This is a genomic window from Oceanirhabdus seepicola (assembly GCF_023684385.1).
GTDB classification, from domain to species: Bacteria; Bacillota; Clostridia; order Clostridiales; family Clostridiaceae; genus Oceanirhabdus; species Oceanirhabdus seepicola.
Genome location: NZ_JAGSOJ010000007.1, coordinates 57,672 through 252,096, shown reverse-complemented (window position 1 = coordinate 252,096; position 194,425 = coordinate 57,672). Strand labels below are relative to the sequence as shown.

General features: G+C 30.3%; 189 protein-coding genes, 1 pseudogene and 1 riboswitch (1 of these 191 running past the window's edge). Of the genes and pseudogenes, 24 read left to right on the top strand and 166 right to left on the bottom strand.

What is annotated here, in order from left to right; translation table 11 throughout:
- Positions 1-298 precede the first annotated feature (298 nt).
- Positions 299-1,117 (top strand): sugar-phosphatase, encoded by an 819-nt coding sequence (yidA, locus tag KDK92_RS24335; protein WP_250862029.1) that lies wholly within the window; start codon positions 299-301, stop codon positions 1,115-1,117.
- Between the two features lie 56 nt (positions 1,118-1,173).
- Here the strand turns inward: yidA and KDK92_RS24330 are convergent, their stop codons facing one another.
- Positions 1,174-2,394, bottom strand: coding sequence for a NupC/NupG family nucleoside CNT transporter (locus tag KDK92_RS24330; RefSeq protein ID WP_250862028.1), 1,221 nt, complete (start codon positions 2,392-2,394; stop codon positions 1,174-1,176).
- A 677-nt stretch (positions 2,395-3,071) separates the two neighbouring features.
- Here KDK92_RS24330 and KDK92_RS24325 point away from each other — a divergent pair.
- On the top strand, positions 3,072-3,869 hold the full coding sequence (locus KDK92_RS24325) for a pyruvate, water dikinase regulatory protein (protein WP_250862027.1): 798 nt from the start codon (positions 3,072-3,074) through the stop codon (positions 3,867-3,869).
- A gap of 62 nt (positions 3,870-3,931) precedes the next feature.
- Here KDK92_RS24325 and KDK92_RS24320 read toward each other — a convergent pair whose 3' ends face one another.
- The 16 genes from KDK92_RS24320 to KDK92_RS24245 form a co-directional block, all read right to left on the bottom strand.
- A complete protein-coding gene (locus KDK92_RS24320; RefSeq protein ID WP_250862026.1) occupies positions 3,932-5,089 on the bottom strand; it encodes a leucine-rich repeat domain-containing protein in 1,158 nt (385 codons plus the stop codon).
- Positions 5,090-5,302: 213 nt separating this feature from the next.
- A complete protein-coding gene (locus KDK92_RS24315) occupies positions 5,303-6,415 on the bottom strand; it encodes a TFIIB-type zinc ribbon-containing protein (protein WP_250862025.1) in 1,113 nt (370 codons plus the stop codon).
- A gap of 10 nt (positions 6,416-6,425) precedes the next feature.
- On the bottom strand, positions 6,426-7,616 hold the full coding sequence (locus KDK92_RS24310; RefSeq protein ID WP_250862024.1) for an SPFH domain-containing protein: 1,191 nt from the start codon (positions 7,614-7,616) through the stop codon (positions 6,426-6,428).
- Positions 7,617-7,813: 197 nt separating this feature from the next.
- A complete protein-coding gene (locus KDK92_RS24305) occupies positions 7,814-9,817 on the bottom strand; it encodes an SPFH domain-containing protein (RefSeq protein ID WP_250862023.1) in 2,004 nt (667 codons plus the stop codon).
- Positions 9,818-9,980: 163 nt separating this feature from the next.
- Positions 9,981-12,248 carry an RNA polymerase recycling motor HelD gene (gene helD / locus KDK92_RS24300; protein ID WP_250862022.1) on the bottom strand — a complete coding sequence of 756 codons (2,268 nt, stop codon included), beginning with the start codon at positions 12,246-12,248 and terminating at the stop codon, positions 9,981-9,983.
- A 312-nt stretch (positions 12,249-12,560) separates the two neighbouring features.
- Positions 12,561-13,439: a GNAT family N-acetyltransferase gene (locus KDK92_RS24295; protein ID WP_250862021.1), complete on the bottom strand. Its 879-nt coding sequence runs from the start codon at positions 13,437-13,439 to the stop codon at positions 12,561-12,563.
- Positions 13,440-13,585: 146 nt separating this feature from the next.
- Entirely contained in the window at positions 13,586-14,722 is a 1,137-nt protein-coding gene (locus KDK92_RS24290; RefSeq protein ID WP_250862020.1) for a ribose-phosphate pyrophosphokinase, read from the bottom strand.
- A gap of 70 nt (positions 14,723-14,792) precedes the next feature.
- Positions 14,793-15,650, bottom strand: coding sequence for a DegV family protein (locus KDK92_RS24285; RefSeq protein ID WP_250862019.1), 858 nt, complete (start codon positions 15,648-15,650; stop codon positions 14,793-14,795).
- Between the two features lie 145 nt (positions 15,651-15,795).
- A complete protein-coding gene (locus KDK92_RS24280; RefSeq protein WP_250862018.1) occupies positions 15,796-17,169 on the bottom strand; it encodes an MATE family efflux transporter in 1,374 nt (457 codons plus the stop codon).
- Between the two features lie 87 nt (positions 17,170-17,256).
- Positions 17,257-17,511: a hypothetical protein gene (locus tag KDK92_RS24275; protein ID WP_250862017.1), complete on the bottom strand. Its 255-nt coding sequence runs from the start codon at positions 17,509-17,511 to the stop codon at positions 17,257-17,259.
- 25 nt (positions 17,512-17,536) lie between these two features.
- Positions 17,537-17,971 (bottom strand): SHOCT-like domain-containing protein, encoded by a 435-nt coding sequence (locus KDK92_RS24270; RefSeq protein ID WP_250862016.1) that lies wholly within the window; start codon positions 17,969-17,971, stop codon positions 17,537-17,539.
- A gap of 15 nt (positions 17,972-17,986) precedes the next feature.
- Positions 17,987-18,367, bottom strand: coding sequence for a DUF2089 domain-containing protein (locus KDK92_RS24265; RefSeq protein WP_250862015.1), 381 nt, complete (start codon positions 18,365-18,367; stop codon positions 17,987-17,989).
- 314 nt (positions 18,368-18,681) lie between these two features.
- On the bottom strand, positions 18,682-19,245 hold the full coding sequence (locus KDK92_RS24260; protein WP_250862014.1) for a rhomboid family intramembrane serine protease: 564 nt from the start codon (positions 19,243-19,245) through the stop codon (positions 18,682-18,684).
- Between the two features lie 134 nt (positions 19,246-19,379).
- Positions 19,380-20,093, bottom strand: coding sequence for a lysophospholipid acyltransferase family protein (locus tag KDK92_RS24255; protein ID WP_250862013.1), 714 nt, complete (start codon positions 20,091-20,093; stop codon positions 19,380-19,382).
- The gene (locus tag KDK92_RS24250; protein ID WP_250862012.1) at positions 20,086-21,450 is read right to left on the bottom strand and encodes a helix-turn-helix domain-containing protein; all 1,365 of its coding nucleotides are present in this window, start codon (positions 21,448-21,450) and stop codon (positions 20,086-20,088) included. Before KDK92_RS24250 ends, KDK92_RS24255 begins: the two co-directional genes overlap by 8 nt.
- A 109-nt stretch (positions 21,451-21,559) precedes the next feature.
- A complete protein-coding gene (locus KDK92_RS24245; RefSeq protein ID WP_250862011.1) occupies positions 21,560-22,126 on the bottom strand; it encodes a manganese efflux pump MntP in 567 nt (188 codons plus the stop codon).
- Between the two features lie 340 nt (positions 22,127-22,466).
- Here KDK92_RS24245 and KDK92_RS24240 point away from each other — a divergent pair, with 340 nt between their 5' ends.
- Positions 22,467-22,823, top strand: coding sequence for a DUF5658 family protein (locus KDK92_RS24240; RefSeq protein ID WP_250862010.1), 357 nt, complete (start codon positions 22,467-22,469; stop codon positions 22,821-22,823).
- Between the two features lie 192 nt (positions 22,824-23,015).
- On the opposite strand, the gene KDK92_RS24235 is transcribed toward KDK92_RS24240, so the two are convergent.
- The 13 genes from KDK92_RS24235 to KDK92_RS24175 form a co-directional block, all read right to left on the bottom strand.
- A complete protein-coding gene (locus KDK92_RS24235; RefSeq protein ID WP_250862009.1) occupies positions 23,016-23,798 on the bottom strand; it encodes a GNAT family N-acetyltransferase in 783 nt (260 codons plus the stop codon).
- 131 nt (positions 23,799-23,929) lie between these two features.
- Entirely contained in the window at positions 23,930-24,778 is an 849-nt protein-coding gene (locus KDK92_RS24230) for a hypothetical protein (protein WP_250862008.1), read from the bottom strand.
- Positions 24,779-24,790: 12 nt separating this feature from the next.
- Positions 24,791-25,180, bottom strand: coding sequence for a hypothetical protein (locus KDK92_RS24225; RefSeq protein ID WP_250862007.1), 390 nt, complete (start codon positions 25,178-25,180; stop codon positions 24,791-24,793).
- Positions 25,181-25,675: 495 nt separating this feature from the next.
- Positions 25,676-25,999, bottom strand: a complete 324-nt coding sequence (locus KDK92_RS24220; RefSeq protein ID WP_250862006.1) for a four-helix bundle copper-binding protein — start codon at positions 25,997-25,999, stop codon at positions 25,676-25,678.
- A gap of 121 nt (positions 26,000-26,120) precedes the next feature.
- Positions 26,121-26,444, bottom strand: a complete 324-nt coding sequence (locus KDK92_RS24215; RefSeq protein WP_250862005.1) for a four-helix bundle copper-binding protein — start codon at positions 26,442-26,444, stop codon at positions 26,121-26,123.
- 115 nt (positions 26,445-26,559) lie between these two features.
- Entirely contained in the window at positions 26,560-27,072 is a 513-nt protein-coding gene (locus tag KDK92_RS24210; RefSeq protein WP_250862004.1) for a hypothetical protein, read from the bottom strand.
- 60 nt (positions 27,073-27,132) lie between these two features.
- Positions 27,133-27,381, bottom strand: coding sequence for a hypothetical protein (locus KDK92_RS24205; protein WP_250862003.1), 249 nt, complete (start codon positions 27,379-27,381; stop codon positions 27,133-27,135).
- A gap of 187 nt (positions 27,382-27,568) precedes the next feature.
- Positions 27,569-28,939, bottom strand: a complete 1,371-nt coding sequence (locus tag KDK92_RS24200) for a HAMP domain-containing sensor histidine kinase (RefSeq protein ID WP_250862002.1) — start codon at positions 28,937-28,939, stop codon at positions 27,569-27,571.
- The gene (locus KDK92_RS24195; RefSeq protein ID WP_250862001.1) at positions 28,940-29,638 is read right to left on the bottom strand and encodes a response regulator transcription factor; all 699 of its coding nucleotides are present in this window, start codon (positions 29,636-29,638) and stop codon (positions 28,940-28,942) included.
- Positions 29,639-29,721: 83 nt separating this feature from the next.
- Complete coding sequence (locus KDK92_RS24190; protein ID WP_250862000.1) at positions 29,722-29,916, bottom strand: SHOCT domain-containing protein; 195 nt, start codon at positions 29,914-29,916, stop codon at positions 29,722-29,724.
- Between the two features lie 139 nt (positions 29,917-30,055).
- Positions 30,056-31,087 carry a C40 family peptidase gene (locus tag KDK92_RS24875; RefSeq protein ID WP_250861999.1) on the bottom strand — a complete coding sequence of 344 codons (1,032 nt, stop codon included), beginning with the start codon at positions 31,085-31,087 and terminating at the stop codon, positions 30,056-30,058.
- Between the two features lie 135 nt (positions 31,088-31,222).
- The gene (locus KDK92_RS24180) at positions 31,223-32,590 is read right to left on the bottom strand and encodes a 4Fe-4S binding protein (RefSeq protein ID WP_250861998.1); all 1,368 of its coding nucleotides are present in this window, start codon (positions 32,588-32,590) and stop codon (positions 31,223-31,225) included.
- A gap of 347 nt (positions 32,591-32,937) precedes the next feature.
- Complete coding sequence (locus KDK92_RS24175) at positions 32,938-33,282, bottom strand: four-helix bundle copper-binding protein (protein WP_250861997.1); 345 nt, start codon at positions 33,280-33,282, stop codon at positions 32,938-32,940.
- Between the two features lie 267 nt (positions 33,283-33,549).
- Here KDK92_RS24175 and KDK92_RS24170 point away from each other — a divergent pair, with 267 nt between their 5' ends.
- The 3 genes from KDK92_RS24170 to KDK92_RS24730 all read left to right on the top strand — a co-directional run bounded on the left by KDK92_RS24170 (position 33,550) and on the right by KDK92_RS24730 (position 34,784).
- Positions 33,550-33,822: a hypothetical protein gene (locus KDK92_RS24170; RefSeq protein ID WP_250861996.1), complete on the top strand. Its 273-nt coding sequence runs from the start codon at positions 33,550-33,552 to the stop codon at positions 33,820-33,822.
- A gap of 231 nt (positions 33,823-34,053) precedes the next feature.
- Positions 34,054-34,371 (top strand): hypothetical protein, encoded by a 318-nt coding sequence (locus tag KDK92_RS24165; RefSeq protein ID WP_250861995.1) that lies wholly within the window; start codon positions 34,054-34,056, stop codon positions 34,369-34,371.
- Between the two features lie 278 nt (positions 34,372-34,649).
- Positions 34,650-34,784 carry a hypothetical protein gene (locus tag KDK92_RS24730; RefSeq protein WP_276576117.1) on the top strand — a complete coding sequence of 45 codons (135 nt, stop codon included), beginning with the start codon at positions 34,650-34,652 and terminating at the stop codon, positions 34,782-34,784.
- A 152-nt stretch (positions 34,785-34,936) separates the two neighbouring features.
- On the opposite strand, the gene KDK92_RS24160 is transcribed toward KDK92_RS24730, so the two are convergent.
- From KDK92_RS24160 to KDK92_RS24150, 3 genes are all read right to left on the bottom strand, one after another.
- Positions 34,937-35,545, bottom strand: a complete 609-nt coding sequence (locus KDK92_RS24160) for a TerD family protein (protein WP_250861994.1) — start codon at positions 35,543-35,545, stop codon at positions 34,937-34,939.
- An 89-nt stretch (positions 35,546-35,634) separates the two neighbouring features.
- Positions 35,635-36,216, bottom strand: coding sequence for a TerD family protein (locus KDK92_RS24155; protein ID WP_250861993.1), 582 nt, complete (start codon positions 36,214-36,216; stop codon positions 35,635-35,637).
- 167 nt (positions 36,217-36,383) lie between these two features.
- Positions 36,384-38,951 carry a YceG family protein gene (locus KDK92_RS24150; protein WP_250861992.1) on the bottom strand — a complete coding sequence of 856 codons (2,568 nt, stop codon included), beginning with the start codon at positions 38,949-38,951 and terminating at the stop codon, positions 36,384-36,386.
- 220 nt (positions 38,952-39,171) lie between these two features.
- Between KDK92_RS24150 and KDK92_RS24145 the strand changes: the two genes are divergently transcribed.
- Together KDK92_RS24145 and KDK92_RS24140 are read left to right on the top strand one after the other, a co-directional pair.
- The gene (locus tag KDK92_RS24145; RefSeq protein WP_250861991.1) at positions 39,172-39,843 is read left to right on the top strand and encodes an AIM24 family protein; all 672 of its coding nucleotides are present in this window, start codon (positions 39,172-39,174) and stop codon (positions 39,841-39,843) included.
- Between the two features lie 36 nt (positions 39,844-39,879).
- Complete coding sequence (locus tag KDK92_RS24140; RefSeq protein WP_250861990.1) at positions 39,880-40,716, top strand: TerD family protein; 837 nt, start codon at positions 39,880-39,882, stop codon at positions 40,714-40,716.
- A 66-nt stretch (positions 40,717-40,782) separates the two neighbouring features.
- Here the strand turns inward: KDK92_RS24140 and KDK92_RS24135 are convergent, their stop codons facing one another.
- The 7 genes from KDK92_RS24135 to KDK92_RS24105 form a co-directional block, all read right to left on the bottom strand.
- Positions 40,783-41,382 carry a TerD family protein gene (locus KDK92_RS24135; RefSeq protein ID WP_250861989.1) on the bottom strand — a complete coding sequence of 200 codons (600 nt, stop codon included), beginning with the start codon at positions 41,380-41,382 and terminating at the stop codon, positions 40,783-40,785.
- A 22-nt stretch (positions 41,383-41,404) separates the two neighbouring features.
- The gene (locus KDK92_RS24130) at positions 41,405-41,989 is read right to left on the bottom strand and encodes a TerD family protein (RefSeq protein ID WP_250861988.1); all 585 of its coding nucleotides are present in this window, start codon (positions 41,987-41,989) and stop codon (positions 41,405-41,407) included.
- A 35-nt stretch (positions 41,990-42,024) separates the two neighbouring features.
- Complete coding sequence (locus KDK92_RS24125) at positions 42,025-43,056, bottom strand: sodium:calcium antiporter (RefSeq protein WP_250861987.1); 1,032 nt, start codon at positions 43,054-43,056, stop codon at positions 42,025-42,027.
- Between the two features lie 207 nt (positions 43,057-43,263).
- Positions 43,264-43,677, bottom strand: coding sequence for a MarR family winged helix-turn-helix transcriptional regulator (locus tag KDK92_RS24120; protein ID WP_250861986.1), 414 nt, complete (start codon positions 43,675-43,677; stop codon positions 43,264-43,266).
- Between the two features lie 259 nt (positions 43,678-43,936).
- Positions 43,937-45,874: an FAD-dependent oxidoreductase gene (locus KDK92_RS24115; RefSeq protein WP_250862039.1), complete on the bottom strand. Its 1,938-nt coding sequence runs from the start codon at positions 45,872-45,874 to the stop codon at positions 43,937-43,939.
- A gap of 1 nt (position 45,875) precedes the next feature.
- Positions 45,876-47,084: a hypothetical protein gene (locus KDK92_RS24110; protein WP_250861985.1), complete on the bottom strand. Its 1,209-nt coding sequence runs from the start codon at positions 47,082-47,084 to the stop codon at positions 45,876-45,878.
- Positions 47,085-47,269: 185 nt separating this feature from the next.
- Positions 47,270-47,710, bottom strand: coding sequence for a MarR family winged helix-turn-helix transcriptional regulator (locus tag KDK92_RS24105; RefSeq protein WP_250861984.1), 441 nt, complete (start codon positions 47,708-47,710; stop codon positions 47,270-47,272).
- A 232-nt stretch (positions 47,711-47,942) separates the two neighbouring features.
- On the opposite strand from KDK92_RS24105, the gene KDK92_RS24100 reads away from it, so the two are divergent.
- On the top strand, positions 47,943-48,737 hold the full coding sequence (locus KDK92_RS24100) for an EFR1 family ferrodoxin (protein ID WP_250861983.1): 795 nt from the start codon (positions 47,943-47,945) through the stop codon (positions 48,735-48,737).
- 150 nt (positions 48,738-48,887) lie between these two features.
- Here KDK92_RS24100 and KDK92_RS24095 read toward each other — a convergent pair whose 3' ends face one another.
- The 9 genes from KDK92_RS24095 to KDK92_RS24055 form a co-directional block, all read right to left on the bottom strand.
- On the bottom strand, positions 48,888-51,647 hold the full coding sequence (locus KDK92_RS24095) for an immune inhibitor A domain-containing protein (protein WP_250861982.1): 2,760 nt from the start codon (positions 51,645-51,647) through the stop codon (positions 48,888-48,890).
- Between the two features lie 137 nt (positions 51,648-51,784).
- A complete protein-coding gene (locus KDK92_RS24090; RefSeq protein WP_250861981.1) occupies positions 51,785-53,557 on the bottom strand; it encodes a peptide ABC transporter substrate-binding protein in 1,773 nt (590 codons plus the stop codon).
- A 76-nt stretch (positions 53,558-53,633) separates the two neighbouring features.
- Positions 53,634-54,605, bottom strand: a complete 972-nt coding sequence (locus KDK92_RS24085) for an ABC transporter ATP-binding protein (protein ID WP_250861980.1) — start codon at positions 54,603-54,605, stop codon at positions 53,634-53,636.
- A 1-nt stretch (position 54,606) separates the two neighbouring features.
- Positions 54,607-55,635 carry an ABC transporter ATP-binding protein gene (locus KDK92_RS24080; RefSeq protein WP_250861979.1) on the bottom strand — a complete coding sequence of 343 codons (1,029 nt, stop codon included), beginning with the start codon at positions 55,633-55,635 and terminating at the stop codon, positions 54,607-54,609.
- 12 nt (positions 55,636-55,647) lie between these two features.
- Positions 55,648-56,619: an ABC transporter permease gene (locus tag KDK92_RS24075; protein ID WP_250861978.1), complete on the bottom strand. Its 972-nt coding sequence runs from the start codon at positions 56,617-56,619 to the stop codon at positions 55,648-55,650.
- 12 nt (positions 56,620-56,631) lie between these two features.
- Entirely contained in the window at positions 56,632-57,567 is a 936-nt protein-coding gene (locus tag KDK92_RS24070; protein ID WP_250861977.1) for an ABC transporter permease, read from the bottom strand.
- Positions 57,568-58,365: 798 nt separating this feature from the next.
- Positions 58,366-59,166 (bottom strand): pyrroline-5-carboxylate reductase, encoded by an 801-nt coding sequence (gene proC, locus KDK92_RS24065; RefSeq protein WP_250861976.1) that lies wholly within the window; start codon positions 59,164-59,166, stop codon positions 58,366-58,368.
- 78 nt (positions 59,167-59,244) lie between these two features.
- Positions 59,245-61,605 (bottom strand): trans-4-hydroxy-L-proline dehydratase, encoded by a 2,361-nt coding sequence (gene hypD, locus KDK92_RS24060; protein WP_250861975.1) that lies wholly within the window; start codon positions 61,603-61,605, stop codon positions 59,245-59,247.
- Positions 61,606-61,609: 4 nt separating this feature from the next.
- Positions 61,610-62,494, bottom strand: a complete 885-nt coding sequence (locus KDK92_RS24055; RefSeq protein ID WP_276576116.1) for a trans-4-hydroxy-L-proline dehydratase activase — start codon at positions 62,492-62,494, stop codon at positions 61,610-61,612.
- A 425-nt stretch (positions 62,495-62,919) separates the two neighbouring features.
- On the opposite strand from KDK92_RS24055, the gene KDK92_RS24050 reads away from it, so the two are divergent.
- The gene (locus KDK92_RS24050) at positions 62,920-63,504 is read left to right on the top strand and encodes a helix-turn-helix domain-containing protein (RefSeq protein ID WP_250861974.1); all 585 of its coding nucleotides are present in this window, start codon (positions 62,920-62,922) and stop codon (positions 63,502-63,504) included.
- A 24-nt stretch (positions 63,505-63,528) separates the two neighbouring features.
- Here KDK92_RS24050 and KDK92_RS24045 read toward each other — a convergent pair whose 3' ends face one another.
- The 4 genes from KDK92_RS24045 to KDK92_RS24030 form a co-directional block, all read right to left on the bottom strand.
- Entirely contained in the window at positions 63,529-64,245 is a 717-nt protein-coding gene (locus KDK92_RS24045) for a YEATS-associated helix-containing protein (RefSeq protein WP_250861973.1), read from the bottom strand.
- A 212-nt stretch (positions 64,246-64,457) separates the two neighbouring features.
- Entirely contained in the window at positions 64,458-66,479 is a 2,022-nt protein-coding gene (locus KDK92_RS24040; RefSeq protein WP_250861972.1) for a methyl-accepting chemotaxis protein, read from the bottom strand.
- Between the two features lie 449 nt (positions 66,480-66,928).
- Positions 66,929-68,014, bottom strand: coding sequence for a BMP family lipoprotein (locus KDK92_RS24035; protein WP_250861971.1), 1,086 nt, complete (start codon positions 68,012-68,014; stop codon positions 66,929-66,931).
- A gap of 337 nt (positions 68,015-68,351) precedes the next feature.
- Entirely contained in the window at positions 68,352-68,594 is a 243-nt protein-coding gene (locus tag KDK92_RS24030) for a hypothetical protein (RefSeq protein WP_250861970.1), read from the bottom strand.
- A gap of 316 nt (positions 68,595-68,910) precedes the next feature.
- Here KDK92_RS24030 and KDK92_RS24025 point away from each other — a divergent pair, with 316 nt between their 5' ends.
- Positions 68,911-69,426 (top strand): hypothetical protein, encoded by a 516-nt coding sequence (locus tag KDK92_RS24025; RefSeq protein ID WP_250861969.1) that lies wholly within the window; start codon positions 68,911-68,913, stop codon positions 69,424-69,426.
- 490 nt (positions 69,427-69,916) lie between these two features.
- Here the strand turns inward: KDK92_RS24025 and KDK92_RS24020 are convergent, their stop codons facing one another.
- From KDK92_RS24020 to KDK92_RS24005, 4 genes are all read right to left on the bottom strand, one after another.
- Complete coding sequence (locus KDK92_RS24020; RefSeq protein ID WP_250861968.1) at positions 69,917-74,854, bottom strand: DNA repair ATPase; 4,938 nt, start codon at positions 74,852-74,854, stop codon at positions 69,917-69,919.
- 87 nt (positions 74,855-74,941) lie between these two features.
- Entirely contained in the window at positions 74,942-76,957 is a 2,016-nt protein-coding gene (locus KDK92_RS24015; RefSeq protein WP_250861967.1) for a flotillin family protein, read from the bottom strand.
- Positions 76,926-77,570 (bottom strand): YqiJ family protein, encoded by a 645-nt coding sequence (locus KDK92_RS24010; RefSeq protein WP_250861966.1) that lies wholly within the window; start codon positions 77,568-77,570, stop codon positions 76,926-76,928. The genes KDK92_RS24015 and KDK92_RS24010 overlap by 32 nt, the downstream gene beginning before the upstream one ends.
- Before the next feature lie 613 nt (positions 77,571-78,183).
- On the bottom strand, positions 78,184-78,384 hold the full coding sequence (locus tag KDK92_RS24005; RefSeq protein WP_250861965.1) for a hypothetical protein: 201 nt from the start codon (positions 78,382-78,384) through the stop codon (positions 78,184-78,186).
- Positions 78,385-78,387: 3 nt separating this feature from the next.
- Between KDK92_RS24005 and KDK92_RS24000 the strand changes: the two genes are divergently transcribed.
- Both KDK92_RS24000 and KDK92_RS23995 read left to right on the top strand, forming a co-directional pair.
- Complete coding sequence (locus tag KDK92_RS24000) at positions 78,388-78,687, top strand: helix-turn-helix domain-containing protein (RefSeq protein ID WP_250861964.1); 300 nt, start codon at positions 78,388-78,390, stop codon at positions 78,685-78,687.
- Positions 78,688-78,831 (top strand): hypothetical protein, encoded by a 144-nt coding sequence (locus tag KDK92_RS23995; RefSeq protein WP_250861963.1) that lies wholly within the window; start codon positions 78,688-78,690, stop codon positions 78,829-78,831.
- A gap of 253 nt (positions 78,832-79,084) precedes the next feature.
- Here KDK92_RS23995 and KDK92_RS23990 read toward each other — a convergent pair whose 3' ends face one another.
- The 5 genes from KDK92_RS23990 to KDK92_RS23970 form a co-directional block, all read right to left on the bottom strand.
- Complete coding sequence (locus KDK92_RS23990; protein ID WP_250861962.1) at positions 79,085-79,954, bottom strand: SH3 domain-containing protein; 870 nt, start codon at positions 79,952-79,954, stop codon at positions 79,085-79,087.
- Positions 79,955-79,970: 16 nt separating this feature from the next.
- A complete protein-coding gene (locus KDK92_RS23985; protein WP_250861961.1) occupies positions 79,971-81,107 on the bottom strand; it encodes a hypothetical protein in 1,137 nt (378 codons plus the stop codon).
- A complete protein-coding gene (locus KDK92_RS23980; protein ID WP_250861960.1) occupies positions 81,088-83,847 on the bottom strand; it encodes a hypothetical protein in 2,760 nt (919 codons plus the stop codon). The genes KDK92_RS23985 and KDK92_RS23980 overlap by 20 nt, the downstream gene beginning before the upstream one ends.
- Positions 83,848-84,299: 452 nt before the next feature.
- Positions 84,300-84,536, bottom strand: a complete 237-nt coding sequence (locus tag KDK92_RS23975; RefSeq protein WP_250861959.1) for a hypothetical protein — start codon at positions 84,534-84,536, stop codon at positions 84,300-84,302.
- 636 nt (positions 84,537-85,172) lie between these two features.
- Positions 85,173-85,319 carry a hypothetical protein gene (locus KDK92_RS23970; protein WP_250861958.1) on the bottom strand — a complete coding sequence of 49 codons (147 nt, stop codon included), beginning with the start codon at positions 85,317-85,319 and terminating at the stop codon, positions 85,173-85,175.
- Between the two features lie 177 nt (positions 85,320-85,496).
- Here KDK92_RS23970 and KDK92_RS23965 point away from each other — a divergent pair, with 177 nt between their 5' ends.
- Positions 85,497-86,450: a hypothetical protein gene (locus KDK92_RS23965; RefSeq protein WP_250861957.1), complete on the top strand. Its 954-nt coding sequence runs from the start codon at positions 85,497-85,499 to the stop codon at positions 86,448-86,450.
- 72 nt (positions 86,451-86,522) lie between these two features.
- On the opposite strand, the gene KDK92_RS23960 is transcribed toward KDK92_RS23965, so the two are convergent.
- From KDK92_RS23960 to KDK92_RS23950, 3 genes are all read right to left on the bottom strand, one after another.
- Positions 86,523-89,138 (bottom strand): hypothetical protein, encoded by a 2,616-nt coding sequence (locus tag KDK92_RS23960; protein WP_250861956.1) that lies wholly within the window; start codon positions 89,136-89,138, stop codon positions 86,523-86,525.
- 116 nt (positions 89,139-89,254) lie between these two features.
- A complete protein-coding gene (locus KDK92_RS23955; protein WP_250861955.1) occupies positions 89,255-89,800 on the bottom strand; it encodes a hypothetical protein in 546 nt (181 codons plus the stop codon).
- Between the two features lie 643 nt (positions 89,801-90,443).
- Entirely contained in the window at positions 90,444-91,064 is a 621-nt protein-coding gene (locus tag KDK92_RS23950) for an adenylate/guanylate cyclase domain-containing protein (protein WP_250861954.1), read from the bottom strand.
- Between the two features lie 216 nt (positions 91,065-91,280).
- Here KDK92_RS23950 and KDK92_RS23945 point away from each other — a divergent pair, with 216 nt between their 5' ends.
- Complete coding sequence (locus KDK92_RS23945; RefSeq protein WP_250861953.1) at positions 91,281-91,697, top strand: glycoside hydrolase family 73 protein; 417 nt, start codon at positions 91,281-91,283, stop codon at positions 91,695-91,697.
- Positions 91,698-92,378: 681 nt separating this feature from the next.
- Here the strand turns inward: KDK92_RS23945 and KDK92_RS23940 are convergent.
- From KDK92_RS23940 to KDK92_RS23880, 14 genes are all read right to left on the bottom strand, one after another.
- Entirely contained in the window at positions 92,379-92,528 is a 150-nt protein-coding gene (locus tag KDK92_RS23940) for a hypothetical protein (protein WP_250861952.1), read from the bottom strand.
- Between the two features lie 284 nt (positions 92,529-92,812).
- Positions 92,813-93,190, bottom strand: coding sequence for a DUF3899 domain-containing protein (locus KDK92_RS23935; protein ID WP_250861951.1), 378 nt, complete (start codon positions 93,188-93,190; stop codon positions 92,813-92,815).
- A complete protein-coding gene (locus KDK92_RS23930; RefSeq protein WP_250861950.1) occupies positions 93,190-94,308 on the bottom strand; it encodes an ABC transporter ATP-binding protein in 1,119 nt (372 codons plus the stop codon). Before KDK92_RS23930 ends, KDK92_RS23935 begins: the two co-directional genes overlap by 1 nt.
- Positions 94,286-95,731, bottom strand: a complete 1,446-nt coding sequence (locus KDK92_RS23925; RefSeq protein ID WP_250861949.1) for an ABC transporter ATP-binding protein — start codon at positions 95,729-95,731, stop codon at positions 94,286-94,288. The genes KDK92_RS23930 and KDK92_RS23925 overlap by 23 nt, the downstream gene beginning before the upstream one ends.
- Positions 95,731-97,629 (bottom strand): ABC transporter permease, encoded by a 1,899-nt coding sequence (locus tag KDK92_RS23920; RefSeq protein WP_250861948.1) that lies wholly within the window; start codon positions 97,627-97,629, stop codon positions 95,731-95,733. Before KDK92_RS23920 ends, KDK92_RS23925 begins: the two co-directional genes overlap by 1 nt.
- The gene (locus KDK92_RS23915) at positions 97,626-98,576 is read right to left on the bottom strand and encodes an ABC transporter permease (protein WP_250861947.1); all 951 of its coding nucleotides are present in this window, start codon (positions 98,574-98,576) and stop codon (positions 97,626-97,628) included. The genes KDK92_RS23920 and KDK92_RS23915 overlap by 4 nt, the downstream gene beginning before the upstream one ends.
- Positions 98,577-98,815: 239 nt before the next feature.
- The gene (locus tag KDK92_RS23910) at positions 98,816-101,137 is read right to left on the bottom strand and encodes an ABC transporter substrate-binding protein (RefSeq protein WP_250861946.1); all 2,322 of its coding nucleotides are present in this window, start codon (positions 101,135-101,137) and stop codon (positions 98,816-98,818) included.
- Positions 101,138-101,916: 779 nt separating this feature from the next.
- Positions 101,917-103,188 carry an FAD-dependent oxidoreductase gene (locus KDK92_RS23905; RefSeq protein WP_250861945.1) on the bottom strand — a complete coding sequence of 424 codons (1,272 nt, stop codon included), beginning with the start codon at positions 103,186-103,188 and terminating at the stop codon, positions 101,917-101,919.
- On the bottom strand, positions 103,188-104,186 hold the full coding sequence (locus tag KDK92_RS23900) for a sulfide/dihydroorotate dehydrogenase-like FAD/NAD-binding protein (RefSeq protein WP_250861944.1): 999 nt from the start codon (positions 104,184-104,186) through the stop codon (positions 103,188-103,190). Before KDK92_RS23900 ends, KDK92_RS23905 begins: the two co-directional genes overlap by 1 nt.
- Positions 104,187-104,373: 187 nt before the next feature.
- Entirely contained in the window at positions 104,374-105,174 is an 801-nt protein-coding gene (locus KDK92_RS23895; protein ID WP_250861943.1) for a M55 family metallopeptidase, read from the bottom strand.
- Between the two features lie 30 nt (positions 105,175-105,204).
- Positions 105,205-106,461: an MFS transporter gene (locus KDK92_RS23890; RefSeq protein ID WP_250861942.1), complete on the bottom strand. Its 1,257-nt coding sequence runs from the start codon at positions 106,459-106,461 to the stop codon at positions 105,205-105,207.
- Positions 106,462-106,557: 96 nt separating this feature from the next.
- Entirely contained in the window at positions 106,558-106,692 is a 135-nt protein-coding gene (locus KDK92_RS24725; RefSeq protein ID WP_276576115.1) for a hypothetical protein, read from the bottom strand.
- Between the two features lie 155 nt (positions 106,693-106,847).
- On the bottom strand, positions 106,848-108,203 hold the full coding sequence (locus KDK92_RS23885; protein ID WP_250861941.1) for a radical SAM/SPASM domain-containing protein: 1,356 nt from the start codon (positions 108,201-108,203) through the stop codon (positions 106,848-106,850).
- 12 nt (positions 108,204-108,215) lie between these two features.
- Positions 108,216-109,532: a radical SAM/SPASM domain-containing protein gene (locus tag KDK92_RS23880; RefSeq protein ID WP_250861940.1), complete on the bottom strand. Its 1,317-nt coding sequence runs from the start codon at positions 109,530-109,532 to the stop codon at positions 108,216-108,218.
- Positions 109,533-109,932: 400 nt separating this feature from the next.
- Between KDK92_RS23880 and KDK92_RS23875 the strand changes: the two genes are divergently transcribed.
- Positions 109,933-110,577 (top strand): DUF4362 domain-containing protein, encoded by a 645-nt coding sequence (locus tag KDK92_RS23875; protein WP_250861939.1) that lies wholly within the window; start codon positions 109,933-109,935, stop codon positions 110,575-110,577.
- 110 nt (positions 110,578-110,687) lie between these two features.
- Here KDK92_RS23875 and KDK92_RS23870 read toward each other — a convergent pair whose 3' ends face one another.
- The 4 genes from KDK92_RS23870 to KDK92_RS23855 all read right to left on the bottom strand — a co-directional run bounded on the left by KDK92_RS23870 (position 110,688) and on the right by KDK92_RS23855 (position 114,545).
- Positions 110,688-110,843, bottom strand: coding sequence for a hypothetical protein (locus KDK92_RS23870; RefSeq protein ID WP_250861938.1), 156 nt, complete (start codon positions 110,841-110,843; stop codon positions 110,688-110,690).
- A gap of 4 nt (positions 110,844-110,847) precedes the next feature.
- Entirely contained in the window at positions 110,848-111,792 is a 945-nt protein-coding gene (locus tag KDK92_RS23865; protein ID WP_250861937.1) for a sensor histidine kinase, read from the bottom strand.
- A gap of 112 nt (positions 111,793-111,904) precedes the next feature.
- Positions 111,905-113,041, bottom strand: a complete 1,137-nt coding sequence (nagA, locus tag KDK92_RS23860; protein WP_250861936.1) for an N-acetylglucosamine-6-phosphate deacetylase — start codon at positions 113,039-113,041, stop codon at positions 111,905-111,907.
- A gap of 373 nt (positions 113,042-113,414) precedes the next feature.
- Positions 113,415-114,545 (bottom strand): D-alanyl-D-alanine carboxypeptidase family protein, encoded by a 1,131-nt coding sequence (locus KDK92_RS23855; RefSeq protein ID WP_250861935.1) that lies wholly within the window; start codon positions 114,543-114,545, stop codon positions 113,415-113,417.
- A 263-nt stretch (positions 114,546-114,808) separates the two neighbouring features.
- On the opposite strand from KDK92_RS23855, the gene KDK92_RS23850 reads away from it, so the two are divergent.
- On the top strand, positions 114,809-115,225 hold the full coding sequence (locus KDK92_RS23850) for a DUF2953 domain-containing protein (protein WP_250861934.1): 417 nt from the start codon (positions 114,809-114,811) through the stop codon (positions 115,223-115,225).
- Positions 115,209-115,739, top strand: coding sequence for a GerW family sporulation protein (gene ytfJ / locus KDK92_RS23845; RefSeq protein ID WP_250861933.1), 531 nt, complete (start codon positions 115,209-115,211; stop codon positions 115,737-115,739). Before KDK92_RS23850 ends, ytfJ begins: the two co-directional genes overlap by 17 nt.
- 69 nt (positions 115,740-115,808) lie before the next feature.
- Here ytfJ and scpB read toward each other — a convergent pair whose 3' ends face one another.
- The 10 genes from scpB to KDK92_RS23795 form a co-directional block, all read right to left on the bottom strand.
- The gene (gene scpB / locus KDK92_RS23840) at positions 115,809-116,471 is read right to left on the bottom strand and encodes an SMC-Scp complex subunit ScpB (protein WP_420852360.1); all 663 of its coding nucleotides are present in this window, start codon (positions 116,469-116,471) and stop codon (positions 115,809-115,811) included.
- Positions 116,464-117,210 (bottom strand): segregation/condensation protein A, encoded by a 747-nt coding sequence (locus tag KDK92_RS23835; RefSeq protein WP_250861932.1) that lies wholly within the window; start codon positions 117,208-117,210, stop codon positions 116,464-116,466. Before KDK92_RS23835 ends, scpB begins: the two co-directional genes overlap by 8 nt.
- A 206-nt stretch (positions 117,211-117,416) precedes the next feature.
- Positions 117,417-118,613 carry a D-alanyl-D-alanine carboxypeptidase family protein gene (locus KDK92_RS23830; RefSeq protein WP_250861931.1) on the bottom strand — a complete coding sequence of 399 codons (1,197 nt, stop codon included), beginning with the start codon at positions 118,611-118,613 and terminating at the stop codon, positions 117,417-117,419.
- 144 nt (positions 118,614-118,757) lie between these two features.
- On the bottom strand, positions 118,758-120,062 hold the full coding sequence (locus KDK92_RS23825; protein WP_250861930.1) for a pyrimidine-nucleoside phosphorylase: 1,305 nt from the start codon (positions 120,060-120,062) through the stop codon (positions 118,758-118,760).
- Between the two features lie 22 nt (positions 120,063-120,084).
- A complete protein-coding gene (locus KDK92_RS23820; RefSeq protein ID WP_250861929.1) occupies positions 120,085-120,903 on the bottom strand; it encodes a purine-nucleoside phosphorylase in 819 nt (272 codons plus the stop codon).
- A 45-nt stretch (positions 120,904-120,948) separates the two neighbouring features.
- Positions 120,949-121,764: a purine-nucleoside phosphorylase gene (locus tag KDK92_RS23815; RefSeq protein WP_250861928.1), complete on the bottom strand. Its 816-nt coding sequence runs from the start codon at positions 121,762-121,764 to the stop codon at positions 120,949-120,951.
- Between the two features lie 42 nt (positions 121,765-121,806).
- Positions 121,807-122,979, bottom strand: a complete 1,173-nt coding sequence (locus KDK92_RS23810; RefSeq protein ID WP_250861927.1) for a phosphopentomutase — start codon at positions 122,977-122,979, stop codon at positions 121,807-121,809.
- Between the two features lie 39 nt (positions 122,980-123,018).
- The gene (locus KDK92_RS23805) at positions 123,019-123,945 is read right to left on the bottom strand and encodes a tyrosine-type recombinase/integrase (protein ID WP_250861926.1); all 927 of its coding nucleotides are present in this window, start codon (positions 123,943-123,945) and stop codon (positions 123,019-123,021) included.
- 107 nt (positions 123,946-124,052) lie between these two features.
- The gene (gene spoIIM, locus KDK92_RS23800; protein ID WP_250861925.1) at positions 124,053-124,679 is read right to left on the bottom strand and encodes a stage II sporulation protein M; all 627 of its coding nucleotides are present in this window, start codon (positions 124,677-124,679) and stop codon (positions 124,053-124,055) included.
- Between the two features lie 353 nt (positions 124,680-125,032).
- Positions 125,033-125,578 (bottom strand): NUDIX hydrolase, encoded by a 546-nt coding sequence (locus tag KDK92_RS23795; RefSeq protein ID WP_250861924.1) that lies wholly within the window; start codon positions 125,576-125,578, stop codon positions 125,033-125,035.
- Positions 125,579-125,851: 273 nt separating this feature from the next.
- Here KDK92_RS23795 and KDK92_RS24720 point away from each other — a divergent pair, with 273 nt between their 5' ends.
- Together KDK92_RS24720 and KDK92_RS24715 are read left to right on the top strand one after the other, a co-directional pair.
- Positions 125,852-125,977 (top strand): hypothetical protein, encoded by a 126-nt coding sequence (locus tag KDK92_RS24720; RefSeq protein WP_276576113.1) that lies wholly within the window; start codon positions 125,852-125,854, stop codon positions 125,975-125,977.
- A 22-nt stretch (positions 125,978-125,999) separates the two neighbouring features.
- A complete protein-coding gene (locus tag KDK92_RS24715; protein WP_276576112.1) occupies positions 126,000-126,125 on the top strand; it encodes a hypothetical protein in 126 nt (41 codons plus the stop codon).
- Between the two features lie 426 nt (positions 126,126-126,551).
- On the opposite strand, the gene spo0A is transcribed toward KDK92_RS24715, so the two are convergent.
- From spo0A to KDK92_RS23660, 27 genes are all read right to left on the bottom strand, one after another.
- The gene (spo0A, locus tag KDK92_RS23790) at positions 126,552-127,373 is read right to left on the bottom strand and encodes a sporulation transcription factor Spo0A (protein ID WP_250861923.1); all 822 of its coding nucleotides are present in this window, start codon (positions 127,371-127,373) and stop codon (positions 126,552-126,554) included.
- A 290-nt stretch (positions 127,374-127,663) separates the two neighbouring features.
- Positions 127,664-128,860 (bottom strand): SpoIVB peptidase, encoded by a 1,197-nt coding sequence (gene spoIVB, locus KDK92_RS23785; protein WP_250861922.1) that lies wholly within the window; start codon positions 128,858-128,860, stop codon positions 127,664-127,666.
- Between the two features lie 214 nt (positions 128,861-129,074).
- Positions 129,075-130,769 carry a DNA repair protein RecN gene (recN, locus tag KDK92_RS23780; protein ID WP_250861921.1) on the bottom strand — a complete coding sequence of 565 codons (1,695 nt, stop codon included), beginning with the start codon at positions 130,767-130,769 and terminating at the stop codon, positions 129,075-129,077.
- A gap of 38 nt (positions 130,770-130,807) precedes the next feature.
- Positions 130,808-131,260 (bottom strand): arginine repressor, encoded by a 453-nt coding sequence (gene argR / locus KDK92_RS23775; protein WP_250861920.1) that lies wholly within the window; start codon positions 131,258-131,260, stop codon positions 130,808-130,810.
- Complete coding sequence (locus tag KDK92_RS23770; RefSeq protein ID WP_250861919.1) at positions 131,250-132,107, bottom strand: NAD(+)/NADH kinase; 858 nt, start codon at positions 132,105-132,107, stop codon at positions 131,250-131,252. The genes argR and KDK92_RS23770 overlap by 11 nt, the downstream gene beginning before the upstream one ends.
- Positions 132,108-132,117: 10 nt before the next feature.
- A complete protein-coding gene (locus KDK92_RS23765; protein ID WP_250861918.1) occupies positions 132,118-132,915 on the bottom strand; it encodes a TlyA family RNA methyltransferase in 798 nt (265 codons plus the stop codon).
- Positions 132,916-132,919: 4 nt separating this feature from the next.
- Positions 132,920-134,788, bottom strand: coding sequence for a 1-deoxy-D-xylulose-5-phosphate synthase (dxs, locus tag KDK92_RS23760; RefSeq protein WP_250861917.1), 1,869 nt, complete (start codon positions 134,786-134,788; stop codon positions 132,920-132,922).
- A gap of 1 nt (position 134,789) precedes the next feature.
- Complete coding sequence (locus KDK92_RS23755) at positions 134,790-135,365, bottom strand: hypothetical protein (protein ID WP_420852358.1); 576 nt, start codon at positions 135,363-135,365, stop codon at positions 134,790-134,792.
- A 634-nt stretch (positions 135,366-135,999) separates the two neighbouring features.
- The gene (locus tag KDK92_RS23750) at positions 136,000-136,863 is read right to left on the bottom strand and encodes a polyprenyl synthetase family protein (RefSeq protein WP_250862035.1); all 864 of its coding nucleotides are present in this window, start codon (positions 136,861-136,863) and stop codon (positions 136,000-136,002) included.
- A 20-nt stretch (positions 136,864-136,883) separates the two neighbouring features.
- Positions 136,884-137,084, bottom strand: a complete 201-nt coding sequence (gene xseB, locus KDK92_RS23745; protein WP_250861916.1) for an exodeoxyribonuclease VII small subunit — start codon at positions 137,082-137,084, stop codon at positions 136,884-136,886.
- A gap of 2 nt (positions 137,085-137,086) precedes the next feature.
- Positions 137,087-138,289 (bottom strand): exodeoxyribonuclease VII large subunit, encoded by a 1,203-nt coding sequence (xseA, locus tag KDK92_RS23740; RefSeq protein ID WP_250861915.1) that lies wholly within the window; start codon positions 138,287-138,289, stop codon positions 137,087-137,089.
- A 4-nt stretch (positions 138,290-138,293) separates the two neighbouring features.
- A complete protein-coding gene (locus tag KDK92_RS23735) occupies positions 138,294-139,139 on the bottom strand; it encodes a bifunctional 5,10-methylenetetrahydrofolate dehydrogenase/5,10-methenyltetrahydrofolate cyclohydrolase (protein ID WP_250861914.1) in 846 nt (281 codons plus the stop codon).
- An 11-nt stretch (positions 139,140-139,150) separates the two neighbouring features.
- On the bottom strand, positions 139,151-139,546 hold the full coding sequence (gene nusB / locus KDK92_RS23730; protein WP_250861913.1) for a transcription antitermination factor NusB: 396 nt from the start codon (positions 139,544-139,546) through the stop codon (positions 139,151-139,153).
- A gap of 244 nt (positions 139,547-139,790) precedes the next feature.
- Positions 139,791-140,201, bottom strand: a complete 411-nt coding sequence (locus KDK92_RS23725; RefSeq protein WP_250861912.1) for an Asp23/Gls24 family envelope stress response protein — start codon at positions 140,199-140,201, stop codon at positions 139,791-139,793.
- A gap of 79 nt (positions 140,202-140,280) precedes the next feature.
- On the bottom strand, positions 140,281-140,772 hold the full coding sequence (locus KDK92_RS23720) for a SpoIIIAH-like family protein (RefSeq protein WP_250861911.1): 492 nt from the start codon (positions 140,770-140,772) through the stop codon (positions 140,281-140,283).
- Between the two features lie 20 nt (positions 140,773-140,792).
- Complete coding sequence (locus tag KDK92_RS23715) at positions 140,793-141,473, bottom strand: stage III sporulation protein AG (protein WP_250861910.1); 681 nt, start codon at positions 141,471-141,473, stop codon at positions 140,793-140,795.
- Between the two features lie 78 nt (positions 141,474-141,551).
- Entirely contained in the window at positions 141,552-142,145 is a 594-nt protein-coding gene (spoIIIAF, locus tag KDK92_RS23710) for a stage III sporulation protein AF (protein WP_250861909.1), read from the bottom strand.
- Positions 142,146-142,160: 15 nt separating this feature from the next.
- Positions 142,161-143,336 (bottom strand): stage III sporulation protein AE, encoded by a 1,176-nt coding sequence (gene spoIIIAE / locus KDK92_RS23705; RefSeq protein ID WP_250861908.1) that lies wholly within the window; start codon positions 143,334-143,336, stop codon positions 142,161-142,163.
- Positions 143,333-143,722: a stage III sporulation protein AD gene (gene spoIIIAD, locus KDK92_RS23700; RefSeq protein ID WP_250861907.1), complete on the bottom strand. Its 390-nt coding sequence runs from the start codon at positions 143,720-143,722 to the stop codon at positions 143,333-143,335. The genes spoIIIAE and spoIIIAD overlap by 4 nt, the downstream gene beginning before the upstream one ends.
- Before the next feature lie 9 nt (positions 143,723-143,731).
- Positions 143,732-143,926: a stage III sporulation protein AC gene (spoIIIAC, locus tag KDK92_RS23695; RefSeq protein WP_250861906.1), complete on the bottom strand. Its 195-nt coding sequence runs from the start codon at positions 143,924-143,926 to the stop codon at positions 143,732-143,734.
- Between the two features lie 12 nt (positions 143,927-143,938).
- Positions 143,939-144,457 carry a stage III sporulation protein AB gene (locus tag KDK92_RS23690; RefSeq protein ID WP_250861905.1) on the bottom strand — a complete coding sequence of 173 codons (519 nt, stop codon included), beginning with the start codon at positions 144,455-144,457 and terminating at the stop codon, positions 143,939-143,941.
- On the bottom strand, positions 144,450-145,340 hold the full coding sequence (gene spoIIIAA, locus KDK92_RS23685; protein WP_250861904.1) for a stage III sporulation protein AA: 891 nt from the start codon (positions 145,338-145,340) through the stop codon (positions 144,450-144,452). The genes KDK92_RS23690 and spoIIIAA overlap by 8 nt, the downstream gene beginning before the upstream one ends.
- A gap of 418 nt (positions 145,341-145,758) precedes the next feature.
- Positions 145,759-146,319: an elongation factor P gene (gene efp / locus KDK92_RS23680; protein ID WP_250861903.1), complete on the bottom strand. Its 561-nt coding sequence runs from the start codon at positions 146,317-146,319 to the stop codon at positions 145,759-145,761.
- Between the two features lie 277 nt (positions 146,320-146,596).
- Complete coding sequence (locus KDK92_RS23675) at positions 146,597-147,007, bottom strand: hypothetical protein (protein ID WP_250861902.1); 411 nt, start codon at positions 147,005-147,007, stop codon at positions 146,597-146,599.
- On the bottom strand, positions 146,992-147,462 hold the full coding sequence (locus KDK92_RS23670; protein ID WP_250861901.1) for a hypothetical protein: 471 nt from the start codon (positions 147,460-147,462) through the stop codon (positions 146,992-146,994). Before KDK92_RS23670 ends, KDK92_RS23675 begins: the two co-directional genes overlap by 16 nt.
- On the bottom strand, positions 147,446-147,868 hold the full coding sequence (locus tag KDK92_RS23665; protein ID WP_250861900.1) for a prepilin-type N-terminal cleavage/methylation domain-containing protein: 423 nt from the start codon (positions 147,866-147,868) through the stop codon (positions 147,446-147,448). The genes KDK92_RS23670 and KDK92_RS23665 overlap by 17 nt, the downstream gene beginning before the upstream one ends.
- Positions 147,852-148,307, bottom strand: coding sequence for a pilus assembly FimT family protein (locus tag KDK92_RS23660; RefSeq protein ID WP_250861899.1), 456 nt, complete (start codon positions 148,305-148,307; stop codon positions 147,852-147,854). Before KDK92_RS23660 ends, KDK92_RS23665 begins: the two co-directional genes overlap by 17 nt.
- A gap of 312 nt (positions 148,308-148,619) precedes the next feature.
- Between KDK92_RS23660 and KDK92_RS23655 the strand changes: the two genes are divergently transcribed.
- Both KDK92_RS23655 and KDK92_RS23650 read left to right on the top strand, forming a co-directional pair.
- Positions 148,620-150,359, top strand: a complete 1,740-nt coding sequence (locus KDK92_RS23655) for an Rqc2 family fibronectin-binding protein (protein ID WP_250861898.1) — start codon at positions 148,620-148,622, stop codon at positions 150,357-150,359.
- Between the two features lie 602 nt (positions 150,360-150,961).
- Positions 150,962-151,519: pseudogene (locus KDK92_RS23650) on the top strand (class I SAM-dependent methyltransferase); the annotation flags it as partial.
- A 375-nt stretch (positions 151,520-151,894) separates the two neighbouring features.
- Here KDK92_RS23650 and pyrR read toward each other — a convergent pair.
- From pyrR to KDK92_RS23550, 20 genes are all read right to left on the bottom strand, one after another.
- The gene (gene pyrR, locus KDK92_RS23645; protein ID WP_250861897.1) at positions 151,895-152,434 is read right to left on the bottom strand and encodes a bifunctional pyr operon transcriptional regulator/uracil phosphoribosyltransferase PyrR; all 540 of its coding nucleotides are present in this window, start codon (positions 152,432-152,434) and stop codon (positions 151,895-151,897) included.
- Between the two features lie 10 nt (positions 152,435-152,444).
- Positions 152,445-153,362: an RluA family pseudouridine synthase gene (locus KDK92_RS23640; protein WP_250861896.1), complete on the bottom strand. Its 918-nt coding sequence runs from the start codon at positions 153,360-153,362 to the stop codon at positions 152,445-152,447.
- Entirely contained in the window at positions 153,355-153,834 is a 480-nt protein-coding gene (lspA, locus tag KDK92_RS23635; RefSeq protein WP_250861895.1) for a signal peptidase II, read from the bottom strand. Before lspA ends, KDK92_RS23640 begins: the two co-directional genes overlap by 8 nt.
- 113 nt (positions 153,835-153,947) lie before the next feature.
- On the bottom strand, positions 153,948-154,538 hold the full coding sequence (locus tag KDK92_RS23630; protein ID WP_250861894.1) for a TraR/DksA C4-type zinc finger protein: 591 nt from the start codon (positions 154,536-154,538) through the stop codon (positions 153,948-153,950).
- Between the two features lie 53 nt (positions 154,539-154,591).
- The gene (gene aroF / locus KDK92_RS23625) at positions 154,592-155,410 is read right to left on the bottom strand and encodes a 3-deoxy-7-phosphoheptulonate synthase (protein WP_250861893.1); all 819 of its coding nucleotides are present in this window, start codon (positions 155,408-155,410) and stop codon (positions 154,592-154,594) included.
- Positions 155,411-155,418: 8 nt separating this feature from the next.
- Entirely contained in the window at positions 155,419-156,111 is a 693-nt protein-coding gene (locus KDK92_RS23620; protein ID WP_250861892.1) for a 5'-methylthioadenosine/adenosylhomocysteine nucleosidase, read from the bottom strand.
- A 122-nt stretch (positions 156,112-156,233) separates the two neighbouring features.
- Complete coding sequence (locus tag KDK92_RS23615) at positions 156,234-156,884, bottom strand: DivIVA domain-containing protein (protein WP_250861891.1); 651 nt, start codon at positions 156,882-156,884, stop codon at positions 156,234-156,236.
- Between the two features lie 131 nt (positions 156,885-157,015).
- A complete protein-coding gene (locus KDK92_RS23610; RefSeq protein WP_250861890.1) occupies positions 157,016-157,801 on the bottom strand; it encodes a YlmH family RNA-binding protein in 786 nt (261 codons plus the stop codon).
- A gap of 33 nt (positions 157,802-157,834) precedes the next feature.
- Entirely contained in the window at positions 157,835-158,308 is a 474-nt protein-coding gene (locus KDK92_RS23605; protein WP_250861889.1) for a cell division protein SepF, read from the bottom strand.
- A gap of 12 nt (positions 158,309-158,320) precedes the next feature.
- Positions 158,321-158,986, bottom strand: a complete 666-nt coding sequence (locus tag KDK92_RS23600; protein ID WP_250861888.1) for a YggS family pyridoxal phosphate-dependent enzyme — start codon at positions 158,984-158,986, stop codon at positions 158,321-158,323.
- 107 nt (positions 158,987-159,093) lie between these two features.
- Complete coding sequence (locus tag KDK92_RS23595; protein ID WP_250861887.1) at positions 159,094-159,981, bottom strand: cell division protein FtsQ/DivIB; 888 nt, start codon at positions 159,979-159,981, stop codon at positions 159,094-159,096.
- A 53-nt stretch (positions 159,982-160,034) separates the two neighbouring features.
- A complete protein-coding gene (gene ftsW, locus KDK92_RS23590; RefSeq protein ID WP_250861886.1) occupies positions 160,035-161,132 on the bottom strand; it encodes a putative lipid II flippase FtsW in 1,098 nt (365 codons plus the stop codon).
- Positions 161,133-161,269: 137 nt separating this feature from the next.
- A complete protein-coding gene (mraY, locus tag KDK92_RS23585; protein WP_250861885.1) occupies positions 161,270-162,241 on the bottom strand; it encodes a phospho-N-acetylmuramoyl-pentapeptide-transferase in 972 nt (323 codons plus the stop codon).
- Between the two features lie 196 nt (positions 162,242-162,437).
- Positions 162,438-163,409 (bottom strand): phospho-N-acetylmuramoyl-pentapeptide-transferase, encoded by a 972-nt coding sequence (gene mraY / locus KDK92_RS23580; RefSeq protein ID WP_250861884.1) that lies wholly within the window; start codon positions 163,407-163,409, stop codon positions 162,438-162,440.
- Between the two features lie 116 nt (positions 163,410-163,525).
- Positions 163,526-164,893, bottom strand: a complete 1,368-nt coding sequence (locus tag KDK92_RS23575) for a UDP-N-acetylmuramoyl-tripeptide--D-alanyl-D-alanine ligase (protein WP_250861883.1) — start codon at positions 164,891-164,893, stop codon at positions 163,526-163,528.
- Positions 164,894-165,061: 168 nt separating this feature from the next.
- Positions 165,062-167,248: a stage V sporulation protein D gene (locus KDK92_RS23570; protein ID WP_250861882.1), complete on the bottom strand. Its 2,187-nt coding sequence runs from the start codon at positions 167,246-167,248 to the stop codon at positions 165,062-165,064.
- Between the two features lie 21 nt (positions 167,249-167,269).
- Entirely contained in the window at positions 167,270-167,767 is a 498-nt protein-coding gene (locus tag KDK92_RS23565; RefSeq protein ID WP_250861881.1) for a hypothetical protein, read from the bottom strand.
- A gap of 43 nt (positions 167,768-167,810) precedes the next feature.
- Complete coding sequence (gene rsmH, locus KDK92_RS23560) at positions 167,811-168,743, bottom strand: 16S rRNA (cytosine(1402)-N(4))-methyltransferase RsmH (protein WP_250861880.1); 933 nt, start codon at positions 168,741-168,743, stop codon at positions 167,811-167,813.
- A gap of 44 nt (positions 168,744-168,787) precedes the next feature.
- Positions 168,788-169,216: a division/cell wall cluster transcriptional repressor MraZ gene (mraZ, locus tag KDK92_RS23555; protein ID WP_250862033.1), complete on the bottom strand. Its 429-nt coding sequence runs from the start codon at positions 169,214-169,216 to the stop codon at positions 168,788-168,790.
- A gap of 451 nt (positions 169,217-169,667) precedes the next feature.
- Complete coding sequence (locus KDK92_RS23550; protein WP_250861879.1) at positions 169,668-170,441, bottom strand: DUF1186 domain-containing protein; 774 nt, start codon at positions 170,439-170,441, stop codon at positions 169,668-169,670.
- A gap of 373 nt (positions 170,442-170,814) precedes the next feature.
- Here KDK92_RS23550 and ychF point away from each other — a divergent pair, with 373 nt between their 5' ends.
- On the top strand, positions 170,815-171,912 hold the full coding sequence (gene ychF / locus KDK92_RS23545) for a redox-regulated ATPase YchF (protein WP_250861878.1): 1,098 nt from the start codon (positions 170,815-170,817) through the stop codon (positions 171,910-171,912).
- A gap of 106 nt (positions 171,913-172,018) precedes the next feature.
- Here the strand turns inward: ychF and KDK92_RS23540 are convergent, their stop codons facing one another.
- From KDK92_RS23540 to KDK92_RS23510, 7 genes are all read right to left on the bottom strand, one after another.
- Positions 172,019-172,252 (bottom strand): DUF4177 domain-containing protein, encoded by a 234-nt coding sequence (locus tag KDK92_RS23540; RefSeq protein WP_250861877.1) that lies wholly within the window; start codon positions 172,250-172,252, stop codon positions 172,019-172,021.
- 114 nt (positions 172,253-172,366) lie between these two features.
- Positions 172,367-173,551: a YibE/F family protein gene (locus tag KDK92_RS23535; RefSeq protein ID WP_250861876.1), complete on the bottom strand. Its 1,185-nt coding sequence runs from the start codon at positions 173,549-173,551 to the stop codon at positions 172,367-172,369.
- 210 nt (positions 173,552-173,761) lie between these two features.
- On the bottom strand, positions 173,762-175,525 hold the full coding sequence (locus tag KDK92_RS23530; RefSeq protein WP_250861875.1) for a 5'-nucleotidase C-terminal domain-containing protein: 1,764 nt from the start codon (positions 175,523-175,525) through the stop codon (positions 173,762-173,764).
- Positions 175,526-175,643: 118 nt separating this feature from the next.
- Positions 175,644-177,152 (bottom strand): sensor domain-containing diguanylate cyclase, encoded by a 1,509-nt coding sequence (locus tag KDK92_RS23525; protein ID WP_250861874.1) that lies wholly within the window; start codon positions 177,150-177,152, stop codon positions 175,644-175,646.
- Positions 177,153-177,473: 321 nt separating this feature from the next.
- Positions 177,474-177,758: an STAS domain-containing protein gene (locus KDK92_RS23520; RefSeq protein WP_250861873.1), complete on the bottom strand. Its 285-nt coding sequence runs from the start codon at positions 177,756-177,758 to the stop codon at positions 177,474-177,476.
- A 62-nt stretch (positions 177,759-177,820) separates the two neighbouring features.
- Positions 177,821-178,204: an ATP-binding protein gene (locus KDK92_RS23515; protein ID WP_250861872.1), complete on the bottom strand. Its 384-nt coding sequence runs from the start codon at positions 178,202-178,204 to the stop codon at positions 177,821-177,823.
- A gap of 17 nt (positions 178,205-178,221) precedes the next feature.
- A complete protein-coding gene (locus KDK92_RS23510; protein ID WP_250861871.1) occupies positions 178,222-180,114 on the bottom strand; it encodes a SpoIIE family protein phosphatase in 1,893 nt (630 codons plus the stop codon).
- A gap of 142 nt (positions 180,115-180,256) precedes the next feature.
- Positions 180,257-180,347, bottom strand: a riboswitch (cyclic di-GMP riboswitch).
- 235 nt (positions 180,348-180,582) lie between these two features.
- Here KDK92_RS23510 and KDK92_RS23505 point away from each other — a divergent pair.
- On the top strand, positions 180,583-180,723 hold the full coding sequence (locus tag KDK92_RS23505; protein ID WP_250861870.1) for a hypothetical protein: 141 nt from the start codon (positions 180,583-180,585) through the stop codon (positions 180,721-180,723).
- 256 nt (positions 180,724-180,979) lie between these two features.
- Here KDK92_RS23505 and KDK92_RS23500 read toward each other — a convergent pair whose 3' ends face one another.
- The 19 genes from KDK92_RS23500 to hypE form a co-directional block, all read right to left on the bottom strand.
- Positions 180,980-181,222 carry a DUF1292 domain-containing protein gene (locus KDK92_RS23500; RefSeq protein ID WP_250861869.1) on the bottom strand — a complete coding sequence of 81 codons (243 nt, stop codon included), beginning with the start codon at positions 181,220-181,222 and terminating at the stop codon, positions 180,980-180,982.
- Between the two features lie 272 nt (positions 181,223-181,494).
- Positions 181,495-183,795 carry an AAA family ATPase gene (locus KDK92_RS23495; RefSeq protein ID WP_250861868.1) on the bottom strand — a complete coding sequence of 767 codons (2,301 nt, stop codon included), beginning with the start codon at positions 183,793-183,795 and terminating at the stop codon, positions 181,495-181,497.
- A gap of 215 nt (positions 183,796-184,010) precedes the next feature.
- The gene (deoC, locus tag KDK92_RS23490) at positions 184,011-184,685 is read right to left on the bottom strand and encodes a deoxyribose-phosphate aldolase (protein WP_250861867.1); all 675 of its coding nucleotides are present in this window, start codon (positions 184,683-184,685) and stop codon (positions 184,011-184,013) included.
- A 360-nt stretch (positions 184,686-185,045) separates the two neighbouring features.
- Positions 185,046-185,501: a 4Fe-4S dicluster domain-containing protein gene (locus tag KDK92_RS23485; protein ID WP_250861866.1), complete on the bottom strand. Its 456-nt coding sequence runs from the start codon at positions 185,499-185,501 to the stop codon at positions 185,046-185,048.
- Between the two features lies 1 nt (position 185,502).
- Positions 185,503-185,943: an NADH-quinone oxidoreductase subunit B family protein gene (locus KDK92_RS23480; protein ID WP_250861865.1), complete on the bottom strand. Its 441-nt coding sequence runs from the start codon at positions 185,941-185,943 to the stop codon at positions 185,503-185,505.
- A gap of 29 nt (positions 185,944-185,972) precedes the next feature.
- A complete protein-coding gene (locus KDK92_RS23475) occupies positions 185,973-186,935 on the bottom strand; it encodes a respiratory chain complex I subunit 1 family protein (protein ID WP_250861864.1) in 963 nt (320 codons plus the stop codon).
- Between the two features lie 12 nt (positions 186,936-186,947).
- Positions 186,948-188,876, bottom strand: a complete 1,929-nt coding sequence (locus KDK92_RS23470) for a complex I subunit 5 family protein (RefSeq protein ID WP_250861863.1) — start codon at positions 188,874-188,876, stop codon at positions 186,948-186,950.
- Entirely contained in the window at positions 188,876-189,217 is a 342-nt protein-coding gene (locus KDK92_RS23465) for a sodium:proton antiporter (protein ID WP_250861862.1), read from the bottom strand. Before KDK92_RS23465 ends, KDK92_RS23470 begins: the two co-directional genes overlap by 1 nt.
- 15 nt (positions 189,218-189,232) lie before the next feature.
- Positions 189,233-189,700, bottom strand: a complete 468-nt coding sequence (locus tag KDK92_RS23460) for an MnhB domain-containing protein (protein ID WP_250861861.1) — start codon at positions 189,698-189,700, stop codon at positions 189,233-189,235.
- A gap of 5 nt (positions 189,701-189,705) precedes the next feature.
- Positions 189,706-189,984, bottom strand: coding sequence for a hydrogen gas-evolving membrane-bound hydrogenase subunit E (gene mbhE, locus KDK92_RS23455; RefSeq protein WP_250861860.1), 279 nt, complete (start codon positions 189,982-189,984; stop codon positions 189,706-189,708).
- A gap of 2 nt (positions 189,985-189,986) precedes the next feature.
- Positions 189,987-190,250, bottom strand: a complete 264-nt coding sequence (locus tag KDK92_RS23450) for a hydrogenase subunit MbhD domain-containing protein (protein WP_250861859.1) — start codon at positions 190,248-190,250, stop codon at positions 189,987-189,989.
- Positions 190,243-190,584, bottom strand: coding sequence for a monovalent cation/H(+) antiporter subunit G (gene mnhG, locus KDK92_RS23445; RefSeq protein ID WP_250861858.1), 342 nt, complete (start codon positions 190,582-190,584; stop codon positions 190,243-190,245). Before mnhG ends, KDK92_RS23450 begins: the two co-directional genes overlap by 8 nt.
- Positions 190,581-190,862, bottom strand: a complete 282-nt coding sequence (locus KDK92_RS23440; RefSeq protein ID WP_250861857.1) for an MrpF/PhaF family protein — start codon at positions 190,860-190,862, stop codon at positions 190,581-190,583. Before KDK92_RS23440 ends, mnhG begins: the two co-directional genes overlap by 4 nt.
- Positions 190,862-191,398, bottom strand: a complete 537-nt coding sequence (locus KDK92_RS23435) for a Na+/H+ antiporter subunit E (RefSeq protein ID WP_250861856.1) — start codon at positions 191,396-191,398, stop codon at positions 190,862-190,864. The genes KDK92_RS23440 and KDK92_RS23435 overlap by 1 nt, the downstream gene beginning before the upstream one ends.
- A gap of 87 nt (positions 191,399-191,485) precedes the next feature.
- The gene (gene hypB, locus KDK92_RS23430; RefSeq protein ID WP_250861855.1) at positions 191,486-192,142 is read right to left on the bottom strand and encodes a hydrogenase nickel incorporation protein HypB; all 657 of its coding nucleotides are present in this window, start codon (positions 192,140-192,142) and stop codon (positions 191,486-191,488) included.
- Between the two features lie 24 nt (positions 192,143-192,166).
- The gene (hypA, locus tag KDK92_RS23425) at positions 192,167-192,508 is read right to left on the bottom strand and encodes a hydrogenase maturation nickel metallochaperone HypA (protein ID WP_250861854.1); all 342 of its coding nucleotides are present in this window, start codon (positions 192,506-192,508) and stop codon (positions 192,167-192,169) included.
- A complete protein-coding gene (locus KDK92_RS23420; protein WP_250861853.1) occupies positions 192,508-193,590 on the bottom strand; it encodes a hydrogenase large subunit in 1,083 nt (360 codons plus the stop codon). Before KDK92_RS23420 ends, hypA begins: the two co-directional genes overlap by 1 nt.
- A 118-nt stretch (positions 193,591-193,708) precedes the next feature.
- On the bottom strand, positions 193,709-194,086 hold the full coding sequence (locus tag KDK92_RS23415; protein ID WP_250861852.1) for an NADH-quinone oxidoreductase subunit C: 378 nt from the start codon (positions 194,084-194,086) through the stop codon (positions 193,709-193,711).
- Between the two features lie 90 nt (positions 194,087-194,176).
- A protein-coding gene (hypE, locus tag KDK92_RS23410; RefSeq protein ID WP_250861851.1) for a hydrogenase expression/formation protein HypE crosses the window boundary here: on the bottom strand, positions 194,177-194,425 show its 3' portion. It continues 747 nt past the right edge of the window; the window shows 249 of its 996 coding nt (coding positions 748-996); its start codon lies beyond the right edge, outside the window; the stop codon is at positions 194,177-194,179.

Sequence of the window (194,425 nt, the reverse complement as noted above, 5' to 3'; positions counted from 1 at the left end):
TGAAGTGATTAACTACACCCTAACGGGTTGAAAGAATTAAGAATAATAAATAATACTAGAATAATAATGTTCGTTATAAATTATAGATAGTTTTCTATTAATCTTATAACCACATTATACAAGGGAAATATAGGTTTCCCTAGCGAAGCGCGTGAAACGCGCCTTTTTTATTAAGATAGAATTTTCAATTTTCCTTAAAGTACTTATAATAATTACCTTCTACAAAGCACGCACAGCGTGCCTTTTTTTATGTTATAATTAATGAGGTAGTTTACTAAAGAGTAAAGGATGATGAAAAATGTATAAACTTATTGCCTTAGATATGGATGGCACCCTACTTAATGAAAATAAAGAAATATCTGTTCAAAATAGAAAAGCAATACTTGATGCGCGTAAACTTGGTGTGAAAATTGTACTAGCCTCCGGGAGACCATTAAAAGGTGTATTAAAATATGTAAAAGAATTAGAACTTGATAATGGTGAAGAATACACAGCTGTTTTTAATGGATCACTTGTTCAGAATAATGCAACGGGTGAAATTATCAGTAAAACCACCCTTTCACTAGATGATTATAAGATGTTATATACAACAAGCCAAAAACTAGGTGTTCACATTCATGCACTTACAGATCATGATGTTATAACACCAGTAAAGAATGAATATACTGATATCGAAGCTGATATCAATGGAATTAATCAAAGAGAAATTCCTATTGAAGAAATAGATCATAACACAACTATTGTTAAAGTAATGATGGTGGACTCTCCTGATAATATAGATAGAATCATTAGTCAACTTCCTAGTGAACTACATGAACAGTATACTATTGTAAGAAGCGCACCTATTTTCCTAGAGTTTTTACACAAAACTGTTAATAAGAGCACTGGAATAGAAAAAATTGCTGAAAGACTAAATATTAAAAGAGATGAAATTATATGTGTTGGAGATGCAGGAAATGATTTGCATATGATAAATTATGCCGGCTTAGGTGTTGCAATGGGGAATGCCTTTGATGAAGTTAAAGAAGCTGCAGATTTTATCACATTAACTAATAATGAACATGGTGTTGCCCATGTTATCCAAAAATTTATTTTAGATGTAGAAAAAACTGCTTAATAGACAATAAAAAAAGATTAGAACTGAGGTTCTAATCTTTTTTCTTGTATATTATTTTAGAAAAGTATACCAGCTATTGAAGCAGTCATGAAAGCAGCTAATGAACCACCAATCAATGATTTTATTCCTAATTGCGCAATTTCTGATTTTCTGCTTGGAGCTAGTCCTCCAATACCAGCAATCTGAATTGCAATAGAACTAAAGTTAGCAAATCCACATAATGCATATGTTAAAATAACAATAGTTTTTGGTTGTAATGCCCCACTAGAAATCATTGGTGCTAAGTTAGCGTAAGCAACAAACTCATTAAGTACAACTTTCTGTCCTAAAAGATCCCCGGCTGCAATTATATCAGCTGAAGGTATTCCCATTACATATGCTAATGGTGCAAATAATCTACCTAGTATCCAGCTTAAGTTAAGGTAATCCATTCCTATTGCATTTCCTACACCACTAATAACTCCGTTAACTAAAGCAACAAGTGCTGTAAATGCTAGAAGCATAGCACCAACATTAAGCGCTAAAGTTAACCCTTCGCTAGCTCCAGTTGCAGCAGCCTCGATAACGTTGGCATGACTAGAAGATAGATCCATTTGAACTTTACCTTTTGTAACTGGTTCTTCTTTTTCAGGAAGCATTATTTTTGCAATAATTAAACTTGCAGGAGCAGACATGATACTTGCAGCCAATAAGTGTCCAGGATCTACACCCATAGCAGCATAACCAGCCATAACTCCACCTGCAACAGTTGCCATACCACCAGTCATTACAGTTAATAATTCTGATCTTGTCATTGTTTTAATAAACGGTTTAATAACAAGAGGTGCTTCTGTTTGTCCTACAAATATGTTAGCAACAGCAGATAGTGTTTCAGCCCCAGATGTTCCTAAAAGCTTAACCATACCTTTAGCTAATACCTTTACAATAAGTTGCATAGCTCCAATATGATATAAAATACTCATAAATGAAGAGAAAAATATTATCGTTGGCAGAATCTGCAACGCCCATACAAATCCAGTACTTTCAATATTCATAAGATTACCAAATAAGAAAGTCGACCCTTCTTTTGTAAAATCAAGCAATAAAGTAATACCATTTGACATCCATTGGAAGAAATTCTTTCCTGGTTCAAATTTTAGAATAAGAAAAGCGAATGCAATTTGCATTATAATACCAATACCAACAAGCTTCCAATTAATCTTCTTACGGTCTTCAGAACATAATACAGCAATACCTATTAATACAAATAACCCAATAATACCAACAATTTTATCCATTTGTACTTCCCCTTCACTTTTGTTTTAATTTTTCATATGTTTAGTTATTACTTAAACCGGTTAAGCAACTTCTTTAATTTATCATATTTTAATATAAAATTCAATAATTTTTCTAACAATTCAGTGAAAATAATCGTTTTTTGTCGTATTTAATAAAAATGATTAAAAACTTAATTACGAATCTATTGAAGCAATTATTCTTATTTACAACAAAAAAATAAAAAGCTCACGCTTTTTATTTTTTTGTTTAATGTATGCTTTTAAATTAGATACACATAATTTTGGTTAATTTTGTATTACCTGCATTATTAAATACATTATACCTATTAATGGTTTGAGCAAGGAATATAAAATTAGTTTAAGTCTAAGTGTATTACAGCATAATAACACGTTTAAACTCTCTTTCCTTCATTTGAAATATTTTTCATAATATAGTACAATGAAAGTCCTTCTTGTTTAGCTTTAAAAATAAAGCTAACATTAATTTATATTACTTACTTTATATTGCATATGTAGTGGGAATACATATGCGTTTTTTTTTACAATTTTATTATACTATAAATTGATTAAAAATTCAAAATATTTTATTTTCTGTAAATAAACTTCCATTGCATAGAATCTGAAATTTATTACCATATTATTATTAAGTATTAATTTAATCAAATGGAGATGATATTATGCTTCGTATATATGCCATATCAGATTCTATAGGTGAAACAGCCGAATTAGTTGCAAAAGGAATTGCTTCTCAATTTTCTGAACAAATACATATTACAAGAATACCTTATTTGAACACCATGAAAAATGCACAAAAATTCTTAGAAACAATCAAAGATGAAAAAAATCTTATAATAATTTCAACAATAATTTTGAGTGAAGTGAAAGAATTCATGGTGCAGAAATGCATTGAATTAAATATCTGTTTTATAAGTGTACTCTCACCAGGCATTAATATAATATGTCAAAAATTTAATATTAAGCCCGTTTTCCAGCCAGGTAATCTATGGAATATGGATGATGAGTATTTCAAAAGAATTTCAGCTATAGAGTTTGCTATTCAGTATGATGATTCTAAAGATTATAACGGATTAGATACTGCAGATATTGTACTTATAGGACTTTCAAGAACTTCTAAAACCCCCCTATCAATGTATTTAGCCTTTAAAGGATTAAAAGTAATTAATATTCCCCTAATACCAGAGATACCACTACCACAAAAACTATTTGAAATTGATAAAAGAAAAATTGTTGCATTAACAATAGATCCAATTAAGTTAATTGAAATACGTAAACATAGACTAGAAAAATTCGGATGGGCCATTAAATCTTCTGGATACATAGATGAGAAAAGAATTTTAGATGAATTAGATTATGCCGATTCAATATTCAAAAAAATAAATTGTAAAAAAATAGATGTCACTGATAGAGCGATTGAAGATACTGCTCTAATAATATTAAATACCATAAAAAAATAGATAAGCTTGAAAGGTTTATCTATTTTTTATTCTTTAAAGAATTATCACATTTTCTTACTCAGTTAACTATCCATTAATGAATCCTTTAATATATCTTTTCTTTTTGGTGAATTTGGTATATCCAACTTTATTAATTTCAGATTTTTTAACTTGTAAATTGGAGATGTATCCAATATTTTATTATTAGTTAAATAAATTTTTTCTAATGTACTAATGTTTTCTAATGCCTCAATAGATTTAATAGAATTATTATTAAAGTTAATTATTTTTAAGTTACATAAACCTTCGAGTGGAGCAATAGACGTAATTAAATTATCTTGACCATATATTATTTTAAGTTTTTTACAATAACTTAATGGTGACAAATCACTTATTTCATTTTTGTTTATTGATATATATTCAAGATTAACAAATTTATTTAGAAACTCTATATTACTCAATTTCATGTTGGATAATCCCAATCCCTTTATTTTAAAAACATCTTTTGGTAAATAGTTTAGTGCATCTTTAGATAATCCATTTAAATCAATTATTTCAATCTTAGACCAGTTTAATTTTTCTAAAGGATATAAAAATACTAATGGATTTTTCCCGATGTACAATGTTCTTAGTTCTTTTAAACTCATCAATGGAGTTATATCCTTAATTAGATTTCCAGTCAAAAATACTTCCTGTAATAATTCTAGCTCTTGTAATACTCTTATTGATGTAATTCTGTTATAAGAAAAATCTACTTTTCTTAGTTTCTTAAGATTAGTCAATACTGAAATATCCTCTATTTTATTGGAACATAAAACCAATTCCTCGAGATTTCTCAAGTTCTTAAGTTTAGAAATATCATCCAACTCACTAAACCAAATCTCCAAGGAAGTTAGCTTTTCAAGATTTTCTAAAAAATCTAGATTTTCTACATGTATTTTCCATAAATTAAGGGACTTAAGATTAGTTAATTTACTAATATCCTCTAGTGAAGTTACACTAACTTCATAGTTATTTATAAATAATTTTTCAACTTTCAAAATATCATTCTCTGTTAGTGATTTATCAAATTGGTTTAATTGTTCTCTTACTAAACGTTCTATTTCTGGGTCTTTAAATATAATATTTGCTTCTATTTCACCTTCATCTGAAGAATTAAAATTTATTAATAAGCATCCTAGTATTATGAGAACAATAATATGCCCTGTAATTATCAAACCTATAGTTTTCTTTTTTCTCACAAAAATCACCTAAATCCTTTCTAGTGTAAATGCCTGTAAATTAATTTAAAAACATTCACCTATTCTATTCTCAAATATATGAAAGGATATTTAATAATATGAGTAAATAAACTGTATTTCTTGGTTGGAATGAATAGGGAAAGGAAATAATTTCTTCAAAAAAACTCTTCAAAATCTTATGAAGTATAATAAGGTTTCGAAGAGCTTTTATTATTATTTATTTCTCATATAAAAGTATATTAATGCAGCTACTCCAGCAAGCAATAATATTGTAAAAATGATTTTCAATATACTTATAGGCGATTCCCCTTGTACCTCTCCAGTTTGCCCATTAATCAAGAACTTATAATTTTTGTCCTTAAATGTGTATGCAGAAATCCAAATTGGTAGAAGTATATGTTTGAATTTTATATCCTCATAATGAGTTGAAATTCGTAAATCTCTAACTTCATCTCCATTAATTTTCCTCCTAATGCCATTTCTTAAATCTGATTTTATTTCTGTCTGTGCTAAATTCCAACCAGCATCAACATCAATACTATATCTTTCCGATATAAATCCAGAAATATAATGTGGCTGATATCTAACAAGCTCATTAAGGTTAAATGGTTCCAGTCTCTTTAGAAGTTTCTCCTTAACTTGATTAGATGATGGAATCAATATATCATCAAAATCTTTACTGAAGTCTCCAGCAGTATATTCCCATCGTGTTCTACGTTCTTTTTTAGTCACTTGTTTTCTTTCACCATCTTGTTCTACCCATTCAGTCACATCTACATAATAGTAAGTTCCTTTCTGTGCGCTGTAAGAAGAGTATGTTGATGAATCATATGTCCAAAATGGAATATACACTCCTGAAAGTTTATCAGAATTATATTGATGCTTTAATGCTCTTGGAGCGTAATACCTTTTGTTAATCCACTTTTTGAATTCCTTTTGGGCATTCTCTTTAGTAATTTTAAAAGGAATCAATGATTCAGGAACAATCGTTTTCTCTCCATCAGATTTCAAAATATGAGAAGAACCACAAAAAGCACAAAATTCAGAAGTATTTTTAGCTTCAACGAGAGTCTCAGCTCCACAGTTTTCACACTTTATTGTCCTCTGCTCATCTCCCCAATCAGTTTTTGCTTTCATCATTGCGGAGTCAATATCATACTCTATGATTTCTTCATCTTCAAACTCGATCTGAACATTTGAGGAACAATATGGACAAATTAATGACTGTGTTCCAATATCGAAACTTAAGTTTCCACCACAATTTGGACAGTCATATTTATGAGTATCTTTTTCAACTTTAGTATTTTCTTGATTAAAGTTATTCATACCATCCCCCCTATTCTGCCTTAGTTCCACATTCAGGACAGAACTTTGAGGAATCATTTAATTTTGTTCCACAGCTTTCGCAAAACTTTTCTTGTTTTTGTTTTTCTCCACATTCGGGACAAAATTTTGAACCCATTCTTATTTCAGCACCACAGGTTGTACAATTCATAAACTTTTCTTTAGGAATAGCTATTTTATTTCCGCACTCTGGGCAGAACTTTGTATCCTTGCTTATTCTAGCACTGCATCCACTACATGTAATCAATTCTTGCTGTTCGTTTTCCATATCCGCTGGAGAAGGTGTTTTTGCAGCGTTGTTACTTGATGAATTAACATTGTTTAATGTTTGAGCCATCATATTTCCTAAAGCAGCACCGGTACTTAATCCAATCCCGGCATTAGCCATAATATTACCCTCATTTTTTGCTGCATCTCTCAATGCATCTGCAGCTTGAAGTCTGGTATAATTATCTATTCCGCCGCCCATAGACATCGCGCCTACTGATGCTCTCTTATTCATTGCCTCTTCTACTTCATCTGGAACAGAAATATTTTCAATATAAAGAGAAGTTAGACTAATACCTAAATCATTAAACTTGCTCTGAAGCTTATTTGTTGTTATTTCACTAAGCTCATCATAGTACATTAATAAATCCAATGCAGCTACTTTCGCTTCTCCAATTACATCTGTTAAACCAGAGATTATCATTCTCTTCAATTGTCCTTCTATATCTGCTGTTTCAAAAGAAGCATTTGTTCCAAAAACTTCTTTAAGGAAAAATTCAGGACTACTAACTCTGAAAGAATAAATACCATACCCTCTAATTCTTATAACCCCAAAATCTTTATCTCTCATCATTATTGGATTTGTTGTACCCCACTTATTATCGGTGAATTGCCTTGTATTAACAAAATATACTTCACTTTTAAATGGTGAATTAAATCCATATTTCCATGCTTTCAACTTACAAAGAATCGGAAGATTTTCTGTTGTTAATGTGTACCTCCCTGGCTGAAAAATATCTGTTATTTCTCCTTCATTCACAAAGATAGCCACCTGTGATTCCCTTACTGTAAGTTGTGCACCCATTTTTATTTCCTTACCTTGGACAGGAAATCTATATACCATTGTGTCTCTTGAATCATCTGTCCATTCAATTGCTTCTATAAACTGTCCCCTAACGAAATCAAAAATACCCATATATAACCTCCGTTACATTTTTTAACTTTTATAATAATTATAATACATATTTACAAATAAATAAATATTATTGAATGTTATTGTATTTTATGTTACTCATGTATTTGACACAAATTAAATCTTTTGTAAAATAAAAGACCCTGAAAGGATCTTTTATTTCTAAACTACTATATAAGAAATATCAAATACTTAATTTTTTATTCAATAATTGGTGTATTATCATCTTTAAAATCATCTTTATTTTCGTTATTAAGTGAGTTTAAAATGCTATCTTTTATTTTTTTTGCTCTATCATCTTTAACTTCCTCAGAATTTTTATTAAAATCAACTCCGAGTTTTTCACTAATGAGCATTCCCATCAACATCTCGAAAACATTACCACTATTTCCTTCTGCCCCTCCCATAGTTACTAATGTTTCAGGTACAATCTTAGTTTGAGATTTTTCAATTGCTTGAGTAAATTTGCTCATTATCTCTTGCATAACTTGATATTGAGGGCCACCATATGCTTTAACTTGTTCATCAACAGCTATTGCTTTACCTACACCAATTCTCGCTTCTTTCTCTGCTTCAGCTTCAGCTATTGCTTTTATCTTAGAAGCCTCTTCTAATGCCCGTCTATATTCTGCTTTACCTTTATTACTCTGTATTTCAATATTTATTTCAGACTCAGTTAAAAACTGTTGTTGTGCAGCTCTTGATTCCGCTTCTCTAAATTCTTTTTCTTTGACAGCAGCCTTCTCTTGTTGAGAATAAGTCTCTATTCTTTCTAATGCAATCTGTCTTTCTCTAAGTTGAGTAAGAATATCTTCAATCTTATTATCGTTTTCTGATGAAGAGGGAGTACCAATTAATACCTCTTCAAGATCAAGGTTATAATGTCCAAATTTAACCTTCATCTCTTCTGAAGATATTTCTTGAATATCACTTCTATCTTGAATTAATTGTATAAGTGTTTTAGTTTGCCCAATATTCTTAAAATATGCTGATACCATTGGATCCAGAGTCTGATCAACAAGTTTCTTAATGTCACCAAATCTCTGAATAACTAATGGTGCTTTCTTATAATCAATATGAAGAACAACTGATAGTGGTAAAGATGGTTGAAAAGCGTCTTTTGTTATTAACGTTACTTCTTTTAAGTTCTCATCATAGCTATGTGTACCACTTTGATTACTTATCCATTTTAAAATAATATTTGTAGTTGGTACAGTAACAATCTTACCAGAATAAGTATTAAATGCATATTTACCTGGCATTAGAGGTTTATTCCAAACACCACGGCAACCTTCTTTAACTAATTCCCCATGTTTGTAACCCTCACCACTTGAATCCTCTCCACGTGGACCTATATAGGATACAACAACTCCAACGAAACCCACATCTACAATTGTTTTTTCAATAAACTGAACTGTTGCAAATAATCTATTTATGAAGTAAGTTCCTTCAACAAGTACCTGATGTTGTCGTCCTCTAAAACCTCCTGCTTTCAGGAATTTTTCAGAATCTTGAAAGTTGTTATGATAGGTCATATTGTTACTTGCATCGTCTCCAACTGTAGGTGCTATTATATCATTTTTGTTCAGTGAAGGACCATCATGTACAGTTACTATTCCAACTTCATCATCACTACCTTTAATAACTATAGGAGTAAATCCGTTTCTCTCCTTAAGTATTTTTGCCATATTTTCAATAGAGCCTTCTTCCGATTTACTTCCTAAGGGAAGATAATAGGTTTTATGATTTGTAATAATTATAAACTGAGCCAGATTAAAAGCGTAGGTTCCTTCTCTAACAATACCTCTTTGTGGTCCTTTCTGGCCTCCATGATTCAAAAATCCTCTTACATTTTGAAAATTATTCCCTTCTACAATCACTTCACCTAATGTTTGAGTTGGATCAAGAGGTTTACCATCTCTTGCAAAAACATAAGCAATTTCTCCTTGTGGAATTGTCACTAATGAACATTTATGAACCTTGTACATTAAAGGAGATAGAATGTGAATACCTCCTCTTAGTAGCTCTGGCTGATATCCTGCCTCTCCATTAAGAGCAATAATTTTTTCATCTAGTGCTCCTTTTGGAGACCACCATTTCTCAACCACTGCAATTTTGTCATTAGGTATAACTCTTACACCTATCATCCAGAATAGAATGCCTAGTACAAGAAATCCCCCTAAAATTATAAATAGAATTGCCATTAAAATACCCCCTTAACTTATAAAGTATTATATACCTTTTAATATAGTAATCATTTTATCATGTTCTTTTATACCATTGATTACAATTTTATTACAATTCAAAAAGAGATATTCCAATTTAAGAATATCTCTTTTACATTTGAAGCGCATGAAACATGCTATTTTATAATAGATTTGATTTTTCACCTAGAGAATATATATTCAATTTATGAAGTGGCCTTGTTAAAGCAACGTATAGAAGTTTCACATCCATTTGATCAAATGAGTACATATCTTTTGATCCATTAGCAACAATAACCATATCAAATTCTAAACCTTTTACTAAATATGAAGGTATTATTGCAATGCCTCCATTATACTTTTTCTCATTTCCTTGGATAAGAATAATATCTTTATTAAATTGCTTCAACTTTTTCTTGATATTTTTACATTCTTCTAAAGTTTTGCATATTATAGCTAAAGAGTTGTATTCTCTACTATCCATATCATCAATATCTCTCGAAATATTCCTACATATATCATCATATGATTCTAGTTCAACAATAGAAACGTCATCTCCATGTCTAAGAACAGGTTTAGCTGGAGGAAGCTTCTCATCATTTAATTTTTCAATGACCGAACTAGCCTTATCCATAATCTCAACTGTAGTTCTATAACTCTGATCTAATTTTAAAAATGTACTCTTAGCTTCAGTAAAAATATGATTAATTACATCCTGCCAATCTTCAATTCCTCTATAACTATTTATACCTTGGCATAAATCTCCCAAAATAGTCATTGAACTACTACCTATTAAAGTCTTAAGCATATATAACTGAAATAAACTAAAATCTTGTGCTTCATCTATAACCACATGTCTAACTGTTATTTTTTCATCTAACCCAAATATTCTATACTTTAATAACAGGAGAGGTGCAAGATCTTCAATTTCATATAGGTTTTGTATTATTGAATTTATTGTAGAATTACATGTTTCTTTCAATAAGAAATTTTCATCTTCTGTTGAATCAAGTAACTTTTCAAGAAATTCTCTATAATAGTCTTCTACCTTTCTATATTCAATCTTTTTTATATAATCATTTACAAGTGTTTTAGATTCTTTCTTGATTTTTTCCAATAAAGCATCTCTTTCATCAGTCATTTTAATAAATATTTTTCTTCTTTCAGGGCAATCTTTCATCTTGTGTCTTAATTGATCTAGTTTTTCATCATAAATGAGGTCAATTTTATCAAGAAGTTTTTGCTTATTTCTCTTCAAAATATTATTTAAATGCTTTTTCATTTCAGCGATTCTTTTCTTAAATGGAAGATGCTTATATTCCTCTTTGAAGAGTTTCATTAATTTCTCTCTTGATATAAGCTTGAATTTGTATATCTTGAAATCTTCTTCAGGAAGAAAGGCTTCTTCAAGATAATCGATATACTCTTCTAATAGATCTTTAAATTCTAGTGAAGATTTTAAATGTGATATTTCCTTTACTGAAAATTCCTGTTTATTAATTGTCATAGATTTGTTAACTATATTACCTAATTTAATATATCCCTCACGTATCTTCACTTTTTTTCCTAATACCATTCGTGCAAAGTCCTCATAAGTAGTTTGAATAACCTTGTCAACTCCAAGCTCAGGAAGAACTTCAGAAATATAATTTAAGAAGAATCTATTTGGTGCGATAATCATAAAATTATCTGGTGTAAATGTTTTTTCATAAGTGTATATAAGATAAGCTATCCTATGCAAGGCAATTGTTGTCTTTCCTCCACCTGCAGCTCCTTGCACTATTAGAGGTTTCCACATGTCGGCACGTATTACTCTATTCTGTTCAGCTTGTATTGTTGAAACAATATCTTTTAACCTGTTATCAGCATTAGAGTCTAAGCACGCCTGAAGGAATTCATCATTTGTTGTAATGTCGATATCAAAATAATCTTTAAGGTTACTATTTTCAATACTATATTGACGTTTAAGTGAAATTATACCATTAATAATTCCTTCCGGACATTCATAATGAGCTTCACCAACTCTTCCCTCATAATAAAGGTTAGCGATAGGAGATCTCCAGTCAATTACTAGTAGTTTATGAGTTTCTTCGTTCATTAAAGAAGTTTTACCAATATAGAGATTTTCTTCTTCACCGACTGAATCTTCTTTAAAATCAACTCTTGAAAAATATGGTTTACTCAGACTTTGAACAAGATTTTTAACCTTTGTTTTTAGATTTGATTGTAATACTGAATTGATTATAAGATCATTAAATTGTTCAGCATTATCAGAGTTAAAATGCCTTATCCCATACTCCACTTCTTCATCAATTTTTGATACCGTGTTAATTGTTTTGTCATAATAAATATTAAGATGTTTCAAAGTTAAATCTAATCTTGAAGATTCCATTAAATAATCTAATTTTTTTTCAACACTAATTTTAATCACCTCACAAGTTTTGCGGGTACTGAGACATATTATATTTTAATACATTTTCCAATTAAATGAAAATGCTTTTTTCACCTAAATGTTCTTCTCTATAACTACTTCTTAAAATTTATATTAAATAACTATAGTTTTCTTAATTATCCTAATATTTTCTTGACTATATTGCATTTTTATTATATAGTATATATATAAGATATAAATTATATATTAAAATACAATGGGTATGCGAAAAAATAGACATATGTCATAAATATAAAAAGCAACTATCTAAATAGTTGCTTTTATTTTGCCTATAATAAAAAAAGTATTATATTATAACTCCATATTTCCTTTTTTTGCCAAACTCACAAAGCCCATCTTATCATAAAATATTTCCGCATCATTTCCTACTGTGACATTTAATCTTATAGCTGGATAACTATTAGCTAAAACATCTAATGTTCTTTTCATAATATTTGTTGCTAATCCTTTTCGTTGAAATTCAGGATGCACGACAAAATCAAGAATATAAGGTAATCCATTAACTAAACTCACTGTACATGCTCCTATTAATTTATTCTCTGCATTATCATAAATCAATGTAGACCAATCCCTGGGAACATTCATAGACTCTATATGATTGAAATAGATTTTAATATTTTCCACTTGGAAATCATAAGGCTCTGATGCAATAGATATAAGTTTATTCTTTCTATAGGTTTCATAATAAAGTTCTGCCATTTCCTCAGCGTATTCATGTTCTGGTATCACAACTTTATACTGATCATCCCATATAATATCAAAATTGCTTGTAGCACAGACCATAAGCTTTTCTACTCTCTGAAGTTTAAATCCAGCCGCGTTATAACAATCAATTGATTCTAAATCAACATCTGGAATTATAATAACTTCTTTCTTATCAGATATTGATTTATCATATAAAGTTAAAGCTTTAATTAAATCTTCCTTCTTATTAAATGGTGGTATTGTAAATATGCATTTAATAAGATTCGGCTTTATAAGTGCACCACCAACTCTTTTTTTATCCTTTATTACCCAATAACAGAAATCAATTTTTGTATACCTATTAATATCTCCTTGAAAACTTAATGACATCCACTCATTAAAATTACTTAATCTGTAAATCGCATGATACCTAGCCCATTCTTCTGCATTTGCTTGACAAATCTCATATTCTTTCAAATAACTCATAATATTAGTTCCCTCCTACCATAATTAAATTTTTTCTCAAACTTCATACATAAATATATTTTGAACGACAAAAAGAGATAGTTTTTCATTATGTCTATCTCTTAAAAGGGTAGCTTTATTCTTCTTATGTTTTAATATTTAATACTTTAATATTTATTCTTTTTAATCTCATCTAGATAGGTAGTATCATGAATTAAAGGCCCTATAGATAAATCTAAGTTTAAATTATTAATAATACTCCCAATGAAATTGGACATATCAACCTCTTTAAACCAATCTGAATTTCTAGCCTCTTCTGGAATATATGTTAAATTAGTGGAATACACTTTATCTATTAATCCATCTTTATAATACTTATTAAATTTCTCTACTCCTTTTGCAAACAAAGCAAATGTTGCTGATACAAAGACTCTCCTAGCTTTTCTCTTTTTTAATTCGTCAACTATATCAAATATTGACTCACCTGATGAAATCATATCATCTACGATAAGAACATCTTTACCTTCAATTTCTCTTCCCATATATTCATGTTGAACTATTGGGTTTTTGCCTCCAATAACCTTTGAGTGATCACGTCTTTTGTAAAACAATCCAATATCTAGACCAAGCACACCAGAATAATATAAGGCTCTATCCATAGCTCCAGTATCAGGGCTAATAACTATCATTGACTCCTTATCAATTTGCAAATCTTCTTCATGAACAAACATTTTTATTATTTCTTGAGAAGGATATATGTTATCAAAAGATATCATTGGAATTGCATTTTGAACTGTTGGATCATGTACATCAAAAGTTATAATATCTTTAACTCCTAATCTTTCTAATTCCTGCAATGCTAGTGCACAATCCAAAGATTCTCTACTTCTTCTCCTATGTTGTCTACTTGCATAAAGGAGAGGCATAATTACAGTAACTTTTCTGGCCTTACCTTCAATAGCTGATAATACTCTCTTTATATCTTGAAAGTGATCATCAGGACTTTTATGATTGGTAAACCCAAACATCTCATATGTACAACTATAATTTCCAATATCACATATTACAAATATATCTTTACCTCTCACACTATCATTAATAACAACTTTACCCTCTCCGTTAGAAAAGCGAACTTCCTTTGTAGAAATCAAATACGATTCTTTCGATATACCTTCAAACTCAGACATATTTGATCTTCTATTTATAAGAGCGTTATTAATTTTATAACCCAGTTCCTTGCAGCTTTCTAAAACAATGATTCCTAATTCACTATTAGGTTTAAGTATTCTATTTTTGCTTTGCATTTAACCACCTCCAAAACACTTTCACTTACAAAATAACATAATAATCCATATGTTGCAAATAATTTGCATTTTATTCTTTATAAGTTGATAATGTGAACACTCCGATTCCTCCGATTCCTATATGGGAAGCTAATACACTTCCAATGGTAGTAATCATTACTTTTTTATTCGGATACAGCTCTTTAATCCTACTCTTAATAAATTCAGCAGATTGAGAATCATCGCAATGAGCTATCCCAATATGCTCACAATCTCTAATATTCATCTCATCTATAACGGTATCAACAATATATTTCAAAGATTTTTTGCTTCCTCTTATTGATTTTATCACCTCAATTGATCCATCCATTATAGCAAGTACAGGTTTAATATTCATTACAGTACCAATTATTGCTTTACTCTTTGGGAGACGGCCGCCCTTGGTTAACCAGTTTAAATTTGACAAGGTAAAATATTGACTACTATTATCTTTATAAAATCCTACTGCATCAATTAACATTGAGAAAGAAGCTCCTTGCTTGATCATATTTATAAGTTCCATTACCATTAGTCCTATACCCATTGAAGCTCCTTTAGTATCAATCACTTCCATATTTATTTCTGGATATGTCTCTCTTAATTCTTCCATTATCAACTTAGCAGCTTGAAATGTTCCAGAAAGTTTTGATGAAAGAGCTAAGTAAATAAAATCTTCTCTATTAATACACTTTTCTGTGAAAACCTCCCTGATTACGTCCAATCTAGGGAGAGAAGTCCTTGGTACTATTCCCTTTTTCATAAAATTAAAAACTTCTTCAGTTTTAATATTTTGTTTATCAAAGTACTCCTGGTCATTAATTAATACTCTCAATGGTAATACATCTATATTGTTTTCTTTCAAAAATTCTATTGGCAAATCACAAGTGCTATCTACAATAATCTTAGTCATAATTTCCCCCTTTTGCATATTAAAATGAATAACTACAATACGCTTAATATTAAGCTATATTAAAAGTATAACACAAGAAATAAATAAATATAAAAACAAAAGTATCCAAATATTTATGTTTTAAACATTTGAATACCTTTGAATCCTACTGCACTTTTCTCTTATTAATTTTTAAAGGTACAAATTTTAATTTGTAATATCTTAACATCAATATTGCATCTATCGTCCATTGTATCGAAGTTATCCACCAGATAACAGTTATATCTAATTTGAAAACCATAACAGCAAGTATCATCAAGGGCATTCTAATAACCCAATTTGAAAAAAGTGATACCAAAAATGGAGTTTTCGTATCACCAGCCCCTTTTAGTGCACCACCTGCAATCATTGAAATTGCAGTAGGTATTTGCTCAATTGATGCAATCATAATGCAAAGTTTTGCACTTTTCAATACATCTACTTGGTTTTCTTGAATGAAAACATTTGCAATTACCTCTGAAAATACAAGAAACAGTATTCCACATAAACCCATAATTAGTACCCCGAGAATCAAACACATTCTTCCATATTCTCTAGCACCTTCATAATCTTTTTCACCAATCCGTTGACCAATGAGAGACGTAGCTGCCACAGCAACACCCCAACCTGGCATAAAAGATATTGATTCAATTGACACAGTTATATGATTAGCTGCAAATGCAACTTCTCCTAATGTCAAAATCATCATTGAATTTATTAATCTACATATAGAGAAAGCTCCTTCTTGCATCCCAGAAGGAATTGCCAATTTTAAGAGATCACTTATTTTTTTAAATGTAACATTCTTAACATAACGTATCCTGGGTTTTATTCTGGACTTTACTTTAAAATAAATCACAATATAAGACAAAGCTATAATATTTGCTATCATTGTAGCAATAGCAGCTCCTTCAACGCCTAGCTCTGGACATCCTCCAATCCCAAATATAAGAAGCCAATCTAATAATAAGTTTACAAGTACCAATATCCCTGATGCTATAAAAGGAATAAATGTGTTGCCTATCCCTCTCAAAATACCATTCAACGATGTCAAAAACATATTAAAGAAAATTGCTATAGAGGCTATTCTCATATATTTTATGCCTAAATTTAGCACATTTCCCTTTGCACCACAAAACTTTAAAATATCCTGACAAAACAGATAAAAAACTAACGTTAATGTTATTGCAATAACAGATGTTAATATAATACCATGAGTAGCGTATTCATCACCCTTTTGGTAATTCTTACTTCCATATGCTCTTGCAATTATAGATGTCAATGCTACAGATAATCCAATAGCTATCAAAATATCTACAAAAGTGTACAAGAATTGAGAACTCATACCAACAGCTGATAGAGCATCTTTTCCACCATATTTTCCTATCATTATGGAATCTACTGTCCATACAATCATATATAAACTCATTTCTCCGATTGCAGGCAATGCTAATTTCATAACGTCTTTCAAAATAAGTTTATTATTCTTTACGTAACCCATAAAATCTCCCTAAAATAAAATTTGTATGTATAATTCCATACATACAAATTTTACTATAAATTATGACAATTATCTACAAAAATATAATTATAATATCAATTTAACATCCGTACCATCCTTCTCTATTGCATGTACAACAACTAATCCTTTGTATTTACTCAATTCTTCTAAATTATCAGCTATTATAGAGAAATCAAAGTTAGATAAAGCGTTACTTTCTTTATTTTCTTTCTTAGGATTGTATGCTTTTTGTATGCTCTTATTTATTCCAACCTTAACAAGCCAATTAGGAATTGGAATATTAATTTTTTTTCCCTGATCAGTTATAATTCTTAATTTCATAATATCACCCCTATTTGAATATGCCTTAATCTATCACTATCTTTATTTGATCCCCTGAGTCTGTTTCAACATCAAGAATTTTGCCTTCCATTCCTGAATCTGCTGCTGTTAAAATGCTATTCATCAATTCATCTGAGTCAAATCCTTTAATATTTGAATTAAAAGTAGGCATCTTTCCTGTGGCATTTATCATTCCAACTATGAACTTTAATGGTAATGTAATTTTTACTTTTTCACCATCTGATGAATGTACTTTTATTTTTAACATCTTCTCACCAGGTATTTTCTGTACAGCATCATCACTATCAAAAGTACGTACTAAATTTTCTTTTATTTCATCACTAACTACCTCAGCAGATTCATTACCTTGCTTTATTGCTTCAATGAGCGTAGCACCCTCTTCTGCTGTTATTTTATTTTCTTGTACCATGTTAAGAACTTTCATTATTTCTGAACCCATTTTACTTCCCCCATTCTATTTTATTTCTTTTAAAGCTGTGCTAAAATCTATAATTCCATCTTCTAGCTCTTTAAGTATCTTTAATACATCCGTTGAGTTATCAGATGAGTCTTTCTTATTACTAGTTATAGCATCTGGTTCTAATTTTTTAGCTATTTTATCCAGTTTATTTCTTACAGTAGGATATGATATTCCTAGAACCTTCTCAACATCCTTAATACTCCCCCGACACTTAAGAAATATCGCAATAAACTTAAGTTCTTCTTTATTCATAGTCATGAATTTGTCAAAAAAGAATTCATTTTCAATAACTGTGTTACATTTCGTACATTTCAATCTTTGAACTATAAGTTCACTATCGCACACCGGACATTTATGTATTAATTCAACCCCCATGATTATCCTCCTCTTTAGAAATTACTATATTTTTTATTATATATTATATAATTTGGAAATACAAGGAAAATCATCAGAATTAATACTATTATTAAATTAATTAATAAAAAAGGTCTACAAAATAAATATAATAAAGATCCACTATACTTATCTTGCAAACCTATTTTTTAAAAATTATTTTTAAATATATGATTAAAAAATATATTTCTGTCAAGAATTAAACTATATGAATAAGAAAGGCATCTTATTCTTTTTATATTAGTCCCCTTAAGTTTTGGCATGTGTTTAAGCATGCCTTTTCTTTTTTACAATTCTTATTTTAATAAGTAATAACCAAAACTACCTCCACATACTCCTCCAATCATATGTGTAAGTTGAGATATAGAATCATATTGTGTAATTCCTACATAAAACTCTTTCCCAATAAAAACCAAAAAAACTATAATAAGAGTCAATGGTATTTCTCCTGCTCTTGTATTTACTACTGAGCTCAATAAAATGAGCATAAATGCAATACCACTAGCTCCAAGAAGACCAGTGTTGAAAAACATACTATTTATTAATCCAGTTACGAATGCTGTGATTAATATCATGAATAGTAATTTTTTGCTTCCGTATTTTTCTTCGATTATAGGTCCTACTATCAATATTATCATGAAATTGCCGAAGAAATGCTCAAAATTCGCATGTCCCAACACATGCGAGAATAATCTTATATATGTAAGTGGGTTCATAAGAGATGAACTATAGTTTGTAAATAACAATGATGTTGTATATCCTTTAGTTAACTCGCCTACTATTAACACAATAAAACTTAAAAAAGTGAAACTCAATATTACAGGTGAATTATATGTTACTTTTTTTAAAAGATTTTTCATTTTTTCCTCCTTCAATTCAAATATATATAATATTTTACCATATATTTTATGAATAGCATATTAGGCATGTGAAAATAAATATATATTGAAAGCACCATACCTTCTATTTAAGACATGGTGCTTTATTGTTGAATTTATAGTTTACTACATATAATATTTTTAACTTTTTCTGGTAATTCATTTTGTTCTTCTTTAGAAAGTTCTTTAGTTTCTATCATTGGATGTATGTATAAATTAACCTCAGCAGGTTTTATTTTATTTTTATTCTGTTCTAAAAGCTTGTAGCTACCATCAATTGTAATTGGAATAATTGGAACTTTAGCTTTTGTTGCTAATTTAAAACTTCCTGCTTTGAATTCACCAAGAGGTCCCCCTTTACTTCTTGTACCTTCAGGGAAAATTACAAGTGAATGCCCACCTTTAAGTATCTTAACCCCTTCAATTATAGCCTGTGCAGATTTTCTTAAATTACTTCTATCCATAAACACACAATTCATGAATTCCATCCAAGTTCTAATTAGAGGAACCTTTTTCATCTCAGCCTTTGCTATATAGCCTTTAGGCTTCTCAATGTAACTCATGAAAAGAGCTATATCAAAATTCCCTTGGTGATTACTTATAAATACCACTGGTATGTCCTTTGGAATATTTTCTTCACCAAATATATTTACTTTAGCGCCACTAATTTTAACGTTTCTTCTTGCCCATTTTGAAGTAACATCATGAATATATTTAATACTTTCTTGTTCTTCTGGTTTCCTCTGCAATCTTTTAACCTTATACATTTGCGGTATCATTAACAGTAAGCTTCCAGCAAAATTTGAATACCAAGCAATTGTTCTAAGCATCTTTAAAACCTCCTTCATCATTTAAACGTCTAATAAAGCATATAATTTCTGATATCTTATCACTTTTATTGAGAGAATTATAGTATTCTATAAGATTAAAAATTAAAAATGAATCTAATTTCAGTAATCCATTTTTTAAAGCATTAAATATATCTTCTTTAACACTTTCAATTTTTTCTTCATCTTTACTAATTTTTGCATCATCAAGTAGCTTATCTAAGGCGAATGATAAAAATTCATTTATTTTATATTTCATTGAAGATTTTAAAACTTTTTTAAGATATTTATCCTTTAATTTATCAAATCTATCCTCATTTAAATTATCATAAGCTATGTAAACATGTTTATACAACTCACACATAAATCTTCTATTATCAAGGGACGGTACAGATTCAACAAGATTATCTAATTTCTCCAAATATTTAATATAATTTCCACCTGTTTCAAGATATGTTTCTATTATATTTGTTAAAACCAATGCTTTAAAATGAATATTCTCTTCGTTCCATATTATATTTTCCATTAATTCAATATATATATCAATAGCTTTTTTATACTCATTTAATTCTCTTAAGCAATTAGCTTTTACAATAGCAATACTTATTTCCACCATAGGTCTTTCATTAATAGTATTACTGCATATATATTCAAATTTATCAATTTCTTCTAAAGCATCTTTTATTCTTCCTAATGCTTTTAAAATGATAATTCTATTATGCATAATAGCTATCATTTGTTTAGAATCAACACGATCCATCAATCTATCACTTATTAATAATCCTTCTTCATATCTTTGAGTATTTTTGCTTACATCTAATATAGCTACAATTAAGCCACTAATAAATTCATTATCAGCATCTTCTGTGAATACCAACTCATTAACTATAGAAAAATATCTAAAAGCTTTGTTATAATTTAGATTTTTCTGATAGTATCTTGCAACATAATAATAAATCTTCATTTTACAATCATTTACTTTATATTTATTTATACTATCTATTATCTCATCAAAATTTTTAAATCCTTGGAAGTTTTTGAACTTATCAAGTTCATTTTTTTTAAGATAATCAACGTATTCTTCTGCCAGCCTTCTAACTTGTCCTTCTTCGGTTAAGTAAATTTCTTCTGGAGATGTCTGGTATTTCACTCCTCTCTGTTCACATGATTGCATAAGATTATTATAAATTAATTTAGATGCTTTTACAGTCAAAGGTGCTTTGTTATTCTCAATCATACTAATCATATTACGAGTTATGTTATTCCCACTTAATTCTGATTGTTTTAATCCCAAGGATTTGCGTAAATTCTTTAGCCTCTCTCCTTGAGATAGTATAGAAACTTTAAAAGTATCACACATATAAACACTCCTCAACAATACAACTTTATTATTATTTAATCTTAGCATATCTTGGCATCATAGTAAATATTTTAGCGCACGTGGAATTAAACCAATTTATTCCATATGTTTAAATATATCCAAGATGTTCTATCAAAATTTTTACTCCCATTAATACCAGAATAACTCCTCCAAATATTTCAGCTTTTTTGTTAAACAACTCTCCAAATTTTTTACCCATGAAAACACCAATAAAACAACATACAAGTGTGATAATAGCAATAATTAGGGCAGCATATATAATATTTACTTCAAGAAAAGCGAAGCTAACCCCAACAACTAGAGCATCTATACTAGTTGCGATTGATAATATTGTTAGAATTTTTAAATCTAATGGATTTTTTCCAGTATCATCATCCTCATCATTTTTTAATGCCTCATGGATCATTTTAATACCTATATATCCCAATAATAAAAATGATACCCAATGATCTATACTCTGAATATACTTACTAAATCTAATACTTAAAATCCACCCTATCAAAGGCATAACTCCTTGGAATACACCAAAGAATAGTGCTATTTTCAATGCATGTCTTACTTTTAAATCTTTAATTAAAATACCACTAGTAATTGATACTGCAAAAGCATCCATTGCCAATCCAAAAGCGATAATGATAATTGATATAAATGTCATTCTAATTCCTCCTCTTTAACGACAAAAAGAGACTCACGCATAACAAAAATTATGCATAAGTCTCACTATTTAAAACTAAGCCAGATGAAATTCATCAGTATGTTGACTTAGTTACATATCGTAATATGCCAGCTACTCCCCTATGTATCCATAAGAAATTATTTAATTCTAATATAATATATCATAAATATTATATTTTGCCAATAAAAAAATATGTCCCTATAATGATTTGACCTATTAATTATGATACTTTTGCAAAAAATTTAATAATCTCATGTATTTTTAGTGAAGAACTGGAATATACTACTCTAAGTAATATTATAAAAATGAGGTGGTTAATGTGTTAGCTTTGATGAAAAACAGTGATATTAATAATATTAAAAATAAAATATTTATCTTATATATATTAAACGTTACTGATATTATCTTCACCAATATTCTATTGAACACTGGATTTTTTAATGAAGCAAACCCGTTTATGATAGGACTGCTTCAAAGCGCGTATGCAGGAATTATGGTGAAAATAATTTTACCTGCATTATTATTATTATATTTATATAAAAGGATGCAGAATGCAACTAATAAACAATTGAGGTTCTCCAATGTAGCTATTAACATAATCACTACTATTTACGCCCTTATTAATATATCTCATTTAGTTTGGCTATTCTCTATACCTATTTTTATGAATTTATAGTAACATAAAGACTATTCCGCCTATAAAAACTAGCAATACTAAAATAGAACAGCGTGGCTCCTACTGATCCCACTTGTATAACCATTCCAATGTTTATACATCTATTTCAAAAAAATTCTCACCTAAAGCTATTAAGCGAGATTTGTTCTGAACATATTATTAGTATGTAAGTATACCATAAAATATATTTTTCTATTTGAAAATCACATGTAAAACTCTATTATTAGTAATAAATCCTGCTTTTTCCAAGGTACTCTTTGATGCCATATTTCTTACATTACAGCACGCCAAAGGTTCCAAACCTTTATTATAGCAATGCTCTTTTAATTGATTTATAATATAGGTTCCAATACCTCTTCTATGGTATTCTTCTGCTACAACAACACCTATATCGCCATATTGTAAGTTAGACTTGATTATTCTAAATTCACCTATTCCTAGTAAAGAACTCCCCTCGTATAGAACAAATAAATTATCATTTTCAATCAAATCTTCATAATAACCATCATAAGCAGCATCACATTTGTTTTTTATAATATTTATATCGCCTTTATTAGCTAATCTGAAAGTAGTGTTTCTAAAACTATTTAATTCATGTGATATTTTTTGATTATCAACAAAAAGGTACGTATCTACCTCTACACTTTTCTGGTTATCAAGACACAAAGCTAGGTATTCCGATTCCTTAGTTGAAACAGCTGCATCCTTTACTTTATTGCTCTTAATAATATATATAAAAATTTCTGGTGCATTTGTATAATACTCTTTTGAAACATAGAATTGCACTAAAGTCTTATCCTTATCCACAAAAAAATGCCCTACCAATTTCTTATCATAAATAATTTGGTAGCACTGTGATGTACCGATTACTACATTTTCCCAGAAACCATCTATTGGCGCACCTAAGGTTTTAATATACTCCTTATTTAAGTCCCCTCTCTTTTTTGATGATTTTACTTTTATTAATTCAATCACTTAATTCCCCCTTGTAACATTTATATGATTATGTTGTTTGTTTATCATCAGTTAAACAAACAACATAATCATATTATAGTGGTATCAAGCTGTTAAAAGATAGGTATAAAACAATTATAATCATTCTTTATTTACACCTTATTCTCATCAAATTCTAGACCATAGATCACTGGCCAGTATTGTTTTTGAAGGTCTACATCTACTTTATTAGGTGAACCATTAGAGATAACCTTCGTCACTAATACATTTGCTTCACTATATATGTGTTTCATAATATCTAATACATATGGTGCATATGGGTTGTTTCTTATATCACCAATATTCCTAACCCCACCTTGATTTCTTTTCTTCATTTTCCCTAAAAAATCTGGATCCTTACCTTTTATTATTCCAAATACATCAATAAGCTTGTATATTCCATCTTCAAGTTTTAATGGAATACAGCTATGGAATTTGTCTCTTCTCTTTGTAGGCATACGATACCAATTATTTTCCTCGGATTCTAAGTGATTCCCCGTGAAAATTGATTTAGCACCATTATATTGTATTTCTTTATGTTCATCTGAATTAATCCTATGACATAAGAAGTCTTTATAAAGATTGTCATCATTCTTATATTGGTAATCTTTCTTAAATTGAACTGAAGGTTCAAACCCTTTCTTTTCGCCAAGCCAATTATATTTTTTATTTACAACAAAAACAGTATCAATTAGATATTTATCAATATTTTTATTCCATGCTCCCCATAATAAAATTGATTGATTACCTGCATCTTTACTTACTTCAGCATTATGGCAATAACCGTAAAACCATGGTTCATGGAACACATAAGGATCTTGATTCCCTTCGAACCCATCTACAGGTATAACTACTTCTCTCACTTCTTTTTTCCATTTATCTTCATTCTTAATTAAAACCTCACATCTCTGCTTTGTAAAAACTCGATAATTATGTCTAAGTACATACTCCTCTTTTCCCATAACAAGTTCCCCCTAATTTTTATTATCATTCATGTTCAACTTTACCTTAAGTAATTCTAAAATTTTATCAGGAGGTGTGCCTACTTTTTCTAAAAGCTCAATAATGTCTTTAATATACTCTACTGTTATTTTCCCAATCTCCTCATTTTCATCCATTGTTCTATAATTATTTTTCAATTGTTTTCCTTTTTCTTCAATGTACTTATCAACCTCTTCTTCTTTAAGCCACCATGCTCTACCGTGTTTTTTATATTCAATTTTATTTTCTGCTGCCATGTTTATAAACTTTCTATAAATTCGTCCTCTAAGTTTACTATTATCTTTTCCTATTACTTGAATCATTCTATCAACTGCTTGATTTACTGTTAAATATCCTGGATCTGCATCGTAGCTTCTTTTCATTCTTTCACCTTCTAAATCAATTACATTACATAACATCATATGATGAATTTTAGAAAATCATTACACTTTTTAAAAATTCATTAGTAAGTTTTTATGTTTTTTTGATTAATCAAATTAATACGAGAGACCACAACACTGATTTATAGGTAGTTTAAAGGTTACTATCATTCTTTTAGTTTGTTGTTGTTTGTAATTGCTTGAACTTCAATGATATTTATTTTAATATTTATTTTATTCTTAAGAAATTACACCTGATAAAGTTTTACTCAAACTTTAACATATTGATATAAGCACGATTACACGTGATAATTAATTAAAAAAATTTTTCATTTTCCTTAATAATAAAAAATCAGATATCCTATTCCAAGATATCTGATTGAATTTCCTTATTTGCAAAAGCAAATTTCAATATGTTTTTAATTATTTTTTTCTTCTTTCATCAAATTAGTATCTCACTTTATTATGTAGTTAGTAACTAACTCATAAAAATTATACTTATTCTACCATTGCATAACTTCTGCATTCCCTTGCGCAATCCAAACACATTTTAGCGCAATTCTGTGATTCTAAATCCTTAAATTTCATACATTCTTTTCCGCAGGAATCACAAATAAATGAACATAAGTTAGCCAAATGTTTTGCAAAGATGCTGTGACGCGAAATAAATTTTGCAGTTAATGTGCAAATATCAGCACAGTCACGTAATAACCGAATTTGTTTTCTTCTTAATTCAACATCTTCCTCTTCTCCAAAGAATGTTATCATATACTCACACATCGCTTCACAATTTTGAATAACTATTAATATAGGGGTATGCATTAATTTTCTCCTTAATAAACTTATTTACATTATAAAATATTCTTTAAGTTATAATGTGTTCTTTTTCAAAATGAGCTATAGTATTAAGTTAATATAACTTGTATACAAATACTTTATTTTATTATAATATCATTGAATAATCTTTACATTCTTTAGCGCATTTCATACACATTTCAGCACAATTTTTTGATTCGATATCATTAAATTTCATACATTCTTTCGTACAGATATCGCAAATAAATGAAACAAAATCAGCAGAATATTTGGCAAACACACTATGTCTAGCAATATACTTCGCAGCTAATGTACATGCATCTGCACAGTCATGCAATAACCGAATCTGTCTTTTCCTTAATTCAACTTCTTTATCTTCACCGAAAAAAGTAACCATATACTCGCACATTGATTCACAATTTTGAATAACTATCAATAAAGGGGCGTGCATTATATTTCTCCTTTCAAAAATAACTTACATTATAAGATATTCATAAAATTTAAAATGGTTCTTTAAATGAATATAATTTCATCATTTCTATCAAAACTATTTTTTATCATGTCTATTAGTTGTTAAATCTAGAACCACCCATCATGTTTGAATCACCATGACAACTAGCTGCACCACTCATTGAATTATGCATTTCAAGCATTTCATCTAAATCCATAGATTCCATCATATTAGCCATACTTGCGTAACCACTTTCTCTCATAATTTCAATCATATTTTCATAATCTTCTTCAGTCATATTGTTCATAAATTCATCTATAGCTTCATAGTCATTATTTTTCATAAATTTAGCCATATCTTTGTAATCATACTTTTTCATGATCTTTATCACTTCATCATAACTATTATCTTTTTTATTCTTTTTATACTCTAGATATTCTTTGTATTCTTTATCATCAATCTCTATTTTTTCTTCATTGTCTTCTTTTGGGGCAACAAGTAATTCAGCCTTAGGTTTAGAATACTCTGCATTCTTTTCATTATTTGTTGTCCCATAGGCTAATTTTGCTGTGAATCCTCCTGCTACTAACATACCTGACATCATTATTACCGCTAATCTTTTTTTCATAATAACTTACCTCCTGAGTTTTAATTAATATTTAATTTATATATCTTAAAAATTTTATTCTTAATATTCGATTCTTTTCTGCCATTCTTGATTGTTATTCTCTACTTCCATATCATTTGAATAATTATGATTTTCTTGATTCCAATCATTTTGTCTTTCACCATGATAACTATGTCCACCGCAACATCCACCTCTTGAACTTCTAGGTCTATGACTCTGATGTTGACTTCCACAGCATCCTCCTCTTTTTATCATGTTGTAAGCAACAAATCCAATTAAAAGAATATATAATATTTGTGAAATTCTCATGATCTTAATCACTCCTTTATATTGTTTTCCTTCTTCTGTACAAGTTCATTATATTGAAATATTATGGAGCAATTATGTGGATTTTATTTAAATTTAATTTTTTTTATAATAGAGAAAGCAGAAGCTAAACATTCATTTAACTTCTGATTTTTATCATTTATCTATATTTACTTTAATACTTCAAAACTTATTTAGGAATCTTTACAGTAAAAATACTTCCTTGCCCACGTTTGCTTGTAACCTCTATTGACCCTTTGTGTGCATCAATTAGTGCTTTTGTAATAGTTAATCCTATTCCAGTTCCTCCAGTTTTCTTACTTCTTGATGTATCACTTCTATAGAACCTTTCAAATATATATGGTATTTCATGCTCTGATATTCCTATTCCATCATCTTTTACTTCAATTACAATATTCTCTTTCTCTTCTTTAAGAGATACCTCCACTTTCCCCTTTTTTTCAATGAACTTATATGCATTTGAAATTAAATTATACATAATCTGTTTTAATTTATCTCTATCCAAAATTACATATACTTCTTGATCAATAAGAGAAATAATCTGTGCATCCTTCTTTTTAAACATTGGTTTAAATGAGTCTATCACTTTTTCAATGTCTTTAGAAAGGTTGTATTCTGTTTTACTTAAATGCAAATTAGCTTCTTCTAACTTTGCAATATCTCGTAATTTTTCAACAAGTTTGATTAACCTTTCTATTTCCTCATAAAAGCTTTCAAACCTCTCTTTAGTTGGCTCAAAAATTCCATCAATAAGAGCTTCAATATGAGTTTTCACATTAGTAAGTGGTGTCCTAATTTCATGTGCCATATCTGCTGTTAATCGCTTTCTTAGTTTATCCTCTTTTTGAAGAGTCTCTGCCAGATAATTAATAGAATTAGACAACTCTCCTATTTCTTTAGTATTGCTCTTAATATTTACTCTTGCTTCCAAATTTCCTTTTCTCATTTCATTGGAAATCTTGATTATTTTCATTAAAGGAGTTGCTATTTTTTTCGCTATGATAATACTAATACATAACCCAATAATCAAAGCAATAAAAACTGAAATAAAGAAGGATCTGTTTAATGTTGTTTTAAATTCTACTCCTCCAGGGGTTAAATTAGCAGTTCCATAATATCCAATTATAATCTTCCCTATACTTTCCCCATTACTAATTAGTTCATAGCTTTCTTCAATATATTCTCCTAATTTCATTTTCCCACTATCTGGCATCATAAACTCCATCATTTTTTTGTGATGGATATTCATAATATCAGTTTCTATAATCTTTTCTCCATTGTTATTCAATACTTGTATATAAAAGTCCTCTAACATAGCAAATCTATGTATTTCAGAAAAATCCGATTCTGAAAACCCCTCTTCTTCATTATATAATTCTGTAACTAAGGACTTAAACTTCAATGCTTTTGTTTTATGCTCATCCATCAAATATTGATCAAATTTCTTATCAATCATATGATTTGAAATAAAACCTGTTATGGAAATTGAAATAAGAATAGTAAGTAAAAATCCTAAAGACAAGTTTTTAACTAGGTTCATCTATTCTCCTCCAAATTTATATCCTACTCCGTAAACAGTAGAAATATATTTATTCACTTTTGGATTATCCTCGATTTTACGTCTAATATTTTTTATATATGTGTCAATATTTCTGTCAAAACCTTCATATTGCATACCAAAAGCTTTCATTACTAATTGTTCTCTTGTAAATACTTGCCCTGGGCTTGTTAATAGTGCAACAAGAACTTTAAACTCTTTTGATGTTAAAGAAACATTCTCACCCTTCTTCATAACTATCATTCTTTTTATATCTACTTCTAAGTCTCCTCCATTAAAAGTCAAATACTCAGCCATAGGACTATCATCTCGATATGTTCTCCTTAGTAAAGCATTAACTCTTCCAACTAATTCTCTAACACTAAAAGGTTTGGTTACATAATCATCAGCACCTAAAGCTAATCCTTCAATTTTATCATCTTCTTCAATTTTAGCTGTAAGCATTATTATCGGTATATCCGAAATTGCTCTTATTTTACTGCATACCTCTTCACCTGAAAGAATAGGCATCATTAAATCTAAAATAATCAAATGGAATTTTTTGTTCTTAAATAAATTAAAAGCTGTTTCACCATCTTTAGCAGTAGTAACCATAAACCCCTTTTTTTTTAAATAGGCTTCAACAACTTCTAAGATTTTATCTTCATCATCTACAACTAATATTCTTTTTTTTTCTTTCATCTTTTCACCTCGTATATACTTCTCTTTAGTTTTATTATTATCAACTTATTTAGACTTATTAGAAAAGCTAGAGAAATAAATCCCTAGCTAATATTCTTTCTAATTTTCTGATATTCTTCTTCTGAAATTTCACCTGAAGCATATCTTTCATTTAAGACTCTAAGAGCGGAGTCATCATAAATATTTCTTCTTTCAACATATGTCCTATTTCTATGGGCAAATACAGAGTACACTATTACAGCAATTAAAATCCATCCTAAAAACATCATACTTCCCATGCCTCTCATTCCATAATCAAAATCACAGAATCCTATTTTTTTACACTCCTTTCATTCATAGATATTCGTAAATTTATTTAATAAAACCATATCAAAAATATTTGTGATTTTTATGAATTTGTTAAGAGTAATTACACTATTATTTAATTACTCTAACTCCAGTCAAAAAATTCATCACATTCAATTTTGATATCTTAATAACATCACCTGTTTTTGGAGAATGAATAAACTTGCCATCTCCAATATAAATCCCATTATGATATGGATTACTCCAACTTCCGAAAAACACTAAATCACCAGGTTTCAGATTTTCTTTTTTTATACGAGTTCCACCCTTTATCTGATTAAAGGTTGACCTTCCTAGTTTTATGCCAAAATGTTTATAAACATATTGTATAAATCCTGAACAATCAAATCCTGTTTCAGGTCTTGTTCCACCCCATAAATATGGTGTACCTAAAAAGCTATTTGCATATGTTATAAGCTCTTCTACTTTAATATTTGATTCATTTTTTATTTTCCGCATAATATCATTAATAGCTTGTTCATTTTTTTTTATATCTATGACAATGATCTCTTTTTTAATCTGAATATCTTTAAGTTGAATCTCATTGTCATTTCTATCTTCTTCAAATCTTGATACTAAGTTTTTACTCTGGTTAATGTTTTTTTCTTTCTCTAAATATTCTTTTTCTAATCCATCTTTTATTACTATTTTCTTTCTTATTGATTGTTGAGTTTTGAATTGTATTAGTGTATATTCTTTATTTAACTTATCTAAAAGGGATTTTTCTGAACCTTCAGATAATCCGTATCTATTAATATTCTTTTTAATTTTTTCATATAACTCTTTATTATTTTCTCTTTCATTCAATAAATCTAAAATTTCATTTTCTAAATCTTTTAAATTTTTTTTCAATACTTTATTTTTATTATTAATATTATTTATTTCAAGTTGTTCTTCCACAATGCTTGAATCCAAATCTCTAATTACTTTACTTAGCACATCAATTTTATCTAGTACTTCTTCTAAATTGCTTTTCTGATTATTTAAATATTGTGATTTTTCATTAATTTGTTGTGAACTAGAGTGTGCTAATACAGAGAAATTAGAACTTAATACTGTTGATAATATTAGTGCTGGTAAAAAACTCTTCAATTTCTTATTCACATTTATCCCCTTCCTAGAATATAAACAATATTCTTTTGATAATTTCATTTGTTTCTTTGAGTTTATCATCAAATTATGGAGCAATTATGTGGATAATAAAAAAGTGTATACAAATTTGTATACACCCTCCATATCTTAATTTTTGATTTTTGCTTTTTCAAGAGCATTATCTATAGCCTTCAATAATCTCTCACTTGTATTTGTAGCACCAGATACTACGTCCACTTCTGTTGTTTGTTTTTCAATAATATCCTTTGGAATTTTTTCAAAAGGTTTTTCGAAGTAATCAATGTCTTCTCCATGAGATTTTATTTCAATGCTAACTATCTTATCGCTATATAGAGTAACTTCTACGCTTAGATCTAGTTCTTTTCCTTTAAATGTACCATTATTATAAATTATATTTTCTTTTTTCTCTTGTACTTTTTTATCTATATTCTCGTCAAATTTGTTGCTATAATTAGATTCTTCCATGGATTCTTCATCATTACTATTTTCATTACTTTTATTGTTTGTATTTATTTTATTCATTTCTTCTAATATTGAATAATCATCAAGAAAATTATTATATACTTTATTTCCATGATTAAAGTTGTATATATTCTTATGTGTTAATATTTTCTCTTCACTAACATCCTGTGACTTTTCTTCACTAACTACCTTCTTATTTTCAGTTAAACTTTGAATAATTGATGCTTTAGAGAAATAGGACATAAAGAAAAGTATTAATCCCAGCACTATAAAAATTATAGGTGGTGTTTTCAATCCAATAATTTTCTGCTTTGCATTTTTCTTAGGACAATTAGACACACAATTTAAACAACTAATACATTCACTGCTCATTATACTTTCTTTTCCATTAAGATTTATCCCCATAGGACATTTTTTAGTACAAAGAGTACATTTACCGCAAAGACTTGTATCCTTACTAATATTTGAGATCTTCAATTTAGATATCATACCTTGAATAGCTCCTAATGGACATAAATATTTGCAGAAAAACCTTTCAACAAAGGCAGCTCCAATTAACGTAGAAAGTAAAATTAAAAATGCGCTAGGTTTATTTATAAAACTTGAGGGTAAATACTTTATCTTAGCATATGCATTCCATGGATCATAAGTACTTAGAAAATTATTTCCTAATGTCCACGTTAAAACTACAATTCCTAATAAGTATATATATTTAATAGCTTTTAAAGTGGAATCTACTTTTTTATTTACTTTAAATTTTATTTTAAATGCTTTCTTAGATATCTTATAAATAAAATCATTTATTGCTCCAAAAGCACATAACCAACCACAAAAGAATCTTCCAAATATTAAAGTAATCCCTATCAAAGGTAATATGATATATAGAGCCTGTACATTAAATTTACTTACTCCATCTAAAATACTCTCATACACTTTACGAAAATTATATAGTATGAGACCAAATAATCCGGTAAAAATAATTATCGAAAATAACTGAACAACATTTCTAATTCTTTCGATTTTCTTTCTCATAGTTTCCCCCTAAACTTCCTTAAGCAACTCTTTATTTATTCAAAACTCATTATTTCAAATGAATTTAGTTAAATATCAATTATTATATCATTAGATTGAGTGATAATTATGAGGTTTTAATATTTTTTAATATTTTTTTAATATTATTAAATTTCATGGTATTACTTTCCGTTCTTTCTGTCTACTCCTGAGGTCTTTACATATATTTATTGACATACAGATTTATCCATGCTAACCTTCCCCCCTTTTTATGAAAAAATATCTAAAAAATTATAAGTGTACACAAAAAAACTCCTAATGATTTAGGAGTTTTTAATATAATATTAACTTTTACTTCAATTATAAAATTATCTTGCCATTTCATTACATTCATCAGCACAACAATTACAAACATCTTCACATCTTTTACAATGATCTACAGGATGTTTTGCACATTCATCTGCGCATGATTTACATATTTTAGCACATAATTCGCATACTTCTATTGCATACTCACTCTCTCTAATCATAAATTGAGCTGCAAGACGACATATTTCTGCACAATCTCTATCTAATCTGATGCATCTAGCCATTGCCTTAGGATCTGGTTCGTTTAAACATGCGTGAGCACAATATTCGCAAACTTGAGCACACTCTATGCATTTATCAATGCATTTTTGATAAGTCGCATTTAATGTTTCTGTTTTCATCATAGGTTTCTTTCTCCTTTTAAATAACTGATTTTAAGACATTAATAGTATTCTTCATAGGATTAATCTTATACGTCACTAAAGTATAAAAAATATCACTCAATTAAATATAGTTAATATAATAATTATGAAAAGAATGATTATATATCTAGAATTTTTTATAATAAGGTTACACTTGCAAGTGAGTCATCTTTTAAATTTAGTAGTGCAATCATATAGAAGTTAATACGTACACATTAATAAATTATAATCAATTTTTAGGAGTTAAAAATGAGAGAAAAGATTTTTATTATCAATTTCTTCGACAAAAATGAAATGAAGTGGTACGAAAATGAGGAAAGTAATCAAACTCAAGTTGTAGTACCCTTTCAATCTAGTGAAGAACACAGATACGAACATACTAAATGGTATCATGAAACCGGAAAGCCTCCTATTGAAGTCCCTATTGACGACAGTTTTACAGAAGAGTTTGTACAACTCCCACCCTTATTAGAGTTTCAAGAATTTGAAGAATATATGCCTCTTAAAGAAAATAAAGAATAGTAGACTCCATAATCCATGTAAACTATTAGGAATCTTGATATGTAAACACCTTACTTAATAAGTTACAATAATATATTATAATAATTATGAATATAAATAATATACGGATTAATAGTTCTAGACATTAAGTATATGCTTCAAAATGCATCAATAGTAAAAGTTGTAATGATAATATCTTATGTCATTTAATGAACATGAAAATAATTAAATTATCAATTTTAGGAGTCGAAAATGAAAGATAAAATACTTGTTATCAATTTCTTTGATGAGAATGAAATGAAGTGGTACCAAAAGGAGGATAGTGCATATAATCAGCTTAAGGAAAGGAAGGAAACTTTTCATGAACATGCAGTTAAAGGACCTTCGTGGTTTTTACACGAATTAGGAAAGCAAGTCCCTAAACCCATTTTTGGAAACGGATTAAAGTTAGAGGATTACTTTGAAGAACCGGTACAATTAGAACCACTTGTGCAGATTGAAAAATTCAAAGAATTTGAAGAATTTGAAAAATACCAAAACTCTGTTCCTTTTTTAGAAGTTAAAGAATAAATTTATAATTAAATAAAGTCTATTTCTTGATAAAAAATGCTACTAGAAATTAATTTTAGTGGTGTTTTCTATTATTCAATTATTTGGGAAATGTTTTTTGTTTGCTTTGGTTTAATTTACATAATCTTAAATATGTAAATTCATATACTCAACAAAGGTGCATCAACTTCTGTTAGAAATAAGTATAAAATCGCTCTAAAGGGAAAAGCTAATAATGCAAAAGTTATATGGTTTTTAATATTGAAAATCTTTTAAAATTTAAAGAAGGGGTGATAATTTTGCCATATAAAAAAAATACAAAGCAACCTATTAAAAGTAAGCAAGATAATCCTAAAGGTAAGCAACCAGAAATTATAAATGATAGTGAAATAGAAAAACATAAATCTAAAGGTGTAATAAGAGGTATTGAATAATATTTTCCATTAGAAATTAGAAAACTTATTGTTTAAATCAAAAAGATGACTATCTCCATATAGGTAATAGTCATCTTAATTCTTCAGGTAACTCATAAAAACACTTATTCTATATCTTATGTTTTTATTAATCTTTCCTAATCGTCTATAATTTAGTTAAATCTATTTATCATTTCTTTTAAACCAGTAGAATTATCCCCTTCACCAGTGGCAGCGAATTTCCACTCATCACCATGACGGTAAATTTCACCAACAAATAAGGCTGTTTTCCCAGAATAATTGTCAGTTAAATTGAAACGAACCATCTCTTTAGAATTAGCTGTATTCATAATACGTATATAAGCATTTTGTATCATCCCAAAGTGCTGTTTACGTTTAACACAAGCATAAATATTTACGACAAACACCAACTTATGTATCTCTCTAGGAACACGAGAAAGATCTATCATGATTTGTTCATCATCACCATCCCCATCTCCTGTAAGATTGTCTCCCATATGATTAACACTTGCACATTTACTTTTTAAATTCCCAAAATAAATTATATTCTCTTTACCTCTTATTTTGTTACTTTCATCAAGCATAATTACTGAAGCATCACAATCCACATCATTCTGTGAACCACCAAATAAGCCTCCAAATACTCCTTTGTTTCCTGCATTTTTAACTGGATCCCATCCAAGTCCTACCATAATTTTAGATAAATTTTTATCTTCTTTAGTTAAACTTATTCTCTGTCCTTTTTGAAGACTAATTGCCATTTTTATCTCCTCTAATTCTAATTTTTATTTTTTCATCAACATACTTACAATTTTATCACTAATTACTTAGATTTGTTTTTGATTATTTCTTAAGCAATATTTATACCAAAATTATTACATAACGCGCCTAATCCACCTTCAAATCCACTTCCTACAGCAGTAAATTTCCATTCGCCATTATGACGATATATCTCTGCAACAACTATTGCTGTTTCAATGCTGAAATCTTCACTTAAATCATATCTGATTAGCTCTTCATTATTTTCTTCATTAAATATTCTTATAAAAGCATTTGAAATTTGTCCAAAATTTTGACCTCTTTCTTCTGCTTCGTGAATTGTTACAGTAAAAGCGATTTTTTGTACATCTGCTGGAACCTTGTTAAGTTCTATCTTAATTTGTTCATCATCACCCTCGCCCGCACCAGTACGATTGTCTCCTAGGTGAGTAACTGAACCTGAAGCGTCTTTTGGATTATTATAAAAAAGAAAATCACTATCACTTCTTACCTTACCATTGTCTCCAAGTATAAATGCTGCTGCATCTAAATCAAAGTCAAAACCTCCATCATATCTGTTAGTATCCCATCCAAGTCCTGCTATAACCTTAGATAACCCCGGATTTGTCTTAGTTAAATCTACTTTTTGTCCTTTTTTTAAACTAACTGCCATTTTTACTTCCTCCTCTTGTAAAATATTCTTATATCTAAATTTTGTATTTTTAAGCTTTATTATAAATCCTATTATAGGATATATTATATCACATTTAAAAGTTTATGCAATGACTTTCTCACTATTTCCCATATTGATTTCCAACTTTTTTTGCCTAAAGTTTCCTTTTACCTCTTTTTCCCAAATAATCCCTTAAATAAAGAATTGATTTTGGCTTTTGAACTCTCAAGCAGTGAAATTTCAAAATCTAATTTTATTTTTTCAAGCTTATGAATATCATAGTATTTTTCAATAATTCTACGCTCGATATTATTATATCCAGTTGGTGTAAATATTAAAATGTCAAAACACATTAAATTTAGAAACGCCAATACAATAGCATCTTCTTCACTAAATACGTTTTCATCATTATCAAAAATTATTAACTTAGGTATCTTATTTGGGTAATCAAAAGTTTGAATTAATTCAAGTATTTCTTTATCAAGATTCAAGATTGTCATTACTATTTTTAATATAAATTCCTTGTTTGATGATTTTTCAAACATCTCCATTTTTAATAACCAATTAATTTTCTCAATTATTGTATCTTGTACAGAAGTTTTTAAATAAGAATGTTTATAAAATCTATTAGACAGCAATTTTTCTTTATCAATTTTTCCTTCTCTATTAAATACTGTTATTAAAGTATGCAAATCATTTTTCGAATAATTTATTTTAGTAAAAGGTATCTTAGGTATAAAAATTGTGTTTTCTGAGGATTTAAAAGTTTGAAATTCCTCGCAATATAAATTTAAATTTTCATGAACACCACTTATTTTGGCAAATAAATTTGGCACATATACAGCTCCATTTTCCACTTTGAAACCGGTTCTAACATTAGCAGATTCATTCCATAAGATCTTCAATTCATCAAAAGTTGTTTTTAAGGTTACAGGCTTAATATTATAATTTTCAAACTGCCAAGGCTTATACATCCCTACTTCATCACTATAAAGCACTTTAGAAATTTCTTCTGAAGCTTGATAAGCTGTAGTTTCTTGTCTTATATATATTTCTTCTTTAGGAAATTGCTTTAATTGTGATTTATTAGGTAATTCGAAAACCTGCGAATATTCTAAAACTTGATTGATACTTGAAAATACTGAATCTGAATTAGTATTTATATATATAACATCACAACCCAATTTAGATAATAAAAGTAGAAAATATGCTTCATGCCTTTTAATATCTCCATAATAAACAATTTTAGGATTGTATATATCACCTTCTGTATTTCTCTCATAATCAAATTTATCAAACAATTTAAATATATATTCATGAAGCCATATAAGCAATTTCAAACTAAAGTTTTTAATTTTAGCTCCGTTAACATTTGCTTCGTTAATTAAAAATAACCCTAATATTTCATTAAATGCCTTTATTACTGAAAATTCTAGTGTTTTATTATTTAACTTAGGAAAAACTTCAGCTTGTATTAAATCATTTATTAAAAGCTCCTTTTGAGAAGCTTCAAAGAAAGTCATATTACTCCAAATATGTTGACTCTTTTTACTTAAATCCGATGATGCACCCAAAGGAATTAAATTTCTAAAATTTAAATACAACTTCCCTATAGAAGATAAATATTTATCAAGTCTAAATAACTCATTATAATACAGATCTTCATTTTCTTTAATTCCTATATATCTACAAAAATAAATTGGAATTATAGGATTTGTTCCTGACTTAAATCCTATCCTGCTGTTCAAAGGGTTCTTTATATCCGCTAAAATATCTTTACTCTTTTTTAACGAAGTAATAATACCACTAGGCGAATTTAAAATTTTCTCTACTTCTCTTTTCTTTATAACTTTTACCTCTGTATCTTTTCCATTACTACCAACTAAATTTACGCCTCTATTAATTTCATTTGCCGTATTTTGATGTGTATTTAAATTTGACCTTGAATAATCTACAGTATTTTGTTGCTTACTTAAAGATGGAAGTTCCTTGATTTCTACCATCTTTGGTAATGTAAATACCTTAGAAATATTCTCATCAATTTTTATAAATCCTTCATCTGAGAAAGTATTTAAATATAAAATATCGCACCCCATCTTTGATAGAAAAATCAGAAAATAAATCTCATGCTTTTTAATATCTCCATAATACAATACTTTAGGATTGTTTATCTCATTATCTATAACATGCCTATAATCTAATCCTTTAACTAGATTAGGAAGAAATTTATTGATCCATTGCAGAAATTTACAACAAAAATTCTTTATATTGGTTTTATTAATGGTACTAGAGTTTTTTAAATATAGCTTAATTACATAAGAAAGGCTCTCTTCTAAAGATGAGTTTAACAATTCAATATTTAATTCTGGGAAAACTCCTACCTTTTTAAATGAATTAATTAAATTATGTACCTGTGAATCATCAAATGAAGATAAACTGTTCCAAATACTTTGAGTCTTATTCAAAACATCTATACTAGCATCTAAAGGTATTCTTGATATAAACTTCAAATACAAGTTTCCAAAATTAGAAAGCCTTTGATCTAATTTATATAATTCATCATAATATTCTTTTTCATCTTCCTTTACCCCGATATATCTATAAAAATAACTAGGTATTACAGGACATTTACCTCTAATAAATCCATTTCTTTTTGTTACCGGTATAAATATATCATGAAGTATATTATTTGATTCTTTCGTAGATGAATTAATAGTTTTTTTAACATTAATCAAAATAATAACCTCCCTGTTGAGTTGATTGACTATATATGTAATCAATCGAAATTAAAATTTATTATTTCTTCTTTGAGTGTGCCTAATAATAGTATACATTTAAATTAAATAAAAATAAAACAATTTATAGTAAAATAAGCAATTGTTATTAAAAAAGATACAATTCATAAAAACATGGTATACTATATTCATTACTTATGATTAAAGGAGATGATTTCATATGTTTAATTTTAATGTACATCAAGAATTATCATGTATAGCAGAAGGAGAAGGACACTTTTTCGCAAAGGCCGGTTCAATGGTTGCCTACAAAGGAAATTTTACAGCAGAGAAAGTTCTGCTTGATACAAATCAAAACCAAGGTCTTTTTAAATCAGTTATGAATCTAGCTTCTAGAAAACTTACTGGTGAAAATATTCCACTGATGAAGGTTTCCGGCAACGGAAGTTATTACATGGCAAATAGATCACAGCACGTTAGTATAATTACTCTACAACCAGGTCAAAGTATAGGTGTTGAAGGAGAAAATTTATTGGCATTTACACCTGACTGCAAATATGGAGTCAGATTTCTAGGAAGTGGTGTGATATCTCAAAAAGGACTATTTACAACTAATTTAACAGCTATAGGCCCTGATCCAAAAGTAGTTATTACAACCGATGGAAATCCAATTGTTTTAGAAACACCATGTGTTGTTGATCCTGATGCTATTATTTGTTGGACAGGACCTGACCCTAATTTTAGAGCAGATATGAACTGGAAAACATTTATTGGACAATCCTCTGGTGAATCTTATTTCTTTGAATTTAATAATCCAGGAGAAGTAGTGATAGTTCAACCTTCTGAAAGGGCTTATGGAGGAGCATCAGGCATAAATCTTGCAATTGATTAAGAGATTAATAATACATATTTGAGAGGAGTAAACTGCATGAGTTTAAAAATAAACAATGGTTATGAATGTGCTTATGTATCTCAAAAACGCAAATATAACAATTTAACTATTGAAACAAGCATAAGAACAAACTCTAATAATAGTATTATATTAGGGACTCCAGTACATACTATGCAACGTAATACAGTAAATAATAGTCATTCACAACAAAATAATATTGATACTAATTTGACTCAAAACAATAATAGCATCTTAAAACATATTGACACGAATTTAAGAAACAGTATAAATTCAACTACTTCTCTTACAATGAAAAGAGGTCAGAAAATAAGTATAACGCAAAAAACTTCAGATATTTCAAAACTTTTGATAGGTATGGAATGGGATGTAACTCCTACTACTCAAGGTATAATTGATTTAGATACTTCAATTTTTATGGTAGACATAAATAATAAAACAGAAGAAGATAATTTTATTTTTTATAATAATCCTAAAAGTAGATGTGGAGGAATTCATTTAAGTGGTGATCACAAGTCTTCTTTAAAAAATGCTTTTAATGAAACTATCCAGTTAAGTTTAAATTCAATACCAGAATATATTGAAAAACTTGCTATTACCGTCACTATAGATGATGCAGATACTAAAAATCAGAACTTTAGTCAAATTTCCAATGCACACTTTACAATTATAGATCCAATTAACAAAAATGAGATCTTACACTACAAATTCAATGATAATCTTTCAATTGAAACTGCCATTGTTATAGCAGAAATATATCGTTATAAAGGCGAGTGGAAGATAAACACTATAGGAAGCGGTTTTAGAGGCGGACTTCAAGCTCTTTGTGATAATTATGGGATAGAAACACAATAAGAAACAGACTGTGAAATAGTTACTTTCACAGTTTGTTTCTTAAAATTTGTGCTTTAACTTTAAAATCTACTTATAATTATTCATCATATCTTTTAAACCTGTAGATGTATCAGCTTCTCCAATTGCAGCAAATTTCCATTCACCATTATTTCTATATATTTCTCCTGCATATAAACCTGTTTTATTCTCATAACCTTGACTAAGATTAAATATTACAAGTTCTTTATTAGTACTAGCATCTTCTATTCTTATAAATGCATTTTCTATCATACCAAAATGTTGTCTTCTCTTTATACAATCATAAATATTAACTATAAACACCAATTTCTGTATATGTTCAGGAACTCTACTTAAATCAACTACTATCTGTTCGTCATCTCCGTCACCAGCTCCAGTTAAGTTGTCCCCATTATGATGTATACTTCCATCATCACTATCTAAGTGACCGAAATATACTACTTCCCCTACACTATTATTGCTATTTATCATTAATACAGAAGCATCACAATCAATAGCTTCTTGCTTACTACCGAATAAGCTAGAAAAAAATCCTCCACTTTGATTTTGCTTAACTTCATCCCAACCTAAACCTACTAATATTTTAGATAATCCCTTGTTATCTTTCGTAAGACTAATTTTTTGTCCCTTTTTTAAACTAATACCCATTATAACCCCTCCTATAGCTTTACTATTCTGCTTCTACATCTAATCCATAATTTTGACAAAGAGCTGCTAAGCCGCCACTAAATCCTGCTCCTACAGCGCTAAATCTCCATTCTCCATTCTTTATATAAATTTCACAGAATACTAAAGCAGTTTCAATACTGTATTCTTCACTTAGATCAAATCTTAATATTTCATTATTAGTTTCAGCATCCACAAGTCTGATATATGCATTTGAAACTTGTCCAAAACTTTGTTGTCTTTTCATTGCTTCATATATTGTAGCTGTAATTGCAACTTTTGAAATATGAGAAGGAATTTTTTGAAAATCAACTATTATCTGTTCATCATCACCGTCACCATCTCCTGTTCTATTATCACCTGTGTGAATAACAGCTTCACTTTTATGTTTCAAATTTCCATAAAACACAAAATCCTCTTCAGCTGATTTACCACTTTCATTTGCTAAGAATGCTGAAGCATCTAAGTCGAAGTCATGTCCACCAGAATATTTATTTGTATCCCATCCTAAACCAATAATTGCTTTTTTAAGACCAGGTGCCTCTTTTGATAAATTAATTTTTTGACCTTTTGATAATGAAATAGTCATTATACCACTCTCCTTTTATATTTAATACATTTTTATTAAAATAAATTAGTAGCAACTCCAATAATATAAACTAGAAATGCTAAATACACTACTGTCATTAGAAGTGCATCTTTTTTAGTAGCACCTTTTTTCTTAAGCAATACCATTGCTGTAGTAAGCATTGAAATTATTAAGAAAGCTAAAACTCCAACATTTTGCTGGAAGTTTGCAGGTAATACTTGTCCAGAAATAATCATTGGAAGACCTAAACATAAACATATATCAAATATATTAGATCCTACTGCATTAGCTACTGCTCCTTCAATATCGCCTTCTTTAGCACTTTTAACTGAAAGAATCGTATCAGGGATAGAAGTACATGCTGCCAAAATAATAACTGATACTATATATTTAGGAATATTTAACCCATCTGATATTACTGTAGCGGACTGTACGATTCCTTCTATTGTAATCCAAATCACTGCTATTGCAATTACAATCCATATTATCATTTTACCATATGACATATCATCTTCATTTTCTATTTCTAATGTTACCGCTGCCTCACCTTTTACATCTTCAATATCTGTAACACTTCTATGTTTTTTAGTTTGCATGTAAAGTACACCTACATATGCACAATAAATCGCAATTAAAACTAATCCAGATACAGCATTATAACTTCCTGTGTACGTAAAGAAAATTAATGCACCTACTGATAAAGAATAAAAGGCCATATCTCTTAAAATATTATTTTTATCAGCTTTAATTATTTTATTACCCCTATAAGCAAGTATAGATAACATTGGTATTATAAGAATGTTAAAAATACCTGAACCTGCTATTGTTGGTACACCTACATTTGAAAAATCATTAAATACAAGTACTGCTATCATAGCAGTTGAAAATTCTGGGAATGATGAACTAATTGCATCAAATGTAGCACCTCTAACACTAGTAGGAATATTTAGCTTCACACCTAATATGTGAAGTACATCCCCAAGCTTGTCCGAGGCTTTACTCATAAAAAATGACATAACAAGCAACATAATAATTGCTATTGGTAAATTACTTATCCAATCAAACATAATAATTCTCCTTAATATTTATATTTTAAAATCATATAATTGATTTTAACATACATTTAGACAACTAATCCAAATTTTTTACAAAAAAATAGTTAAATTATTTAAAATTAATTGTCCATAATGTTACATTTTAATCTAACGTATTCCTTAAACAGAATAATAAACTATTAATATATTTTTGTATACACATTTATTAATATAATATTTTTAAATATTATTAACCATTCTCTCTAAATAGCTATTAAGAACCTCCTGCTCTTCTTCTAAAAAAGACTTGAGTAATCTATTTTTTATACCTTTAATAATATCCAAAATCAGTGGCTTCATTTCATTGGCTTTAGCTGTAGTTTCAACAAAATAAACTCTCTTATCTTCTGTAGATTGATATTTCACTAAAAACCCATTTTTTTCTAGTGTATTAATCATTTCTGTGACTGTAGATTTTTTCTTTTCCAACTGTCTGACTAGTTCTTTGATTTCAATTTTCCCATCATTTAAGTACACTAATGATATTATCCATATATGACCACAGTTTATACCAATACCATTCTCTTTCAATTTATTTTGTAACTCCTTATTAATTCTTTCACGTATGATTCCTAATGCAACTAAAAAATCCATCTTTTCACCTCGACAATTATTTTTAATACCAATTAAATAGCACATGTAGTCTTTTATTATTTCAAAGAAATAGAGCTATACATGAAAGTTCACATTTGAACTTTCATGTATAGTTTAGACAATTTTAAAACTATTATCAAGTGTTTTTAACATTATCCTCTCCTCAAGCAGACAAAACATTAAATACATCAACATTTTTTTAAATAATCAAAAAGAATGACTCACACTCTTTTCCTTAAGAGCTGAATCATTCTAAAAATTATTTTAAATATAATGGTTTTCTCGAATTCCTATCACATCTCATACATCTTGAAGCTTCCTGCTTTGCTTCATCTTTTGTATATACTCTAGATACTATATCAAAGTTTACTTTTCTTTCTAAAGGATTTTCATGTTTTTCCTCAACTTTTTCAATATCCCAAATGGTACAATTTAATGGTTTTTCAGGTATTTCTATTTCTTCACCTAAGTATAATCCATTGCCACCTAAGTATTTATCTATAGATAATGCTGCTTTTTTACCTTCCACTATAGCTTTTATAGCTATACCTGGTTTGTATATATCTCCTGCTGCAAATACTCCTTCTACATTTGTTTCAAATGTATATTGATTTACTTTTATCCATCCTCTTTCACTAAGTTCAATATCTTCATCTAAATAGCTGTTATCCGGTCTCTGTCCCACGGCTAATATCAAACCATCTATTTCAAATGATTTCTCATCTTCTTCATTATATACCGGACTAAATCTTCCTTCATCATCAAAAACTGATAAACATTTTTTTAAAGTTATCCCTTTTAATTTCCCATTTTCTGTATGTATATCCTTTGTTCCATATCCACTGATAAATTGAACTCCTTCTTCTACTGCTTCATGTTTTTCTTCATCACTTGCTGGCATTGTCTCAAATGTTTCAAGTGAAGCTGCTATTATCTTTTTAGCTCCTAATCTAATAGAAGTTCTTGCAGCATCCATGGCAACATCTCCACCACCGATTACTAATACATTTTCTCCAATTTCTTTTCTTCCTTGTACTTTTACTTCTCTTAATAAATCCACTGCTGTTTCTATTTCTTTAACAGCAGGACCAAATTTATTACCTATGTGGCATCCTGTTGCTAAAAGTACTGAATCAAATTTTTCTCTTAATTCTTTAAGAGGAATATCCAGTCCAACTCTTGTATTTGTTATAATCTTTACTCCTAAATCTTCAATTAATTTAACCTCTTTGTCTATAGTTTCTTGAGGCAATCTATACTCTGGGATTCCCATAGCAAGCATTCCACCAACAACTTTAGCTGCCTCATAAATAACTACTTCATATCCTGTTCTTGCTAGATAATATGCAGCTGTCAGTCCTGCTGGTCCCGATCCAATAATTGCTATTCTTTTACCCTTACTAACTAATTTATCTTCTTTAAAATCTGATGTATTAAGGGTTACATCAGAGGCATATCTCTTTAATGCTCTAACTCCTACTGTACTTTCAATTTCTCCTCTTCTACATCTTGCTTCACATGGACGTGCACACACTTTACCACATACAAATGAAAGTGGATTACTTTTTCTCATTAAACTATAAGCTTCTTCTACTTTATCATGCTTCATAAGTTCAATATATCCTGGAATATACACTTCTGCAGGACATGCATTCATACACTGAGTAACCATCAATGTTCTACATATACCATTTTCACATTTTTTATCTATTATATGCTCCATAAATTCATTCTTAAATTCAGACATTATATACCTAAATATTTTATGAAGATTATTTTCTGCGTTAGTTTGAGAATCTTTATTTACTTCGTTAATTAATTCTTGAAAATCACCTTCTTTTGCTTTACCTTGAGCAATATTTTCTACTATTTGATTTAATTTTCTAATATGCTCATTATCAATATGAAGTTCTCTAACCATAAATCTAGTTAAATATCTTAAATAATCTACTGGACATAAAAGATCACTTAAAAATATAATCATATTTCCACTCATATATTTTTCATAATCACTTAACTTGTTGTTTAACTCTTTTCCTCTAACACATAATCCTAAAGGTCCTCCAATTTGAACTAATTTAACTTTTCTCCAGTTTTTCATTCCACCTGCATATTCTTTTAAAATCTCTTTAATTGTTTTATTAGAAGGAATTTCAAATTTACCTTTTTCATTAACATCTCCAAGTATGTTAATCATTTTATTCAATATACTCACCTTCTTTTTTAGATAATAAAAATTCTTTATCAAGTTCATCTATTTGTAAATTGTACATATAGTATTGAGGTAATGATTCCATGCACTGTTCATATCCAATCATACTAAAAGGACAGACTCTTACACATTTTAAACATTCTCTTGATGTTGTCATTAATTCCAGACAGCCTGAAAAACGTGTTTGACGTTTTACTGCCCCTTTATATTGCTTCTCTTCTTTTGGTATTGAGTTGGATGGACATGATTTTTGACACATTCTACATCTTGAACAGAATTCCTCAATGTTGAAATCTTTCGGTTTATCCAATGGTAGATCCGCATCTATTAAAATGGAACAGTATTTTAACCTTGTTCCTGCTTCAGGAGTTACACACACTCCATAAGTTGAATAATTACCTAATCCAGCATTTACTGCATGTGGTGAATATTTAATACCACCACCCCAATCTCTTGATCTACAATCATGTCCCTTTGATCTAATAAAATCAGCTACTTTATGTACATTTCGTGCGCAACCTGTATATGCTCCAAAAGCTCCTAATTCTCCTTTAGGCTTCGGGTAATTATCTAAAACTTCTTTAGGCATTTCATATCCAAGAAGAATTATGTTATCAAATATAATCTCATCATCAACGCCCATTGATACATACCTTCTATCTACCTTTGTTACACCCATACTTGCAAAGCCTAAACTCTTTGCATATTCGAAGATTTCTTTTTTTAACTTTATTAAATCTTTTTCTTTTTCTTTATTAGGTTCAGGAATATTAATACCTTGTGCTTCTTTATTGATTCTTTCCATGGAAATCATTTGATCCTTCATATAGTACATTGCATCTCCAGTTATCTCTTTGTGCATCACTCCAAAAAAACTAGCACCTTTACTCTTTTTGCCTTTGACTTTGTTCATAGGCGGAGGAGCAACTGGATAAGGTTCATTTTCTATAACAAGATCAAATTCTTCAATGTCAACCAAATTCACATACGGGTTAGTATCTGTAATAACCTTACCTGTATTTTCTAAAATCTTGTACATACCTTCAGGATCCCATCTATATATTCTATGGTCTGAAGTTTCTTTAATCATCTGTCTTTTTTCTTTATTCCATTCCTTTACCAAATCATCATATTTAAGATTTTTCATTTTCTTATTCATGATTTTCTTCATTACTTCATATTTTATATTTTCCATTATTTCACCCCACTTATAAAAAACAATACATTTGAATTAGTTTCATTTTGCAACTTTATATTATCATAATTAGTTTCACTTTGCAACTTTATTGTTATAAAAATAGCAATGTCTTTCTTTATGAAAGTACATTCCTATTTAATAATTTTAACGATGTCTACCGTTGGTAAAACTCCTCTTTATTTTTAATCTTTTAGTCTTACAGCTTCCTTATGTATATTTTCAGACATTTCTTTTAGTAGCTCAAAAACGTTTTCTTTATCTTCCTCTGAAAAACCTTTTACAAAAATATCATTTGCTTGATTTAGAATGTTTAAAATTTCTTTTCTATTAACTTTTCCCTGTTCTGTAATATATAGTCTCGTTATTCTTTTATCTTCACTATCTTTAATTTTTTCTACATATCCTTGTGACACTAAGTTTTTTACAGACTTATTAACTGTTATTTTATCTTCTTTAAGAATATTACATATGTCATTTTGACTTAATCCTTTATTGGCATTAATTTCTTTCAAAACCCTTATATCATGCTTACCTAAATTATATTGTCTTAATTTTTTATTAATATAATAATTATAATCTCTTTCAATGGTAGCTAAATACATACTTATTAAACAATCTTCCACTATTTGTCACTCCCGTATCATCATTTTATCAATCTATTATATCAAATAAATAAGTCTCATTATAGTACAATAGTTTCTTTTTACAACTTGTTTCAAATATTCTATTGACGATAGTTCAAATTTGGACTATAATTACCATAAGTTCAATCTTGAACTATTTATTTTCTATTAGCCAATATTGAAATATGTTAAATAAGGAGAAATTTAAAGTATATATACGGAGGTAATATAAATGAAAGTAGCTATTGTTTATTTTTCTGGAACAGGTAATACCTATAGGGTAGGAGAAGTTTTTAAAGAGCATTTACTCTCTACAAATCATGAGGTAGATTTAATTAATGTCAATAGACAAACTATTAAGCTGAGGGGTTATGATCTCTTTATTATTGGTTCACCAACATATTCAAAAGCTGCATCTAAAAAAGTTGTTGATTTCATCCATGAGTATATTGATGATGAACAAAATAAAAGCAAGGATTTTATAACCTATATCACTCATAGTTGGGGTGAAGCTTATGGTCACATAACCTTAAAAAAGCACTTAAGTAAGTTAGTCTATAACGTTATCAACGCACAACCCTTCTTAATGCCCAATGGATTCTATATGATGAATCACGAAAAAAATACAGAAACAGAAATTGAAGCCCTGCATCGTAACGTTATGGAAAAAGTCAAAAATATGATGGATGCCTATTTTAATAGTCAATCACAAATTGATAAAAAATCAGTGGTGAAACAAGCTATATTTGAAACGATGTACAAAGCATTGAGTAAGAGTTGGATTCCAAATTTTGCTAACAAATACTTATCTATTGATAATAAGAAGTGCATTCTATGTAAGATGTGTGTCAGGCAGTGTCCTAATCAAAATATCAAAATTGAAGATTCCAAAATCGTGTTTTCTGATTATTGTCTAGCATGTGCAAAATGTCTAAATATGTGTCCTCAAAACGCTTATCGAGCTAACAATAAAACTTTTGAGCAATATAATGTAATTCAACCCTCAATCATATCTCAACTTAAATAATGAACTGAATATGTTTATTCTAAGATTTTTTCTCTACCTAAGATAAGTTAATATATATTTGAAAATTATTTCAAGAAAAATCTGATATCTCCCAAAAGATATCAGATTTCTATTCTATATTAAATTCTCATTTTTTCACTTAAGATACTCTTAACTATTAATATCTTTCAAAATATTCATGTCTTTATCAAGAATGAATATTCTAATTGATTTTACTTGATCATTCTTTTCTACTTTAATATTATCTTTAAATTCACCAAAGGATTTTATATTAAATGACTTTGTATCATATTTTATATCTCCATTTTCAAACTCCTTACCTATAACTATACTCAACTTTTGTGTATAAGCAGTACGATTATAAGAATCAATTTTAAAAGTATATGAGTTATTCTTTTCTTCAATTTTTAAATCATTAAATCCAAATAATGTACTTATATTTCCATTGCTAAGATCAACCCCAAACCCATTATTTAAAGATGAATTATAAATCCCTTTCGTATTTCCTTCTCCATCTTTAATCTGAATGAAACTGATTTCGTATTTTCCATTATTTAAACCATCAATAAAATCTATGTTACCTTCAAAACGATTACCTTCCTTCTTCATATTAACTAAATTTGTTAGTTCATCCTCGTCACCTGAAAGTTTATATACAATTTCCATAGAATCAATAGCTTCATGAGCTTGTACAGAGATTTTATCACCCTTCACTACAATATCTTTTATATATTCTTCTTCCATTTTTTGAACTTCTAATTGATTGTCACCTTTTTTAGCAATATGGATTTTAGCCGTACTTCTATCTTTGCTTTCATCAGTAACAAATATATTTAATCCATAATTAGATAATTTAACACCAAGAGATTCTTTTTCTTTATTAGAATAATCCATACTATCATCAAAAGCTGGATTCATTATAGTGTTATTGTCCACACTAATATACTTATATTTATCACCTCTAAAGAAAAACTGTGAATGTTCATTTAAACTAAATGCAGCATCATGCATTTGGAACTTAGAATAATCCGCACCACCTTTACCACTATCATATTTATAAACTACTGGGGATTGATCTGCATCAACAACTGCCGCAAAAGCTTCTCCTGGATGTCCTTTTGTATATTGATCTGGTCTTCCGTATGCATCTGTCCATTTCTCATTTATATACCATATTACAAGACCAGGATCGTATTGGATACCTTTCCATCCATAATTTAATCCTTGATCAGTTAATCCATTATTTCCATTTCTCCACTCTAACAAATAATAGTGAGTTGCATATTCTTTTCCATTAGACTTTATGAAACCATTTAAAACAAATTTAGATTCCTCTTCTGCATTATCTTCAAATATAACTTCTTCACCTGATAAAATCTTAATGTTGTCTATATAAATACCTTCTTCAGGAGTATTTGTGTCTGTCCACCAATTGAATTTAAATTCAACAGTTTTACCAGAATACATACTCAAATCAAACTCCGCATCTACCCACTCATTTCCCGAGTCATATGTTATCCCAAATCCAGGATTTCTATCTGTTGGATCATCTGGAGTTTCATCATTTGGATTTACATCTGTAGTAATGTTTCCTTTAACAGAATTCCATTTTTCAGTTCCTTTTTCTCTAACCTGAACAGATGCATAATCAAATTCTGGATCAATATCATACCATGTCTTAAATGTTAACAGTGCATTGTTTACATTAGATAAATCAACCTCTGCTATCATATTGTTGTTTAGATAATCTCCTTTTCCACTAAAGAACAGATTCTCACCTTCATAAGGACTTACTCTTTCATACTCCCGTTTAGGAAGTTCTATTTTTATAGTATTATGATTTTCTCCTCTTAAAGATGCTTGATCCAACTCAAAATCTAAGCCATTTTCATTTATTTCTTCTAAAGAAATAGTCTTTAAGTTTTCCCAGTTACGTTCCATTCCCTTAGATTCAAACTCTTTTTGCAAGTAATTTCTACAATACGCTCCATAACCATTTGGCATTGTTCCTCTAATTTTCCCTGTGTAACTTCCACCCATTACTGACCAGTACTCCACAGGTGGCTCTGAACCATATAAATCTGGTAGTCCTAAAATATGACCATATTCATGAATAAATAAATCTAATGGTAAATCTTGTTCAAATACTGCAAAATCATTAGCTTTCCATTCCTTATCATTGTGATCTTTAAATTCATAACATTTAAACTCACCAAAATCAATAAACTTATGTCTAAATGGCCATATAGCATTTTCTCCTAGAGCATTATCCCACTCCTCACCTCTACCTGCATGTATAACAATTATTGAATCTATTATTCCATCAGGCTCAAGGTAATTTCCATCACTGTCATAATCATATTTATCTTCAACATCAAACTCAGATAAATCAATATTATGATCATTTGAAACTGCTGTAAGTGCTTCTTTTACTAACTCTGCAGCATTTTGCTGATCAGTGCCATATGGGTCAGTATTAGCCCCATAAAACTCATATCCATTTTGTGCTTCATACCAACCAAAAATTTCCCCATCAAAGGAATAACTTCCACCAGATTCTTCTAAAAAATATTTATTTACTGTAACATATTCATTCCCATCAGCAGCAGTATATACATTTTCCCCAAAGAACATTTTCTCATATAGTTCCGGTGTAAATTCTTCACCCTTTCTTTCATTAATAGTCCAAGATTCTTTTTCGTCTAAATCCGTATATTTGTAATCCTTGAAGTTCATTAATACTATTAAAGGTTTTGCTTTGAAAGTTTCACCATCCCAGTCTTTATTCTCAACTACATTTGGAGCATCAATAAATGCTTTTTTGATATTTTCATTCACATCTTTTGCCGAAACTGACGTTGAAAATAGAAGTGTCGCTGCTGTTATAAAAGCAACAAATTTTTTTAACATAAAAATTCCCCCGTTCATAACCTATATTTAAAAGAACAAAGAACAAATTATTATGGCCTCCAATTTGTCCTTTGTTCTTCATTATCTAAAATTTGTTTTTAAAACATATATAAAATTTCATATGAAAGTTCTATATATTATCTACCTTGAATATACCTTCCTTTGAAATCCCCATAAACAAATGGATTACTATTATAATTCTTAACATACTTTCCTACGAAAGTTGAGAATTTACCTGAGTAAAGTGGTGTAACAACAGCTTCCTCTAATAAAACTTTTTCTGCTTCTAAGAATAATTGAGCTCTTTCATCATTATCAGTTGACATTTGAGCTTTATCAATTAATTGATTAAATTTCTCAGCTTGCTCACCAGTCCAACCTGTTTTCTTTTCACCATAATACCCTTTTTTAGTATGGAAACAATCCAAGAAAGTACTTGGGTCATTATAGTCGGCTGACCATCCACCTACTGCAATTTCATACTCTCCTGCATCTACTTTATCCCACATAATATTCCATTCAGTCATTTCAATATTTAACTCAATTCCTAAAGTTTCTCTAAACTTTTGTTGTAACCACTCAGCAGATTTTTTAGAAAACTCTGAAGTACCTCTTGTATTAAGAGTTATAATTACGTTTGATGGATCTGTGTCAAAACCTTCTTCTTTTAGTCCTTGAATTAATAATGCTTTTGGATCTTTATTTGCTTCTATCATTGTTTTTACATGTTGGTTCTTTTCATTAACTTTTTTAGTGTATACTTCGTTTCCTATTGAAGTAACAGGTGCAACCATTGAATATGATGGGAAATAATTTCCGTTACATACATCTTCATTATAAGCTTCCCTGTCTATTGCAATAGATATAGCTTTTCTGATTTTATTATTCTTTAAATACTTATTTTTAGTGTTAAACATTAAGAATTCATTGTCAGCGCCCGCACCATCTATATGATTAAATCTTCCATCATCTTTAAGTAAGCTTTTCCACTCTGGTTCATTTATTCCAGCTGAGTCAACTTCACCATTTAGTAAAGATTGTGCTGCTGCAGCTGTTTCTTGAATTACTTTTCTTGTTATCTTAGTTAAGTGTACATTCTCTTTATCCCAATAATATGGGTTAGGAACATATTCAATTTTAACATTTTGTTCCCATACATTTAACATGAATGGACCATTACCAAGAACCTTATCCCCAGAAGAACCATACTCTTCGCCCCATTTTTCTACAGCTTCTTGTTTTACTGGCTTATAAGTTGGAAATGCAGTTAATGTTAAGAAATACCCGCATGGTCTTTCTAAAACAAATTCAAGTGTATATTCATCTAATGCCTTTACTCCTACATCATCTCTAGATGCTTTGTCATTTAAGTACTCACTACCATTTTTGATTATACCTTCTAACATCCAAGAATAGTCAGAAGCAACTGCTGGGTCAAACACTCTTTTAAATGAGTATTCAAAATCCTTTGCTGTTACAGGAGTTCCATCGCTCCACTTAGCATTATCTCTTAAATTGAATGTGTATGTTAGACCATCTTCACTGATTGTCCATGATTTAGCCACACCTTCAACAATCTCAGCCCCACCATCTGGAGTCGCAATATATCTTGTTAATCCTTCATAAATAGGTGATTGTACAGCCCAGTTTGGTGTAGAACCAGATCTTTGTGGGTCTAAAGTTTGTATTGGTGATGTTCTCACAAAAGTATACTCTTGAACTTCATCCATAGATAATCCCTTAGAATCATCATTTTTCTTACTATCATCCTTACTTGTACTTTCAGCCGTAGTGTTTTTAGCTGAATTGTTTCCCGTATTTTTCTTTTCATTAGAACCACAGCCTGTTAAAAAAGAAAAAGTAATAAATAACACTGCAAGTGTTATACCTAATATTTTTTTATTCCTCATGAAATTTCCCCCTTGATATTTTTTAGCAATAATTATTATATAAACAGTCATAATGTAGACTGAAAATAACATTTAATTAGTCAACTATATGGCACGCTACAAAATGTCCTTTTTTTACTTCTTTCAATTCTGGTCTTTCCTTAGTGCAAATATCTTTTGTATACTTACATCTACTAGCAAATCGACATCCTGGTTTTGGATTAATAGGACTAGGTATTTCTCCGTCAATATCAATCATTGTTTTGTTTTTTTCCAATTCCGGATCAGGAATTGGAATTGCTGACATTAAAGCTTTTGTATAGGGGTGTAATGGTGTTTCGTATAAATCTTCACTACTGGTAAGTTCCACCATATTACCTAGATACATAACTCCAACTCTGTCTGAAATATGTTTAACCATTGATAAATCATGAGCTATAAATAAATATGTTAAGCCCAAATCTTCTTGCAATTTTATTAATAAGTTTACAACCTGTGCTTGTATAGATACATCAAGAGCTGATATTGGTTCGTCGCAAACAATGAAATCTGGCTCTATTGCAAGTGCTCTAGCTATACCAATTCTTTGTCTTTGCCCACCTGAGAATTCGTGTGGAAATCTTGATGAGTGCTCTTTGTTTAATCCAACAATTTGTAGTAATTGATTGATTCTATCAGTTCTTTCTTTCCTTTTATACAACTGATGAATATCAATACCTTCCCCAATAATTTCACCTACTGTCATTCTAGGATTTAAAGATGCATATGGATCTTGAAAAATAATTTGAGCTCTTCTCGTAAATGCTTTCTTTTCTTTTTTTCTTAGCTTATGAACATTTATTCCATCGAAAATCACTTCTCCATCAGTAGCATGATAAAGTCCCATGACGGTTTTACCACAAGTTGTCTTTCCACACCCTGATTCACCAACCAAACCAAAAGTTTCTCCTCGAAATATATCAAAGCTAACTCCATCTACTGCTTTTAAAGTAGCCTTACTGTTCACTTTAAAATGTTTCTTAAGGTCTTTTACTTGAACTAGCACTTCTCTATTTTGATTTTGCTCCAATTTATTTCACCTCCACTAGTAATTCCTCTGGCACACCTACTTTTGGTGCCATCTCATGATGCAGCCAGCATGAAACTTTTTGAGTTTCACTAACTGTAGTAACGTCTGGTATTTTAACTCTACATATTTTCATTCCATGCTCACATCTTGCTGCAAAAGGACACCCCTTTGGTGGATTTAGTAAATCTGGTGGTGTTCCTTGTAAGGAATATAATTCTTCTTTATTTGCCGTGCCTAATCTTGGCACTGATTTCAAAAGTGCCCATGTATATGGATGCTTTGGATTATAGAAGATCTCGTTTACTGTACCTCTTTCAACAACCTTACCTGCATACATAACTTGTATTCTGTCAGCACAGCTTGCAACTACCCCTAAGTCATGTGTAACAAGAATAACTGCAGTGTTAAGCTTCTTTTGAAGCTCTCTTATTAAATTCATTATTTGCGCTTGTATTGTTACATCCAAAGCTGTTGTCGGCTCATCTGCAATTAATATTTTCGGATTACAAGCCAAAGCTATTGCTATCATAGCTCTTTGTCTCATACCACCTGAAAATTCATGTGGATACTGTTTAGCTCTCTTCTCAGGATTAGGTATTTTAACAAGCTGAAGCATTTCCACAGCCTTTTTCATTGCATCTTTCTTACTTATATTGGTATGTATAATAATACTCTCTGCTATTTGTTCTCCAACTCTCATAGTAGGATTTAAAGATGTCATGGGATCTTGGAATATCATTGATATTTCTTCTCCTCTGACTTTTGCCATTTCTCTTTCGCTTACCTTTAACAAATTTTTATTTTCTAATAATACTTCCGATTCTTCTTTAATAATCGATTGTGGTTTTGGTAAAATACCCAAAATAGATTTAGATGTTACAGTCTTACCACAACCTGACTCTCCAACTATAGCTAGAGTTTCTCCTTCATTCAAATGAAAACTTACTCCTCTAACTGCTTGGCTTTCTCCTGCATATGTATTAAATGACACATGCAAATTTTTTACTTCTAAAATTTTTTTCTTAGTCATTATTCTCCCTCCTTATTTTCTTAACTTAGGATCTAAAGCATCTGTTAATCCATCACCTATTAAATGGAATGCCAATATAGTCAATATAATGAAAAGGCATGGGAAAAATAATTGATATGGATAGAACATTAATTTTTGTTGTCCTGCTGATGCTAATGCTCCCCAGCTTGTTCCAGGAGGTTGAATCCCTAAACCTATATAACTTAAAAATGCTTCTCCGAATATGAATCCAGGTACTGACATTGTAACTGTTACCATAATAATACCCAAAGTATTAGGAAGTAAATGCTTTAAAATAATCCTTTTAGTATCTGCTCCTAGCGCACTAGCGGCTTCTACGAAATCTTGTTCTTTTATTTGAAGTATTTGACCTCTAACCATCCTAGCTGTACCTACCCAAGATATTAAACTCATGGCAAATACTAAGGAAAACATACTTCTACCTAAAACAACTGATAATATTATTACTATAACCAAATATGGTAAATTTCCTATTAGTTCAACGAATCTCATTAATAAATCATCAACTATTCCACCTTTTAATCCAGCTATACCACCTATCACTGAACCAATGGTAAACATAACAAATGTACATACTAATCCGATTAATATTGAAACTCTTCCACCTATGCACACTCTTGTGAAAATGTCTCTACCTAAATCATCTGTTCCAAACCAATGTTGCAAGTTAGGACCTTGATTCTTTATACTAGTATCAATATAGGTATAATCGTAACCTGTAATCCTTGGACCTATACCCACACATATTACAACAAACATCAGAATAAGTAATCCTGTGAAAGCTAATTTATTTTTCTTAAATCTTCTCCATACATCTTGCCAATAAGTTAAAGTAGGCTTTGAAATCTCTTCAGCATCTAAACCAACAGTCCCTATTTTTTCAAATAGCTCATCAGTTAACTCTATCTCTTCATTATGAAATTCCATACTAGTTTCAGTTTTATTTGTTTTCAACTCTGACATTATACCCCTCCTCTATTTTGCTCCTTTAGCTACTCTAATTCTTGGATCAACTAAACTGTATAGAATATCTACAATTATCAAGGAAACAATATATAGACCAGCGAAAAATACAGTTTGTCCTAATATCATTGTATAATCATTATCTGCTACTGCTTTAACATAATAACTACCTAAACCAGGTATACCAAACATTTTTTCTAAAATAAATGCTCCCCCAAATATTCCTGCTATAGCTGGTCCTATCATTGTTACAATAGGTATCATGGAATTTCTTAATATATGTTTTTTTATTAATCTTTTTGTTTTAACACCTTTAGATTTTGCTGTTATTATGTAATCTTCATTTAAAACACCAATTGTGCTATTTCTCATATATTTACAATATGATGCTATACCACCTAAAGTCATTGCTATAACTGGCAATATATAATGTATAGGTTTCCCCCACCCAAAGACCGGCACAAACTTCCATTTAAATGCTACGAAATATTGTAATACTGCTGCAAATACAAAACTTGGTATACATATGGCTAACACTACTAAAACCCTAATAATATGATCTGCTACTTTTTCTCTTTTCAGAGCTGAAATAAGCCCTAAAAGAACTCCGATGATTAATTGTAGAACTAATGCAATACCACCTATTTTCGCAGATATTGGTGCGTTATTTTTAATAACTTCATTTACGGATCTTCCAGTATAAATTATTGAATCTCCTAAATCACCTTTTGTTATAAGATTTTTCATATAAATAAAATATCTTACATATACCGGCTTATCTAAGCCATATTTTGCTTGCATAATTTTTTGAGTTTTTTCAGGCATCTGCTTACATTTTGCAGCTATCGGATCTCCTGGTGCACCAGCTATTAGGAAAAAAGTAGCTGATACAATAAAAAATAATGTTATTAATCCATACCCAACCCTTTTTAAAATAAATTTTAACATTTTACCCCTCCCAACTTTTCATTTGAGTAATTGATATAAAATCATAAAACTAATTCGAGAAATCATATTCTTCATGAAACGAAAGATTGTTTATATTTTAACTATTTATTCTTGATTCATACTTTTAAAGTACATTTCAAATAAATTCATATATATAAAACAACTTTCAATATTATAAATTCAATTAATATGAATAATAAGAATTTTCTCAATTTATAATCTAATTATACATTGTTGCATTAAAAATTACAAACAAATTTTGTATTTTAGTAAAATTTATTCTATTTTAGCTATATATTATTCATATTGGTGAATTATATTTTATATTTATGTAATTTCTAAATAATGTTATATCTTATTCCCAAAGCAAATCTCAATAATTAATTTTATCGTTATGAAATATTTTAGTTTCAAAAATGTATTTATGTGAATTTCATTAAAGGAATTTTATAAAAAGCCTTGATACTTAATTAATTATTTAACACTCATGCTACTTTTTTTGGTATTTGTAGTTATTTTTACATATTTTTCGATTATTCTACATTCAATTTACTTTAAAAATTATGTGTTAATTTATATAGTCATAAAAAAGGCGCTTGGCGCTTCGCTAATGAAACTCATTGATATAATCAACATTACATATGATAATTTCTTTATCAAATTTTTCAATTTCCTATAGAATAAAAAACAGGTCATAAACATAAATTTGTTTATGACCTGTTTTTTTATTTAAAAAATTTTAATTTAGAAACATACAAAAATTCGTTAATTTTTACTTATATAAAATCTCATATATTTTTACAATTGATTAGCTTTTTTTCTACATTCTCTCATAGCTGAGATTACAGTATTTCTTAATCCTTCTTTTTCAAGAACTGCTACGGCTTCTATGGTTGTTCCTCCTGGTGAACAAACCATGTCTTTTAAAGCACCTGGATGCATTCCTGTGTCAATTACCATCTTAGCTGAACCCAATACTGTTTGAGCTGCAAATTTATATGCTTTTTCTCTTGGCATTCCGTCAAGCACAGCAGCATCTGCCATCGCTTCAATAAACATATAAATATACGCTGGGGCAGATCCACTAACTGCTGTAACTACGTCCATCATTTTTTCACTTACAATTTCAGCTTTTCCAAAGCTTTCAAATATATTTATAACTTGATGTAATTCTTCTTTTGTTACTGATTCATTAGCACATATACCAGACATACCTTCTCCAACAAGTGCTGGTGTGTTTGGCATTACTCTTACCACTTTAACTTTCTTACTAAACATTTTTTCTGTCCCTATCATATCTTTTCCAGCAGCGATTGTTACAACAATTGCATCCTCTTTTACTATATCCTTTATTCCTTCAATAACTATGGAGTATAAATTTGGCTTAATAGATAAAATTAAGATATCTGCATTTTTTGCAATTTCATTATTGTCTGTTGTTGTTTTTACTCCATATTTCTCTGAAGCTTCTTTTAATTTTTCTTCAGATAAATCAGCTACTATTATATTTTCTGGAGAAAATAATTTTGCATTAACAATTCCACCCATCATGGCTTGACACATATTTCCACATCCTATGAATCCTAATACTTTTGACATATTGAATTACCCCCTCTAAATATTCATTTGTACATATTCTAACTATCAACTTATCAACTATTTTGTTACTTGTACAAATTAAAATGTTTGTTCAGTTCTTTCTATGATTTCATCTTGTAAAGCTTTACTAAGATTACAGAAATAATCACTATATCCTGCAACACGAACAATAAGATTTTTGTACTCATCTGGATTCTGTTGCGCTTTTAAAAGCGTATCCCTGCTTATAATATTAAATTGAATATGATGACCATCTAATTTAAAATAAGACCTTACTAGATGAGCTAAATTATCTAATCCTTCTTCTCCCGCCACAAGATTTGGAGTGAACTTTTGATTTAGAAGAGTTCCTCCAGTAAGTACATGATCCATTTTTGCCGCTGATTTTATAACCGCAGTAGGACCGTTTGTATCAGCTCCCTTAGAAGGAGAAATACCATCTGCAAGAGGTTTATTAGCTAATCTGCCATCAGGCGTTGCTCCTATTACTGATCCAAAATATACATGACATGTAGTTGGAAGCATGTTTATTCTATGAACTCCCCCTTTTACATTGGGTCTTCCTGTTACTTCATTATAGTAGTCCTGAAAAACTTCCTTCATAATTTCATCAGCATAATCAATATCATTACCGTATTTTGGTGTTTTAAACTTAACTAAGTTTAAAATATCTTCATATCCTTCAAAGTTAGCTTTTGTTGCATCTAAAAGATCAGTCAGTTCTAGTTTCTTATTATCAAATACATTGTATTTAATAGATGATAACATATCTGTGATATTCCCAATACCTACCCCTTGAATATATGATGTGTTATATCTTGCTCCACCTGAATTATAATCTTTTCCTTCTGTAATACAATCATCTATAATAACTGATAAAAATGGTACAGGCATTTTTTTAGCATATAATCTTTCAATAACTCTATTTCCTCTTACTTTTATATCTACAAAATGCTTTAATTGTTTTCTATATGCTTCATATAACTCATCATAGCTTACGAATTTTGTTGGATCCCCGGTTTCAATACCTAGTTTTCTACAAGTCGTGGGATCAACACCATTATTCAAAGTAATTTCTAATATTTTTGGTAAATTCATATACCCTGTAAGGATATATGCTTCTTTTCCAAAGGCTCCTGTTTCTATGCATCCACTGTTTCCACCACATCTTGCATCTTCAATAGTTTTACCAGATCTGAGCATTTCTTGAATTACAACATCTGTATTAAATAATGAAGGTTGCCCCCATCCTTTTCTCGTTATCTTTAATGCTCTTTTTAGAAATTTTTGTGGCGTCTTTTTACTAATTTGTACATTTGAACTTGGCTGTAATAATTTCATTTCGTCAATTACATCAAGCACAATATAACTTACTTCATTTACACCATCAGAACCGTCTTCCTTTAATCCACCACTATTTATGTTTGCAAAATCAGTATATGTCCCACTTTCCTTTAAAGTTATACCTACTTTTGGCGGAGCTGGTTGATTATTAAATTTCACCCAAAAACACTGTAAAAGTTCTTCTGCTTTATCACGGGTTAATGTTCCTTCTTCAATTTCTTTTTTATAAAATGGATATAAATGCTGGTCTAGTCTACCTGGATTAAATGCATCCCAAGGGTTAAGTTCTGAAATAACACATAAATGAACAAACCAGTACATTTGCAGTGCTTCTTCAAATGTTCTTGGTGCATTAGCTGGTACATGGCTGCATATTTTTGCAATATGAAGAAGCTCTTCTTTTCTAACAGGATCTTTTTCTTCATTAGCCATGTTTATAGCTAGTTCACAATATCGCTTACCTAAAATCATAATAGCATCACAAGCAATACTCATACCCTCTAATTGATTTTTCTTATCTAATGCTTCATCATCATTATGAAAATCAAGTTTGGCAATAGAATCTTGAATTTCTTTCTTAAATTCTAAGAACCCCTTTTCATAAATCTTTCCATCTGCAACAGTATGTCCTGGTCCTCTTTGCTCCATAAATTCTGTAAAAACTCCTGCACTGTAGCATTCATTCCACTCTTTAGTCATATTACTTACTATATGGTGACGCATTGATCTATTCTCCCAGTATGGGATAATAGTCTCTTTTTGAATTATTTTTGATTCTTCAGTTGTTTTAAAACTTATTTTTTCACGATCATTCATAATCTGAAAATCTTCAACTGTATGACAGCATAATTCTGGATAAGTTGGCGTTGCTGCAGGCTTTTCTCCTCTTTCTCCAATAATAAGTTCACCGTCATTGATACAAAGTGTTTTCTTTGACATTAATTCTTTTAATGCTAGTCCTCTTAAAACAGGTGTAGCTACACTTCCCTCATACTTTTTATATACAGAATCAACTATTTGTGCTCTTTCCATAGAAATATAAGGTACTGCACTCACACTTTGAGCTCTAAGTTTTTTTACTCTTTCTGTCAACAAAATATCATCCTCCTATCTTCACTTTTATATTAGCTTTCTTAAATTTTATTGCTATTTCATTCATTTTTTCATCAGTCGGTCTTTCAAAACCAGTTAATTTATATCTTAATCCAAGCATTCTATATTTATCCTTACCCATTTCATGATATGGAAGTAAATTAACTTGTAAAATATTTAATTCAGATAAAAATTTAATACTTTCATTAATATGTTCATCATCATCATTTATACCTTTAATAATAGGCATCCTAACAAATATATTTGCACCAATTTCAGATAATCTTCTTAAATTTGCAAGGATTTCTTCATTAGATGTCTCTATATATTTTTTGTGCTTTTCATTATTTATAAATTTAAGATCATACAAAAACAAGTCTACTTTATCTGCTATCTTCTTAAAATTATCCCAACTTCCATATCCACTTACATCTACCGCTGTATGTAATTCTCTTTCTTTGCAAGCTTTTAGCACTTCATTCAAGAAATCTGCTTGAACCATTGGCTCACCGCCTGAGAAAGTAACTCCTCCACCAGATTCTTCATAAAATATCTCATCTTTTTTTATTTCTTTCATAAGCTCCATTACAGTCATATCCTTACCCACATATTCCAATGCATTATTAGGACAAAAGTCGCTACACTTTCCACAACTATTACATTTATCCTTATCAATCAGAACACGGGAGTTTTGTATTGTAATGGCTTTTTGTGTACATCTTTTTTCACACACACCACAACATGTACATCTTTCTTCAAAATACATAATTTGATGTTTACATCTTTGACTTTCAGGATTATGACACCACCAGCATCTCAATGGACAACCTTTAAAAAACACTGTCGTTCGAATCCCTGGACCATCATGAATAGAATATTTTTGAATATTCATTATAGTTCCTATCATTATTTCATCACTTCCTAATTGGCAATAATAATATAAGTATACGTTATCATAAAAAATAGTAATTATTCAATATTAAATTTCATAATTATAAAATTCTATTCTTTTATCAAAAATAGAGAAGAACATCAATTGCTTATAACAAAGTGTACAAGTTATTCAGCTCTTGCTCACCGCTTGCATTCTTAATGTTACAATTAACTTTTCATAATATTATTATAGTCTCGAATTATAATTAAGTCTAGTAAAACTCATAATAAAATTAATATATCTAAAATTCATTTCATATATATGAAAACTCGATGATTAATCTTTGTTTTTTTATGTAATGATGATATAATATTATTAAGTGAAATTATACTATATATAATCACTCCTACAAAAACATTTTCAGATTAGAAAAGAGGGAAAACATGAATAAGGATATAGGTAATAAAATAAAAGCATTACGACAAATCAAAGGAATGACTTTAAAGGATTTAAGTGACCAAGTCGGTCTTTCAATAGTTTTTTTCTCACAATTAGAAAGAGGATTAACTAGTGTTTCGATTGATTGCTTAACTAAAATCGCCGATGTTTTAGGAGTAAAATTAACTTATTTCTTTTCATCACCTAAAGAAAAAGAAAATCTTGTTATCAAAAGCTATGAACAAGAAGTTTCTCAAATAATAAATTCGAATATAATTTACTACAATTTATCCAATAGACTTAACATAAGCAACATAGTACCTAAACTAGTTCAAGTCTTACCTCACGAAGGAACAGAAGAAATAGAAGAATATCACCATGAAGGTGAAGAATTCATTTATGTATTAGAAGGAATTTTGACTATTTTTATAGATCATCAAAAACATATATTATATCCCGGAGATTCCGTACACTTTGATTCTATGCTTGAGCATAACTGGGTTAATAACACAAATCTGAATACAAAATTTTTAGTTGTAAATACCCCAAATTTTTTAAGAACAGAAGATAATAAAGATAGCAAGAGCTGAGAAATCTTTTCAGCTCTTGCATTTTTAATCCTTCTTATTCTCATTCCATGATATTACTTTCATTAATTCTGATTTATAATATCTTCTTCCTTTTTGAGTAATGTAATATTTAACCCCATCTTTCCCATCTCTAATACCTATATAATCTTTTCGTATTAACTCTTCAATTATTTTAATTACAGTACTCTCATTTATATTTATTTCTTCACTGATTCCCTTAATTGATCTAAATGTATAATTACCATTGATAATATTATTAAGAATTTTAAATTCATCATTTACATTGTTTTTACTATAAGCTAACCGTCTCTCATCTGATATTGTTGTGAAAATTTCTTTCCCTAGAAAATCATCCTCCGTTTCTTTTTCAATAATTGGTTGTGTTTCTTTATTAATAGCTCTAATTTGTTGGGTGTTTTCATTAACTTGTTTAGTAACCCTGTCCCATATTGAGTTTATAAATTTTTTTGAATAAATTGCTGCTAGCAGAAAAAATCCGGCTATAATGTACAGTTTATTTGGATCATTAGCACTTTCATTAATAAGATTACTTGAAATCGTATTAAGAAATAATGGAACAAGGATTGAAGCTCCAATTCCAATGATAAAACATGACCAAAAATATTTGTCGTTAAAAAACTTATTTTTTTCTCTGGATTCATTATTAAGAAGATAATTTATTGTTCCTCCAAGTCCCCCCATTAATAATATCAAAACACATATTACTAAATGATTTTTCATAAAATCTCCCCCTTTATTAATACGTATTCATATATTGAAGTTATATTCTTTTAAGTAATGAACGTTGCTTAATATTGTTTATATTATTTCAGTTTTCATAAAGTAACAGCTATTAATTCTAAATTCATATTGTTAATTAATAAACTTAATTAAATTATTTACTACAAAACTTTGGGCAAAATAAATGAGCCCTTAGGCTCATCATCTAATTATTAAATTTTAAATCTATCAATTTCATTGTTAAGTTCTTCTGATAACTCTTTAGCCCTCTTAGCTTGATCAGCTATTTCCTGTATCGTAGCTAATTGTTCTTCTGCCGAAGCAGACACTTCCTCTGTACTAGCAGATGTCTCTTCTAAAATAGAAGATATATTGGAAATATCTCCAATCATCTTATCTTTATTGATATCTATAAATCCTGCCTTTTCTTTTAACTGACTCATATTATCTACTAGATTTGCTAAGGTATTTGAGGTCTTATTAAATACATTCGTAGTATCATTTATTGAACTTTTTTGTTTTGTACTTATTATTTTAATATTATCCATGGTTTCAACAGCGTTATTAGCCTTATATTGAATATTTTTAATAAGTGTTTGAATTTCATCTGTTGCTTTAGAAGTTTGCTCTGCTAATTTTCTAATTTCGTCAGCTACAACTGCAAACCCTTTCCCTACGTCACCTGCTCTTGCTGCCTCAATACTTGCATTTAATGCTAATAAATTAGTCTGATCTGAAATATTATTAATTAATTCAATAATTGATTCTGCATTATAAGAATATTCACTAACATCCTTTATTATTTTAGCTGTTTTTATTGCTTCATCAGTATTTTCTGAAGTTATACTATTTAACTCTCCCATAATAATTTTACCTTGATCACTTAACTTATTTGTTTCATTTGTTATATTAAATACCTCAACAACTAAATTATTAATAAGTTCTATTTGATCACCTAGTTCATTTATTTTGTTAACAATATTTTCTCCATAAACGGTCTGCTCAGTTGCTGCATTTGCTAACATTTCAATTGATTCAGCTATTTCAGAAGTTGTTTGTGTAGAGTTCTGAGTAATAGTGTTTAATTCTTCTGAAGAATTCTCCATGTTATGAACGCTGGATTTAACATTTCCCAATAATCCTTTTAAATCTGACTGCATCATTAAGGTAGTGTTAGCTATTTCTCCAATTTCATCATTTAATCCAGTTAGTTTTTCTGGAATTTTTGAAGTAAAATCACCTTTTGCCATTAATTTAGTGTATCCCGTTAATTCTTTTAAAGGTTTTAAAGAAATTTTTATAATTACTATTAATAAAACTATAAATATAAAGATAGAAATGATAGTATATAATAAGTTATTAATCCATAATTCTTTTTTCGCTGCATCAAGTTGATCTAATGATAAAGCAACATCCATTGACCCTATATGTTTACCCTCTTTATATATAGGAATTTGCACATCATGAATCCATTTTCCTTCATATAACATCTTCTTGTTATATATCTCACCATTAACTGCCGCTGTAATCGTTGCTTCATCATCAAATGTTTTCCCTAAATCCTCATGATCACTGCTGGCAATAGCAGTACCTTTATTGTCATAAACTAATGCATATTCTATATTTTCTTTACTACCCACTTCATCAACAAGAGTTTGTATATTCATTTTATCTTTTATATTAGCTACTACCTCAGCTGAAACGCCCATTTGAATGAAATATCCATTCTCCAAATCCACATTACAATATTTGTAGTATTTACCATCAGAATCACTTTTACTAACTTCCGTTACCAAGTCATTAAGTTTTCCTTCAAATAAAAGATCCATTGTACTTCCCTTCTCATATACCCATCCAACGTTGGCAGACATGTTAGAGTAAACAATTTTTCTTTTGTCATTTATAATATTCATCTCTGCAATATTAAATTTTTTTTCTAATTCAACTAATTTATCATTAGAATAATTTTCTTTATCCGTTCCTATTAAATAAGCTATCGTTTTCATATTTGTTCCTAATAAGGATTCAATTGATTCCTGAGCGACTACAATTTTATTTAATTCATTTACCATTTCCTCTGCTAAATATAATCCTTGTTGTGAAATTTGTTCTTCAATTTTTTCATCTACAACCTTTTGAGTAAATATAGTTGATATACTCATAATAATCAAAAACATGGCTAAACAAGAACCGATAATTTTTTGTCTAATAGTAATTTTCTTTAGTTTTTTCACTTGTTAACTCCCCCCGATTATAATTGTGTCAAGAATACTTAAAATGTATTATTTTCACCTTAATGAATATTTTTCTTGAAACAAAACAAGTTAGATTATATAATAATTCTATATATTATTCAACTGTAAACATATTTAGCTAATTTTAGTTTTGTTGTTTACATTACTTTAGTTAACATAATCTCATATATGTAAATATATTTTCAAAAAGTATTTCCAAATACAAAAATCTGACATCCCACTCCCAAGATATCAGATTTCTATTCTGTATTCATTAAAAAACAACCAAGTAGGTTTACAACTACAAATTTTTTCCCAATACTTTATTTAAGTCGTCTTTCAGCCCTATATGTATGTTCCAGTGATGCCAGTCACTCTGGTGGATAAAAAAAGCAAACCCAATTTTTAAGTTTGGATCTGCTTTACTTCACATGAAAAATATTTTATTATTATTTTTCTAAACTTACTCCTTTAAAGCTCATTAATTCATCAAAATTACTTGGAACTTTAATTTCACCCTTTGCTATTGCTTCTTTGTATTGTTCTGCAAGTTCAATTACTTCAGTAGGAGTATTATTTGATGTGGATTCTGCTATTTCTAGTGCATTTTCCTTTAATCCCATTTGCACAACTTTCCCACCTTCAAATTCTCCATTAGCCACTTCCTTAACAACTTCGTATGTACCAACATCAACACGTTTTACCATACTTGATAAAAGAACATTTTTGTATTCTGGCATTGTTTGTGCTTGGTCCATATCTACTCCGATACACCATACATCTTTTCCACTATTTCTTAACTCCTGTGCTGCTGAAAACATACCAATTCCTGCTCCACCAGCAGCATGATACACAACGTCACAACCTTCATCATATAGCGATTTTGCCACTTCATAACCTTTGTTAACATCTACAAAACTCTCAACATACTTAACTGTTTTTCTATCCATCAGGTATTTTCCCGCTTCTGGATTAACACTCATCACTCCTGCTGCAAATCCCACTTCAAATCTATTAGTTAGTTCTATATCTCTTCCACCCATAAATCCAACTTTATTAGATTCTGTCATTTTTCCTGCTATTACACCCATTAAGAAAGAACCTTCGTGCTCCTTAAAAACTATTGACTTTACATTATCTAATTCTACAATATTATCTACTATTGCAAAGTTACTGTTCTCATAATTTTCTGCAACATTCTTAACAGCATCTACCATTTGGAATCCCGTAGCAAAAATCAAATCTGCTTCTTCATCTATAAGAGCTTCCATATTTTCTTCATAATCTTCTTTGTTAAATGATTCTATAACACTATACTTAACATCAAATTCTTCTGCAGCTTTTTTTATTCCTTTATCTGCACTTTGATTAAATGACTTGTCATTTACCCCACCTTCTGTAGTAACTAAACCTACTAATGCCTTCTTTGTGCTTGTCTCATTATTATTCTGAACATTTTCATTCCCGCATGCAGTAAGTGCTCCTACTATCATAGATGCCATAACCACGCTAGCCATAATTCTTTTAAGTCTCATATCTTATCATCCCTTTTCTTTTGTTTTAAAAAATCTATCTGAAATCAGCGACTTTTACATATTAACAGAATGCAGTATTAATTTCAAGATAAAATCCGAATATTTTTGTATTTTTCATAATTATCATTTGCATACCTAATAATTATGACACCCTTGGTGAATCAGTGAAAATCATTAAAGTGAAATGACTGGTACAATTTCACACTAATATGTAACATATTGATATAAGCAGATTACAAGTGATCATTTATTAAGGAAAATTTTAAATTTCTTTACTAATAAAAAATCACGTTTCCTAATTCAGAAACGTGATTTTCCTTGTTTATTCTATAATAATCTAAGTTAATTTTTTTATCATTACATCTTTATTTAATATGCATCTGTTCTTTGTTTCTAAATTAACAAGGAACTTATCAAATTCTTTGTATAACTCTTTTTTTAAGTCATTAACATATTTTATTCCTTTAATTAACTGAAGTTTTTCATCTATAAATATGTATAATGCTTCCTCTTCATTTTCTGCTGTTAGATTTATGGTATCCATCATATTATTCTCTTTAACATACATCATAAATTTCATTTATCAATCACACCCTTTATAGTTTATCTAATATTTTCCTTCAAAAAATATAACTCAAATTACAATTTATATAGACAATGTTATAATACCATTAAACACATTAATGTGCATAGGGATTTTTGTTAAAATTTCTAAAGAACTCAATAATACTGATATTAGCGATATATTGTTTTATTATTCACCAAAGGCTATAATAAAATTAATGTATTGAAAATACTGACATAAAAAACTTACTTACAAGTTAAAACCTTTGTACCTTATTGTTACATGAGGGTAACAATAAACACTCCCGGTGCAACGAGAAATTGGAGGTTTCATGTATAAAAAAACTAGAATACTTATAACTTTAATTGTTGTATTACTATTATCAAATATCGTCTTAGCATATAACTTTTATGATAAACGAAATAAAGAGCATCAAAGAGAACTTATTTTATATGCCCGTGCCACTATATCTATTGATGATGCAGTTAATTATATTGGAAAACTAAATTATCAATGGGATAGTTTAAGTAATACAAAAAAGATGGATTTGTTAGGTGATGCTCAAGTAGAACTTGTATCCGCACTTTATTCAATGTCTGATTCACTCAATTACTTTTCTCCACTAAAACTATATGTAGATGCCATTATAACAATGGAGCATAAAATAATAAACCATGATGACCCTGAGATACAAAAGAATTATATTAGCGCATTAAATAACGATTTTAGAGTATTATCAAAGTTCCTAGCTGAAAATAATATTTTAGAAATGACTTATGAAGATACTATCGAACATTGGGAAAATATACGATCAGAATTAAAAACAAAAGAACTATTCACTAATTAAATATACACTAAATAGGCTATTACAGGTATATACCCATAATAGCCTATTCTTTAATTCAAAATCAACTTTATTTTAAAACAGCTCTTTTTACTTTTAACCGTAATTGTATGGAAGTCACCCATCTTCTATAAGTGGGTGATGGATAATACTATTTTCAGAAGGATTCGATATGCTTCTGAAGATACTATAGCTTACAAGTGTAAAATCATCAGAAAATGTATATACTATAAGTATAAATGTTCTTTGATAACTAGATATATAAGGTTGTGATGGGTATACAAATAAAGCGAAAACCAAACTTAGCCTCCATCACGTAAAATATCTAAGGCAACTTAGAATACCGCAAAACGGTAACTACCCTAGGTCCTAGGGAAAGTCAAGCCTGTGGAGAACGCATAAGACCTGTATGGCGATGTTCTAGGAAACAGGAAAAATTCTAATACACGATACTAGAAGCCCCCAGTTCTGCGTGAGCAACTGGTGGGAGGGTTCACGATACCTCTTTACCTTTAGCCAGTATATCCTTAATCATTTCTAAATTATCCGTAAGGTTACTTAGAACCATTACTGCCTGGCCTATCTTATCATCACCTTTTACTAATTTGCTTTTGACAAATATCTTTTTAATTTCATCCCAACGTTTTTCTTCTTCACTATTTAAACAACCTACAATCTCTTTCCACTTAAGCATATTCGCCTCTGCTCCAGTTGTAAGCGTTTGAGAGTCATTCTCGTAGCTTGCAAGTACTTGCTCAAACAATTCTTCTTCATTCATAATAGAAACAACTTTCTCTGTAATCTTATTCATATTTCTATAAGAACCTTGAAGTTTAAAAGGTGGTTCATTCCTATACTCATCAGCTTGGGCTGCTGAATATATATATTCCATATTAACCTTTAATACCACATCTCTTACAGTAAAGAGCTTTTCTATTACAGAAATATATTCATTTAGCTCGTCTATGGAGTAAGTACCTTCAAAATTAACATTTTCTCTTTCAACCCCATTAGCCATTTCAATAAGGCCATATAAATCCTTCTGACTTCTATTTGATAGTTTACTGAGTACAGGATTAGAGGTTAAGCTATTTTCAATATAACTAAGCTTAAATGCTTCTTCATTCTCTCTAAGCATATCTCCAAGATTATATACATCAGCTCTATTAGAAAGCATATCTGGTATCTTAAATTTTTCACCACTTTCTGTATAAGGATTACCAGCCATAACGACAGCTACCTTCTTATCTCTTAAATCATAAGTCTGCCCAGCCCCATTGTACACCCCTTCAATCTTTCGTTGGCCATCACATAATGATATGAATTTCTGTAAAAATTCCGGATTACAATGCTGAATATCATCAACATATATCATTACATTGTTGCCCATCTTAAGTGCAAGATTGAGTTTTCTCAGTTCATCCCTAGCACTAGTATTATTAGCCTTCTCTGGATCTAATGATGTCACTTCGTTGCCTAATGAAGGACCATTAATTTTAACAAGGATAATACCTAGTCTGCTTGCTATATACTCCATCAAGGTTGTTTTACCATAACCCGGCGGAGATACTAGCAATAACATTCCCATTAAATCAGTTCGCTTATTATCACCCACAACACCAATTTGTTTAGCTAGATTATCCCCTATTAATGGCAAATAAACTTTATCTATTAACTTATTTCTAACAAATGATGAGAGTACTTTTGGTTTGAAATCATCTAAATGGAGCTCATCTTTAAACTGTTGTACAAGTTCCTTTTTAATATTTTGGAACTTGAGATAATCATTAACTACAAACTCACTGTAGTATCTTAGCTTATGCATAAACTTCGTATAAGCTATGGCATATTTGCCTCCATCAATTGTTCTGTGAGTTCCAACCAATCCAGTTATGGTTGTCTTCGTATCTACATTAATAACTCTACCTAAGTTGGCATTATTCTCAATTAACATAACAATAACTTCATCAAGCACACCTGATAATTCTTCCTCATCCAAAGCTTCAAATATACTGATATTATTTATACCATTCAACCTGTAAGCGTTAACCCATTCTTTAATTAGATAGAAAACCCCTTCTATGTCCTTCAAACTATTTTTTACTGATAATGAGAATTCATCAAGGACATTCTTATCTCGTAGGAAACTCATAAATTCATCATATATTCTCTTAGCTTCTTTACTAACTACAAATTCTTCACCTTTCATAATCTCCTTACAGAGATATTCAGCCGCATCAGGGATATATTTGTTATCAAAGAATGTTATGTCCTTATAGGTATTTTCAAGTTTTTCAATTATATAAGGAAGATAGTTCTCCAAATTTGGTGATGAGTTAAAATGCATAGAAACCTTAGCTAATTCTTTTAACCTACTTGTTAGCAACTCCTTAGTTTCATCATCCACTAACCGATTCCAAAACAATCTCGCTAAAGCTCTAACCTCACTCTTATATATTAATAAATCTATATTCTGATGTAATTCCAGCAATGCTTTTAATATCTTTGCACCATCATTATCATGTACCCCTTTAGTGTATCCCTCTTGATACCTCGGCTCCATAAACCTTTGAACAACTTCAACTAATTGGGTATCTGTCTTTGAATACAAAATATCTAAGCTTTCAAATTGCTTATTTCTTGCTCCTTCAAAGATTGAATAAGCGAGATATTCACCTCTATAAACATCTCTATTCTCTGATACGATACTCTGTTCAAACACACTCTGGTACTTCTCTATATCCTTATGAACTACCTTATCCCAGAAATCTGTTCCTGTTATATGATAATACAATTCATCATTCTTTTGTACCATGGAAAGATCTATAGCTTTTGTATTTACCGAGAAGTGATTCTTGCCCAATTTTATGACATTTTCTCCATCTACATACAGTTCTTGCTTATCCTTTAACTGACGAATGGTATCCTCTTTTAGCGTCTTTAATCTTGAACTAATCTCATCAGCCTTAACACTATCTCCGAGATTTCTTAATTCAGAGATAATATCCCTAACCTTCTCAGCCATTATATCAGTAGCTAGATATCCATTAATCCCCTCAACAGTATCGAAACTCTTTAACCTATTAGCTATTCCGTTCATAATACGTTCAGATGAGGTAAATAATCCAACCATTCGTTTATTTAACTTATCTAAAAGCGACTGTTTCTTGCTTTCAAAGGCATTATATAACTCTTCTCTTTTTTCACTAAGTTTTAGTACATAATCATCAAATTCAGCAAACTTTCCTTCTAATTCCTGTATTTGAACCATAACCTTATTAAGATACTGATCGCATTTATCTACTGTATCTGAAACATCTAAATAATTTACTACAGCTTGACTAAGCAATTTCATTTGGGAGTTGAACTGTGTAGACATTTCACTTTTAGAAAATTCCTCTACCCTTGTTTTTAACCTTGCCTTGGCATTATTAATCAAAGAGAACAATGATGAAATCTTCTCTATTATCTCTGTTGTCATGGTAGGATCATCAATCTTAAAGTTACCTAGAATATCTATGAGAAGTTCTAAATCGCTAGAGGTTTCATCAATCTTTTCTGAAAGTTCTTTTCCTTCTTTTGATTTATTAACCTTGTCAATGCCATCTTGTAACTCTTGTACTTTGTCAGAGTAAATCTTAAGCCCTTCTGGCTGGATTAAGAACTCAACACACTTCTTAGAGAATTCCTCATTTTTTTCTTTAACTCTAGTGTCAAGTGAATCAACGATTGTAAGGTCCGTATATCTTAAATCCCTTAGTGAGACAATCTTACCTCTAAGATTTCGTATATCAGCTAATACCCTTACATATTCGTCAACTGTATAAAATGTTCCATATTCTAGTTTTTTGAGGAGTTCCTCTGATTCATTTTTTACATCACTTATTTGCTTTTGGGTTGAATTCTTTATTCTTACTACTTTTTCAAACTCACCAATTGCAAAAGCTGATGTCTCTTTTATACGTATAAGCACTTCTTTTAAATTATACGCTTCTTGTTTATCTAACCAAAAATACGTATCAATTATTTGTTCTGATTCTTTTACTATATCAATGTAGATACTCTGATAGCTCTCACCTTTTTGAATGAGTTTGTATACAATCTTACAATCAGCCATACAGTTGACGATATCCTTATTACCGATATTAAATAAGATTGAATCGGTGTTACCTTCACTTACATAATTTTTACCCACATAAGGTGTTTGCCATATCTGTATCATATGATTCTTTCTTGGTTCATTTTCATGTTTAAATACAATCATTTCTCCATTATTGAAATGTGAGTATCCGCTGCAAACAATTGGCATTTCTATTGTTTGCTCTATAATGTTATATGAATATACTAAATATATACCGCTTTCGATGTTATAAAAAATATACTGATAGTCTTCACCATTAGATGAACTAATCATCTGATCAAATACTGAATTCTCAGTTGGAACATCAAATATTTTATATTCACCGTTCTGCAGATAATATCCTTTTGGGAAAATGAGTCCATGGTTCCCGGGGAGGAGCATACAAGTATCTTTAATTGAATCGATTCTTACAACATTCTTTAATTTGTTGTTAAAAACGAAGTACCTATAATCACTTTCCTTAAATGGTCGAATTTTAAGAATTATTATTTCACCTAAATCAGCATAGAATATCTCAGCATCATCAAGGTTCTGGTCCTTATCCTCAACATCTTCTGAATAAATTCCCTTACCTATCTCAGTATTATCCTCAACTTTGATTGTTAGATCTCCATTAATGGTTTCCACAAAGACCTTATCCAAAATTGAAACATGAGGATAAACACCGCTCCGCTGATCATCCCTTGTTGCTTTAACAAAATTGAATTCATTTTTATTGATAAACTTAACTTCATGTTCACTTCTGCAGTCAACATATATCAGCTTACCACCCTCCATCAGCCATTTAAAAGCTTTAATATCAGTGGCATTCTTTCCAGTTTGAAAAATCATGTAGAAATACGGTTCTATTATAGTAAACTTTGCAAAAAAAGTATTCTTATAATACTTATACAGCTCATCAAAATCTCTTAAGAACTTCTCGTCATTTATTAACTCAAAGGACTGCTTCTGAAATGAATGGTCTTTATATTCATATATCGAAAATACATCACTCAGTTCAACCTTAGATTTAAGACCTATATGGACATTGTAACCAAAGATGAAACAATCATCCACTGGAGCCATGTCTCTAGGTATACAGTTGTGCTCTGTTAATATCCTCTCGCTGCTGAGAAGCTTCGTTTCAATTGAACCGAAAACCTCTTTTCTCGCAGCGTTAAGACCTTCAACACGTTCCGTCAAATCATTACCGTGTTTTATAAGACGATTCTTAATGACCTCATATGTGCTGTTCTCCATATCTTTATTTTCATTTTTACCATTTATATCTTTATTCTCAATAGCGCCCAACTTTATCTACCTCATTCACGTGTAGTTTTGGCATGTTGAAGAAAATAACAAGTCAAATATACGAGTATACTGACTTGTTATTTTCTTTTACTTGCCTTGTATCATATTTGCTGGAATATTACCAACCCCTGCTTTATTAACTGTATCTAATAATTTACCCAGCATTGTCTTATCAGACCCGTCAGCATCCTTCATCATCTTTTTCACTGCACCAGCTATTGACAGGTTCTTTAGATCTTCTGATGTAAGGTTAAATCTATTTGTTAACTCCTGTAATTGTTTCTTAAAGTATTCTGGATCACCAGTGATAAATGTCTCTTTGATATCAGTAAGTACTTCACTGTTATCTACAAGACGGTCAAATGATTTACCCTGAGTGATAGAACCAATAATTTTATCAAAGAACATTGTCTCTCCACCAACGATATCGATATTAGCTGATTTAAGAGCTTCGTTGATAACAGCAGCTTGAGATTCTGCAATATCCTTCTGGATGTTGATATTAGCAAGTTCAATCGCCTTCTCTTTTTCAAGCTTAAGTTTGAACTCCTCATGTCCTCTACCAACTTCATCAAGAGCCTTCATGCTCTCAGCTTTTTCTTTGATACCTTCTGCTTCTGCCATGTACTTCTTCTTCAGTATATCAGCTTCAACTGTACCCTCTTTCTCTTTTACATCAATCTTAGCGGTATCACCTTTAGCCTGTGCCAGTGCTTTTGCTTCAATAACTTTTGATTCTGCTATACCACTAGTGGATTCCTCAAGAACTTTAGCATCAACGATAACTTTAATTGACTCTGCTTCTTTCTGTGAAGCTTTAAGTTTAGCATCCGCATCGATAATTGTCTTCTCAGCAATGCATTCAGCAGCTTGTTTTGAAGCCTCTGCTGTTCTAACTTTAATAATACGTTCCTTTTCAGCCTCTTCTTCAGCTTTTTTGATAGCTACAGTCTTATAACGCTCTGCCTCTGCTATTGCACGTGTATCTTTGATTCTCTCTTCTTCAACAACAGTATCTTTCTCAACTGTTACTCTCTCTCTAATAACTGACTGAATATTTTTCTTTTCAACTTCGACTTCTTTCTCCTTATCAATAACGGCAAGTTCAACTAATTTGTCTTTCTCTGTTCTTTCAAGTAATCTTTTTCTATCAACTCTTTCATTCTCAACTGCTTCTGTACTTTCTTTTGCTTTCATAGCTACAATTACTTGTCTCTCTTTATTTTGCTCAGCAACTTCAATTTCTTCATCTGCTTTAACTCTTGCCATTTCTGACTTAAATCTCTCTTCCTGAGCTACTTTTTCCGCTTCTGCTGTTTCTCTAGAATTAATAATAGAGATTTCTCGCTTCTGCTTAGCCTCAGCCTCTGCATTTTGCTTTTCAAGTTCTAATATTGCTTCTCTTGCAGATACATCCTGTTGTTTTATAGTTTTCTCTTTATCTCTCTCAATCTGGTTAGCTAATATCAGCTGTTTTGCAGTAAGCTCAGTTATTTTCTTAATTCCCTCTGAATCTAAAATATTATCACTATTTAAGAGATTAACGTCAGTTTGTTCAAGATAATCGATGGCAGCATCATCCATAACATAACCGTTTAAGTCAGTTCCGATAATTTGAAGAATCTCATCTTTAAAAGTCTCTCTTTCAGTATAAAGCTGAACAAAGTCAAACTTCTTACCAACCGTTTTTAATGCTTCTGAGAACTTAGCATCAAAGAATTCCATCAAAGTTGTAGGATCAGATGCCTTCTGACATCCTAAAAGCTGTGCAACTTTAAGTACGTCTTCTCTTGTTTGATTTACTCTTACAAAGAATGCAACTCTGATATCAGCTCTAAGGTTGTCTTTACATATCAGACCGTCTTTACCTTCTCTAGCAATCTCAACTCTTTTAACAGAAATATCCATAACTTCGTATTTGTGTACGATTGGTACTACAAACATACCACCAAAGGATACCTTCTGCCCACCAACACCATTTCTTATTATAACTTTACCCTGCTCTACCTTATGGTAGAACAAAGAAAACAATGCCAGTAATCCTGCGACTACTGCAATAACTGCTACAATACTAACTAATAGTACCTGAATCAAATAACTCATTTTTCTTCTCCTCCATTTTAACTATATAATATATATTTTTATCAGTGTCTTTTCTGATAACAAATGCAACCTCATCTTTATGGAATGACTCTTCATGGAATTCCGACTTCACATTTATCACTATTGAAGCTCCATCTCTTTTTATCTCCGCTTGTCCTAATCGTCCATTTTCCAAATCGCACTTAAGTATGCATTCATGTTCAATTACTTCACGCCCTCTTTCCTCCTGCACACTGCTGTCATTGAAAATTCCCTTTAAGGGAACCGTCTCATACTTTGTGATAAACATACTAACCACCATAGCAGGTAGCAGCAATACCGCATTTACTGGACCTCCAGAGACTATTGGTAGATAATACATCAACATAGCTATTATCCAAAAATTTAAAATTAAAATACTAAAGACCAACATAAAAGGTAATTCCGCTAAATTTAGAAATGATAATACTGCATAGAATGGACCTGAATTATCAGCACCATCTAGCTCAAAATCTAAAAAATCAAAACCTAATGCCCCGAAAATAACGCCGATCCAATAGAAAACTACTATTAACAACAACACAGTTGGAATAATATTTATCCCTGTAAAAGCATTTTTTAACAACTCAGTCATAACAACCCCCTTTATCACCGTCACCACAGCTATGTACTACTATCTTCCACTCCATTTTTTTCACTTCTCCCAAGGTCACTATGAATTCTCCATATTCGTGGAATGTTGACCCAATATTACTATTATATAATTTAATTATAAATATATGTTATTATATTAAAGATAAAATGTAAATAATAAGAATGAAAATCATGGAAATATATTAATAATTAGGTAAATACAAATGCATAAGAAATAGAGTTTTAATATTTTTAAATAGTTACACAAACTTATATCTCGTTGTTTTTAAATCTCTGGCATTCCTCAAACATGTAATTCCCTTCAATTCAAATTAAGACTGTGTGGATATTATGCCTGTAACACTGTGCTCCCACTTTGTCTATATCTCTTCCCCTGTAGATGCTAACATTCTTCCAATTGTAATACTGATACCCACCTCCACTCCGTCTGTTATCCAAATACCAACATTAACAGTCATCACCCTAAATATATTGCCTCAATATTTGTTCAGCTTGATCATGAAAACATAGCTGCAAGAACTTGTATCGACATGTTTGATAATGTTTTTGTTTACATTATTTTAGTTAACATAATCTCATATATGTAAATATGACTATTCTAGGGTGTTTCTTGTTTTGTGGTCCTTCATCTTTAACATTCTATAATTAGCATAAGCTATTATATCGCCTATTGCACTCTTTCTTGGGAGTATCAGTATTTTTTCACCTTTAGCATATTTTACTGCGTTATATCCTGGAAATGTTCCTGTGTATATTGCTTCTTCTCGTCCTACCAAAATGCGAACTTTTGTCAAACTATGGTTATCAATCTATATAATTCATTGTATTCTCACCTTCAAGAGGATACCCTTGGTAAAAGAATAAAAAAAGGTAGGATGGTATTAGGATTGTCCCAAAGCGACTTATGTGAACTGATTAACATTGGAAGACGCACCATAGATGAGTATGAAAATGATAAAGTTATTCCTTCAAGAGATGTTATGTTTAAACTTTGCATTTTTTTAGGTAAAGACCTAATTATCGGTGATGATGAGTATTTGAAATTTATAATTAATGATTATAGTAAAATGCTTTTTGAATGGAGAATTAAAAATTAGTTGTCCGTGCTCGATGAAGCTAAACTTCTTGATACTGATAGGAGTAATATTTATAGGTGGGATAAGGGTGAGATGGTTGTTTCGAGGGATAGTTTTGAGAAGATTAGGGGTAAACTGAGCTTTAAAAGAACTAAGGAACTTTAATTGCTTCTTAGTTCTTCTATTTTCTTTTTATTATTTATATATCATCGATAAAAGGAAAAATGAACACAACCTTTTTCCTTAACGCGGCTAATTTTAATATCAGGTATAGTTTTCAAAATCTTCAGTTAAATACACAGATGTTTATTTATTGTTAAGATCTTAATAAGTCAGGTAATTTATTTTTGACTAAAATGCAATATTCCCTAATCTTATAAATAATATTTACGCCCGAATATACTATATAAACAAATACTCATTCAGTATTTGTACTAATATCTATATACTTACTATACACAAATCCTGCATATTCCCCTGTAGACACTAATATCCATTCTTCACTAATATCTTCATATATAACATTAACTTTTTCGTTCTTATGAATAGCACAGTAGATATTTCCTTTGCTAACTTTAGGTTCTTTTCTTAAATTTAAAGATTTCGCATTTACTATTGCATATTTTGAGGTTTTTATAATATCTTTAGGGTTAACAAAAAATTCTTCTCCATTATCAAATATAATTTTTATAAAATATTCATCTTTAACTAAAATAAAATCATCTTTATATGCTTTAGTATTATTATTTTGTACTTTACTTTCCACAGTTAGTACTTTTTTATTTTCATCATATTCATATACTTTTGCGCTACTATTTAGGTATACCAAATCATCCTCACTAAAATTATGATTCCATTTATTTTCTACACTCTTAGCACTTGTATTACTTGTATCTTCATTCCCTATAAAGTCTTTCACATATTCAATGTTCATTAATTTAGTGAAATATTGGTACTTAGTTATATCTAAGTTGGACTGCTTAGCTAAAAATAAACTTATAACTGTAATTCCTATAGATATAAGCAAACTTTTTCTAAACACCTTTTTTTTACTATCACTCTTCTGAGATTTCTTATTAAATATTGATGCAATATTATCTGAAAAATCTGATAATCCCCTTAACCCATTTGCTATTGAAGCAATTTTATACAATATGCTCGTTAATATAGCAATTACTATTTTAAAAATAAATAGTAAGGGCTTTATAAAAATTTTCAATAATAATATTATTGAAATAAGCGAAGTAATAAATATTATTGCCCCAAATTCAATCCACAAGTTCGACAATACAAACTACCCCCTCTTAGTCATTTTCCCTTTTTCCAAATTTCCCTTTATATTTATTCTTTCTTTCTTCTACCTCCTCTTTACTTTCATTGGTTAACCGTTTTGTCTCTCGGCTATTTCCACTGAGATGGTTATCACTGGAAGTATCATCTAATCCAAACACCTGCTTAGTTAAAGATTCAATCTCATAATCATCCAATCCTTCTTCTCTCATTTTTAAGATTATATCCAATTTTTGTTTGTTAATTTCCAGTTTAGCTTTCTCAATTTCAACTCTCTTAGCAATGTCATTTGAATCAGCTGCTTGAACCTTATTATAAAACTCTTCATTTAACAAGGCTAATTTTTTAGGATCATCAATATATTGTTCTACTGATGCTAAAACCTTGACTCTCTCTTCTATTCTTTTCCTGTCTATTTCATTTTCAACTTTAACACCTTCAATTTCCCTACTCTTTTTAACTATATTCTCAATCTTATTCTTTTCAACTTCTAACCCACTCATTTCATCTTTTGTAATAACTTCATTTTCTAATATCCTAACACTTCTTTTGTTGTTAAATCTCATCTGACTTTCTTCTTTAAATGCCTTACTACCTGTAACATTTATTTCACACTTATCAATTAATATACCATAGTTCTCTATTTGTTCATTTAAAGATTCAAATGATATAACTCTAAATGAATTATCTATTACATCCTTACACAAATCATATTCATAAACATCAAATTTAATATTTCTTTCTAAGACTTTTTTTATATATTGAATTACTGTATTTTTAATAAGTTCTTTAGAGCCTTTACCCAAATTTATATTTTCACAAACTTTTAAAGGATTATTAATTTTATACTTCAAGCTATAAATCACATAATAATCATCATTAGTTTTTAAACAATTATATTTATATTCTCCATCAATATGCTGTGCATTTTTTTTAAGTACAAATCCTTTATTGTACTTGAATTTTATCAAATCAGATGTTTTAGGCATCTTATTTCCAAACTCAAACACATCGTGTTTTCCAGTAGATTCATTTAGTAATACATGATACTCTCCCATAGAAATATTAATATCATTAATCTTTCTGTTAATAGAAAATAACTTCGTCACGCTTTTATCAATTTCATAATCTCTAATCAATAAGTCCTTCATTTAAAAGTTCTCTCCTTTCATAATTATCTTCAATAACATTATCTAAAACTATATCAATTAAATTTTTCTCTGCTTTAAACTCCCTACTGTATTTTCTTAACCAGTAATTAATTTTAGGGAAAAATGATTTCCTATATCTTTTATCACTTAATTTAATTTCCTTTAGTACTAAGGTTAGAATATTTTCAATAATATCAACTTTTTCATCTAGATCTTGTTTTTTTTCACCAATAAACTTTATTTCATTGAATATATACTCAATGAAATGCTTGAGCATAAATTTATCCTTTAAAATCAATTCATATAGTGGCAGTATTTGCTCCTCTAATAAGTCGATATTTTCCGAATATTCAATCACAAAGCAATAATCACTCTTATACATGTTGTAGTACAGAGCATTTAGATATATATATTTAGATTTAGTTCTAAAAAATTCATCCTCTTCACAATCAAAACACCAATTTTCCAGAGCTTCTAATGCAATGTACCTATTATCTCTTATTACTTTATGATCAATCATTAAACTTAAACATAATGAACATTCATCAATCTCTTTTATTGAGGATGCTTTCTCAATGTAATGTCTTAAAATCATAATGGTCCTAAAAGGATATTTTTTATGAAGTGTTTTAGGAATCGAATTCAACACTATTTTCTTAACTCTTTGCTTTTTAATTCCCTTAACTCTTTCAATAAATTCGATTATAAAATTCTCATTATCAATCTCTATTAAAGCATTTATGAGTGTGCATATATTTTTTATACCGTACTTCGAATTCTTCTTAACCAATGGACTTAAAATTGTATTTATTATAGTTTTCTTATCATTGATAAATAAGTATTTAAAACTCGGTATAAATAGTTGAACCAATACTGGATTGAAATATAAAAATCTCTTTAATATCCATTCTCTAATTACTTTGTATATACTTGTATAATTCTCAAGAAGATTTTCTAATACTTTTTCGTAAAATTGAGTATTTTCAAATTCAATGAAACTTTCTTCAATATCTCCATAATTGCTTTTTATAATTTGTACTTCTTTTTTAGCATTAATTTTCTCTGCCACATATGAGTCATTCTTTAACAAGCGCTCTTTACTCATGAATTCTTGTCTTTCTTCTTCATTAACAAGTTCACTAAAGTTTAGCATCAGACTTTCACTTAAGTCATTAAATAGAGGCTTGTTTAATTTGCGAAATAAACTTAAGCATAACAATTTACAAAGCACATCTAAATCATTTTTATTATTCTCTATTGTATTTCTAGCCTCTTCTTTTAAATTTGCAGGGTATGCTTTTTTAGCTTGTGAAGCAAATTCAGGATGCTGTGGATCTTTTTCCAAAATATTTCTTACATAAACAGCTATAAGGCTAGGACTTATTGGAACTTGCTTTAGTTCTTCAAATATTTCAGCCTCTTTCAATTTTTCAATATACTTTTTATACTTTTTAGAGGATTTCTCAAAGAATTTTATCTTATTTTTCATGATCTTTTCTAAGTTTATATCCATATTCCAAGAATAATAATACTCATTGTATTTTTTGTCATCAAAGCTATCCTGCGAAATAATTACCATGTACGAATGCTTTTTTTTCAACTCTAGATTAATTTCATCTAAGGTATTCTTTTTATTTAAGTCAAACAGATCGCTTATATGCATTCTAATAATGTAAGATTTGTTGTAGGAAATATTTTTATCTTTCAAATATTTTTTTAAATTGTATAGTTTTATACTTTCATCTACTTGAGAAAAATAAAAAATTTCATTTTTCTTTTTTAATTCCCTGAGAAGTTTAATTGCTGTTGATCTTTTACCACGGGATTTTTCTGAACCTATTATAATTAATCTTTTATTTTTATTTCTATCAAAATCTCCCTTTATTAGTTTATATTTATCTCCTTCCTCATATGTTGAAATTATTTCCCCTATATCATCAGTAGTAATATATGATTTTTCAATTTCAATACCATCAATATCAAAGTAAGTTTTCTTTTGATATATTCTTCTTTCATCATAACTTCTAGCTGACTTAATAAATGAGTAATCTTTTAAGATTTCATTATTGTTAAAACTCTCGTTTTTAATATGGAACTTTTGAAAATTCATGTTTTCAATAGCTTCACTCATATTGGAATTTTTATTTTCATCATTTGTCTCATCATATTTAACTTGCTCTTCTTTTTCACCTTTAGTATCTAACTCTTGATTTTTATCTTCGGATTCAAAAGCATCTGGTTGCTCAAGACTCAAATTATTATATTTATTATTACTGTGTTTCTTTTCGATTTCATTTAATTTTTCTGTAATATCATCTTCATGTAACCCTCTAGTAATATAGATAATCACACAATTAATGAAGTTTTTAAATATTTCATATACCATCTCTAAATTGTATCTATTTTTATCTTTTCCTAGTGAAGAATGTGATACATCATTACCTTTCTCTCTTACAACCTCCATACTAAAAACGAAATCTTTATCATCTATGTATTTTAGTTGACTAGCAATTGTCTTTGGACTTCCACTTCTTGATACTGCTGGCTTGTATTCTAAAGCTTCAACCATTAATGCAGTAATCGCTTCCCCTGCTTTCCTTAATCTTTGAATAGCATCACAATAATTTTTGCTATCCCTTAACAAATGATCATAAGCTGCTTCAATATCTACTTGCACTTCTAATGGTAAATAAAAACATAATTCATTAAGTGTTTCTTTTAACTTAGGATTATTATCCATAATCAGCTCCTTTATTGATATTTTAATTTTATGCTTTACTTATACTTTTTATTTTTACATAAAGAAAGACTAAAACAGTTTAATAACATTTTAGCCTTAGTGTAAAATTCTTTAATTTAAATTCTATTTTATATCCCATTTCATTATTTATTTTTTTCGAAGTCTAAATAAAATCTTATAAGTGGTATTATACACGAGTTATTATTACTGTTATTAACAAACTTATCTTGATTGGATTTATTCCCTCAAATATCCCAATGGCAAATATTTAATCTAACAAAATTATAGGTATAAATATCGCTGTTATTTTATTCACTTTTCTATCTCATTCAATTCTTTTATATTCATCCACTGAAGCTAATCGCTCTGTTACCTCTTCATATAAAATATTGTTTTGAAAGATATTATCCCAATAATTATAAAGCTTCATGCCTAATTCATCCTTATTGCTTCTATACTGACATTTCTAAAAAATTAGCAACTGTCGCAGGACATTTTAAATTTAACTTATCTATACTCATTCTCCCTGAATCTATTATTTCAACATACTCTATTAAATCATCTGTATATTTAGGAAACGCACCATTTATTAAGTATACCGTTACCAAATAAATTGATGCTAGTGAGTCAAAGTCTGTAGAAAAATGTATAATAATATTATAAACTTTTCCCTTAGGTACAGGAATCAAATCCTTTGATATTGTATCTAATGAAGTTGTACACGAAAATCTCTTTTCAAATGATGATGACTATAACACCATAATGTAATTTATTACCAATATCTAAACAAATATATCTTCATTTATATTATGTACAGAGGTCCATGCCCTAAGAAACATTATTTAAAAGTTATATCATTAATTTTTATCACCCTCTTTAGTATTCTTAAACTAACTTAATTTATTAATAAATTTTAAAAATTATATATCCATTAATAATACTATTACTTTTTCCTATAATTAATGCACCATTTCAGTAATATATATTAAAATTTCAGTTTCACTTATTGCTCACTTACTTAGTTCCTTTACTATCTTTTTTGCTTTATTTTCCTTTTAACATTGAAATTATTATACATATTTAAGTTTGTAAATTAGTTTATATGCTTTTTTAAATCCAACAGTGACATGCTCAGCTTCTTTATAAGAAATATCTAATTTCCGATCTTTATAACATCACCATAGCCAATACCAACACCTAATAAAAGCTTGTTATTTTCAGTTCTATTTATATTGTATAATCTTAGTCTCCTTAGAATTTGAATAGCTGTTTTAACACAATATTAAGATTCTTAAATGTAGCTATAAAACTATCTCCTTAAGATTTTAATAATAACCCCTCATTTTTCTAAATTCTTCTTTAGTTTTATTTAGAGCAATTACTTTATCTTTTATTATTATACTTCTCATTTCTAAGATTCTAACTTTCTCACTTTCAGTATTTTTTAAGAATTCAGTCCATGCTACTAGCATATCTTTTCATCACTATTTTTTTGTTTTGGTATTTCAATGAAATATATTTCCATTACATTCGTTAATAACACAACAACACATAACTTGTATTTATAGTAAATACTTTACTGAAATGATATAATGTACTCATGATATTGTGTACATTTATAAAAATATTACCTAGGAGGATAAGTCTTTATGAACATAAATGATTATAGAGATTATTTACAAGAAACATCTTTTTATCATTTAAAAAATTGTATGTTAAGCCATGAAAATAAGGAATATTTCTCATGTGCAATATGGGGTGCTGTTTTTATAGAATCATTTTTAAACCAACTATCATATGATTTAGATATTTCAAATAGTAAATCATATGACCTTAATGGTTCAATACAAAGATTAAATCAATATAATAAAAATCATTCTGCTACTTTCCCTTCCATTCCAAATGAAATTATACAAAGATGTGATAATATTCGAAGCACCAGAAATAGATTAGTTCATCATACTGGATTACCAAAGACGACTTTGGTTGAAGATGCTAAATTTATAACTGCTGGGATAGAAGTAATCTTAAATTGGTACAAAACTTTCTCTACACCTAAACATGAAAAAATCAATGAACAAATAATAGAAAAACCCGATAATAAAGTTCCTGTATTTCTAAGCACTATTACTCCTCACACTCCTGAACAAGAGTATTTTATTCAAACTATTATATACAAGCTTGAGTCTATTGGAATAAAAATAGTTCGTGCTAACCTTACTGTATATGATAAACATGATCCTATAGGCAAAATCAGAGAATTAATGAGCCAATGTAAAGGTGCCGTAATATTAGGACTTGAAAAAAGTCACGCTTATTTTTTAAGAGAAAAAGAAGGGACAAGTCATGAAACTGAAGAGGTTCATCGCAAATATACTTCTGGTTGGCTACATCTAGAAGGTGGACTTGCTAATGCACTTGGTTTAAAGGTTTTTGTTTTATGTCAGCACGATGTATGCAGTGATGGAATTTTCGATAGGGTGTGGAACACTTATACAGTGGCTGATATAAATACTCCTTTAGACGAAGACTCACAAGAGTTAAACTTGTTCCTTGATCATGTTAAGTCTTGGACAAACTCAGAACTAAATTCTTTAAAATAGATCATATTGTGGAAAGAAAAAGTGATATTAACTTTTTCTTTCCAAATCAAATTTAAAATCTCTTTTAGAAGCTTATCTCTTCCGATAGAAAAATATTATAACAATTAAAAATACCATAAGAGAGAATGTAGAAAAACATCCCCAACCTATACTTAAAGCTCCAACCATCTCTTCTGTAGCTGGTATCCATTTTAACTCAAATACTTGTCTACCACTTGTCATATATCCTGTATCATATAATCCTGCTATTGATCCTATAAAAACCATAGGAAATGTTATGGCTGATATAAGTGTTAATTGATTTGACATTTTTGCTTTATAATAATCATCTACTGCTGATAACTGGCTATAAATCTCATTATATAAATCTGTATTTTCAAAAATTTCTGTCCATTTCTTATAAAGTACAGTTCCTATCTTATCTTCAGTTACCTCACTGAACCACCCTTGTGTTGTGAAATTAACCAGTAACCCTCTTAATCTTTGTATATCTCTTTTTTGGCTTTTTTTATCATATACAGATAGTTTATTGTCAAAAGCTAGTAAACTCAATCTTTGTTGTAATGCTATTAAAAATAAATAAAAATCGTTTTTTCCAAAATAATCATGAATACTTTTTTTATTTTTATTTCTTCCACATTCATTAATACATTTCAACTTATTTGATTCACCATTCTGGTCGCTTGTACAATTTTCACACTTATCATTATCGTCAATAATAAGTAGTGCACCTCCATTTTTACTAAAACCATAATAAGTATTTTCGTCTGCTTTAATAATATCTCTATCTATGAAATAATTCATATATCTAGAATTATGATTAACGCCTTTCCAGTTCATAGAATTCATCTGCTTATATATCATTTTCTTATGCTTTTCTTCATAATATATATTCGATTTTATACTAATGCCAGAGAAGAACATTACTTTTTTCTTCTCTACAACATATTCTTTTATTTTTATTCCTTCAATTAGTTTATTGAATATTCTTTCTTCAATAGTATTATTGCTTAAATCATACTTAATATTAAGAATCTCATCAAAACGCAAATTGCTCTCTTCATTTTGAATTTCAATATCAAAATGAATGAAACCTATTCCATATTTAAACACAATAATATTAAGGATATTATCTGATATATTCAGGGTTTTTCCATTAACTTCATTAAGCATATTTTCTCTTATCAAGCTTTTTATGTCATAAGAGTATTTATTACAGTTAAAACTACGATTTCCAGAATTACTTTCTTCAATGGAATTTTCAAATAAATATGTTTGTATTGGTTTACAAAAATATTCTTTAATTTCATCCTCTTCTAGATTATTTCCTTTAATCTTATTGAGTTTTTTGCATAGTTGAGTATATTTCTTTTCATCAATTGTGAATGGTATAACATATTTTATTAAATAATCCTCTACTAATGGAGCAGTAAAATTATTAACAATATGCTTTATTTCACTAATACTCATAAGACTTCCTATTCTTGGAGAATCAACTATTGTGTAATCAAAATTTCTTCCATCATACCATGGATCATCATTATCACACCATTCTTCTGGGAACCTAGACTTGCCCCTATTCCTCCATAAACTTACTCTACTTTTAAAGTATTCTTTCTCCTTAAAGCATTCTCCTTTTTCAAGTGCCTCTCCTAACCCTTTTAATGAAACATCACTTCTAGGATTTACAGATATAATAACTCTATTAACATTAATGTCCCTATGCTTAATTCTTTTTTCTTGATGCTCTCCTTTTAATATTTGTGATAGAATAAATGTAAAAATAAATCCTTCTCCTAAAGGAGCAGTTTTATCTTGTCTTGCCCAATACTTATGAAGAATACACTTTGATTTTCCATTCCAAAATAAAGCATCCACCTCTTTTAATTCATTCTCATAGCTATTTTTTATAGGTAGCTTCACTTTACTTTCATAACATATTTCAGCATTCTTTCTCTCTTCTAAGTAAAGATCATAATCTTTCTTTAAAAGCATCAATTCTTCTTCAAAAAGATCTGTTTCTTTTGATATATCAACATTATCTAAAAATTTTTCTTTTTTATCTAGTTTACTTAAGCACTTTAGAATTACTTCAATCAACTTAAAACCTTTTTGAACTACTTCTTCGTTAATATCATACTTATGTGTTCTTTCTCCTTTTTCTTTCGCCTCTTGAGCTTTTTTCTCTTCATATTTATTTTTTTGATTATTCTGTCTTTTAAGAACCTCATCTAGTGCATATGGTATGAAACAAGGATTAATTATTTCATTGTTTTTATATTCCATTCTTCCGGAATCAATTTGTTCAACACAATCTACTATGATTGACATATCCTTATGTAACTTTTCATTATTTAGGTACTTACTAATAATGAAGGCAGAAACAATACAATCAATATCTGGTTCGCTATGAAGTACAATTTCAACTTCGTCCTCTTCTATTCTTTGAAGATATTCTTCTATATCGTCTTTTTCATTGTAACAAATACTTGCTACACTAATAGGTCTCTCTTTATTACTATCGTACTTAGAGTATTCTTGATGATTATCAATAATTATATTTTTATAATCTAAGGCATTCCCTACATCTAAGAATATTCTATTGCTCTTTGGTTTTAAGATATCTGATTTTGACTCACTACTAACAGTGGATCCTTGTCCAATAAATTTAAATTGTACGTTTTTCATTCTCTTCTCCTTTCAAATTTCATATTCTTTTAATTAACTCGTATATGAAATCATAACTATTATCAATATTTAAGACTTTTTTACCATTTTACGATTTTTTTGTGTTCCCTTTTTTCCTATATTCCTCTATAGCTTTCAATTTCTTTAACATCTTCAATAAATTCTACCTTTACATTATTTTGTGATATTACAATTCTTAATACAAGTAACTCCTTCTGAGCCTTAGAAAAGTAATAACCATAAAGACTACCTTCAATCTCCATTATATCCGCTAACAAAAACTCATCACTAGTATCATCTTGTCTTTTTATTGAAATCTCTTTAATTCTACTGATTAACTCTTGTACATCTTTCTTATTTTCCTTTTCCATTCTTTCATTAATTACAAAGGCAATTTCTTCTAGCATCTTTTGAGATTTCTCTGTAACTTCTTTATTTTTAATACTTTTAAAACAAGATACAACTAATGGAATATACCTCTCTAAACATTTTTGTTTATTAGAAATCATTGTTACCATATGCATTAAAGTAACTATAATATTATATAAAAACCTTCCATTATGAAGATTATCAACATAAATAGTTAGTCCTTTTAATGCTTCTTCTAAAACTTCATTATATTGATTTTTCCTTAAAAGTACAAAGACCCTATTATAGTACACTTGAACTAAATAATTTTTATCTGGGAGCTTTCCTTCTTTATCTAATCTTTCTCTTATTTCTATTGCTATTTGATAGTCTTTTAATTCCTCTTCTAATCTATTTAAATAATATTTCAGATGCTTTTCTATAATCCTCTAATGCACATTCTAATATATTTAATTTCTCACTTTTTAATTCTCTCTTATCTGATAGTTCTTCTTTTTTATCCATAATTTCTCTTATCTTTATTAATCTAAACCAATCATTTGGTAATTCCTTTAATTTATAACTAAGACTTGTAAGAACATCCCCTCTATTCCTTTACACTTTAGCTAAATAGCTTTTATCTGTTACTTTATTTGAAGTCCAATGATTGGTTTATCATAGGCTTACCCTTTAAAGCTAATCTCATCTGTTCTCATCTCGCATCAAGTATAACTTCAGCACACTTTTCTTTACATTCTAGTATCAATTTATAGTATAAATCTTTTGGAACTCCATTTGGCAAACTACCAGCTATAAGTACAATATCATTTTGGTTTACAATAGAATTAATTTTGTCACTTTACCAATTTAAAAGTCATTTACAAGGACTTTATTATCAACAGCAGTATTCATAGTTATGGTTATTATTTATCTTATATTATTCTCTTTTTTCCTATGTTACTTAAACTTTAATTTATAAACTTTTCCAATATTATATTCTGTGGTAATTAATTCATAGTTATATAGAAGTTCGTATTCATTTATATAATTCCTAACCTCTTCTGAAATTAAAATTTCATTAGGTATTCCTATATCTTCTCCAAGTTTACTAGCTATATTAAGCTCTACACCGAATATATCATTATTACTTACTTTTAAGACTTGTCCATATCCAATACCTACACTCATGTGCAGCTTTAAACTTTCAGCTTTTATTTTATTACTTACCCTCAAAGCATTTTGAATTTCTATAGCACACTTTACTGAATCCTTAGGATTTGGAAAAAGAATTACAAATGTATCCCCAATTGTTTTTAAAATCTCTCCATTGTTTTCTTCTACAATAGCCTCTGTTAAAATCATAGCTTCATATATTAATGAAATAAAATTCAAAATTCCTCTCTCAATGGAATTACTAGTAAATCCGCTTAAATCAGTAACCATAATACTATAGGTTTTTCCATACTCATTCCATATTTTTTTATCTATGAAAACAGTATCTGAAGAAACCTGCCTTTTATTAATCATTTCTTCAAATTCACTTGAAAATAATCTTATCTTTGTTTCTTTAATAGGCATGAACTCCCCCCCTTTTTTCTCTCCTATAAAAATTCCTTATTCCTATTTTTTTACATATACTATATTTTAACATATTGAGTTTATAAATGTTGTAGTTTTATTGCTACTAAAATATTTATAGACTTATAAAAAAAACTTCATACTAGGAGATAGTTTTAATGAGAATTACAAACCAAATAACTTACTGCATATATTCATATTGAAGGAGGTGATAAAATGTGTTTCAAGTCAAAGGTCATTTCTTTATTATTACCTTATGCAAAAAAGATTGACGAAAAATATTCACTTTTGCCATCAGTAACTATCGCTCAAGTAATACTAGAAACTGGATGGCTAAAATACTGTAAAGGGAATAATCTATTTGGTATTAAAAGGACTAGAAAATCTGGTTTTGAATATGAAGAACTTCAAACTTATGAATGGATAAATGGAGTTAAAACTCCTATGATGTGCTTATTTAGAAAGTATAACAGCTATGAAGATAGTTTTGATGATTATGCTGAGCTTCTATCTAAAGCATCTAGATATATACCTGTTATTAACTCAAAAGACTATTATGAAGGCTGTCATAATCTTTATACTTGTGGATATTGCACTGACCCTGATTATCCTAATAAACTTATATATAATTGAGGAGAATGAGCTATATAAATATGATTAAATTAAAAGTAAGATTACTAAAAGTAACAATGAACTAATTAATAAACTCCAGGAGAACTTAAATTCACTTGGGATATTAGCTTATGAAAATAAACCTCTTATTGTTGATGGGATAATAGGGCCCATAACCAAAAGCTCTATTGAAAAGTTCAAGATGATATGTGATTTAAAAGGAAATGACATACTTGATAAGGAACTTCTAAAGATTACAAATAGTATACTTCTATACAATAGACTTTTATCTGAAGTTGATTAAGAAGCTTATATATTTATATATTTTCTATAAATCTAAGACAACAAAACCTTAACCCTTATAAGATTTTAATCTTCCCAATCAATTTCTCTATATGGTCGCTTTGGACAAACTCAAGAGCTGCTCACTATTCTCATAAGATTGTGATATTTATTTATCTTTCTAAAGACTCTATTATTTATCAGCACTTGAACTTTTCCAAAGATTTTATTTTATTATCCTTTAAAGCAACATTATTTAACCTACTGTTATCATAATTTAAATTTTTATTGTATATTACAAATAAATCAAATTCCCCATTTATTCATTTGACAACAATAAGTTTCTCCCCCCCCTTCCCCCCTCTTAAAAGAAGAGTTATCTCTCCCCTTAAGACACCATTTCTATATGGAAACTTTGGACTATCTTAAACCATGTTCGTTCCTCACATCCTTAAAACTATTCCAAAGTATTGTATATCTCATGGCAGTGGCAATAGCATGTCTACTTTCTAATAAACATGTTATTGCCACTGCTAAATTTAAATTCCTTACGATTAAATATCTTTTCATGTTGAGACTGCTTTTTAAATATCTTTATTAAATACTTTATTCTTTGAATTATTATATATTGACATAATCAAAGAGTGTTATCAATTATTTTACCATTCTTATTATATATATCATTCTATTGCTCCTATTGTAATAATTGAATCGTTAGCTGCTTCAATGCAAAATAAAATCTCCAACTTGGTTTTATTCAAATTAAACCAAGTTGGAGATTTTTACGCGATATAATTTATTCATTTCTGTAGTGACTATAGATGTATACTTTTTAACTCTAACTTATACATCCATCAAATAATCATACTTATAACAATGGATATTATAACATATCCCCCACCAACAAGTAATATATTTACTCCTTTACCTTTGGTATTATACTTCGCACTCTTTATATGCTTATATTCCTTATAATCGTTGAATGTTTTGAAGTCATTTCCATCACCTTTATTTTTGCGAAACATTCTTCTATTTAAATATCCAACACTACTGAATATTTCAGAGGCACCAGTTACAATAATTAATCCAGGAAAGAAGTAAACTGTACCCATAAAGAAAAGTACATTAGATAGATTCATCAAGCTCATATCAAAATCATATACTAAAAACAATAATAGTAACATTATAAGAATAGATAAAGCTATTGTAAAAAAAATCCTCTTTCTATGCATTAGCCCTTCAACTCTCTTCTATATTCTTCCATTTCTTTTGAGTTGGCAAGAATAAAATGTCCCTCTTTTATTTCTTGAAAAACCGGTTTTTCTTCTGAGTAATCATGAGTTGTTTGCGGATTGTAGGTTACTCTTTTCCTGTACTTTTCATAATTTGGATCAGCTAATGGAACTGCAGAAAGTAATGATTTTGTATAAGGATGTAGCGGGTTCGCAAATAATTCATCAGCTGGTGCAAGTTCAACCATATTACCAAAATACATAACTCCTACTCTATCGCTAATATACTTTACTACAGATAAATCATGGGCAACAAACAATATGGTTATTCCATATTCCTTACGCAAATCATTTAAGAGATTGATTATTTGAGCCTGTATAGATACATCTAGTGCACTTATTGGTTCATCTGCTATCAAGAAAGTAGGATTAAGAACCAAAGCTCTCCCAATACCAATTCTCTGACGTTGACCTCCGCTGAATTCATGAGGATATCTATTTGCATGTTCAGGCACTAATCCAACGGTTTCTAGTACCTCATGAACTTGCTTGGTAATTTCATCGTCTTTCTTAACACCTGAAATTCTTAAACCTTCAGCGATGATCTCTTTAACCGTCATCCTTGGGTCTAGAGATGCGATAGGATCTTGAAAAATCATCTGCATTTTCTTGGTTAGCTCATAATCATTCTTTTCATTCTGACGTTTTTTCCTTCTAATCTCTTTTTTATTAAACTTAATGGTATTTTTTGCTTCAGCTTTCTTTTCAGCATCCTTATGGCTTTTAATAATTTCTTTCGCCTCATTGATTGCTTCAATATTAGATTGAATACCTTCTGTTATAGGTCTTCCTAAAAATTCGATTGTTCCATCTGTTGGTTCATGAAGCTTTATCAAGGTTCTGCCCAAAGTTGTTTTTCCACAACCAGATTCACCAACCAAACCAAATATTTCACCACTTTGAATATCAAAACTTACACCGTCTACAGCCTTAACAACTAACTTTTGCTTTCCAACACCTGATATAAAGTGCTTTTTAAGATTCTTAATACTGACAACGGGTGCTAATTCACTCTGTTTTATTTCAATCTTATTATCAATATTTAAGCTGTTTCTCATATGTAACATGCTCCTTTTCCATTTCCTTTTTCAATTCTTCTGTCATTTCCTTCATTCTTTCTATTCTTTCATCAAGTATAGCTGGCCTTTGGACATCTGGACAATCTTTATGTAAAAGCCAGGAAGCAACATAGTGTGAATCTGATATTTTGAACATAGGCGGTTGCTCTTCAAAATCTATTTTCATTGCATAATCACTTCTAAGTGCAAAAGCATCACCCTTAGGAGGGAATCTCATATCTGGAGGTGTTCCAGGTATAGTTAGTAGCTTGTCCTTTGAAGTTAAATCAGGCATTGATCCTAATAAAGCCCATGTATATGGATGTCTTGGATCGTAGAACAATTCTTCATTAGTACCAATCTCTTGAATCTTACCAGCATACATAACAGCTATTCTATCCGCAACATTAGCAACAACACCTAAGTCATGGGTTATGAAAATAACAGTTAATCCACGTTCTTCTTTTAACTTATTAATAAGTTCCAAGATCTGTGCTTGAATAGTTACATCCAAAGCGGTTGTTGGTTCGTCACATATTAATACATCTGGATTAGAAGTCAAAACTATGGCAATAACTATACGCTGGCGCATACCACCAGAGAACTGGAATGGAAACTGCCTAAACCTTTTTTCAGGATCTGGAATTCCAACCTCTCTCATAACCTTTAAAGCCTTTTCTTTTGCTTCCGTTTTGGTAACATTTTTAATACGTCTAAGCTCTTCCTTTTTATCTGCTATTTTCTCTTTAACTACCTTTGGTTCTAGCCCCTCAGCATTTTCACGAATCTTTTTTATCTCTTCAAGATATTTAGCCTTTTGCTCTTTATATTCGCTCATTACTACTTTAGTAGCTTTTTTCTTAGCTATATTCATAGTTTTTTTGGCTGTTGGTAACTGCTTTTTTAACTCAGCAACCTGTTTTTTTAGATCATTATATGGCAATTTATTCTTTTTGTTTTCAGCAATCTTCTTTTTTAAGACCCTTACATCTCGCTTGATTACACAATAAGCAACTCTTTCCTCGTTATATAGCTCTTCTATTTTATTTTTAAGATGATGTCCATTTAGCAACAAACCTTCTGTTATTTGTTTACCAATTCTCATTATTGGGTTCAAACTAGATAAGGGATCTTGATATATCATTCCTATCTTCTTACCACGTATTTTATGAAACTCTTCTTCTGTTATCTTAAGAAGATCCTCACCTTCATAGATAACTTTCCCACTTTCAACTATAGAGTTTCCTGCTAATATTCCCATAATAGCTCGTGTAGTAACCGACTTCCCTGAGCCAGATTCTCCAACTATTGCTAATGTTTCACCTTTGTTTAGGTCAAAATTAACATCTCTTACCGCTTTAACTTTTCCGGTAACTGTTCTAAATGAAATACTTAAATTTTCTACTATCAATTTCTTATTCATTAATCTTCAACCCCTCTCAGTGATGGGTTAAATGCATCTCTCAATGCATTACCAAACATATTAAATGTAATCATTAATATCGAAACTATTACGCAAGGGTATACTGTCAAATATGGATAGGTAGACAAGAAATTTCTTGCATCAGCTAACAATACACCTATTGATACACCTGAAAAAGTCATTCCTAAGATGTTGAACGATTGTCCATGCCCAATACCAAATCCTAAGTATGAGAGAGAAGCCTCTAAAAAAATTACTGCCGGTATTGAAAGTACACTTGATGTAATGATTGTCCCAATACCATTAGGTAAAATATGCCTAAATATTAAGCGTCGATCTTTAGCTCCCATTGTCTTGGATGCAAGAACATATTCTCGTCCTTTATATCTATAAAACTGCATTCTGGTTACACTTGCCGTTGCTATCCAACCATTTATCACCAGAGTTAATATTAATGTTTTAATTCCTGGATCAAACAAAGCAACCATTATAGACAAAACAACTAACCATGGGAGTCTACCCATAAGCTCTGCAAAACGCTGCATTAACAAATCCACAGTTCCGCCATAATATCCAGAAATAGCACCATACACAATTCCAATACTTACATTTATCAAGGTAACAACTAAACCTATATACAATGATGTTCTCAAACCTACCCAAACTAATGAGAATAAATCTCTACCTGCTTGAGACGTTCCAAACAAATAGTATGGTAACTCATCATATCCTAAGTATGCAGCATAATCAAGATAGACCTCGTATGAAGAATATTTTTCCCCATCCACTTCAACTGTATCATTCTTTCTTACAACCTCACGAATTGGAAAACCTTCACTAAAAAACCATCCATCAGGATTATCAGGGTTAGGAATCTTCTCTACCTTGTCGCCCCACTCTGCTAATAGTTTGTCATATTTACTTGCTGAGAAAGCCGTTTCATGTGTTAAATCAAATGCATCTATATACTTATTGTATTTAAAAGATGCAATGATCATCTCCCCATTTTGTCTCTGATACGAACCTTTTCCATCAACTACTTTATAACTACATAAATTATATCCTTCATGAAATAAAACAGGTTCTTTACTACTATCATCAAATAATGATACGCTGGTGACTGCAGCATAAGACCCTTTATTATCTGAACTATAGCGTAGTTGAAGTTTAGATACAACATCAGCATACAAATCTGGATTTAACTCAAATAATTTAACCCTGTGTTTACCGGTTTCTGTTATAGTGTCAATAACTGTATAATCTCCACCAAAATCTGATTGTAACAGAACCTCTATTTTTCCATTAGAACTACTGTCTAACTCATACACATCAATTTCAATATTAGGATTATTAGCCTTAACTAAATTATAAAACTCATTAGACTCAACAGTAATTGATGAGGAGTCATAATCCAACCTTAGTACAGATTGTCCATTTAAAACATACTCAGATTTTTCTGAACTTTCTACACGTGTATTAGTAAGAGTTTTCATAACTATTGCTTTTTCGTTATAATTCAAAGGTAAATACAATCCTGTTTCTTCATCCATTTTTGTTAAATCAATAGGCTTATCTTTTATAGATATAGTACCGTCCATAACTCCAAATTTCTCTAAGAAAGGTACTCTTGGAGGTAAAAAAGAAAGTTTTTCATCAAGCTTTTCATAATTTTTGCCTGATAATCCCGGCATAAAGATTGAGCATAGTATTAAAACTAATAAAATTATTGATGCAGTTACGTTTGCTCTATTTTTTTTGAATCTCATCCAAACATCCTGCATGTAGCTTATTGACTTACCTTGAATTTTCTGATCGTAAAGTTTTTGACCCTTTTGTACAAATTCAAATTGATTTTTAGGGATATCTTGTTTTACAATGTCTTTAACATTATTCATCATTTTTTACCTCCCATTCGAATTCTTGGATCAATTACTCCATATGTAATATCAACTATTAATATTGCAAATAGTGAAATCGTAGCATAAAACGCAGTGGAACACAACATAACGTTATAATCATACGCATTTTTAGTGAGCGCTCTTATAGCTACTTGACCTGTACCAGGTATAGAATAAATCATTTCTATTATAACCGACCCTGATAATATTCCAACAAAAGAAAATATAATACTTGGCACTAAGGGAACCATGGAATTTCGCATAGCGTGTCTAACGACAGCTTGTCTTCTAGTTAAGCCTTTGGTTCTAGCTAATAGTAAGAATTCTGAAGTCAACACCTCTGTGAGTTCAGCCCTAGTTAGCCTTGTTAACCCTGCCACTGGTCCAAATGTCATGGCTAATACTGGCAAAATCATTCCACGAATTCTAACTGCCATATCTGCATCTTTTGCAGGAAATATTGATGGTACCCACTCTAAATTGTATCCAAATATCATAACAAGCATGATCATAATAACAAAACCAGGTATTGAATACATAATCATTACGGCGACTGAAATAACATTATCTGCAGATTTGTTCTTTTTTAATGCTGCAATAATACCCAGTGTTAGACCTATAGGAATATAGAAAATTAACGCTATAATATTTATGGTCATAGTTGTAGGTATTCGTTCTTTTATTAAATCAAATGCGGGTCTACCTGCTTCTAATTTAGTAGAAAGTCCCCAATCCCATTTTGTTACAATATTTTTTACCCATGAGAAATACTGTTTAATTATTGGAATTGGTTCAAAAGCTCGAATAAAATCTCCCTTATCTTCATAAAAAGAACATCTAATTGTTTCTCCTGTTTTCATCTTTTTTCTAATTTCTTTCATCTCTTGAGGATTATCAATCAATCTAAATTCCATATATCCATCAGAAACCTGCTTGTCAAAGTACATGCGCTTCGCTTCCTTTGTGGTAGGTGGATAAGCAGGCGCTAACTTCACCAAAATAAAGTTTAATGATAAGATGGTAAACAGCAATACAAATATCCATATTATTCTTGTCCTTATATACCTAGCCATTGTCACTTTCCTTTCCTCTATAAATATTTTGAACCTTATTATAGAAAGGATAGAAAAAATACTTGAATAAATCTATCCTTTCTACATAAATCATTTCAAATTATTTTATATTATTATTCTGCTGCTTCTTCCTCTGGTACTTCTGCACCATCTACTATTTCGATTTCACCGTTTAATACTGAATAAATAGCGTCAAATGACCATAACTCTTTAACCAACTTACCTTCGTCATTCTTATACGAAACAGCAATCTCTGGTATAGTAGTATCAATACCCCAGTTTAGAGTAAATCCTGATCTATTGTCTGAAGTGTAAGTATCTAGGAATGATGCTGCATCTAGAGTATTACCACCGATTCCACCAATTGAAGTGTCAAACTCACCAATCATCATGTGATCATAGTAGATTCCTGGGAAATCTTTTGGCATAGGCTCTACTTTTACTTTGATATTGTGTTTCTCGCTCTGGAACGCTTCTTCAACAGCATCTTTAATGTAAGTACCCATTAAAGCTTGATTTTCACTTCCACTGAAATAATTAAACTCAAATGTAATCTCATCGCCATTCTTATAAACGCCTTCGCCAACTAGAGTATCAAGTGCTTTATCAAAATAAGCTCTTGAAGCATCTAAGTTATAACCATTAGTTGAAGGAGAAAGGTCAGCGCCTACTGACATACCTTGTGGACAATTCCTAAAAAGTATACCTGTCTCAGCATCTACTAAATACGCATCAGTGAACAGATACATCTGTGTTTGTGAAGTCTTCAAAACTTCCTCAGCAAGTTTCTTTCTGTCAATTGCATAGAAAAGCCCCATTTTAAAATCTTGATTTCCTAAAATAGGTTCTGCATCCCATTCACTATCTGGGAATTGTGCAAGTTGCCCCTCTTTTGATCCTGTCCCGTTAATCATCATTCTATAAGTTGTTTCTCCTGGAAGACGTTTTATACCAGGATGGCTCTTATACTCTTCAAAATGTGTTGCAGGTAATGTAACTGCATCAAGTTTACCAGCTACGAATTCTTGGAAACGCATCTCCGCATCATTGATAATAGTTATATTCCTACCTGTGTAGAAATATTTATCAGCTTGATGATATTCATCATTCTTCTTCATTCTTAAAACTTTATCACTTTCGTAATAGTCAACATAGTAAGGACCGTGATATGCAATTGAGTTTTCATCAAGACCATATTTTTCGCCTAAAGCTTCATATAATTCAATGTTAATTGGAGTCATTACGAAACTAGATAATGAATACTTAACATTCCATTCTGATTGCTCATCAACATACTCAAATTCAAGAGTATTATCGTCAATAAACTTAATACCTACATCATCCCACTCAGCTGTTCCATCAACAAACGCTTGAGCATTAACAACTGCTTGTGGTCCATCAGAAAATCCACTACTTGTAGCTCTAAACCATTTTTCTGTCAAAGCAAGTTTATAAGTCTCATAAAAATCAACAGCATTGATAGTTTCATCAGTTATCATTGATGTGTCAGTCTTTTCGTTAAACTTCCACTTAAGACCATCTTTAATTTTAAGTTGCCATTTTTTTGATACTACCTTACCATTTGGTAATTCACGGCTTTCTAAAGGTATTGGATCCTCAGAAGCCATGGAAGGAACAAGAACATATCCTGTCTTATCCTCATTAAAGTCATATAAAAACAAGGTTCCAAGATAATCATCCATAATGCCAGCTGTTGTTTGATCATCATATTTCCATTGATTCCATTGACTTGGATTACCTGAAATAGCAGTTCTATATGTGTACTCGCCTGCATTACCATTTTTCCCATCTTCCATCAATACCTTGCTATCATCAGCAGCCATAGTTGAATACTCTGTAGCATACTGTAAGACTGGTAAAAATTCCTCTGTTGCAAGCTGCATTCTACCAGAATAAAGAGCAAATACAGAATCTGCGAATAATGGTATTCCCGCATATTGGTTATGCAATAGGTAGTCTTCAGCAGCTGCAAAAAAAGTATGCCTTACTTCAGATGTAGCAAACTTATAGTTGAAAGTACCATTTGCTAAAACAGCCTCAATACCTGTAACTGTTACAGCTCTAGTAACTGATAAGTCAGTACCTTTTAATGTATAAGTTAATTCATACTCACCTTCTTTAAGTGTATCAACTTCACCAGTAACCTCAATTTTAGCAGTTGCATCTTTGCCATCTGCACCTTTTGCTGTTACACCTTCAAGTGGATCAAACTCAGATAGTTCCTTTATAGAAACATTATCTGCCCCCGTAATTGCTGCTTCTGTCTTAGGTGTTTCCTTGTTGCCCTTCTCACCTTGTGTGTTTGTTACTTTTTCAGTCTCTTTTGTTTCACTATTACCACACCCAGTAAATGCGCTAGCGCACATGAATGAAACAAGTAAAGCTGAAGTAACCTTGCGTAATTTACCTTTCATTACTTTATTTCCCCCTTTTGATAATATAGTCAGTTGCAGAACACTACAACCGCTAAAAAAATATTTTAAAATGCTTTCAAAAAAAATTTCCCCCACTTAATGTAGAATTATTAAAATGTAGAAATATTAATATATCACCACATATATAAATAACCCAAAAAGAAAGGTAAATTCTCTTGAAAACAAATGCAAGCAAATAAACTTTAGACTATATCATTCAAACTTTAGATAATATCGAAAATTCTGATAAATGCAAATACTCGAAGTCATATGTATACCTTATAACCTATGCTATATATGATAATATTTATTACTTTTATCATATTGAGTGATTAAAGTTTAATTTTGATTTTATTCCACTTATTTAATTATATTCTACATTTATTAACATTTTCCTCTTTTTCCAAAATTTTTTTTCAACTGTTTTAACTACTTATTCCAAAAATTGTTTTTATCATACGAAAAACAAACCAACCAAGTCACACTCACCCCAGTCGGCCCAAATAACAATTCCTATCTCAACATGTAAATCTCATGTTGGAATTGAGTTATAATAATTCAAAAATAAGACTTTAATACTGAGTTAACAGAGTGGTGAAAACTGGCTAAAGTAGCAATCTATAAAGAAGCTCTAACTATTATTGCAGTTTGAATGTTTTTGTTTACATTATTTAGTTAACATAATCTCATATATGTAACTATGACTATTCTAATTTCTAAACGACAAAAATCTGACATCCCACCACTAAGATACCAGATTTTTACTCTGTATTCACTTCTCATCTTTCACTGAAAATATTCTCAAGACCTAGGTCCTTTATTCTTTTAATAATCTCATCTTTATCTATAGTGTAAAGTTTCAATTTCTCCATTCTCTTCAAATAAACAGATCCAGCAAAGGTGTATCTAGTTTTATGATCCTTCATCTTTAACATTCTATAGTTTGCGTAAGATATTATATCACCTATTGCAGTCTTTCTTGGGAGTATGAGCATTTTTTCACCTTTAGCATACTTAACAGCATTGTATCCTGCTAGCGTACCAGTGCATATGGCCTCTGTGTGACCTACAAAAAGGCCACTTTTTTCTCCACCCACAAATAGATTCTTTATTCCTATAACTCTCATATCATTCTTTCTACGTGCGATACTTAGATATCTTATTGAATTTCCTTTTCCGCCTCCGTAAGGATCGATATACTTGACATTTTCCAATCCTTCAATTTTTCTAAGCTTCTCTAATGGATAGTAACTTGTCATGAGCTTTGCATGACCAGTATCAAGTAATACTATATTCTCTGCAAATTCATCAAGTGCATACTGTTGACATACCTTTATCTTTAACTTGTCTTTGTTTATATCCTCTTTTGGGATTTTTAACAGAGCAACACCTTTCTCTTCAAGTTCTTTTTGTATTTTAGTAGATAGTGTATCCTTCGCTAATTTGCATGATCCACTGAAGGCACCAAATTCTCCATCAGCTCGCTCACCCATTATATCTTCTAGTCCACATGCTGCTGTAATACTTACTCTTGGACCATATGAGGGACATCTTAAAACACACATAGAACAACCATTTCCGTATCTCATGCAATTTCCCATTGGCCCTGTTCCACCTGTAGTCTCAATAAATATATCACCTTCTACATAGGTACCATCATGTAGATATAATCCTTTTATCTCCTTCTGTTTTACTTCAACCCCACTGACTCTCTTAACAAAATGAAGATTAATTCCCTTCGATATCAAGTAATTTCTCACTGCAGGTTCAATCTTATTAACGTTATATAATGTAGCATGCTGGTGCCCTGGGAAGTTTACTGATTTATGAGCAGCATTCTCATCACATAAATTTATAAGGTCGCCACATCCCATTGCAATCAGCTCTTCTGCTGCAGTATATCTTCCATTATTCCTTATAATTCCACCAATATTACCTAATCCAAGAAGCAGATCTGTTTTCTCATAAACATGAACTTCTGCCCCTTGTTTTCTGGCGCTCAGAGCAGCAGCGGCCCCTGCCCAACCTCCTCCAATAATGATCACTTTCATTAATGTTCACACTCCTCCAAGATATCCTTAGGATCTCCTTGATATTTGCACATCCTTTTTATGTTGCTATCACGCCTATTAGTACAGCATCCACATATACCTTCGCCACAACACATCTTGAAATTGTTACAACAAGAAAAATCTATATTCAATCCTTTTTCTTTTTCTATCTCCTTTATATATCTCATTACTTTCTTTATAATAAAATCCCCTGTATCACAATGGACCAAACTCACTTTATCGTGTACAACAATATTCTTGAACACATCTTCAAATTTTCTTGAGCCAATTCCTTTATCAATTACTGATGTATATATATTCACATGGGAGAACCTATCTAAGTAAGGTCTTATGAATTCTACTCCTTCTTTTCCCTTGTCTATTATTGTAATAATTTTATTATTGTTATTATATAATTCTTTCAATGGCGGTATCATCGGAGCCTGTCCTATGCCCCTTGCAATGACCAAAACAGTACTATCCTTAAGATTTTTAATATGTCTCAAACCTAATATTCCATTCCAGAATGGTCCTTTCACAGTTATCTTTTCACCTGTCATAAGTTGTTCAATTCGCTTTGTCTTAACTCCTAGTATTTTTAACACAACAGTTATAGTACATTTCTTCCTATTTACTTCCATTACTGCGATTGGCACATCAAATGTAACCTTATCACTTGGGTTTTTAAGAAAAACAAAACTACCTGGCTCAGTCAATCTGTCACTCAAGTATTCTGGAACCTTTATTATAAGTTTTAGAAGTCCTTTTCCAATCTTATCTTTTTTTACTATGTCACATTGATAGTATTTTCTAGTTTCTGTTGCCTTTTTACCATTTTCTATAAATCGTTGATATATACATACTCCACTCCAGTGTTCGCAGTCACATTTATCTTTATCCTGCAAAGCAGAACACAAAATACATTGATTATTCTCACTCAGATGGCAGGGGCAGAATTCCGTTCCTGCATCAATACACTTATATACCTGGTAGCCCATCAATATCTCCTTATATCTTTCTCCACTATTAAAATATTTATATAGTTTGTATTTTGTGACATACAAAAGAAAAGAAAATAATTTAATGCGTAAAATGATTAATAAATTTATCTATGTTTCATACTTAATAGAAAATTCTTTATGTATCTGGAAAATGATTTTAATTGTTATTATTTTCATACTAGAATCATTTCATAAATAAAATTGCTCTAATTATATCAAAATAATCCTGTGAGATAAATCTAACTGTTCTCTCATCTACTAGTTCCGCTCCTGGATAGAATGAATATGTATATGCATCATAATGATTCACATATTGTATCTCTAGTTTAAATTCCTTTGGAAGTTCTATGTTGAATTTACTTCTATCTTCATTTAGGACACTTGTAACTTGCTTGTCTATTCTATCAACAGCTACATCTGGATGAATACTCACTGTAGAATTACCTACTCCCTCCAATACAGCTACTGTATTAATATTACTATTAATACGCCTTGCTTCTTCAGTCATCTTCTTATCCCCACTTAGAAAAACAGATGGAACTCTATGATATTGACACGCATAAGAGTAAAGCATAAATTCTGATGTTCTCTCCCCGTTTATCCTCATCTCATATATCTTTGAGGGATTCAGAGTATGTGATAACGGGTTCCCATCACTACCCGCTGCTGAATGATATCCTATAAACATAACTGCATCAAATGAATCGTCAATTCCTTGAACCATAGAGTATGGATCTCTTGCCCAACCTCTAACCATCTTTATATTTTTAGGTAACTGACTAAAATCTATATTTCTTGCAGTTCCGTGAGCATCTTTAATCCATATTTCTTTTGCACCAGCTTTATTAGCAGCTTCACATGCAGCCTTTACTTCTCTTGTCATCTGTTCTCTAAAAAATTCACTCTCTACTTTTCCTTTAATAGTCTCATTCCAATGAGTTGTCCCCGTTACTCCCTCAATATCTGCACTTATGAAAATTTTCACAAAATCCCCTCCTTTCCTATATAATACCACCTAAGCACCTACAGCGCTAGATTCATCTGATATCTGATAGTTCATTACGTATGAATCAAAACAATAAATCAAACTTATTATTATAAAAAACACCCCTCCAAATGTAAAAATCAAACCAGCGGGAAACTTATCTACAAATACACCTGATAACCCATTCGACAATGGAACAACAGAAGAAATAATCATTCCAATGGTAGCTGAAACTCTTCCTCTATATTTATCTTCAGCCATAATACTTATGAAGGACCAAAGTGTTATGGCAATACATGTTCTAAAAAAGGCTGATATTGCTGATAATATACATGCTAGATAGTAATTCTTTGATAACCCAAATAAAATCAATGCTCCTCCCATTATAAACATAAATATTATTATAGTCTTACCCGGTTTCTTAACCTCATATTTTGAAAGAAATATAGTAGCTACTAAACCAGCACCAGCAAAAATTGATTTAAGGTATGCATAATATGTCTTATCCAAATTAAAATTCTGTTTCATCATAAATGGTAATGGAACATCAAAAAGCCCAAGAATTAAGTTCATAAATAACATTATTACAACTAATTTCAACATGAATTTATTTGATTTTATATACCTAAAACCATCTACTGTATTATGTACTACTTGCTTTACACCTTTCTTTTCAGTACTTTTCACCTGAACATCACTCAAATCAGTAATGCTAACCATCTTCCCTGCAAATAAATAACTTAAACTGTCAACTGTAAGTGGCACCCAATATCCTGTAAGTGCTACAAGAACTGAACTTATTGAAGGGCCAATCATCACTATTCCTCTAATAACTCCACTATAAAACGATCTAGCTTTAAAAAACTCCTGTTTTGTTAGCAACCTTGGCATGGTCGCCCCCATTGCAGGTCCATTAAATCTAGATAAGCTCTCAACAATAAATAACACTACGCATAATAAAAAGAAAGTCAGCTTATTAAAAATGAATAATATTAAAATTAATCCTATTAACCCACCTCTTATATAGTTCGTAAAAACCATAATTTTCTTTCTATCAAACATATCAGCAAATGTTCCTCCAAATAATGAAAATAATAAATTAGGTAGCGATAATATCATTAGCATTACTCCTACTGATGTTGGTGACCCAGTAAGTTCAATTGCTAGCAAAGTAAAAATCATATTATCCATACTACCACCTAAAGAAGAAACACCATAACCTATCAAAAAATTCATAAATCTTTTATTCTTTAAAAAAGTATTCTTTTCAGATTTAAACAAATTCATTATTACACCTCAATCGCCTAAATATATGGATATTTTTCTGAATACTAAAATCTTTTTAAATGAAAAGCTCCAGGATTTCCTGAAGCTTTATCATTGTTATGGCCATACTATAATCTCTTCCTCTGGTCCTACTGCTTTACAAGATACAACTGATTTCTTATCACTTTGATTTTTCAAAGTTTTCATTAGAGGCTTTCTCTTCTTTGCCCCTTTTTCTTTCAATGAACTCATTTTAATTTCCCCCTATTATTTAAGATATTTATTTAAACATACACCACTTCAACTTACTCTCAGCAGCTCTAAGATATTACTATTTGCATTTATTCTCCTGCTATGATTTAAGTTTTAGTGTTGTTCTTTAAACCGTTTTCAAAAATTGCTGGATATTATCTTGCATATACATCCTTATAACAATTCTCTGGCTTTTTATCCATTTTTAACATTCCATATTGATGCCACCCTCTAGCAAAGCAACTACCCAAGCAGAATCCTCTATATTCGCAACTACCACATTCTTCGTTTATATTATTATCTTGATATTCTCTAAAAACTGATAGTTTTTCTGATGTGAACCAAATATCTTTGATATTCTCCTCTAATATTGTCCTTGGTGCACATAACATTTCTTTATGAATAAGGTTATTACATGGATATGTATATCCCTTATAATCCACATAAAACTCAAGCATACCTACACCACATCTTATTTCACGATGCTCTTCAAGATCATCTATCGGTAAATCTTCACGGATTCTATCTTCTTCTGCAAAGTTATTAGATTGAACATACTTTTTAATCTTAAAATACTCTTCTTTTGAGAACACAATATTATTCTTCTTTGCCTGACCTGAAGGACATGCTAAGTTTATATCAAGAGTATTTATTTTCAACTCTTTCGCTAGTTTATATATCTTTGGAATATAATCCACATTTGAACCATATCCAATATCAGAAGTTATAACTGAATTTAAAATTACCTCTAACCCAATCTCCTTACACTTCTTTATTCCCTGAACTGCTTCTCTATATGAGTTAATCCCTTCAGGTGGACGTCTAAGACCTACTTCCTGTTCTTCATCTGGAGAAGATAAACTCACCTGAACTATTGTGACTCCAGCTTCTTTATATAATTCAGCATATTCTTTTAATTTATGCCCATTTGTAAATAATAATATATATGGCCTATACCCAAATTCTCTAATAGTTCTATCTTTTATACTTGTTATCAACTTCAGTGTCCTATCAAGGGTAACTGACGGTTCTCCTCCTGTTATTGCCCAGTAGTTTGCCCCAGCCTTAAGTAGCGGCTCAACAATTCTCTGTTCTATCTGTTCAATGGATAAAACCCCATCATCTTGTATCATATTATCAAGATAACACCAAGGACAGTTATAATTACACACTCTATTAACCTCAACAATTGTCATTGGCGGTGTTATTATACCGTTTTCATATGATTGAAGATTTTCATATATCCTTCTAGGGTCAAATTGATTAAATATTGAAATCCTGTTTTCCTTGATAAAAGTAATCATCTCATGCCACAGTTCTTTATCAAACTCCATAAACATATCATCATCTATGTTTAGATCTTTCAGATCCTTGATATTCTTCTTTCTCATCTCTTCTAATACTCTTAAAAACAACTTCATACTGCTTTCTTCTGCTTCCCATATACCGCCATAATAGGGATCTACAATATGATACAAGTCATTATTAACCTTATAAATTGCTATACTCATTGCTAACCCCCCTTATATTGTCCTGAAACACTCTTTGGGCATCTCAAGAAGATCAAATTTTCCGTACCTTTGCCAGCAGCGTGCAATACAATTCCCAACACACATTCCTCTATATTCACAAGCTCCACATTCTTCCCCAATATTGGTATTTAGATAATCTCTAAATCTATTCAGCATTTTTGATCCAAACCATATTTCAGGACCTGTAAATTCTTTGATTGTGCCTGGGTCACATTTTAATTCATCATCTATTAAATTATTACAAGGAAACACTATTCCTCTATAATCTATATAAAAATCTATGAATCCTAGACCACATCTCATTGGTCTATCATTCTCAAGATCAAAGTGTGGCAAATATATTTCTAATGTTGAATCTTCTTTCAACAACTCTCTACCAGCTTTTGTATTATTTTTAATCTTTGTGTAGTTCTCAATATCTAAGCATATTCCATTTTCTTTAGCCATTCCAGCCATTACAACCGGAGTAATCCTAAGCATGTCCAATTTTAAATTATCCGCTAGTAGTATCATGTCTTTAATACCCTTAATGTTTTTGTCAGGTGAAACCACCATATTAATTGAAGTGAAATATCGAAGTTCATTTGCCTTTTTTACCCCTTCAATCACATGTTCAAATGAATTTATTCCACCTTTTGGGTTTCTTAACTTTATTTCCTCTTCCTCATATGGAGATGACAGTTGAAATTGTACTTTACTAACACCAGCTTCGAAATATTTTTCAGCATATTCTGAAAATTTATACCCATTACTTAGTATACTTATATCTGCCTCTTCTCCATGCTTTTCCTTAGTATACTTTGATATCATCTTAACTATACTCAGTGTTCTCTCAAATGTTACTGATGGTTCTCCTCCTGTGAGAGTCCAACATTTCGCTCCCTTATTTACAAAAGGAATTATAATCTGTTCTTCAATTTCTTTAAGTGTTAATGTTTCATCTTGTTCTTCCATTGTAGGTATGTAACACCATGGACATCTATAATTACATTTCCTATTTACTTCAAGAATTATCTCTGGTGGTACGATTATTCCATCTTCAGCCTCATTAATATTTTCAAGTATTACTCTTGGAAAATATGTTGTATCAATAGGCATTTTTTCTTTTATCATAAAATCTATCATCTCTTGAGAAATAATTTTTGAATATTTCTTTTTTATTTTCTCAGTCGACACCTCATCATTCTTATATATTTCAAGAAACTTTAAATATTGTTCAATCCCGACTCTATCAAGTTCCCATAATCCACCGTAATAAGGATCCATAACATGGAATACTTGATCTTTCTTTAATAAGATAGCCGTCATATTATCCCTCCTAATATGTAATATTTTCTTTACTTTTTTTATGTATTTTGTAATTTCTTTACATACAGAAGTATATATTTTTATCTTTTCTTTGTCAATACTATTTGTAGTATTCAATTTTTACATTTTTCTTACATAATTTGTGTTTAAATAATGCCTTTATCGACAAACCGCCTTCAAAACCTATTGATATCAATAAATATAATTCCACTACATTTAGTCTAATATTGTAAATAATTATACTTAATTATACTTTTATTTTTCCATATTCTTATGTTCTCTTATGCTTAGTTATATTTTTTCATTTCCAAATATATCCTTTACCTAAAATAATCGCTCTAAAATCTGCAACCAAATCCTTATGTGTAACGTATATTATTTATAAGAAAGAGGTGATGAAATGAAGAAGATACATGTTTTAGGAATATTTATTGCCACTCTCTTCTCTACAACTTCTTGTGGTTTTCCAGCAATTACTGTATCAGGATATGAAGTTAAGTTAAATAAAGACAAGCAAGGATATGATAATAATAATTATCATATGAATAATGTAAGTATTGCATCTCCAGATTACAAAATTAATGGGAGCAATATAAAATCTATCAATGAAGATTTTGCTACTTCCAAAAGTAATTTATTACCGCTTAATGTTATTCCTTTAGAATATACACCTGAATTAGCAAAAAATTCTAGAAATATTGTTATATCTCCTGGAGAGTTGATTTTTAACCTTGAAGAAATTAATAACTTCATGACACATACGCAAATGGGAATTAAAGATTATTTAAGGATAGCTTTCTTTGATGAAAGTGGAATCCCTATAATAATGGATCTTGAGTATGATGGATTTATAATAATACTTACAATTGATAAATCTAGACTTGCTACTGAAACAGATGGGATAGAAAAAATAATCTATGATAAACTAACCCTAGAAGTTGAATATAATCCTGAAAAAGAAAATAATATAATCAGCTATATTCTCTCATCAAATGATATTGATAATAGTCGTGTATTATTTCAAATACCTGAAGCTAAACTTTAGCAATTAAGAAGGTACTAGATTTGTACCTTCATATGGATATTAAACAATTTCCTTTAAACAACATAAAAGCACGCAGAAGCGTGCTTTTATGTTGTTTATTTCTATTATTTCTATTCTTCTTCATTCTCTAATATTATATGTTTTCTTTTTTGTTCTTCTTTCTTATTTCTGAAAGGATTTGGAGCGCTTCCAAGTACATGATCCATCATCATAGCATTATTACTTAAGTTATTTTCCAAGGTTTTTGTTTCTTTCTTATTCTTCATATTATCACTTTCCCCCTTCGTCATTATACTTTTCTTTTTCATTCTCTAATTCAATACTACTATCTTCTATTGAATCATCATTAGTATTATTTCCTTCTTCAGAATTATCATTCTTAAACTGAAGAATTACTTCTGTACCTTTTCCTTCAACACTATTAATAAATATATCTCCACCATGTGCCTTCATAATCTTCTTAGAATATGACAATCCTAAGCCACTCTCAAAAGCTTCTTCACCTACATACTTATCTTCAAATACCTTAGGTAATTCTTTTTCACTTATTCCAATTCCACTGTCTTTTATATAGACAAGTATATCCTCTAAAGACGTTTTACCAACTCTCACAGAGATTAATCCACCCTTCAAAGAATACTTAACTGCATTATGGTATATATTCCTAAGAACCTGTTTTATAGACTCTACATCAACTGTTATATAGATTGGATTATCAGAGAAATCAAATTGAAATTTAACATCCTTTTCATTGTTCCTTTTAGTAAACATATCACCTATCTCATATAAGATTTCATTAATGTCAACCTCATTGAAAACAAACTTTATATTTTCACATTCCTCACCCTTATTCATTTCATTTGAAAGTTGAGCTAAACTCTCTTTAATATCTTCAAATTCATCTTCCCCTATTATCTCTTCCTCAATACTCTTTTCCTCAATACTCTTTTCCTCTATATCCAATTCACTCCTTGCAATACTCTGAGTAATTTTCTTTAAATCATCAATAGCCAAAACAATTTTTCTATTAAGAAATACGCCAACGATAGTTCCTACTATAACTGCAATACAACCAAATATAAAAAGATATCCAACCATAATATTCCCTCTATTATTAAGCACCTTTACTCCACATACTCCAACTATAAACATTACACTTACGCCCATTAATGATGTTATTATACTGTTTAAGAAAATTTTATACTTTATACTCATATACACTACCACCTCTATAATTATCCACATCTATATTATTACTAAAATTCAGAAAAAAATGCCTTAATATGAAAAAAACTCATGGAATCCCATAAGTTTTTAAATATTTAAGTCACCTCTTATAAACACTTTTTCCATTGATAATTGTATGGTTCACTTTAAATTCATCATTAAACAAGATTATATCAGCATGCTTACCTTTTTTTATACTTCCTATTTCATTCTCTAAACCGAGAACATGAGCGCAATTCAAACTTGCCATCTTTATGATATCTTTAAGCTCATAGCTGGTATTATCCTTAATATTTTTAACACCATCTTTTAATTTCAATATACTTCCAGCAAGAGTACCATCTACTAATCTTGCACTACTCTCATCTACAAGTACTCTCTGTCCTCCCAGTTCATATTCCCCACAATTCATACAACCTGCTCTCATAGAGTCTGTTACTAAAATCACTTTGTTCTTACCATTAATCTTAATAAACGCATCAAAAAAACCTTTATGGACATGAATCTTATCAGCTATAAGTTCACAATAGATATCTTTTGAAAATATTGCACCCACTACACCAGGTTCTCTATGATGTAACCCTCTCATTCCATTAAATGTATGGGTAGCATATGATATACCCGCTTCAATTCCTTGAATCGTTTCATCAAAAGTGGCATTTGAGTGTCCTACTGATAAAACAATTCCTCTCTTATTCATTTCCTTAATAAATTTGTTTCCCTCATCCTCCTCTGGTGCTAATGTTATTATCTTTATTATATCTGTAATACCTTCTATCAAAAAGTCATCAGGCTTCATTATATACTCTTCGCATTGTGCACCCTTATATTTTTTACTAATAAAAGGTCCTTCCATGTGACAACCTAGTATTTTAGCTCCTTGTACTTTATTTATATTTTCTCTAATATTATTCATTGCATGTATAATTTTCTTCTTTTCCATGGTCATTGTTGTTGGTAAAAAGGCGGTTACCCCCTCTTGCGCTACAACTTTGGAGATAGTGTTGAGAGCATCAAACGTACCATCCATAGTATCATATCCACCAACACCATGTATATGAAGATCTATAAGCCCTGGTGAAATATAATCCCCATTTGCATTAATGATTTCATCAACAGTAATATTCTTAAAATCATTTTGTGGTATAATTTCCTCTATCCTATCACTGAATAATAATATGTGATCTTCTAATATACCATTTTCAGTAATTATCTTTCCGTTTGTAATAGCTCGCACGATACCATCTCCTTATATCTACTTTAAAAGAACTTCACCATTGCATTGAATAACTGTTTTACTTGTGTTCTAAAATAATCTGTGCAGTTGTTTTATTTAATTATACTCCGTTCAGCTATTTTTTTCATGGAAATTTTATCAAAATCAGTACTTGAAGAAATACTTAGGTACATGAAAATAAATAACAAGTCAAAGATGCGACGGATATTTTGAGATATCCGAAGAGTTGGGTTCCGCTGATAGTAGTTCTATCAGGGGGTTCCAAGGATGAAGTATATCTCAAAATAGACTAGCATACTGACTTGTTATTTATTTGAATGTGCCTTACACAATAAAAGACGAGCTGCAGTCATTCTCGTCTCTTAAATAATAATCACTTTTCTTTTCCACTGAATTTATCTTTAATAAATATTTTAAGTTTACTATGTTTTGTAATTTTGCTTTGTAACACCAATGGTTGTTCGTATAACTTATTATTTTCATAACTTATTTCTATACTTCCCACTCTACACCCTTGTTTAAGAGGAGCCATTAAGCCTTCCTTAGGTATTTTTATGGTTATTTCAGGTGATAATCCTTTTCTTACTGGAATGATTACATCATTCCCGCAAATCAACTTACTCTTATCACAACTATTCTCTGCCTTCACCTCCCCAAGTATATCACCTTTACCATAAAGCTTTTTAACTTCATAGTTAGCTTTAACATACTCAGCAATTTTAACTGTTTCATTCCAACGGTTAGGACAATTCAATGTAACAATAACTATATCTCTATCCATGTATCTAAATGAACTTACAAGGCATTTTCCAGCATTCCCAGTATACCCTGTTTTTACACCAGTTGCATTGGGTAACCGATGTAATATCTTATTAATATTTACATATGACCTATTAAAACCTTTTTCATTTGCCGATATTTGTTTACACTTTACAATATTTCTAAAAGTTTCATTTTTCAAGGCAATTGATGTTGCTTTTGCTAGATCGTATGATGTTGAGTAATGATTTTGTTTATCAAGACCATGGGGAGATTTAAAATTAGAACTAAGAAGTCCAAGCTTAAAAGCATAATCATTCATTATTCTGCTGAAGTTCTCAACATTCCCACCTATGTGTTCTGCTAAAGCTACTGCCGCATCATTTCCAGATTTAAGCATTAAACCATATAGTAACTCTTCTACTTTTATTTTTTCTCCTGATTTTAGATGCACCTTAGAACCATATGTAGTTGCTGCATTTGAAGATACTGTTACAATTTCATCTGGCTTACAATACTCAATTGCAATAAGACATGTAAGAATTTTTGTAGTGCTAGCCATTGCAAGTATCTTCTTACTATTGTTCTCACAAAGAATCATACCACTCTGTGCATCCATTGCTATAAAACTAACTGCATTTACTCTAAGTTTTCTTGCCTTAGTTATATTATCCATTGCTTCAACATTAGTAGTTATTAAAATCAAAGCTACTAGGATAACTATTAATTTTTTCTTTTGTGTCAAATTATCTCCTCACTCTCAAAAAAATGAATAAAGTTATAATTTATGGTAAGAATAATCTAGAAAAACACATTAGGAGAATTATAATGAATCTTTATTTTACTTTTTTTGTTCTTCTTATAATTTTATTTTTTCCTATTCCCTTAAAATTATCATTGAATTATTCTAACTCTGTTCTCATTTTTTGTATTTATAAATTTGAAATTGTCAATACTGGTAAGAAAAGAGCTAAATCTAAAGAAGATGCTTCAAAAAAAACAAAAAAGATGAAAAAAAGTATAAAGTCAAAAGATAAAAGGGAAACTAAAAAGAGAGAATTTGATATTAAATCTTTAATTTTTTCTTTTTTAAGAGGTGATTCAAAGTTTATAAGAACCTTTTCTAAATTTGATTTATATTTTCAATATGGTTTAGATGATGCATTTAATTGCGCCTTATTATATGGAATGATATGTTCATTTTTAGGCATCCTACCAAATTTAATGAATAAATTTTTAAACTTAAAAAAATACAATTTTGAGGTAAACCCATTATTCAATGTAAAGATGATAAATTTAAAACTCTATTGCACCATTTATTTAAATTTAATTTATATTATTTACGTAGTTTTTTATGTACTTATTAAGTCACGTGTTAAAAAGAAGAATAATAAAGGAGTTGAATGTTATGGATCATCCAATTGATACTTTAATGAAACACACAATGGAAGAATTAAAAAATATGGTGGACGTAAATACGATAGTAGGCACTCCAGTAACATCCCCAGATGGAACTGTTATTGTTCCTATTTCTAAGGTTTCCTTTGCTTTTCTATCAGGTGGAAGTGAATTTGGTAATAAAGCCAAAAATAAAGTATCTTCAAATACCGGAACCCTTGAGACTTCAAGTTGCTGTGCTGATTTTCCATTTGGTGGAGGAAGCGGAGCTGGGGTTACTCTTAAACCAGTTGCATTTCTAGTAGTAAAAGATACAACTGTAAGACTTTTAAATATGGAATCACAAGGTAGCTATGATAAGGTACTAGAATCAATCCCCGATATGTTTAACTTTGTTAAGGATTTGATAAAAAAAGATTCTGATGAGAATGATATAAAAGAAGACAAAGGATCAAAAAAAGAAGCAAAACGTACTAAAAAGATTCATGACAAAACAATTCATGATGAAAAATCTGATTATGTTGAAACAGACACTAATTAAAACCTTAAAAGAAGTTGAAAGTGGAGAGTTGAGTTCTCCACTTTCCATTCTCAACTTCTATTTATGGTTTTATTCTTCAAAGTCTGCTGCAACTTCCATGATATCTTTAGTTTCATAATCTGAAAGATTTTCTTTTTCCAACTGTTCTTCAATCTCCTTATGAAAATCTTCTTCAATTTCAAATTCATCAAGATTTGGAAGTAATCCTAAACTTTCAAGTTCAAAATGTCTCAAGAATTCATCAGTTGTCCCATAAAGTATTGGCCTTCCTGGAACCTCTTTCCTTCCGCTCTCCTTTATCAACTTCTTCTCCACTAGAGTGTAAACCGCTCTATCACATTTAACACCTCTAATATCCTCCATCTCAACTTTGGTGATTGGTTGTTTATATGCTACAATAGCTAATGTTTCAAGTGCTGCCTGTGATAAGGATTGTCTAGTATTTGTTTTTAACAACATCCTAATAAAATCAGAGTTTTCTGTTTTAGTAACCATCTGGTAACAGTCTTTAATCTTTATTATCTTTATTCCGCTTTTTTTATCTTTATTTTTCAATTCAATAAGATCATCCATTAACTTCTTCACAAATGCCTCACTACAATCCAATACATCGCAGATTTCTTTAAAAGATAGTGGATCTCCTTTAACAAATAATAAAGATTCAACTACTGAGTAATATCTTACTTTTGTCTCTTCTTCTCCTATTTGCATCTGATAAAACTCATTATCCATTATCAACAACCCTTTCAATATGTATTTCATTAAAATTATTTTTCTGATACACTTTGATATTTCTCAGCTTAATCAACTCAAGCATAGCAAGAAAAGTTACTATAACTTCCATCTTACTCTCACATGTTTTCATTATACTCTTAAATTGAATATTTCTACTCTTTTTTAGAATCAAATTAATATGTTGCATTTTATCCTCAATCTTATATTTATCGATTAAAAATTCATTTGGTATTCCATTGTTTTCATTTCGCTTGTTCATATATAAATACATTGTCTCATTATATATGTTGAAGAGTTCTAAAAGTGTAACCCCTTTTAACATCTCCTCTAAATCAAATTCCTTCTTTTCAACAATAATTTCAGGCTTTTTTGTAAACATATACCCAAACGTTTTTGATTTCCCTTTTAGGTATTCAGCAGCTACTTTGAATTTTCTATACAAGATAAGTTTATTAATAAGATCTTCTTTAGTAAGTTCATTCTCACCATCATCATCTGATAAGTTGTTCTTCGGTAGCAATTCTTTTGACTTCATTTCCAGAAGCATTGCAGCTATAACAATAAACTCTGATGTTATATCCAAATCCATGTTCTTCATGGCTTCAATATACTCCATATATTGTTTCGTTATATCTGCTATCTTAATATCATATATACTCATCTTGTTTTTCTTTATAAGATGGAGTAACAAGTCGAATGGACCTTCAAAATTGTGTATTTTTATATTTAATGCCATTATTTTCACCTATTTTTTTTATATTTGAACTAACTTTTATTATAACATCTCTGTATATTTTCATGCAAGGTTTCATCCATCAAAGAATTCTATGGAATTACATATTGTAATGAAAATAATATAGAATCATAAAAAAGGTGAAAACAATATATTTAACTTTACCAACAAAAACAGACACAAATTAAAATTGTGTCTGCTTCTTACATTTATATTGCGTAATCATAGAGATCTTTTATATTGTTAATTAAATTGTTTATAAATCCACCAATTTTTATATCTCTATCACTACAGATTTCGAATTCTCCAACCTTTGCATCCTCGAAGAATATCTCGCATTTACCAATTATATCGCCTTTCTTATATGCTTTTTTATCCATAGCTAAGATTATCTTTTTATCGATTTTTCTATTCTTTTTGTTTCTCTCAATTGTAATAGCGAAATCCTCATTTGCTTGAGCAATTAGGAACTTACTACCACTCTTATTGAAAGTAATCTTTTCTACTTTATCACCCTTCTTGAATATATCAATCTTTTGGAATTTACTGAAACCATGATTCAGTAAAATTGAAGCATCTCTATTTCGTTTCTTATATGTTGGAGCACCCATTATTACAGCTAACATTCTCACGCCGTCTCTTGTAGCTGTAGCTGATATACAGTACTTAGCTTTACTAGTGAATCCTGTTTTTAATCCGTCGCAACCATCGAAGAATCTTACAAGTTTATTATGATTAACCATTTCTATTGGGGTTCTTCTACCTTCACTTAATGTTTCCATATATGTTCCAGTATATTTTAAAACCTGTTCATGTTTTAATAACTCCTGTGACATAATTGCAATATCTTTTGCTGTCATCACATGTCCGTTCTCCGGTAACCCATGACAGTTTTTAAAAGTAGTATTTACCATACCCAATTCTTTAGCTCGTTTATTCATAAGAATAACAAACTCGCCTTCTGAGCCGCTTATATACTCTCCTAAAGCCACTGCGGCATCATTACCCGATGCTATAGCCACACCCTTTAATAACTCTTCTACTGTTCTTATCTCCCCAAGATCCAGCAACATTGTGCTACCACCCATTTTCTTTGCATTTTCGCTTATTGTAACCTTGTCACTCATTGAAATTTCTTTTTTAGCTATCTTTTCCATTGTAAGTAACATAGTCATAACTTTTGTTACAGATGCAGGTTCATACTTAATATCACTATTCTTTTCAAAAATGACCTTACCACTTTTGGGTTCCATTAACAATGCGGAATTAGCCTCAATGTTCATGCCAGCAGAAATATTATCACTTTCATTTCTTGGCTCTAAAGCACATATCTGTAAAGGTAATAATAATTCGAATATGTAGATGGCAGCAATAAACTTAATTATGTGTTTTGATGTTCTTTTCATATTTATCCTCCTCATAACTAACTTTAAACTTATTTTTACCTTATATAAAAATAATATAGCTATTTTATTTTTTCATATTTAGAAGAGGATGAAAAAAAAAGCTGTTAAAAGAAGTTCAACCCTTCTTTAACAGCTTTTGAAATATTACTTTACTATGTCATAAACTAGTGGAATTTCTTCAGTGAAACTTTCACTAATTGTAATATTATCTAGAATTCCCTTTATTGCTCTCTCAGCTTTTGTCTTATCATTAGCATGAATATACGCTATTACATCGCCTTCTTCAAGCTTTGCACCACGCTTCTTCTCCATCATAATACCAACTCCAAGGTCTATAACATCTTCCTTAGTTGCTCTTCCAGCCCCTAATTCCATTGCTACGATACCTATGTTTTGAGCATTGATTTTTGAAATATATCCTGCTTTAGGTGCTTTAACCTCAACTATGAATTCTGCTCCTGGTAGTTTACTTTGGTCATCAACCATTGTCTCATCTCCACCTTGAGCTTTAACGAATGCTTTTAAAGCCTTAAGAGCTTCACCTGACTCTATTGTTCCTAAAAGTTTTTCTCTTGCTTCGTCAGCATCCTTAGCTCCGCCAGCAAGAACAACCATGTTACTACCAAGAGTTAGACATAACTCTAGAAGATCACTTGGTCCATTACCTTTTAGTGTTTCTATAGCTTCTTTAACCTCTAAAGCATTTCCTATTGCTTTACCTAATGGTTGATCCATATCAGAGATAATTGCAACTGTGTTTCTACCAACGCCTTTTCCTATAGAAACCATTTCCTCTGCTAAAGCTCTCGCGTCTTCAACAGTTTTCATGAATGCTCCATCTCCAACTTTAACGTCAAGTACTATAGCATCTGCTCCTGAAGCAATCTTCTTACTCATAATACTTGAAGCAATTAGAGAAATATTATCAACTGTTGCAGTAACATCTCTTAATGCATATAACTTCTTATCTGCTGGTGCTAAGTCACCACTTTGTCCAGCGATAGCAAGTTTTAGAGTATTTACATTGTCAACAAATTTTTCTCTTGTCATTTCAACTGAAAAACCATCAAAACTCTCAAGTTTATCTATAGTTCCACCAGTGTGACCTAATCCTCTACCAGACATTTTTGCAACAGGAATACCTAAAGCTGCAACCATTGGTGTAATAACTAAAGAAGTAGTATCACCTACACCACCTGTACTATGTTTATCAACCTTAACACCCTTAATATCAGAAAGATCAATAACATCTCCGCTATTTACTATCGACATTGTTAAATTAACAGTCTCTTCTTTATTCATCTTTTGAAAGAATATTGCCATTAATAAAGCAGATGCCTGATAATCTGGAATTTCTCCCTTAGTATATTTTTGAACAAAGAAATCTATCTCTTCTTTTGATAATTCTTCCCCTCTTCTTTTCTTGAGGATTAAATCATACATTCTCATATCTCAACTACTCCTTTCCAGACTACATCATTTTAATTATTTCTTTAACTAATGAAACAAAGTTATTTGCAGCTCTATTAGCATTTGCAACAACAGTGCTATGCTCTAGTGGCTCTAATCCTTCTGCTATTGCCATATCAGTTATACATGAGATACCTAAAACTTTCATACTCATATGATTTGCAGCAATAACTTCAGGTACAGTAGACATACCTACCGCATCTCCCCCAATTAATCTTAACATCTTAAGTTCAGAAGGAGATTCATAGTTTGGTCCACTTACCGGAACATAAACCCCTTCCCTTAAAGTAATTCCTAATTCTTTTGCACAGCCTTTTGCAAGTGTTCTTAACTCTTTGTTATACGCCTCAGACATATCTGGGAATCTTGGTCCTAACTCATCATAGTTAGCTCCAATAAGAGGATTGCCTCCCATCATGTTTATATGATCCGTAATAAGCATTAAATCAGCAGCTTCGAATTCTGGATTCATCCCACCTGCAGCATTTGTTACGATAATCTTCTCAACACCTAGATATTTAATAACTCGTACTGGGAATACAACTGTAGACATATCATGGCCTTCATAGAAGTGAAATCTTCCATTCATTGCAAGGATTTTCTTTCCGTTAACATCCCCAATTATAAGTTCCCCTGCATGACCTGCTACTGTGGACTCTGGGAATCCGGGAATATCGCTATACTTTATTGTTATCTTATTCTCTATTTCTGAAGCAAGTTTCCCTAGCCCTGACCCTAAAATTACAGCTACATCTAACTTACCATCATATTTGCTTTTAATGAACTCTCTAGCTTCAATAATTTGTTTTATTAAATCCACAGCTCTCTCCTCCAAACAACATGTTATTCTCTCTCTAACAACAAATTATACTCTCTTAACAATCTCCCCAACTAACTGGATGAATTCTTTTCTAACCTTTGCTGAAGTTTCAATAACCTCTTCGTGATTAAGCGGTTGATCCAGAATACCTGCAGCCATGTTAGTTATGCACGAAATACCTATTACTTTTAATCCACAATGTTTTGCAGCTATAACCTCTGGAACCGTTGACATACCAACAGCATCTGATCCTAAAATTCTTAACATTTTAATCTCAGCTGGTGTCTCATATGTAGGACCAGTCATCATAGTGTATACTCCCTCTTTTACATTAACTCCGATATCCTTAGCACACTCTCTAACTAAGTCTCTTAAGTCTTGGTCATATGGATCTGACATATCTGGGAATCTTGGTCCAATTTCTTCGTCATTAGCTCCCATTAATGGATTATTGAAAGCAAAGTTAATGTGATCTTTAATAATCATTAAGTCTCCAGGTACATACTCAGTGTTTACTCCACCTGCAGCGTTTGTAACCATTAGTACCTTAACACCTAATTCCTTCATGATGTTTACTGGCATTCCTAATCTCTCCATTGCATGACCTTCATAGTAATGGAATCTACCTTGCATACAAACAACATTTTTACCATTTAATTTACCAAATACGAATTGACCTGCATGACCGTGTACTGTTGAGGCTGGCATATTAGGTACATCTTGATATTTAATGATTACTTTATCTTCAAGGTTATCAGCCATAGCTCCTAAACCAGACCCAAGAATTGCCCCAATTTCTGGTGTCTCCTTTATAATACCTCTAATATACTCTGCACTCTCTTTTATCTTTTTGTAATTCATTATAAACCCTCCATTATATTTGTAAATTTACTTAATCAAAATTTATTTTCTAATCTCTTTATAAAAACTTTCTCCATTGATATCGTTGTCAACATTAAACATATCTAAAACTGTTTTTCCAATATCACAGAAAGATTTTTTTGTGCCAAGGTTAACATTTTCTTTAATACTGTTACCATAAACAAGAAGTGGAATATATTCCCTTGAATGATCAGTACCAGGCATTGTTGGATCACATCCATGATCAGCAGTAATAATTAATACATCGTCTTCATCCATGTTATCAAGAATTTCAGGTACTCTATTGTCAAAATCTAATAAAGCTTGAGCATATCCTTCAGGGTCATTTCTGTGACCATAGTTCATATCAAAATCAACAAGATTTGCAAATATAAGACCATCTTTACTCATTTTCATGTATTCTATAATATTATCTACACCATTCATATTATTCTTATTATGAACAGCATCAGTTACTCCAAGTTTGTTAAATATATCTTCAATTTTTCCAACTGCCATTACACCCTGACCAGCTTCATGCATGTATTGTAGCATCATCTTTATAGGTGGGTTAAGAGCATAATCTCTTCTATTAGCTGTTCTTGTGAAACTTCCTACTTCACCTACAAAAGGTCTTGCAATAACTCTTCCTACACTTCTCTCTCCTACAAGCATATCTCTAGCTATCTGACACATGTTGTAAAGTTCTGGAACTGATATTACCTCTTCATGAGCAGCAATTTGGAAAACAGAATCAGCAGACGTGTATACTATTGGATAACCAGTCTTCACATGTTCTTCTCCAAGTTCTTTTATTATTTCTGTACCTGAAGCAACTTTGTTACCTATAATTTTTCTACCGATTTTCTCTTCAAAATCTTTGATTATTTCTTCAGAGAATCCATCAGGATAAGTGTTCAATGGTTCTTCAAGTATTACACCACTAATCTCCCAATGCCCTGTAATAGTATCTTTACCTTTTGAAGCCTCTGCGCATCTACCAAAAGCCCCCTTTGGCATATCTACAGAATCAATTCCTTTTATATCATCAATATTTCCCAGGCCTAAAGCTTCCATATTTTTAAGTTTTAGTCCACCTAGTTTCTTGCTAATATTTCCTATTGTATTACTCCCTTTATCACCATATAGTTCTGCATCTGGTAATGCTCCAATACCAACACTATCCAGTACAATTATAATCGCTCTTTTACTCATATTCTTACTCCTTTCTTATGTGTATATATATATTTAAATTTATTTAGCTCTGGGATGTGAATTTTCATAAACTTCTTTAATCTTATAGTTATCAATTACATCTTTATAAATAGCTGTAGCCATGAGATTTTTATGACCTAATATTCTCTGTACAGCTGTTATATCTGCACCATTTTCAATTAAATGAATTGCAAATGAATGCCTAAGTGTATATGTGTTAATATTCTTTTCAATATTAGCTTCTCTACTATACTCTTTAATTAGTTTCCAGAAACCTTGTCTTGTCAATTTATTTCCTTTTAAATTAAAGAAAACGAGATCACTAGTATTTTTCTGATAATTTTCTCTCTCTTTCATATATACCTTAAGATACTTCAATGCAATTTTTCCTATTGGTATTACTCTTGTCTTTCGATTATTCTTTCTCAAGAATATTTGTCTACGGTCAAGATCCATATCATATATACTTAAGCTTAAAAGTTCACTAACCTTTACCCCACAAGCATACATAAGTTCTAACATAGCCTTATCTCTTAATCCTTTAAATGTTGTTAAATCTTGTGTATTAAGTAATAGGTCAACCTCTTCAACAGTTAAAGTCACTGGTACTGGTCTAACCTTAATAGGTACCTCAAACTCAGTATTCACAGGTTCTTTAATAATTTTCTTCTTGTACATAAATCCAAGTAAATTATTTATAGAGCTCAAGTTTCTGGTTATAGTTGAGTTTGCTTTTTTCTGCATTTTAAGGTTATTTAAATATTTAATTACCAATATGTTATCGATGTCATAAAACTCAATATTAAGTTCCTGAACATAATTTAAAAACATATTGCAATCGCTAATATATGCTTCTTTTGTATTATTAGTAAAGCTCTTGCTGTTTATGTATTTAATATACTCAGCCATAAGTGCCATGACATCACCTCTTTCAAAATAATTAACTTGCTTAATGTTATTATTCAACAAAAATCTTTAAATTCCTCTACAAACTTTTATTTTTTTTTATTTTCAAAAAGTTTAATAAAATAATGCGCAGATTACGCTGCGCATGCTTTCATTCGAATTTCAAATTATACTTGGGCTAATAATAATGGAAATACCATGCATTGCATAAAATTTATCACTATAATAACAGATATTATTATTATATAATAACTTCCATATGATAAAATTCCTTTAAACCAACTTTTACCTTGTCCAATTCCATTTTGAATAATCCTTATAGAGTTTTCTATTGCAAGTACAGATGAAAATAACATTATTGGTATGTACATAATATTAAATATAATAAGCCCAATAACAGATAACCACAATCCATTTGTTCCAAAATTATTTGTAACAAAGCAGAAAGCAAACCCAAGAGTAAATCCTTTATATATATCTACAAGATAAATAAGCGGTAATCCTATTACAGTCAAACCTAAAACAAAAAGCACCAAAAAAAACTGAAGATTACTTTTTAACGTTCCTAAAAAATAATGTAATGTGCTAATACTTCCATCGTTCAAAACTGAAGCATTTCTATTTATAACTTCAATTAATCCCTCTCTCTGTTGTCCTACCATATACTTAGCAGAATATATGCCTATTACCATACCAAAACATAAACAGAAAATTGCAATTAGATAAAAAATCATATTATTGTTAACATGTAATATAATTTTTTCTTTTACACCACTCTTTACTCTATAGTTCATTTCCCACCTCACACTTTATCTTTTAACTTAGACATATTTAATAAATACTAGTACCTATGCCTTAAACAATATTTATTAATATACTATGTGTGAAATGATTTTCTTATTACTTTTTAGGCGTATGAAAATAAATAACAAGTCAAAGATGTGACGGATATTTTGCGAAATGTGAAGAGTTGGGTTCCACTGATAGTAGTTCTATCAGTGGGTTCCAAGGATGAAGCAGTTCACAAAATAGACTTGTATACAGAAAGAAATTTACCTTATGATTCTTGATATAGAAAATAGTGAAGGTTCAACACTTTTTCTATATCAAGATATAAATGATAATTTCTTTCTGTATAACTGACTAGTTATTTATTTGAATATGCCTTATTCTTGTTATCATAAAAACAAATAGCAGAAAGTGTTTTGCTATCTATTATTTTTCCTTCTCCAATCAACTCTCTTAACTCAGCTACTGGCATCTCTTTAACATTTAAAAACTCATCATCATCCCTATCATCTCCAACATATTTCAAATCAGTTGCGCAATAAAGTTTTATTATCTCATTACAGAATCCCGCTGAAGTAACAATCTCACCAATATACTCTATGTTTTCTGAAATATATCCTGTCTCTTCTCTTAACTCCCTATGAGCACATTCCAATGGATCTTCATCCCCATCAATCTTACCTGCGGGAATTTCTAATAAAATATCATCTATAGCAGTCCTATACTGTTCAACTATTAGAACCTTATCTTCTTTAAACGCCAAAATTCCAACAGCCCCATTATGATAAACTACCTCTCTTTTTGCCATCTTACCATTAGGAAGTTCAACATCTAACATTTTCACATCAATAATTTTCCCTTTAAAAATATCTTCTTTATTTATGATTTTTTCTCTAAGTTCCATTTTTATCATCCTTCCTACATATATTAAAACCCCACAAAATCCCTTTAGGCAGAATTTTTTGGATAAAATAAATTTACTAATAAATTTATTTTATCCTTGTTTTATAGTAAATACAAGATTTAATTTTCTAAATTTTCCATATGTTATTTCACTTGAACTTTTCCACTATTGATATCAAATATATGTCACTAATATTTCAGCTTTCTATTGGAAAACATAATTTTAAGGTAATAAATATACATTTTAAAAACTTAAGATGAAAGGATGATAGCTATGACAAGTGAAAACAAACCTAAGGCTACCAAGCAAAACAAAAAAGAAGATGGAAAATTTAGTTCCGTGCAAAAAAAACATGTTGAACCTGAAAGATGTGGAACTGCTTACTCAGCTAAATCATAAATAAGATGAAAGGAAGATAGAAATGACAAAACAAAAACCATCAAGAAACCCAAATAGAAGCACAAAAGATAATGCCCAAACTAAAGGTGCCCATGATAAACATGGTATGAATGATAGAAATAAAGCAGCACACTCACATAATCAATAACAATCAAGTTCATTATATTATAATATGTATTTAATAAAACTCAAGGATATTTTATTTATTCCTTGAGTTTTTTATTGTAATAAACTCCATCTAAAAAAAACAGTTAGACCATTTTCAAAAACCATTGACTTGTACAAATATATTTGTCGTGTCAATGGCTTTAATAAGCTTCTGAAAGCCGAAATCACTTATATCTTCCTTTAGTCTTCTTGAAGTCTTAAATTGCCTTACACGAGCTATTTGATTAATCTGAATATACTCGCTGTCAAAACAAAAAGACACCTCCATATCATAAACTGATATAAAAGCATCTTTAAAATCATAATAATATTAGTCGGTATGAAAAGATATTAGTTGGTCTACGGATACGTTTTCCAATTAATTACATACCTTGTTATACGTTGATATACCTTACTCAAAAACTACTTAGCTTACTCTATTCTGTAATCTCAACTTATCAGCAACCATAGCGATAAATTCAGAGTTTGTTGGCTTGCCTTTATCATTGTGGATTGTGTATCCGAAAAGCTTATTGATAGTGTCTACTTGACCCCTAGACCAAGCAACCTCAATCGCATGTCTGATTGCTCTTTCAACTCTACTAGCTGTAGTATTGAACTTCTTAGCTATATTTGGATAAAGCTCTTTTGTTACTGCTGATAATAACTCAATATCATTAACTACCATGCTTATAGCTTCTCTTAAATACATATAACCTTTAATATGAGCTGGTACACCAATCTCATGAATTATACTAGTTATTTCTCTCTCAAGATCGAATGGTTCATTTCTAACTTCATTTCTAAAAGTAGCAGGTTGTGAATTTACAAATGTATTTGACACCCTACTTCCTTCACCAGATATTGTACTATTAAACATCTGTCTTATTCTCTTAGTGAACACATCCATATCGAATGGTTTAACTACGTAGTAATCAGCACCTAATGTTATAGCTCTCTGTGTAATCTTATCCTGCCCTACAGCTGAAAGAACAATCACTTTTGGTGATGAACTTAAATTCAAACTACCTAATCTCTCTAATACTCCAAGACCATCAAGTTGAGGCATAATAATATCTAATACAACTAAATCTGGTTGTTTCTCTTCAATTAGTTTAAGAGCTTCCAATCCATCTCTAGCTATACCTGTAACAACTATATCCTTTTGAGTTAATAGATAGTCGTTAAGAATACTACAAAATTCTTTATTATCATCTGCAATTAAAACATTAATTTTGTTGTCATCCATTTGAACTTCCCCCTTCTTTTTTCCCAAAATACCAAATCCTAACAATTATTAAATTCGACAATTGAGTTATAATTCCTTCTATTTGGAAAAATAAATATATTTTTTTTTATTTTTTTAGCTGAAACATCATAAAAGTCTGTTTTTCAATATATGTACACATTCTATTCTAATAAAATTCCTGTATTGCTAAATCATTACTTATTATCCTAATAAAAAAAATAAATAAAGATTTCAGATATGCATCTTACTACCTTTACTTATATTTTACTATCTTTTTAGTAAATTTACCACTATTTATTTAAAATTTCAGCATCATTTATCATCCACTCAATATAAATGCCATATCCAACATCAGGTTTATTTACTAAAACATGTGTCACAGCTCCAATTATTTTGTTGTTTTGTATAATAGGACTTCCACTCATCCCTTGAACTATTCCTCCAGTTTCTTTCAATAATTTCTCATCCGTAACTCTTATTAACATACTTTTCCCATTTGCTACGTTTTGATCAAGTAATTTTTCAATTTGAATATCATAAAATGCTGGTTTTTTCCCCTTTATGGTTGTTATAATTTGAGCTTTTCCTACTTCGATTTCATCTTTTAAGCCGATTGGCAACGGTTTACTACTTATAGGATTAATAATTTTAGCGTTACTTTCTCCAAATATCCCACAAATTGTGTTGCTCTTTATTTGACCTAAACTTTTACTATTTTCATTAAAAATTCCTCTTAGTTCGCCTGGTGCACCTCTCATACCTTTTTTTACAGAAAGTATATTTGAATTGACTATCTCGCCATTCTCAATTTTCATTATTTCTCCTGTATCCACATCTGTTATTGGGTGTCCCAAGGCACCAAACTTTTTACTGCTATCATGATAAAAAGTAAGTGTTCCTACGCCCGCTGTACTGTCTCTTACCCACATTCCAATTTTATATTTACCATCACTCTCACTCTTAATTGGCTTAATATTTTTTAAATTCTTCTTTCCTTTTCTCTCTATTAAAATTCTATGAACTCTTTTTGGGTTTTCATTTATTGTCTTTGAAATATCAGTAGCCACACTTATCTTTTTCCCATCTATTTCTAGAATGCAATCACCTACTACAATTCCCGCTGTAGCTGCAGGGCTTTTTTTAACTACTGCATTGTCATTTATATCTGTAAGTGCCACAACAAGAGCTCCTTTAGTTTTTAATTTAATTCCAACTGGTGTACCACCTGGATAGAGTTCTACCTTTGATACAGAATTAATATTAACTTTTTTCAAACTCAATACACCTAACAATTTAGCATCATACAAATTATTATCATTAGCTTCTTTTGCGTTAACTTTTTCATATTTAATAATTTTATTTTGTAAGAAAGAATCTAAATTTTTTGTATGTACATTATCAGGTAATAACTCGTAAGCACTAGATACTGCGCACACAACTAACAAAAGTAACATTATTATAAAATTATAAATACTTTTCTTTTTCATTGAATTCCCCCCATTAAATTATTGTTATACATTTAAAGTTCCCTTTTTAAACAAGCTATATTCTGTATTATTACTTGAAGTAGAACCAATGAATTTAGGGATATATAATAAATAAATTATTTGGTTTATTTTACCGCTAACTTACATATAGATTATTGTAATTTTTGACAAAAAAATAAGACTATAGTTATAGTCTTATTTTTTCTTAATATAATTAATTTATTCTATTTTTTTTATTATCTGCTAATCTTATAATCTCAATAGCATGATTTTTTATAGCTTCTGTAATATTATCTCCACCTGACATTTTAGCAATTTCATCAATTTTTTCATTACTATCAAGAATTTCAATATTCGTATATGTTTTATTCTCCACAACCTTCTTTTCAACCCTGTATATGTGATCTGCTATACAAGCAATTTGTGGTAGGTGGGTTACACAAAAAACTTGATGTTTTTTTGATATATCATACATTTTTTCTCCAACTCTTTGAGCAATCTTTCCACTGATTCCAGTATCAATTTCATCAAACACAACTGAAAAAACTTTATCTCTATCAATAAACACAGATTTTAATGCTAGCATTATTCTTGAAAGTTCTCCCCCTGATACTATAGCTCCTAATGAATTCATTGGTTCACCTGGATTAGTAGAAATTACAAATTCTACTTCATCATTTCCTAGTGAATTAAACTTTGATAGTTTTCTTACATCAACACCAAAGTTACTCTTTTCTAACCCAACAAATTTTAGTTCATCATTAACCTTTTCAGCTAACCTCTTTCCTATAACCATTCTATCATTGTGTAATTCCCCAGCTGAAATTTTTAATTCTTTTTCAAAAATTTGGATTTGTTCTTCCAACTCATCAATTTCATTATCTCTATTTTGAAGTTCATCATATTCCTTAAGAATTTTAGATTTATATTGGATTATATCTTCTATTGTTTCTCCATACTTTTTTTTCATACTATCAATTATGTATAGTCTTTCATTAATCCAATCTAATTCATTGTTATCAAAATAAATTTCTCCACTTAAACTGTTTATCTCTCTTATACATTCTTCAATAGTATAAAAAGCATCATTTAAATCATTTTTCACACCTTTAATCTTCGGAAAGCATTCTTCCAATTCTATAAAATCAGAAACAATATTGTTTAAATCATCGTATATAGATCTTCCACCATAATTAGCTCCATTTAGCTTGCCATAAGCATTTTCAAGAGTAGTTTTAATTTTTTCACTATTGTTTAAGGTATTAAAGTTCTCATTTAAAGCAATATCTTCACCTGGTTTTAATTCATTTTTTTCTATATCATCAATTTGAAATTTAAGAAATTCAATCCTCTTATTGGCACCTTGAATTTCTTCCCTATACTTATTTACTCTATTTTTTAAATTAGTATATTCTTTAAATTTATATTCAAATTTCTTTTTTTTCTCAATGAATTCCGAATCTCCATAATGGTCAAGGTACATTATATGCTTTTTACTATCTAAAAGTTCGATATTATCATGCTGTCCATGAATATCTAATATATTTTTTGCTAATTCTTTTAAGGTTGATATATTTACTGCAGTATTATTAATTCTGGTTATTGTTTTTCCATATTTAAATGTTTCTCTAGAAATAATCAAATAATCTTCATATTCAATTCCAATATTATTAAGTTTATCTTTTATATATTCCTCTTCAATTAGAAATATTGCTTGTACAAAAGTTTTCTTTTCTCCACTTCTTATGGAATTTTTTGAAAACTTTCCTCCAAGAACAAAATTTATGGAATCAATTAGTATTGATTTACCTGACCCTGTCTCTCCACATAGAACATTAAATCCATCATTGAATCCCACTTTGACCTCTTGTATTAATGCAAAGTTCTTAATATGTAATTCAAGAAGCATAGTATCCTCCTACAACTCATTTATCAATAAATTTTAAATTAGTCATTTATTATTTTATGAATTTCTTCAACCAATTTATTAGCTTCTTCTTCTTCTCTAAGAAGTATAAACATTGTGTTATCGCCTGCTATTGTACCCGCAATCCCAAAAAAATCAAGCTGATCTATCATTTCTCCTGCTGCCGAAGCACTTCCTGGTAAAGTTTTAATTACAACAAATTTATCTACTTTCTCTATACTTAAAATACTATTGGAGAAAATACCAAGAAGTTTTTCTTTTTTTATATCACTATTAGGAACTGAAATAGCATATATATATCTTTTGTTTTTTGATAACACCTTAATAATTCTTAATTCTTTAATATCTCTAGAAAGAGTAGATTGTTTAACATCGATTCCTCTTTCTAAAAGTTTTTCTCTCAACTCTTCTTGTGTCTCAACATCATATTTTTTTATTATTTCAATAATAGTTGCCTGTCTTCTACCTTTCATTTTTTATCACCTTCATAAAATTATTTTTATGCATGATTTTTCTTCTAAGAATGTCAAAATAATCATTATTTAATAATCGTAATACCTTACATCTCTTTTCGTTGTTTGTTACAATAATTTCATCATCTTCAGATAATTGGTATACATTTTGACCATCAACAGTTAAAAATATACTTTCGTTTTTCCCTTTTAACTTTAATACAATTTCCTTATTTGCTGATACAACCATAGTTCTCATTGACAACGTGTGAGGGCAAATTGGTGTAATAGCAACAACATCCAACTCCGGATGAATAATCGGCCCTCCTGCTGATAAATTATATGCAGTTGACCCCGTTGGTGTTGATATTATTATACCATCTGCAGTAAAATTAGTATAAAATTTATTATCAATACTTATTGAAAATTCAACTATTCTTGATAGTGTTCCTTTAGCAATAACTATATCATTCAGTGCTATGAATTCATCAGTTTCACCATCTTTTATTTTACAGTTAAGCATAGTTCTTTCTTCAATTTCATATGAATCTCTATATAACTCACCAATAATATCATCAAAGTCTCCAATTTCAGCATTAGTTAAAAATCCAAGGTTTCCGATATTAATTCCCAAAATAGGTATATCGTTCTTTCCAAGACTTCTAGCAGTTCTAAGAATTGTTCCATCGCCACCAAAAACAATGATAAAATTTAAATTTTCAGCTCTTTCACCATCTAAACCCATAGAATCTTTGAAGATCTCAAAATGAACATCATGAAAAACTTGTTGTAGTTTCTCAATTATTTCATATAATTGCTCACCATGAAAATCTTTACTTGAGTTTATGTTAATTCCAATTTTTTTCATATTGAACCACCTACTTTAATGTTAAAAATGCTTCATTAACAAAACTATCAACTTCAATATCATTATACTTTACAATCGATTTTTCTCCATAAATTAAATATTCAATATTTCCATTTGGCCCTTTAATTGGTGAATAACTTAGTTTCACATTACCTATATTATTTTCTTTAAATAAAAGTAAAAGTTCCTTAATAACTCTAATATGCTCTTTCTTATCCTTCACTACGCCTTTTTTATTAACATATTTTCTTCCACATTCAAACTGAGGTTTTATAAGAGCACATATTTTACCTTCACTATCCAGAAAACTACTTGCATTAGCAAGAATTTTTCCAATTGATATAAAAGATACATCAATTGATATAAATTCAATTTTATCTTCTATATCCGCCCTTGTAAGATCTCTAATATTACATTTTTCCATAGAAATAACCTTAGGATGTCCTTTTAATTTTTCATGAAGTTGAGAAGTTCCAACATCAATACCATACACCTTTTTTGCTCCATTTTGAATCATACAATCTGTAAACCCACCAGTGGAAGCTCCTATATCCATACAGGTTACGTCTTTTAAATCAATATTGAACTCACTAATTGCTTTTTCTAACTTCAGCCCACCTCTACTAACATAAGGAATTTGCCTGCCAGTGAATTTCAATTCACTTTCTATAGAAACCCTCTTTCCAGTTTTAGTTACTATTTCTCCATCTACTTGAATCTCGCCATTCTTTATATGTTCTTGTGCTCTTTCTCTTGAAGAAAAAATTTCCTTTTTAAAAAGCAGAACGTCTAATCTTTCAGTTTCCATTGTCTCACCTTAGTACCCTTTCTATACTGTCAACTATTCCTTGACCGTGTAAATTGTATTTTTCATAAAGTATTTCAACATTTCCATGTTCAATAAATTCATCTGGAAATCCAAGGTTCAAGATTTTTGAGTTACTATCAGTTTTATTTAGATAAGATAATACACTTTCACCAAATCCGCCTCGAAGTACATTATCTTCTATAGTAACAATCACCTTGAATTTATCCTTTAACTCATCTAATAACATATTATCAATAGGTTTTATAAATATCCCATTTATTACTGACGCATTTATTCCATTTTTCTTAAGAATCTCCCATGCTTCAAGTACCTTTGATATGAGTTTTCCATTAGAAATAATCGCTACATCTGTACCTTCTTTAATTATCTCCCATTTTCCTTCTTTAATAACATCTATATCATCAATTTCATTAATTCTATCATAATCTCCGCCTCTAGGGTATCTAATGGCAACAGGTCCATTATGATTAAATGCCCATCTGAGTATTTTATTCATTTCTCCTATTTTCTTAGGAGCAATTACCGTAATATTTGGTATTTGTGTAAGATATGAAATATCAAACACACCTTGATGTGTTTCACCATCATCACCAACTATTCCAGCTCTATCAATACCCAAAACCACAGGAAGATTTTGCAAACATATATCATGTAGTATTTGATCGAAGGCCCTTTGAAGAAAAGTTGAATACACTGCAAAAAAAGGCTTTAATCCTTCGCTAGCCATCCCTGCTGCCATTGTTGTAGCATGCTGTTCAGCAATTCCTACATCAAAGAATCTATCTTCAAATTTAGTACTAAATTCCCCTAAACCTGTTCCTTTAGGCATTGCAGCTGTTATAGCAACTACTTTTTCATCTTCTTTCGCTATATCAATAAGTGCATCTCCTACAGCCGCTGAGTACGTAGGGGATGTTTTTTTTAATGTTTCTCCTGTAACAACATCAAATTTCCCGATACCATGAAACTTATCTGGGTTATTTTCAGCTGGTTTATAGCCCTTGCCTTTTTTCGTAATCACATGAATTAAAACTGGTCCATCTAATTTTTTTGCATCTTCCAAAATCTCTTCTAGATGTTTAATATTATGACCATCTATTGGTCCAAAATAGTGAAGTCCCATATCTTCAAATATCATATCAGGCAATACAACCTGTTTAACAGCACTTTTTACATTTACAATACTATCTGATATTTTTTTGCCAACATGAGGTATTTTTCCTATTGAGCTCTTTACTTTTCGCTTTATTTTATTATAATTTGGATTCACTCTCAAATCGTTAAGTATATTTGACATTGATCCTACATTTTTAGAAATAGACATTTCATTATCATTTAAAATAATAATCATTTTTGTTTTTCTGAATCCAACGTCATTCAATGCTTCAAAAGCCATTCCACCGCTAAGAGCACCATCGCCAATTATTGACACAACATTAAACTTCTCTTTATTAATATCCCTTGCCCTTGCCATACCTATTCCCGCCGAAATAGATGTGCTACTGTGTCCAGCTTCAAAGAAATCGTATTTACTTTCACTTCTTTTTAAAAAACCACTTAAACCTTGATGCTGTCTTAATGTAGGAAATTTATCTTTCCTACCTGTTAAAATTTTATGTACATATGCTTGGTGACTAACATCCCAAATAACCTTGTCATAATCTAAATCAAACACTCTATATAAACTGAGAGTCAATTCCACAACACCTAAATTTGATGCTAAATGGCCACCTGTTTTGCTTATGTTCTCTATAAGGAATTTTCTTATTTCCATACTTAATAGATCTAGTTCATTATAATCTAATGATTTAATATCTTTAAAAGAATTAACTTTATTAAATATATTATACATCTTAACCTTCCTTCTTAATCATGTTTACTACCTGTGCAACTTTAAAAACAATATCATTACTATATTTAATTGCAATATTTTTTCCCATAGCTTTTCCTCCAACAGTCCCTGCTGCAACTAAAGCACCCATGGCAGCACTCAATAATGCTTTTTCAAAAGACACATCTCCAATGGAAAAAGAGTATGCTACTTTTGCAGTTATTAATCCTCCTGCTGAACCACTTACAATACCACAAATATCTCCAATTACATCATTACAGAAATTCGATACCTTATCGGCATTTCTAACTAACTTAACTGCCAATTTAGCACCAGGTACTTTTTTAGCCGCCATAGAGTGAAATGGAGTTTCATTAGCTGCGGTAACCGCAGTACCAATGGTGTCAAGCACAACCCCAAAGGTAATTATCAAAATTAATATAACAAAAGCTACTAATACACCAGCGTCTTTTAGTAGCAAATCAGATAACAGGGAAATTGTTCCCCCTAATAAAATTGTCCATAGTATGATAAAAACTACCCATTTTTTATGACTCATTGTTTCTTTGGCTTTTTTAGATTTTTTTTCTTTACCCACTTAATTGCTTCTCCTTACAGTATAAAATATGTAAAAAAGTGGTGATATATTAAGTAAACCTTATGGCTTAGGTCCAGTTGGATTTCCCACAGAGTTGCCAAGTGTCGCCAACTTGACGGTTTCCCATTAAAACTCTGTCTAATATGTTACCATTATTAGTACTGGACTACCACTTAGACCACACTGCAATCCCTAATATATCTCACTTAAAACAGTCTAGGAGCTTTCCTCAACAGTTGGCTATTTCGTTAGTCTCTTTTGCAGCATAGGTTTAAGTCCCAAAACCTCCACCTATCCCACTCAAGGCAGGCTACACTGCACATAGCTTACACCACATTGCAGGTTTAATCCATATTCGTAGAAAAGGTATCTAGCCCAGTCCACAATATATGGTCTCCACGGTGGTAGGGTCAGTTGCGCATGCCGTTGCGGCTGCCCCACTACCTTCCTCCCAGCACACACCCAAGACTGGGCGTCTTAAGCATCCACCAGGAGTTTCATCGATGTGCCCTTCGACGGATTTTTAGCCCCGCCTTCAAAAATAGTTACCTGACTAGAATACTGCACCACTTCCATCTATCAATATTATTAATTATACCATATTAAACAATATCTATAAAATGAAATAATTATTCTAATAGTCTCTCTCTAATAAAAATCTTGTTAACTCTTCCAAAATCTCTGTATTTTTACCTATTCTACCTAAAAGAGAATAACAGTCATTTGTTAAATCAACTGCTCTCTTTCTACACTCATCAATTGAAAAAAACTTAACATATGTGTTCTTTTCTCTAGAAGAATCAGTTCGTAAATTCTTACCAACTTTTTTTTCATCTCCTACTACATCTAATATATCATCAATTATCTGAAAAGCCAACCCTATTTTAGAACCAAATTCACTTAAAATTTCTAATTCTGCCTTTGGCGCTCCCCCTATAGAAGCCCCTACTAAAATAGCACTTTTTAACAGTGCTCCTGTTTTCTTGGCGTGAATAAAACTTAATTCTTCAAAGCTAATATCTTTATTCTCACTAAGTATATCAACTACCTGGCCACCTATCATTCCGTTAACCCCTGAAGCATCGCCCAAAATCGTAGCTGCCTCTAAGTGTTTTTCACCATTTTTAGTCACTTCTTTCAACATTACATTAAATGCCTCATTCAACAATCCATCTCCAGCTAAAACAGCTAATCCTTCACCATAAACTTTATGATTTGTTGGCTTCCCTCTTCTTAAGTCATCATCATCCATGCAAGGTAAATCATCATGTATAAGTGAATATGTATGTATCATTTCTATAGCACATGCCATTGGGAGTATCTCTTCTATATCATTCTTGTATAGTTCATAAGTTAAAATAGCTAAGATAGGTCTAATTCTTTTTCCACCATTAACAATACTATATTCCATTGACTCGTATATTCTGCTCTCGTGTGTACCTTTACCTTTAAAATAGTTATTCAACCAACTATCAACTAGCATTTTTATTTGATTGATTTCCATATGATTAACATCTCCTAAACATCCTCTTCTTTATTTAAAAGAATGATTTTTCCTTCCACTTCTTTGAGCTCTTTATAAAGTTCATTGCAAAGGTTTATCCCTTTTTCATAATTGTTCATAGCAATTTCTAAAGGAAGTTCATCCCCCTCAAAACTATTAACAAATTCCTTTAACTCTTGGAATTTTTCCTCATATGATTTTTTATTTTTAGCCATACTTATTCCTCCAATAGATTTATCCTACCAAACACCTTATCTTCAGCGAATGTAAACTTGTAAACTTCTTCTTCAGATATCATTCTACTTCCTTTTACAGCAGTACCATCGGCCTTCTGAATAATAGAATAACCCTTTTGAAGAACATTTAAAGGATTATAAGAGTTCAATAATGCATACTCTTTTGCTAATTGTTCTTTTAGTACAACTAGTTTATTATCCAACTTATTATTGAGATATTCTCTAATATTGATAATATCTCTAAGTTTATTTTTCACAACCATCTCTGGAGAATTTCTTAAAAGTTTCTCCCTCATAAGATTTAGACTATACTTTTTCTCGTCTAATTGTTTATACATAGAATTATGTAGTCTTATTGTCATTTCATCTAATAGAGCAACATACTTGCTACAATCAAAAACTGCTATTTCTGCAGCAGCTGATGGAGTTGGTACCCTTACATCACTAACAAAATCAGCTATAGTAAAATCTGTTTCATGCCCAACTGCCGAAATAATAGGTTTTTTACATTTAAAGATGCACCTTGCTAAATCCTCATCATTAAAAGCCCAAAGTTCTTCCAATGATCCTCCACCTCGTGTAACTATAATCAAATCGACTTCTTTAAGTTTTTCCAACTCTTTTATCCCATTAATAATTGATTCAGGCGCATTAGCCCCTTGTACTAAACAGGGCGCAATAAGAACATTCACCCCTTCAAACCTTCTTTTAGCAACTGAAATCACATCTTGAACAGCTGCTCCACTTGGTGAAGTAACTACACCTATATTTCTATTAAACTTATGTATTTCCTTTTTGTGGACTACATCAAAAAGTCCTTCTTCTTCAAGTTTTTTCTTAAGTGCTAGATATTTAACAAATAACTCGCCTTCGCCTTTCTTAGTCATTTCAGTAACATAAAATTGGTATTTACCTTCTCTATCATATAGAGAAACTCTTCCCTTTATATTTACCTTCATACCATCTTCTGGCTTAAAACTAAGAAATGCTACATCACTCTTGAACATTACACAATTTATCTTTCCTCCACTATCTTTCAAAGAAAAATATATGTGTCCAGAACTGTGAATTTTAAGATTTGAAACTTCTCCTTCGACTAGGACATTTCTTAAAATAAAATCATTTTCTAAAATTTTTTTCACATATTGATTTAGTTCAGTTACACTTAAACTCTTTAAATACATATAATCATTCCTTACTCTTTATAGCGTTAGAAACAACGTTTCTTAGTAGAATAATAGTTGTAAGTGGACCTACTCCGCCTGGTACTGTACTTACATAATCCGCTATTTCAATAACTTCTTCTAAATTAATATCTCCCACAATTTTTCCGTCAACATTTGTAGTACCAATATCTATTAAAATACTACCTTTTTTAACATAGCTAGCATCAACCAATTTAGGACTTCCTGCACAAGCAAATACAATATCTGCTTCCATGCACTTTTTGTTTATATCTTTACTCTTAAGGTGGCACACTGTCACAGTTGCATCTTCATTATTCAATAATTGAAATAATGGTTTACCAACCACATTACTTCTTCCAATGACAACTATATCTTTACCCTCAAATTCTATCCCAGTTTGTTTAGCTAATTCAATAGCAGAAATAGCTGTACAAGGCGCAAAGTCAAATTCTCCGCTATATAGTTTTCCTATATTAGTTGTTGTTTGACAATCTATATCTTTCTTTGGTGTTATTAAATTAAATACTTCTCTAGCATTCAATGCCTCTGGAAGTGGAGATTGTATTAATATACCATGGACATTATCATCATTGTTTAACTTTTCCACAATAATTTTTAACTCTTGAAAAGATATATCTGCAGGTAATCTATGTAAATCATACTTTATTCCAACTTCATCACACTTCTTTTTTTGTATACCAGTGTAAAAAATCGAGCCTCCATCATTACCAATCAGTAATGATGATAATACAGGCTCTATTGAACTCTCTTTTAACGTAGAAACATCATTGTTAAGCTGAGTTTTAATTCTATCGCAAAGTTCTTTACTTTTAAGTTTTATACCCAAAAAATCACTCCTTAAACGAAGTTATGTAATACTCCATTTATTAAATCCTTAGCTTTATCTTCACAGTATATCTTACCTAATTCAATAGCTTCGTTAACTGCAACTTTAGCAGGAACATCTTCCACATTCTCTATCTCAAAAATAGCAATTCGCATTATTGTTAAACTCATATTAGAAAGTCTACTGATTTTCCAATTATGAAGTTTCTCTTGGATATTCTTATCAATATCTTCTTTATGTTCTGCAACACCTTCAAGAATCATTTGTACATATTCAAAATCAACTTGATCAAGTTCGTCAAATTCCGCTATTTTGAAATTCTCCATTGCTCCTGTTATTTCTTCACCGCTAATTGTCATTGAAAAAAGAATTTTCATGGCAACTTCTCTTGATTTTCTTCTGTTCATATTTGCCTCCTTATATATAACTACCTATTTTCCCTTTGGTATTATAATTTTACCACATTTTTATCTTATTTATCACAACTATATATAATACCTTAATTTTTTTTAAACCACAACAGAAAATACACACTAAGTGTTCATTTTTTATTCATTGATCATTTTTTCGAAAAAAAAATGCACACTAGGTGTTCATTTTTTATTCATTGATTGTTTATTCGAAAAAAAATGCACACTAGGTGTGCATTTTTTATTCAGTAATTGCTTCTTCTTCTAAAATGGATTCATTTTTTTTAGGTATCACTACGTCATGAACATAGATATTTACAGCTTCCACATCAATTCCAGTCATTGTTTCAACTTGAGTTTTCACTGCTTTCTGAGCTTCATGGCATACGTCTTGAATCTTTACACCATACTCAACAATAATATTAAGATCAATAAGTGCTTTATTTTCTTCAAAGGAGATCTTAATACCCTTATGTAAGTTCTTCTTGCTGAACATATTTGTGAAACCTTCTACTATACCTGATGTGCTACCAACAATTCCATTTACATCATTAATTGCTAAGTTAGCTATTACGCCAATAACCTCATCAGATATCTTAACAGTTCCTGTTTCCATTTCTTCGATTTTTTCTACAGCTTTTTTTTCTTCCATTTATCTTACCCCCTAATCAACCTTAGGTATTTAATTATTGTAATTATACCAAATAGGAGCAAACTCTTCAACGTTTTTATTATTTTCTAGAAATTTCAACTTCTCTGATACTAGTCTGTGATACAACAATAGATCTAATTTGTGCAAGTTGTTCACTTGATAGTTCCTCTTCTTCTTTAACATAAACCTTAATATTATTGAAATCTTCTGCAACTAGGCATAATACATTTTCATATCCTTTAGCTTTAAGTTCTCTCTCTAAACTCTGCTCTTTCTCAAGTTGTTCTACCATTCTTATTTGTAATGCTAGAGCGGTAGCTCTTTCTTCTTCAGGAGTACTTTCATCATCTATTAAATTTTGAAGAATTTGCATATTTGCAGCTGATGTATTATCTCTTTTAATTATGTCTTTGATAAAATCATCAGTATCATCTTCACTTTGTTGAACTCCTATACTTCCAACTGGAGAATTCAATTCTGGCAAATCACCGTTTAATCTCCATGAAGCCACTCCTATAATGACAATTAATACTAATAAAGAAACAAGAATCCCTGCTTGCTTTCTATCCATTATTTTCCCTCCATATCATCTTAATTCTTATACTCACACCCAACTGGGTAAACCTCTACTTGATCTGATTTTAGATCATATAGGGTTAATACAGCTTGTTTTATACTTTGTCTAACCAAGCTATCTGATGCACCTTCTGCCACAACGATTACTCCAATAACTTTTGGCTCGACCACTTTAGTTACTAACGGTTTTGTCTTATCACCTTCATTTACAGTGACAACAGTTCTTCCATCTTGGTTGGTGTTTATCATTCTCGTACCTCCATTATCATCAGTCTCCTCTGTTATGCTTACAGAGTCATTGATATTTGTTGCAATGACCTTTTCTTCACTACTCTCAAAATGCATCATTACTGTTATTTTGCCCCCTCCCTGTATATCATCGAGAATAGTTGTTAGTTCATTTTCTTTATTTTTCTTATAGTCACTCACTTCAGTATTTAAAAATTTTTCATCTTTAATGCCCTGAGTTGGCATTACATTATTATCATAATTATTGATACTTCCTTGTTTAAAAGCACTATTCACCAGATTAAAACTTAATGCCCCCAATACTAGAAATAGGATTATGATAATTCCGTTGTATATTTTCCTTCCCTTTTTCTCTTTTGGAAAAAGCTTTTTTACTATATTTAATATGCTATTAAGCACAGTATTATTAATAAAAACGTCTAAGATATGTTTTTTATTTTCGCTCACAATTTTACCTCCCAATTAGAATTCTAATTTTCTATATTTTATAACCCTTACAATTGGATTATTACTACAATATTTACATCAGTCTTCAAGTGAATATACATTAACCAATTTTTCATCCAAATCTAAAAGTTTTCCTAATCTTTTTTTAATTTTACTTAGGTTCTCATTATTATTGTTTTGCTCCTCATGTTTTACACTCTTATTCTTACTTATTACAACAGGCTTTACTCTCTTCACATTACTACTTCCATTCACCCCAACTGAAACCTCATCTATTTTAAACATACCTTCTGAGTCATCATAGCTAACATCTATATCTACACTAAATTCTGAATTTGGAAATTCATCATTCAAACTCTTCATGCATTCTTTTTCAATATTCTTTCTGAATACTTTGAGTGTACTATCGATATTTTTATCCCTATACTTTTCATAATCATAAGAATCTCTTTCTTGAAAGTCATAATTATATTCATCGAAATTTATATTAATAGCCGAAGAAGGTTTTAAAGCAATTATTATAGGATTTATTATTACCAACATTAAAATTAATCCCATAACAAATTTGCAATATTTTTTTAACTTATTACTGGGTAATATTAATTCAACGGCTGTCATTAGAACAATCATAGTACTAATGCTTATAATCCAGTCTTTAATTAGCTCTATCATATTTACCTCCTATGCCTAACTGAACATTATCCCTTTACCTGTTCCAGCCACAATTGCAATCATAATAAAACACATTATTGAAATACAAATAACACAACTCAAAATTAAGATAACTGCCTTTCCAGCTTCATTAATTACATTAACTATCTTACTATCACTTATTGGTTCAATAATTGCTGCAGATAGTTTAAACATAAAACCTAAGATCATGATTTTTATTATTGGCATAAGTATTATTACTATTAAAACAATAACCCCCAAAGAACCTATAGCATTTTTTAATAATATTGAATAACCTGCAATTGTTGCTAGTGCATCTGATAATGCTTTTCCTACAACAGGTATAAACTTGTCCACAGTAAATTTCGCTGTTTTTAATGTAACCTCATCTATGGAACTTGATACCATACTTCTAATAGTTACGATACCCACGAAAACAGTCAACATAAGGCCCTGTACCCAAAGCGTTACCTCACCAAAGAGCTTACTTAAGCTTTTAACTTTATTCTCACTAGATAAGTTATTTACAAATGATAATACAAAACTAAGAACTATCATTGGAAAAACAAAATTCACTATAACTCTAGCTGAAAAATTCACAACAAACATTATAATTGGATCCATCAAAACTGCTTGTGTGAATCCACCTACACTGGCTAAAAGCATAATCAGTACAGGCATCAATGCGTCCATAAAATTAGCAATAGCATTTATGGTATCCTTAGCTAAATTAAGGGTTACATAAAAACTATTTCCTATAATCAACAAAACCATAGAATAACAAACATAATATGCTATATTGGATATCTCATTCTCAGCAAATGCAGCTTGCAACTGTGTTAGTAACCCGCAAATTAAACATATTACAACTAATGAAGCTAACATTTTAAATACTACTCTTATTTCTCTTGTTATATAAAGCGAGATTATTCTTCCGATATCCTTAGCTGTCATCCCACCGTCGCCCTCTTTCATATAACTTTCCACAATTTCCTTTGGATTCATGTCTCTTATTATTTCATAATCATTCCCTAGATTTGATATGTATTGATATAGCTTATTTATTTTACCTAGCTCTTCACTATCAAGTGTTACCCCTTCATTACCATCCATTGCACTAACAACACTACTAGGAAAAGCAACTAACAGGACTAGAACTATTAAACAGTTTCTAATAATTTTTCTAATCATGCGCTTATTATGCTCACGATAGATTTTAATACAGCCATTAAGATCGGTACCCCTAAGGAAAGTATAATAACCTTACCTGCAACTTCAACTTTTGAAGCTAATGATGAAGCACCTGCATCCTTGCATAACTCTGTACAGAAAGTAGTTAAATAAGCTATTCCTAAAATTTTAAATATAGTGTTCAGATAAATAATATCCACACCGGTTTTTATTGAAACGCTCTCTAAAAAAAGAACTATTGCTTTCATCTTGGGAATGATGAAAATGATGATTATAATACCGCTTGATAAGAGGACAAAATATGCCAACTCTTTTTTTTCATCTTTTAATGCTAAATATAATATCATTGCTATAAATGCCACCGATATAATCTTGAGTATCTCCATAATCTCCTCCTATAACTGGAAAATAGTCTTAACTGATGTAAATAGCTGACTTATTAGAGAAAGTATCATTAAGATAACAACTATAATACCTACTAAATCAACAACCTGTGCCCAATCTCCTTTACCTGCTCCTTTAAGAACCTTATCAATTATTGCTAACAAAAATCCTATACCTGCAATTTTTAGTATCAAAGCTACTTCCATTGGTATCCCCCTCTATAAAATAATAATTACTACTACTAACCCAAGCGCAAATGATAGTGAAGTCACTAGTTTATAGTCTTTCTTAAGTTTTTTATCTGCCTCTTCAATAATCCTTTTCATTTTTAATCTGAAATACTCAATTGAGTTTTGTTCCCCTCGAACGTCATTATTTCCAAGATTTCTGAAAAAACCATCTATTACCTTAATATCTGCTTCTTTAAAGTAAAATTCACTAGACAGCTCGTCCCTAACACTTTTATATGCGTCAAAAATATCATATAATTCCCCGTTTACCATCCTAATACTTATATTTGTGAAAAACTTCTTGAACTCACTAGTTGAATCTTCTGCTATACGCATAAAAAGTTCTGGCAAAGGGGTCATAAGGTATGTAATTTCATTACTAATAGATAGCATTATTCTATCCATTTCATAAAGTTGCTGAAGTCTTTTTTTCATGCTTTCTCCATACAAAATGCCAATTGAGGTGGATCCAACGATTATAATTAAATAACTTATGACCTTAAACATCTTCATCTCCCTCCCTATTATCAAGGTCTACAATTGATGATACATCCCCTACTTTTTCTAAATTATTCAAAATAATTGCTCTTTTAAAAACTTTATGTTCAATTATTCTAGAATATACTTTCTTTTTGTAAAGATCAGTTACATCGAATCCATGAATTGATGTTATAATCTTAACACCAGAATTCACAGCCATTATAATACTTATCATATCCTCTTCTGTTCCAATCTCATCACACACTATTACATCAGGGGATAAACTCCTTATTGCCAACATTATTCCTTTACTCTTAGGACACCTATCAAAAACATCAGTTCTACATCCTACGTTTAATTGAGGTATTCCATCACTACACGCTCCTATTTCTCCTCTCTCGTCAATAATACAAACGTTCATTTTATGCTTGTCTGATAAAACTCTGGCTATATCTCTAAGCAATGTTGTTTTCCCACATCTTGGAGGAGATATTATTATAGTGTTATTTATTCCCTCATTGGTTATAATCTCATTAATAACTTTATCCGAGGACCCTATTATCTCATTAGCTCTTCTAATATTTAGTGAAGATATGTTTCTCAAGGTCTTAATTTCTCCTTTTTCTAACACACATGAACCACACAGCCCGACTCTATGTCCACCTTTTATTGTAATAAACCCTTGCTTTATCTCATCATTAAAAGCATATCTAGAAAATTGACTTATCTTTTTAACGATTACATCTATATCATAGGGTGTAACAATATAATCAAATCTTTTTTCTCCGTTATGTGTTATTCCAATCAATTTTTTGCCACATCTTACCCTTATTTCTTGTATTGAATTAACACAAGATTTCACTCTTGTAAATATTTCAGGTGATAATACTTTCATAAACTCATCAACCATAATCCTTATCCTCCCACAGGGAACTTATATATGACCCTATATATAAATTCTTATTTACTACAACCGAAAATTATTACAAAAAAATAAGCCATATGCTATGCATAGGCTTAAAAAAAAGCACGCAGTTGCGTGCACATAAAGAATAATAAAACTTCGAGAAAGTTGAGAGTTGTGAGTGGAGAGTGGAGAACGATGGAGGTTTCGGCTTACGCAGAAACTAAATCTTGTTTTTCTATAAGACAAATAGTAGTTACTCATTTATTCAAGAAATACAATATTGTATTTAAAATGCAAAATTTAATTTATAATTAAACGAGCAAATCCCCATTGTCCAAAGACAATAGGGATTAAAATTTCACAGAGTGAAATGTCATTCGTTCTCAACTCTCCACTTTCCACTCTCAACTATGTTTTTAAATTAAACTCTTTCCATGTACTCTTCTGTTCTAGTATCAACTCTGATTATATCATCTTCATTAACAAACATAGGTACATTAATAACTGCTCCAGTTTCTAATTTTGCTGGCTTAGTTACGTTACTACTTGCAGTATTTCCTTTTACTGCTGGTTCTGTTTCTACAATTTGTAATTCAACAAAGTTAGGTGGTTCTACTGAGAAAGCCTCTCCCTTGAAGAATTTAATTATTGCAAACATATTCTCTTTAAGATACTTAATAGCTTGCTCAACCATATCAAGATTCAAAGGAATTTGCTCATATGTTTCTTGGTCCATGAAGTAGTATAACTCACCATCATTATATAAATATTGCATTTCTTTTCTTTCAATAACAACATCTTGTACTTTAGCTGTTGGGTTATAAGATTTTTCTACTATCCCACCATTAATAACGTTTCTAAGTTTAGTCTTTACGAATGCAGCTCCCTTACCTGGTTTTACATGTAAGAAATCAATTATTGTAAAAACTTGTCCATTCTCTTCAAAAGTAACACCTTTTCTAAAATCTCCTGCTGAAATCATATTATCCCTCCAAAATTATATTTCACCATACTCATAAATTTAAAAATAAATTCATGGTATTTAAAAACAAAAACTTACTATGTATATTACAATAAAACCTGTAAAACATAGCATATTAGTAGTCATAGGTATCATAAATACATCAATAGTAATGTAAAACTCTTTAATAAACCACTACGGTATATATTTACCAAATAACATATACACCATTAGTATTTTAACAGAATAAAGGTCTATTTTCAACTATTCATTAATAATATGACCAATATATATGATTTTAATTCTCATTTTTTCTTGTTTCCTGGATACTTTTTATTACTAATTTAAACTCATTTTTATGATTATATCCAAAAATTACATTATAATTAAAATATTGATCTTTTTCAAATATTAGTTCTACTTCTTTGTTCATTTGATTTACTCTATAATTTAAAAAACCTTGTTCTTTCATTTTTTCTTGCATTTCTTCATCTAAAAAAGAACCTAACTTCTCATTTTCTTTTAAATAAATTAAAAATCCATAAAATTTTTGTATTCTGAATTCAAAATCAGTGGTATAGTTTGTGTATGATATTAATCTAACTTCTCTATTGTATTTATCATTTTGTGAATGGTACTTATAAAGAATGAGCAAAAAAGCAATTAACAATGAGCCTAATATTAACGTGGTTACTAAAAATCCACCCATTCTTTTCTTTGAAACACCCAATGCCTTTCATCACCATCCTTACTTAAAATAATATATAAGAGTTCTCCTTTCTCTTTGAATTCTATTTTCTCAATATTTTTCATAATTATATTTTCTTTTAACTTTCTGCCCCATTCATCAATATATTTCACTTTTAAATTCCCCTTAGTGGAACTAAGTATTATTTTCTTATCACTTCTTTCAATTTCAATTAAATCTTCTCTAACTAATAAATTGAGATTTTTTTGATTTTCTATCTCTCTTTTAAGATACAAGCTTACATTTAATTCATTATTTTCTTTCATATTGTCTGAATAAGTTACTGTCCACATTTTAAGGGTAAAAGACAGCATAGTTATCAAAAAGCCATTGATTATTGAAAAAAAAGCTAATGCAAGTAGCATCTCTATTAATGATAATCCCTTCTTTTTCTTAAGTCTAATCTCTCGGAACATATATTACTTTCTCCCATTTTATTTTAGATTCACTATAAAATATTATTTTCACCTTGTTTACAAATTCATCATAATCACAATCAATATTTATTAAAAAATACTCATTATCTATCGCTTCTTTAACAAACAATCCATCTATATCCTCTTCAATCAATGCATTAGTAGCACTTCCATTTAAATATACAACTTTTGATTTTGATGTTTCTCTTAAATATGAAGAATTATATTTTAATTCGTAGTAGGTAATTTCTATCATATCATTAAATTTTGCTACAGTTTTTTTAGTATTATACATTCTCATAATATATCCATTTACTAATACAAAACTAATCATAAACAGCCCTATAAGTGTTAATGAAACCAATAACTCCACAAAAGAAAACCCTTTTTTATTTAATTTGAACATATCCTAAATTAACCGTTGTGGTTATTCTCCTCTCTTCTCCCATCTCATTGGAAAATAAAATTGAGCAAGGGGATATATAGCCATCTTTTCTTATCTTTATGAAATTACTATATTCTCCCCCATTAATATTCAATCCATATAAATCAATGTAATTATCACATTCAAACTGCCGAATTATTTTATTTTCTAAAGTGAATAGAAACCTATCTCTCATACAATCAATAATGATTTCCCCATCACTATTCTTCTCCATACATTCCAACCTTACCCCTTGTATGAAATCAACCATGCTTTCTTCTTCCGACCTAACGCTATTACAAATTATAAGTTTTTGAACATTTTTAATTGATATATTACATAGTGTTAACACTATTAAAAGTATTCCTAAGGTAACTAATACCTCAACCAGTGTAATTCCCTTCTTATTTTTATACTGCAAGTATACATCACCTCATTTAGAAATTATTTACACTTTACTGATTTTTATTCTAAACAGGATGTCTTTTACATACATATTTTTACTTTTAATGATTAAACCAAGTTTTAATGGTATAATATAGATTAGTCGAAAGGCATATGACTAGTTATTTATTTGAATTTATCTATAGAGATTCCAAGTTAAAACTAAATTTATTCACACTCAAAACTCATAGAACCACTGCGATTTTGAGCATGTATAAATAAAGTTTAACTATGGATTCTCTATAAGTAATAGTTAAGTTTAAAAGTATACATAGAAAGGATGATTATTATGGCATTAGATGGTTTCTTTTTAAAGTCTTTAACTGAAGATCTTTCAAAAGAACTTATTGGAAGAAAAGTTGAAAAAATCTCTCAACCAGAGAAAGATGAAATAATATTAAATTTTAAAATTAATAGAAAAAACAGAGGACTATTAATTAGTGCTTCTTCAAACTATCCTAGAATACATTTTACAGATATAAAAAAAGAAAACCCTTTAACTGCTCCTATGTTTTGTATGGTATTGAGAAAATACATAAAAGGAGCTAAGGTATTAGATATACAACAGGTCAGCACTGATAGAGTTCTCAATATTCTCTTTGAAAGCACTGACGAACTTGGTTTTGTAAGTAAATTTGTTCTTATAGTTGAAATTATGGGACGTCACAGCAATATTTCTCTAGTAAGATGTTCAGATAATATTATTATGGATAGCATTAAACACATTGGAGTTTCTAAAAATACATATCGTACAGTTTTAAGTGGTTTACCATATGTATATCCACCTGAATCTAAACAACTTGATCCTTATACCTTCTCCAAGGAAGAGTTATTATCAAAACTTGAAGAGCTTGATTTCTCTGAGAAGATTTTTAGTAGAATATTCACCGGTTTTGGAGCAGAATTATCTAAAGAGTTGCTTTACAGATTGAAATTTAAAGATGATGGTGAAAACGGAAGTTCCTTGACAAGTCACATTGATGAAATTCAACAAATATTAGAAGATTTTAAAGTGAATAACAAGAATTTCGGAACATATTCCTTAGACGGGTATCTTAAAACCTTCCACTGTGTGGAATTAACTCATTTACTGAACAAAGGTATGGATTATCTGTCATTTGAGAATCCTAGTGAACTATGTGAGAAATTTTATTATGAAAAAGATCTTCAAGATAGAATGCATGGTAAATCTGCAGAGATTCATAAATTGGTAGCTAACAATGTTGATAGGTGTGCTAAGAAGATTAAAATACTAGAAAAAACACTCATTGATTGTAAAAAGAGAGACAAATACCAACTTTATGGTGAACTCTTAACATCTTTTATCCATAGTGTAAAAGAAGGTAGTGAAAAAGTATCTCTATTGAACTATTATGTAACTGATAAAGAGGAATATGTTGAGATTACTCTAGATCCAAATAAGACAGTATCTGAAAATATTCAGAAGTATTATAAAAGATATAACAAGATGAAAAAATCTGAAGAGATGGCTCAAATTCAATTGAGTAATGCTAAAGAAGAGTTCTCATATTTAAACTCTGTACTAGTGAATATTTCTAATTGTAGAACTGCAAGCGAAATCACCGAAATAAAAAAAGAGCTTGTTGAAAGTGGCTATCTTAAGAAAAAGAAATCTAAAAAGAAAGTAAAGGAAGGGAAATCTGCCCCTCTTCATTTTCTATCAAGCGATGGTATTGACATCTATGTAGGTAAAAACAACCTTCAGAATGATTACTTAACCCTTAAGTTCGCTTCGAAGAAAGATATATGGTTGCATACTAAAGATATACCAGGATCTCATGTAATAGTTAAAAATACTGGAAATATTCCTGAGTCAACTTTAGATGAGGCTGCTAACCTCGCTGCATATTATAGCAAAGGAAAGGATTCTACCAAAGTACCTGTAGACTATACAGAGGTGAAAAACGTAAAAAAACCTAGCGGTGCTAAGCCAGGAATGGTGATATATTATACTAATAAAACCTTCTTTATAGATCCCGTTGAGCCAAAACTGGAAACCAAGGAATAAAACCGACTAAAGGAAATGGAGAATGGATAATGATGGATGCTTCTGCTTTAGGGCAGAAACTACATTTTATTGGTTAGATAACAATGGAACTTAACTCGTTTTCCTTAAGGGAAAACATTGTATTTCAAGTACAATATTTTATCGTGCAAAAATCATTTAAAACCTTTAATTAAAAATCCACCACTTTGCGGTAATTGAGTGGTGGATTTTTGTTAATATATTTTATATAGCTCTCTTTTTTAAAAAGATGTTGAAAAAAATCCATCCCTTGATGGTATAATAAGGTTTAGGATACAAAAAAAGTTTTCAACAGTGTTTTAAAAAAGAGAGCTATCTTAAAAAGATTATTGTTAGATATAACGCAGTATACTTGTACTAATAATAAAGTAATTTATGTATAACTTCTTTGAAGTGTGTTGTAATAACATCTAATGTTTTAATACGGAATTGTAATAAAATGCAAATTAAAATTTATCAATTTTATTGGGGGGGATGTGCATGAATAACAATATAGAAATTGTAAAAAATTTATACTCTGATGAACGTGCAATAGGAGATATGCGAGATTACACCAAAAAAAAAACCTAAAAGTTTGGGAAAACGAAGTAATTTCTTATTTTCCTGTTAAATCATGGGTTCTTGATATAGGTTGTGGCATGGGTAGAGAAGCGTTTTGTTTGTATGATAAGTGGTTTAAAATTACGGCTACTGACATATCTGAAAAGATTATAGAACCTGCAAAACAATTTGCTTCAGAACGTAAAAGAAATATAGAGTTTTTATTAACTAATGGATTAGACTTACCCTTTAAAAGTAATACATTTGATGTTGTAATAATATGGTCACAGACTTTCGGCCTTTTTTATGAAGAAGAGAATAAAATACATATTTTAAAAGAATGCAATCGGGTTTTGAAAAGTAATGGAATACTTAGTTTTTCTGGGCATGACAAAGAATTTTTAGAAGCAAAATACCCTCAATATCTTGATGATAAAAAGTTCTTTGCTTATGCAAATACAGATTGTTATTGGGAAATCTTTACGATTGATGAAATGATAGATTTAGCACAAAAAACAGGATTTACAGTTATTGAGTGTAAAAGAGGTGTGGTTTATAAAGAAGAAGATGGGCCAATACTTCATTCTGTGTGCAGAAGATGAGTATAATAAAATGTTAGATTAGTTCACTTTACTCTAATTTTATGCATCAAATAAAATTAAGTGGTTGAAGCACAAAAATGAGTTAGGTGCAATATGTATGGAAAACTTATTTTGATTAAACGTTTATAAAACGTAAACTAAAAAAAACCAAACAGGTTCCCTAAAAACACTATATCATCAACATTATTTTAAACCTCACCAGATTATTTTATCAAAGATAAAACCCTGTATTTTAATTACAATATTTTATCTCAAGATAAAATGAGTAACCCTCTATTGTCCTAAAGAACAATAAAATTAAAGGTTCTGACCTCAGTCAGAACCCTCCATCGTTCTCCATTATACATTATCAATTATCCATTTATTTAAAGAGTCTTACTCCTTGTCGTATATCTTAACAGAATCTTCCCCATCTATTTCAGCAAGATGTACCTTTACATTCTCTTTTTTTGAAGTTGGTATATTCTTACCAACAAAATCTGCTCTGATAGGAAGTTCTCTATGGCCTCTATCAACTAGTACAGCTAATTGTATTGACTCAGCTCTACCTTTGTCAAAAACCGCATCCATAGCAGCTCTAACAGTCCTTCCTGTGTATATAACATCATCTATAAGAACCACTTTTTTACCTTTAAGATCCATTTCAATATTATTTTTATTTAAAACAGGTGACTCATATGCTTCTGTGAGATCATCTCTGTAGTATGTTATATCTACTGTAGCGATACTCACAGGTACATCTTCAAATTTTTCAATAAGAGCCGCTATTCTATTAGCTAAAGGCACTCCTCGACTCTTAATCCCAACAAGTACAAGATCCTCTACCCCTTGATTCTTCTCAATTATCTCATGAGCTATTCTTGTAAGAGTTCTTTTAACAGCTTTATCATCTAAAATTTCAGCTTTTAATATCATATTATCTCTCCTAAAGTTCTTTCTTTTCTAATTTAGACAGTATTCTTGTAAAATGTTCTGGTAACTCCGAATTAAATTCAACATACTTCTCAGTTTTTGGGTGAACAAAAGCAAGAGATTTTGCATGTAGCATCTGACCCTTCAAATTGAATTTCTGCTTTTTGATTCCATATATGGGGTCACCAACAAGTGGATGACCTAATGATGCCATATGAACTCTTATTTGATGTGTTCTTCCGGTTTCCAATTTACATTTTACTAGGGTAAATCCTTTATATCTCTCAATAACTGAATAGTGGGTTACAGCTCTCTTTCCATCTTTAACTATAGCCATCTTCACTCTTATTTTAGGATCTCTTCCTAGAGGTTTGTCAACCACCCCTTCATCACTTTTCAAAACCCCTTCAACAAGAGCATAGTATTCCCTTTCTATTTCATGCTCATGAAACAGCTCACCAAGCTTCATGTGAGCATAATCATTCTTCGCAACTACTAATATACCTGATGTGTCTTTATCTATTCTATGAACAATTCCTGGCCTTATTACACCATTAATACCAGATAGATTGTCACAATGATACAAAAGAGCATTTACGAGAGTTCCTGTATAATTTCCTGGTGCAGGATGAACAACCATTCCCTGCTCTTTATTAACAACTACTATATCTGAATCTTCGTAAATAATATTAATCGGGATATCTTCTGCAATAGCTTCTAAAGGAATAGGTTGCGTATCTTCCACTACAATTCTATCACCAAGTTTTACTTTATATTTACATTTAACACTTTTACCATTAACGAGAACTTCTCCTCTTTCAATCATCTTTTGATAAAAACTTCTAGATCTATCACTATCTATTTCACCAAGTAACATGTCCAATCTATAACCAACTTGCTCTTCTTCTGTTATTAAATCAATCTTACACATTCTTTTCATCCAATCCTTTTTTCTCTTCTATCATCTCTTTAATAAGAAGTATCATTAATAATCCTGTTCCAACAACCACTAGAATATCAGCTACATTGAAAGTCGGAAAATAGTATATATCTTTATAATGTACAAGGATAAAATCAGTTACATATCCACTAAAAACCCTGTCATATAAATTTCCAATAGCACCACTAATAATTAAAGAAAGACTAACACTCATTAATCTACTGTTCTTTCTTTCTTTTATTAGAAATACTATTAACGCTATTAAAACGATACTAGTGAATCCTACTAAAAAAATCTTTTTTTCTTGAAATATACCAAATGCAGCCCCTCTGTTTTCTAAATACTCGAAACCAAAGAACCCATTTATTATTGTTATTCCCGCTTGCCCTTTTAAAGTAACAGCCCAAACTTTTGTCACTCTATCAAGTATCACACCAAGTACTACTATTATCAACTCTAGCAAGAAATCCCCCCCTATGTAATATTACAGCTTATTGTGATTTAGAACGTAGAGTATATTTATCTCCTCTACGTTCTAAAACTATAAATCTATTAAGGTATATTCAAATACCCAATTTACAACAATTGATGCCTGTATTGCCCATTACTTATAGCTTCAATTCCTTCAACATACTCATCATCATCATAATAATAATCATCTAAGTTTTTTTGTCTATTAAAACTTTCAACAGCTTGATAAGTATCTTCTGCATCGAACCCTGGATCATCTTTAAAATCATTATATCCAAAGTTAAAAGGCTGTAGGACCTGTTCTTCAAGTGGTCTTCTACTAAAATCATTCTTATATACAGAAGTTAAGTCATTTTGACACTTTATACAGTACTCAGCATAAGGCATAAATTGCAATCGTTCTTTACTAATTTTCCCACTACACATAGGACAAATTCCATATGTTCCGTCATCTATCTTTTCAAGAGAATTGTCAATTTTGTCTAAAATTTTCATTTCATTTCCTCTAAGCGCCCGTACTGTATCACAAGAAGCCATCTCTTCACCAATATCAGCTGGATGGTTATCTAAAATAGATAACTCACCACCTAATTCTTCAAGATAGATTCCCTTGTCCATACCATTTAATAAATTCTTCACTCTTTCTTTCTCATTTAAAAGAGCACCTTTGTAAATTTGATAGTCTTTAATAGCCATAAAATCACCCCTTTATTTTATTTTTTCTAAAGTAGGTAATTTTATAACTCTTTTTAGTTATTTAATAGATTTTCCATCAATTTTATTTTGTCATTTAAGTTTTTTAATGCTTCTACTGTTATTGTTTGTCTAGCATCTGATATTGCATTGTCAGGATTGATATGCGATTCAATAATTAATCCATCACACCCAGTTGCAATTGCAGATAATGACATGGTCGGTACTAATTCTCTTAATCCAGTTCCATGGCTAGGATCAACAATTACAGGCAAACGATATTTAGTTTTTATTACAGCAACCGAGTTCAAATCCAGAGTATTTCTAGTGTAATTCTCAAAGGTTCTTATACCTCTTTCACACATTATAACCTTTTCATTTCCCTCTTTTAAAATATATTCAGCAGCTAATAACCATTCACTTAGAGTAGCACTCATTCCTCTTTTAAGAATAATTGGTACATTAAGCTTACCTACTTCTTTTAAAAGAGTATAATTATACATATTTCTTGAACCAATCTGCAGCATATCAGCATATGGTTCAATCAATTCTATGTGTCTCGCATCCATAACCTCAGTTACAAAAGGCATTTTGTTCTCTCTACTTACCTTATGTAATATTCGCACACCTTCTTCACCTAGTCCTTGAAAATCATATGGACTTGTTCTCGGTTTAAAAGCTCCACCTCTTAGTACATGAATACCAATTTCCTTTAATCTCTTACATATTAACCTCATAGTATCAATATCTTCTACAGAACAAGGACCTGAAATCATTACCTTTTTATCACCAATAGTAACCTTATCTACATCATCTCTGCCTATATCAAATTTAATATCTTTCCCTGAGGCTTTATCAATTAATAGTTTTGTCATAATACCACCTACATATTTTTCAACATATCTCTAAGGATTTTCGTTGAGTTCTGTATAGCTATTGGAGAGAATTTCTCATAATCCATGTGAGTACCATTTATTGCGTTATCTGAAATTGATCTGATAACAACAAAAGGTATATTATTCAAATATGCAACTTGTGCAATACTTGCACCTTCCATTTCACATGCATAAGCATTAAATTCAATATCTAAAGCTTTTAATTTTTCCCCACTACTAATAAATTGATCTCCTGATACAATTCTTCCCTTTTCATACTTATTGTAAACACTATTTTTACATGCATTATAAGCTTTTTCAACAAGTCTTTCATCACATCTAAAATCAAATGTATCTAATCTTGGAATTTGCCCAAGCTTATCTCCAAAGAAAGTTGTGTCCATATCATGTTGAACAAGATCAGTTGCAACAACAACATCTCCCGGGAATATATCTTTCTTAAGCCCACCAGCTATTCCAACATTAATAACACAATTTACATTAAAATCATCTATCAGTATCTGTGTACAAACAGCCGCATTAACCTTACCAATTCCACTTGTAACAATAACTACCTTTTTATCTTGGAAAGTTCCATAATTGAATTCCATTTTAGCTTTTTTTTCAATTCTCTCAATTTCCATTTCACTAACAAGTATTTCTACCTCTTCTTTCATTGCTCCTATAATACCAACAATCATTATTCTTCCTCCTTAAAATGTACACCTTATCCACCTAGTGGCATAATCTTCATGTCTATAATGAAATGATAACTGCCCTTTGATTAATAGTCAATAAAAATCTCACTCAAATTGCGAGTGAGTTATTCTGAAAAGAATGTTTTTATATTGTCTAGAGAGTCAACTCTATGTTTGCTTCGTGTATTTATTTCACTTGTATTATACGCTGCTGTCTTATCTAGTTTTACATCTTCCATTTCTTTTAATTCTTTTTTGAAATTCTCATATCTAACGGGTTTATCATTATTAACCTGAGATTCAACACCTAAATTATAAGTCTTTTCAAAATCTTTTTCAAGACTTTCGAACATATCAATCTGACTATTCATGAAGTTTCTAAATTTACTTCTAAATATCTTGAACTCACCTTTAAGTTTATCATATTCATGGTTTATCTCAATAACGTCATTCTTTGCTCTGTCAATTATTCTTGCACCAGTCTCATTGGCATCTTTAATAATTAACTCACTTTCTTTGAGAGCATTTTTCTTAGCTTCTTCAGCAGTATTCTGTGCCATTACTAAAGTTTTTTGAATTGTATCTTCCATATCCTTATAGTGTTTTAAACGTTCTTCTAATACACTAACTTTATCTTTTAAAACACCATTTTCCTTGTATAGTTTTTCAAAATCTTCTGCTACATCTTCAAGAAAGTCATGAACCTCATCTCTTTTATAACCTCTCATAGCTCTCTTAAATTCTCTACTATTCACATCATTGGGTGATAAATTCATTGTTTTGGTTACTAAGTAACCTTCCCCCCTTTCGACTATTTGTATAGAATGATCTAAATTTCGAACATATTTAATCTGAAACAGCTATGCTTCTAGATGTTTCATGTTAGATGTGTTTACAAAATTTCATTCTATTTATATTGTAATAATTTAACTCTAAATCTATCCTTTTTAGTAGTTCCAACAATCTCACCTACAATATACTTTCCAAATCCTCTAATAGTCAATCTCGAGCCTTCTTTTATCTCAAAATTTTTCTTATCAACCACACTATAGTCAACCATTACTTTTCCTGATGAGATGATTTTTTCTCCTCTACTTCTGGAGATATTTATAACAGCACACACTACACAATCAATTCGCATACTTGAACATAAAATTAGCTTTTCTTTAAGTTCTACACCACTCTGTATTGAAGCATACTCTTCTTGTTCAATTTTCTCTATTCTTACTGCGCAACCATTTATTTTTTCTAGTGAATTTATTATATATTCTACTATATCATAAACTACTGGAACATAACACATATCATTTTTAAGGATTAAATCCCCTATTTTTTCTCTTTTAAGACCTAATGACAATAGTGTTCCCAGGTAATGTCTATGCTCAAGCTTCTTAAACTTTGACCTATTGGTTATTTTGATAATTACATAAGGGAAATCAATAGGTAAGTCCCACTCTTGTGGGTAAAATGCAACCATTCTTCTTTCAGCATTTTCAAAGAAACCATCAGCTACACTCTTGAAATGGTAACTATCTAAAAATTTAGAAGTTTTATACCAAATATTAGGTGTAATAAATTCATCTACCACAATAAGTGTATTAAAATCCAAGCACATTTGTACTGAATTATAAACCTTGATTGCACTTGGTTGCTCTTCTTTAGTAAAAAAATTCATAAATTTTTCTTTATCCATTTGAAGTCCTCATATGTTTTTGAAATTAGATATTTATTTAATAAAACTAAACATACCTTTGCTTGACAATTCGTTTTTAAGTGAACTATTCACCTCTACATTAGAAGGAGATAAAAGATATACCCCTTTATCTATCTGCTGAAGTTCAGCTGATAATGCATAAGAAGCTCCACTTATAAAATCAAGTAATCTTTGTCCAACATTACAATCAATACTGTTTGTATTCACAACAACTATTTTTTTACTTTTTAAGTTATCAACAATTACCGTTGCTTCTTCAAAATCAGCAGGTTTCGAGATAAATACTCTTGGTGAACTAGAAGAAATTGACGCTCCTGCAGATTGTATATCAACTACATTATTTATTTTATGCGTTCTTATAGGTTTTATTCTCTCCTCATTGTCTTCAAATTCTTCATCTTCTTCAAATTCATCATATTCGTCATATTCTTCTTCATGAAGACCAAGCATATTATTTAAAAATTTACCTTTTTTTTTCTTTGCCATTATTACTCCTCCTTATTTGTATACTCTATTTCCAAATACCCCAGTTCCTACTCTTACCATATTTGATCCTTCATCTATAGCAATTTTATAATCTCCTGACATACCCATTGAGAGTATTTCCATTGATACATTATTATAATCCATTTTTTTTAGATTCTCATACATCTCTTTCATTTCTTTAAAATAACTTCTACACTGTTCCTCTGTTCCTTTAGGTATAATAGCCATAATCCCTTTAACTTTCACATGAGAACATTTTTCAACTTCTTTAATGAAATCATTCACTTCATTTTTATGTAAACCTGTCTTACTTTCTTCTTCACCCACATTAACCTGAATTAGTGTATTCAACTCTAACTCTTCTTTTCCATACCTCTTCTCTAATTCATGAAGAAGTTTAACACCATCTAATGAATGAAGTAAGTGTAATTTCCCTACTATATATTTAACCTTATTTCGCTGTAAATGACCTATGAAATGCCATTTTATATCCTTTGGAAGAGTTTCATACTTTTCGGTAAGTTCTTGAACCTTATTTTCACCAAATTCTCTTTCCCCAGCATTATAAGCTTCCATAATTAACTCGTTTGGTTTAGTTTTAGAAACACATATTAATGATACTGTTTCTGGAACTTCATTTCGTATTTTTTTTACATTATCTATAACGTTAAAACTCATAATTATTCCTCCCTTGTTATACTTCTTTATAAAATGTCAATTTCCTCTTTTTTTATGACTATTTAGCTAATTAATTAGTATAATACAAGATTTCTTATAATCTTTTGTTAATTTGTGTCATTTTCCTTTTTTTCAGTACTTTCTTCATTAGTTTCTTCATTAGTTTCATTAATATAAATAACAGGATTTCCTTCAAAGCCAACTTCTATATATCCACTTAGATTTTCCAAATCCTTTTCTAAATAAATATTTATAGCTTTATTTAACTTCTCTTTTAAATTTTCTTCACTACCCAATCTTATATTGAACTTACCTATGTTCAAATTAATATTATTCATATCACTCAAATCTACTTCAACTATTTCATGCCCACTAGTATTAATCTTTACTAACCCTTCCAGTTCAGATAAAAAACTTTCTTTTCTGATATCTTCCTGTTTCAGTTTTTCGCCAATTACCATACCTTCAAAATCCAATCCTTTGACTTCTAGGAGATTTAAGCTGTTAATATTACTTTTTGATTCAAGTACATAACACTCTTTATCAAGAATATAAAATACATCACCAATTTTTTCATAATAGAATGCATTTCTCTCTTCTACACTAAGAATAATTTCATCAGGAAACTTTCTTTTTATAGTCACACTCTTAATATAACCATTTATTAAAATATTTCCTTTGATTTCTTTATCTTTTAACATAAAGATATTATCTCCAATTCGTACATTTGCCAGCATCTTTATCTCATCCGTCTTAACAATTTTATTACCTGATACTGTTATAGAATTCAAATTAAATATTTCTTGTTTTAATGATATATAAATCCCAATTGCTACTAATAGTACAAATAGGAGCATTAACTTATTCTTTAAACGTTTCTTTTTTCTCTTTTTAATGAGCTTCTCCTTATTTTTTAAAAGATATTCACCATAATGTTGTTCATTTCTTTCCTTTGAACTTGATATGCTTTTTCCATTCTTTTTTTTCTCTACCATATAAAATTCACCTCATATAACATTTAAGCTGAGCTGTCGCTCAGCTTAAAATTTTATTTTGAATTTTGTTTAGATATATTGAGAAGTACCCCCATGGCAAATAAGTTTATAGCAATCGCACTTCCACCATAGCTAATAAAGGGCAATGGCACACCTGTTACCGGCATACTACCTGATACTACTGCAATATTGATTATTGCCTGTATTGCGATTATTGAAGTGAATCCAATAGCAATTAATGTACCATATGTATCTTTTGCTTTAAATGCAATTCCAACACCTCTGATTATGAAGAAACAAAATACTAGTATTATTGCTGCACATCCTATGAACCCTAGCTCTTCCCCTATAATAGAGAAAATAAAATCATTATGTGGTTCCGGAATATAAAAAGCTTTTTGTCTTGATTGACCAAGACCAACACCCATAAGTCCACCAGTTCCAAGAGCATAGAATGATTGAATTAATTGATATCCCGTATCTAACGGATCCACCCAAGGGTTCCTAAAACTCATTAGTCGCTTCACTCTATATGGTTCAGCAAAGATAAGGAATACACCTCCAACAACTGCTGTTATACCAAGTCCAAACAAATGTATGAATTTAGCACCATCAATAAAAACAACTATAAATGTCACAATAACCATCACTGAAAAAATACTCATATTTTTTTCAAGCAAAACCATTCCAGCAAAGAAAAAACCAATACCTAAATGCAACAATAAGACAGGTAACTTTTTTATTTTTTCTCCAACTCTCTCTAAACTAAATGCTAATATCATAACTAATGCATACTTAGCTATCTCTGAGGGTTGAAGTGTAGTAAACCCTAAATTTATCCACCTTGTTGCACCGTTTACTGGTTTCGAAAAAAGTACAATTACTAGCAAGATGAATGTCACAACAGCTAGTGGCAAAGTGAATTTCTTATATTTATGATAATCAATATTTATGGCAATAACCATGCCAACTAAACCAATCGTTACGTTTATTCCTTGTTTTATTAAAAAATAATTTGCATTATTGTACTTATGAAGTGCTATATAGGACGAGGCACTCCATACCATAACAATACCTATTGCTACGAGAATTAGAACCGTACTTAGAAGATAGAAATCAATTTCTCCTACTCTTTTTTTTAATTTCCCCATTTCTCCCTCCTGAAAATTGCTTAAGAGATTCCACTTCAACTATTAATTTATACATACACATTAAACCTACGATTTTGATACAGTTATTATATAACTTTTTCTAAGCTGTGCATAAATTAGGTTTCACTATGAATTCTCTATACATTAACCGTTATTGCTAAAAATCCAACTAGACATAATAATACAGTTATAATCGAAAACATTGATACTACTTTATTTTCGTGCCACCCTAATTCTTCAAAGTGATGATGTAAAGGTGCCATTTTGAATACTCTTTTCTTTCTTGTCTTATAACTTCCAACTTGTATAATTACAGAAAGAGCTTCTATTACATATATTCCACCTACAATTACAATAATCAGTTCAAGCTTTAATACCAAAGCAACAGCTCCGATAGCCCCACCTATAGCTAAAGAACCAGTGTCACCCATGAACACGGATGCAGGGTATGAATTCACTTTTAAAAAACCTAATAAAGCACCTGCTAAAATTCCACAGAAGATAGCCAATGGATAATTTGAGAAGCTAAAACAAATTGTTGCGAAAAAAGTAGCTACAAGAATTGATACTGATGTTAACAACCCATCAATTCCATCTGTCAAATTAGTTGCATTAGTTGTGCCAGTCATATATATAACCACAAATGGTATATATAGCCATTTTAAATCAACATATTTTCCTGTAAAAGGTATCATAATTTCTGTTGAACCCAAAATCCTCATAGCTAAAAAACCAATAATTGTACCAAATATAATTTGTAGTATCAATTTTTGTTTTGATTTTAATCCTTCATTAACCTTCTTTACAATCTTCAGATAATCATCCAAGAACCCAATAAATCCAAAGCTCAAGAATGATATAATTACTAATAGTGACTCTCCTGAGAAAAATATTTTCCACCCAGCTACAAGGAAATAAGTTACTATAGTTGCTATAATAAAAATCAATCCACCCATACTTGGTGTCCCTGCCTTTGAAAAGTGACTCCTAGGACCTTCTTCTCTTATGTTTTGCCCTGTCTTTAACTTTCTTAATAGGTTCAACATAAACGGTGTACTCACAAGTGTTATAATTGTTGATAGTATAACTGCATATATAATCGTACTCATATTTCCAACCTCTCTCGTTCTTTAATTTAGACATCTGAAAAAACTTATTTTCAAAAGCTCATTATAAATAGTTTCGAACTTCATTGTTCTTGACGCCTTTATTAATAATACATGTTCTTCTGTTAAATCCGCCTTTAACTTTTGAATAAGTTCTTCTTTTGTTTTATACTCTGCATTTCATACTACTTAATATCTCTTAAATATTAATTGTTATTGCTAAAAATCCCAATAAACATAATAAAACAGTTATGATTGTGAACATAGATACTACTTTATTTTCATGCCAACCTGATTCTTCAAAGTGATGATGTAACGGTGCCATTTTGAATACTCTTTTTTTTCTTATCTTACAACTTCCAACTTGAATAATATCAGATAGAGCTTCAATTACATATATTCCACCTACAATCACTACAATAAGTTCAAGTTGTAATACCAAAGCAACTGCTCCTATAGCTCCACCTATAGCTAAAGAACCAGTATCACCCATAAATACCGAAGCAGGGTAAGAATTAACTCTTAAAAATCCTAATAAAGCACCAGCTAAAACTCCACAAAAGATTGCCAATGGATAATTACCAAAACTATAAGAAACTACTGCAAAAAATGCAATGACTAGAATTGAAACAGATGCTAGTAGCCCATCAATTCCATCTGTCAAATTAGTTGCATTAGTTGTAGCCGTCATATATATAACTACGAATGGTATATATAGCCATTTAATATCAAAATATTGACCAATAAAAGGAATCAAAATTTCCGTAGAATCTAATATTCTCATTGCAAAGAAACCAATTATCCCACCAAATATAATCTGCAATATTAATTTTTGTTTTGATTTCAACCCTTCATTAACTTTCTTAACAATCTTAAGATAATCATCTAAGAACCCTATAAATCCAAATCCTAAAAATGATATAATTACTAACAAAGACTCTTCAGAGAAGAATGTTTCAACTCCAACAATAATGAAATAAGTTACCATAGTTGCTAGAATGAAAATCAATCCACCCATACTAGTGGTTCCAGCTTTTGAAAGATGACTTCTTGGTCCATCTTCCCTAATATTTTGTCCTGTCTTTAAATTCCTTAATAAGTTTAACATAAAGGGTGTAATCACTAGTGTTATAATTACAGATAGTAAAACCGCGTAAATAATTTTACTCATATTTTCAACCTCTCTCGTTCACTTATTTAGACAGCTATGAGTCGGCTAAAAAATCACTTCCCTTTTGAAACAACAATAGGGGAATTTATTTTTCAGCGATCCCTATAGTATATCACCTAATTCATTATAAGTTCATTATAAATAGTTTCAAACTTCATTGATCTAGATGCCTTGATTAATACTACATGTTCTGCTGTCAGTTCCCCCTTTAACTTTTGAATAAGGTCTTCTTTAGTTTTAAAAACATATCCTTCTCTATCTGCAAACCCCGAAAGATAGTTCTGAGAACCTTCTCCTACAACAAACAATTTCTCCACACCTTGTTCTAAAGCATATTCTCCAATTTCTCTATGTAATTCACTACTCTTCTCTCCTAGTTCTTTCATAGTTCCTAATACACAAATCTTCTTCCCTTGTATCGTGTTCATCACATCAATGGCTGCTTTCATTGAGTCTGGACTTGCATTATAAGCATCATTAATAATTATATATCCGCCTTCTTCATGTTTTTTAATATCCAACCTCATTGATGTTTTATCAATTTTTTTTAGTCCACTGTTAATCTCTTCTGACGTCATTCCTACTATTTCACATACAGCAATACTTAAAAGTGCATTTGAAATGTTATGTTCACCAGGCATCTTCAAATTAAATGTCTCTCCATTATATTCACCATTAGTAATCTTAAAGAAGCTCTCTGAAATATTTATATCAAGAATATCTGAGTTTAATTTTCCATTTCCTTGAATCGAACATGGTATAATCTCAAACCTCTCTTCATCTATGGTCCTAAGCATATCATTGTCATTATTTATTATTAAAACATTCTTCTCATTAAAGTATTTTGTAATCTCCATCTTCGCCTTAAGTATATTTTCTCTAGTCTTTAATTGTTCCAGATGAGATTCTCCAATGTTAGTTATTATTGCAATATCAGGACGTGCAATTTTTGCTAGAAGCTCAATCTCTCCAAAACCACTCATTCCCATCTCTAATACTGCAACTTCATGTTCATCCTTAAACTTAAATATCATAAGTGGTAATCCAATATCACTGTTAAAATTACCAATTGTTTTGAACACACTGAATTTTTCACTCAAAGCACCAGATAATATATCTTTTGTTGATGTCTTACCAGTTGAGCCTGTAATACCAATCACCTTAATATCAAACTTATTCCTATAATATTCAGCGAGCTTATATAATGCTTCTTTAGTATTTTCTACCTTAACTATAGTTATCTTTTTTTCATATTTTTTAAATTCTTCTTTATACTTGTCAACCACACACAAGATAGCCCCATTTTTAACAGCTTCATCTACCATGTCATTTCCATCTACCCTTGCTCCCTTTAATGCAAAAAAGATGAAATTCTCACCAAGTCTTCTAGTGTCAGTTTCAACACCTTGTATGGATCCCTTTTCACCGTATGTTATAACCTCACCATTAAGTGTATCAATTAATTCTCTAGATGTAAGTTTCATTTCCATACTCCTCTCAATTACTTAAGGCATATTCAAATTAATAACTAGTCATAGGTCTAAGGTGTGTATCTTCGACTTATTATTTATTTTCATGTGCCTTAAAAACCCGGCAGAATTTTCTGCCGGTATTTTAATTATATCACAATTGTGTAATTATAATCTATCTTCCTAATAATCACGATCAAGGTTCAAAATAACCTTAGTACCTTTATTGATTATCATCCCAGCTTTAGGGGTTGTACTTGTTACTACACCCTCTCCAGAAACTACATATTCCAATCCTAATTTTTCAAGAAGCTTCTTAGCTCGTTCACCTTCCATGCCAACTAAATCTGGTATAATCACTTTCATTTCACCTTGAATTTCATCACCTAAATACAATATAATTTCATCATCTTCCTTAAGGGTGAATCCAGGTTTTGGTGTCATATCGTTAATATACTTTCCTTCTCCTTCATACCTCAACTTAATATTTAAATCTTTAGCTAACTTTTTACAATCTTGAATATCAAGTCCTCTAAACTCAGGAAGTATAATATCTTTCTTTAAGAATTTTTCTAGATTTTCTTTGTCTCCATCTGGCTCTATTCCATAATAGTTTAAAACATCAAAGAATAGATTCTTAGCAACTGGCGCTGCTATCTGCCCTGCATAATATAAAGCTGGGTTAGGTTCATCAATAGATATCATAATTGAAACAATAGGATCATCACAAGGCGCCATTCCACCAAAAGATGCTACATACTTTCCAGAAGCATATCCGCCTTTTTGGTAATCCACCTTTTGAGCTGTTCCAGTCTTTCCACCTATTCTATACCCAGGTATATATGCCTTTTTCCCTCCCCCTATCTCAACAACCTTTTCGAGATAGACTCTCATTTTATCAGCTATTTCTTTATCAATGCTCTGCTCAACTTTACTCTTAAAAGTTTTATCCACAATTACATTTCCGTCTCCATCTTTATGAATAATAGCTCTCATTACATGTGGTGTTACTAATTTCCCTCCATTAGCTAGAACATTTAATGCTTGAATATACTGTATCATAGATAAAGTATTAGTTTGTCCAAAGGAAATTGTAGCCAAGTCAATTTCTGTAATATCTTTAGCTTTCTTAATTATACCTTTTGCTTCTCCACTAAGATCAACACCAGTTTTTTCACCTAATCCAAATAATTTAATGTATTTAGTTAACTTTTCTGCACCTAATCGTTTTCCAAGAACAATGAATCCCATGTTACATGAATTCTGTATTATTTCTGAAAAAGTCTGTTCTCCATGACCAGTTCTTTTATGACAATGAACCACTCTATTTGCTACCTGCATACTACCAGAACAAGAAAATTTATCATTATCATCTACTAAGCCTTCAGCTAATGCTGCAGTTGCTGTTATAATCTTGAAGATTGAACCCGGTTCAAATGTATCATTTACAGCTCTATTTCTCCACGATTTTTGATTTTCATTAAAGTCGTCACTTATCCACGGATCATTTAAATCATAATCAGGTTTATTTACAAGTGCAAGAATCTCACCTGTCTTCGGATCAGTTACTAGTATTGAAACTGCCTTTGCATCGTTATCAATCATAGCTTCATTTGCTGCTTTTTCAGCAAACTCTTGAATATTTTTATCGATTGTAAGAACAAGCCCTTTACCATCAATAGAATCTGTAAATTTACTTATGGTATATGGCTTATTTTCACTTCTCTCATTATCAATCTCTTCTATTTTTCTACCTGGAACTCCAGCAAGATATTTATCATAACTTAACTCAACTCCCGTTAGTCCCACACCATCACTTCGCGTATGTCCAAGTACATGTGATAAAAAGTTACCATTCTCATAGTATCTTTTTGTATCAGGAGATATTAGTATTCCTGCATATTCGTATTTTTCAATATATTTTCTAAGTTCCTTTTGCTCTTTTTCATCGATTCTTCTTTTTAAAATGGCACTTCCTCGTGGTTTCCCATTTGGAAGGGTTTTAGTCATTTCATCAAGCACTTTATTATAGTTTATATTCAGTATTTCAGCTAAATCTTTTGCAAGTGCTTCTTCAGATATGTTTTTCCCCTTAAGTTCTTTTCTTAATATAGAAAGATCTAGATTAACTTTATGTACGTTTTCACTCACTACCAATTCTTTCCCATTTCTATCATATATTGTACCTCTTTTAGGTTCAACCTTGACTCCACTGGTCCATTGATTATAAGCAAGTTCTTTAAACTCATTACTTTTATATGTCATTACATATAGAAGTCTAACAGTGAGGATTGATAATAAAATCATCACTCCACTAAGGACATAAAACATTCTCTTTTTCCGTTGAGCATGATCTCTAAATTCTTTCATAAAACCTCCACTAGAGAAGTATTAAAAAAGCAACTCTACCAATTTCTCAAAAATTCCTTTTTGAGAAGAAGTATATTTTTCAGCTGGATCTGCGAAATAATCTTTTGATAAATCAGCATATGAGCAATCTTCCTTACCAACTTCTTTCATTTGAAGATTCTCTATTGAATAATCTTCAAGTTCTTTTAGTGAAAACCCTTTTGCCAGATTTAATTTCAAATGATCATTTTTAAATTGATAACTTTTAAATTCAGATTTAAGCACTTCAATTTTCTTTTGCTGCTCAAATATCAAATTATATCTTCCAACAGTAATCATACCTAAAACAAAGAATAAACTAATACATCCAAATGTCATCACATTTCTTCTTCTCTTATAAGCCTTATGTTCTTGTACGTATACATGTTTTTTTATTTTTTTATTTTTCTTTTTCTGGGTTTTAGGCGCAACTTCAGGTAAAGCTGAATTTTCTAATGCATTACTCCCCATTACAATATTTTTCTTATCAACTACTATCACTTTATTCACCTTCCTGATTTTTTAGAACTGTTTAGATTACAATTTATACTTTCTCAACAACTCTAAGTTTTGCACTTCTACTTCTTGTATTATGTTCTAATTCAAGTTCTGTTGCTAAAATTGGTTTTCTAGTAACTAATTTCACCTTTGGTTCATTTCCACAAACACAGATTGGAAAATCACGAGGACATGTGCATCCTGTAGCAAGTTCTTTAAATTTGTGTTTTACAATTCTATCTTCCAATGAATGGAATGTGATTATTGCTAACCTTCCACCTTTATTTAATCTAGCTACTGAATCTTCAATAGCTTTGTTTAATATTCTTAATTCACTGTTTACCTCTATTCTAATAGCTTGAAAAGTTCTTTTTGCCGGATGAGACCCCTTAACTTTAGTTCTGTCTGGTATCGCAGCTTCAACAATTTCTACTAATTCCATTGTAGTCTCAATAGGCTTTTCACTTCGCTTTTCACCTATTCTTCTAGCAATTCTTTTTGCAAATCGCTCTTCTCCATACTCATAGAAGATTTTTGTCAATTCTTCCTCTGAATATTCGTTTACTACTTCATAAGCACTTAATTCACACTCTCTGTCCATTCTCATATCTAATTTAGCCTCTCTCATGTAGCTAAATCCTCTTTCTGAAGTATCAAGCTGATATGATGAAACTCCTAAATCCATAAGTACCCCATCAATTTTGGGAATTTCAATTTTTTCAAGTATGTAATCAATATTATAAAAATTATCGTGTACAATAATTTTATTATCAAATTCACTTAATCTTTCAGTGGCAGTTTTAATTGCATCCATATCTTGATCTATACCAATAAGTTTTCCTTCTTTACTTAACAGCTTTATAATTTCTTTTGAATGTCCTGCTCCACCCATAGTACAATCAACATATATTCCATTTTCTTTAATATCAAGTGCCTCAATACACTCTTCTAATAATACTGATGTGTGCTTAAATTCCATAATAATCTCCTCTATGTTTCTTTCTTTAGTTTTATATATTCACTTTAAATACCTAGTTCACTCATCTTTTCAGCTATTGCCTCAAAATCAATGTCTGACTCATTGTAGCTTTCCCATTTTTCATTACTCCATATTTCAATTCTAGAAGCTACACCTATACTTACTATTTCCTTTTCTATTGCTGCATATTCTTTTAATGTTTGTGGTATTAATGCTCTACCTTGTTTATCAATATTAATCTCATTGGCGCCGGAAAAAAAGAATCTCACGAAGGCTCTAGCATCTTTGCTAGTTAGCGGAAGGGCTCTTAATTTTTTTTCTAACTCCTTCCATTCGTTCATAGGGTACGCATATAAGCATCCATCCAGCCCCTTTGTCAACACAAAAGAACTGTCCAATCCCTCTCTGAATTTAGATGGTACTATCATTCTATTTTTACTATCGATTGCATGTTTGTATTCCCCAATAAACATAACAGCACCCCACGTAACCCTTTTTCTCCACTTTGCACCACTTTCATCCACTTACTGTTTTATATTCTATAAAAATGAGAAAAACCCTTTTAATTTTATAAATTTCTTTTTTTTTTTTTAATTTTAATGAAAATATCTTTAAACATATCTAAACCCTTACCAATAGCCAACTTACCCGTATAGTTTTTAATCATATACATAAAATAATTCCAATTTTCCGACTTTTTTTCATAAAAGTGGAGCGTTTTATCCACTATTTTAGCTAGTGGTTTAAATTCCCATTTTTATTTATGTATTTTTCTAGAGTGGAGCGATTTCCCTTGTTTCATCAAAATGAAACAGTTAACCCTTATTATTTTCATTACCAATACAAGAAAAAGGTTCTGACTTCAGTCAGAACCCTGCATATTTATTCTCTGTTCTTTATTCTTTGTTAATCATTCTTTATTCTTTAATAAATCTCTCCAGCTATCTCCTGCCAGAATATCAGTTCATTTAATATATCCTCAATAAATGAATTAGATGTTTGTGCACTATAGCATTCAAGAACATCCTCTTTTTTCATTTCAAGTGTCTGCTTAAAACTGCACTTAAATAATATATTCTCATCAATTTTCTTCTCAAAATATAGTCTTTCTATTTCACCCATTAATTCTTCTGGATACAGCTCAAGACTATTAAAAACCGCACATTCTACTTCACTTTGGCTTTTGCTTATAGATTTTCTCATTAATTTTTTATAATAGTCCATAACTTTTTTTCTATCCACAACTGCCTGTAGTGCTAATATCTTCAAAGCATCAACACAAGCATTTCTGTGTACTTCATATACATCCTTATTCTCAATAATATTAGTTAATAGCGATAGTTCTCCATTATAAGTAGATGCTAAAACTCTACTTTCATCATAAGTAAGATTATATCCCAATAAGTCAAAAGCAAGATTTTCTTCTAAAGAATAAAATTTAATAATATATTCAAAAGCTTCTTTACATTTAAACTGTGCCAATAAATATATTGCAATCTTATGTCCAACATAGTCACTATCTTTTCGAAATTTCTCAGGCTTTTCTAAAACTTTTTTTAATATACTAATAAGGTGCGGAGCAGCCTCTTCCTTTCTATCAATTATTTCCATAATATTTTTCTTCGGAACTGTTCCATTCCAATATTCAATACTTTTAATCAAATTCAACACATTCTTCACCTCAATATTCATTTTCATATTCTAATTATGGACAAATATCCCAGCTTTAAACAAAATAAAATAACAATTTGAAATTTATTACAAAATACATTCCGAATCCTTGACCGGTTATATATTTTCTACTTATAATTTTTCTATATATTTAACCACTCTAAATTAAATTCTAGATATTCTGAAGTACGAGGAATATCAACAACATTTATTCTTTATTGTCTCTTCTTTCTTCTTTATATATAAATCTACGAAGTAGTTTATCAATATATCTATAATACTTTCTTGAAATAATGGTACTTGTAGAGTATAATTTTAGGGATGAGAAAAAAATAACCAAATTTAGCGAATAAGGTGTATGAAAGTAAATAACTAATGAAAGAAAGGAATGTTAATATATATGAAATTAGGAATAGTTGGCTTACCTAACGTAGGTAAGAGTACATTATTTAATGCTATTACAAAAGCTGGAGCAGAATCAGCTAACTACCCATTCTGTACTATAGAACCAAACGTAGGAGTTGTTAGTGTTCCTGACAAACGACTAGATGTTCTTAAAGAGATTTATAACTCAAAGAAAAAAGTTCCAACTGCTATTGAATTTTATGATATTGCTGGACTTGTTAAAGGTGCTTCTCAAGGAGAAGGTCTTGGGAACAAATTCTTATCACATATAAGAGAAGTTGCATCTATTGTACATGTTGTACGATGCTTTGCAGATGATAATGTAGTTCACGTTGAAGGATCTGTTGATCCAATTAGAGATATAGAGACTATTAACCTTGAGTTAATTTTTTCTGATTTAGAGGTTCTTGAAAGAAGAATGGCTAAGACTTCAAAACTTGCAAAATCAGGGGATAAACTTGCTAAAGCTGAAATGGTTGTAATGGAGAAAGCAAAACTTCATTTAGAAAATAATAAACCTGTTAGAACTATGGAAGTTACTGATGATGAACAAGAAATCATTAATTCACTTTTCCTTATAACTTCAAAACCAGTTCTTTATGCAGCAAACATATCTGAAGAAGATTTAGCTGCTGGCAACTTAGAGAATGACTTAGTTAAGATTGTTAAGGAGCATGCAGCTTCTGAGAACTCTGGAGTTGTTATAGTATGCGCTAAGCTTGAAGAAGAACTTTCAACACTTGAAGAAGAAGAGAAAGTTGAAATGTTAAGCGAATATGGATTAACAGAATCAGGACTTGATAAATTAATACATGCTTCATATGATCTATTAGGATTAATGAGTTACTTAACAGCTGGTCCTCAAGAAGTTAGAGCATGGACTATCATAAAAGGAACTAAAGCCCCTAAAGCAGCTAGTAAAATCCACACAGACATTGAAAGAGGATTCATCAGAGCTGAAATAGTAAGCTTTGATCAATTAGTTGAATGTGGCTCTGAAGCTGTAGCTAAAGAAAAAGGATGCTACAGACTTGAAGGTAAAGAGTATATCATGCAAGATGGCGATGTTGTAAACTTTAGATTTAACGTGTAACCATGAATATTTAATAACATAAAAAAATGTCCAAATTCCTTTTTAATAGAATTTGGACATTTTATTTCTATCCCCTATCAATATTAAATTTTCTTGCAAATCCTATTTACTCAATTTTCCCATCATTTAATCTACTCCCAATGGACCTTTCTAATATAATTTCAAAATACTTAGAAAAACCACCTGTCCCTACTGAAGGTGAAAATATCTGAACTAGTCTCCACCCATCTTTTGCATGTTCTTCAATTATCCCGTGATAGTTTTCTTTTGGTTTCAAAGTTGCAAAACCAGTTAAATCAACTTTTATAAATCTATATTCATACTCTTGATTTCTTTCCATAATAACATCTCCCCAACCCTTTTACCACATTATACCAAGATTGAATTTCCAGGTCAATCTTAGTAGGATAGAATCTTTACTAAACTCAAGAGGGAAATCTAAATAACTCCAAATTTATTCTTTGTTTCTCTTTCTTCCAATTGTACCACCAATCCAAGTAGTAAGAGGTATTGCAGAGATTAAGCCTATACTACCAGCTACTGCTCTTACAATCTCTGAGGCTATCATATCCATATTTATAATCTCTGTTAAAGAAACATTGTATGCTATAAACAATAGTAGCAAATGAATAGATCCACCTACATATGCCAAAATTAACGTGTTAGACATTGATCCCATAACATCTTTTCCGATGTTCATTCCAGATTGTATCAATTTTTTTGTTGAGATATTTGGTGAGTTTTCTTCAATTTCCCACATTGCTGATGCTACAGATAAAGCAACATCCATTACAGCTCCTAATGCTCCAATAATAATACCAGCTAACAAAATCCCCTTAAAGTCAAGATGTCTATTTTGAGGGATATACGCCAACATATTTGCTTGTTCATCACCAAGGCCTGTTAACATAGCAAATTGTCCAACAACCCCGGCTACAACAGCAGCTATGAGCACTCCACCTACTGTACCTAGTATAGCTGTACGTGTCTTTCTATTCCACCCGCTAATCACAACAAGTGAAAATGTAGTTGTAACCGAAACCGCACCAACAGTTATTAATAAAGGATTGTACCCTCGTAATATTAAGGGAAGCATAATAAAACTAATTACTACTACTGTAAAAACTAGAGTAATTACAGCTTTAAATCCTTTCATTCCACCAATAATAATAAGTAGGGCTAAGAAAGCAATTATCAACCAAATAATAGCAGTGTCTCGTATACGTTCATAAATGTGAATATTCCCTACCTTTCCATCTTCATTTTCGAAAAGATAGATATACATCTTCTCCCCTTTTTTAAAAATTAATCGATATGGATTTACCATCTCAATTGTATTTCTTAATGCATATTCTTCTCCCTTATGACTTCCATTCAGAATTCTCACATAAAGGTGCTGATATCTAATATCTTGTTGTATTGGGACATCTGGACGTTCTTCTTTTGTATCATCTTTATCAATACGTATAATTCTAGCCTTTACCACTTCATGTTCAGGCTTAGACATATCATTTTCATAATACTCAGCTAAATTATTGTATTTTGAGTTTTCCTTTGTTTCTGTATTAACCTTTGAAGCACACCCAGTAAAACTCAATAGTACAAGTAAAAACATGCTAATCTTTAGTATTTTTTTCATCTATACACTCCCTTTTAAAATAACACGCAAAGCCGTGCTTAGTTGGGAGTGAAATGTTAATTGTTCTCAACTCACCACTCACAACTTTCAACTATGTTTTCTAAGTGTTGACCCTTCATTGTTTCCATCCTATGATTTTTTTAATTACTTAAGGAAGTAGAATAGCCTTCCCCCTTTAAAGGAGAAAGGCTATATCAATTTTTTCACATATTAATTACCAGGAACTACTAATGTATCTCCTTCAAATATTAAATGTGGGTTAGCTATGTTATTCATTTCAGCAAGTTTCTGATAAGTTACACCATAAGATTCTGCGATTTTCCAAAGAACATCTCCAGATTTAATTGTGTACTTCTCAGTCTCAGTAGCTTTTGCTACGAAAAGACCTTCTACTGAAGGAGCTACAACTTTTCCTGCTTTAAATTCTTTAACAAGCACGTCTCTGATAGGAACAAATGTATCTTTTCTGTTTTTAGCACCATCAAAATTATATTTATCACGGTTACCAGAAAGGAAATCATTTGTTACAAGAGTATATGTCTTTTCCATTTCAATTGGTGTTCCATCTTCTAAAGTAATACTTACAATTCTGTCTTCATATTCTCTAGTTGGATCGTAAACAACCTTTACCCCAGCAACTTGTCCATCTCCCATGAAATCCGCTTCGATTCCGTGGTCAACTAATGCTTTTAGGTGAGCACCTGTTACTTCCATTGTATATAATGTATTATCAAAAGGCATAACCTCGTACATGTGCCCCATTGTGATTTTACCTTCTTTTAGTGGTATTCTTAAACCACCACCGTTTGTTAAACCAATTTGAACTCCTGTAGCTTTTCTCATAAGATCAGCTGTCCAGTAACCTAATGGAGTTACATTTTTCATTTGCTTTCCATGACTTAAATCGCCTTCTAATTCACCTATTACTTCACTAGTAATTGGTTCAAAATCTTTATCGAACTTATCATATGATGCTTTAGCATCTTCACTTTCAATAATATCATTTGAAAATTCGTAAACTTTAGTTACTGATGGTGTAATAGCTTTTACAGATTTATCATCATTTAATTGAATAGAAATCTTACCTACAGAACGTCCATTCTTGTAAGCTTGTACTACTGGAGTACCATTTACATAACCTGCAACAGTCGTATGTGAATGTCCTGTAATTACAGCATCAAGACCTTCAACTGCACATAATTCCTCAATCTCATCTCCTGTTACTGGTAAAGTTGGATCATCTCCATACTTATCTTGATATGCTGGAACGTGTGTTAATGCAACGATTACATCTGGAGTACCTTCTTCAGCTTTTCCAGCTTTAAGGTATTCAATCCATATCTTAGCACCTTCTGCTGCTGATTTAAATTCTAATGTAGCTACGTTCTCTACACTTGTTTGATCAGCAGTCATAATTGTAGATAAACCGATAAATGCAATCTTTTTACCTTCAACTTCTTTAATTATATAAGGCTTTGCCCAAGCAACCGGTTCTCCAGTTTCTTTATCGTAGATGTTTGCTGCTAAGAATGGAAATCCACCGTCTTTAGACCATTGTGCTATACGATCAACACCCCAGTCAAACTCATGGTTACCAACAGCAGATGCCATAACACCCATCGCTTTATACATTTCATTTACTGGTGCACCAAATGTTAAGTTAGAAAGTGCAGTACCTTGATAACTATCACCTGCTGCAACAACAAGTGTATTAGGATTAACAGCCTTTTGATCGTTTATGTAACCAACCATTTTAGCCATACCAATATTCTTTCCGTTTTCTTTCACGTTTCCGTGGAAGTCATTCACTGAAAGGATATCAATTACATTTTCAATTTGCTCAACTTTAGTTTCCTTAGTTGTAGATATTTTTGGGTTTGTTGCTTCATCAGCAAAAACCATACCATTTGTCATGCCTAAGATCATTGTACACATCATAAGCATAGAAAGGATTTTTCTCATCTTAATTTTCATTAGTTTACCCCCCTAGATTTTTTTAGTATGTTCTTCGTTATATTAACTCAATACCATCATTTTGTCAACTTGTCCATAAATTACTCATAACATGAACATACTGTAATTCTAGGATACATTACCTATTCATTTTTTTTAGTTTTCTTTTATAATTTTGCTTATATTTATACATCCTCTCGTCTGCAACTTTGACTAATTGCTCATAAGTTTTAGCATCATGTGGAAACGATGCAATACCATAACTAAAACTACACACAATTTTATTTCCTTCAAATATAATAGGATTATTTTTAAATTCTGAAATTAAGCTCTCAAATTTTACTATTAGTTTTTGAGAATCTTCTTCTAAAAGTACAGCTACAAATTCATCTCCACCATATCTAGCGAAACAGTCTGAAGAACCAATAGAACTACTTAAACTACTAGCGAAAGTTTTAATATACTCATCACCAGCTAAATGACCAAAGCTATCATTAATTACTTTTAGTCCATTTAAATCAAATACCACAAAATAGAATCCTTCACCACATCTAACAGATTTCTTAAATTGTTCATCAAAAACATCTTCAAAGTACCTTCTGTTATATACATTAGTCAATTTATCATACCTAGATAAATACATTATTTCTTTATACATTTTATGTTTACTAATGGCTATTTCAATTTTACTTCTCAGATGTTCCAATATTTCTACATCTTCTTCATCAAAAACATTTTCAAACTCACTGTCAATACTTAATTCTCCATATAATTTGCCTTTTATTATTATTGGTGCAATGATATTTGACTTAATTTGAACCCCTTCAGTATTAGCAACCATATCAACTCCATTATCATTTCCCACCATATCCCATTTATTGATTATAACTGTTCTATCCATATTACCTTCAGTTTTATACCAAAGAAAAGACTGTTTAACAGGAACACTAAATCTTTTTACCTTTTCGGGATCATATCCTTTGAAAGCAGCAATTTCTAAATTTTTATCCTCTGTTAGAATTAAAATACTTCCAAATTTAGCACACTGAATAATTGCAAGTGCCTTTTCTAATATTAAGTCAAACATCTGGTTAATATCATCCATTCCAATAATGAAATGACTCACTTCAAGCATTGCTTCGTTTACCTTCAATAATCTGCTTACCCTCTTCTCAATTTTCTTTCTCTCTGTAATATCAAGCATTACTCCAACTATTCCTTCAACTTTCTTATCTTCTGATGCTACAGCTGCTTTACTAAATAGTACATCATATTCTATTCCATCTGCATAAATTACCTTTGCTTCGTACGTTTGTTTCCCTCCATTTTTAATTAGTTCTACATCTAATTCATGATGAGATTGTGCTAGTTCCCCCTGATTAATATCAAAGACAGTCTGATTAATAATATCATCTTTTTCAAAACCCATATTTTCCATATATGAATCATTCACTTCAACATATTCAAAATTTGCATTTTTATAAAAAACAGGATTAGGCATTGTGTTTAATATTTTTCTGAATAATTCACAACTATTTTTTAAATCTCCATTTATTTCTTTTAATCTATTTTCAACCTTTCTATGCTTTAGAATATACACTATTAAAAATATTATTATAATTGCAAAAATAACAATTAGTAAGAACATATCAATCTTCCCCTTTTATCTGAATATGCCTTAAGCATCGTTTTCTTTAAATATTTAGGATAATACGATGTATTTACATACAGATTTTATTAGATATATTATACATCATTTCTTATATTTTGACAAATTTCAACATTGTATATAATATTCTCTAATATAATAAGACAATCCAGAAAAGTACGAAAAAAAATTAAACTGAACAGAATATCAATCTGTTCAGTTTAATTTCATCTTTTTTGAATATTTTCTTATGAACTCTCACTATATGTTAAATTTTAGTATTGAATTGCTCATAAAGCTATTAATTAAGCCTCCCAAAGCTTAACTTTCAATTTCAAGCACCTTATCTAATCTTGTTAGTCTAAAAATTTTCATGACCTTTGGATTATTAACAGCATAAATATTTAAACTACCATTTAGCTCTTTACACTTTTTATAAATTGATACCAAAACACCTAGTCCTGTACTATCAATAAATGAGCAATTTTTGAAATCTAGCTTGAAATGTTTTTCCCCTTTACTTATTAAATCATTTACCTTTTCTCTAAACTCAGCAGCTTCATCTACTGCAAAATTTTCGGGTATTAACAGATTTAATTTTTTCATTGTCATCCTCCTTGTTTAGGTAATTTTAAAGTTATATTTTACATAAAAAATTTAATTGATCATTACTGTGTTAAATATTTTTCAATAACTAAAGTATTATTTCTTAATTCAAGTTTATCAGCAATACATTTAATAAGAAATAATCCCCTTCCACTCTCATTTAACAAAGTTTCATCTAAAGCTTTATCCGGAATAACTATGTTTCTAAATCCAGTTCCGGAATCCTCTATTTCAAATACAATTTTGATATCATCGCAAGTATATCTTAAAAAAATTGGTTTTCCATCATTTCCATCATTTCCATGCTTAAAAGCATTTGTTAACGCTTCAGTCAGTATTAATCTAATATCAAAATTATCATGTATAACTTTTAAATCATTAATTATTTTATCAATAATTTCTTTATATTTAGTTAAGCCATATAAAACAAATTCATTTTTTATCATTTCACACTATCCTCCACTCACTTAATTTCTATTGCAAGCAATGTACAATCGTCTTTTATTCCTTCTTCATCAACCAAAGTACTATTCAAGGAATCTTCTATATAATTCTTAAACTCAGTTATCGAATCTATTTTCAGGGAATTTTCCCCACTGAAATCCTCTTCAAATATAAATTCTAATCCATCAGTTAGAAAGCAAAATTTATCACCAGATTCAAAATGAATTGTTTGTTGATCAAATAAACTCTCCTCGAACATCCCTAAAAATGGACCTTTAACAATTTTTTGTTTATAATTTCCTTCCTTGGAGCTGTATATAAACTCATTTATTCCTGCACCTGCGATTTTCGCTTCTTTTTTTTCAAAATCAAAACTAAAACAGCATGCCGCAATATACGTGTTTCCAAGAAGTTCACTTACTCTAGTATTTAAGCAATTAAGAATTTCAATAGGGTTTTGAGTAATTAGTAATGTTTTATTAAACAAAATATTAAATGCTGAAATGCTCAATGCCGCTGTAACACCCTTACCACTCACATCCCATAATACCCCTACAACTACATTTTTATTTGTTCTTTCTAAATGGTAAAAGTCACCACTAACTGTTTTGGATGGCGCATAGATTACCTCCATATTAGCTTTATTGAGAATAGGAAATTCACTTTGCAAGTATGACCTTTGTAATTTAGCCGCTTTATGAACTCCTGTTTCTTTTAAAAATTTTCTCATAAAGAACATTTCCCTTGCCATGACCCCTATTTCATCTTTATTAGTAATTAAAATTTCTAGTGATTTATCATCATCAAAATTAAACTTTGATGTATTCTTAATTAGTTCTGTAATTTTCACAATAGGTTTTGAAATAGATTTACCAATGTGTAATGCAATAGGAATAATAATAAAGACAGATAAAAATATTGTCATAAAGTTTACAAACATCTGTATTCTCATTGATGAATATACTTCATATATAGGTACTTCAAAAACTAAAATCCAACCATTTGACAAATGAGAATAACCTAGAATTTTCTCTTTTAATTTACCTTTAGCCTTTATAACCCCACTTTCTTTTTTTTCTATTTCTTTTGTTAAAAATTCCAAACTTCCATTTTCTATTGTTTTCAAACTATCTTCTAATTTATATGTAGGATGAATTAAAAAATGATATTCATCACAAAGCAGAAAAGCATATCCGGTATCATATACTTTCATATTTTTAATTGTGTTTTTCATAGCATTAATATCTATATCCATACCTACAACACCAATTAAAACATCATCTTTATAAATTGGTTCTGTGTAAGAAATAATATCTTTCTCCAAATCAACTTCTTTATAAGGCTCGCTCCAAACACCTTCACCTTTTTTAATAGGATTATAATACCAATGCATACTTTCATTATCAGGATAAAAATCTTTTATGTATGGGTTTTGGGGATTGGGATCTGAATCTACTTTTTTAAATCCATCTGTCTGTTCTTGGTTAACATACCAAATTTCATATACATCTCCTGTCAATTCAGGATTAATTGTAAAATATACTGCTTGTACACCATTTAATGTCTTCGTGCTTAATGCTTCTCCTGATTTTTTTACTGTGGAATCCATGATTTTTTCATATTCTTCAACATAATCATTAGGAGATGCCTTAAATTTATCCAAATCAAATGTTACAGAAATACTGTGTTTTAGTGCATTTACAGTGCTTCCAACCATTTTAAAATCAGCATTAAAAGTATTTGAATAATTCTGTGGAAGAAGTTCCAGTTTTTGTTTAATTTCTTTTTCAAAAAAGTTATAGTTCAGAACTATACTGATAAAACTTATCAATAGAGCTAAAATAAAAGAACATAAAATAATGGCACTTGTTATTTTAACTCTAATCTGGTTTTCAAATTTTATTTTCTTCATATAAACTACCCCAACCTTCTATTATTAGTAGTCAATTTTTGCAAAAATAAAAAGGTGCCTATGGACCACAGACACCTTTCCTTTAACATCGTTTACGATGTAATAAGCTCTTAGATTTACCTAATATACTTTTAATTAATATTTCGGCAAACTGGCAATCATAATACGTTAATATGTATTTTAGACCCATGTCTTTGCGTCCTTATGTTTCCATAAGTTTGCTATTATCATTTTAAATGAAATTTACTCTGAATATCAAATCATCTATTAATATATACTACATCATAATATATTCTACATCTTTCTTCATCATCCTTCTTTTTTCTGAACTTTTCTTACAAAATCCAAAAATAATATTTACTAGATGCATAATCTAGTACAATATTATTATTTAATATATTAAAATTAACAACAACGCGAATTATTCCATCACTCGTGGAAACACTAATATGAGAAAGGAGTGATCTTATGAGTAAGAGTAGAAGTAATGCTAAAAAGGATATCTCATACAAAGGTAATAATACCGTAAATGGTAAAACTGATTATCCTTTAGCAAGAGATCCTAAACATAATAAGCAAGAACCAACAAAAGGACTTCCTAAAATTTAGATAACTAAAAATAAGGGAGAGTAATACTAAACGTATTATTCTCCCTGAGTTCGTTGACAAAGTTACAATATATTGTTTTCACTCTGCTTTCTGTCTTTAGAGTGTCAGGCGTTGAAAAAGCCCAAGGTCAAGGAACAAGAGGAGCGAGCAGCGCAGTGTACAAATAGTACTCAAGCAGCACAGCGAGATTGGGCTTTTTCAACAGACTGAGGGGGAGTAATACTAATCGTATTACTCCCCCTTATTTAAGTATGTCTTAATTGAACATTTTCTCATATTCATCTAATACCATATTAAAAATATGGTCATCTTCCACTACTTCATACTCTGTTTTATTCTCACCTAAATCTATTGCCTTATAAACATATGCATTTTCATCATCATCTACTGGAGATAATAATGAATATTTTTGACCCTCAATCACAAAACTCTCAATTAGCTGAAGATCTATTTTTTCCCCTTCTTCTGTCGTAACCTTAATTATTAATTCTGTGCTCAATTTATCACCTCTATAATTTTCAAAAATATATTTTAAATATGCCTTAATATTAAAACATTGCTATGTATATGTCAACATACAAAGGTTTACTAGGCAAGCTTAATTAAATTTTAGAGTTCAGAATTATTATAATATCACTTTCTGAAATACTATTATATTTTAAAAAAGACATAAGATTTTTTCTTATGCCTTTCATCTATAAGATTAAGATATTCTGAATAATGAAGAATATCAACAATATTTATTCTCTATTCTTTATTCTCTGTTTTTTGTTATTTTTTCTTTGAATTATTATATTTTCTTAATTCTTTCTTTAATTCATCAATGATATTAGCTGATGTTTTTTCCTGATTACCCATCAGAACATCTATAGCATCATAAATATTTTCCATTGTATATATTTTAAAGTGCCCTTTTAATATGGCCTCTTCTACTTTTGCACTAAGCACTAGATCGTCTCTATTAGATACTGGAATTAATACGCCTTTTTCCTTTGAACTATCAAGCATGTCGCATACCTTGAAGAATCCTTCAATTTTTTCATTTACTCCACCTATAGGCTGTATCTCTCCATACTGATTTATTGACCCTGTAACAGCAATATTTTGCTTTATAGGTATTTTACTTAAAGAAGATATCATACAGATAGCTTCTCCAACAGAAGCACTATCTCCTTCCACCACTCCGTAAACTTGTTCAAAGGCCAGATGAAAATCAACAGGAATTTCATTATATCCACCAATCAATTGATTTATAAATCCTTTTAAGATATTCACTGATTTAATATGAACCTTACCACTTAAATCACTTTCTTTTTGAACATCTATAATCTGCCCACTTCCTTTGTAACAAGTGCAGGTTATTCTTAATGTTCTACCAAATCTATGATAACCAAGATCTATAACAGAAAGACCATTAATTTTCCCAATAACTTCACCCGTACAATTCATCAATGTTTTTTTATCTTTATAACTCTCTAAAATATATTTTTCTATCAATTCTTCTGAATAAACATATTCTCTAATATCACTGTCATCTATATTATGTTTGTCTAGATTCAATGCTTTATTATTAGTTATGGTGAGAAGTTTTGTTATATCCATATAATCCAAATAAATTTTATTCTTTGATCCTGCTTTTCTTGATAGGAATTTAGCTATTTCTTTTATTGCCTTGTTAGTCAATGGTTTTAGTTTTTCTTGTTTACAAATTGTAACAAGATTACTAACTAGGTTCATTTTAACCTCATCATTTATCTCAATTACACTATCACTCTCAGATTTAATTTTAAAAGTCTCTTTAAATTCACCATCATATGTGTATAGAAGATCAAAATATTCATCTTCACCAATGAGTATTATTTTAGTATCGACTTTAATAGGCTCTGGCTTAAAACCACCTATTGAAAGTAAATCTAGATATCCCTTATTGTAATTCATATCTATTTTATCTGTTAATATCATTTTCTTAAGATAATGATAAGAATTTGTATGTTTTAACAGAGAACTTGCTCTCATAATCAAAACCCCTTGATTTGCCTTCATGAGGCTACCAGCTTTTATGTTATCTAAATCTGCTACATACGCTCCATTGATATTCTCATAATCAATACTTCCTATTAAATTAGCTATTGACGGATCTTCATCAAATATAACCACTGGGCTGTCATTCTCACTATTATCAACTAACACCTTAGCTTTATACTTAAAAATACATTCTGTTAGTTTCTTCTCATCATCACTGTAATTATTACTAAACACTTCCACGAGTTCTTCAATCATCTCTTTAAGAATATCCATTAATAAATTTTCAATCTTTTCATTATTATTTACAGCTTCAAGATACTCATCCTTATTCAACTGAATACCTTTTGTTACAAACTCTTCGAATATTTTTCGTGCCCTCTCAATTCCGTCATCTTCAATATCTCTTATCTTATATAGTATTTCCTTTGTATTCTTCTTGAACTTTTGTATCTTTGCTACAATTACATTCTGCTCCTCATCTGGTAGCTTATCATATTCTTCTTCAGTCATTGCTTTTTCATCTTTAATTGGTATAAATGCAAATCGATCTTCAGTATATCTTATTTCAATATCCTGTTCTTTAGCTGTATTTATTAAATCTTCTAATAAATCTTCTCGACTATCTTCAATTTCTTCTAAGAGCTGATCTCTCTTTTCAAGAAATAATTCATTATAATAGGAGAATACTAACTCATAAACCTCTTCTTGGATATTTTCGATTACTTCTACAAACTTCTTTCCATATCCACCAGGTAAGCTTATTGTTTCAGGAGATGAATTGCTATTTCTAATAATCATACAAAGGTCATCCGGTTTACCTTTATCACTTAGCTTATTAGATATATATTCAACAATATTATGAAGTTTCTCCGGAGAGTATTTATCTACTAAAAAAAGATTAAAACCTCTCTTTTTTACATCCAAAAATAAATCAATCTTATTATAAACTCTATTATATTCGGGAAGTTTCATTTCAAATCCCCCTACTTTAACGTCTTCAATTCTAAAGTCATATATTAAATCCTTTCGGGTTAACTCTCTAAACATCTTAATCCCCCTTTCTCTCATAGTATATAATTATTCGAGAAAAAAGAATTTAGGAACAAAAATTTATATTTATATAGAAATTTTTATCATGAGAAGACAAAAAAACTACTGACAATATATTTGTCAGTAGTTTAATAATTTAATATTTAATTCAAGATATTCTGAAGAATGAAGAATATCTTCCTAAATTGTTCTTTCTTATTTGTTCTCTTTATTTAGTAGTCGCCTGTAACTACTGCACCATTTATTATAGCAACTGAAGAAGATGCACCAATTCTTGTTGCTCCGCTATTAATTACCTTCTCTGCATCATCAAAACTTCTTACTCCACCAGAAGCTTTAACTCCCATTTCAGGTCCAACAGTATCTCTCATAAGTTTGATATCTGCTGGAGTAGATCCTCCTGTAGAAAATCCAGTAGATGTTTTAACAAAATCCGCTCCTGCTTCTTTACATAACTCACAAGCTTTTACCTTCTCTTCATCAGTTAAAAGACAAGTCTCAAGGATTACTTTTGTTAAAGCTTTTCCATCTGCTGCATCAACAACTGCTTTGATATCCTTTAGTACGTAATCATAATCTTTATCCTTCAATCTACCGATATTGATTACCATATCAACTTCATCTGCTCCCTTAGCTATAGCATCTTTAGTTTCAAATGCTTTAACTTCTGGAGTATTAGCTCCAAGAGGGAACCCTATAACTGTACAAACTTTTACATCACTGTCTTTTAACAGTTCAGCTCCTAATTCAATATTACACGGGTTTAGACATACTGAGAAAAATCCATTCTCAATAGCCTCTTGACATACTTTTTTAACGTCCTCAACTGATGTAGCTGGTTTTAAAACAGTATGATCTATCATTCCTGCCAACGTTTGCTTATTCATTAATATGTACCTCCATCACGTCTCAATAATAAGAGTGCAAGTTTACCCTACACCCTCTGTTAACTACATTTTATACTATTAACCATAATTAATCAATAGTTATATTATGATTTAACAACAAAAAGTAGTCAAACTAAAATCATATACAATATATACTGCAGATCAATACATTCTGACACTAAATATTGTATATGAAGTTTGACTAAAAACTTTTTGTATAAAGATTCCAGTTAAAAAGTTGATTTATACATGTACAAAACACCTTGAATCCTGGTGATTTTGATACAAGTATAAATCAAGTTTAACTATGGAATCTCTATAGCTAATTCATATTGTAAAAATCACTTACTTTTACCTTCTTCATTTATTTTCAGCTTCAGTAGCTGCTTTTTTTGCTGCTGCCGCTGCCTTCGCTGCAGCAATTTTAGCTGGGTCTGGTTTTGGTGGAAGTTTCTTTTCGAATGTTCCACTTATTATTATTCTCTCACCTGCACCAGTTATCATTGAATATTCCTTAGTTAATTCAATTGATTTCTTAGGACAGAAATCAGAACATAACCCGCAAAAAGTACATGAACCCATATCAAATGTCATTGTTATATCTTGAGCCCCTTCTTTTGGAACAATTTTCTTCTCAATTGATCCAGCAGCACAAACTCTTATGCACATTCCACATCCAACACATGTATCTGCATCAAACTTTATCTTACCTCTATACCCCTCAGGTATTTCTGCTGCAACTTGAGGATACTTTTTAGTAACAGGACTCTTGAATAAATTCTTGAGAGCCTCTTTTGCATAAGGAATCTTAGCCATGCTACTTAACACCTCTCTTTTCTTTCAATATCTCGATAGATTTAATTATTCCATCAATTATTGCTTCGGGTCTAGGTGGACATCCTCCTACTGCTACATCAACATGTGTCCATTTATCTAGAGGTCCAACAACACTATAGCTTCCTTTGAACACATTACAAGATATTGGACATGAACCTAATGATACAACAACCCTAGGTTCAGGAACCTGTGATAACACTCTTAGCAATCTCTCTTTAGATTGCTTTGTAACAGGTCCAGAAACAATTACAATATCAGCATGTCTTGGTGTACCAGATAATTTACATCCAAACCTCTCAGCATCGAACTTTGGTCCCAAAAGAGCTATAAGCTCTATATCGCACCCATTACAGGAACCGGCATTTAAGTGATATAACCAGGGTGATTTAGTTCTACTCTTTTCAATTAGTTTATTAATCAACTTAATCCCTCCTTAAGGACTCACAATCTTTAAATGTATGTTAAAACAAGACTTATTAATCCTAATAGAGTAGGAATAGTCCAGAAGAATTTTATTGTCTGTTCTATTTTAATTCTTGCTACTATCGCTCTTAAGAAGGATACTGAAATAACAATAACCAATATAATTAAAAGCATAAATAGAATTATATTCAAAGGTAAGTTACTAAATCCAGCTCCTCCTAAGAATAATGTAACAAATATTCCACCCATAACAAACATTTTGATTGAACTTGTTAATTTATAGATACCCAAATATGCTCCACTATACTCAACTAAAGGGCCTTCACATATTTCAGTTTCAGCTTCAGCTGTATCAAAAGGTACTGTTCCAACTTCTGCTGGTATACATAGTAAGAAAGCTACTGCTGCAGGTATCATTTTCCAATCAAATAATAACATCCCTTTCATTGCCTGATAAGAGTTAATATCTGTCAATGAAAATGTTATATTACTTGCAACATTAAAATCATGCCCAACTCTTGATCCAACAGCAAGGAATATAAGTACTAATGGTAATTCATACGATAACATAGTAACCATCTCTCTAGAAATTCCTATACCTGCATATGGTGAACCTGATGCTGACCCTCCAAGTATGATGGCAACTGCTGGTGCAGTTAATAGATATAAAATAACTATTAAATCAGCTGAATTTTCAACGAATTCTGTACCAAAAATAGGTACAAAAAGTGGAATTATTACTATAGATAACAATCCAATAATTGGAGCAATCAAAAATACACTTTTTGATGCTTTTCGCGGTACAATCGACTCCTTACCAATTAATTTAAAGAAATCATATAGTGGTTGTAACAATGGTGGTCCGATTCTTCTTTGCATTCTTGCAACAAGTTTTCTATCTATACCTGCTAATAATAACCCAAAGGCAAAGCAGAAGAGAAATCCAGGAAACACCAATAAATGAAATATATTTATAAGCTCAAAACTCATCCTTTACCCCTCCTAGAGAACAATGAATACGTAAATTATAACAACCGCTAGAGTACCAACTACCCATAAAACATAGTCATTTACTATCCCACTGTGTGCATTTTTCATTCCATCAAAGAATGGTTTGAATTGATGCTTTAATCCCCAGAATAGATCATTTCCTGCCATATGAGAATGTTCCTCTGCCTCTCCACCTGTAAAGATATCATACTTAGTATCATCAATATTGGCTTGTGAAGTAGTGTGACGTTTTACGTTGAAAGCAGCGATTACCATGAATCCTACTAATAATATTACAAATAGTATTAACCAGTTTATTGGACTATAGTAACCTGCCATTTTTTTCGTCATAGAAGGTATTGCTATATCATTTCCAAACATACTAGCAGCGTAACCCTCTTCAAACATAACATCAATATAATTGTTAATGTTATAAATTGAATATGTTACTGGTTGAATTACTTTTTCAGCTATGAATTCCCAGACAGTACCTTGTACTGAACATAGAGCAGCCAGAACTCCCATTGGAACTAGCATCCATGCTGGTGCCTCTTTTAAATTTTCCCATTTCTTTTTATTCATATCTCCAAAGAATACTGATTGACCTAACTTCACAAAATATGCCAAAGTAATAACTGATACTACTAAAGCAATAACAGTAACAGGCCAGTATCCCGCTTCAAATGTAGCTTGATAAATCAACCATTTTGATACAAATCCATTGAATGGTGGAATTCCTGCAATAGATGCAGCACCGATTAAGAAAAATAAAGTTGTAATAGGCATTTTCTTTGAGAATCCACCCATCTCTCTTATATCAGTTGTTCCAGCTCTATAAATCATTACCCCTGCACATAAAAAGAGTAGTGATTTAAAGGTTGCATGGTTTATCATGTGATAAACTCCTCCAAATGTACCAATTATATTAATACCTGGTCTATCTAAAAGACCTACTCCAAAAGCTACAACAACGTATCCTAATTGAGATACTGAACTATAAGCAAGCAATCTTTTAAAATCATACTGTTGAATAGCCATAACAGCACCTACAACCATTGTCAAAGTACCCCAAACAATAATTAAGGCACCCATAAATTCGTTATTTAGTGCTTGTCCTCTATATAACATAAACAGAATTCGAATCAAACCATAAACACCGGTTTTACTCATTACTCCAGATAAGAGCATTGAGATAGACGATGGTGCAGCCATATGAGCATCCGGTGGCCATGTATGACATGGTACAAGGAATGCTTTAACCGCATATCCTGTTAACATCAAGGCTAAAGCCATATTTGAAGTAGCATCAAAACCTTGCTTATGCATTAAAGCAGAAATCTGTGCTAAGTTCAAAGTATGTACCTTTGAATATAATAATACCGTACCTAACAGTATTAATGCTGACCCTAAAGATCCAATAACAATATATTTAAAACTAGCTTCAATTGCTTTATATTTATGATTTCTAAATGCAGTAAGACCTATTGCAGCAAAAGTCATAATTTCAAGCATAACGTACATATTGAATAAATCTCCACTGAAAACAAACGCTATCATACTTCCACATAATAATAAGAACATTGAATAATATTTTTCTAGTCCATTATCCTTATCCATGTATCTAAAAGCGTATATAGATGAAAGTAAACACGTAGTTCCAATGATTAATCCAACCAAAAGACCAAAACCATCTACTTCAATACCAATTCCAATTGCCCAAAGTTTATCTGGAGACCAGTTACCTAACCAATAGGTTATAATTCCTCCATCACTCCAAATTGGTACTATCATACATGTTATTGCTATAAATGCAACTAATGTTGCTAATATAGCAATACATTTACTAATCTTTTTCCCCTTTTCCCCTATTAACGCAATTACAAAGGCTGAAAAGAAAGGTACAAAAATAGCTATAATAGGTAAATTGCTAGTATTGCTCATTATCCTCTTAACCTCCTTATCTCATCAGCATTTATTGTTCCATAATGCTCTTTAACTTTAATAACAATAGATAGTGCCAATGCTGTTACACATGCACCAATTACTATTGATGTAAGAGTTAACGCCTGAGGAACTGGGTCAACAAAATTAACAACTTGGTTGTAATTTTCATAAATTGGGGCAGCAGCTCCCGCTCTATATCCAACTGATACTAAAAGGAGGTTTATTCCTGTATCCATTAAAGCCATCCCAATGACTATTTTAATTAAATCTTTATTTTTAATCATAATAATTAATCCAAATATTATTAAGAGAAATGCTCCTATATAATTAAGTGTCATTTTATCACCTCATTCCTACTCTTCCGACTTATTAAGCGTACTTAGCATGATGAAAATTAGTGCTCCTATACCTGCTAAAACTTTATATCCAACTGCAAAGTTCATTAAAAATATGGATCCTGAACTTAAAACATATCCTTCAGTCCCCTTATTAACAACATTCTCAAAGAAATGATATCCACCAAATCCATATACAACTCCCAAAGATGCAACAAGTATAAATCCTAAAGCGGCAATACTCTCAGATGCTTTAAGTCTATTAAGATGGAATGCTTTTTTTACTCCATCTCCACCAAATGCGATATACATAATTGCTACTGCACCTCCAATAAGAACCCCTCCTTGGAAACCTCCACCTGGTGTTAAATGTCCATGGATTATAATGTAAGCACCAAGCATAAGTGCAATAGGAAGGACTATTCCAGCACAAGACTGAATTATAATATCCCCTTTTTCTTCAACATTTTTTCTATTCTTATTCATGGCTGCTATTTAACTCCTTTCTCTTTTTTATGAGAAACTGACTTTCTTAATACAGCAGCAGATGCAGTAACGGCTGTGAATAATACAAAAGACTCTCCAATAGTATCGTATCCTCTAAAGTCAAATACTACTGCAGTAACAACATTTAAAGCCTTTGTCTTTGGTGCTGCTTCTACAATTGCCCCACCTATTCCATTGTAAGTTGAACCAGGCATATTTATTGCCACATATATAGCCATCACTCCAATTACTCCTAAAAAAAACCATGTAAAAAATTTTTTCATGATTATTTGCCCTCCTTTTTTACACTTTTTTCTTTGGATTTACTTAGGGCGATTAAGAATATAACTGGCGTTAGAATCACACCTACAACACCTTCTGCAAGAGCAACATCTGGAGCTTTTAATAGAAGAAACTCTAATGCTACAAAAGTACCTACTGCAACCAATGCTATAATACTGGCCATTGTGTCTTCAAGTATAACTGTAAATAATCCTGCAATAATGATACCAACAATAACAATTGCGTTTAACACTTCAAAACTAGTCATCGCACTTGTCCCCCTTATACTCATCACAAACAGTTTTTTTATCCATTTCTGCACCGCTTTTGTATGCAGCTCTAGCCATTGCATGTGACGCTACTGGGTTTGTTAAAATAATAAAAACTAGAATAACAAATGCTTTTACAGCAATATCTATCTTTCCACTACCAATACCAAATATTATTGCTGCTAGTAACAAGAAAATACCACCCATTGTTACAATGTTGGTTGATGATTGCAACCTACAATATGTATCAGGCATTCTTATAATTCCAACCACACCAGCGAACACAAAGAATATACCCAGAATTAAGCATACATCTATCAGTATTCTGATCATAGTTTTCCCTCCAAATATTTTGATATAAGGACTGTACCTATAAATCCTAATAAGGCTAGCACTAACCCAAGGTCAACATATAATGAATTATTCATAACACATCCAAAAACAACCATTATGAATCCCGATAAAACCTCAATGCAATCTGCCGCCAAAACCCTATCAATAATATGAGGACCTTTAACTATTCTAAATAATAAAACTAACGCCATGATTCCTAAAACTATTGCAGCAATAAGAAAATCATTTTGTATAACTTCTATAGTTTCTAAATTCATTATTTAAATATCCTCCTTACCCACGGTTCAAAACTTCCCTTAATAATTTCTGAAGTCTTCCCCCTATCTCTTTCTTGTACGTCAATCCAATGGATATACATGTAATTTTCGTTCTTACCTTTTTCAATCTCCATTGTAATTGTACCTGGAGTCAACGTAATACAATTAGCAAGCATAGCCAATCCATAATCTGACTCTACTGGTGTTTTAATCTTAACAATCCCTGGTTTAACCTTAACCTTTGGTGATAAAGCTCTTATAGCAACATCAATATTAGATTTAAGCAACTCAACAAAGAATATAAATATGAATACTATAAAAGAAAGTATTCTTGATGGATTAATCAGCCAGAAAGGACTTTTCTTTATGAAAAATCTATGACAAAAAATTGCCATAACTGCAGCAACAACCGCTCCTACAATTAATTCTTGAATGATTACCCCTGACGCCATACCAGTCCCAAATGGGATTGTCAATCCTACCCATATAATCATACAGAATATAAATGTTGATAAATAGGATAAGAATTTATTCATTTAATCCCCTCCTTAAAGACACTTAAATAATAAATCAGACATCTTATTTGGCTTTTTAATCTGACTAATCTATTCTTTTCATGATCTTTAATTGAATTTTTTTTCTATGTTATTTTCAATAAATGAAACAACATTTTCGAATCCACTACCTTCTCTTGAATTTACTTTATAAATTTCAAGATCTTCATTTAGCTTTTTACATTCCCTAACAACTCTCTCATCATCAAATCCAAATACATCTTTAAAATCATGTTTTGTAAGAACTAAAGCATCACTTCTAGAAAACAATAGAGGATATTTTTCTACCTTATCGTCTCCCTCTGGTATGCTCAATATTGCTATTTTTAAATGCTCACCTATGTCGAACTCTGCTGGACATACAAGATTACCAATGTTCTCTACTATTAAAATATCAGTCTTATTAAGGTCAAATTCTGGAATGATATTTTTTATTGACATAGCTTCAATATGACATGCACCATCTGTGTTAAGTTGTACAACTGGAACTCCCATATTTGCAATATCTTCTGCATCTATAGTACCAGCAACATCACCTTCAATTACTGCAAATGAATACTTGTGCTTTAATTTTTCTATCAACATCTTTATAAATGTTGTCTTACCAGCACCTGGTGATCCCATAATATTTAAAACTAATGTCTTATTGTCATCAAATTCTTTAACTAATTCATTATGACAATTCTCATTCCATTCTAAAATCTGTCTAACTACTTTAACTTCCATTAATATTACTCCCTTCAACAATCTCTAGTCCATCTCAAGAGTATCTATCAAGAACTCTCTACCCCCAGTTATTTTTATATTATGGGAGCTGCAGTTTATACAATTATAAACCCCTTTTCTACATTCAAAAGATTCTCCACAATCCTTACATTCAATATTTATTGGTATTTTCTTTGTATTAATTTTTGCCCCTTCAGCGACTGTTCCCTTAGCTATAATATCGAAATAATATTCAATACTAGCTGGTACAAGCCCTGTTAATTCACCTACTCTTATGTTAATTGCGATAACTTTTTCCATACCATGTTTCTTCACTTCTTCTTCGCAGATATTTAATATACTTTTCGTTACTGGAAGCTCGTGCATTATCTATCCAAACATGAGAAACATGGATCTATACTAGCTACTATTAGTCCTGCATCTGCAACAGAATTTCCCTTAAGCATTGCTGGCACAGTAGCCGCATTTTTAAAAGTAGGTACATGTATATTAACTCTATGAGGGTTTTGTTTACCATTAGAAACTACATAGTAAGTAACCTCTCCCCTTGGTGCTTCTATTCTCACACAAGTTTCTCCCAGAGGAACTTTAGGCAATTTTATGCCTAAATTCAATCCAGTATCAGGCATATTTTTTGCAACTTGTCTTAAGATCTTTACACTTTCTTCTGCTTCAAGTATTCTCACTAAAACTCTTGAGAAAATATCACCCTCATCAAATGAAATTGCTTTAAAATCAAAATCTTCATAACAGATATAAGGATCAATTTTTCTAACATCATCTTTAATACCTGATGCTCTTCCATGAGGACCACAAGCTCCGTATAACCAAGCAATATCTCTAGGTAATACTCCTACTCCTTTTGATCTTAATGCAGTAGTCTTATCAGTTCCAAGAATATTCTTAATATTCTTAAGTGGTTCTTCTAATTCATCTAACATTTTTAGAAGTAGTTTTAGTTGTTCATCGGTAAAGTCTCTTCTAGCTCCACCAACAATATTCATTGCATAATTAACTCTATTTCCTGTTAACATCTCTAGCATTTCCATAACTTTCTCTCTTGCATCGAAAGTATACATAAATGCACTATCAAATCCAATTAAGTGGCCAACTAATCCAAGCCAAAGGAAATGTGAATGTAATCGTTCTAGTTCGCAGATAGCAACTCTAACATATTGCCCTCTCTTTGGAACTTCCATTCCAGCTATTTTTTCTAAAGCTAAACAATATGTAAGTGCATGAGAATGGGAACATATCCCACAAACTCTTTCAACTAAAGTAATTGTCTGTATATGATTTCTTTCTGTTGCTAGTTTTTCAATTCCTCTATGATTATAACCAATAAAAACATCCGCATCTTTAATCACTTCACCTTCAGTGTAAAGTTTCACATGAACTGGTTCTTCAAGTGCTGGATGGTATGGTCCAATAGGTACCGTATAACTCATAATTCTTCTCCTCTCTAGGACAAGATAAACTACTTCAACTATTAATTTATATGTGTCCAAAACTAATTGAATCCTTTAGATTTTTCACAAATATAAATTAAGTTTCAGTATAGTTTATCTATAAATTATTTTTTTCTCTTAATTCATTTAAAGGAATAACAAGAATCTGACCAGTTCCATCGAAATCTTCTGGTAAAAACAATCTTCCTGATTTCTCTAATCCCTCAAATTTAATCTCCATCATTTCGCATATCTCTTCTTCACACCATTGTGCAGACCCTGCAAACAGAGGTGTCAATGAAGGGACAACCTTTTCGCCTTTAAGAAGATATGTTCTAAGATGACCATCAATATCAAAGTTATATGCTACAACATTTTCGCCTTTGTCATCAACATAACCATTCATAATTACAAGTCTTCTTTCCTCTTTAAGGAATTTTTCAGCCAAAGGAATTAGTTCTTCAATTTTAATTTCTACAATTTCATTCTGAACCATGCTCTACCCTCCTTATATTGTTTAAATTATATTATTAACTACTGAGTGTAGTAATAACCAGTTATAATTCTTGTGTTTATTTAAAGATAATTAGCAGATTCTTGGAAGCATATCATGTGTCAATTTACCTAAAATTCGTCTACCTCCAAACCTACTTTTGTAAAGCACCTTACCATGCTCTTCTTTGTTTATCTCTCCAATGATAGCAGCATTTTTAAATTCATTAATATTTTTAACTTCTTCAATAAATTCACTTGCAACTGTTCCATCTATTACTATTATTCCTTTTCCTTCGTTTGCACTATATAAAGGATCTAATCCAAATATTTCACAAGCACC

Bases quoted from the DNA above. Each gene is read 5' to 3' on its own strand.
- KDK92_RS23620 (WP_250861892.1), bottom strand. From the start codon at position 156,111: ATGATTGTTGGTATTATAGGAGCAATGAAAGAAGAGGTAGAAATACTT.
- KDK92_RS23875 (WP_250861939.1), top strand. From the start codon at position 109,933: ATGAAGAAGATACATGTTTTAGGAATATTTATTGCCACTCTCTTCTCT.
- mnhG (WP_250861858.1), bottom strand. From the start codon at position 190,584: ATGATCAGAATACTGATAGATGTATGCTTAATTCTGGGTATATTCTTT.
- KDK92_RS23605 (WP_250861889.1), bottom strand. From the start codon at position 158,308: ATGGCAAAGAAAAAAAAAGGTAAATTTTTAAATAATATGCTTGGTCTT.
- KDK92_RS23550 (WP_250861879.1), bottom strand. From the start codon at position 170,441: ATGAAAATGAATATTGAGGTGAAGAATGTGTTGAATTTGATTAAAAGT.
- KDK92_RS24285 (WP_250862019.1), bottom strand. From the start codon at position 15,650: ATGACTAAGATTATTGTAGATAGCACTTGTGATTTGCCAATAGAATTT.
- KDK92_RS23865 (WP_250861937.1), bottom strand. From the start codon at position 111,792: ATGAGTATAAAGTATAAAATTTTCTTAAACAGTATAATAACATCATTA.
- KDK92_RS24035 (WP_250861971.1), bottom strand. From the start codon at position 68,014: ATGAGACTTAAAAGAATTATGGCTAGCGTGGTTATGGCATCTATGATA.
- hypB (WP_250861855.1), bottom strand. From the start codon at position 192,142: ATGGAAGTTAAAGTAGTTAGACAGATTTTAGAATGGAATGAGAATTGT.
- KDK92_RS24130 (WP_250861988.1), bottom strand. From the start codon at position 41,989: ATGACTATTTCATTATCAAAAGGTCAAAAAATTAATTTATCAAAAGAG.
- KDK92_RS24120 (WP_250861986.1), bottom strand. From the start codon at position 43,677: ATGGATTTTTTAGTTGCATTAGGAATCATACGTGAAAGAATTAATAAG.
- KDK92_RS23825 (WP_250861930.1), bottom strand. From the start codon at position 120,062: ATGAGAATGTATGATTTAATCCTCAAGAAAAGAAGAGGGGAAGAATTA.
- KDK92_RS24260 (WP_250862014.1), bottom strand. From the start codon at position 19,245: ATGAAAAATCTTTTAAAAAAAGTAACATATAATTCACCTGTAATATTG.
- KDK92_RS24205 (WP_250862003.1), bottom strand. From the start codon at position 27,381: ATGAGAATTTCACAAATATTATATATTCTTTTAATTGGATTTGTTGCT.
- rsmH (WP_250861880.1), bottom strand. From the start codon at position 168,743: ATGGAATTTAAGCACACATCAGTATTATTAGAAGAGTGTATTGAGGCA.
- KDK92_RS24125 (WP_250861987.1), bottom strand. From the start codon at position 43,056: ATGTTTGATTGGATAAGTAATTTACCAATAGCAATTATTATGTTGCTT.
- KDK92_RS23880 (WP_250861940.1), bottom strand. From the start codon at position 109,532: ATGACGGCTATCTTATTAAAGAAAGATCAAGTATTCCATGTTATGGAT.
- ychF (WP_250861878.1), top strand. From the start codon at position 170,815: ATGAAATTAGGAATAGTTGGCTTACCTAACGTAGGTAAGAGTACATTA.
- nusB (WP_250861913.1), bottom strand. From the start codon at position 139,546: ATGAACAGAAGAAAATCAAGAGAAGTTGCCATGAAAATTCTTTTTTCA.
- KDK92_RS24160 (WP_250861994.1), bottom strand. From the start codon at position 35,545: ATGGCAATTAGTCTTCAAAAAGGACAGAGAATAAGTTTAACTAAAGAA.
- KDK92_RS23525 (WP_250861874.1), bottom strand. From the start codon at position 177,152: ATGTTCTTACTAATTGTTATTTTTGCAATTATAATAATATTTTTAATA.
- KDK92_RS24145 (WP_250861991.1), top strand. From the start codon at position 39,172: ATGTTTAATTTTAATGTACATCAAGAATTATCATGTATAGCAGAAGGA.
- KDK92_RS24090 (WP_250861981.1), bottom strand. From the start codon at position 53,557: ATGAGGAATAAAAAAATATTAGGTATAACACTTGCAGTGTTATTTATT.
- ftsW (WP_250861886.1), bottom strand. From the start codon at position 161,132: ATGGGGAAATTAAAAAAAAGAGTAGGAGAAATTGATTTCTATCTTCTA.
- spoIIIAC (WP_250861906.1), bottom strand. From the start codon at position 143,926: ATGGAAGTAGCTTTGATACTAAAAATTGCAGGTATAGGATTTTTGTTA.
- KDK92_RS23985 (WP_250861961.1), bottom strand. From the start codon at position 81,107: ATGAAGGACTTATTGATTAGAGATTATGAAATTGATAAAAGCGTGACG.
- spo0A (WP_250861923.1), bottom strand. From the start codon at position 127,373: ATGGATGACAACAAAATTAATGTTTTAATTGCAGATGATAATAAAGAA.
- KDK92_RS23485 (WP_250861866.1), bottom strand. From the start codon at position 185,501: ATGGCTAAGATTCCTTATGCAAAAGAGGCTCTCAAGAATTTATTCAAG.
- KDK92_RS24295 (WP_250862021.1), bottom strand. From the start codon at position 13,439: ATGAGTTATTTGAAAGAATATGAGATTTGTCAAGCAAATGCAGAAGAA.
- KDK92_RS24100 (WP_250861983.1), top strand. From the start codon at position 47,943: ATGAAAGTAGCTATTGTTTATTTTTCTGGAACAGGTAATACCTATAGG.
- KDK92_RS23610 (WP_250861890.1), bottom strand. From the start codon at position 157,801: ATGGATAAAGAAAAATTTATGAATTTTTTTACTAAAGAAGAGCAACCA.
- KDK92_RS23640 (WP_250861896.1), bottom strand. From the start codon at position 153,362: ATGTGTAAGATTGATTTAATAACAGAAGAAGAGCAAGTTGGTTATAGA.
- KDK92_RS23595 (WP_250861887.1), bottom strand. From the start codon at position 159,981: ATGGTAGAGAAAAAAAAGAATGGAAAAAGCATATCAAGTTCAAAGGAA.
- KDK92_RS23980 (WP_250861960.1), bottom strand. From the start codon at position 83,847: ATGGATAATAATCCTAAGTTAAAAGAAACACTTAATGAATTATGTTTT.
- KDK92_RS24330 (WP_250862028.1), bottom strand. From the start codon at position 2,394: ATGGATAAAATTGTTGGTATTATTGGGTTATTTGTATTAATAGGTATT.
- KDK92_RS23535 (WP_250861876.1), bottom strand. From the start codon at position 173,551: ATGAAAAAAATACTAAAGATTAGCATGTTTTTACTTGTACTATTGAGT.
- KDK92_RS23925 (WP_250861949.1), bottom strand. From the start codon at position 95,731: ATGAATAAGAAATTGATAGTAGAAAATTTAAGTATTTCATTTAGAACA.
- KDK92_RS24165 (WP_250861995.1), top strand. From the start codon at position 34,054: ATGAAAGATAAAATACTTGTTATCAATTTCTTTGATGAGAATGAAATG.
- hypA (WP_250861854.1), bottom strand. From the start codon at position 192,508: ATGCACGAGCTTCCAGTAACGAAAAGTATATTAAATATCTGCGAAGAA.
- KDK92_RS24250 (WP_250862012.1), bottom strand. From the start codon at position 21,450: ATGTGTGATACTTTTAAAGTTTCTATACTATCTCAAGGAGAGAGGCTA.
- KDK92_RS24215 (WP_250862005.1), bottom strand. From the start codon at position 26,444: ATGCACGCCCCTTTATTGATAGTTATTCAAAATTGTGAATCAATGTGC.
- KDK92_RS23940 (WP_250861952.1), bottom strand. From the start codon at position 92,528: ATGAAAAGATATTTAATCGTAAGGAATTTAAATTTAGCAGTGGCAATA.
- KDK92_RS23815 (WP_250861928.1), bottom strand. From the start codon at position 121,764: ATGAATTACAAAAAGATAAAAGAGAGTGCAGAGTATATTAGAGGTATT.
- KDK92_RS24135 (WP_250861989.1), bottom strand. From the start codon at position 41,382: ATGGGTATTAGTTTAAAAAAGGGACAAAAAATTAGTCTTACGAAAGAT.
- KDK92_RS23505 (WP_250861870.1), top strand. From the start codon at position 180,583: ATGAGTAAGAGTAGAAGTAATGCTAAAAAGGATATCTCATACAAAGGT.
- KDK92_RS23670 (WP_250861901.1), bottom strand. From the start codon at position 147,462: ATGTTCCGAGAGATTAGACTTAAGAAAAAGAAGGGATTATCATTAATA.
- KDK92_RS24275 (WP_250862017.1), bottom strand. From the start codon at position 17,511: ATGAAATTAAGAATTATAACTGATCAGGGAAAAAAAATTAATATTCCA.
- KDK92_RS23720 (WP_250861911.1), bottom strand. From the start codon at position 140,772: ATGGATAGAAAGCAAGCAGGGATTCTTGTTTCTTTATTAGTATTAATT.
- KDK92_RS23615 (WP_250861891.1), bottom strand. From the start codon at position 156,884: ATGAATTTATCACCCAATGATGTGAATAGTAGAGAATTTAAGAGAGCT.
- KDK92_RS24315 (WP_250862025.1), bottom strand. From the start codon at position 6,415: ATGAATAACTTTAATCAAGAAAATACTAAAGTTGAAAAAGATACTCAT.
- KDK92_RS23965 (WP_250861957.1), top strand. From the start codon at position 85,497: ATGAACATAAATGATTATAGAGATTATTTACAAGAAACATCTTTTTAT.
- KDK92_RS23600 (WP_250861888.1), bottom strand. From the start codon at position 158,986: ATGAGTTTTAACGTTATAGATAATGTAAAAAAAATACGAAATGAAGTT.
- KDK92_RS23690 (WP_250861905.1), bottom strand. From the start codon at position 144,457: ATGTTTAAGGTCATAAGTTATTTAATTATAATCGTTGGATCCACCTCA.
- pyrR (WP_250861897.1), bottom strand. From the start codon at position 152,434: ATGATATTAAAAGCTGAAATTTTAGATGATAAAGCTGTTAAAAGAACT.
- KDK92_RS24080 (WP_250861979.1), bottom strand. From the start codon at position 55,635: ATGACTAAGAAAAAAATTTTAGAAGTAAAAAATTTGCATGTGTCATTT.
- dxs (WP_250861917.1), bottom strand. From the start codon at position 134,788: ATGTATAATATATTTAATAAAGTTAATTCTTTTAAAGATATTAAATCA.
- aroF (WP_250861893.1), bottom strand. From the start codon at position 155,410: ATGACAAAACTATTAATTGATAAAGCCTCAGGGAAAGATATTAAATTT.
- KDK92_RS24230 (WP_250862008.1), bottom strand. From the start codon at position 24,778: ATGGGAAAAGAGGAGTATGTACTTAGACATAATTATCGAGTTTTTACA.
- mraY (WP_250861885.1), bottom strand. From the start codon at position 162,241: ATGAGTACGATTATATATGCAGTTATACTATCAACAATTATAACACTT.
- KDK92_RS24265 (WP_250862015.1), bottom strand. From the start codon at position 18,367: ATGGGGGTTGAATTAATACATAAATGTCCGGTGTGCGATAGTGAACTT.
- KDK92_RS23795 (WP_250861924.1), bottom strand. From the start codon at position 125,578: ATGGAACTTAGAGAAAAAATCATAAATAAAGAAGATATTTTTAAAGGG.
- KDK92_RS24225 (WP_250862007.1), bottom strand. From the start codon at position 25,180: ATGAAAAGAAGCTACGATGCAGATCCAGGATATTTAACAGTAAATCAA.
- KDK92_RS24280 (WP_250862018.1), bottom strand. From the start codon at position 17,169: ATGGGTTACGTAAAGAATAATAAACTTATTTTGAAAGACGTTATGAAA.
- KDK92_RS24045 (WP_250861973.1), bottom strand. From the start codon at position 64,245: ATGAAAAATCATTTAGTAATATGTGTTTTGATATTATTAATGGGGGGA.
- ytfJ (WP_250861933.1), top strand. From the start codon at position 115,209: ATGGATCATCCAATTGATACTTTAATGAAACACACAATGGAAGAATTA.
- KDK92_RS24010 (WP_250861966.1), bottom strand. From the start codon at position 77,570: ATGACTGAGTTGTTAAAAAATGCTTTTACAGGGATAAATATTATTCCA.
- KDK92_RS24305 (WP_250862023.1), bottom strand. From the start codon at position 9,817: ATGGCAATTCTATTTATAATTTTAGGGGGATTTCTTGTACTAGGCATT.
- KDK92_RS23655 (WP_250861898.1), top strand. From the start codon at position 148,620: ATGGCATTAGATGGTTTCTTTTTAAAGTCTTTAACTGAAGATCTTTCA.
- KDK92_RS23910 (WP_250861946.1), bottom strand. From the start codon at position 101,137: ATGAAAGGTAAATTACGCAAGGTTACTTCAGCTTTACTTGTTTCATTC.
- KDK92_RS23935 (WP_250861951.1), bottom strand. From the start codon at position 93,190: ATGCATAGAAAGAGGATTTTTTTTACAATAGCTTTATCTATTCTTATA.
- KDK92_RS23570 (WP_250861882.1), bottom strand. From the start codon at position 167,248: ATGAAAGAATTTAGAGATCATGCTCAACGGAAAAAGAGAATGTTTTAT.
- KDK92_RS23435 (WP_250861856.1), bottom strand. From the start codon at position 191,398: ATGAATAAATTCTTATCCTATTTATCAACATTTATATTCTGTATGATT.
- KDK92_RS24180 (WP_250861998.1), bottom strand. From the start codon at position 32,590: ATGAGAAAGAAAATCGAAAGAATTAGAAATGTTGTTCAGTTATTTTCG.
- KDK92_RS24200 (WP_250862002.1), bottom strand. From the start codon at position 28,939: ATGAACCTAGTTAAAAACTTGTCTTTAGGATTTTTACTTACTATTCTT.
- KDK92_RS23630 (WP_250861894.1), bottom strand. From the start codon at position 154,538: ATGGCTATTAAAGACTATCAAATTTACAAAGGTGCTCTTTTAAATGAG.
- KDK92_RS24220 (WP_250862006.1), bottom strand. From the start codon at position 25,999: ATGCATACCCCTATATTAATAGTTATTCAAAATTGTGAAGCGATGTGT.
- KDK92_RS24095 (WP_250861982.1), bottom strand. From the start codon at position 51,647: ATGTTAAAAAAATTTGTTGCTTTTATAACAGCAGCGACACTTCTATTT.
- KDK92_RS24015 (WP_250861967.1), bottom strand. From the start codon at position 76,957: ATGAGTTATTTGATTCAGGTACTATTAGTTAGTATTGTAGCAGTTATT.
- KDK92_RS24110 (WP_250861985.1), bottom strand. From the start codon at position 47,084: ATGGAAAATATAAAATATGAAGTAATGAAGAAAATCATGAATAAGAAA.
- KDK92_RS23575 (WP_250861883.1), bottom strand. From the start codon at position 164,893: ATGAAACTTACATCTAGAGAATTAATTGATACACTTAATGGTGAGGTT.
- KDK92_RS23520 (WP_250861873.1), bottom strand. From the start codon at position 177,758: ATGAAAAAATTAAATCTGTTAATACCCGAAAATTTTGCAGTAGATGAA.
- KDK92_RS24310 (WP_250862024.1), bottom strand. From the start codon at position 7,616: ATGGGTATTTTTGATTTCGTTAGGGGACAGTTTATAGAAGCAATTGAA.
- spoIIIAE (WP_250861908.1), bottom strand. From the start codon at position 143,336: ATGATTAGAAAAATTATTAGAAACTGTTTAATAGTTCTAGTCCTGTTA.
- KDK92_RS23900 (WP_250861944.1), bottom strand. From the start codon at position 104,186: ATGGGCTACCAGGTATATAAGTGTATTGATGCAGGAACGGAATTCTGC.
- KDK92_RS23460 (WP_250861861.1), bottom strand. From the start codon at position 189,700: ATGAATAAGAATAGAAAAAATGTTGAAGAAAAAGGGGATATTATAATT.
- KDK92_RS24070 (WP_250861977.1), bottom strand. From the start codon at position 57,567: ATGTTAAAATTTATTTTAAAAAGGGTTGGGTATGGATTAATAACATTA.
- mraY (WP_250861884.1), bottom strand. From the start codon at position 163,409: ATGAGTAAAATTATTTACGCGGTTTTACTATCTGTAATTATAACACTA.
- KDK92_RS24195 (WP_250862001.1), bottom strand. From the start codon at position 29,638: ATGAAAGAAAAAAAAAGAATATTAGTTGTAGATGATGAAGATAAAATC.
- KDK92_RS23945 (WP_250861953.1), top strand. From the start codon at position 91,281: ATGTGTTTCAAGTCAAAGGTCATTTCTTTATTATTACCTTATGCAAAA.
- KDK92_RS23960 (WP_250861956.1), bottom strand. From the start codon at position 89,138: ATGAAAAACGTACAATTTAAATTTATTGGACAAGGATCCACTGTTAGT.
- KDK92_RS23770 (WP_250861919.1), bottom strand. From the start codon at position 132,107: ATGAAAAAAATTGGAATTAACATAAACTCAAGTAAAGATTTTCATGGT.
- KDK92_RS24210 (WP_250862004.1), bottom strand. From the start codon at position 27,072: ATGAAAAAAAGATTAGCGGTAATAATGATGTCAGGTATGTTAGTAGCA.
- KDK92_RS23830 (WP_250861931.1), bottom strand. From the start codon at position 118,613: ATGAAAAGAACATCAAAACACATAATTAAGTTTATTGCTGCCATCTAC.
- KDK92_RS23765 (WP_250861918.1), bottom strand. From the start codon at position 132,915: ATGGAAACTGAAAGATTAGACGTTCTGCTTTTTAAAAAGGAAATTTTT.
- KDK92_RS24155 (WP_250861993.1), bottom strand. From the start codon at position 36,216: ATGGCAGTTAGTTTAAAAAAAGGACAAAAAGTAGATTTAACTAAGACA.
- xseA (WP_250861915.1), bottom strand. From the start codon at position 138,289: ATGTATTTAAAGAGTTTAAGTGTAACTGAACTAAATCAATATGTGAAA.
- KDK92_RS23725 (WP_250861912.1), bottom strand. From the start codon at position 140,201: ATGGAAGAAAAAAAAGCTGTAGAAAAAATCGAAGAAATGGAAACAGGA.
- KDK92_RS24055 (WP_276576116.1), bottom strand. From the start codon at position 62,494: ATGAATATTCAAAAATATTCTATTCATGATGGTCCAGGGATTCGAACG.
- KDK92_RS23450 (WP_250861859.1), bottom strand. From the start codon at position 190,250: ATGACTAGTTTTGAAGTGTTAAACGCAATTGTTATTGTTGGTATCATT.
- KDK92_RS23905 (WP_250861945.1), bottom strand. From the start codon at position 103,188: ATGAAAGTGATCATTATTGGAGGAGGTTGGGCAGGGGCCGCTGCTGCT.
- KDK92_RS23415 (WP_250861852.1), bottom strand. From the start codon at position 194,086: ATGGTTCAGAATGAAATTGTAGAAATTAAAATTGAAGAACTAATTCCT.
- proC (WP_250861976.1), bottom strand. From the start codon at position 59,166: ATGTCAAAAGTATTAGGATTCATAGGATGTGGAAATATGTGTCAAGCC.
- KDK92_RS23970 (WP_250861958.1), bottom strand. From the start codon at position 85,319: ATGCTAGTAGCATGGACTGAATTCTTAAAAAATACTGAAAGTGAGAAA.
- mraZ (WP_250862033.1), bottom strand. From the start codon at position 169,216: ATGTTTATTGGGGAATACAAACATGCAATCGATAGTAAAAATAGAATG.
- KDK92_RS24050 (WP_250861974.1), top strand. From the start codon at position 62,920: ATGAATAAGGATATAGGTAATAAAATAAAAGCATTACGACAAATCAAA.
- KDK92_RS23665 (WP_250861900.1), bottom strand. From the start codon at position 147,868: ATGTTCAAATTAAATAAAAAAGGGTTTTCTTTTGTGGAGTTATTGGTT.
- KDK92_RS23465 (WP_250861862.1), bottom strand. From the start codon at position 189,217: ATGACACTTAATTATATAGGAGCATTTCTCTTAATAATATTTGGATTA.
- spoIIM (WP_250861925.1), bottom strand. From the start codon at position 124,679: ATGAACTATAGAGTAAAGAGTGGTGTAAAAGAAAAAATTATATTACAT.
- KDK92_RS24170 (WP_250861996.1), top strand. From the start codon at position 33,550: ATGAGAGAAAAGATTTTTATTATCAATTTCTTCGACAAAAATGAAATG.
- KDK92_RS23920 (WP_250861948.1), bottom strand. From the start codon at position 97,629: ATGATGAATAATGTTAAAGACATTGTAAAACAAGATATCCCTAAAAAT.
- KDK92_RS24000 (WP_250861964.1), top strand. From the start codon at position 78,388: ATGGTTATCAATCTATATAATTCATTGTATTCTCACCTTCAAGAGGAT.
- efp (WP_250861903.1), bottom strand. From the start codon at position 146,319: ATGATTTCAGCAGGAGATTTTAGAAAAGGTGTTACTTTTGAAGAGAAT.
- KDK92_RS23890 (WP_250861942.1), bottom strand. From the start codon at position 106,461: ATGAATTTGTTTAAATCTGAAAAGAATACTTTTTTAAAGAATAAAAGA.
- KDK92_RS24140 (WP_250861990.1), top strand. From the start codon at position 39,880: ATGAGTTTAAAAATAAACAATGGTTATGAATGTGCTTATGTATCTCAA.
- spoIIIAD (WP_250861907.1), bottom strand. From the start codon at position 143,722: ATGGAGATACTCAAGATTATATCGGTGGCATTTATAGCAATGATATTA.
- KDK92_RS24325 (WP_250862027.1), top strand. From the start codon at position 3,072: ATGCTTCGTATATATGCCATATCAGATTCTATAGGTGAAACAGCCGAA.
- KDK92_RS23675 (WP_250861902.1), bottom strand. From the start codon at position 147,007: ATGGGTGGATTTTTAGTAACCACGTTAATATTAGGCTCATTGTTAATT.
- KDK92_RS23950 (WP_250861954.1), bottom strand. From the start codon at position 91,064: ATGCCTATTAAAGAAACAAAGATAAGATTATTTTCAAGTGAATTTGAA.
- deoC (WP_250861867.1), bottom strand. From the start codon at position 184,685: ATGAATAAGCAAACGTTGGCAGGAATGATAGATCATACTGTTTTAAAA.
- KDK92_RS24255 (WP_250862013.1), bottom strand. From the start codon at position 20,093: ATGCTTAGAACAATTGCTTGGTATTCAAATTTTGCTGGAAGCTTACTG.
- KDK92_RS23870 (WP_250861938.1), bottom strand. From the start codon at position 110,843: ATGAAGAATAAGAAAGAAACAAAAACCTTGGAAAATAACTTAAGTAAT.
- spoIVB (WP_250861922.1), bottom strand. From the start codon at position 128,860: ATGAAAAAGAAAAGTATTTATAATTTTATAATAATGTTACTTTTGTTA.
- KDK92_RS24190 (WP_250862000.1), bottom strand. From the start codon at position 29,916: ATGGGAAGTATGATGTTTTTAGGATGGATTTTAATTGCTGTAATAGTG.
- recN (WP_250861921.1), bottom strand. From the start codon at position 130,769: ATGCTTCTTGAATTACATATTAAGAACTTTGCATTAATACAAGAGGTC.
- KDK92_RS23420 (WP_250861853.1), bottom strand. From the start codon at position 193,590: ATGAGTTATACGGTACCTATTGGACCATACCATCCAGCACTTGAAGAA.
- scpB (WP_420852360.1), bottom strand. From the start codon at position 116,471: ATGGATAATGAGTTTTATCAGATGCAAATAGGAGAAGAAGAGACAAAA.
- KDK92_RS24715 (WP_276576112.1), top strand. From the start codon at position 126,000: ATGACAAAACAAAAACCATCAAGAAACCCAAATAGAAGCACAAAAGAT.
- KDK92_RS24115 (WP_250862039.1), bottom strand. From the start codon at position 45,874: ATGATTAACATACTTGGAGATGTTAATGAAAAAGGTAAATTTGAAATT.
- spoIIIAA (WP_250861904.1), bottom strand. From the start codon at position 145,340: ATGGTTGATGAGTTTATGAAAGTATTATCACCTGAAATATTTACAAGA.
- KDK92_RS23495 (WP_250861868.1), bottom strand. From the start codon at position 183,795: ATGTTTAGAGAGTTAACCCGAAAGGATTTAATATATGACTTTAGAATT.
- KDK92_RS23515 (WP_250861872.1), bottom strand. From the start codon at position 178,204: ATGATAAAAAATGAATTTGTTTTATATGGCTTAACTAAATATAAAGAA.
- xseB (WP_250861916.1), bottom strand. From the start codon at position 137,084: ATGGCTAAAAATAAAAAATCATATGAGGAAAAATTCCAAGAGTTAAAG.
- KDK92_RS23885 (WP_250861941.1), bottom strand. From the start codon at position 108,203: ATGAGTATAGCAATTTATAAGGTTAATAATGACTTGTATCATATTGTA.
- KDK92_RS24290 (WP_250862020.1), bottom strand. From the start codon at position 14,722: ATGCAAAGCAAAAATAGAATACTTAAACCTAATAGTGAATTAGGAATC.
- KDK92_RS24175 (WP_250861997.1), bottom strand. From the start codon at position 33,282: ATGATGAAAACAGAAACATTAAATGCGACTTATCAAAAATGCATTGAT.
- mbhE (WP_250861860.1), bottom strand. From the start codon at position 189,984: ATGAAAAAATTTTTTACATGGTTTTTTTTAGGAGTAATTGGAGTGATG.
- KDK92_RS24270 (WP_250862016.1), bottom strand. From the start codon at position 17,971: ATGGGTTCAGAAATAATGAAAGTTCTTAACATGGTACAAGAAAATAAA.
- KDK92_RS23835 (WP_250861932.1), bottom strand. From the start codon at position 117,210: ATGGCATTAAATATAAAAATACACAATTTTGAAGGTCCATTCGACTTG.
- spoIIIAF (WP_250861909.1), bottom strand. From the start codon at position 142,145: ATGATAGAGCTAATTAAAGACTGGATTATAAGCATTAGTACTATGATT.
- argR (WP_250861920.1), bottom strand. From the start codon at position 131,260: ATGAAAGGTAGAAGACAGGCAACTATTATTGAAATAATAAAAAAATAT.
- KDK92_RS24725 (WP_276576115.1), bottom strand. From the start codon at position 106,692: ATGAGTTCATTGAAAGAAAAAGGGGCAAAGAAGAGAAAGCCTCTAATG.
- KDK92_RS23530 (WP_250861875.1), bottom strand. From the start codon at position 175,525: ATGAAAATTAAGATGAGAAAAATCCTTTCTATGCTTATGATGTGTACA.
- KDK92_RS24720 (WP_276576113.1), top strand. From the start codon at position 125,852: ATGACAAGTGAAAACAAACCTAAGGCTACCAAGCAAAACAAAAAAGAA.
- KDK92_RS23810 (WP_250861927.1), bottom strand. From the start codon at position 122,979: ATGAGTAAAAGAGCGATTATAATTGTACTGGATAGTGTTGGTATTGGA.
- KDK92_RS23510 (WP_250861871.1), bottom strand. From the start codon at position 180,114: ATGAAGAAAATAAAATTTGAAAACCAGATTAGAGTTAAAATAACAAGT.
- KDK92_RS24030 (WP_250861970.1), bottom strand. From the start codon at position 68,594: ATGAAATTTATGATGTATGTTAAAGAGAATAATATGATGGATACCATA.
- KDK92_RS24245 (WP_250862011.1), bottom strand. From the start codon at position 22,126: ATGACATTTATATCAATTATCATTATCGCTTTTGGATTGGCAATGGAT.
- KDK92_RS23915 (WP_250861947.1), bottom strand. From the start codon at position 98,576: ATGTACTTTGACAAGCAGGTTTCTGATGGATATATGGAATTTAGATTG.
- KDK92_RS23930 (WP_250861950.1), bottom strand. From the start codon at position 94,308: ATGAGAAACAGCTTAAATATTGATAATAAGATTGAAATAAAACAGAGT.
- KDK92_RS23540 (WP_250861877.1), bottom strand. From the start codon at position 172,252: ATGGAAAGAAATCAAGAGTATGAATATAGATTTATAAAAGTTGATTTA.
- KDK92_RS24075 (WP_250861978.1), bottom strand. From the start codon at position 56,619: ATGTCAGAGTTGAAAACAAATAAAACTGAAACTAGTATGGAATTTCAT.
- KDK92_RS23440 (WP_250861857.1), bottom strand. From the start codon at position 190,862: ATGAATTTAGAAACTATAGAAGTTATACAAAATGATTTTCTTATTGCT.
- KDK92_RS23850 (WP_250861934.1), top strand. From the start codon at position 114,809: ATGAAAAAAAGTATAAAGTCAAAAGATAAAAGGGAAACTAAAAAGAGA.
- KDK92_RS23475 (WP_250861864.1), bottom strand. From the start codon at position 186,935: ATGAGTTTTGAGCTTATAAATATATTTCATTTATTGGTGTTTCCTGGA.
- KDK92_RS23470 (WP_250861863.1), bottom strand. From the start codon at position 188,876: ATGAGCAATACTAGCAATTTACCTATTATAGCTATTTTTGTACCTTTC.
- KDK92_RS24025 (WP_250861969.1), top strand. From the start codon at position 68,911: ATGTATAAAAAAACTAGAATACTTATAACTTTAATTGTTGTATTACTA.
- yidA (WP_250862029.1), top strand. From the start codon at position 299: ATGTATAAACTTATTGCCTTAGATATGGATGGCACCCTACTTAATGAA.